The sequence below is a fragment of the Janthinobacterium lyxosi genome (genome assembly GCF_051380665.1).
Lineage (GTDB): Bacteria > Pseudomonadota > Gammaproteobacteria > Burkholderiales > Burkholderiaceae_D > Janthinobacterium.
This window is the reverse complement of the sequence record NZ_JBNYXM010000010.1, coordinates 1-226,317: the sequence shown is the minus strand read 5'-3', so window position 1 is coordinate 226,317 and position 226,317 is coordinate 1. Positions and strand designations below refer to the sequence as shown.

Sequence of the window (226,317 nt, the reverse complement as noted above, 5' to 3'; positions counted from 1 at the left end):
CGGATCTCGACCAGGTGCGCCAGGCCGGCCGCCGCCACGCGCTCGCGCGCCAGCGCGTACTGGTTTTCCGACAGGGTCACGCCCACGCAGCGGGCGCCATATTGCTGTGCGGCACGGATCACGAGCGCGCCCCAGCCGCAGCCGATATCGAGCAGGGTCTGGCCCGGCTGCAGCTGGATTTTCTTCAGGATATGGTCGATCTTCTTGATCTGCGCCTGCGCCAGCGTTTCATCACCGTCTTCAAAATAGGCGCAGGAATACACGAGGGCGGGGTCGAGAAACTGTTCATAGAAGGCATTCGACACATCGTAGTGGTAGCGGATGGCTTCGGCATCCTTGCTCTTGTCGTGCGTAAAGCTGCGCACGATGCGGGCCAGCTTGCCTTCCGGTTTCAGGGTATTGCGCGCCAGCGCATTGCAGATGGAAATCATGTCCTGGGCCGTGCCCCTGACTTCGATATTGCCTTCCACATAGGCCGAGCCCAGGTTGGCCAGCGACGGATTGAGCAGATAGCGTGCCGAGGCGACGGTCGGCAGGCGGATGGTGACGCGCGGCGTTTCGCTGGACAGGTCAACATGCTGGCCATTCCACAATTCTATGCGGAGCGGCAAGGCGGTCTTGCTGCGGATGCTGGCGACCCAGGACTTGAGTTGGTTTTGTACAAACAAAATGGCCTCCAATGCAGCAACCCCAGCTGGGGCTGTAAATTGAGAAACAATGTTATTTAGTAACTTCTACCCGCATAGCCTACACCTATATTGACCAGCTTGCTTTGTGCCGCCTTGACTGCGCGCTTAAGGTTGCAAACGCTGCATGCTCCATTGCCCGTCAGCACCGCGCGTAAACACGATGCGGTCGTGGAAGCGCGAACGGCGCCCCTGCCAGAATTCGATGCGTTCCGCTTGCAAGCGGTAACCGCCCCAGTGGGCCGGGCGCGGCGGCTGCGCATCGCCGAGGGCGGCGGCCACGGCCTCGTAATGGCTTTCCAGCGCGGCCCGGTCGGCGATGGGGGCGCTTTGCTGCGAGGCTATCGCCGACAAGCGGCTTTGCAGAGGGCGCACATTGAAATACTCATCGCTCTCGGCCGCCGTGGTTTTCACCACCGTGCCCTCGATGCGCACTTGCCGTTCCAGCTCGCGCCAGAAGAACAGCAGGGCGGCATGCGGGTTGTGTTCCAGCTGCTGGCCCTTGTCGCTGTTGTAATTCGTGTACCAGGTAAAGCCGCGTTCGTCAAACTGCTTGATCAGCACGATGCGCGAGCTGGGCTTGCCGTCGGGACTGACGGTGGACAAGTCCATCGCGTTCGGCTCCATCACCTGGGCCTTGACGGCTTCGGCAAACCATTTCTGGAATTGGGCGATGGGATCGGCCAGTACGTCCGTCTCGCTCAGGCTCGATTGCACGTAATCGGTACGCATCGCTGCCAGCACGGCGGCCGCGTCCGGCACTTCTGGCGCGATGCCGCGGCGGCGCTGCATGGCCGTGCCCAGCTGCTCCATCTGCTGCGTGCTGAACAGGCGCTTGGCCATGGGCGCCAGTTGTCCTTCTTCCTTGGCCATGTGGGCCTGGTAGGCGGCATCGTAATCGCGCACGCCATCGGCGGACAGCTGCGTGCCTGTGCCGGCCGCGATGGCGTCCAGTTCCGGGCGCAGGGTCAGCCAGGCCTGGTCCATGCGCAAGTGGTCGGCCAGGATTTCCGGCACCAGGGTCGCCAGCAGGGCCGCGTCCTCGCCCGTGGCGGTCGCCTGCAGCATGGGCATCAAGTCTTGCTCTTCATCGTCATGGTGCAGATGGGCGGCTTTATTGAAATATTGCAACACCGCCTTGGCCGCCTGCTGCGCGTCCGGCGTGTTGCCGTGCTGCGCCAGATGGCCCAGCAGGTTTTGCAGGGTCGTCAGCTGCTTGCGGATCTTGTCGTGGCAATGCTTGAGCACGGCGATGGGCTGGTCAAAGCCGGGAACGGAGTCGAACAGGGGAGAGGTCATGGCGAGTTCTCGTGGTGGGCGGTGTGGGGGCGCGGCGACAATGCGGCTTGTCGCTGTGTCAATTCGGCTATTTTAGAATATCCGCCAGCGCAGTGTCCGTTAAAATGGCGCCATGCATACCTCTACCAATGAACTAATTTCCATGGACTTGACCGAGATCGATTTTGAACGGCGTTTCGGCGGCATTGCCCGCCTGTATGGCGCCCCGGTGTTGGAACGCTTCCGCGCCGCCCACGTGTGTGTGATCGGCGTGGGCGGCGTCGGTTCCTGGATCGTCGAAGCGCTGGCGCGCAGCGCCATCGGCCGCCTGACCCTGATCGACCTGGATAATGTTGCCGAATCGAACATCAATCGCCAGATCCAGGCCATGAGCGACACCATCGGCAAGGCCAAGATCACGGCCCTGGCCGAACGCATCGAACTGATCAACCCATTGTGCCAGGTCACGCAGATCGAGGATTTTATTACCCCCGATAATCTGGAGCAGTTGCTGGGCGGGCGCGATTTCGACTATCTGGTCGACGCCATCGACAATGCCAAGGCCAAGGCGGCCGTGATCGCATATTGCCGCGCGCGCAATCTGCCCATGCTGACCATCGGCAGCGCGGGCGGGCAGACGGACCCGACCCTGATCGCCGTGCGCGATTTGTCGAAAACGGAGCAGGAGCCGCTGCTCAAGCGGGTACGCAAGCTGTTGCGTACCGAATATGGTTTCCCGCGTGGCGTGAAAAACAAATTCAACGTCGATGCCGTGTTTTCCATGGAACCGTTGAGCACGCCCGAGAGTGCGGAAGCGTGCGCCATCGATGGCAGCACGCCCGCCGGCGTGACGGGCTTGAATTGCGCCGGCTTCGGTTCCAGCGTGGTGGTGACGGCCAGCTTCGGCATGGTGGCGGCCGCGCATGCGCTGAAAAGCTTGCGCCAAGACAAACTTGCCGCGGCGCCAGTGCCAGTGCCGGACGCTGCCTGAGTCACGCTGCTTAGGTCAGCCTTCTGCTGGCCAGGATGCGGTAGTCGCCGCTGCTTTTCAGCGATTCCACCAGCACCAGTTCATCCGCCTGCCAGGCGATGGGCGCGCAGTCGCCGATGGCCGGCGGCGGCGCCTGGCGCGCCAGGGTCACGTGCGGCGTAAAACGGTCGTGCTCGAAACGGGGCGCCAATCCCTGTTCGGCCAGGCCGTGCATGCAGGCCGCGCGCAAGTCCAGCAGGGCGGGCGAGGGCTGCGCCAGCGCGGCCCAGGCCAGCGCCAGCTTGGTAAAGTGGCTGGCATGATCGAATATCAGGGGCATGGCGCGCGCCGGCATGTGCGCCAGGATGTCGAGCAGGGCCGGCACATCGCTGGCCGGGCGCTGCCCCAGGAAGGCCAGGGTCAGGTGTAGTTTGTCGGGGCGCACGGGCTTGCCGTCCAGCAGCGCCTGCCAGGCGACCAGCGCCGCGCGCGTGGCCGCGTCGGGCCATAGCGCGTAAAACAGACGGGGGCAATGTGCATCGGGCGACAAGTTTTTCCTATCGTTGCGGCGGTTTGCTATTATTGGCCTTCCCTGCCGGTTGGCTGGCGCAGGGATCTCACCGAAACTCACTGAAAGAATACATCATGACGCGTAGCTCCGTTTTGTTTGCCCTGATCTGCTCCGTCGCCGCGTCGCTGGCGCAGGCACAGGCGCCAGCGCCTGTTCCCGCCTCCGCCGTCTCGCTGAGCCCCGGCCCTGTCGCCGATAAATTGATCCTGATCGACAACAAGGTCGGCACGGGCAAGGAAGCGTCCGCCGGCAATGCCGTCACCGTGCACTACACGGGGTGGTTGTACCGTCCCCTGGCGAAAGATTCGCGCGGCAAGAAGTTCGACAGCTCCGTGGGCCGTGGCCCGTTTGACTTCCCGCTCGGCAAGGGCATGGTCATCAAGGGCTGGGACCAGGGCGTGGCTGGCATGAAAGTGGGCGGCAAGCGCACCCTGATCATTCCAGGCGAACTGGCGTATGGTCCGCGCGGCGCCGGCAATGGCGACATTCCGCCGAACTCGGCACTGATCTTCGACGTGGAATTGCTGGACGTTAAGTAATTGTTCACTTTGGCGGCGGCGCATGCTCGCGCTGCCGCTAAAAGCGGTAGACTGGGGTTTCTTGAAATAGCGGAGATTCCTTCCATGAACATCGCCAACGACGTCACTGAACTGATCGGCAACACCCCCCTGGTGCGCATCAACCGCATCGCCGCCGGTTGCAATGCCACCATCCTGGCCAAACTCGAATTCTACAATCCCGCGCACAGCGTCAAGGACCGCATCGGCCTGTCCATGATCGTCGCTGCTGAAGCAGCGGGCAAGATCCATCCCGATACCGTCATCGTCGAGCCTACCAGCGGCAACACGGGCATCGCGCTGGCCATGGTGTGCGCCGCGCGCGGCTACCGCTGCACCCTGGTCATGCCCGACACCATGAGCCGCGAACGGCGCATTCTGCTGCGCGCCTATGGCGCCGAGCTGGTGCTCACGCCGGGCAGCGAAGGCATGCTGGGCGCCATCCGCAAGGCCGAGGAAATGGTCGCGGCCGATCCGCGCTATTTGATGCTGCAGCAATTCAACAATCCGGCTAATCCCGCCATTCACCGCGCCACGACGGCCGAGGAAATCTGGCGCGACACGGATGGGCAAGTCGACATCGTCGTCGCCGGCGTGGGCACGGGCGGCACGATCACCGGCATCGGCGAAGTGCTGAAGGAACGCAAGCCCGGCCTGCAAGTGATCGCCGTGGAACCGGAAGCGTCGCCGATGTTGTCGAAAGGCACGAAAGGACCGCACCCGATCCAGGGCATCGGCGCCGGTTTCGTGCCGCAGATTTTGAACACGACCATCTACGATGAAATCATCTGCGTCAAGAGCGACGATGCGTTCGCCACGGCGCGCCTGGCCGCCAGCGATGAAGGCTTGTTGGTCGGCATCTCGTCGGGCGCTGCCCTGTGGGCCGCCCTGCAAGTGGCGCGCCGTCCGGAAAACGCGGGCAAGACCATCGTCACCATCATCCCGTCGTTCGGCGAGCGCTACCTGAGCACGGCCCTGTACGCGGGTTTGGGCGACTGATCTTTACTATTATTAAGCAGTAGCGACAGATCGATTCCTTCCGCCAGCGCCCGGTTGCCTGCGTCGCCCGGGTGCAGGTGGTCGCCCGAGTCGTAGGCGGGCAGCAGGCGCAGCGGATGGGCAGGGTCGCGCACCCAGGAGTCGAAGTCGAGTACGGCGTCAAAATGGCCGCTGCCGCGTATCCAGGCGTTCAGTTGCTGGCGCAGCGCATCTTTTTCCGGCTGATAATAGTCGTTCAGCGGCGTGCCGGGCAGGGCGCCTGCGAACGGCGTCAAGGTGGCGCCGACCACGCGCACGCCGCGGCTGCGCGCCAGGGCGATCAGCTGGACATAGCCGGCCGTCAATTCTTCCAGGGTGGGACGCTTTTCCCGTGGCGCAAATGCCGTGCCGGGCCAACTGATGTCATTGATCCCCAACAAGACGACGACCGAGCGCACGCCCGGTTGCAGCAGCACGTCGCGCTCAAAACGCGCCAGGGCATTGGCTCCCATGCCATCGGCCAGCAGGCGCCCGCCGGAAATGCCCGCATTGATCACGGCCACGCTCTGCGGCGCCAGGCGTTCTGCCAGCACGTCGGGCCAGCGCGTATCCTTCCCCAGGCTGGCGCTGGCGCCATCGGTAATCGAGTCGCCGAGGATGACCACCGCTTGCGCGGCCGGCGCCGCTTCCACCTCGATTGCACTGAGCAAGAGGCGCGCCGTGGTGGTCTGCACGCCGGGTGCGTCATCAATGCGTGCGACCCGCGTCTGGTCATGCCGGGCGATCCACGCCGTCTCGCGGCCATCCCAGTGAAACGTGGAGACGGGGCTGGCCTGCGGCAGGTGGACGCTCACCGTCAGGCGGGCCAAGTCCGGCACGGACAGCGCGACGGGGTCGCTGACCAGAGGCGCGTCCGGCGCCACAGTGGCCGAGGGCTGGCCGGCAAAGGTCAGTGTGCGCAGGCTGTCCGGGCGGATCGCCGAACCGTTCTCTGCCAGGGCCACGGTAGCCGCGCCGATGCGCAGCGGCACCTTGCCATACGCATTCGACAGCACGATGCGCACGCGCGGGCCGCCCACGCTGATGCGCGCCACCTGGCGCACGGTTTGCCCGCGCAGCATGGCGGGCACATTGCTGGGGAGCAGGAAATCGGCGCCCCAGACGGCTTGCGGGCTGGCCGTCCAGCTGGCCAGCCAGGCGGTATCGGCGCTGGCGGCCTGGACAGGGCTTGTGCTCAGTGCCAGGCTCAACAGGGTGGCGGGGAGGATGGAAAATCGTTGCATGGCGGTTCGCTTCATCAAGGGGGAATATTTGCATGATGAAAGCAAAACCATTTATGCACTAGACTATCTCATCGAAGAACATTTATGAGTTGAATTCACAATGGCCAGACTGGATGTCAATCGTTCCGGCGAGCTGGAAGTGTTTGTGCGCGTGGTCGAGCTGGGCGGTTTTTCCGCCGCCGCGCGCGCCTGCGGCATGACGCCGTCGGCCGTCAGCAAGCTCGTCGCGCGGCTGGAAGAGCGCCTGGGGGCGCGCCTGTTGAACCGCTCCACGCGCCAGCTGCAGTTGACGGCAGAGGGCTGCAGCCTGTACGAACGGGGGATGCACGTGCTGGCAGCCCTGGATGAGGCCGAGCGCTGCGCGGGCGTGCAGGATGTGCCGCGCGGCAAGATCAGGGTCAATGCGAACGTGCCGTTCGGCCAGCATTTCCTGCTGCCGCTGGCGCCCCTGTTCCTGGAACGCTATCCGGAGGTGACGCTCGACATCGTGCTCACCGATGCCGTAGTCGATATCCTCGAGCAGCGTACGGACGTGGCCGTGCGGGCTGGCCCGCTGAAAAGCTCCAACTTGCTGGCGCGTAAGCTGGGCCAGACGGGCATGCTGATCGTGGCGGCGCCAAGCTACCTGGCGCGGCACGGCACGCCGCTGCTGGCGGCCGAGCTGCCATCGCACAATCTGCTGGACGCCAATTATGTGCGCGCCCGCTCGGGCTGGCCGCTGCGCCTGCCCGAGGGTGACGTCGTCGTGCCGGTCACGGGCAATGCGCAAGCCAGCGATGGCGAAGCCTTGCGGCAACTGGCGCTGGCGGGACTGGGGCTGGCGCGTCTGGCCGCCTTCCAGGTGCGCGCCGATATCGCGGCGGGCCGCTTGCATGCCGTGCTGGAAGAGTTCAACCCGGGCGACAGCGAGGAAGTGCATGCCGTCTTCGTGGGGCAAGGCGGGCATGTGCCGCTGCGCGTGCGCGTTTTCCTTGATTTCCTGGCGCAGCATGTCGACCTGGGTTGATGCGATAGGCTGCAGCCGGATGCGGCCGCGCAGTACAATATCGGACGGGCCGTAATGGTTCGGCCCGTATTGTGCCTTTGAATGGAAATATGTTCCTGGTAAAACCTGAACGCCGCCGCCTGCTGCAGGTGGGCGCGACCGTGGCTGTCATTGCACTGGGCCTGGCCTCGCGCGCCTATCCCCAATTCCTTCCCGCCGCGCTCGGCAAGTATCCGGGCGACGCCCTGTGGGCCATGATGATCGTCTTTGCGCTGGGCACCTTCGCCACGCGCATGCGCACGTGGCAGCTGGCGCTGTATTCGCTGCTGATCTGCTTTGCCGTCGAATGTGGCCAGTTGTACCAGGCGCCATGGATCGTCGCGCTGCGCGCGCATCCCCTGGGGCACCTGGTGCTGGGTTCCACCTTCGGCTGGGCCGACTTGATCGCCTACACGGCCGGGGTGGCCGTGGCGGCGTTCATCGACAAGCTGGCGCTGTTCAAGCGCCGCTAGTCTTATTTGACCTTGCCCTCCGCGTCGCGCAATTCCACCGGTGCCAGTTTCAGCTTGGTCAATTGCGGGGCGATCTTCGCCTTGTCGCCCACGCCGATAACGATCAGCTTTTCCGGCTGCAGGTATTTCTTTGCCACCTGCTGCACCTGCTTGTCCGTGACGCCGGCAAAGCGCTGCGGCAGGGTCGCGTAGTAGTCGAGGCCCAGGCCGTAGATATACGTGTTGGCCATGCTGGCGCTGATGCTGGCATTCGTCTCGAACTGGCCCGGCAGCGACAGTACCTGCGAATTGCGCGCATTCGACAATTCCTTGGCCGTTAACGGCTTGGCGATCATGGCGCGGATTTCCTTGAAGGTTTCCGCCACGGCCGGACCCGTCACGTCAGTGCGCACGCCTGCGGCGATGGAGAACGGCCCCGGCTGGCTGCGGTACTGGAATTGCGAGCGCACGCCATACGTGTAGCCCTTTTCCTCGCGCAAATTATTGCTCAGCCGGCTCGTAAACAAGCCGCCCAGCGCCGCGTTCATCACTTGCAGCGGCGCATAGTCGGGCGTCGTGCGGGCCACGGCGATGGTCGACAGGCGCACGGCCGTCTGCGGCGCGCCCGGTTTGTCGACCAGGATCAGCCTGGCTTTCGTCGTGGACGGCGCCGCTGTCACGGACGGCGCTACCGTGCCCGCCTTCCAGCTGCCGAACTTGGCTTCGGCCAGCGCCTTCAATTCCGCAGCGCCGATATCGCCCGAGACGATCAGAGCCGCATTGTTGGGCACATAATGTTGCTGCCAGAACGCCTGCAGGTCGGCGCGGGTGGTGGCCTTCAGGGCCGCTTCCGTGCCCAGCTGGATGGTGCCGTACGGATGTTGCGGGCCATACAGGGCCGCCGCTTCCACGCGGGCCGCCACGGCCCCCGCGTTTTCGCGCTGCTGCGCCAGTTCGCCGATGCGGCTGGCGCGCTGGCGTTCCACTTCGGCCGAGGGGAATTGCGGGTGCTGCACCACGTCGGCCAGCACGTCGAGCGCTTGCGGGAAGGTGGTTTTCAGCGACGTCAGCTGGGCGAACGAAGCATCCGCGCCGGAACCGGTGCCGAGGAAGGCACCCAGTTGCGCCACGTCGTCGGCGATCTGCGGCGCGCTGCGCGTGGCCGTGCCTTCCTGCAGCAATTGCGCCGTAAAGCCCGCCAAGCCCGGCTGCGCCAACGGATTGGCGCCCGAGCCGCTTTTCACCACCAGTTGGGTCGACACCAGCGGCACGGCCGGGTTGTAATTGTGGATCACGGTCAAACCATTGCTCAGGGTGAAGGACGTCGCCTGCGGTAGCACGATCTTTGGCGCGGGCCCGGCCTTCGGCACGGCACTGCGCCATGGCTCGTCCGTATTGATGGCCGTGCCCGGCGCCGCCTTGACCTTGCCCGGTGCCGGCGTCGGCACTTCCGCGCCCAGGTCCGGCGTGCCCGGCACGCCATACACCACCACGCGCGCCTGGTTTTTCAGATAGGTATCGACGGCGCGCTGCAGGCCGGCCGCCGTCACCTGGCGGTAGCGTTCGATATCCTTGGGCAGGTAGCCGGGGTCGCCCAGGTACTGGTTGTACTGGTTCATCATGTTGGCGTTGCCGCCGACTTTTTCCACCTGGCTCAGCATGCTCGTCTCGATGCTGTTGCGGGCCCGTTCCAATTCCTTCCCGGTGGGTCCCTTGGCGCGCAATTGCTCCAGCTCCGCCTGCATGGCTTGCTCGATTTCCTCGGGCTGGTGGCCGGGGCGCGCCGTCACGTCGATGGTAAACACGGAGGTGAGGGCGTTCGAGCTCTGGCTGGCACCCACGTCCTGCGCAATCTGCTTGTCGTACACCAAGGACTTGTACAGACGGCTGGACTTGCCGCCGGCCAGGATCTGCGCCGCCATCGTCAGCTCCGCGTCATCCTTGGCGTAGGCGGACGGCGTCAGCCAGGCCATGAAGACGCGCGGCAACTCGACCCGGTCCTGCACCACGACGCGGCGTTCCTGCGTGATGGGTGGCGTCACCACATCGGGTTTCGGCACGGCGGGGCCGCTCTTGAAGCTGCCAAAGTATTGCTTGACCAGTTCCTTGGTCTTCGCCTTGTCGATGTCGCCGGCGATCACCAGGCTGGCGTTGTTGGGACCATAGTATTTGCTAAAGAATTCCTTGATGTCGGCCAGTTTCGCGTTCTGGATGTCCGCATGCGAACCGATGACGCTGGCGTAATACGGGTGGGTCTTCGGGAACAGCTGGTGGTACAGGGCTTCCTGCACAATGCCATACGGTGCGTTTTCCACGCTCTGGCGGCGTTCGTTGCGCACCACGTCCTGCTGGTTCGTCAGTGCCGTCTGGTCGAGCACGTCCAGCAGATAGCCCATGCGGTCTGAATGGGCCCACAGGGCCAGTTCCAGCTGGTTCGATGGCACCGTGTCGAAATAATTGGTGCGGTCGAAATCCGTGCTGCCGTTCGAATCGGTGGCGCCGGCGCCTTCCAGCAACTGGTCGGCCATGCCGCGCGGCACGTGCTTGGTGGCGGCAAACATCATGTGTTCGAACAGATGCGCAAAGCCCGTCAGCCCCGGCGCTTCATTCGCCGGACCCACGTGGTACCAGACATTGACGGCCGTGACGGGTAATTTATGGTTTTCCACGAGAATCACGTCGAGGCCATTCGGCAGCGTGTATTTTTCGTAGGTAACATTTGGCACGGCCGTGGCTGCCGTCGCGACGGCCGCACCGGCGGCGTGGGCGAGGGTGAGCGGGGCACCGTACAGCGACAGCATCAGGGCGGGAATGGCCAACAGTTTGATCGGTTTCATGCATGCTTCCAGGCTAGGGTGGGGGAAGACGCTGCGGCTCGCTCGTGGCTGGCGCAGCGCGACGGTGCTACGGTCGGTGCTACAGTTTATACAGCAGGGCCGCGCCGCCCAGCACCAGCAGCGCGCAGGCGATGGAGACGATGGCGGCCGCGCCCAGCAAGCGCCATTCGCGCGGCGTAAATATGGGGGCAGCAGACCCGGGCGCTTGCGGCGCGGGCTGGGCCATGGCTGCCGCCGGCAAGGCCGGCAAGCCGCCCGCCGCGCGCGCCTGCGCCGCCAGCGCTTGCGTGGCGGCGTCCAGCAGGGCCAGCTGGCGTCCGACGGTTTCCGCCAGCACCGCTTCGTTCAGCGCCACCAGGGCGAATATCGGGTCGTCCACGTCGACCTTGATGCCCGTCTTGTCGAACACGTGGCTGCGCAGTTTGTGCTGGTCCATCTACCATTGCACCTTGTCGAGTTGTTCGAAGATGTCGCGGTAGACGACCTTGATGCGCTGTTTTTCCATGATGTTGAACTTGTCGTTCTGCAGCACTTCCTGCATCGTCAGGCGTGCCGTGTTCATTTTCTTGACGTCCGCGCCGAAGGTGTCGGGATTGCGCTGGCTCAAGGTGATGCTGCCTTTGACGCGCGCGCGGTTGTCGGCATACGACTGCGATTCGACGAATTGTTTACCGGAGGCCGATTGCAGCAGGCCGAAGTGTTCGTTTTGCCACAGCACCAGCGGCACTTTCGTCGATTGCGCCGTGGCGACAAAACCCGTGGCCGTGTCGTGCAGGGTGTCGCCGCCGCCGACGATGGTGTGGATGTACACCTTGCGGCCCGATTCTTCCAGCAGCGAGAAACAGTCGTTTTCCAGCAGATAGCCCATCAACGGCGAAAACGTATTCGCGCCGTTGTCGATCACGCAGTTGCCGTCTGTGTCGAGGATGTCGATCATCAGCGCGTCGAAGCGTTTCGGGTCGATGTTGCGGGCATCCGTCATCACGGGCACATGCTTGACGTTCATCGCCTTGTAGCGCGAAAAAGTGGCGTTCTCCTGATCGGTGTCATAGCAGCGCAAAGGCGTGTCGTCCTTGCCGCCTATCCACTGGGCCAGCAGGGTCGAGACCAGGGTCTTGCCGATGCCGCCCTTGCCCTGCAGGATGAAATGTACCGTGTTTTGCATTGCGACTACTCCAAGTTGTTGCGTCAGTGACAATCAAAGATCCGTGACAGCGGCGCGGGCGCCAGGCCAGGCCACGACTGGCATTTTTACCACAATCCTTTGCAAATATGCCATGCGGAACAGCGAATCTGGTTATGATGTTAATCAGGATACCATTGATACAGAGCAAGTTTTGTGTGAAAAATCCACCCCAGAGTGTGAACGAGGACGCAGTGCCGATCTCCAGTCTCGATAAAGCCGACATTGACCGTCTGAATCAGCAAGCCCTGTCTTGCCTGGTCGGTAACCGCCGCCAGGCACGCCGGCTGGCGCAGATGGCGCTGGCGGCGGCGCAACGACAACAGTATGCGCGCGGTGGCGCGTATGCGGAACTCAATCATTGCTGGCTGGCGTATTACGCGGGCGAGGCCGAGCCATCGTGCGAGCGCCTGCGTGCGTATTTCCAGCACAGCGGCGACCTGGAAGGGGGCATGGAAGTGGCCGCCTTGCAGGGCGCGTATGCGAGCCGGCGCGGTGATTTTGCCGATGCCGAACAGCACTTCCTGCAGGCGCGCAGCCAGGCCGCGCAGATACCCGATTCCTTGCACAAGTTCATGTTGTACGCGCGCCTGGGCGTCGATGCCCTGAACCGTGGCGATACGCAGGACGGCCCGCGCAATTTTTTGCTGGCGCTCGATATCGCCGAACGTTTCGGCAGTCCCGCGCACCGGGTCAACAGCTTGTCGAACCTGGCGTCATCGCAGCATGACCTGGGCAACGATGAAGACGCCATCCCCCTGCTGGTCGAGGCGCTCGAGATCATCGGCACGCAAAAGCTGAAATACCAGCAAACCATCGTTTCGGCCAACCTGGCCATGTGTTTATTGGCCACCGGCAAGCCGGCCGAGGCGCTGGCGCTGGTGGAACCGTTTTATGAGTGGCCGGAAGAAGACCTGGCCATCCGCGCCTTTTTGTTCTGCATCGCCGCCCACGCGGCCATCTTGCTGCAGCAGCCCGAGAGCGCCTTGCAATTGCTGTTGCGGGCCGAAGAATATGCGCGCCGCGGCCAGGACCTGGAAGAGCAGATGCACGCGTGGCTGGTGCGCGGCAAGCTGGACTTGCATGCGGGCCAGACGGCGCAGGCGCTGGCGTCCCTGACGCAGGCGCACAGCCTGCTGAGCTGGACGCGCAATCCGTTTCACCAGCAGCAGATCTTGCGCGGGCTGGCCGAGATCAATGCCCAGCTGGGCGAATGGCAGGCGGCGTACGGCTTTTTGCAGCAATACCAGGCCGCGTTCGAGGCCAGCAGCAAGTCGGCGCGCGCCTCGCGCAGCCTGATGCGCAACCTGGAAAAGGAAATGCACAGCCTGAAGGCCGAGCGCGACAAGGCGCTGGAGCTGCAGGCGGCGCGCGAGACGGAAAACGTCAAGCTCGAGCACCTGAACCGCGAACTGGCGCACCAGATCCTGCATGTCAATTCCTTGCAGGACAGCCTGAAGGAGCAGGCCATGCGCGACCACCTGACGGGTCTGTACAACCGCCGCCATTTTGAAACCTGCCTGAATGCCATCCTGCACGCGGCCGACGCGGATGCGCCCGTGGCCATCGCCATCATCGACCTGGATTTCTTCAAGCGCGTCAATGACACCTACGGGCATAACTTTGGCGATGAAGTACTGATCCAGTTCGCGCGCCTGGTGGAGAGCCAGCTGCGCGGCAGCGACATGGTCTGCCGTTATGGCGGCGAGGAGTTCTGCCTGCTGTTGCGCGAAGCCGACAGCAACATCGCTGCGCACAAGATCGACGATATCGCCGCGCGCTACCGCCAGTTGCTGATCCGGCAGGCGCCGCACAGCTTGACGGGCTGCACCTTTTCGGCCGGCATCGCCGAGTATCCGCGCCATGGCGCCGGCCGCCACGAGTTGCTGATGCGCGCCGACAGCGCCCTGTATGCGGCCAAGCAGGCGGGCCGCGACCGCGCCTGCATCGCCGAGATCAGTTGATGAATCGCAAAAGTCCCTGCAAGGCATGGACGACGGCCTGTTCGCGCACGGCTTGCCGGTCGCCGGCAAACACCAGCCGCTGCGTCTGCACGCGCCCGTGCATGGCCCAGCCGAAGCAGACGGTGCCGACGGGCTTGCCGGGCACGCCGCCCGTGGGGCCGGCGATACCCGTGGTCGAGACGGCCACCTGGGCCTCGCTGTGGGCCAGGCTGCCTTGCGCCATGGCGGCGGCCACTTCCTCGCTGACGGCGCCGTGTGCGGCGATCAGCTCGGCGGGCACGCCCAGCATGCTGCTCTTGGCCCCGTTGGAATAGGTGACGAAGCCCCGTTCGAACCAGACGCTCGAGCCTGAGATATCGGTGACGGCCTGGGCCACGCCGCCGCCCGTGCACGACTCGGCCGTGGCCAGCAGCAGGCCCTTCGCCTGCAAGGCCAGGCCAACTGCGGTGGAGAGGGGGACGAGTGCGTTGCTCATGGATGACTCCTGCATGCGGTGGAAGGGTGGCAAGACTGTAGCATGGCCAACGGTAAAAGAAACTTTCCCCGGTAACAGCGAAAATGCGTACACTCTTTTATACATTTGCTACCACTTCGGGCCGGCAGGCGGGCTGTTGCTGCGCCGCCCTGGTGCGCATCGCCCGAATAGGCACGCGGCATGGTGCTGCGTCGTCGTATGCATTATCTTTACTCGGTTGTCATGGCAATTCTGAACTGGACCTGGTGGTGTCATCCTGGCCCCTTGCGCCGCCCCGCGCGCGGCGCTGCTCGCCGCTCCCTCCGCTGGGGCTGGCTATTGCTGCTCCTGGGCGTGCTGTGCGCCGATGCGCGGGCGCAGGTGCCGGGGGAGCTGGAGCGCCAGGTCAAGGCCGCGTATCTGTACAAGTTTGCCGGCTATGTCGAGTGGCCCGACGGCAGCTTTGCCCGGCCCGACTCTCCGCTGGTGATCGGCGTGGCGGGCGCCGATGCGCTGGCCGAACAGCTCGAACAGAGCGTGGCCGGGCATAGCGTCAACGGCCGCGCCGTGCAAGTGAAAAAAGTGCGCCGCGGCGAAGCGCTGGCCGGACTGCACGTGCTGTACCTGGGTGCACTGGAGAAAACGGCCCTGCAGGAGATGCTGGCCGCCAGCCGTGGCCTGGCGTTGTTGACGGTGTCCGATTCGGATGAGGTCTATGCGATGGGCAGCATGATCAATTTTGTGATGGCCGAAGACAAGGTGCGCTTCGACGTGGCCCTGAAACCCGTGGCGCAGGCGCATATCCGCATCAGCGCGCGCATGCTGCTGGCCGCCTATCGCGTGCAAACGGGGGGCGCCTAGATGATCAGACTGCGTTCCATCCGCCACAAACTGATGTCGGTGGTCTTGCTGACCGCCCTGGTGGCGCTCGTCATTTCGCTGGGCACCATCGTCGCCTACGACTTGCGCGCCTACCACCGCAACCTGGTGGCCGATATCAGTACCCAGGCCGAGCTGCTGGGACACATGAGTTCGGCCGCGCTGGCCTTCGACGACGAACGCCTGGCGCTGGAAAACCTCAACCTGATGCGCATCCGCCCGCGCGTGACGGCCGGCGCTCTGTACAAGGCCGACGGCAGCCTGTTCGCCAGCTACCGCGCGAATGAGCGCGTGGGCGAGCTGCCGGCAAAGGCGGGCAAGGAAGGCGAAAACATCCAGGGCAGTTCGATGGAACTGTTCAAGCCCATCGTCGACAATGGCGAACTGCTGGGCACCGTGTATCTGCGCGCCGATTATGAGCTGGCCGGCCGCACGGCCGATTACCTGGCCATCGCGCTGGGCGTGACGGTGCTGGCGCTGCTGGTGGCCTTGCTGCTGCTGCGCCGCCTCGATTTCGTCATCACGCAGCCCATCCTCGATATCGCCGACGTGGCGCGCGAAGTGATCGAGACGGGCGACTACTCGCGCCGCGCGCGCAAGCTCAGCGACGACGAAGTGGCGCAGCTGGTCGATTCCTTCAACAAGATGCTGGCCGAAATCGAGCTGCGCACGCAGGCGCTGGAGCGCTCGAACGGTGAACTGGCGCGCGAAGGCGAGCAACGCACCCAGGCGCAGCAGGAAGTCATGCGCCTGAACCAGGAACTGGAAGTGCGCGTGCACGAGCGCACGATGCAGCTGGAAATGACGAATGGCGAACTGGCCATGGCGATGGAGGAGGCGCGCAGCGCCAACTATGCCAAGTCGGCGTTCCTGTCGTCGATGAGCCATGAATTGCGCACGCCCCTGAACGCCATCCTGGGCTTTGCGCAAATCCTCAGTTCCGACCGCCTGCCGTCGACCCTGGCGCAAAAGAAGGAGTTCGCCGGCCATATCCTGAAATCGGGGCGCCATTTGCTGACCTTGATCAATGAAATCCTCGACCTGGCGAAGGTGGAATCGGGCACGGTCAGCCTGTCGCTCGAACCGGTGGGCCTGGACGCCATCTTGCAGGAATGCCGCGACATGATCGCGCCGCTGGCCAGCCAGCGCGGCATCGGCATGGCCTTCCCGGATGCCTGTCCGCTCAACGTGCTGGCCGACCGCACGCGCCTCAAGCAGATTTTATTGAACCTGCTGTCGAATGCGCTCAAGTACAACCGCGAGCAGGGGCAGGTGGCCATCGATTGCGCGCCGCAGGCGGGCGGGCGGGTGCGTATCAGCGTGCGCGATACGGGGGTGGGCCTCGATGCCGAACAGCTGGCGCTGCTGTTCCAGCCCTTCAACCGGCTGGGGCAGGAAGGCGGCACGGAAGAAGGCAGCGGCATCGGCCTGGTGGTCACCAAGCGTCTGGTGGAGCTGATGGATGGCAGCATCGGCGTGGCCAGCGCGCCCGGCGAGGGCAGCATTTTCTGGATCGAGCTGCGCGTGGTCGATGCCTTGCCCGTACCCGTGGCCCCGGCCTTGCCGCGGCCGGATCTGGCCGGGGCGCTGCTCGAGCACAGCGCCCCCGTCACCTTGCTATACGTGGAAGACAATCCCGCCAACCTGACCCTGGTCGAGGAAATCGTGCGCTACTGCCCGCAATTGCAGCTGTTGACGGCAACGGATGGCCGCCTGGGCGTGGAAATGGCGCGCACGCACCTGCCGCAGCTGATCCTGATGGACATCAACCTGCCAAATGTGAACGGCACGGACGCCCTGAAACTGCTGCGCGCCGATCCGCGCACGGCGCACATTCCCGTCATCGCCCTGACGGCCAATGCCATGCCGGGCGATGTGGAGCGCAGCATGGCGCTGGGCTTTTACCGCTATCTGACCAAGCCGATCAACCTCGATGAATTTACCGAGGCGATCAACAGTACCCTGGCTTATGTGGCGCAGCAGCGCCGGCAGAAGGGAACGGGCGCGGCATGATCAGCCAGGCCGATATCTATGCGGCGAAAATTCTCATCGTCGACGACCAGGAAGTCAATTTGCGCCTGCTCGAGCATCTGCTGGAAAGCGGCGGCTACACGGCCATCACCAGCACCCTCGACGCGCGCGCCGTGGCCGGCCTGCACCAGCGCCATCAGTTTGACCTGATCATCCTCGACCTGGTCATGCCCGGCATGAGCGGCTATGCCGTGATGGATGCGCTGCGTCCGCTGGAGCTGGAAGGCTATCTGCCCGTGCTGGTGATCGCCGCCGACCCGGACGCCAAGCTGGCCGCGCTGGAAGCGGGAGCGCGCGACTTCATCAGCAAGCCGTTTGACGCGCTCGAAGTGCTCACGCGCATCCGCAACATGCTCGAAGTGCGGTTGCTGCACCGCGCCGCGCGCCACTACAACACCTTGCTCGAACGCACGGTGGGCCAGCGCACGGCCGAACTGCAGCGCTTTCGCGGCGCCATGGACGCCACCACCGACGCCATCTTCCTCGTCGACGTGCAGGGCATGACCCTGGTCGACATCAACGACGGCGCTTGCCGGCTGCTCGGCTATACGCGCGCTGAACTGCTGGCGCTGGCGCCCGGCACCTTGCTGCCGTCGCCGCCGGCCCCACCCCTGGCCGCGCTGCCGGGTGGCCCGGCCCACCTGGCCACGGAAGTGACGGAATGCGAACTGGTGCGGCGCGACCTGAGCCTGGTGCCCGTGGAACTGGGCTGGCACTGGTATGCGCAAGCGCCCGTGGCGGGCGGGCAATCCACGGGCGGCCTGCTGCTGATCGCCGTGGCGCGTGACATCAGCGAACGGCGCCAGGCGCAGGAACGCCTGAAGCACCTGGCCCATTACGATGGCTTGACGGGGCTGCCGAACCGCAGCCTGTTTTACCAGACCCTGGCCCAGGCCGTCGAACTGGCGCAGGAGAAAAGCTGGCGCATCGTGGTGCTGTTCATCGCGCTGGACCGCTTTAAAAGCATCAACGACACCCTGGGCGCGGCGCTGGGCGACGAACTGCTGCGCCAGTTCAGCAACCGCCTGGTCGAATGCGTGCGCCTGCGCGACACGGTGGGGCGCCTGGGCAACGACGAATTCGCGTTGATCCTGACCATGAGCCGCAACCAGCAGGAAGCCGTGGCGGTGGCCAACCAGGTGCGCGAAGCCTTGCGCGCGCCGTTCGACTTGCGCGGCCATGCGGCTACCCTGACGGCCAGCATCGGCATCGCCATGTATCCGGACGACGCTACCGATCCGGAAACGTTGATCAAGTACGCGAATACGGCCATGGGTGGCGCCAAGCAGGCGGGGCGCGACGGCTACCGCTTTTTCACGGCCGGCATGAACGTGCAGGTGCTGGCGCGCCTGGATCTGGAACTGGCGCTGCGCCATGCGCTCGAACACGAGCAATTCATCCTGTACTACCAGCCGAAAGTGGACTTGCGCACGGGCCGCATCAGCGGCGTCGAAGCGCTGCTGCGCTGGCGCCGCCCCGGCTACGGCCTGGTGGCGCCGGCCGAATTCGTGCCCGTGCTGGAAGACACGGGCCTGATCGTGCGCGTGGGCACCTGGGTGATCCAGGCCGCCTGCCGCCAGATCGCCGAGTGGCGCGACAGCGAAGTGGGGCTCGTGCACGTGGCCGTGAACGTCTCAAGCCGCCAGTTTGCCGAAGGCGACCTGGAAGGCGAGGTGACGCGCGCGCTGGCGCAGCAAGGCGTGGCGCCGGAACTGCTGGAGCTGGAGCTGACGGAAACGGCGCTGATGTCGAATGCCGAACGCACCATCGTCGTGCTGGGCAAATTGAAAAAAATCGGCGTGAAGGTGGCCATCGACGATTTCGGCACCGGCTACTCGAGCCTGGCGTATCTGCAGCGCTTCCCCATCGACAAGCTCAAAATCGACATCGCCTTCGTGCGCAACATCACCAGCAACCCGAACGATGCGGCCATCGCGCTGGCCATCGTCAGCATGGCGCACAGCCTGAAACTGAGCGTGGTGGCCGAGGGCGTGGAGTCGCGCCCCCAGCTGGAATACCTGCGGCGCAACCGCTGCGACGAGATCCAGGGCTTTTATTTCAGCCGCGCCCTGCCGGCACTGGAACTGGGGCAGATGATCGTCGCCGGCGCCGGCCTGCCGCCCGGCCACGACCCGGCTGCCCAGCCGGCGCAAACCCTGCTCATCGTCGATGACGACGTCAACGTGCTGTCGTCGCTGCACCGCCTGTTCCGCCCCGAGGGCTATCACATCCTCACGGCCAGCACGCCGGCCGAAGGGTTTGAAATGCTGGCCCTGCACCGCGTGCACGTCATCGTCTGCGACCAGCGCATGCCCAGCATGAGCGGCACGGAGTTCTTGAGCAAGGTCAAGGAACTGTACCCGGAAACCATCCGCATCATCCTGTCCGGCTACACGGGCCTCGAAGCCGTGCTCGACTCGATCAACCGGGGCGCCATCTACCGTTTTTACACGAAACCGTGGGATGACACCCAGTTGCGCGACAACATCCGCCTGGCCTTCCAGCACTACTGGATGGTGAACCAGCCGGGGCTGGCGCGCTTGGCAGTGCGCTAACTCAGTCGCTGAAGTGGTCGAAGGACGATAACTGCAAATCGAGCGGCAAGCCTGCCGCATCGACCAGCCGCAAGCCCGCCTGCTCTTCGATGCGTCCCACGCGCGTGACGGGTGTGCCGCAGCTGGTCGCCAGCGCGGCGATGGCGTCGCGCGACGATGGGGGCGCCGTGAAGCACAGTTCATAGTCGTCGCCGCCGGCGGCCGCGTAGCGGCGGCGCAGGATGGTCGCTTGTTGCGCCAGCACGGGGCCGGCAGGCAGGGCGTCGACGTCGAGGGTGGCGCCCACCTGCGAGGCTTTTAATATATGACCGAGGTCGCCCACCAGCCCGTCCGAAATGTCGATGGCCGCATGCGCGAGGCCCGCTTCGGCCAGGGCGCAGCCCAGCGCCACGCGCGGCGAGGGCGTGTGCATGCGCGCGGCGGCCATCAGCAGGTCGGCTGGTGCCAGCTCCTGTTCCATGCGGTAGCCGGCCAGCGCCAGGCGCGCGTCGCCCACCGTGCCGCTGACCCAGATGTCGTCGCCCGCCACGGCCGCGCTGCGGCGCAGGGCCTGGCCCGGCGCCAGTTCGCCAAACACGGTGATGCAGATATTTAAGGGACCCTTGGTGGTGTCGCCGCCGATCAATTCGCAGCCAAAGGCGTCGGCCAGCGCAAACAGGCCTTCGGCAAAGCCGGCCAGCCAGCCACGCTCGGCTTGCGGCAGCGACAGGGCCAGGGTAAATGCCACGGGACGCGCGCCCATGGCGGCCAGGTCGGACAGATTCACGGCCAGGCTCTTGTGCCCCAGCATGCGGGCGTCGGCGCCGGCAAAGAAGTGCCGGTTCTCGACCAGCATGTCCGAGGAGATGGCGATCTGCTTGCCGGCACTTGGCGTGAGCAGCGCGCAATCGTCGCCGATGCCCAGGGTGGCGCGGCCGGGGCGCTGGCGCACGAAATATTGTTTGATCAGGTCGAATTCGGAAAGCGCGTCGTGTGGGGCCATGGCGTAGTCTGTGCGTTGAATGATGGTGTGGCCCGGCTATTATAGGCTGGCCTACAATACAGGCCTTTGTCACTGCCGAGCCGCTTACCATGCCCATCATCGATATTCACGTCCTGTTGCAATCCTGGCTAGACCATGGCTGGCTGCGCGACCCGCAAGCCGTTGGGCTGACAAGCTTCGAGGCGCAGGAGCTGGTGGCGCACGGCTTCGATGCCGTCAGCGACGGCGGCCAGCTGTGCCTGTACGAGGACGAGCGCCTGTTCCGCAGGGGGCGGCGGCCGGTGCAGGCCTCGTTCAAGGCGTATCTGCAGCGCGGCCAGCTGGGCGCGAATGGCCTGGGCCTCGGCTATCAGGTGCAACTGGCCAGTTTTCTGCGCGCGGCGCGGCAGCCCTTGCCGGCGTTTCGCGTGCTGCTCGAGCAGGGTGGCCGCAGCGGCGCCCTGCTGTTCGACAGCGGCCTGGTGCTGCAATTTTCCGCCAACTTGTGGGGCAAGCCGCGCCATTACTACCTGACCCTGGTGGAAGGGCATGTAGCCGACGCCCAGGTTCCCGACCGCGACAGCGATATCGACTTGCGCGCGGCCAGCGTGGGCCATGTCCAGGCCCTGTACGACAGCCGAGACCCGGCTGAACTGCAGCGCCTGGCCCGGCGCGGCAATGCGGCGCTGCGCGAGCTGGCGCGCCTGCTCGCTTAAGCTTTCTTCGCCTGCGCCATGCCCTGCAGCAGCTTGGCCAGCAACTGGTCGAGCTGGCGCTGCTCGTCCGCGTTCAAAGGCGAGAGCATGGCGCGTTCGTTCTCCACGTGCAGCAGCACCAGCTTTTCAATCAATGCCAGGCCCCTGGGCGTCAGGGCCACCAGCACGCCGCGCCGGTCCGTCGGGTGCTTCTGGCGTTCGATCAGGCCTGCCGCTTCCAGCCGGTCGATGCGGTTGGTCATGCCGCCCGAGGACAGCATGGCCGCTTCGTACAGGGCCGTCGGCGTCAGGCTGTAGGGCGTGCCCGAGCGGCGCAAGGTGGCCAGCACGTCGAATTCGCCCGGTTGCAAACCGTGCTCGGCAAACAGGGGATTGAGCCAGTCGCGCGCCATCAGCTGCGCCACCGTGCCCAGCTGGCCCACCAGTTGCATGGCATGCGTATCCATCTGCGGCAGCTCGCGCTGCCATTGTGCTGCGGCAAATTGCGCGCGCGCGTGTTCTTGCGGGGTATCCGTCATGGCGTATGCATTTATCTCGACATCAAGATAGATTTCTATCTTTATGCTAAGATACTTTTCATCAAGTTATTATGTAACGCATTAAACCACGTGCCTCCCCGCGAGGCAAGGACAACTCTGCCATGCCTGTTGAACGCCCCGTACCTTCCCCACTGCCCTCGTCCGCCCTGCTGGTGGCCGCCATCATCCTGCTGGGCTTGAACTTGCGGCCCATCCTGGCGGCCATCGGCCCCTTGCTCGACAGCATCCAGGCCAGCACGGGCATCAGCAATGCCGACGCGGGCTTGCTGACCACCGTGCCCGTGTTCGCCATGGGCGTGTGCGCGCTGGCGGGCGCGCAACTGCAGCGCCGCCTGGGCGTGGCGCGCGGCATCTCGCTGGGCATCGCCATCATCGCTGCCGCCTGCGCCCTGCGCTGGCCCTTGCACGGCAGCAGCGGACTGATCGCCACGGCAGCCCTGGGCGGCATGGGCATTGCGTTGGTGCAAGCCTTGCTGCCAGCCTTCATCAAGCGCCATTTCCCCGAGCGGGCGGGCCAGTTGATGGGGTTTTACACGACGGGCATCATGGGCGGGGCGGCCATCGCCGCCGCGTCCGCCTCGCCGCTGGCGCAGTCGCTGGGCTGGCAGGCGCTGCTGGCCCTGTGGGCGCTGCCTGCCGGGGCCGCCGCCCTGCTGTGGCGCCGCGCGGCCGCTTCGCGCGTGGACGTGGCCAGCGGCGCGGGCGCCAGCCTGCCCGTGGGTAGTCGTCGCGCCTGGCTGCTGATGGTGTTTTTCGGCATCGGCACGGGTGCATACACCCTGGTGCTGGCCTGGCTGCCGCCGTTTTACACGGAACTGGGCTGGAGCGCCGCCGACAGCGGCTTGCTGCTCGGTGGCCTGACCCTGGTGGAGGTGCTGGCGGGACTGGTGATTTCCAGCATCATCCACCGCTTCCCCGACCGCCGCATCCTGTTGCTGTCCGTCTTGCTATCCGTGCTGGCGGGACTGGCTTGCCTGATCGTGGCGCCCGCCCAACTGGCGCTGCCCGCCGTGATCCTGCTGGGCTGCGGCATCGGCGCGCTGTTCCCCCTGTCGCTGATCGTCAGCATGGACCACGTGCATGATCCGGCCAGCGCCGGCGCCTTGCTGGGCTTTGTGCAGGGCGGTGGCTACATCATCGCCAGCAGCATGCCCTTCATCGCCGGCCTGATCCGCCAGCACTCATCCAGCCTGGCCCAGGCCTGGATGGTGATGGCGGGCGGCGTGGTGGTGTTATTGTTGATCGCCGTGCGCTTCGCGCCGGGGGCGCGGCTGGCGTCGCCTGCAGGGAAAATCGCGTAGGCTATCGGTTTTTCCCCGCGAGAAAGAGGTACCACCATGGCTGACGATATGGCTGCGCCACCCTCCCTGCTGCCCGCCAACCGTCGCATCGTGTTGTCCGGCGAGGATGCGCTGCGCATCCTGCAGGAGATCGAATTCCTGCTGCAGTCGCTGCATCACATCGGCCGCCATTATTATCCCGACGGCGACGATGACGGCGCCGATGCCCTGCGCCGCGCGCAGTATTGCGCGGAGACGACCCGCTTCATCGATGAGGTGCAAGCCACGACGCGCCTGGCGCTGATGCGCAGCATCCTGTCCGCGCCGTTTGACACGACCCTGGGCGCGGACGAGATGGACGATATCGAGCGCGCCGTCGAGGCATTGCCGCTGTGGCGTGCTCCCGGTGTCTATCATAAAAACTAATTGAAATCTAAAATTTGATAGTTTTTCCTGCTCAGGACGTTTGTGCCGCCGGACGGCTTTACAATGCTAGGTTATGCGTTTTCGTGATATCAGACTGTGGCTAGCGGAAAATACCTAGCTAATTGAAAGAATCGGTCTGATAAAATCCGGAACACCCGATCGACCAAACAGGAAGGCAGCACAGCATGGATTCGTCATCTGATAAAAAAGAAGAATTGCGTCAACAATTGCGCTTGGCCGCACTCGAGTATCACGAGTGCCCGCGCCCCGGCAAAATCAGCGTGACGCCCACCAAACAACTGACCAACCAGCGCGACCTGGCACTGGCCTACTCGCCAGGCGTGGCGGCACCGTGCGAAGAAATCGTCATCGATCCGGCGAATGCCTATAAATATACGGCGCGCGGCAACCTGGTGGCCGTCATCACCAACGGCACGGCCGTGCTGGGACTGGGCAATATCGGCCCGCTGGCCGCCAAGCCGGTGATGGAAGGCAAGGGCGTGCTGTTCAAGAAATTCGCCGGCATTGACGTCTTCGACATCGAAATCAACGAGATGGACCCGGATAAACTGGTCGATATCATCGCTTCGCTGGAACCGACCTTCGGCGGCGTGAATCTGGAAGACATCAAGGCGCCCGAGTGTTTCTATATCGAGCGCCAGTTGCGCAGCCGCATGAAGATTCCCGTCTTCCATGACGACCAGCATGGTACCGCCATCATCGTCGGCGCGGCCATCCTGAACGGTTTGAAGGCTGTCGGCAAGAAAATCGAGGATTGCAAGCTGGTCGTGTCAGGCGCTGGCGCCGCGGCGCTGGCCTGCCTGGACCTGATCGTCGACCTGGGCTTCCCCCTGAAAAACATCTACGTCACCGACCTGGCCGGCGTGGTCTACAAGGGCCGCACGGAACTGATGGACCCGGACAAGGAACGCTTCGCGCAAGACACGCCGCTGCGCACCTTGGGCGAGATCATCCCGGACGCCGACATCTTCCTGGGCGTTTCCGCCGCAGGCGTGCTGAAGCAAGACATGGTGCGCAAGATGGCGCCGAACCCGCTGATCCTGGCGCTGGCCAATCCGAATCCGGAAATCCTTCCTGAAGAAGTCAAGGCCGTGCGCAGCGACGCCATCATCGCCACGGGCCGTTCGGACTATCCGAACCAGGTCAACAACGTGCTGTGCTTCCCGTACATCTTCCGCGGCGCCCTCGATTGCGGCGCGACGACGATCACGCGCGAAATGGAAATTGCCGTGGTGCATGCGATCGCCGACCTGGCGCATGCCGAGCAGTCGGACATCGTGGCCACCACCTACGGTATCAGCAACCTGTCGTTCGGTCCCGAATACCTGATCCCGATGCCGTTCGATCCCCGTTTGCTGATCAAGATCGCGCCAGCCGTCGCCAAGGCGGCCGAGGAATCGGGCGTCGCCACGCGCCCGATCAAGGATTTGCAAGCGTATGCCGACAGCCTGCAGCAATTCGTCTACCGCAGCGGCACCTTCATGAAGCCGCTGTTCCTGAAAGCGAAATCGACGCCGGCCGAACTGAAACGCATCGTCTACGCGGAAGGCGAAGAAGAGCGCGTGCTGCGCGCCGTGCAAGTGGTGGTCGACGAGAAGCTGGCACGCCCCATCCTGGTGGGCCGTCCGCCCGTGCTGGAAGCGCGCATCGAGAAATTCGGCCTGCGTCTGAAACAAGGCGCCGATTTCGACGTCATCAACCCGGACTTCGACGAGCGCTATCGCGATTACTGGAACACGTATTACGCCATGACCAGCCGCAAGGGCGTCACCGAGGAATACGCTAAACTGGAAATGCGCCGCCGCCACACCCTGATCGGTTCGATGATGATCCATAAGGGCGACGCGGACGGCATGATCTGCGGCACCTTCGGCACCACCCAGCTGCACCTGAAATACATCGACCAGGTGCTGGGCAAGCGCGCCGGCAGCAATGTCTACGCGGCCATGAACGTGCTGATCATGCCTGAACGCCAGTTGGTGATGGTCGACACGCACGTCAACGAAAACCCGGACGCCGAGCAGGTGGCCGAGATTACCATCATGGCCGCCGAGGAAATGACGCGCTTCGGCCTGTCGCCGCGCGCGGCCCTGCTGTCGCACTCGAACTTCGGTTCCAGCGACAGCGCTTCGGCGCAAAAGATGCGCGCCGCCCTGGCCATCATCAAGGAACGCGCGCCGGACCTGGAAATCGACGGCGAAATGCACGGCGATACGGCTCTCGACAGCAAGCTGCGTCAAAAAATCATGCCCCATTCGGCACTGAAGAACGACGCCAACCTGCTCGTCATGCCGAACATCGAATCGGCCAACATCGCCTATAATCTGGTGAAAGTAGCGGCCGGCAACGGCGTCGCGGTCGGTCCTATCCTGCTCGGCTGCGCCAAGCCTGTGCACATTTTGACTCCGTCGGCCACCGTGCGCCGCATCGTCAACATGACGGCCCTGTGCGTCGTCGATGCCGTGGCGCAACGTAAAGCGTAAACGCTAGCTGCTCAGCAAAAGCCGCGTCATCCGCCAGGGTAGCGCGGCTTTTTTCATATCAGTGCGCCATCAGCACCGGTACCGTCATCTGGCGCAGCACCGTTTCCGTCACGCCGCCCAGCAGGATTTCGCGGAAGCGCGCGTGGCCGTAGCCGCCCATCACCAAGAGGCCGGCATGCACTTCGGCGGCCATGGCCAGCAGCGCTGCGCCGATGTCGCCCGTAGTGATGGTTTGGCGCACCTCGACGGGCACGCCGTGGCGGCTCAGGTAGGCGGCGATGTCGGCACCCGGATGGCGGGCCGGCTGCGCATGGCCGGCCGGCGGGTGCAGCAGGGCCAGCACCACCAGGCGCGCCGCGCGCAGCAGGGGCAGGGCGTGGCCGATGGCGCGCGTCGCTTCCATGCTGCCATCCCAGGCCACCACCACGGTGTTGTTGACTTCCGCAAACTGGCCGCTGCGCGGCACGATCAGCACGGGGCGGGCCGCGTTGAGCATCACATACGGCACCAGGTCGCTCATGGCGCCTGGCAGCGCCTCGCTGTCGTCGTGCTGGCTGAGTACTGTCAAGTCGCTGTAGCGGGCGCTGACGGCCATGCCGCCATCCTCGTCATCTTCGATCAGGCGCCGTTCCAGCGAGACGGCGCCGGCCTGGCGCGCCAGCGTTTCGAACTGATCCAGCGCCTGCTCCGCCTGCCCGTGCAGGGCGTTGATCTGCGCCGCCACGGCGCCGCCGCGCATGCCGCGGTTGTTTTCCAGGGTAAAGCGCGACACGCCCGTCATCGCTGCGCCGATCAGGTGCGCCTGGTGCGCGTGCGCCAGCCGCGCGGCGATGGCGATGCGCTGCGGCGCATGGCGCGACAGGTCGGCGTGAACCAGGATGGATTTGTAAGCCATGTTGTCATTCGCTAGTCAGGATGGCAACAAGGCTAGAACGGCAACACGGGCAAGTCCAGCATTGCCGTGCCGGGCGGGGATTTTCTTATGCTGGGCTTGATATGGGTCAAAAAAACACGGGTCATGGCCATCTGCAAGGCCATCGCCAGTAAATGACGATCTATTTGATGTGCATCAAAATGCTTGGCCCGCCGCCAGCCATAATGGCATTGAACTCCTTGCCACTTCCAGTGGTCTGCATCGGCGCCGCCAGCATCGTGTCGGCACTTCCTTGTGTGACGCAACAACGCTGGCCGTGGCGGGAGTTCACTTAATTGTAGGGTTGCAAGTCCAGCCACACGGCATACGACAGACGCTTGCCATTCCACAGGCCGCCGCCGCGGATGACGGCGTCGCACGAGGTCAGCTGGCCCACCAGGTCCTGGCGGCCCAGGTTGCGGCGCAGGCGCAGGGCGTCGTTGTGCGACAGGTAGCCGACCAGCTGGCCATCGATGAAGACGGCGATGGCCTTGTCCTGGAACGGATTGGCATCGTCGCAGACGAGCAGGGCCAGGCATTTTTCTTCCGCATTGCCAGGACCATGCTCGCCGGCCAGTTTGGCGATGGCGGGCTGGTACATCGATTCGTTTTCCACTTCCGACGCAAAGCGCCCCTCATCGCTCCAGTGATGCGCGGGCGCGCCCGCAGGTATCACCGGCACGTACTGGCGCACCGAGACGAGCGGCTTGTGCAGCGGTTTGACGGGCGTGCGGCCGCTGAAGACGTAATACAGCAGGGCGATGACGATCACGATGGCAAGCAGGTAAAGCATGGTATCTCTCTGATTTCTGAAGGGGGAGCCGGAGGGGCGCAGGCGCGCTGCGCTGTGTTGCCGCTACTATAGCAAGTTCGCTGCCTGGCCCCGGGTAAATCTGGCCATGATCCGGCGCCGGCGCCGCAGCGTCAGCGGGTCGCTCAGCACGATGGGCGCGGCGCCCGTCAAGCCAGAATAATACTGGCCGTGCCGGCGCAGGACGATGGCATACTCGCGCAGCGCGTGGCCTTGCGCCAGCATGCGCGCGTCGCAATCGACTTCGATGGCAAAGCGCAGCCGGTGCAGCTGCCACCACAGGGGCAGGTTCCATGGCATGAGCACGATCAATGCGTAGGCCAAGGCCAGCAGCTGCGGGTCGCGCGCGGCCAGCCGGCATTGCGCGTGCGCCAGCAGCAGCGCCTGTTGCTGGGAAGGAATCAGTTGCAGCCAGACGGGCATCACGATGCGCGGCCGCAGCAGCCCCGCCACGCAGGGACCGATGCCGCCGCTGAGGAATACGGGCGTGCCCAGCAACGATGATTTTTGCCAGCGGCGCTGGTGCGATAGCAGCCAGACGCTGCGCAGCGCCAACAGCAGCAGCATGCCCGACGACAAGACAAACCAGCCCAGTTTCAGCTGCGACTGTTCTGCCGGCATGACCGCCAGCACGCCCGGCAGCCATGGTAGCGGTAGCAGCACGGACGCGGCCATGGCCGCCAGCCACAGCCAGCGCGTCGTGCGCCCGCGCCGCTGCAGCACGCGCTCGGCGCGCCAGGCGCCGGCCGACAGCAGCAGCGCCAGCGCCATGGTGGATAGCAGCCAGGCCGGCATCGGACGCCTAGCGTTTCAGCGCCATGCCGACCGAGGCGGGCGCCGTGTGCTGAAAACCGAACTGCGCATACAGGTCTTGCGCCTGGCCATCGGCGATCAGGCTGACATACGCGCTTTCCGGCACGTCGCTATCGATGAACTGGCGGATTTCGCGCATGATGAGCTTGCCCAGGCCCTTGCCCTGGTGGACCGGCAGCACGGCGATATCGACTACCTGGAAGAAGCAGCCGCCATCGCCGATGATACGACCCATGCCCACCACCTCGTCGCCATGCAGGATTTGCACGGCAAACAGCGAGTGTGGCAAGCCCTTGGCCGCCGCCTCGGTGGTTTTCGCGCTCAGGCCGGCGGCTACGCGCAGGTCCTGATAGGTGGCGATGGCGGGAATGGCCAGGCGGGTGGTGTAGGGCGATGCTGCGGTCAAGGCGGTCTCCTGTAGAAATAGTTTGGAGCGGCAATTATAGGCGGCGCTGGGCTTCCGGGGCGACACGCTTTATTTGTCGCGGGTATTCTGTCCTGGCGTCTTTTGCGCTATGGTGGCGACATCCATACATTTGTTGAAAGCACGCCATGTCCGCAGGATTTACCGCCACCGAGTTGTCCGTTATCAATGAAGACGACGCCCTGATCACCACCCTCGCCGCACCAGCCGGCAAAGGCGAGCCCGTCTACCTGATGCTGCAGCGCGCCGACGAGTATGACGAGCAGGACGTGGCCATGGGCATGGACGAGCCCTACATCGAATACGGCGGCCAGGAATTTGCGTGGTATGGCCACATGCACGCCGTCATCCTGCATCCGAACCGCTTGTCCGTGCAGATGGATGCCGAGGCGGCCATGCAGATGGATGACGACGGTCAGATCGACGTGCGTTTTAACTTGACGCCGGAGCGCTATGCCCAGCTGCAACAGGCGCTGCGCACCATTTTTGAAGGCTGCGATTACTATCGCGAGGAACGTTGATCTGCGCAGACGGCATGGGGCTGGGTGTCGTTTATGCTCGATAGCGGGTATTGACTGCGGGAGAAGACGATGACGGTGCTGATACTCGGTTTGCTGCTGTTCCTGGGCTTGCACTCGGTGCGCATCGTCGCCGACGGCTGGCGTAGCGTCCAGCTGGCGCGCCTCGGCGAAAAACGCTGGAAGGGGCTGTATTCGCTCGTGGCGTTCGCCGGGTTGGGCCTGATCATCTGGGGCTACGGCCTGGCGCGCCAGCAAGCGCTGGTCGTGTGGGCGCCGCCCATGGGCTTGCGCCACGCCAGCGGCCTGCTGATGCTGTTCTCGCTGATTTTATTGGCGGCGGCCTATGTGCCGCGCAACCACATCAAGACCTGGGTGCACCACCCCATGCTGCTGGGCACGCAACTCTGGGCCGTGGCGCATCTGCTGGCCAACGGCAACGTGGCCGAGGTGCTGCTGTTCGGCAGCTTTCTCGTCTGGTCGCTGGTCGACCTGTATGCCGCCGTGCAGCGTGACCGCGCGGCCGGCGTCGCGTACCAGCGCGGCACCGTACAAGGCACCTTGCTCGCCATCGGCGCGGGCGTGGTGCTGTGGCTGCTGCTGGCATTCTGGTTGCATGGCGTGCTGTTTGGCGTGCGGCCGTTTGGATAGCCGGATGGGCACAAGCGCAATTCTGTGCGTTTCAGCATTATCGATACGGAGTGGGATAGGGGGAAGGCGGGGTTGCAACTGAGGCTAGCCGTTGGCGCAAAAAAACCCGCAGCATCTGGCGATGGGCGGGTTTGATCAGGTACTGCCAAAACATGTTCTATGGTGCGGGAGCCGGAATCGAAAATGGCATTGTAGGGCGCATGGATGCTGGGCTTTGATGGGATGAGTTAAAAAAGTACCGTCAAAAGTACCGTCAAAAATAAAACTACCGACAGATCCCTTAAACGCGACGGCGCTGTGGCGGATAAGGTAGCGGCCGATTGACCATCTCGCGCGAAGACTCAAAATATTCGCAGATCGCGTATTGAAGACCATGTGTGCACATACAGTCATCCACGTAGAGGAAGGGCCACCGAGTCGTAAGGTGCTTCGCGAGATGTACTTGGTGCAGGAGCGCAGTTTGCTTGATATTGGCAAGTTGTACGGTGTATCGAACCGTACTGTCAAAAAATGGCTTACCAAGGCACGAATTCCAGTCCGCACACGAGCCGAGGCCGCGCGAATAGCAAAACCGAAGATATCGGCGGCGTTACGTGGCCGAAAGATCGTATTCACAGACGAGTGGAAGCGCAACTTATCAGCGGCCGGCCTGCGCTACGGAGCAGCCCACGCCCGTGGAGTTCGTGTGACACCGGCAGGATATGTCGAGCACACTACTGGCCCTCACAAAGGAAGGTTTGCCCACACTGTTCTCGTCGAAGCTCGAATTGGCAGAAGACTGCAATCGGACGAGGTGGTTCATCACCGGGACGGTGATCGTGAGAACAATGCGGAGGAAAACCTAGAAGTTATGACGCGGTCTGCACTCATGGCGCTTTGCCGAGCAGAGCAAATGCAACTTGGTGTCGGGATGTGCAAGATCAGTTGGAATCAAGCTGTGAAGATCCGAAAGCTGAGCTCGGACGAGAAGCTCAGCAGAAGCCAGCTATCCGAACGATTCGGGCTTTCTACGAAAACGATAGGGCAAATTCTTCGTGGTAAGGCTTGGAGGAGCTAATTGACCATTGATGGTGCATCAGCATTGCGGCCTGGTCGATATGAAGCCTGGCTGTGCGCGTGAGTCAATCAGCCGTTTGCCGACGAATGTTTCACCAATACAGAAACGACCAGGTCCGATTTGCTAAGCGCCTACAGATTCAAGATGTTCAAAAACGACCGTTTATGAACAGGCGATAAAACCCCTCCTCAGTGATGTTCATAAAATACCCCTTTGACTTATGGGCATGTTCATATATATTGAACACGTTATTGAACATGTTTGCTCACCCTTGGAGATAGAAATGGCAACTTTCGCATACGGCCGAGTCAGCACGGCAGACCAGACCACCGAGAACCAGCGCCAGGAGATTGAGCGCGGCGGGATCGTGATCGATTACTGGTTTGCAGACGAGGGTGTGTCGGGAAAGGTGCCAGCAGCGCAGCGGCCACAGTTTGCGCAGCTACAGCAGCAGATACGTGCTGGCGAAACGCTGGTTGTATCCAAGCTTGACCGCCTGGGCCGTGATGCGCAGGACGTTGGCGCCACCATCAAGGCACTGGCCGCCCGCCGCATCGAGGTGATCGTGCTGCAGCTCGGCAAGTTGGACCTGACCTCGCCGGCAGGAAAGCTCATGCTGACCATGCTGGGCGCCGTCGCGGAAATGGAGCGGGATCTTTTGGTCGAGCGTACCCAAGCAGGGTTGGCGCGCGCCAAGCAGCAAGGAACGGAGTTGGGCCGCCCGACCAAAACAAATGACAGCCAGCGACTGGCCATCGTTGCGCAGCATGCAAAGGGTTCGTCGATCAGCGAGCTGGCCCGCACCTACGATATATCTCGTGCCAGCATCGGGCGCATCCTCAAGGCATAATCGGCCAGGAGTGTTTGCCGGCCACCGCGCCAAGCGCAAACATCTTCCCTACGAACAGCCCAGCGCGTAGGTAACCAACATGTTCGGCCATATTGTTGATCCGTCCGGCGCATATCCAAGAGACCAAGTCGGATGGTATGTAGCCGATCGCCACTAGGACACCGGTCAGGAAATGCTCTAACTCAAGCTCGGTGACACCTGTAAAGCCGCTACGATGCAGTCGCAGAACTACGGTTTCAATCGACTTGGCCCTGTCTGGCCGTATCCCATTCCCGTTTTCGCTGCTGGCCTGGCGGTAGTCGACCAGCACCTCTTCACCGGCGTCGATCAGACGGGTGGCAACCATATCCATGTCGCTGTCGGCTGCCTCTGCCTTCCGAGTGAACTTGGCATTGGGCCGAATTGAATGGTTCGTGAGACGCCCCGCATGCGTGCGCTTCCTTGCAATTCGGGCCGGAGCAATCAGTTCGCCGGCGGATATCAGGTGCGTGGCAAATAGTCCCTGCCCGTGGATGGCCGAAGCGCGAAGTTCGAAGGCGTCGAACTCGGGTGGCATAGCAATGTGATCACTCAAATCTTCCACCACCACACGCACAAATTCATGCGAAAAGCCATATTCAACGAGCCACCGCTCATAGTCATACCGGATCTCGTTGAGATCGGTTTCATTCGTTGTCGCGAGTTGCATGTATCGTACTTTCTGATTTCGGTTATGTTTCCTTTTTTGGAGGTGCTGCGGCGTTCAGCGTTGCACTACCCGGTAAAGACGTCGCGGCCCTTCACCAAAGCCATCACCAAAGGGGGGCTTTGGTGCGCACTTAAGGCCGCGTCGTGCTTCAAGCAAAAAACTTAAGCGATGGTCAAATATCGTCGAGCGCAGCCGAATCAAGCAGTGCGCCCCACGTGTGACCGAGGACGGAGTGTAAAAGTTTGTCGACATACCGTCTTTTACATCGAGCGGATAGCGCCGCGCCTTCGGTAAAACACCGCAACAGGGCGTTCCATGCCTTGCTGGCCTACTTGGATTTTTCCCTATGAGGGGCCACTGATGTTGTGGCCCAAGCGCGTGAAAAGTGTTCGGCGTTGCTTCGGCTCTATTTTGGGCGAATCGCCACCCTGGCAGTAATGGGGCCGATGGTCGAAACTGCCTCAAAATGGCCCAAAACCGTGAAAATGGCCCGAAAATCCCCGATGATTCCCGATAAACATGGTGGTTACTTTTCAGCAGGAGGGGGCAGGGCGGCCGTTTCACTTTCTCGCCGCCCAAAACCCATCTTCTCAGCCATCCTCGCTTGCGCTGCTTTTACGCAATCCATATCCTTTTCGAGGTAGGCCATCGTCGTGATGGGGCTCTTGTGACGCATGACGGCCTGTATCGTCTGGATGTTCGCGCCGGCCTCCGACAGCAGCGTGGCATAGCTGCCGCGCAGGCGGTGTGGCGTGAGTCCCTTGATGCGGCACTTCGCGTTCGCGGTTTTCATCGCTGTACGGGCATAGCCGGATTGCATCTGCGTGCCGTCGGCGCGCGGCGCGATCAAGCCTTCGCCTTTGCGCAAGGGCGCCAGGTAGTCGATCAGCCATGGCTGGATGGGGCAAGGCTCGGCCTCGCGGCCCTTGGTGATGCCCGGCGTGTAGGTCTTGCGTTCCCAGTCGATCCACTCCCAGCGTGCAGTGGCGGCCTCGCTCTCGCGCAGGCCCAGGCCGAACAGCAACCGTATGGCCACGGCAACTTCGGGCGTGTCTTTCGTCGCGGCATCGACCTGTGCAAGCCAGGCGCCGGCCGAAGCGAGCGACAAGATGGCACGCGGGACTTTCTGGACCTTCAACATGGTTACTCGCCATGGCAACCGAAGCAGTATTTCGCGCTTGACGGCCCAATTGACCATCAGCTTGATTACCCGCAACCAGGCATTGGCGGACGCCGGCTTGTGGTCGACCAGGTGCAGGTTGCGCGCTTTCTCGATGTGCAGCGTGGTGATGTCGCTCACAGGCAGATCGCCCAGGTCGTAAAGATGCAGGCGCCGGATCACATCCACCGAACGGCGATGCGCAACACTGGCGACGGGTGCGCGCACCAGCTGCCACTCGGCAAACAGTTCGGACAGCGTTGGCACCGGTTTGCCGCCGTTCGCCCGGGTAACAGCGTCGGCGTAGGCCCGTGCGGCCACAATCTCGGCTTCGTGCTTCACCGTCAGGCGCGTGGTGCGCTGGACGCGCTGGCCGGCCACCTGGTACCGGTAATGCCAAATCTTGCTTTCTCCAACTCGAAATAAAGTTGCGCTCATGTTTTTCCTTTCGTAGTTATTTTCTGTGACAATGCTGTGTGAGATACAACGGCTGGCGCGGCACCAGGGCCGCGCATCCGCGCGCGCCGCTGGCTTGGCAGCAGCGAAGTAACGCAGTCACCGTTACAGCGGCGTTACCGGAGCGTTTCCGGGCTTGCGCGCCGCGCCGTCATGGTGATGCTTCGCCATCCCGGAGCACCCGGATCGCAAAACCGCGACAGCGCTGCAATACGTCCACCAGATCGGCTGGCATGGCCGGCCCCTTCATCCGGGTTTGTCGCCATTGTCCGCAGCGCCTGGCGTTGACGGTGCCGGCCATGTGCGCGCATTCCAGGCATACCCGCCGTTCGTCATGCTGTTGGTCGCGCAGCGCCAGACGGTCGGCCAATGCGATTGCGGCCGCCTGATTCAAGCCTCGGCCACGGAACAGTGCCAGTCGGGCGCAGGTAGCATCGTCGGCCGGTGCCGCGCTCGATGCCTGGTGAAGCTCCCCTGTTTGGGAGAGCGGTTCGGCAGTCAGTCGATCAAGGTATCGCACCAGGTCGTCCTTGAACGGGCGCAGCATGCCTGCGGCGAAATGCACCGCATCGGGCTGGCCTTTCAGTTTGAGAGCGCCATTTACCATCTCGACAATGACGCCTGCTTTTTGGCATTCCGCCAGCAGACCTGTCGGGGTCATATCGTCACCTCAACCGAGGAAATTGGTATGACATTGGTTGGCCTCTTTTGCGAAGGGAGCGCCGAAGGGAGCGAAGGGAGCGCTGTATTTTCTGTGCTCCCTTCGCTCCCTTCGTGCTCCCTTCGGGGAATTGCTCCAGGCAAACACCACATCCAGGCGCCGCCCATGCTGGCTTTCACCGCCTCGATACCCAACGATTTTTTGATGCGTTTGGCAGCATCCCATGAATGTCCAGCATCCCGGATTTCGGCTTGCAGCGCTTTGGTGGCCATGCGGCCGCCGGCATCGGTCAAGGTATCGATCAGCATGCGCTCCAGGTCGGCGCGCTGGCCACCGTCGCCACCATCGTTTTCATCGTGCTCGACGTCGCCCAGGATTTCCCGCGCCGTGCCCTCGATCACGCCTTCCCACACCGCGTGCGTGGCCTCGATGCCGCCATCAATCGTTTTCATGCCCAGGGCGTATGCCACGCCACCATCATCCGGTGCGATGTTCGACTTGGCACGCGCCAGCACGCGGCGGGCGCCGTCTTCCTCCTTCGCCGTCACCAGCACCATGCGCGCCAGCGCGCCGAATGCCTGGGAGCCGATAACCCGGTCCTGTGGTGCCTTGCCAGCGCCGCCCTTGGCAAAGTGGGTGATGCCGATCACCGCGCACTGGTGAGCCTCGGCAAAGTCCACCACGGCTTGCAAGCTGCGGCGCACATCATTGGCCCGGTGCATGTCGCCGGCCACGGCGGACACGATAGGATCGATCAGCAGCAGGCTCACGCCACCGATGGCGGCCACCGCGCGGTGCAGCTCCGGAATGTCCTGGGCCGGATCGAATGGCACGCTCTCGCCGTTTTCCGTAATGCCCTCGATAAAGTGGCAGCGGCTCAGGTCGGCGCCAGAGGCGATCAGGCGCGGCACCAGGGTATCGTCGGCCACGTCCTCGCTCGACCAAACCAGGACGTTGCCCTTGCGCTTGCAGGCGCTGCCATCCGGCCAGGTGCCGCCTGCCGTTAGCACGGAGGCCAGGCCGAGCGCCAAAGTGGTCTTGCCTGTGCCGGCGGCACCCGCCAGGATGGTCAGCTTGCCGGCTGGCACCCAGCCAGGCCACAGCCAGGTAATCGGCAGCGGTTTGATATCGGTGGCGCAGCGGATTTTCACCGTGCGCGTGTCGGTCGCCGGGATCATTGAACGATTGTTGGTCAAGCTCGTTGCTGGCCCGGCCGCCGGCGCCGCCGGCGCGGCATGGCTACCGTCCTGCGGCGCGGCCGCGCTGATTGCCGCCATGACCGCCTCGTTTCCCTCGCGGGCATGCAGGTCGTTGAAGTCGGTAGGCTGTCCATCGTCAGACTGGAACACAGGCACCGCCAGCAAGCCGCCAACAGCAGCCGCGGCCGCCTTTGCCTTTATCAGGCCGGTATTGCCGCTTTCCTTGAACCTGTCGTCATCGGCGCACACGATGATCTGGATGCCCGGCAGTTTCCCGTGCAATACCCTGGCCACCGCCTCCAGGTTGCCAGCATTGAAGGCCACGGCCACCGGGTAGCCAGTCACGGCATACAAACTGGCGCCAGTAGCAAAGCCTTCGCAGACCAGCAGCGTATCGGCAGGCTTGCTGCCAAAGCTGTAGTAGCAGCCCTTGACCTTGCCGTTCGACTTGAGGAGCTTGCTGCCATCCTCGTAGATGAATTGCACGCTGGTGATGGCGCCGGTGGCGTCGCGTATTGGCACGATCAGGGTGCGCTTGTCCTTGAACTCTTTCAGGCCATACGGCTTGATGCCCTTGCGGATACAGTACGGATTGTCGTCGGTGGCATCGCGCGCGCCGGCCAGTATGCGCACGCACACGGCCGCTGCTTCGCCTTCCAGCTGCAAGCGCATGAACTCGGCATCCTGTCTGGCCTTGTCGATGCGTGCGCGGTACTCGGCGCGTTCGGCCGGCGTCAGCACCTGGTCGGATTTGCCACACCACTTTTCGGACAGGTCGGTTTTCCAGTTGCCGAAGGCGCCTGCAGGCACGCCGTCGCTGTGCAGGATGTACCAGGCCGACTTCTTGCCCTTCTTGTCATCCGGGGCGTCGAAGCGGTGGCGCTGGCCGTCGGCGACGATATCGGGTGGGGCCAGGTCATAACCGGCCATGGCGATGGCAAACTGCGCCTCGATGTTTGAAAGCGAAGCGTTCAATGGGTAGTCTCCTTTGGCGCCGGAATACGGACAATGACAGCCTTGAAGGTGCCGCCGCGGCGATCTGCCACGTCTTTGTGATGATCGCGGATGAAGCGCTTGGCTTCCGGGCGTGTGGAGAAGGGAATGGTGGCGCCGGCGAAGGTAACGCCCCAGGGCTTATGTGGTGCGGAAGACATTATTTTTCCTCCTTTACCAAATACTTGTTCATCCAGTCGATGCGATCGGCAGCATGCCTGGCCATCAAGTTAGCCGACATAGTGGCAAAACGCATAAGGCGGTCGGTATCTTCCGGGTTGAGAAGTGGTAACTCTTCATTCATTGTCCTGGCCAACGTACTACTGGCGGCCATTTCAAGGCATAGGCCGAGCCCCTTGGCGAAGTCCATCACGATAGTGACGAACTGCGCATCTTGGTTATGTTTCAGGCTGTCGTGCAGAAATGTAAACGGCACGTGTGCAGCAGCGGCCAGCGGCAGCTTGGCCGGTGTTTGTATATGGCGGGTGCTCATGCTGCACCGCCGATCTTGGCAATGGCAGCGCGCCAGATGGTTTTGCCTTCTTCAATGCCGGCAAAGAAGGCATCAGCGGCGGCCGTGCCGACCTGGTACGGCATGTCGAAGTCCTTGCGCTCGATGCGGTGCTCAAGCGCCATGCGGGCGCCGGCCTTGTATTCCTGGCTGCGCGGCGTGCGGCCGTTGTAGAACGCGGTCTGGAAAAGCTGATCCACGGACAGCGTGCCGATGATCGAGGATGATGGGGAATGTAGGGGTGTGGTGGTGCCTGGCATGATTGCCTCCTTGTCGGTTGTAGAACCGCGCAACCCGCTGTCAAACGGGGTGAGCAGCAAATGGTGGGGTTGACAGACCGGTGACAAAGGAAACCGGCAGGCCGAAGCCTCCCCACCACTGCCGCTCATAGGAGACGTAGTGGTACGGACGAAAAAATACCGCCGGGTGGCGGATGTCCGCCTTTGTCTGATCGGGCTGTCAAACCCGGTCGCTTTTTTCTTCGCGACGTTTTCAGGATAGACCGCCAACGAGCTGGCCGTCAAGCTTTTTGTATTGGCGCCTTTTGGGCGGGCGTGCGCGGCGCGGGCGGTCATTGGGTAATCCTGGCAGGCTTGGCGCGGACTGACGCCAGGAAGCCGGGTAGCGCCGCTTTGCGCTGGTCATATGTCCGGCCGCGCGCAATCCACATCGTATTGCGCGCCTCGACGCGCTCCATCAGCAGCAAGTCAGCTTGCTGCAGGTCGTCGCGCTCGACGGCTTCAAAGCGGCCAAACAGCACCCAGTTGACCAGCTTGGCCTCGGCGGCGTAGTGGTGCGCGGCGGTGGCTTTGCCGGCCTCGGCACGGACTTCGTGCAGGGCATCGCACATATCCTGAAAGCTGGTCGAAACTTTTTTGCGCGAACTGGACCAGTCAACAAGATGGCGCCCGGCGCTCTCATCGCGCAGCGCCATGAAGGCATCGACAAGCCGCACTTGGCCGAGCCTGGAGTTCCTGCCGCCGATAAATGGCATTGCCACCAGGGCGCCGCGCTCAGTCAAATCAACCTTGCGCTGCACCTTGTTTTGTCCGCTCAGATAGGAGGACTCCTTGAATTCTAGGCGTCCGATTGTGCCATCGGCAATCAGGGCATCGAGCGATTGTAAGACGTTGTCATGGCGTCGTTTGAACTCACCAGCAATGACCAAGGAGTCGGTTACAGGCTTGCCCTGATGGATATGAACGAGGGTGCTGGCAGGTGCGAGGAGGTTGCTGCCGATGTTGGCCATGCTGTTCATGCCGCACCGCCAGCACGCTTGACGATGAAAGCTTCAACCTGGTCGAGATCCCAAACGGTGACACGATCACTCAGCTTGAACGGAGCGGGGAATTTGCCGCTACGCACCCAACGCCAGATGGTGTCTGGCGATACTGGCAGCTTGCCAGGTTTGCCTTTGGTGCTCGCCAGATCGGCAAGCCGGATAATTCTTTGTGCCATGATGCACCCCTTGCAAATACGCCGTAAGGCAATGGGGTGTACTGTCCTATTTATTCCACTCGATGTGAATCCGGTGTGCCGGCACACCTGTTTTTCCTTCCCTCCGAAATCCACTCTCGGACGGTATCAAAAGTGACTGGAACCAACTTTCTGGCTGTTGCTGCTTCTGCGGCGGCTTTTATGGACTTATACTCAACCTGCTTTTCGTCCCAGTCCCAGATCTCACGCTTCATTTGCCAATTTTCCTTGTGCCTAGCGGCAGCGGCCTTTTTTGCTTGTATAGATAATCCGCTACCCTTGGGCCCGCGCTCTATTGATAGCCCTCGTACTGTGCCAAGCCACATGTTAGCCTCGCAAGAAAATGCCCATGCTACCGCGCTATTTTCTTTCTCTCTCAAGGATTGAATTGCATAACTGCAACATACCTCCATCATTGCCATGTGCACCAACCCTGCTTTGAAGGCTGGCTTTATAATTTTTCCTTCCCATTGCGATAAATCCTCTGTTTTGAGGAGGTTATCGAATTGCGCATCTCCATTTGTGTATTGGCTTCGCCAAAAGTCGTCGAAAAAATATGTAAAAAATGGATATTCCCCTTCAAGTCCCCATAGCTCCCATGTGCTGGCGAGAGAACTCACTACATAAACTGCCTCCGTAAATGATGTGCGCTCTGAACGGAGTGGTCGCATTTCGTTGTCGCTCATTATGGTCCTCGGGAAAAATTTATAAGTTGTGGTGCTAGTCGATCAGGCGAAATAGCCTCTGATAGGCGGATGCGAATTTAGTAGGTGCTGCCCCGAAAATTGATAACATCGGCACCAACTCGCAGCTTGTCCAAGTAGTCAGCCCAGCGCTGCATCATTTCCCGGCGCGCCGGTAGATGACTGGTGCGGTTGTAGGCCCGGCCGTTCACGTCCTTGACCGCGTGCGCCAGTTGGTGCTCGATCAGGTCGACACGCTCACCCAATACCTCATCCATGATGGTTCTGGCCATGGCGCGGAAGCCGTGCCCGGTCATTGCCTCCTTCGGGTAGCCCATGGCGCGCAGCGCCGCGTTGACGGTGTTTTCGCTCATGCAGCGATCTTGCGTGCGAATGCTGGGGAAAACATACCGGCCGGCGCCGCTCATCGCATGCACGCCGCGCAGCAGCGTTACCGCCTGGGTCGACAGCGGCACCAGGTGATCGAAGTTCATCTTCATCTTGACTGCGGGGATGCGCCACAGTGCATCGTCCAGATCGATTTCGGCCCATTCAGCGGCGCGCAGTTCACCAGGGCGCACGAACAGCAGCGGCGCCAGCTTGAGCGCCGCCACGGCGTAGGGGTGGCCGTTGTAGTCGAAGATGGCGCGCAGGAGGCTGCCTGCCTGCTTGGGTTCGGTGATGGCGGCATAGTGCGTGCCAGGCACGGCGGCCAGCGCGTCGCGCAGATCGGCGGTAACATCGCGCTCAGCCAGATCTGATGCAACCGCAAACCGGAACACCTGGCCGCACAGCTGTTTGATCTTGTGGGCCGACTCGATGGCGCCGCGCGCTTCAATCTTGCGCAGAGCAGTCAATACGTCGCGGGGTTTGATGGACGAGATCTGCATCGTCCCAATCTCAGGGAAGATATTCTTTTCCAGCCAGGACGTGTTCTTTTGCTGGGTGCTCTCGGCGCGTTCGGCTTGCGTTTTTCGCAGCCACTGCCGCGCGACGGCCTCAAAGGTATGCGATGCGGCCGCCGTCTTGGCATGCTGGTCATCGCGCTTGGCCTGGCTGGGGTCGATGCCGCCGGCCAGCAGCTCGCGTGCTTCGTCGCGCCGCTTTCGGGCGGTGGCCAGCGATACGGCGGGGTAGACGCCTAAGGCCAGCGTCTTGCGCTTGTCCAGGAAGCGGTAATCCAGGCGCCAATACTTGCCAGCCTCCTTCACCAGCAGGTACATGCCGCCGCCGTCCGTGTGCTTGTCACCGGCAGGCTTGGTGGGCTTCACCTGTCTTACGAATGTATCTGTCAGCGCCATGTCTTTCTCCGTGACGGTACTTTTTTTGACGGTATCCAGAAGTACCGTCAGAAGTACCGACAAAACTTTACGCTGTCATGCTACGTCGTAAGACGACACAAGACAACAAAAAACCCGCGCCTCCTATGGGAAGGGCAGGTTTTGATGTTTCTTAATACGGTATGACGTGATCATTTGGTGCCGGGAGCCGGAATCGAACCGGCACGCTGTTTCCAGCGCGGGATTTTGAGTCCCGTGCGTCTACCTATTCCGCCATCCCGGCAACGCGAGACGCATTATCACTGATTTGTCACAATCTGGCAAGTTTTATGCTTGGCGTGTGTTTTACACAAGCATTGAGAATCTTTGAATACGCCGATTCCAGCGCAAGAAGCGGAGTGCCGCGCCTGGCCAGCCGTCCTATCGTGTCCCTTCACTACCTGGAGGGATATCCCATGCAACAACTGGAAAACAAGGTCGCCATCATCACGGGGGCCAGTTCGGGCATTGGCCATGCGGCGGCGCGGCTGTTCGTCTGCCATGGCGCGCGGCTGGTGCTGGTGGCGCAGTTGGCGGACGGCGGCGCGCAAGCCGTGGCCTGTATCGGCGATGTGGGCGATGCCGCGTGCGCGCAAGGGGCCGTGGCGCTGGCCCTGCAATGCTTTGGCGGCCCCGATATCGCTTTTAATAATGCAGGCACCCTGGGACCCATGGGGCCCACGCCGGAGGTTGCCCTGGAAGACTGGCAAGCGGCGATCGATACCAATCTCACCAGTGCCTTCCTGGCGGCCAAGTACCAGCTGCCCGCCATGGCGGCGCGCGGCGCGGCTCGCTGATCTTCACGTCCACGTTTGTCGGCCATACGCTGGGCATGGTCGACATGGCGGCGTACGCGGCCAGCAAGGCGGGCGTGATCGGCTTGACGAAGGTCCTGGCGGCCGAGTATGGCGCGGCGGGCATCCGCGTGAATGCCTTGTTGCCGGGAGGGACCGATACGCCGATGGGGCGCACGGTGGCCGCCACGCCCGAGGGTGGCGGGCTTGCATGCATTGAAGTGCCTGGCCACGCCGGATGAGATCGCCCGCTCGGCGCTGTACCTGGCATCCGATGCTTCGAGTTTCACCACCGGTACGGCGCTGCTGGCCGATGGCGGCGTGTCCATCGTGCGCGCATAACGCCGACGGCCCGGGATGAGCCGGGCCGTCGGTGTCTTGCAGCTTGCGCTACATCAAGCTCAGTTATGCACGGAGTTCAGCTGGCGCGCGATGATGTCGTGGTTGAGCCAGATGACGGGGGCTTGCGGCTCCGACATGGCATGGAACATCAGCGGACCCGTGCCTTCCAGGACCAGGGAGCTCAGGTGGTCGGTGATCAGTTCCTTGCGGTCCTTGTGCAGCTTGGTGATGTCGTCCGAGGTGCCGATCATGACCTCGGCCAGCTCAGGCGTGTTGTCCATCGGCCAGGCGGCGAAGTTGCGGAACTGCACGCTGGTGGCGTCGCCGTTGTAGGCGGCGATACGGTCCAGCAAGTCTTGCAGCGACACGCCATCTTCCAGCAAGCCCTGGCAAACTTCCCATTGCTGATCGGCCCAGGCGGAACCGCCTTCTTTTTGCAGCGCGACGAGCAGGGGGAACAAGGACAGTTCCACGCCGGCGAAAATGTCCGACGAGTTGGTGCGGATTTCCGGGCAGTTGAACACGGTCGCCTTGATACCTTTTTCCCACGCGGCCTTGGCCACGTTTTCCAGGCGCTTCTTGGCCAGGCCTTGGGTGTAGTTGCTATACGTTTGCCACTGGTATTTGCCGTCGATCAAGATCTCGGTGCCGTGGTAGCCGTAGGCGCTGTAGCGCACCTGGCCGCCCGTTTGCTCGATGCGGGCGCGGATGGCGGCGCTGCCGTCGATCAAGTGCTGCAGGGTGTTGGCCGTGACTTCGTCGAAGTTCATCAGGATCAGCTTGCCCAGATCGCTGTCGAGCAGGGCGCGCGAGGACATGAAGCGCTCGCCGCGGCCCTTGTAGATGCGGTTGGCGATGGCCAGGAAGACTTTGACTTTTGGAATGCCGCCCGCCATGGTGTGGGCGAAATACACATTGCTGCCGTCAGGAATCAGGCTGTCCAGTTCGGCCATGGCTTTTGCCACGGAAGCGCTGAAGCGGGCGATGCCAGCTTCGCGGCAGCGTTCGATTTGTGCCCAGTCCAGCTTGTCTTCTTGCCAGCTTTTCAGGGTCATGTCGGCCAGCAGGGCCGTCGGGGTCGGCTCGCCGGCTGGCGCGTCGAGGTCGAAACCGGCCATCAGCGGCACATTGATGATGCGCCCGCCCAGGTTGGCTTCGGCTTCGGCCAGCTCTTCCGCGTTCAGCGGACGCAGCGCCATGTTTTCATCGCGGCGGCCGACCGTCATGCCGACGATATGCATGCCCGCCTTGCGCGCTTCGTCCAGCAAGCCATTCACATAGCCGCGGCCGAACAGCTCGCCGAACAGCACAAAGGTGTCGCCCTTGCGGAAGATATTTTTTTGCGGGATGTCTCTCAAGGACGTAATCTCGGTCATGGTGTCAATTCATTCAAAAATTAGCAGGGCAGACGGCTAATGCTACTGCCCGCTGGTTCAACATAGTTGTAAATTATGCGCCATTTCAGCTGGGAAAATCCTGTTGCGAATGATTCTCGTCTGGAATGGCATCTTCTTCTGCGGTGGAGCTCTTATTCTTTCGCCATGGCGTATTTTACGCTGCCCCGGCGCACAGCGCCCGCGGACTGGCCTGGCAGGCGCCGATATTACCTCAGCTTGGCCGTGCCGGTCAGCAAAATTGATCTAAAACAAATCCTGTTGGCCCGACACCAGGCGCGAAAAATCATCGCCAAGGAAGGGCAATATCGCGTCCGCCACCGGTTGCAGCTGGCGCGTCAGGTAATGGTGGTAGTCGATGGGCGAGCGCTGCGTTTCCAGCGGCTCCGGCCCCGCCACCGTGATGACATAGCTGATCCAGCCGCCGTTCTGGTATTGCAGCGGTCGGCCCTGCGCCAGGTTATAGGCATCGGCCGTGCGCGCCGCGCGCACATGGGGCGGCACGTTGCGCTGGTAATCGCCGAGGGGGCGGCGCAAGCGCTTGCGGTAGACCAATAAGGCGTCGCATTCGCCGCGCACGGTGCGCGCCACGTAGTCGCGCACATAGTCCTGGTAGGCGGCGCGCTGGAAGATGCGCCGGTATAACTCTTGCTGGAATTGCTGCGCCAGCGGCGTCCAGTCGCTGCGCACCGTTTCCAGGCCCTTGTAGACCATCTCTTCGCTGCCGTCGGGCTTGCCCACCAGGCCCGCGTAGCGCTTCTTGCTGCCTTCTTCCGAGCCGCGGATGGTGGGCATCAGGAAACGCCGGTAATGCGTCTCGAATTCCAGCTCCAGCGTATTGTCGAGGCCGAATTCTTCGCGCAGATGCCGCTCCCACCAGGCGTTCACGTGCGCCACCAGGACGCGGCCGATCTTGCTCGCCGCTTCGTCGCTATGCGCCGTTTTCAGCCACACAAACGTGGAATCCGTGTCGCCATAGATGACCTGGTAACCCTGCTCGGTAATCAGCTCGCGCGTGCGGTGCATGATGTCATGGCCGCGCAGGGTGATCGACGAGGCCAGGCGCGGGTCGAAAAAGCGGCAGCCGCTCGAACCCAGCACGCCATAAAACGCGTTCATGATGATTTTTAATGCTTGCGACAGGGGGGCGTTACGCTCGCGCTTGGCCGTCTCGCGCCCCTGCCACACCTGTTGCACGATGGCGGGCAGGCAGTGTTTCACGCGCGAAAACTGCGCGCCTCGGTAGCCGGGCACGGTATCGGCTTCGTCGCCGCTGGTGCCTACCACCAGACCCACCGGGTCGATCAAAAAGGTGCGGATGATGGACGGGTACAGGCTTTTATAGTCGAGCACCAGCACGGAATCGTACAGGCCCGACTGTGAATCCATGACGAAGCCGCCCGGACTGTTTTCGCCGGAGACATCGCCCAGGTTGGGCGCAACGTAGCCTTGCCGGTGCATCAGCGGCAAGTACAGGTGTTCGAAGGCGGCCACGGAGCCGCCGCTGCGGTCGGCAGCCAGGCCCGTCACGCTGGCTCGTTCCAGCAAAAAGGTCAGCAACTCGGTCTTGGCGAAGATGCGCGTGACCAGTTCGCAATCCTTGAGGTTGTAGTGCGCCAGCGCCGGCTTATCCTCACGGAAACGCCGATCGATCTCGGCCATGCGCTGGTAGGGATTGTCGATGGACTTGCCTTCGCCCAACAGCGTTTGCGCCACGTTTTCCAGGCTGAACGAGGAGAAATTCCACGTCGCCGACTTCAAGGCTTCGATGCCGTCGATGATCAAACGGCCCGCCGCAGCGGCAAAATAGTGTTCCTGCTTGCCGCCATGCTCGCGCCATTCCATGACGGCGCCACCGCGCCCCAGCCGCAAGGGTATTTGATAGCGCTCGGCATGTTCCTTGAGCACGCGCAAGTCGAACTGCACCAGGTTCCAGCCGATGATGGCGTCCGGGTCGTGCTCTTCCATCCACGTGTTCAGGCGCTCGAGGATCTGCGCGCGCGTGTCGCAGTATTCCAGGTCGAAGTCGAGTACTTCAGCGCCGCCATTTGGCGGCCCCAGCATGTACACCTGGCGCTGGCCGCAGCCTTCCAGTGCCAGCGAATACAGCTCGCCGTGCGCCGTCGTCTCGATATCGAGCGACACCAGTTTCAAGGTGGGGCGGTAGCCGGGCGCCGGCCTCAGCTGCACTTCCTGCAGGGTTTCTCCGCTGAACGACACCGGCGCTGTAATAAAACGCTCCATCAGATAGCGCTCGGGCGGGCGGATATCGGCTTCGTACACATCGACGCCGTGCGCGCGCAGCTGCTTTTCCAGCTTCAGCAAGTGCCGGTATTGCTTGCAGTACAGGCCCAGTACGGGGCGATGATGAAAATCGCACAGCGACAGGGGGCGCAGCTCGGCATGGCGCTCGCCGCGCAGCAGCTGTTGCGCTTGTTCCTGCTGCTCCATGGGAAGGAAGGCGACCGCCGTCTGCACGGGCAGACGCACGTGGCGGGGGCCGGCGTCCGTTGCCAGCCAAAAATCGACTTCCGTGCCGGCGCTGGTGTCGCGCCAGTGGCGGGTCAGGATAAAACCCTGTGCGGGAGGGGGTGCTGTGCTGTCCATGCCTTCGTGTCCGTGTCGTGCCCGGATAGTGTGGCACCGGCCTGCACATTACAGCAAGCCGGTGCAGGGTGGGGGTGGTTGCGGCTATAATTTTCTGCATCGAAGACGATAACAAGAGCGCGTCGCGCCAATACCCTGGAGACAGCATGCAAGCAATGAGTTATGTACACGGCGCCCACGAGACGCCGTTGATCGGCGAAACGATAGGCGCTTACCTCGATGGTATTGCCGCCCGCTACGGCCAGCACGACGCCCTGATCGTGGCGCACCAGAACGTGCGCTGGACGTATGCCGAATTCCAGCAGCGCGTGCACCGTTTGGCCGCCGGCTTGCTGAAGCTGGGCTTGCAGCCGGGCGACAGAGTCGGCATCTGGTCGCAAAACTGCGCCGAATGGGTGCTGACGCAGTTCGCCACGGCGAAAGCCGGATTGATCATGGTCAACATCAACCCAGCGTACCGGCGCTCGGAACTCGAATACGTGCTCGACAAGGTGCAATGCAGCGCGCTGATCCTGTCGCCCAGCTTCAAGTCCAGCGACTACCTGGCCATCGTGCAGGACGTGGTGCCGGAAATCGCCCGTTCGCGTGCGGGCGCCCTGCAGTCGCCGCGCCTGCCGCAATTGCGCCACGTCATCCGCCTGGGCGCGGCCGCCACGCCAGGCATGCACAACTTTGACGCCTTGATGGAGGGTATCTCCGACGCCGACCTGGCGCACCTGGAAGAAGTCAGCGCCACCTTGCAGTTTGACGACGCCGTCAACATTCAGTTCACGTCCGGCACCACGGGCGCGCCGAAGGGCGCCACCTTGACGCACCACAATATCCTGAACAACGGTTTTTTCATCGGTGTAGCCATGCGCCTCACGCCACAGGACCGCTTGTGCATTCCCGTGCCCCTGTACCACTGCTTCGGCATGGTACTGGGCAACCTGGCCTGCGTCACGCATGGCGCAGCCATGGTGTTTCCCGGCGAAGGCTTCGATCCGAAAGCCGTGCTCGAGACCGTGCAGGCCGAACGCTGCACGGGCTTGCATGGCGTGCCCACCATGTTCATCGCCATCCTCGATCATCCTGATTTCAAGCAATACGATCTGTCGAATTTGCGCACCGGCATCATGGCCGGCTCGCCCTGCCCGATGGAAGTCATGACGCGCGTCATCGAGTTGATGCACATGGCGGAAATCACCATTGCGTATGGCATGACGGAAACGTCGCCCGTCAGCTTCCAGACTTCGATCGAAGACCCGCGTGAAATGCGCGTCTCGTCCATCGGCCGCGTTCATCCGCACCTGGAAGTGAAAATCATCGATGCGGAAGGGCGCATCGTGCCGCGCGGCGAAAAGGGCGAATTGCTCACGCGGGGCTATTCCGTGATGCAGGGCTACTGGGGCGACCCGGAAAAAACTGCTGAAGCCATCGACACGGCGCGCTGGATGCACACGGGCGACCTGGCCGTGATCGACGCGAGCGGCTTTTGCAGCATCGTCGGCCGCTCGAAAGACATGGTCATCCGTGGCGGCGAAAACATCTACCCGCGCGAAGTCGAGGAATTCCTGTACCGCCATCCAAGCGTGCTCGACGTGCAATGCGTGGGCGTGCCGGACGCCAAGTATGGCGAGGAGTTGTGCGCCTGCATCATCTTGCGTCCGGGCACGCAGGCCACCAGCGAGGATATCCGTGCCTTTTGTGACGGGCAGATCGCCTATTACAAGATTCCCCGCTATGTGCGCTTCGTCGAGGAGTTCCCCATGACGGTGACGGGCAAGATCCAGAAATACTTGCTGCGCCAGCAGGTGGCGACGGACCTGGGGCTGGGCACGGAATAAGGCATGGCATAAAAAAACACCGGGGCGCTGGCTGCGGCCCGGTGTTTTATCTGAAACGGTGTATGGCTTAAGCGGCCAGTTTGCGGCGGCGCAGGAAGCCCAGCAGACCCAGGCCGGCCAGCAGCATGGCGTAGGTGCCTGGTTCAGGCACGGCCGAGACGGTCACGGCACTGAAGCCGGCGCCCGTGATGGCCACTTGCGAATTCCATGCATTCTTGGCGCTGACGGAATTGGCGACCAGGGTGCCGTTCAGTTGACCCGTCCCTGTGAAGTCGCTCTGTGGCGCCAGGATGCTGCCCCAGATGCCCGTATCGAGGCTGGTGCTGGTGGCGTTGGAGAAGTTGAACAGGGTGCGCTCGGCAAAAGCGCTGAAGCTGCCGTAGCCGCCGGTCAGGTTGATCGTGCTGGCGCTATCGTTGATGATGATGTGGGCCGTGCTTTTCAGCGACGACAGGTCCAGCGTCAGGTTGTTCAGCGCCGACGAATCGATGTTGAAAATGTTCACGTCGGCGTTGATGTTGCCCACCAGCGTGTAGCCGCTGTTTTGCATGATCACGGTGCCCGTTGGCTGCAGTTTGGACACGTTATTCGACAGGGTGGTCAGCTGCTGTTTGGCGGCCGAGAAATCCAGGGTGGAGGAATTGCCCTTGCTGAAGGTGCCTGGAGTAAACCATTGTTGCGTGTTCAGGCTGGCGTTGTTGTTGCTGACGCCATACACGGCTGTGCCGTTGCCGCCGCCATTGCTGATCGAGCCCGAACCGATGTTCAGGTTGCCGCCGGCGACGATGGATGGCGCGCTGCTGCCTGGCTTGTTGTTCGTGCCCACCGAAAAGCTGCTCAGGTAAACGTCGCCGCCGCCAGCCAGGCGGCCGCCGATGCTGTGGAAGCCGCTGGCTGCATGATTGCCGATGTTGCCGAAGATCAGGGCCGAATAGCCATTTGCCGCGCCCAGGTCGACCACGGTCGCTTGTGCCGAGGCGCTGAAGGACAGGGCAAACAGGGCGGCGCTGATCAGCGGCAAGGTGCGGGTGGTAAATAATTTCATGGACAATCTCATAGTGAATTTGGGGACGAATAGGGCGGGAAAGCAAGACACCGCCATCGCGCAGCCAGCCATTATAATCTAAAAAACAAGTTTAGTTCAATTTATGTAATTAACTATATTTTAAGGCAACACTTTTCCTGTTGCTTGGACTTTCTTTGCGAACATGAAAAAACCGGGACTGGCCCGGTTTTTTTGCTATTTGACGCGCTGGTACAGGCGGAAACGTTCCACGTCATCCGTAGGGCGGCGCCCCTCCCACAGCTTGATCCAGTCCGCGCCGTGGTGCTCGGGCAGTTGTTCCTTGCTGTCGGGAACCTTGATGCTGTCTTGCAACAAGAACACATCGCATTGCTGCTGCCCCACGCTGGCAAACGGCAGGTGGCCGAAGTACGCGAACGAGGCGCGCTGTGCGGCGCCGACGTTGCTGTTGATGCACTTGCTGCCTGGTGGCAGGTGAACGGAAATCTGGTGCGCCACGCTGGCGTAGCTTTTGCTGTAGTTCAGCGGCGGCAGGAACAAGGTCATGATCAGCACCCAGATCAGGATCAGGCCGCCGGACGACAGGACCACGGCGCGCCACAGCACGGCCGGCTGGCGCGAAATGCGCCAGTGCACCAGCGCCACCCAGCCCGCGCTGGCGCAGGCGGCCACGAAAAAGGCCAGCAAGTCCAGTTCGGGCTTGAAGCCAGGCATGAGTTTCAGGGCGTTATGCGACAGTTTCGGCGGCCAGCCGGTCAGGATGGCGAACCAGAACAGCCACAGCGCGAGGGCGCAGATGGTCAGTACCATCACGGAGAACCAGTCGATGGCGTTGATGGCGCCCCGTTTCATGGTCAGCAAGCCAAACGCGGCCATTACGGCCAGCGGCGGCAGCAGCGGCAGCAGCTGGCTCGGGTCGGGGTCGGGATGGCACAGGCCCAGGATGGCCAGCATGGCAACAAAGGTCAGCGGCACGACGATGTGCAGCACGTGGTGCTGGCGGCGCCAGGCATACACGGCCCAGGCGGCGAAGGGCCACGCGGGCCAGAAGAACCAGATGCCGACACGCAAGAAATACTGCAGGCTTTTCAGGCTCGGAGCGCTGAACTGGCGGCAATTCCACTCCATCCACGTCTGCAACGGCGAATGACCGTAGGGCTGCAGAAGTTCGCCCGGCAGCAGCCAGACGAGGGTCAGCGCGGCGCCGATCAGGAGCGCCAGCGCCAGGTGGCGCATGCTGCGCAGCAGCGGCAGGCGCAGGAAGACGGTGCACAGCAGCAGGGCGATGCTCAGCGCTGCCGGCGTGATCCAGCCGCGCGCGAGGGTCAGGCCGCCCAGCGCCAGGCCCAGCAGGGCCGCATTGCGCATGGACGGGCCTTCCACATAGCGCACGGCGCGGTACAGCAGGTAGGCCATCAGGGACACGTACAGCGCTTCGGCCGTGATGTCGTGGCTGTGCTGCAGCAGTCCCAGGCAACCCAGGTAGATGAGCACGGCGGCATCGGCCAGGGTGCGGCCGAAATCGTCCGGCTCGGGTTGGCCGCCGAAGGCCAGGCGCAGGGGCTGGGCATCGTTGCGGCGGCCCAGGTTGAAGGCGGTGTACCAGACGGACAGGGTGCTGACGACGAAGATGCCGATGGTCGACATGCGCGCGCCGAAGACGTCGCCGTCGATCCAGCCGAACAGCTTGATGAAAATGGCGCCCAGCCAGAAGGCCAGCGGGCCTTCATCCGGCAGCGACAGGCCGGCCACGTTGGGCCACAGCCAGTCGTTCAGACCGCCATGCGCCATGGTCCACATGATGCCGAAACTGGCGGCATCATCGTTCTTCCACGGTTCGCGGCCGATCAGGCCAGGCAGGATGTACAGCAGGCCGAGTGCAAACAAGGCCCATCGTGGCAGCGCGAGTGTGGCAGCGGCGGGAAGGCGGACTGGCTTCATCGATAGTCGGTATCAGAAAATTGGCAAGACGCGACGAATGGCGTCGGGTATGCGCGAGTATAAAGTAAAGCGGCCAAAGACAAAAAAGGCAGCCGTAGCTGCCTTTTCTCTGGTAGCCGAAGCTGCCCTTTTTTGCCGCAAAGCGGCAAAAATCAGCCTGCTGCGACTGCGGTTTTCGAACCAACGGTACCGAATTTCTGACGGAACTTCTCGACGCGACCAGCGGTATCGACGATTTTGTGCTTGCCCGTGAAGAATGGGTGCGATTCAGCCGAAACCTCGATCTTCACCAGTGGGTATTCTTTACCGTCGTGGGTGATTTTTTCGCGGGTTTGGATGGTCGAGCGGGTAACGAATTTGAAATCGCACGACAGATCGTGGAAAACAACTTCGCGGTATTCTGGATGGGTATCGACTTTCATGGTCTTCTCTCTAGTTTGGTAGCCAAACAGCACTTCGTCGGTCGTCTTGCTTCTTGACCCGATTGCCGATCACTTGCCAGGGGTTAAAATAATGCAACCGTCGATTATATAGCGCTTTCCGGCTGCAGGCAATAAAAAAGCCGCTCAGGGAGCGGCTTTCGCATGATGATCAACGGAGGGCCGGGGTCAGACCCGTCGGGTCTGACCCCGAAAATCAGCCACCGCGTCTCATCATGTCGAAGAATTCGGCGTTGTTTTTGGTCGCCTTCATCTTGTCCAGAATGAATTCCATCGCCTCGATCTCGTCCATCGAGTACAGCAACTTGCGCAGGATCCAGATTTTTTGCAGCTCGTTCGGCTTGATCAGCAGTTCTTCGCGGCGGGTACCCGATTTGTTCAGGTTAATTGCCGGATAGACACGTTTCTCGGCCAGGCGGCGTTCCAGATGCACTTCCATGTTGCCGGTACCCTTGAATTCTTCAAAGATCACGTCATCCATGCGCGAACCCGTTTCGATCAGCGCCGTGGCGATGATGGTCAGCGAGCCGCCTTCTTCGATATTGCGCGCGGCGCCGAAGAAGCGTTTTGGACGTTGCAGCGCGTTCGCGTCGACACCACCGGTCAGTACCTTGCCCGAGGCAGGGATGACGGTGTTGTAGGCGCGTGCCAGGCGGGTGATCGAGTCGAGCAGGATCACCACGTCTTTTTTCATTTCGACCAGGCGCTTGGCTTTTTCCAGCACCATCTCGGCCACTTGCACGTGGCGCGTGGCCGGCTCGTCGAAGGTCGAGGCGACCACTTCGCCGCGTACCGAACGTTGCATTTCGGTAACTTCTTCCGGACGTTCGTCGATCAGCAGCACGATCAGTGTGATATCCGGGTGATTGGCCGTGATCGCATGCGCGATGTGCTGCAGGATCACGGATTTACCGGATTTCGGCGATGCCACCAGCAAGCCGCGCTGGCCTTTGCCGATCGGGGCGATCAGGTCGATGATGCGGCCGGTGATGTTTTCCTGGCCATTCATTTCACGTTCCAGGCGCAGCGGCTCGTTCGGGTGCAGCGGCGTCAGGTTTTCAAACAGAATGCGGTGTTTCGACATCTCCGGCGATTCGCCGTTGACCTTGTCGACTTTGACCAATGCGAAATAGCGTTCGCCATCTTTCGGGGTCCGTACCTCGCCCTCGATCGAATCGCCGGTGTGCAGATTGAAGCGGCGGATCTGCGAAGGAGAGATGTAAATGTCGTCGGTGGACGCCATGTAGCTGGCGTCAGGCGAGCGCAGGAAGCCGAAGCCGTCAGGCAGCACTTCCAGGGCGCCGTCGCCAAAAATCTGTTCGCCGGACTTGGCGCGTTTTTTCAGGATAGCGAACATCAGCTCCTGTTTGCGCAAGCGGGCTGCGTTGTCAATGTCAAGACCGATCGCCATCTCAAGCAGGGCGGATACGTGTAGGGCCTTTAGTTCGGATAAATGCATATGTGTTGAGTGTCCCGAGACGGGATGTAAAGGTAGGGGAGGGGACTGCGTGGCGTTGATTAATTATTGGGGAAGGCTGTGCACGAATGATGGCAAAGCCGCTTCCCGGTCGTTCCAGTCAGGCGGCGCTGCGGGCGCAGCGCTGCCTATCATACATTAAATGTTGCTGTCGACGAAAGCGGTCAACTGGCCCTTGGCCATGGCGCCCACTTTTTGAGCAGCTGCAACACCATCCTTGAACAGGATCAGGGTCGGGATGCCGCGGATGCCGAACTTGGCAGGCACTGCCTGGTTGGCGTCCACGTCCATCTTGGCGATCAGGATGCGGCCGTCGTATTCCTTGGCCACTTCTTCCAGGATAGGGGCGATAGCCTTGCAGGGACCGCACCATTCTGCCCAGAAGTCGACCAGCACTGGCAACTCGGATTTCAGGACGTCTGCTTCAAAAGATGCATCGCTAATGTGTTTGATATTTTCGCTCATATTTTCCTCAAATGAGGGTGGGATCAATAATGCCTGGGATTAACCATACGCTGGTTCGCCATCCATGCTTCCTGGAATGCAGCTAGCAGATGGGGGCAATGGGCACGAATTCAATATTCTTGGAAGGTGCGACCAGAGGTATGCAGGCGGGGATGGCTGAAATAATAACCCATTTTTTCAAAGCGTGGCGATTATTGCTGAAAAACTTGAGGCATATCGCCACCGCGCATGCCCGCAGGGCGGCAAAGCCGCATGCCTGCTGGCCCGCAGCGTCGTGTCCGCCCTCCCGGCCATCCTCCGCGCTCAGGCTTGTGCGCTGGCCAGACGGGCCGTGTGCTGCAGTTGCAAGTTCACCATGAGCTGTAATTCCGCGCTTTCCATCGGCTTGCGGAAGGTGCCTAATATATGCAGGCCATTGGCCACGGCCAGACGTTCGGCGGCCAGGCGCACGGCTGAATGCAGGCCTGACAGCAGGACCACGCCGCCACGGAAGCCGTTTTCAGCCGCCATGCGCAAGAATTCGATGCCGTCGATGTCGGGCATGGACAGGTCGCAGATCAGCAGGTCGGGCTGGTGCTGCTTCAGGGCAGCCAGCGCCTGTTCGCTGTGCGACTCGCAGCGGATGTCGAACTGGCCCATTTGCTCGAGCATGTCGCTGAGCACGTCGAGCATGAAAACGTCGTCGTCCAGCAGCAGCACGCGCAACGGCGCCAGGCCTGCTTCATTGTGTTCCCGGCTTGCTTGGTTTGATACAGTGTTCATCGTCATGTCTTTCTGTTGATATGCATCGCTGTCGATGCCGATACCTTGCCGCAACCCAATTTGGCGATAGCTAATCGTCATTGGCAAAGCTGGTGTTATTCATGATTTGTTCGGTAATCTGTTCCAGCAGGGGCCACAGGCGCGCGACGATGCGCTGTGCCCGCTCCGCCTCGTCGGCCGGTTCGCCCGGCGCCAGGGTTTCCAGGTTGTGGCACAGCTCGGCCAGCCCCAGCGCCCCCACCGTGCGCGCCGACGACTTGATGCGGTGCCCCAGTTCGCGCACCTGGTGCACGTCGCCGCGCGCCAGGGCCGCGTCGATGTCGCCAAAGCCATCCTGTGTGGTTTGCAGGAACTTGAAGGCGAATTTACGCACCTTTTCCGGGTTGTAGCCCAGCAACTTGGCCAGGATGGACAGGTCGATCACCTGCGGGTCGCCCGCCAGGGTGGTCTTGAAGGCGGGGGCGGCGCGGCCGCGCGCGGGTGGTGGTGGCGTCTCGCGCGCCGGCAGCCAGCTGGCGATGGTCTGGTACATCATGGCCGGCTGGATGGGCTTGGAAATGAAATCGTCCATGCCCGCTTCCAGGCAGCGCACGCGGTCTTCGCTGGTGGCAGTGGCCGTCATGGCCAGCACGCGCAGATGCGCCAGTTGCGGGTCGGCGCGGATGTGGCGCGTGGCTTGCAAGCCATCCATCAGCGGCATCTGCACGTCCATCAGCACGCAGTCGAACTGGGTCTGGCGCAGCAGGTCGAGCGCCTCTTCGCCATTGTTGGCCAGGCAGACGGAGGCGCCTGCTTCCTCCAGCAATTCCAGCGCCACTTGCTGGTTGAAGGTATTGTCTTCCACCAGCAGGATGCGCGCATGCTTGAGCGTGTGCATCACCAGGGCCGCGTCGGCGCTGGCGCGCATGGCCGCTGCCGTCTGTACCATGCTGTCGAGCATGGCGGGCGCGGCCTGGTCGGAAATGCCCAGGTTGGCCGTGAACCAGAAGGTGCTGCCGGCACCGGGACGGCTGTCGACGCCCACGTCGCCGCCCATCAGCTGCGCCAGCTGCTTGCAGATGGCCAGGCCCAGGCCCGTGCCGCCATATTCGCGCGTGGTGGAGGTGTCGGCTTGCTGGAAGGACTGGAACAATTTACTCATTTCATTCTGCGACAGGCCGATGCCGTGGTCGCACACTTCGAAGCGCACCAGGCAGTGCTTGGCGTCCGCCACCACCCTGCGCACTTTCACGGTAATGCTGCCCTGTTCGCTGAACTTGATGGCGTTATTGGCGTAGTTGATCAGTACTTGCCCCAGGCGCAGCGGGTCGCCCACCAGCACGGCCGGCAATTGCGGGTCGATTTCGAACAGCAGTTCCAGGTTCTTCCCGGCGGCGCGCGGCGCCACCACCGTCATCAGGGTTTGCACCACGTGGTCGAAATTGAAGTTGACGCGCTCGATTTCCAGCTTGCCCGCCTCGATCTTCGAGATGTCGAGGATATCGTCGATGATGCCCAGCAGGTGCTCGCCGGCAAAGCGGATTTTTTCCAGGTAGTCGCGCTGGCGCGGTTCCAGGTCCGTCTTCAGGGCCAGATACGCCATGCCGATCACGCCATTCATCGGCGTGCGGATTTCATGGCTCATGTTGGCGAGGAATTGTCCCTTCGCCAGGCTCGCTTCTTCGGCCACCTGCTTGGCCTGGTCGAGCTGCTCCGTGCGCTGCGCCACGCGCTCTTCCAGATGTTCATTGAGTTCGCGCAAGGCGCTCTCGCTGCGCTTGTGATATGTGATGTCCGTCAGGCTGGCCACCACCATGCCGACCTTGCCATACTCATCGCGGATGGCCTCGGTATTTACAGACAGCCACGACAGGCTACCGTCGGGCTGCTGCACGCCCATCAGCACGTCGCGCATGGCGACACCCGTCGACAGGGTGATGTGTACGGGATGGCTGCGCTGGTCGAAGGCGGAACCGTCTTCGCGGATGGCTTGCCACAGGCTGCGGTTGGCCTGACTGGCCGGACTGGCCGCCAGCATGCGCTCGGCTGCGGCGTTGCTTTCCAGTATGTGACCGTGGCTGTCCTGCACCACCAGGCCGTTGGTGACGGCGCCAAACACGGAGGCCATGCGCTGGCTGGAATTCGACAGCGCGATCGACGCCTGGCGCCGTTCCGTGATGTCGGTAATCATGGCCAGCGTGCCGCCCGGCTCGCCGTTGTCCGATTGAATACTGGTGCTCGACAGCAAGCCCCACAGGCTGGACAAGTCCTTGCGGAAGAAGCGGAAGTCAACCTGGTCCGGCTGGCTGGCGAAGCTGCCGTGGCTGGCCAGGCGGCGCTGCATCAGCAACTGGCTGTCGCGGTCCATGAAGTCGAGCATGGGACGGTTCAGCATTTCCTGCACCGTATAGCCGAGCATGTGCGCCATCTTCGGGTTGACGAAGGTGGTTTTGCCGTCCGCATCCGTCATCCAGATGCCTTCGGCAGCCGTCTGCACGATCAGGCGGTAGCGCTCCGAACTGGCGTGCAAGGCTTCTTCGGCGCGCTGGCGCTGCGTCATGTCGCGCAGCGAGACGATGGAAAATACTTGCCCGGCCATGCGCAGCGGCGACAGGCTGACCTTGGCGGGGAAGTGCGTACCGTCGCGGCGGCGCGCCAGCATCACCCGGCCCGGCAGGCTGTGCCGCGCTTGCGGGTCGCCCACGGAGTGGCTGGCCGTGCTTTCCGGTACCAGTTGTTCCAGCGACATGCCCGTCAATTCGGCCAGCGGATAGCCGAAACAGCGTGCGCCGATCTGATTCGCGTAATGCACCTTGCCCTCGACATCGGCCACCAGCATGGCTTCGGGTGCCGCTTCCAGCATCGAACGCATGCGCGATTGCTCGTCCTGCTTGCGTTCGCTGATATCGCAGACGATGCCGCTGGCCTGCGTGGCGGCGCCATCCGAGGCACGCGACAGCACGGCGCCGCGTGCCAGCAGCCAGCGCCAGTGGCCGTCGCTGTGGCGCAAACGGAATTCGCAATTGAAGGTGCCGGGCGCCTGGCCGTCTAGCTGCTGGCGAAATGCAAGACTCAGGCGCGCGCGGTCATCCCGGTGCACTTCGGCCAGCCAGTCGGATAGTGCATGCTCGAGCCTGGCGCTCTTGTCGCCCAGCACGTCCTGGTACTGGGGCGCGAATTGCAGCCGGTCGGACTGGCGGCGCCAGGTCCAGCCAGCCAGGGCGGCGCCGCGCAAGGCTCGCCCGGCATCCTGTTCGGCCAGGGCCTGCGCGGGCAGGAGCAGGCGGCGCAACTGTTGCCGCAGCCGCCAGGCTTGCCAGCAAGCCAGTCCCGCCAGGGCGGTGGCGCTGGCGGCAGCGTACGGCCACAGCGATGTCGGCGCCATGCCGTGCGCCGCCGCCTGCACCGGCAGGGAGAGTGCCATGCCTGCCACCAGCATCGTACGAGCGAGCCGGCGCAGCGCAGGGCGCCGTCGGCGTGGTGCGCTGAAACTCGTGTGGCTGCAATACGACAAATGCATCCCTTTCTGGGGCGTGATTGGACTGGGCTGGCAGTGCATGAGACGCGCTCATATAAACGCCTGCGGCGCTTTCTGGCGGCAACTATAGCATCGAATATTTAGTCGGAGTATTTAAGTTCTGAAACGGCCAAAACGGAATTTTTTTTGCCCCGGAATGGCTGTTTTTTTCGCGATTTGGTGAGAATTCGTGAGAAAGTTTGCGCGAAATCGTGCTACTCAATTGCGGCATTGGTCCTACGTGAAGCTGCCGGCGAACTGATAGCGGTGTCCTGGATGCCACATGGTGGCGATCGAGGCGATCTTGCCGCCCGAGCGTGTCTGGCGGCGCAGCACCAGGCAAGGCTGTTTGGTGTCGATGGCCAGCATTTCGGCGATGTCGCGCGGTGCCGACAGCGCTTCAATACTGTAGGTGGCGCCTTGCAAGGGGGCGGCAGCCATCAGGTATTCGTTCGGCGTGATGCTGGAAAAATCCTGCGTCATGTAGTCGGGCGCGCACTCGGGATTGACCCAGCGGTCTTCCACCTGGATCGGCACGCCGTTTTCAAAATGCACGATCAGCGAATGAAACAGCGGGTGTTCCGGCGGCAAGCCGAATTGCTTGGCCAGCAAATCGGACGCCTTGGTGCGTTCGAGCAATTGCAAGCTGCTGCGGTGGATATGCCCGCGCGCGCGCACTTCATCGGCGATACTCTTGATTTCCAACAAGGTCGCCTGGTATTTTTGCTGCGCCACATAGGTGCCGGAACCCTGGCGCCGCGTCAGCACCTGCTCGCTGGTCAGTTCGCGCACGGCGCGGTTGACCGTCATGCGCGAGACGCCGAATTGCTTCACCAATGCTTGCTCGGAGGGAATCACGTCGCCTTCCTTCCAGCGTCCGGCAGCGATGCCAGCCAGCAGAAAATCCTTGATGCGCTGGAAAATGGGCGTATTTTCCTGGGTAGTATGATCGTCCAATGCGGTTTCTCCGGGGCGCGGGCAGGGCGCGCCGCCGGCTGGAGGCGCGATGGCCGATTTTAGCACCGAGCACGATGCCTGCCGCCAGGCTTTTTTTTGAATTCAAAAGCAAGCACCGGAGTGCGGCGCCCATTGGCGCTGGCTATGCTGGCGACTTACTATTGACCTGTACGGAGTTCGCCATGGAACACGCTTACCTGACCGACGATGAACGCTGGGATGCCCTGCAGCGGCGCGCGCCCGACGCCGACGGCGTTTTTTATTACTCGGTGCGCACGACGGGTGTGTATTGCCGTCCTTCCTGCGCGGCGCGCGCCGCCTTGCGCGGCAACGTGGCTTTCCACGTCAGCTGCGAGCAAGCGGAAGCGGCCGGCTTTCGTCCCTGCCTGCGCTGCAAGCCCAACTTGCCGCCGCTGGCCCAGCGCCAGGCGGCCATCGTGGCCGATATCTGCCGTTTGATCGATGCCAGCGACGAGCTGCCTGAGCTGGACAGCCTTGCTAGGGCCGCCGGCATGAGCCGCTTTCACTTTCACCGCGTCTTCAAGGCGCACACGGGCATTACGCCGAAAGCCTATGCGGCGGCGCGGCGCGGCGAGCGCCTGAAGGCCGGCTTGCAGGGCGCGGCGAACGTCACCGAGACCCTGTACGCGGCCGGTTTCAATTCCAGCGGCCGCCTGTACGCCGCCACGCCGGGTTTGCTGGGCATGACGCCGGGCGCGTTTCGCGCCGGCGGCAGCGGCGCCGTGATCCGTTTCGCCATCGGCGCCTGTTCGCTGGGCGCCATCCTGGTGGCCAGCACGGACAAGGGCATTTGCGCCATTTTGATCGATGATGACCCGGAAGTGCTGCTGCGCGACTTGCAGGACCGTTTTCCGCAAGCCGAACTGCGTGGCGCGGAAGCCGAATACGAACAGACGGTGGCGCAGGTGGTGGGCCTGGTCGAGGCACCCGCGATCGGCCTGGACTTGCCGCTCGACGTGCGCGGCACCGTGTTCCAGCAGCGCGTGTGGCAAGCCTTGCGCGAGATTCCCGCCGGCAGCACGGTCAGCTATGCCGAGCTGGCGCGGCGCATCGGCGCCCCGCAAGGCGCGCGCGCCGTGGCGGGCGCCTGCGCCGCCAATGCCCTGGCCGTCGCCATTCCCTGCCACAGGGTGGTGCGCAACGATGGCGCGCTGTCCGGCTACCGCTGGGGCGTGGAGCGCAAGCAGGCGCTGCTGGAGCGCGAGGGGGAACGGTGAGGACGCTGGACTGGCGCCAGATCGAGGATGCGCTGAATGCGCATGGCTGCGCCGTCGTGCCTGGCTTGCTGAGTGCGGATGCCTGCGCGGCGCTGGCGGCGCAGTATGACGATGCAGCGCGTTTTCGCAGCAAGGTAGTGATGCAGCGCCATGGTTTTGGACAGGGCGAGTACCAGTACTGGGCCTATCCGCTGCCCGACATCGTGGCCGCCTTGCGCGAACAGCTGTACGGCCCGCTGGCGGCCATCGCCAACCGCTGGCACGCTGCCATGGGCCTCGATAGCCGCTTTCCCGTGGCGCATGGGGATTTCCTCGCGCGCTGCCATGCCGCCGGGCAAACCCGACCCACGCCTCTGCTACTGCGCTACCGCGAAGGCGATTACAACTGCCTGCACCAGGACTTGTATGGCGAGCACGTGTTTCCGCTGCAACTGGCCGTGCTGCTGTCGCGCCCGCAAGACGATTTCACGGGCGGCGAATTCGTGCTGACGGAGCAGCGCCCGCGCATGCAGTCGCGCCTGGAGGTCGTGCCGCTGGCGCAGGGCGACGCCGTCCTCTTTCCCGTCGCGCAGCGCCCCGTCAACGGCACGCGCGGCAGCTACCGCGTCAACATGCGCCACGGCGTGTCGCGCCTGCGTTCGGGCTTGCGCCACACCCTGGGCATCATTTTTCACGATGCGAGCTGAAGAGTAGCTGCGACGCTTGAGTTTCCAGGATTACATGGCATGATGGCTCTTCTTGTCACTCTTTCATTTCTGCCATGTCCGCGTTGCTCCGCCTGTTATGCCTGTTGACCATTTTCCTGTTGCCCGCAGCCCATGCGGACGATGGCGTGCCCGCGCTCGTTGCGGAAGCCGCGTCCGTCATGGCGCCGTCGCCAGCCGCCGCGGCCAGGACGGCACCGTTGATGTTTGCCAACCGCAAGGTATTCGTCTTCCGCGCCGCGCTGGCCGGCTATCCGCCCGATGAACGGGCCATCGGCGCGCAGCGCCGCCTGGAAAGCGTGCTGGCGAAAAACGGACGCATGCAGACGAGCACGCGCATGATTCCCGAAGGCACGCAAGTGTTGCTCGATGGCGTGCAACTGTTCGTCGTCGTGCCTGGCGACGTCAACCAGCTGGCCGGCGATACGACGGAAAGCGTGGCCAAGGTGGCAGCCGAAGAATTGAGCAAGGCCCTGCTCGATTACCGCGAACAGAACAGCTGGCGCTACCTGGCGATCGCCGCCGCCGTCTGCGCGGCCGCCACCCTCGTGTTCTGGCTGGTGTGGCTGGGCCTGACACGCTTTTACCACTGGGCCAAGCGCCGCAGCGGCATCTTGCTGGCCTCGCGCCTGCGCGACGTGCGCCTGAAAAACGTGCGCGTGCTCGACGCCGAGCACTACATCGCCTTTGCCTACCAATTGCTCAGCGCCGTGCTGTGGGGCTTGCGCCTGATGGCCACGTATCTGTGGGCTGCCTTCGTGCTGGGCCGCCTGCCCTACACGCGTGCCTGGGGCGAAAGCCTGAACGGTTACCTGTTCGACGTGGCGGCCGACGTCTTCCACGCCATCATCGGCGCCTTGCCGGGGCTGGTGCTGGTGTGCGTGATCTTCGCCATCGCGCGCCTGATCGCCGCCACGGCCGCCTCGCTGTTCAAGCGCGTGGAAAGCGGAGAATTGCAAATCGGCTGGCTCGACAAGGACACGGCCCTGCCCACGCGCCGCATCGCCAGCGTGGTGATCTGGCTGTTCGCGCTGGCCATGGCGTATCCGTATTTGCCCGGTTCGCACACGGCCGCCTTCCAGGGCCTGTCCGTGCTGGTGGGCCTGATGGTGTCGATCGGCGCGTCGAGCATCGTGGGCCAGGGCGCCAGCGGCCTGATCCTGATGTACACGCGCGCCTTGCGCAAGGGAGAATATGTGCGCGTGGGCGATAGCGAAGGCACGGTGGTCGATGTGGGCATGTTCGAGACGCGCCTGCGCACGGGCCTGGGTGAAGAAGTGGCCTTGCCGAACGCCTGGGTGATGTCGCAAACGACGAAGAACTATTCGCGCGCCCAACCCGGCGGCGGCTTCGTGCTCGACTCCACCGTCACCATCGGCTACGCCACGCCATGGCGGCAAGTGCACGCCATGCTGGAACTGGCCGCGTCGCGCACGACAGAACTGTCGACCACGCCGAAACCGTACGTGATGCAGCTGGCCCTGCAAGATTACTACGTGCAATACCGCCTGGTCGCCTACGCCAGCGCCGAAGTCCCCCGCCAGCGCGCCGAAGTGCTGAACCGCTTGCACCAGAACATCATCGACGTCTTCAACGAATTCGACGTGCAGATCACTTCGCCGCATTATATTGACGACCCGAAAGAATCGCACGTGGTGCCGCCCGGTGAATGGTTCCGGGCGCCGGCGAAGCGGGCCGAGGAATCGAGCCAAGTGCCTGCGGCCAAGCCTTGAACGCCGCGTGATTCCTGGCCGTTCTATGGCCACCTGGGCTTCGTGCAGGCGGGGCGCTATGCGGAAGCCGTCACTGTTTGCGACTACTGGCTGATGCTGCGGCAAACTTCTGCTGCCTGATTGACCATTTTGCCAATTTCTATACACTCGTCTTTTCGTTCATTGACTTAAAAGACCTGGAGATGGAAATGCCGACCCCGCAATTGCGCCGTACCCTGCTTGTTCTCGCCTGCCTGGGCACCCTGACCCACGCCTACGCCCGTGCCGACACGGTCATCGACAATGCCAACGGCTACACGCTCGACGCGGCGGGCAAGGTGCTGCGCTTCACGGCGCTGGCGTTTGACGACGCGGGCAAGCTGCTCGCCGTCGGCAGCGCCGCGCAGGTAAAGCGCAAGGCAGCGAAAGGCGCCACCCATGTCGACGTGCAGGGGAAAACCGTGCTGCCTGGCCTGATCGACGCGCATGGCCACGTGTTCGGCCTGGGGACGATTGCCAGCGGCGTGATGCTGTACGGTTCCGCATCGCTGCCGGCCGCCGTGCAGGCCGTGGGCGACTTCGCCCGTGCGCATCCGGAACGCAGCTGGGTGATCGGCAATGGCTGGAACCAGGAAATCTGGAAGCTGGGCCGCTTTCCCACGGCGGCAGAACTCGATGCGGCCGAAAGCGCGCGCCCCGTGTGGCTGCGCCGGGTCGATGGCCACGCTGGCTGGGCCAACAGCCGCGCGTTGGCGCTGGCCGGCATCACGCGCGCCACACAAGACCCCGCAGGCGGCAAGATCGAACGGGATGCGGATGGCAATGCCACCGGCGTGCTGGTCGATAACGCCATGGACTTGATGGATGCCGTGCTGCCCAAGCCGGGCGACGTGGAAAACCGCGCCGCCCTCGATGGCGCGCTGGCGCAGCTGTCGCAAGTGGGCCTGACCAGCGTGCACGATGCGGGCATCGGTCAGATGCAGGACCGGCTGTTCCGCGACTATGCGGACCACGGCAAGCTGACGGTGCGCGTGTACGGCATGATTGCCGACACCACGGAAGATTTCGACGCGCTGTCAAAAAATGGTCCCCTGAACAGCTACGCGCGCGACATGTACGCCTTGCGCGCTGTCAAACTGTTGTCTGACGGCGCCCTGGGCAGCCGCGGCGCGGCCCTGCTGGCGCCGTACAGCGACGATCCGACCACCAGCGGCCTGCTGTTCTACCCGGACGGCGCCATGCGCGCGAAGATGGAAAAAGCCATGCGCGCCGGCTACCAGGTGAATGTGCACGCCATCGGCGACGCGGGCAACCATCAGATTCTCGACGGCTACCAAGCCTTGACCGCGCAATACCGCAGCGTGGGCCTGCGCCACCGCATGGAGCATGCGCAGGTGGTGCAGCTGTCCGATATTCCCCGCTTCAAGACCTTGGGCATCGTGCCGTCGATGCAGCCCACGCACGCCACGTCCGACCAGAACATGGCGGAGCAGCGCGTGGGCCACGAGCGCATCAAGGGCGCTTATGCGTGGCGCACCTTCCTCAAGCAGGGTTCGCGCATCGCCTGCGGATCGGACTTCCCCATCGAGTCGCCGAATCCGTTCGAGGGCATCCACGCGGCCGTCACGCGGCAAAATAGCGAAGGATTCCCGGCCGGCGGCTGGTATCCGCAGCAAGCCATGACGGTGAGCGAGGCGCTGCGCTGCTTCACGCTGGACGCGGCCTGGGCGGCGCACCAGGAAACGGTCATCGGCACCTTGGAAGCGGGAAAATGGGCGGACTTCATCGTTGTCGACCAGGATCTGTTCAAGGTGGCGCCGACCGCCATCGGCAAGACGCAGGTGCTGCAGACGTGGGTGGCGGGCCGGCGCGTGTTCGAGAAAAAATAGGCGGTGGAGGTTGGCAAAATCGCTTGCAAAAACCTGTTGACTTGGTTGTATAGACAACCTATGCTGGGAGTATCAGAGCGGGCCAAGTACCGGGCCAAGTATGCCCGCTCGCACCCTACGAGGAGACAGCATGAACAGCACAATGGACACCGATCCACGCTTTGATGCCAGCCGTACCATCCGCGCCCCGCGCGGCACGGTCATGGCTTGCAAGAGTTGGCAGGCCGAAGCGGCCTACCGCATGTTGCAAAACAACCTGGACCCGGAAGTGGCGGAAAATCCGCAGCACCTGGTCGTCTACGGCGGCATCGGCCGCGCGGCCCGCAACTGGGCCTGCTTCGACCAGATCCTCGCCTCGCTGCGCGAGCTGGAAGATGACCAGACCCTGCTGATCCAGTCCGGCAAGCCGGTGGGAGTCTTCCAGACGCACGCGGACGCGCCGCGCGTGCTGATCGCCAACTCCAACCTGGTGCCGAAATGGGCCAACTGGGAACACTTCAACGAACTCGATCGGCAAGGCCTGTTCATGTACGGCCAGATGACGGCCGGCAGCTGGATTTACATCGGCACGCAGGGCATCGTGCAGGGCACGTATGAAACCTTCGCCGAGGCCGGACGCCAGCATTTTGGCGGCGACTGGGGCGGGCGCTGGATTTTGACGGCGGGCCTGGGTGGCATGGGCGGCGCGCAGCCGCTGGCCGCCACCATGGCGGGCGCTGTCTCGCTCAATATCGAATGCCAGCAAAGCAGCATCGACTTCCGTTTGCGCACGCGCTACCTGGACAAGCAGGCGGCCAGCCTGGACGAAGCCCTGGAACTGGTCAAGTACCACACGGAGCGCAAGGAAGCCATTTCCATTGGCCTTCTGGGCAACGCGGCCGAAGTGCTGCCGGAACTGGTGCGCCGCGCGAAAGCGGGCGGCCTTGTGCCGGACCTGGTGACGGACCAGACCTCCGCGCACGACTTGGTCAACGGCTATCTGCCGCGCGGCTGGAGCGTGTCGGACTGGAAGGCGGCGCAGCAGGACCCGCAGCGCCATGCGCGCCTGACGGTGGCGGCCGCCGATTCCTGCGCCGCCCATGTGCAAGCCATGCTCGATTTCCACGCCATGGGCGTGCACACTGTCGATTACGGCAACAACATCCGCCAGGTGGCGTTCGACCAGGGCGTACAAAATGCCTTCGACTTCCCCGGTTTCGTGCCCGCCTACATACGCCCGCAATTTTGCGAAGGGCGGGGCCCGTTCCGCTGGGTGGCCCTGTCGGGCGACCCGGAAGACATCTATAAAACGGATGCGAAGATCAAGGAGCTGTTCCCGCACCACAAGCAGGTGCACCACTGGCTGGACATGGCGCGCGAGCGCATCGCCTTCCAGGGCCTGCCGGCGCGCATCTGCTGGCTGGGACTGGGCGAGCGCCATATCGCCGGCCTGGCCTTCAACGAGATGGTGCGCACGGGCGAACTGAAGGCGCCCATCGTCATCGGCCGCGACCACCTCGATACGGGGTCCGTCGCCAGCCCGAACCGCGAGACGGAAAGCATGAAGGACGGCACGGACGCCGTCTCCGACTGGCCACTGCTCAACGCCATGCTGAACACGGCCGGCGGCGCCACCTGGGTTTCGCTGCACCATGGAGGCGGCGTGGGAATGGGGTATTCTCAGCATGCGGGCATGGTCATCGTGGCCGACGGCACGGACAGCGCGGCGAAACGCCTGGCGCGCGTGCTGGTTAACGACAGCGGCTCGGGCGTGATGCGCCATGCCGATGCCGGCTATGAAACAGCGGCCGCCTGCGCCAAGCGCAACGGCCTGATTCTTCCAATGCTTCCTTGAGACCTTGACTCGAATGACTATGACACAGCATGCCAAAAGTTGGACCCTGAAACCGGGCGCGATGACCCTGGCCGACCTGCGCGCCGTCTGGGCCGCACCCGCGAAACTGATCCTCGCCGCCGAGGCGTATCCCGTCATCGAGGCGTCGGCCGCCGCCGTGCAAGCCATCGTCGCCAAGGGCGATGCGGCCTACGGCATCAACACGGGCTTCGGCCTGCTCGCCAAGACGCGCATCCCCGATGAAAAGCTCGAGCAATTGCAGCGCAACCTGATCCTGTCGCACTCCGTCGGCACGGGCGAGCTGCTGTCGGACGCCGTCGTGCGCCTGATCATGCTGATGAAGATCGGCAGCCTGGCGCGCGGCTTTTCCGGCGTGCGCCCGTTGATCGTCGATACCCTGATCGCCCTGTACAACGCGGGCATCATGCCGGCCATTCCCGCCAAGGGTTCCGTCGGCGCCTCAGGCGACCTGGCGCCCCTGTCGCACATGACCCTGGCCATGCTGGGCGTGGGCGAGGTGCGCGTCAACGGCGAATTGATGCCTGCCCCCGAGGCACTGGCGCAGGCGGGCATCGCGCCCGTCGTGCTGGCGGCAAAAGAGGGCCTGGCGCTGATCAACGGCACGCAAGTGTCGAACGCGCTGACGCTGCATGGCTTGTTCATGGCCGAGCGCCTGCTGGAAGCGGCCATGGTCACGGGCGCGCTGTCGCTCGATGCGGCCAAGGGCAGCGACTCGCCGTTCGATGCGCGCGTGCATGCCGTGCGCGGACAGCCGGGGCAAATCCTGGCCGCGCAGATGTACCGCCAACTGGTGGCGCACAGCGCGATACGCGCCTCGCACCTGGAAGGCGACGAGCGCGTGCAAGACCCGTACAGCCTGCGCTGCCAGCCGCAAGTCATGGGCGCCTGCCTGGACCTGATCGGCAATGTGGGGCGTACCCTGCTGATCGAAGCCAATGCAGTCACGGACAACCCGCTGATCTTCCAGGATGGTCCCGACGGGCAGGCGGAAATCGTCTCGGGCGGCAATTTTCATGCCGAACCGGTGGCCTTTGCCGCCGACACCCTGGCGCTGGCGATCGCCGAAATCGGCGCGCTGGCCGAGCGCCGCATCGCGCTGCTGATCGACGCCACGCTTTCCGGCTTGCCACCGTTCCTGGTGCGCGACCCCGGCGTTAATTCCGGCTTCATGATCGCCCACGTGACGGCTGCCGCGCTGGCGTCGGAAAACAAGTCGCTTGCGCATCCGGCCAGCGTCGACAGCCTGCCGACGTCCGCCAACCAGGAAGACCACGTGAGCATGGCCACGTTTGCCGGGCGCCGCCTGGACGACATGGCGCACAACACTGCAGTCATCGTCGGCATCGAGCTGCTGGCCGCCGCGCAGGGCATCGATTTCCACCGCCCGCTGAAAACCTCGCCGCACCTGGAGCACGTGCATCACCAGTTGCGCCAGAAGGTGCCGTTCTTCGACGCCGACCGCTTCTTCGCGCCCGATATCGAAGCGGCCAAGCAGATGGTCTTGCGCGGTGAATTGAGCAGCACTTGCAAGAATTTGTTCGCCCCGCTGTACGCTTGAACAGGCGCAAGGAGACAAGCATGGATTTTCGCTTCAACGAAGGCAGCATCCCGCTGCTGGTGTCGATGCCCCACGTGGGCACCGACATACCCGACGATATCGCCGCGCGCATGACGCCGGAGGCCTTGATCAAAGCCGATACGGACTGGCATTTGCGCGAGCTGTATGGTTTTTTGCAGGAGATGGATGCGTCCGTGCTGTCGGCGCGCTGGTCGCGCTACAGCATCGACTTGAACCGCCCGCAGGAAGACACGAATCTGTATCCGGGCCAGGATACGACGGGCTTGCTGCCCAACGATACCTTTCACCGCGAGCCGCTGTACCTGCCGGGCCGCGAACCCGATTCGGCCGACGTGCAGCAGCGATTGCAGCGCTACTGGACGCCGTACCACTGGCAGCTGCGCGCGGAACTGGACCGGTTGCTGCGCGTGCATGGCGCCGTGGTGCTGTGGGATGCCCATTCCATCGCCTCGCGCGTGCCGCGCTTCTTTGACGGCAAGCTGCCCGACCTGAACTTCGGCACGGCCGATGGCGCCAGCTGCGATAGCGGCCTGACCTCCGCCGTGGTCGATATCGCGCACGCGCAGGATGAATTTACCGTGGCGCTGAATGGCCGCTTCAAGGGCGGGCATATCACGCGCCATTATGGACAGCCGGCAGGCCGCGTGCATGCGATCCAGCTGGAGATGTGTCAATGCCTGTACATGGATGAAGCGATGCCGTTCGGCTACCGGCCCGACCTGGCCGCGCAAGTGCAGCCGCTGCTGCGCCAGATGATGGAAGCGGCCGTGGCATGGGTGGCGCGTTGAGCGGCTGTTTGTTTGCGCGCCACGCGCTGCTGCCGCAGGGCTGGCGCCGCGACGTGCTGCTAGAGTGGGATGCGGCCGGCGACTTGACGCACATCCAGGAGGAGGCAGCTCCACCGCCTGGCGTGGAAGTGGCGCAATATGTCTTGCCCGGCATGGTCAACCTGCATTCGCATGCCTTCCAGCGGGCGCTGGGCGGCATGACGGAACGGGCCGGCGAGGTAACCGCCGATGCGCCGGACAGCTTCTGGACCTGGCGCGAACTGATGTACCGCTTCGCGCGCCACATCACGCCGGAGCAGATGGAAAGCATCGCCGCGCAGCTGTTTGCGGAATGCCTGCGTCATGGCTACACGGCTGTCTGCGAATTCCACTACCTGCAGCGCGATGCGGCCGGTGCGCTATATGCGCGCCCCGCCGAAACGGCCGAACGGGTACTGGCCGCGGCGCGCATCAGCGGCATCGGCATGACGATGTTGCCCGTGCTGTACAGCCATGCGGGCTTCGGCGAACAACCGTTGAAAGCGGAGCAGGCGCGCTTCCGCACCAATGCGGATGATGTCTTGCGCATCATCGAGGCGCTGGCGCCGCAGCGCTGCGGGCAGGTGGAGGTGGGCTTCGCGCCCCACTCGCTGCGCGCGGCCGGCGTGGCGCAGATCCGCGCAGTGGCGCAAGCGCTGCCGCCACTGCGTCCCATTCACATTCACATCGCCGAGCAGCAGGGCGAAGTGCGCCAATGCCTCGATGCCAGCGGCCGGCGCCCGGTGCAGTATCTGTACGATCAGGTCGATGTCGACGCGCGCTGGTGCCTCGTGCATGCCACGCATGTGCTGCCCGACGAGGTGGCGCTGATGGCTGCCAGCGGCGCCGTGGCGGGCCTGTGCCCGACGACGGAGGCGAACCTGGGCGATGGCCTGTTCCCGCTGGCCGAATTCATCGCCGCCGGCGGGCGCTTCGGCGTCGGCAGCGACAGCCATGTATCGCAGTCGCCTGTCGAGGAATTGCGCTGGCTTGAATACGGCCAGCGCTTGCAGCGCCAGCAGCGCAATGTCGCCGCCACGCCCGATGAACGCCATGTGGGCGACTACCTGTGGCAGGCGGCCTTGCGAGGCGGCGCGCAGGCGTCCGGACGCAAGCTGGGCGCGCTGGCGCAGGGCAGCCGCGCCGACTTGCTGGTGCTCGACGAGACGCATGTGAACTTGTGCGGCGTGGCCATAGCCGATGTGCTGGGCAGTTTTCTCTTCTGCGGCAACGACAACCTGGTGCGCGACGTGTTGTGTGGCGGCCAGTGGCAGGTGCGCGGTGGGCACCATTTGGCGCAGGACGCCATCGCCACCGCTTACAAGCGCACGCTGGCGCAACTGAGGGCGCTCTGATGGCGACCTTCATCCCGCATGAATACCTGCGCGCCGCGCCGTGGAAAAATGGCGGCGGCAGCACGACGGAAATCGCCATTGCTCCCCTGGACGCCGGCTTCGACAACTTCGACTGGCGTATCAGCCTGGCGACAATCACGGCCAGCGGCCCGTTTTCCAGCTTTCCCGGTATCGACCGCAGCCTGATGCTGGTCGATGGCGACAGCGTGCAGCTGACGCTCGACGGCACGCGCAAGGTAGTCTTGACCGCTGCGCAGCCCATGCTGTGGTTTCCCGGCGAAGCGGACGTCGTCGCGCAAGTCAAGGGGCCGACGACGGATTTCAATGTGATGACGCGGCGCGACCGCTGCCGTCACCAGCTGGAAAAAATCACGGCGCCGGGCAAGCTGGCGCGGCGCAGCGCGGCGACCCTGCTGTTTGTCGCCGGCGATGGTGCCGTGCTGGCGCGTGGCGATGACCAGCAGTTCGCGCTGGCCCGCTACGACGCCCTGCTGCTGGACGCCGACGATGCGCAGGAATGGCGGTTGGACGCCTTGCAGCGCACGGCCGTGTTCCGCGTCGACCTTTTCATCTAGGAAGGAAAAGACATGCAAGACTGGGACCTGGTCATCCACAACGTTCACCTGGCCACCATGGAGCACGGCTATGGCGAACTGCTGGACGCGGCCATCGCCGTCAAGGATGGCCGCATCGCCTGGTTCGGCCCCGGCGACGAGCTGCCGGCCAGCGGTGCGGTCTTGCTCGATGGCCAGGGCTGCTGGCTGACGCCCGGCCTGATCGACTGCCATACGCACATCGTCCACGCGGGCAACCGCAGCGACGAATTCGAGGCGCGCCTGAATGGCGCCAGCTATGAAGAGATCAGCCGCGCCGGCGGCGGCATCATGTCCACCGTGCGCGCCACGCGCGCGGCCAGCGACGAGGAATTGCTGCGACAAAGCCTGCCCCGCGTGCTGGCGCTGCTGGCCGAGGGCGTGACCACGCTGGAGATCAAGTCCGGCTACGGCCTGGCTGCGGACAGCGAGGCGAAGATGCTGCGCGTGGCGCGCAGGATAGGGAAACAGCTGCCGGTCACTGTGCGCACCACGTTTCTCGGCGCGCACGCGCTGCCGCCCGAATATGCGGGCCAGCCCGACGCGTATATCGACCTGCTGTGCGCGCAGATGCTGCCCAAGCTGGCTGGCGACGGCCTGGTCGACGCCGTCGACGCGTTCTGCGAGCGCATCGGCTTTACGCCGGCGCAAACGCAGCGCGTGTTCGAGGCGGCGCGAGGCTTGGGCCTGCCCGTCAAATTGCATGCGGAGCAGCTGTCGGACCTGGGCGGCGCGGCCCTGGCGGCCCGCTACGGCGGCCTGTCGGCCGACCATCTGGAATTCCTGTCGGAAGAGGGCATTGCCGCCATGGCAGAACATGGCACGGTGGCCGTGCTGCTGCCGGGCGCGTATTATTTTTTGCGCGAGACGCAGCAGCCGCCTGTTGCGGCATTGCGCGCGGCGGGCGTGCCGATGGCCGTGTCCACCGATTGCAACCCGGGCACCTCGCCCATGACGTCCCTGCTGCTGGCGATGAACATGGCGTGCACCCTGTGGCGCTTCACGCCGCAGGAAGCGCTGGCCGGCTGCACGCTCCATGCGGCGCGCGCGCTGGGCCTGCAACGTGAAACGGGCAGCCTGGTGGTGGGCAAACGCGCCGATTTCGCCCTGTGGCGCATCGCGCGTCCGGCCGACCTGGCGTATGCGCTGGGCCTGAACCCGTGCGCGGGCGTGGTGCATGGCGGTGTCTGGCGCGCGCCGGTGGTAAGCTTGCCGGATTGATCATCCGTCCTGGAGCGCCGCGTGCGTGTTGTTTACCTGCTGTTGTTGCTTGTCTTCACCGCCGCGCCCGCGCATGCCCTGGACGGCGGCACCTTGAAGGTGGGCTCGAAGCGTTTCACGGAATCCTACATCCTCGGCGAAATCGTCAAACAGAGCGCCGCGCCGCACGTAAAGACGGAGCATCGCCAGGGCCTGGGCAATACGGCCATCGTGCTCGCCGCGCTGCAGGCGGGCAGCATCGACGTGTATGCCGAATACATGGGCACCATCGCCAGCGAAATCCTCAAGCACGACAAACCGATTGATCTGGAACAGATGCGGCGCGAGCTGGCGGCGCTGGGTCTGGGCGTGGCCGTGCCTTTGGGCTTTAACAATACCTATGCGCTGGCCATGCGCGGCGATGAACAGGCCATCGCCAGTCTGGAGCAGCTGGCGCAGCATCCCGCCTTGAAGTTTGGGTTGTCGCATGAATTCATCGGCCGCGTCGATGGCTGGCCGGGCCTGGCCGCGCGCTATGGCTTGCCGCAGCGCCCGCGCGGGCTCGATCACGGCATCGCCTATGAAGCGCTGGCGCAGCGCCAGGTGGACGTGATCGACATTTATTCGACGGACGCGAAGATCCGCCAGTACGGCTTGCGCGTGCTGGCCGACACGCAGCAGTATTTTCCCCGCTACGACGCCATGCTGCTGTACCGGCTCGACGTGCCGCCGCGCTTTACCTCCGCCTGGCAGGCTTTGCTGCGGCTGCAGGGGCGTATCAGCGAGGGCGACATGATCGCCATGAATGCGGCCGTGGAAATCGATGGCAAGAGCTTTGCGGGCGTGGCGCGGGAGTGGCTGGCGTCCGGCATGAAGGCCGATAAATCCGCTGGCGCAGCGCGCAGCGGCCTGCTGGCGAAAATCATCGGCGACGATTTGTGGACCCTGACGCGCCAGCATCTGACCCTGGTGCTGCTGTCGGTCGCCCTGGCGTGCCTGATCGGCATTCCGCTGGGTGTGCTGGCGGCGTTTTCGGCGCCGCTGCGGCAAACCGTGCTGGCCTTCGTCGGCGTGCTGCAGACGGTGCCCTCCTTGGCCCTGTTGGCGATATTGATTTCCGTACTGGGCATGATCGGATTGGCGCCGGCACTGGTGGCGCTATTCGTGTATGCGCTGCTGCCCATCGTACGCAACACTTGCACCGGCATCTTGCAGGTGCCGCAAGGCTTGCGCATGGCGGCGCTGGCGCTGGGCTTGAGCCGGCGCGACCGCCTGCTGCACGTGGACTTGCCGCTGGCCTTGCCCGTCATGCTGGCAGGTGTGAAAACGGCGGCCGTGATGAGCGTGGGCACGGCCACCATCGCCGCCTTCATCGGCGCGGGTGGCTATGGGGAACGCATCACCATCGGCCTGGCGTTGAATGACAACGACATGCTGCTGGCCGGTGCCATCCCCGCAGCCGTGCTGGCCCTGCTGACGCAAGGCTTGTTCGAGCTGCTGGAGCGCTGGGCCGTGGCCGACCGGCAGCACTGACGGCATCACGGCTACAGCGAGTGCAGTTTCGAGCGCACCGAGACGACGGCCTGGTGCAGGATGCGTTCAGCCTGGAAGTCGTTCTCGCGCTGTTCGGCGATGGCTTGCAAGTCGCGCGTGTAGCGCTCCAGGCGGGAGCGCAGGTAGGCGCGGTAGATTTTCATGACGAGTGGTTTGGCAGAGACATTCATGATGTGGCTCCCATATGCGTAACGATTCGTTCATTGATTCGTTCATTGTGTGTGAGCGCATTGCCGCCATTTTGCGTCGCATCAAACGCCAGCGCGCCGTCACTTTGACGCGTTTGATATTGCGCAATGCCCCACCAGCAGAAGATGCCACACTGAATCTTCTCTGCCTGGCCATCATCAGCCGCAGGCTCTGATCCCCCTGATACCTTCAAACATACTCAAGGAGCGTCGCATGGTCATTTTTGCCGTGGTTGCTGGCTGCATCGCCTGCCTGACAGTGTACCAAATCTATAAGAATTCGCAGGGTGGTAATGGGCTTGCGCAACAACATATCGGCTTGCACGGCACATTGATTGAGCCACGGAAATAAACTGTGGCAAAGGATGGACAGTTCGCTGACAGATTTAAGGAAAATGTAAGGCCCGGTAAGCAAATGTAAAGGTCGGCGCGGTGACAAGTCGTAGCGTTTATATTGATAACCGTTGATTGCATTCTCCCCCTCCCACTTGACAATGGGTTCACCCCGCGGTGCCGCTAGCCCGCGGGGATTTTTTTTTGGCAATCGGTTTACGCAGGCTTTGGCGTGCCCGCTGACAATTGCGTCAAGGCATCGCCGGCGACCCTGCAGATGCGCCAGTCCGGCATCACGTCCGCGCCCATGCCCTTGTAGAAGTTGATCGCGTTTTCATTCCAGTCCAGCACCGACCATTCGAAGCGGCCGCAATCGCGTTCGACGGCCAGTCGCGCCAGCGCTGCCAGCATTTGCTTGCCATAGCCCTTGCCGCGCACCGATTGCTTGACGTACAGGTCTTCCAGGTACAGCCCCTTGCGGCACAGGAAGGTGGAAAAATTATGGAAAAACAGGGCGAACGTCACCACCTCGCCACTTTCCTCGCCGACCAGCGCTTCGCATGCAGGATGGGGGCCGAACAGGCTGTCGTGCAGCATGGATTCCCTGGCGATCATCATGTGTTCGAGTTTTTCAAACACGGCCAGTTCGTGGATCATGCCAAAGATGGCGGCCACGTCGGATGCGGTCGCGGGACGAATGGCGAGGGAGGAAGAAGTGCTCATGTTGCCTTTGTTGATGGAGTGGTGGAAAAGGAGGCGACGGCAGCGGTCTTGCGCGCGCCCGATATCAGGGCCCAGGCCACGCTGGACAGGCACAGCAGCATGCCCACCCATTCGATGGCGGCGGGCCGGTAATGTTCGAACTGCACCGACAGCAGCACGGAGATGACGGGCGTGACGACGCCGATATACACGGTCTTTTGCGTGCCGATGCGCGCGATTAAAGTGAAATACGCGCTGAAGGCGATCACCGAGCCGAAGATGGCCAGATATGCCAATCCCATCCAGTAACTGGGGCGTGCGGGCAACTGCCAGGACTGGCCCGTGGCGACGGCCCAAACGGCTACCATGAGCGTACCCCACAGCATGGTCCAGGCCATGGTCAGCATCACGTTGCCGGAGTGTTCACGCACTTTCATGACCAGGGCATTGCCCACCGTGCTGGACACGGTGGCCACCAGGGCCAGCATGAACCCGAGCAAGAAGTGGCCATTGCCGCCCCCCATAATATCGTGCAGCGCCGCGCCGATGGACTGGTAAAACAGCAGCACGATGCCGCAGATGGCGACAAACGCCGCGCAGCAGGTGCTCCAGGTAATCGGCGTGCCGAAAGCGAGGCGGTTAAGCAATGGCGTCCAGAACACCATCAGCGCAAACAGCACGCTGACGAGGGCGGAGACCAGGTATTGCTCCGAGCTGTAGGTGCAAACATAGCTGAGGGCAAACGATGCCATGCCTTGCAGCAGCATCCATTTTTGCGCGCGCCAGGGCAGGCGCAAGGTGTCGCCGCGCAAGGCGCACCAGGCAAACAGGGTGGCGGAAGCCAGGCCGAAGCGGTAGACCACGGAAACGGCGGGGGCGACATCGCCCAGCTGCAAGGTGATGGCCCAGAAGGTGGAGCCCCAGATCAGGCAGGCAATGATGAACAGGAGAGGAGAGGACATCGCGCAAGTATACGGGCATAGTGCGTCCCGGTCGAGCTTGGCAAATGGAGGGGCTAAATGTGCGGCAAGCTACCCTCAGGTATTGAGCCAGCGCAGTGCTTCTGGAAAATGTTGAATTTATGAAAATATTTTCATTATTATTAAGTAAATATTTTCTGAATTGCATCTTGGAAGGAGGACCGCCATGCCAGCCTCACTGCAGATCAAAGTCTGGAGCTTGCTTGTGTATGTCGTCGTGACCGCTGTGATTGCCATCTGGCTTCACCCTTCTGCCTTGCTCGCTGCCGGCGCCTTCGGCTAAGCGCATGCGCCGGCAAGCAGATCAATGCGTGACGCGAGTCTTGCGGCCATCCGACAGCAGGCGCACGCGCTCGCCCGGGCGGAACAGTTCGTCCGCGTCTTGCACGATGGCGCGCATGTCGCCATTGTCCAGGCGCACGGTGATTTCCAGGCCAGGTTTGTTGGACGCGTTCGCTTCGATGCTCTTGCCGGCCATGCCGCCGGCGACCGCGCCGAGGATGCTGGCTGCGATGGCGCCCTTGCCACCGCCGACTGCCGAGCCGGCCACGCCGCCCAGCGCCGCGCCAGCCAGCACGCCCGTGCCCGTTTCGCCCTTGTCGATGGTCACTTGGCGCACGGATTCAACCGTGCCCATGCGAACCGATTGTTCATTCTGCGCCTGGCGCGCATTGTAGACATTAGCCGAGTTCGGTTGTACGGCGCAGCCGGCCAGGGTGGCGAGCAATGCCACTGCAATGATTGGTGCTTTCATGTGGGACTCCCTTGGACAAAAGTTAATTGCCGATTGCGTCGACCGGCAGTAAAGATGCTGACTTATCATAAGGACACTTGTCGCAGATAACTAGTTGCGAATAGTAAAAATCTGTTACCGGCCCCGTGTTACCACATGACCGCTTGCCGCTCAATACGCCAGCCGCAGGCGCCGGTACAAAAATCCCAGAACGAACAGCGGTCCCACCAGTAAAAAGCGCAAGTCGTCCAGGAACGACGGTTTCTTGCCTTCGATCTGGTGGCCGATGAACTGGCCTATCCAGGCCAGCACGAACAGCGCCAGCGACACGGGCAACATAGTCTGCGGGGGCATGAGCAGCAGCAGGCCCAGCATGGTGGCCAGCATCGCCAGCATGCCCGCCGCAAACGGGCGCGATAGCTTGTAATAATAGTATAAGGCCAGAATACTGCCGAGCAGCGCCACGCTGGCATGCACGCTCCACAGCAGCCCCAGCAGGCTGAAAACGATCAGCGGCACGCACACGATGTGCACCCATTCATTGACGTGGTTGCGGTGGCTTTCGCCATACTGGGCCAGCAGGGTGTCGATGGTGCGCATGGGCGGTCTCTTGTGTGGGGGAAGGTTGTGCGGGAATTCTACACCGTCGCGTGGCCGGGTAAAATGGCCCTTCATTTCCCCTTCCGGACCTCTCATTTGAATAGCCCTGCCTTTTTGCCAGATACTGCCGCCGACCCGCGCAAGCGCTGCTTCGATCCCGTCGTCGACGCCAACACGCGCTTGCTGATACTGGGCAGCTTGCCCGGCGAAAAATCGCTGGCGCACAGCCAGTACTATGCGCATCCGCAAAACAAATTCTGGCTGCTGCTGGGCGAGGTGCTGGGCGTGGAGTTGAAGAGCCTGCCCTATGAAGAGCGTCTGGCAACCTTGCTGGCGCACGGCGTGGGCCTGTGGGATGTGGTGGCGCAGGCGCAGCGTACGGGCAGCCTGGACAGCAATATCCGCGCCCGCGACGACAACGACCTGGTGGCCCTGGCGGCCAGCCTGCCACGGCTGCACACAATCGCCTTCAACGGCGGCACGGCCGCGAAGCTGGGCGTCAAGGTGCTGGGCGAGCACGCGCAGCGCTACCGCATCGTCAGCTTGCCGTCGAGCAGTCCGGCGCATACGCTTGCGTATGCGCAAAAGCTGCAGGCATGGCTGTTGCTGCGCGGCCAACAGGAGCCGGTCGCGCGTTGAGCATGTCGCCGGCTTTACGCCGGCGCGTACGCCTGCGCTTCCAGCGGCTGTCCCTTGGCGTCGAATTTCAGCGCGACCGATAATTGCGTCACGCCGATGGTGGCCAGCGCATCGCAGATGTCGTCGACTTCGTCCTGCAGGTCGGCGGCCAGGTCCAGCGGCTTGTCGGCGCTGTGCAGCAGCTGGCCGCCCGCCGTGCTGACATTGACGCGCAGCAGCATTTCGCCGTGCTCATCGGCCGGACCGACGACGACCGAGACGTCGCCGGCGTCCACCTGGTGTTCCGCCAGCGCGTGGTTGATGCCGGACATCATCTGCAGCATCGCATACTCGCTCATGCCTTGTTCCTTGCCACCGTGGAACAGATCCTGGTACAAAAAGCTCACTTCCAGGGCGCTGCCGGCCGGCGCCAGGCAGCGTTTCACCAGGTCGCCCACTTCCGTCGTCCACTGCTGGTAGCGGGCCATGCGCGCGTCGAACCAGGCGTCGAGCGCCGCTTCATCCTTCGGTTCCGCATAGAAAGGGTCGTCCACGCGTTTCAAGGCAAAGCCCAGCAGGAAGCGCAGCTCGACGGCCGTGTCTTGCGGGCCGAAAGCCGTTTCGCTCCAGCCGACGATGCTGCTTTCCAGGCCCGGCGTGGCGACGATTTTCTTGTCTGTCATCGACGAGTACGCATCGCGCACCATTTCATGCAGGTGGCTGTAGGTAATGCGGTCAATTTCATCGAGGTCGTAGGCATGGCTCATCAAGACCACCTTGGCCTTGGCGCTTTCCAGTTGCGCCTGCTGGAAACTTTTCACCAGCGCTTCGAATGCATCCTGGTCCTGGAAGCTGTCCGCTTCCTTCAGGCCGCCCGTGCTTTGCACCAGCAGGGGCACGACAAAGGCGTTGATTTCCATGGCCGGGGCATTCTCGCGGCGCATCACGGAAATGGAGGCCGCTTCCTCGATATGGCTGCGCAGGTACTGGTAGGCGCCCACGTCTTCGTATTTGGCGCGCTCGATGGCGTCGTACAGGATTTCATCCTTCTTCTGATTCAAGGCCTTGCGGATCAGGCGGCCGAACTCGACGGCTTGCTCGGCCAGTACCGTGCCCTGCGATTCGCTGTCTTCCTGCTCCGCCAGGTTCAGGGCCATCGTGCACAGCATGCGCGTGACGGACTCGTCCTTGTCTTCAGGCGTGTTGGCGGATTTACGGGGGACAGGGCGCTTATTTTTGGGCATGGCGATCAACAGGTTAAGAAATACGGGTCAGGCAAACGGAAACGGGCGCCATGGCTATGCCAGGCGCCGGGACGGATCATACAGGCGGACGCGGCCGCCTGATACATCAATGGTCGGTATCGAACATCTCGTGCAACTCGTCGAGCAGGTCGGCGGCTTCTTCCTGCGACAGACCGAGATGCTGGCAGGCAAGTTCGCCGCCCTTGTCCCACTCCAGCGAGGTACTGTTGCCATGGTAGCGCTGAATGCCCTTTTCGGCCAGCAGCGACAGGGCGACGAGCGAACGGATGGCGTCGTCCGTGGACGGGTCGGCCAGCACCGTGTAGTCGTGGTGGTGCAAAATCGCCCAGGAGACATCGGAGGACAGGCCCCAGTTGCGCGCCAGCAAGCAGCCGATGGCCGCGTGGTTGGTCTGGTGGCGCGCGTCTTCCAGGCTGGTAAAGCAATTGTGCGCATCATTGGCCGCCGCCGCGTACGTCTTGACGTAGTCGGGAAAGCGGTTCATCAGCAAAGGCACGCCGATATCGCAGAACAGGCCGAAGGTGTGGGCAATGTCGGGCGGGGCGATGCGCAACTTGCGCGAGGTAAACACCAGGGCGCGCGCGCGCTTGGCCGACACATCCCAGAAGTTGGTCAGTTCCACGCCTTCCGCTTCCAGCGCCTGGCGCGCCAGCAAGCCCGTCATCATGGCGCTGCACTGGTTGATGCCGAGAAAGTTGATGCCTTGTTCGACGGATTTGGCCTTGCGCGTGGCACCATAGAAGGGCGAATTGGCCAGTTTCAGCAGGGCACCGGACATGCCGACATCGTCGGCGATGATGCGCGCGATGCGTCGCGGCGACGGGTCGGCTTCGGTCAGTTCGCGCTGCAGGTCGACCAGCAGGCTGGGACGCGGCGGGATACGGATGGAACGCATCAAGGCGTCAACCGGATCTTCCTGCACTACCTGCTTTTGCGCTGCCGCTCTCATCATCATTGTCTTGCCCGCTGGTTATTCGGTCCTGCGCTGCACATGGACGGCCTCATGGACGGCTTGCGCAATGCCCGATGATTATCCATGTTTATGCATGGCAATAGTTCATCTCTACAATAGATTGTCGAAAAATTCCTGTTTTTGCCGTGATTGCCACCGATGTTGATCATTTAGCGACGCAATCAGCCACTGTTTTTATGGTGAAAAAAGTAAGATGTATTTGTTTTTAAGGCAGCCGCCGGTGCGTGCGGGCAGGCGTGGCGCTACAATTGCCGCATGAAAAAACTCCTGGCCGGTATCGATTTTGCGGACGATTCTTGCAGCGTGGCGCGCCAGCTGATCGGCGTGACCGTGCTGGTCGACGGCGTGGGCGGGCGCATCGTGGAAACGGAAGCGTATGACCGGCTGGACCCCGCTTCGCACACGTACGGCGGCATGACGCCGCGCAATGCCGCCATGTTCGGCCCGCCTGCGCACGCCTATGTGTACCGCTCGTATGGCATGCACTGGTGCCTGAATTTTGTGTGCCGCGAAGCGGGCCATGGCGCAGGCGTGCTGATCCGCGCCATCGAGCCGCTGGCGGGCCTGGACCGCATGCGTGAGCGGCGCGGCGTCGAGGAATTGCGGCAGCTGTGTTCGGGCCCGGGCAAGCTGTGCCAGGCGCTGGGTGTCACGCATATGCATAACCGGCTGGCGCTCGATGCGCCGCCGTTCATGTTGCTGGCCCGCGAGGATGACGTGACGGTGCAAGCGGGGCCGCGCATCGGGATTTCCAGGGCGATGGACACGCCGTGGCGCTTCGTGCTGGCCGGTTCGCGCTACCTGAGCAAGCCGATGCGCGCGCCTGCCGCTTAGCCGTCCGGCCCGGGGTCAGGCGCCGCGCTGACGGCGGGGCGTGGTGTTGCGGGGCATGCCGCGTAGCGGACTGTGCAGCGCGCGCCGGTCCGTTCCCTTGACGGGGCTGGCCGGATGCTGGAATGCCTCGTCTTCGCTGTGGCCGGCCGGCGTAGCAGGGCGCTCGTCCAAGGTGAACACGGCCACGGCCGCCGACAATTTGACGGCCTGGTCCTGCAAACTGGCCGCCGCCGCTGCCGCCTGCTCCACCAGGGCCGCATTTTGCTGGGTGACGTCATCCATTTGCGTGACGGCCTGATTCACTTCCGTGATGCCCGACGCCTGCTCCGCGCTGGCCTGTTTCACGCGCTGGATGATGTCATTGACTTGCTGCACCGAGGCCACGATGGCGCCCATGCTGTCGCCCGCTTGCTGCACGGCCACGCTGCCGCCATCGATGGTGCTCACGGACGTGGCGATCAGGGTCTTGATTTCCCTGGCCGCCTGCGCCGAGCGCTGCGCCAGGGTGCGCACTTCGGACGCGACCACGGCAAAGCCGCGGCCTTGTTCGCCCGCGCGCGCCGCTTCCACCGCCGCATTCAGCGCGAGGATATTGGTCTGGAAGGAAATACCATCGATCACGCCGATAATATCCACGATCTGGCGCGAATTGGCGCGTATCGTCGCCATCGTCGTCACCGCTTGCTGCATCGACGCGCCCCCTTGCACGGCCAGGGTTGAGGCTTGCCCCGCCAGCTCGCAGGCCAGCTGGGCGTTGTCGGCATTGTCATTGACGGCTTGCGTCAGCGCTTCCATGGCGCTCGACGTTTCTTCCAGTGAACTGGCTTGCATTTCCGTGCGTGCCGACAAGTCCAGGTTGCCGGTGGCAATTTCGCGCGACGCCGTGTCGATCGATTGCACGGCAGCCATGATGGTGCGCAAGGTCTGGTTCAGGTTGGCGATGGTCTGGTCCAGCACGCGCGACGTGGCGGCGATCTCGTCATTGCCCTGCTTGGGCGCACCGGCGATCAGCTTGCCTGCCGCCAGGTCTTGCACGGCGTCGGCAATGCCGCGGATTTCCAGCAGCATGGCGCGGCGTACCAGCATGGTCACCACGATGGAGACCAGGATGGAGAGCAGGACGGTCAGCAGCAGGCTCCAGCCCAGGCTGTGAAACTCGTCGCTGGCCGTCGCATGGGCTTCGTTGCTGAGCGTCGTTTCCAGGGCCGACAACTGCGCCAGCTGCGTATTGAACTGGCCGAATTGCGTTTCCGCCTTGAGCATGGAATTGGTGGCGATCGACTGGTCCATCTGCGCCATTTCCATGGTTTCCAGCACGGCTTTGCGGTAGCCGGCCAGGACCGTGATGGCCGCATCGACCAAGGTGCGCTCGGCGCCCGTGGCTGTGGCGCGCAGTGTGGTCAGCTGGGTGCCGATGGCCGCGTGGCGTGTCTTGATCTGTTGCTCCAGTGTATCGAGGCGAGCCTTGGCGAAGCTGCCATTCGTCCACGACAGCAACTGATACATATTGCCGTGTACTTGCCGGGCCTCTCCCAGTACGTCGGCGGCCGCCTTCAGATGCGTGATGCGTACCCGTACCATGTTTTCCAGCGAGGCATTTTGCCGCACCATGCCATACCAGGCGCCGCTCGAGCTGAGTATCAGCAGCAGCAAGACCAGGGCGGGCGCCAGCAATAATTTTGGTCCGATGCGTAATGTATTGAGCATGCTTGACTCCTGGCTATGGCTGTTCCAAGCGCAGGCGGCGCACGGCGTTCGTGTGCGCCGCCCCTGCCTTATTTTTTGTAGATCCCCGCTTCCAGCACCACGTCGTTGACGCGCAGGATATACGTGGTCTTCGGCTCGATCTTGCCGCTGGTGGGGTTCTTGTACTGGTAGTCGACCCAGCCCTTGCCCTGCTTTTGCGCCAGCTCGATGATTTCACGGCGATATTTTTTGCCATTCGCGTCAGGCACATCCGTCAAATCCTTGCCCACGATGGAAGGATTGATGGGGTGGGCCAGCACGATGCCCGTCTTGATGTCACGCATGTCCACATACAGCGAGCCCTGCACGAAGTCGGGGTCTTTCGCCGTGATTTTCTTCATCATCTCTTCCTTGCCGTGTGCCTTCATGAAGGCGGCGCCCCGTTCGGCCATGGCGATGGCGTCCTTTTCCGTTGGTTCGACGGCGGCACTGACGCTGCCGCCGGCAAAGGCCAGGCACAGCAGGCTACCCGTGAATAAGCGTTTCATGACAGCTCCTTGTGAGAATCGAGGGATGTGTTGCAAAGCCGTAATTTACGTCGCCGAGGGTCCCAGCAAATTGCGATGGAACAAACTAAGGTGTTGCTTGTAGGCAGTGAACAAGGTATCGGAATGCTTGTTGATGTGTAGCAATTTGGTTCTGGATGGCAAGAATTATGATGACTTTCACAGCATGCCGAGCTGGCATGGCCTGTGGGAGAAAAGGCTGGAATTGGCCGATATAGGGCCAATTTCATGAAAGTTATCGCTATTTATTGACAAGGAGACTATCGTGTCCGCACTCATTACCGAGCCGTTTCCACCCAAGTTCAAGCCGTATACGCGGCAAACCATTCATCAGGCGCGGCAGTGGGAATGGTTGCCAGAAGAGCAGCGTGTAGCCGTGCAGGTGGTTTCGCACGTCTTGCCGTTTCGCACCAATGCCTATGTGCTCGACCAGCTGATCGACTGGAACAATATTCCAGACGATCCCATTTACCGCCTGGTTTTTCCCCACCGCGACATGCTGCCGCCCGAGCAGTACGCGCACTTGCGCGATCTGGTGCTGGTGCAGCGGGACAAGGTTGCCATCGATGCCTATGTGCATGGGATTCGCCTGGGCATGAATCCCCATCCTGCCGGGCAGATGACGCACAACGTGCCGAAAGTTAACGATACGCCCGTGCGCGGCCTGCAGCATAAATATGCGCAAACGGTGCTGTTTTTTCCCAGCGCGGGCCAGACGTGCCACGCGTATTGCACTTTCTGCTTCCGCTGGCCCCAGTTCGTCGGCATGGATGACATGAAATTCGATGCGCGCGAGTCGCATGAGTTGGCCGCCTACCTGAAACTGCATCCGGAAGTGACGGACGTGCTGATCACGGGCGGCGACCCGATGATCATGAACACCCGCCAGTTGGCAGCCTACCTGGAACCATTGCTCGAACCGGGCCTGGAACATATCCAGAACATCCGCATCGGTACCAAGGCGGTGGCGTATTGGCCGCAGCGTTTTGTCTCCGACCGCGATGCGGACGATCTGCTGCGCCTGTTCGAGCGTATCGTCAGGGCGGGCAAGAACCTGGCCGTGATGGGCCATTACAGCCATGCCGTGGAGTTGCGCCAGGACATCGCCCAACAAGCGGTGAAACGCATCGTGTCCACGGGCGCCACCTTGCGCATGCAGGGGCCGCTGATCCGCCACATCAATGAAGACCCGGCAAGCTGGGCCGAACTGTGGCAGACGGGCACGCGCCTGGGGGCAATTCCGTATTACATGTTTGTCGAGCGGGACACGGGGCCGCGCGGCTATTTCGAATTGCCCTTGGCGAAGGCGCATGAGATTTTCCAGGCCGCTTACCAGATGGTGTCCGGTCTGTCGCGCACGGTGCGCGGGCCCTCCATGAGCGCGTTTCCCGGCAAGATCGTCATCGATGGCATCGTCACCATCAATGGGGAAAAACTGTTTGCCCTGCAATTTTTGCAGGCGCGCAACCCGGACTGGGTGCGCCGGCCGTTTTATGCGAAGTTCGATGCGGAAGCGACGTGGATGGACGATTTGAAGCCCGCGTTCGGCCACGATAAATTCTTTTTCGAGACGGATGAGCCTATGCCGCAGTTGCCGCATAAAATCATCCGCCTGGCACAGGCCGCCTGAGCATGCGCGGCGCCGGCGCCTCCTCCCGTTCCGGCGTGGCCGTGTTTTGCCTGGTGTTCCTGCCGTTTGCGCTCGGTCATTACCTGTCGTGCCTGCTGCGCGGCGTGAATGCCGTGCTGACGGCGGAATTGCTGGGCGCCATCGCCCTGACCCCGGCGCAGCTGGGCTTGCTGACCAGCGCCTTTTTTCTCGCCTTTGCGCTGGTGCAACTGCCGATCGGCATGACGCTCGACCGTTACGGCCCCCGCACGGTGCAACTGTGGCTGCTGGCGCTGGCGGCCCTGGGTGTGTGGCTGTTCAGTCGGGGCCACAGCTTTGCCGAGCTGATGTGGGCGCGGGCCCTGATGGGGGCAGGCCTGGGCGGCTGTTTCATGGCCGCCGTGAAAGCGATCTCGTGCGCCATCGCGCCCGCGCGCCTGCCGTCCGTGCACGGCTATCTGATCGCCGTGGGCGGCCTGGGCGCGGCCACGGCCACCATGCCCGTCAAGCTGGCCCTGCATTACACGGACTGGCGCGGCGTATTCCTGGGCCTGGCGCTGGCGGCGCTGGCCATTGGCTTGCTGATCCGCCTGCTGTCGCCGGCCATGCCCGCGCCCACCGCCGCGCATACTGTGAGCAAGGTCAGTATCTGGAGCGTGTACCGCGATCCCGGTTTTCGCCGCACCATCGCGCTGATCTTGCTGCCGCACACGGTGTTCTTTGGCGTGCAGGGCTTGTGGGTCGGACGCTGGCTGGCCGACGTAGGCGGCTTGTCCGACGATAACGTGGCGTATTTGTTGTACCTGGGCATGGCGGCCGTCATCTTCGGCGCCATCGGCATGGGCATGCTGACGGAGTGGGCGGGACGGCATGCGATTGAACCCATGCAAGTGGCGGGCGCCGGCATCGTCCTGTTTGTCGCCGTGCAAGTGGCGATGGCGTGTAACGTCGTGCCCAGCCTGCCCATGCTGTCCGTGCTGTTTACCGTGCTGGGCACGGTGACGGGCCTCGAATATGCGATCGTCGCGCAAAGCATGCCGGCCAGCTTGACGGGTAGGGCGGCCACCTGCCTGAATCTGCTGATTTTTACGGGCGCCTTCCTGGTGCAGGCGGGCTTTGGCCTGATCCTCGGCTGCTGGCCCCTGAACAGCTTGCAGCAGTATCCGCCGCAAGCGTATCAGGTGGCGTTTGGCGTGCTGGCGGCCTTGCAACTGCCGGGACTTGCGATGTTTTTCATCCACCGCTACAGGCGTGCCGGGCCATCCGGTAAAATGGCAGCCTGCACAGCGGCAATGATCAACTCCAAGGAAGACTATGAAACTCGTTCGTTATGGACGTCCAGGCAAGGAAAAACCGGGCCTGATCGATGAAGAAGGCAAACTGCGCGACCTGTCCGGCGTGATTGCCGATATTGACGGCGCGCAACTGTCCGACAAGGCCCTGCGCAAGCTGGCCAAGCTCGACGAAAAGACGCTGCCCCTGGTGCGCGGCAATCCCCGCTTCGGCGTGCCACTGGCGAAAGTCGGCAAGTTCATCGGCATCGGCCTCAATTACGCGGATCACGCAGCCGAGTCCGGCATGCCGATCCCGGCCGAGCCCATCGTCTTCATGAAGGCAATTACTTGCCTGAATGGTCCCGACGACAATGTCGTGTTGCCGAAAGGCTCGAAAAAGACGGACTGGGAAGTGGAGCTGGGCGTCGTCATCGGCACGCGCGCGCAATACGTGAGCGAAGAGGATGCCCTCAAATACGTGGCCGGCTATTGCGTCGTCAACGACATTTCCGAGCGCTCGTTCCAGCTGGAGCGGGGCGGTCAATGGGATAAAGGCAAGGGCTGCGACACCTTTGGCCCCATCGGCCCATGGCTGGTGACGCGCGATGAAGTCATCGACGAGCAGGATCTGGACCTGTACCTGGAAGTCAATGGCAAGCGCATGCAGACCGGCAATACGCAAACCATGATCTTCACGGTGGCGCAGATTGTCAGCTACCTGTCGCAATTCATGACCCTGGAACCGGGCGACGTCATCGCCACGGGCACGCCACCGGGCGTGGGCCAGGGCCGCAAGCCGCAGCGTTTCCTCAAAAAAGGCGACAGCATGCGCCTGGGCATCCCCGGCCTGGGCGAACAGCAGCAGGACGTGGTCGCCTGGACTGTCTGATGGCCGGTAGCGATATCGACCGTTTGCCCGCGCTGCCTTTGGCGCAGCTCGACGCCCAGCAGCGGGCCGCCGCGCAAGCCATCATCGACGGTCCGCGCGGCGCCCTGTACGGCCCCTTCGTGCCGCTGATCCGCAGCCCGGAGCTGATGGAAACGGCGCAGCGCATGGGCGAGTATTTGCGCTACCGCAGCGCCATCGGCACGCGCCTGTCGGAACTGGCGATCCTGGTGACGGCGCGCCAGTGGGACCAGCAAGTCGAATGGGCCATCCACGCGCCGCTGGCCGTGCAGAACGGCATCGCGCAAGCGGCCGTGGACGCCATTGCCGCACGGCGCGCGCCGCTTGCCCTGAAAGAAGATGAGCAAGCCGTGCACGACTTTTGCATTGAGTTGCAGCAGAACAAGCGCGTCAGCGATGCCACGTATGCGCGCGCGCTGGCCCTGTTCGGCGAGCAAGGCGTGGTGGACTTGATGGGCATCAATGGCTATTACACCTTCCTGGCCATGGTCATGAACGGAGCGCAGACGGCGGTGCCAGCCTTGGGCGTGCCGCCCTTGCCCGCCTGACTAAGTAACCCCCAATAAATTATTGTGATTTCTGACTTCCATAACCGGCGCTCTGCGGCGTTGCCCGCTGCTAGCAGTGCTCGCACTGCGTCGCAGCGGGCGCCTTGCATAGCATCCGGTTCTGTTCGTCATAAATTCACAATAATTTCCTGAGGATTACTTAGAGTAGTTCTTCGGGTAAAGATGGACAAAGTGTAATGAAGTTGCAACTATTCAATATATAATTTTGCTTCCCGTCCATTGCCAACAAGCTCAATGAAAACTCGTCCGTGCTTCACCCTGATGGGCCGCGCCTTGCTGGCGTTGGCCCTTTCTTTTTCCCCCTTGATGACGGTGCGCGCGCTGGCCGCCGAGACCGCAGCTACCGCCAGCGCTTCCGCCCTCGAAAATTCCGTCGTCAAGGTGTTTTCCACCTTGCGGGGGCCGGACCCCTATAAACCCTGGAGCAAGGCCGCACCGCAAGAGGTGACGGGTTCCGGCGTCGTCATCGAAGGCCGCCGCATCCTCACCAATGCGCACGTGGTCGGCTATGCCAGCCAGGTGCAGATCCAGGCGAATGGCGCCGGCGACAAGATACCGGCGACCGTGCTGGCCATCTCGCGCGGCATGGACCTGGCCTTGCTGAAGATCGACGACGACAGTTTTTTCGCCAGCCACAAAGCCGTGCCGCGCGCCAATGTCTTGCCGGATGTGCGCGACGCCGTGCTGGCGTATGGCTATCCGACGGGCGGCACGTCGCTGTCGATCACCAAGGGCATCGTGTCGCGCATCGAATTCGTGCGCTACAACTTCCCCGTCTCCGGCTTGCGCATTCAGATCGATGCGGCCATTAATCCCGGCAATAGCGGCGGCCCCGTGATTGCCGGCGAGAAGATGATCGGCCTGGCCTTTGCCGGCATGCTGAATGCGCAAAACATCGGCTACATCATCCCCAACGAAGAAATCGAGCTGTTCCTGCGCGACCAGGAAAGTGGCGCGCCCAAGGGCAAGCCGGCCATGCGCGACGTGACGCAAACGCTGGAAAATCCCGCGCTGCGCACCTACCTGAAGCTGGCCAAGGGTGTCGAGGGTGCCGTCGTGATGACGCCCGCCAGCAAGGATGCCGCCTATCCGCTCAAGGAATGGGATGTGATCACGCATATCGGCGACTTTCCCATCGACAACCAGGGCATGGTCAAGCTGAATGCCAACAGCCGCGTGCGCTTCCAGTACCGGGTGCAGCAACTGGCGAAAGACGGCCAGTTGCCGTTGACGGTGGTGCGCCAGGGCGCGCCCCTGAAAATCAGCGTCCCCGTCTCGGCGGCGCACCCGATGCTCATTGCCAGCCTGCAGGGCAATTACCCGTCCTATTTCATTTTCGGGCCCATGGTGTTTTCGCGCGCCAGCACGGAATTCATGGCCGCGCCGAATGGCAATCCGGCGATGTTGGGCGGCATGAGTTTTGCCGGCAATCCGCTGGCCACGCGGCGCGGCGATGCGCCCGATGGCGAGCGCGAAGAACTGGTGGTGATCGCCGCGCCGTTCTTCCCGCACAAGCTGATGAATGGCTACAGTACCCGTTTCTTTTCGGTCGTCGATTCCGTCAATGGCGTGCGCGTGCGCAGCCTGGCGCACCTGGTAGCCTTGCTGCGCGACCAGACGGATGAGCTGCTGACGTTCCGCTTCCAGCAGCGCGATGCGGAAATGGTCGTCGTGCCCCGCAAGGAGATGCTGGCAGCGACGGAATCGGTGCTGACGGACAACGGCATCCGCTCGGAAGCGTCGCCCGACATGTTGAAAATATGGAATGAAAAAACGCCGGCGAGCAAGTAAGCTCCCGGCGTTCCGCACAAAAACAGGCGCGGCGTACACCGCGCCTGTTTTGCTTTAAGCCAATACTTTTTTCAGCCAGGCGCCAATCGCGTCGATCTCTTCCTGGCACAGCGAGTGCTGCATCATGTACTCATGCCATTCCACCTTGTAACCCATGCTGGTGAGCAAGTCGCGCGACTGCTGTGCGCGGGCGATCTGCACCACCGGGTCGGCCGTGCCGTGCGCCATGAAGATGGGCGTCTGCAGGCTCTCTGGCGTGCGCTCAAGAGCCGTCTTGTCGGCCAGCGGCAGATAGCCGGACAGGCACATCAGGCCGGCCAGCGGTTCTGCGTGGCGCAAGCCCGTTTGCAAGGTCATGGCGCAGCCTTGCGAGAAGCCGGCCAGGATGATGCGGCTGGCGGGAATGCCGCGCGCCTTTTCGCGAGCGATCAGCGCTTCGACCTGCGCCTGCGAGGCGCGCAAGCCGCTCTCATCTTCGCGGCGCACCAGGTCGTTCTCGCGGATGTCATACCAGGCGCGCATCACATAACCGTTGTTGATGGTGACGGGCATGGTGCCGGCGCTGGGGAAGATGAAGCGGATGGCGGGGCAGCCGCGCAAATCGAGTTCTTTCACCAAGGGAACGAAGTCATTGCCGTCGGCGCCCAGGCCGTGCATCCAGATGATGGAGACGGTGGGATTCGGGGCGCTGTCGAGTTCTATGGTTTCCAGCAAGGTGCTCATGTATTTTCCTCAGGTATTGGTTGCGCCGGACGCAGCGCCGATTTGGGACGGAAGGCCTTGCAGATGGCCGGGTCGGTTTCCATGTAGGGACCGCCGATGAGGTCGAGGCAATACGGCACGGCGGCAAAGATGCCGTTGACCAGTTGCACGCCATCGGCATCCTTCAAGCCTTCCAGGGTTTCCTTGATGGCTTTCGGCTGGCCCGGCAAGTTCATGATCAGGGCGGCACGCTCGGGCGTCTCGCGGATCACGGCCACCTGGCGCGACAGGATCGCCGTCGGCACGAATTGCAGGCTGATCTGGCGCATCTGTTCGCCGAAACCGGGCATTTCCTTGGTCCCGACGCTGAGCGTGGCGTCCGGCGTCACATCGCGCCGCGCCGGACCCGTGCCGCCCGTCGTCAGGATCAGATGGCAGTGGCTCAGGTCGACCATGTCGATGAGGGTGTTTTCAATTTGCGAGCGCTCGTCCGGGATCAAACGCTTTTCCAGGCGGAAAGGCGTGCGGATGGCGGCGGACAACCAGCTTTCCAGGGCCGGGATGCCCAGGTCTTCATACACGCCGCCGCTGGCGCGGTCCGAGATCGACACGAGGCCGATAATCAATTCGTCTTCTATCGTGGTCATGGGGCACCTGTCTATGTCGTAAAAAAACCGGGCTAATCCCGGTTTTTGCCAACCCAAGTGCAAAAGCCGGGGTCGTACGGGGACGCCTAGTCCCTGAGGGTCCGACCCCAGTCCTTGCTTAGGGTTTACTCGTCGTCTTCTTGCTCAACGTCATCTTCGTCGGCATCTTTCTTGCCGCCGTTTTTCTTCTTGGCGATCTCTTTCAAGATCTGGAAGATTTCACGGAAGGCCTTGGGCGGCTTGTTCTCGGCCTGCTCCTTGCGGGCATTGCGGATCAGGGTGCGCAGGTGCTGCACGTCCAGTTCCGGGTTTTCCGACAGCAAGACGGTCAGCGCCTTGTCATCCGTCAAGAGTTTGTCGCGGCGGCGTTCCATCGCGTGCATATTGGCCGTATCGGCTTTCGACAAGCCTTTCCAGCTATCGATGGTGCGTTGGATGGCGGCAACTTCTTCCTCATCCAGGGTGCGCATTTTTTTGCCCACGTACTGCAGCTGGCGGCGGCGGCCTTCGTGATCGCGGATCATCTGGCATTCGAGGATGGCTTCGCGCACGTCTTCCGGCATCGGAACGCGCTTGACGCGGTCGCGTGCTTCATTGACGAGTTCTTCCCCCATCTTTTGCAGGACGGTCATCTGACGCTTGAGTTCCGACTTCGACGGACGTTCATATTCCTGCTCGAATTCGGTGGATTGGAAGCCGCAAGCTCCCCGGTTTGGATTTGGCATGATAAGGCGGGATTGGCCGCGTAGGCCGCACCTGTAAACTGTAAACGACTGCTATGATAACCTTTTTAGCGGCTTTCCGAAGAAAACAGCGCATGAACGACTCCGTATTTACCCATAGTCAAGAGCAATTGCAGCAACTAGCCCGTGATGTGTTGTCTTTTGCGCGGGAAGCGGGCGGTACCGACGCAGCCGTCGAAGTCAGTGTAGGCGGTGGCTTGTCCGTGTCTGTACGAAAAGGCAAGATCGAGACGATCGAGCAAAACAAGGACAAGGGCATGGGCGTGACCGTGTTTGTCGGCAAGAAACGCGGCAATGCCAGCACCTCCGACTTTTCCCCGTCCGCCTTGCGCGCCACGGTGGACGCCGCCTACAACATCGCCCGCTTCACGGCCGAGGACGATTGCGCGGGCCTGGCCGACGCCGATATGCTGGAAATGGTGCCCCGTGACTTGCAATTGTTTTATCCGTGGCTTATTTCCGCCGAGGCAGCTGTCGTGCTGGCCCAGCGGGCTGAAGCGGCCGCGTTTGCCGTCGACCCGCGCATCACGAACAGCGAAGGCGCGGGCGTGCATGTACAGCAATCGCATTTTGTTTCCGCCAATTCGCGCGGCTTCATCGGCGGCTACCCGTTTTCGCGCCACACCCTGTCCGTGGCGCCCATCGCCGGCAAGGGTGCCAAGATGCAACGCGACGACTGGTATTCCTCCGTGCGCGACGCTTCCAAAATGTCGAGTCCGGAAGCCATCGGCCGCTACGCCGCCGAACGCGCCCTGTCGCGTCTGAATGCGCGCAAGCTGGGCACGCGCACCTGTCCCGTACTGTTCGAGGCACCGCTGGCGGCCGGTTTGCTGGGTACCTATGTGCAAGCGACCTCGGGCGGCGCCCTGTATCGCAAATCCACTTTCCTGATCGATTCCCTGGGTACGCAAGTGCTGCCGTCGCACGTGCAGATCTTTGAAGATCCGCACGTGATCGGCGGCGTCGGTTCCGCGCCGTTCGACGAAGAGGGCGTGAAAACCGTCAGCCGCGATGTCGTCAAGGATGGCGTGGTGCAAGGTTATTTCCTGTCGACTTACACGGCCCGCAAGCTGGGCATGCAGACGACGGGCAACGCGGGCGGCTCGCACAATCTGTACCTGACGTCCAGCCAGACGGCCGCCGCCGATGATTTGGTTGCCATGCTGAAAAAGCTGGGCACGGGCTTGCTGGTGACGGAACTGATGGGGCAAGGAACCAATTACGTGACGGGCGACTATTCGCGCGGCGCCGCCGGTTTCTGGGTGGAAAATGGCGTGATCCAGTACCCGGTGGAAGAAATCACCATCGCCGGCAACATGAAGGACATGTTGCGCAACATCGTCGCCGTGGGCGCCGACGTCTTGCGCCGTGGCACCAAAGAGACGGGTTCCATCCTCATCGAAAGCATGGTGGTGGCGGGCGGTTGAACAGATGCATTCCTCCTTGTCAAAAGGCGCCGCAGGCGCCTTTTTTTCTTGTCCCTGTAGTTTTTCGGGCAGCGGCCTGATCGTCATACGGCGGAAATATTCGCTTCGTATGATGACGCCATCTGACGTTATTTGCGTGGTTTAGATGCTTTTAATGTAAGTAAGCCGAACTTCGTGATATTTCATGCAAGATGCGAGTCTTGCAGTAACGCGTCGTTGTTGATCCAACCTGCATAGTGAACTCTCCATGACCTACTCCCGTACCCGCATCGCCCGCGCGGTGGCCCTGTTGTGTGCCATGCACGCCCTGTTCTCCACCCCTGCGCAAGCCCATGGCGATGCGTCCGCCGCACCAACTGCCGCCAGCGATTCTCTGGAGGCACCGCAAGCCGTGATCGTCACCGGCACGCGCGGCAGCAACCGCACGCAGTTCGACACCATGGCGCCCGTGGATGTGTTCAACCGCGAAGATATCGGCGCCGTCGAATCGTCGGACTTGAACGATGTGCTGGCGCAACTCGTACCCTCGTACGTGGTGCAGCGCTTGCCGATGGCCGATGGGCAAGTCTTTGTGCGTCCCGCTACTTTGCGTGGCCTGTCGCCGGACCAGACTCTCGTGCTGATCAATGGCAAGCGCTTCCACCGTAGCGCCCTGCTGGGCGCGCGCGGCGCGCAAGCGCCGGACCTGGCGCAGATTCCCGTGTCCGCCATCAAGCGCATCGAAGTGCTGCGCGACGGCGCTTCGGCCCAGTACGGCTCCGACGCGATTGCCGGCGTGATCAACATCATCCTCGACGATACGCTGGGGACTGAGCTTTCCGTACATCACTCGCAATATTCGGAAGGCGACGGCAAGGGCAATGAACTCAACCTGAAGACGGGTTTTGCCTTTGGCGAGACGGGCAAGGCGACGATTTTTGGCGCACTTGCCCAGTCCGACCCCACCTCGCGCACGCGCCAGCGGGCCGACGCCATTGCCTTCCAGAACGCCCATCCGGAACTGAAGGTGCCCAATCCCGTACAGCGCTGGGGCCAGCCTGAGCAGGGCAGCAAGCGCATCGGCTTCAACGCCAGCATGGCCCTGTCCGACACGGCGGAACTGTACGGTTTCGGCCTGTTCAGCCGCAGCGACGGCACCTCGGACTTCAACTGGCGCAATCCCGACACCAGCACGGGTGCGTATAAAACCAGCAGCCTGTTCCCCGGCTGGGATTTGCGCAGCGTGTATCCGCTCGGTTTCAGCCCCAGCTATTCGAACGACCAGGATGATTTGCAGTTGGTAGCCGGTGTGCGTGGTCACTTCAACGACCGCTTCGGCTGGGATGTGAGCGCTTCCTACGGCCGCAACCGCATCGACTATCACTTGGCCAATTCCATCAATGCCTCGATGGGGCCGACCAGTCCGACTTCGTTTTACCTGGGTCAGTTGTCGCAGGCGGAAAAGATTCTCAACGCCAATTTTAATTATGAATTGCCCGTGGCGTCCTTGCCGCAACCGGTCAATATCGCGTTTGGCGCCGAGGCGCGCAATGAAACGTATGGCGTGAAGGCGGGCGATGCGGCGTCCTGGACGGTGGGGCCGGGCGCGGCCATCGGCCTCGACGCGAACGCCAACGGCGCACCGGGTTTCAGCGACCGTCAGGCGGGCAGCTGGGGCCAGGACAGCTATGCGGCTTACCTGGACGTGGAAGTGCCCGTCAGCAAGGCCCTGAGCCTGGGCGGCGCGGCCCGCTACGAGCATTTCTCGGAATTCGGCAGCACCGTCAACGGCAAGTTGTCGGCTCGCTATGCCTTGAGCGCGGACCTGGCCCTGCGCGGCTCCTACTCGACGGGTTTCCGCGCGCCAACACCCGGCCAGTCGAACACCAACAGCACGAATCAAGGCCTCGACACCAAGACCCTGCTGTTGTTTACCAGCGGCCGTCTGGCCAACAACGACCCGCTGGCCATCCTGCTCGGCGCGCAGGCGCTGAAGCCGGAAAAATCGAAAAACATGTCGCTGGGCTTTACCTGGAAGACGCAGGCCGGCTTTTCCGGTTCCGTCGACGTGTATGACATCAAGGTCAGCGACCGCTTCAGCACGTCCGCCGCGTTTGCCGTACCCGCTGGCGTGGCCAACCCGCTGCGCTACACCTCCGTCAGTTATTTTACGAATGACTTCGACACCACCACGCGCGGCATCGATATTGTGGGCAGCCACCTGAGCCGTATCGGCGACGGCAAGCTGAACCTGACCCTGGCCTACAATTACAACACAACGAAAGTCGATGGCGGAAAGTCCAGCCTGGTGACCAATCCGGCCCAGCGGCAGGTGTTCGAAGAGCGCCTGCCGCGCCAGAAAGCCACCATCAGCGGCAACTATGAGCTGGGCAGCTGGAATACCCTGGCGCGCGTGCGTTACTACGGCGCATGGACGGACAATTCCGGCAATGCCACGGGCGATATCTTCCAGCGCTTTGGCGCCATGCAATTTCTCGACCTGGCGGCCAGCTACAAGATCAGCGACAAGCAGTCCGTGCGCGTGGGGATCGACAACGTGCTGGACAGGTATCCAGATGAAGCAAGCTTCCAGGCCAGCCGCGGTCTGATCTATTCGCGCAACGCGCCGTACGACACGGACGGGCGTAATCTGTACGTCGAGTACAAAGTGAAATTTTAAGGGGAGATGACGATGAATCCACAACGCCGCGCCTTGCTGCGCGCGGGTTCGCTGGCGGCAACGCTGCCCTTGACGGCGGGTGCCGGATCGGCGGCGGCGGCGTCCACCTTGCCGGCGCTTTTACCAGCAGTGCCGGCCGGCACCACGCCGGAAGCCCTGGCCAGCAACCAGGCTTACTGGCAGGCCGTGGCCGCGCAATACGATACGACCAATGGCGTCGTGCAACTCGACAACGCCTTCTGGGGTTCGATGGCCAGGCCCGTGCTGATGCATTACCAGCAGCAATTGACCATGGTCAACCGCGACAATGCCTGGTATGCGCGCATGCGCTTCCCGGCCGACTTCGAAGCGGCCCGTGGGGCGGCGGCCAGGGCGCTGGGCGTGGGTATCGATGAAATCGTGCTGACGCGGGGCGCCACGGAAGCGCTGCAAGTCTTGATCGCTGGCTACAATCGCTTGCAGCCGGGCGATACGGTGTTGTACGCGGATATCGATTACGACAACATGATCACCGTCACGCGCTGGCTGCAGCAGCGGCGCGGCGCCCAGGTAGTGTCGATTGCCATGCCGGAACCATTTACGCATGACAACGTCATTGCTGCCTACGTGCAAGCCATGGAACGCCATCCGAAGCTGAAACTGATGCTGCTCACGCATGTCAATCACCGCAACGGCATGGTCTTGCCGGTGGCCGAGATCAGCCGCCTGGCGCGCGCACGGGGCATCGATGTCATCGTCGATACGGCGCATGGCTTTGGCCAGCTGGACATGACGATTCCCGACTTGCAGGCGGACTTTGCCGGCATCAACCTGCACAAATGGATAGGCGCGCCCGTCGGCGTGGGCGCCGCCTACATCAAGCGGGGCAGGCTGGCCGATATCGAACCGTACATGGGGGAACCGCGGGGGGGAAAGGCGGGCGAGGATATCCGCACCCGCGTGCACACGGGTACGGTGAATTTTGCCGCCTATCTGAGCTTGCCGGCGGCGCTGGACTTGCATGCGCAGATCGGCGTGGCCAATAAGCAGGCGCGGCTGCGGCTGCTGCGCAACCGCTGGGTGGAGGCAGCGCGTGGCATCGACGGCATCGAGGTGCTGGCGTCCAGCGACCCCCGCCTGACGAGCGCCATCGCCTCGTTCCGGCTAAAAGGCAAGACGAGCGTGGCGGACAGTTTTGCCTTGTCGAAAAAGCTGGTGCAGGAACACGGCATCTTTGCCGTACCGCGCGACGGTCTTGCCAGTGGCGCGTGCATGCGCGTCACGCCGGGCATCTTTACGCCCGAGTCGCACCTGGACAAGCTGATCGATGCCCTGCGCCAGATGGCCAAGGGCTGAGTTTGCTTCGGCAGGGGGGGGGGATGGTCTCAGTACTCTTCCCACTCGGTATCGGCGACCACGGCCAGTGCACCCGCCTTGCCTGCTTTCCTGGCGGGTGCGGCAGTGGCAGTGGCCGTGACGCGTGGCGCGGCGGCAAGCTTCGCTGGCGCGCGTGCCGGGGCGCGGATGGCTGGAGCCTGAACCGGTGGCTGCGCCTGCATATCGTCGAGCTTGAACACGCTGACGGCTTCGGCCAGGATGCCGGCCTGCTCCTGCAACGCTTCGGACGCGGCTGCCGCTTCTTCGACGAGGGCGGCATTTTGCTGTGTCACGGCATCCATTTCCGTGATGGCCTGGTTGATCTGTTCAATCCCCGCTTCCTGCTCGTTGCTGGCGGACGTGATCTCGGCCATGATGTCCGTTACGCGCCGCACGCTGCTGACGATCTCTTCCATGGTGCTGCCCGCCTGGTTCACCAGGCTGCTGCCGAGATTGACCTGGTGTACGGAATCGTCGATGAGTATCTTGATTTCCTTGGCGGCGGCGGCAGAGCGGTGAGCCAGGTTGCGTACTTCCGTGGCCACCACGGCAAAGCCACGGCCCTGTTCGCCCGCCCTGGCCGCTTCCACTGCCGCATTCAGGGCCAGGATATTGGTCTGGAAAGCAATGCCGTCAATGACGCCGATGATGTCGACGATTTTCTTTGACGAGGCATTGATCGAATCCATGGTCGTGATCACTTCCGCTACCACTTGGCCACCCTTGCTGGCCACGCTTGAGGCCGATTGCGCCATCTGGTTGGCCTGGCGTGCGTTTTCGCCATTCTGCTTGACGGTCGATGTCAGTTCTTCCATCGACGATGCGGTTTCTTCCAGCGAGCTGGCCTGTTGCTCCGTGCGCGAGGACAAGTCCATATTGCCGGAGGCGATTTCACGCGAGCCATGGGCGATGGCATCCGTGCCGTGGCGCACGCGGGCCACGATGCCTTGCAGATTGTCGTTCATTTCTTTCAAGGCGCGTAGCAGCAGGCCTGTTTCATCGGTGCCGCGCGCGTCGATGGTGCCCGACAAGTCGCCGGACGCCACCCGTTGTGCCACCTTGACGGCATCGTTGATGGGCCGGCTGATGGAGCGGCTGATCAGGATGGCCAGGACGATGGCAATGAGCGTCGCGACGATGGACAGGGACAGGGTCAGGATGATGGCCAGGCGCCCATCGGCGAGGGCTTGTTTGCCTTCGGCTGCCATCAGCGATTCCTGAAAGCCGGCCATGGCCGCCAGCGCCGTCAAGATTTTTTCTTGTGGATAGCGCAGCTGCGTCAGCAGGAAGATGCCTGCCGTTTCGGTTTTCCCCTCTTGCAACAGTTTGATATTCGCATCGCGCGTCTTGGCATAGCTTTCGCGGCTGGTCATCACGGCCTGGAACAGTTCCTGGCCCTTGGGCGTGTTGATCAGGGTTTTCAGGCGCGCCAGCAGTTCCAGGTTCTTTTTTGCCGACGCCTGAATCTTGGTCAGGGCACTGCTGACTTCGTCGGGATCATTGGCGCCGATGATGGCATTGCTCAGCAGCCGAGCCTGGATATTGATTTCGGACTGGATCGTATTCGACAGCATGACCTTGACATAGCGGTCATTGAGGATTTTTTCCGTCGATGTGTTGATGTTGCGGATGCGGCTCACGGAAACAAATGCGACCATGGCAAGCAGGACAATGATCAGGCCGAAACTGAAGGCCAGGCGGGTACTGATTTTAAGCTTGGACATAGGTAATCCATCCTCGGCGACATGGGGGAGGCGCCCGGCAGCATGTGTACACGCACCAGCCAGACGGGCAGGCGCGCTGCGGCACGATACCGATGCGGTCGTTTTTTCTTACAGAGAGCTAGCTCGGCAGGTATGAGGCCGTCATGCCAAGGGCAATGCCATGCATGCGCATTCCGGATCGCCGGCAAGGTCGTGCTGGCCCGGCCGGCGAATATTCTTGCGGGCCGCGCAGCGTGGTACGACCCGATTCTGTTGTTTAGTGTAGGACGATAATTTCTGGCAGGCAAGATGTTCTGGAAAAAAACCATTCGTCCAGCAACGCTTGCCGTGCGGGCATAAAAAATGCCCCGGCGTGCGGGGCATGGGTCTCACGCGGGCCGGTTCGGCCCTGGCACTCAGGCGCGCAAGGTGGACAGGATAGCTTGCAGTACGGCCGCGCCCAGGGCAGCGCTGCGGGCGCCGCTCCAGCCCGTTTGTGGGTCGGGATCGTTGGCATTGTCCTTGAACGGCAGTTCCAGGGTCAGCGCCAGGCAGCCGAAGGCGTGCGTGATATGGGGCGACCCCATGGTCAGCACTTCCGGCGTGAATGGGCCGTCTTCATAGCCGTGTTCATCCTGGAAGTCGGGGCTGGCCACCTTGAAGTCGGCGATGAAGCGGTCTTGCTCGGCCTTTTGTGCCGGCGTGAAATTTTCCAGCGCATCGCTGCCGGCGACGAACACGTAAGGCAGACCTTCGTCGCCATGTACGTCGAGGAACAGGTCGCAGCCGATTTCATGCATTTTTTGTTTCACCAGGAATACTTCCGGGCTGCGTTCCATCGTCGGCGTCATCCATTCACGGTTCAGGTTGGCGCCGGCCGCGTTGGTGCGCAGGTTGCCATGCACGGAACCGTCCGGGTTCATGTTCGGCACTACGTAGAAGACGGCGTCTTGCAGGCACTGGCGGGCAAACGGATTGGCCTGGTCCAGCAATGCTTCGAGCATGCCCTCGACAAACCATTCCGCCATCGTTTCGCCGGGATGCTGGCGCGCGATGACCCAGACTTTCTTCTCGGCATCGGCGTCACCGACCACCAGCAGATTCATGTCGCGGCCTTCCACTGTGCTGCCCAGGTCGATCAAGCGCACCAGCGGCGACGCTTGCGCGCTGTCGATCAGGGCCAGGTGGCGATCCCATGGGTACGGTTCGAAGTAGGCGTAGTACACGCTTTCTTCTTCCGGCGTGTGTTCGATGGTCATCACCGTGCCGTCAAAGCTGGTTGGCACGCGGAACCAGGTTTCGCGGTCATAGCTGGCCACAGCCTGGTAGTCTTTCCAGCCGTCCGGATAGGCCGACTTGCCTGCATTCATGAAGCGGATCGTGCACGCTTCGCCTTGCGCGCCTTGCAGGCGGAAATAAAACCACTGCGTGATGTCGGCGTGGGAATCCTTGCGGATGTTCAGCTCGATGGAGTGGGCATCGTCGGCGCGCAGCACCTCGATCGCGCCGGCGTCGAATTGCTGGCTGATTTTAATGGTCATGAGTGTTCCTGATAAAAACGTATGGGTTTTGCATCGTGTGCAATGGCGCGATGATACCTGTTTTGCGGTGGCCTTTGTGCTGGCGCAAACGATGACGGACGTGCTTTGCTAACGTGGAAGCTCCAACACGGGGAGATCATCATGGACGACAACGGCAGCCACATACGCGAACTGGAAAAGAAAGTCAGCGCCCTCAGCGACGCTCTGGCGCACCTGGGCAAGGGCACCACCTTGCAGGAATTGCTGCGCATCCTGCGTTTCCCCGGCTACACCACGCCGGCCGAATTTACCTTCAATGCTGCCATCCTCGATACCATGCTGGTGCAGGCCAATGCGCTGGAAAAGCTGGGGCAGGATTTGTTGGCGGGGGCCAAGCAAGTAGTGGCGAAACAGTAGCCTGGGGTCAGACCCGGCGGGGGGGGGGCGCCCCAATGGGGCACATCCCGATCGCGAAGCGACTGACCCCATTTACAGCCCGCCAAAACGTTCAAAAAACCACGGTTCCACGTCCGGCGCGTGCTCATCCTCGCGCCGCAGGGTGGCCAGGATATGTTCCTCGGCCGCTGCATGGGTGATGCGATACAGGTCGCGCGCCAGTGCATACGCTTGCGTGCCTGGCCACGGTTCGGGCAGCAGTTCGACGGGCAGTTGCGGATCGTGCAACTGCACGCGGCGATAGGCGTGCGTCAGCAGCGAGCGGATGACAAAGGCTTGCTCGGCATCGAACACGGGTTCTTCTTGCAGCAGGGTCAGCAGCGGCTGGAAGCGGGCGATGAATTTTTCGTAGCCGGCCATCACTTCCGACAAGTCCCAGCATTCGCCCACCATGTCGCGCAGGGGGCGTGTGCTGACATCCGGCAACTCCGTGGTGTGGCAAACATACAGCTTGCCCTGTACGTCGTTGCGCACGAGGATATCTTCCAGCGCCTCCGAGTTGCTGGCTGGATGGCCAAAGATGCCAGGAGAGATCAAGCCATAGCCCGCCCACAATAATTCCTTGCGCAGCGCGCCCCGTTCGGCGGCACCGATGCTGCCGGCCGGCCCGATCACCAGGGTCCAGCTGCCATCCCAGTGCACGACCAGCGGCGCATAGATGCGGCGATAGGCGCGCTCGAAGCGGGCCAGCGCCTCCGGGCGTATCGTATAGGCGCTGCGGCGGCCGTCGCGTTGCGAGCTGAGCCAGCCCTCCTGCGCCAGGCGAAAGACGCTGGTGCGCAGCAGGCGATCGTTGACGCCAAACGGTGCCAGCAGTTCGATCAGGCTGCCCAGCCAGATGGCGCCGCCGCGCGGCACGATGGCGTCGCCAAAGATGGTCATCACCAGGGACTTCGAGCGCGGTGGGTCGCTTTCCAGGAAATCGGCTATCCATGCCGTGCAGCGGGTGTTCTTCATGTGGTTCCGGTCTGGCCGTGTTGCGGTCGATTCAATAAAAGCAGCAGTTTACTTGGCTGCGCGGGTAGCGCGTCAATAATTTGCCGGAAGCGCTGGTGGCACTTCGCAGTATTTTCTCATCAGCAATATCATACGCACAAAAAAGCGGCACAAGATACGAATTTTTAAAATGACTCACATCAAGTGTATGCAAATCGTTTTTTGTATCGTATTATCTGTTCATCGCACCGCGTTGCTGCGCAAAATCAAAGACATGGGAGACAGATCATGTACGCACAAATGGTTGAAACCGGCCTCAAGAACGTCCGTTCCATCGATGACATGGACCAGGAAGAGCGCGCTTTTCAGGCGCGCATCGACGAAGGCATCAAGATCGAGGCCAAGGACTGGATGCCGGACGCTTACCGCAAGACCCTGATCCGCCAGATTTCGCAGCATGCGCATTCGGAAATCGTCGGTCAATTGCCCGAAGGTAACTGGGTCACGCGCGCGCCGACCTTGAAACGCAAGTCCATCCTGCTGGCGAAGATCCAGGATGAAGCCGGTCACGGCCTGTACCTGTACAGCGCCGCCGAAACCCTGGGCGTGTCGCGCGACGACTTGCTCGCTGCCTTGCACTCGGGCAAAGCCAAGTATTCCAGCATCTTTAACTATCCCACCCTGTCGTGGGCCGACATGGGCGCCATCGGCTGGCTGGTCGATGGCTCCGCCATCATCAACCAGATTCCCCTGTGCCGCTGCTCGTATGGCCCGTATGCGCGCGCCATGATCCGCGTCTGCAAGGAAGAATCGTTCCATGCGCGCCAGGGCTACGACATCATGATGTCGCTGTGCAAGGGCACGCCAGAACAGAAAGCCATGGCGCAGGATGCGCTGAACCGCTGGTGGTGGCCGTCCTTGATGATGTTCGGCCCGTCCGACGCCGCTTCCGTCAACAGCGCCCAATCGGCGCAGTGGCGCATCAAGCTGTTCTCGAATGATGAATTGCGCCAGCGCATGGTCGACCAGACTGTGCCGCAAATCGAATACCTGGGCTTGAGCGTGCCCGATCCCGACCTGACATTCAATGCCGAGACGGGGCACTATGAATTCGGCGAGATCGACTGGGCCGAGTTCAACAATGTATTGAAGGGCAATGGCCCATGCAACCGCGAGCGCCTGCAAACGCGGGTCAAGGCGTATGAAGACGGTGTATGGTTCCGCGATGCCTTGCTCGCGTATGCAGATAAACAAGCCGCAGTCAAAGCGGCAGCGTAAATACATAAGACAGATAGGGGAGAGCAACATGAGCAAAGAATGGCCATTGTGGGAAATTTTCATCCGCAGCCAGCACGGCCTGGCGCACAAGCATGTGGGCAGCCTGCACGCCTCCGACGCCACCATGGCGGTCAACCATGCGCGCGACGTCTACACGCGCCGCAATGAAGGCGTGAGCATCTGGGTGGTGCGCGCGGCCGATATCGTCGCCAGCAGCCCCGGCGACAAGGGGGCCCTGTTCGAGCCCTCGAACAGCAAGGTGTACCGCCATCCCACCTTCTTCCCGATGCCGGAAGAAGTCAAGAACCTGTGATGGGAGCGCCTGCAATGGATGACAAGCTCACTCAACAAAAGTTCGATTACCTCTTGTGCCTGGGTGACAACGCCCTGATCCTCAGCCAGCAACTGTCACAGCTGTGCGGCAAGGGGCCCGCGCTGGAAGAGGACATGGCGCTGACCAACGTGGCGCTGGACCTCCTGGGCCAGACGCGTTTGTGGTTCAGCTATGCGGCCGAACTGGAAAACGCGGGCCGCGACGAGGACGACATCGCCTTTTTGCGCGATGCCCACGACTTCAAGAATTGTTTGCTGCTGGAGCAGCCGAACGGCAATTATGCCGACACCATGATGCGCCAGTTCTTCTTCGACACCTGGCACTACTTCCAGTTGCTGGAACTGGCGACATGCAGTGATCCACGCATCGTCGAAGTGGCGCAAAAGTCGATCAAGGAAGTCACTTATCACCTGCGCCGCAGCGGTGACCTGATCGTGCGCCTCGGCGACGGCACGGCGGATAGCCACGCGAAGACGCAGGCCGCAGCCGACAAGCTGTGGATGTACACGGGCGAGATGTTCAAGTACGACGCCGTCGACCAGGCCATGGTCGCCGCCGGCGTCGCGCCGCCATCGGACATCCTGCGCCAGGCCTTCCTCGAACACGTGGCCGAGATCTTCGCCGAAGCCACCTTGACCGTGCCGGCGCCCGACGCCTGGATGCAAAAGGGCGGCAAGCAGGGCACGCACACGGAACACCTGGGTTTTATTTTGGCCGAAATGCAGTTCCTGCAGCGCGCCTATCCCGGGGCGGAGTGGTAATGAACACGGCCACGGCAGCGCTGGACGCCGCCCAGGTATGGGCCTGGCTGGGCGACGTGCCGGACCCGGAAATTCCCGTCATTTCGGTGGTGGACCTGGGTATCGTGCGCGCCGTCGATGTGGTCAGTGGCGAAGAGTGCATCGTGACGATCACGCCTACCTATTCGGGCTGCCCGGCCATGCAGGTAATCGCCGATGCCGTCACGGAGGCCTTGCGCAGCCATGGCGTGGCCAAGGTGACATTGATAAATCAGCTGGCGCCCGCCTGGACCACGGACTGGATGAGCGAGGCTGGCAAGGCCAAGCTGAAAGGCTATGGCATCGCCCCGCCACAGCAGCAGGTGATCGACATCAGCGGCCTGCGTAGAGGAACAGCGGGTGGTGTCAAGCGCCAGGCCATGCCGAAGCTGGAGGTGATCTGCCCGAACTGCGGTTCCACGCATACGCAGCTGACCAGCCAGTTCGGCTCCACACCGTGCAAGGCCCTGTACAAATGCCTGGCTTGCCGCGAACCGTTTGATTACTTCAAGTGCCACTAAAAAAATCAGGCACACGTTCCGAAGAAACTGGAGATGAAGCATGAGTAAATTTTATCCGCTGTCCGTGGCGAACGTGCGCAATGAAACGCGCGACACCATCGCCGTCACGTTCGACGTGCCGGCCGAACTGCAGCAGCAGTTCCGCTTCCAGCAGGGCCAGCACCTGACCCTGCGCGCCAATATCAATGCGGAAGACGTGCGCCGCTCGTATTCCATCTGTTCTGCGGTGCAGGATGGCACCCTGCGCGTGGCCATCAAGCGCACGCCGGGTGGCGCCTTTTCCACCTGGGCGAACGACACCCTGAAAGCTGGCGCCACCATCGAGGTGATGCCGCCCATGGGCCACTTCAACGTGCCGCTCGACTGCGTCAACCGCAAGCACTACCTGGCGTTTGCCGCCGGCAGCGGCATCACGCCCATCCTCTCCATCATCAAGACGACCCTGCTGACGGAACCATTGAGCCGCTTCACCCTGTTCTACGGTAACCGCGCCTCGTCGTCTGTCATCTTCAAGGAAGAATTGACAGACTTGAAGGATGTGTACCTGGAACGCCTGAATCTGGTCTACGTGATGAGCCGCGAGCAGCAGGACATCGAACTGTTCAACGGCCGCATCACGCAGGAAAAATGCGAGCAGTTCCTGCAGCACTGGATCCGTGTCGAAGACTACGACAACGCCTTCATCTGCGGTCCGGAAGACATGATGCTGGGCGTCTCAGCCGCCCTGCAGGCGGCCGGCATGCCGAAGCAGAATATCAAGATCGAACTGTTCGCCGCCAGCATCCCGAAAAATGCCCACAAGCCGCGCGCGCAGCTCGACGCGGCTGCCGTGCAGGAAACGGAAGTGACCGTCATCATGGATGGCAATCACACCACCTTCACGATGGACAAGGACAAGGAATCCATCCTCGACGCGGGCCTGCGCTATGGGCTGGACATGCGCTACTCGTGCAAGGGCGGCGTGTGCTCGACCTGCCGCTGCAAGATCCTCGACGGCAAGGTCGAAATGGACGTCAACTACGCGCTGGAAGACTATGAAGTGGCGCGCGGCTTCGTCCTCAGTTGCCAGAGTTTTCCGCTCACCGACAAGGTCGTGGTCGACTTCGACCAGGCTGAATAACCGCAGGCCCCAAGCGAAGACTGGGGTCGAATCTTCAGATTCGACCCCGGCACTTGTCCCTGGGTTAAAAAACTAAAGCGAGACACGCCATGAGCTACCAAAACATCCTCTTCACCATCGAACAGGGCATCGCCACCCTGACCCTGAACCGCCCCGACAAGCTCAACAGTTTTACGCAAGCCATGCACGAAGAAGTGCGTGACGCGATAGCGAAAGTAAACGCCGACAGTGCCGTGCGCGTGTTCGTGCTGACCGGCGCGGGCCGCGGCTTTTGCGCGGGCCAGGATCTGTCCGACCGTGCCGTGGAACCCGGCTCGAAGGGCGTGGACCTGGGCGAGTCGGTGGAAAAGAACTATGCGCCGCTGGTGCTGGCCTTGAAGGCCTTGCCGATGCCCGTGATCTGCGCCGTCAACGGCGTGGCCGCCGGCGCGGGCGCCAACCTGGCGCTGGCCTGCGACATCGTCATCGCCGGCAAGTCGGCCAGTTTCGTCGAAGTGTTCTGCAAGCTGGGCCTGATCCCGGACACGGGCGGCACCTTCTTCCTGCCACGCCTGATCGGTTCGGCGCGCGCCATGGGCCTGGCCCTGCTCGGTGAAAAACTGACGGCGGAAAAAGCGGAGGACTGGGGTTTGATCTGGAAATGCGTGGACGACGCCCAACTGGCGGAAGAAACGCAGAAACTGGCCGCGCACTTTTCCACGGCGCCGACCAAGGGCCTGGCTTATACCAAGCAGGCGCTGGCCGCCAGCGGCGCCAATACCTTGCCGCAGCAGCTGGCGCTGGAAGCGCGCATGATGAGCGAACTCGGTAACAGCGACGATTACCGCGAAGGCGTCGCCGCCTTCATGGAAAAGCGCGCACCGCAATTCAAGGGACACTGACATGAATGCATTGGCAAACAACAGCATCATCGCCGTCATCGGCAGCGGCGCCATGGGTGCCGGCATCGCACAGGTGGCAGCCGCCGCCGGCTACCGCGTGAAACTGTACGACACGCGCGCGGAAGCCGTCAGCAAGGCGCTGGCTGATATCGGCCAGATGTATGCGAAGCTGGCCGAAAAGGGCCGCATGACGCCTGACGAAGCCACGGCCGCCACGGCGCGCCTGCGGGCGGCACGCAGCCTGGCCGACGTGGCAGATGCCGCGCTGGTGGTGGAAGCCATCGTGGAAAACCTCGACGTCAAGCGCGGCCTGTTCGCCGAACTGGAGGCCGTGGTCAGCGACGACTGCATCCTGGCGACGAATACCTCGTCGATTTCCGTCACGGCCATCGCCGCCAAGTTGCGCCGTCCGGAGCGGCTGGTCGGCATGCATTTCTTTAACCCTGTTCCCTTGATGGCGTTGGTCGAAGTGATCAGTGGATTGGCCACCAGCGTGCAAGTCGCCGCCACCGTGTATGACACGTCGATTGCCTGGGGCAAGAACCCCGTGCATGCCAAATCGACGCCCGGCTTTATCGTCAACAGAGTCGCGCGTCCGTTTTACGCGGAAGGCTGGCGCTTGCTGAATGAACAGGCGGGCGATGCCGCCACCATCGACGCCGTGCTGCGCGAAGCGGGCGGTTTCCGCATGGGGCCATTCGAGTTGATGGACCTGATCGGCCACGACGTGAATTTCTCCGTCACGCAATCCGTGTTCGGCGCCTATTTCAACGACCCCCGTTTCACGCCGTCCGTGCTGCAACAGGAAATGGTCAACGCCGGTTTCCTCGGCCGCAAATCGGGCCGTGGCTTTTACCTGTATGGCGAAGGCGCGCCTGCCCCCGTAGCGCAGGCGGAAAGCGCGCAGCCGAAACCGGAATTCGTCGCCCTGTCGGCTGCCATCGGCGGCGATGGCCGTGGCCACAGCGGCGTCATCCGTAGCCTGGTACAGCGGCTGGAGCAGGCGGGCATCACCGTCAGCCGCCGCGTGACGCAGGAAGGCCAGGCGCATGACGAGGCGCCGGCCCTGCATTGCCATGGCGCCGCGATTTATCTCACGGACGGACGCAGCGCCACCCAGCGCGCACACGACAACCAGCATCCGGACACGGTGCTGTTCGACCTGGCGCTCGATTACGCCAGTGCCAAACGCATCGCCGTGGCCCGCGCCGACCAGTGCAGCGATGCCGCCTACGCCGCTGTCGTGGGCCTGTTCCAGGCAGCCGGTTTCATCGTCACGCGCCTGGACGACGTGCCTGGCCTGGCCGTCATGCGCACGGTGGCCATGCTGGCCAACGAGGCGGCCGATGCCGTCAACCAGGGCGTGTGCACGGTGGCTGCCGTCGATATCGCCATGCAGAAGGGCGTCAATTACCCGCGCGGACCGCTGGCCTGGGCTGATGCGGTGGGCGTCGCGCACATCGTGACCGTGCTGCACCACCTGGCGCAAGGCTATGGCGAAGACCGCTACAGAGTCTCGCCGCTGCTGCGCCGCAAACTCGCCAATGGAGCACAGTTTCATGCATAAAGTAGAGCATATCCACGCCGCCCAGGCCCTGGCCGAAGCGGCGGCCGCCTCCATGCTGTCGCGCGACAACGCCACCGCCGCCATGGGCATCGCCCTGGCCGAAGTGGGCCCCGGCCATGCGCGCATGACGATGACGGTGCGCGCCGACATGCTCAATGGCCACCAGACCTGCCATGGCGGCTTTATCTTTGCCCTGGCCGACAGTGCCTTCGCGTTTGCCTGCAACAGCTACAACATGAACACGGTCGGCGCCGGCTGCACCATCGATTACCTGGCGCCGGGCCGCGAGGGCGACGTGCTGACGGCGCACGCCGTCGAACAGGCGCTGGCCGGCAAGAGCGGCGTCTACGACGTCAGGGTGAGCAACCAGGATGGCCGCGCCATCGCGCTCTTTCGCGGCAAGTCGATCCGCGTGGCGGGTGAAGTCATACAAGAGCAGTCTTGAACTGCCGTTGCAGCTTTAAATAGTTAAAGAACCGATTAGGAGACAGAAATGGTCCAACGTACGCCTTCCCCGAATGACCTCGAGCCGATCGAGCGCGCCAGCAAGGATGAACTGCAGGCGCTGCAGCTCGAACGCATGAAATGGACGCTCAAGCACGCGTATGACAACGTGCCCCATTACCGCGCCGCTTTTGACGAAGCGGGCGTGCATCCGGACGACCTGAAGTCGCTGTCCGACTTGTCGAAATTCCCGTTCACCGATAAAAAAGTCTTGCGCGATAATTACCCGTTTGGCCTGTTTGCCGTGCCGCGCGAGCAAGTGGTGCGCATCCACGCGTCGAGCGGCACCACGGGCAAGGCCACGGTGGTTGGCTACACGCAGAACGACATCGATACCTGGGCCAATGTGGTGGCGCGCTCGATTCGCGCCGGCGGCGGCCGCGCGGGCGACATGGTGCATATCTCCTACGGCTACGGCCTGTTCACGGGCGGCCTGGGCGCGCATTACGGCGCCGAACGCCTGGGCTGCACGGTCATCCCGATGTCGGGCGGGCAGACGGAAAAGCAGGTGCAATTGATCCAGGATTTCAAGCCGTCTATCATCATGGTCACGCCATCGTACATGCTCAACATCATCGAGGAATTCACGCGCCAGGGTCTCGATCCGGCTGAATCGTCGCTGAAGGTGGGCATCTTCGGTGCCGAGCCGTGGACGGACGCCATGCGTTCGGAAATCGAAGCGCGTGCCGGCATCGACGCCGTCGATATCTACGGCTTGTCCGAAGTGATGGGCCCTGGCGTGGCGTCCGAATGCATCGAGAGCAAAGACGGTCCCGTCATCTGGGAAGACCATTTTTACCCGGAGATCATCGATCCGGAAACGGGCGAAGTGCTGCCGGACGGCGCAGAGGGCGAGCTGGTGTTTACCTCGCTGTCGAAAGAAGCGCTGCCCATCATCCGCTACCGCACGCGCGATTTGACCCGCTTGCTGCCGCCCACCTCGCGCTCGATGCGCCGCATCGGCAAGATCACGGGCCGTTCGGACGACATGCTGATCATCCGCGGCGTGAACGTCTTCCCCACGCAGATCGAAGAGCTGATCCTCAAAATGCCGAAGCTGGCGCCGCAATACCAGCTGGTGGTCACGCGCGACGGCCACCTCGACAAGCTCGAAGTGATCGCCGAGCTGCGCATCGACCTGACGTCGAGCATCTCGGCCAGCGAAACGGACGCCCTGACGCGCGAGCTGGAACACCGCATCAAGACGCACGTGGGCGTGAGCACGCGCGTGCGCCTGGTGGCCGCTGCCGGCATCGAACGCACTTTGACGGGCAAGGCCCGCCGCGTGGTCGACCAGCGGCCGAAGATTTTCTCCTGATAGCCCGAACAAGGAACCAAACATGAACGACGCTTTTATCTGTGACGCCGTACGCACCCCGTTTGGCCGCTACGGCGGTTCCCTCTCCAGCGTGCGCGCGGACGACTTGGGCGCGCTGCCGATTGCCGCGCTGATCGCCCGCAACCCGTCCGTCGACTGGTCCGCCATCGACGACGTGTTCTACGGCTGCGCCAATCAGGCGGGCGAAGACAACCGCAACGTGGGCCGCATGGCCGCGCTGCTGGCTGGCTTGCCTGCCGCCGTACCCGCCAATACCATCAACCGCCTGTGCGGCTCCAGCCTGGATGCCGTCGGCATGGCTGCCCGCTCCATCAAGGCGGGCGAAGCGGAGCTGATCATCGCCGGTGGCGTGGAAAGCATGACGCGCGCGCCTTTCGTGATGGGCAAGGCCGACAGCGCCTTCTCGCGCGCGGCGAAAATCGAAGACACGACCCTGGGCTGGCGCTTCGTCAACGGCAAGATGAAAACGCAGTACGGCATCGACACCATGCCGGAAACGGCGGAAAACGTGGCCGTGGAATTTGGCATCAGCCGCGCCGACCAGGATGCGTTGGCGCTGCGCAGCCAGCAGCGCTGGGCAGCCGCCCATGCGGCCGGCGTCTTCGATCGCGAAATCGTGCCTGTCGCCGTGCCGCAAAAAAAGGGTGATCCAAAGATGGTCACCAGCGACGAACATCCGCGTCCCGACACCTCGATCGAGATGCTGGCAAAGCTCAAGGGCGTGGTCAGGCCGGACGGCACGGTCACGGCTGGCAATGCCTCGGGCCTGAACGACGGCGCCTGCGCCATCCTGCTGGCGTCCGCCGCCGCCGTGGATAAATACAAATTGACGCCGCGCGCAAAGGTGCTGGGCATGGCCACGGCCGGCCTGGCGCCGCGCATCATGGGTTTTGGCCCGTCGCCCGCGTCGCGCAAGGTGCTGGCGCAGACAGGATTGACCATCGAGCAGATGGATGTGATCGAACTCAATGAAGCGTTTGCGGCGCAGGCGCTGGCCGTGACGCGCGACCTGGGCCTGGCGGACGATGCGGTCCACGTGAACCCGAATGGCGGGGCGATTGCCATCGGCCATCCGCTGGGCGCATCCGGTGCGCGCCTGGTGATGGCGGCCCTGAACCAGCTGGAGCGCACGGGTGGGCGCTATGCGCTGTGCACCATGTGCATCGGCGTGGGGCAGGGTATTGCCGTTGTCATCGAACGCGTATAAAAGCAGTACACAAAACAAGGTGCAAGATAGCACCATCCAATTTGACCGTAATGCCAACCTGGTGGAGACCACAATGATTGCCAATATCTTCAAGAAAACCCTGATCGCCGGCGTGCTGGCCATGTCCGCTGCGGGCGCGTATGCGGCCGAGAACATCAAGATCGGTTCCGTGCTGTCCGTCACGGGACCGGCCGCCTTCCTGGGCGACCCTGAACTGAAAACCCTGCAGCTGTACATCGAGAAAATCAATGCGGCCGGCGGCGTGCTGGGGCGCAAGCTGGAACTGGTGCACTACGACGATGGCAGCGATGCGGCCAAGGCAAACGGTTTTACCAAGCGCCTGATCGAGTCGGACAAGGTCGATGTACTGATCGGCGGCACCACCACGGGGGCAACGATGGCGATGGCACCGCTGGTGGAGCGCGCCAGCATGCCGTTCATCTCGCTGGCCGGCGCCGTGGTGATCATCGATCCCGTGAAAAAATGGGTCTTCAAGACGCCGCATACGGACCGTATGGCGGCCGAGAAGGTATTCGAGGACATGAAGAAGCGCGGCATCAGCAAGGTGGGCCTGCTGTCGGAAACGAGCGGCTTCGGCGCCTCGGGGCGCAAGGAATCGCAGATCGTCGCCTCGAAATATGGCATCACCCTGGTGGCCGATGAAACTTATGGTCCGAAAGACACGGACATCACGGCGCAGCTCACGCGCATCAAGAACACCGCCGGCGTGCAAGCCGTCTTCGTCTTCGGCCTGGGCCAGGGGCCGGCGGTCGTGACCAAGAACTACGGCCAGCTGGGCATGGCCGCACTGCCGCTGTACCAGTCACACGGCGTGGCGTCGGACGAATATCTGAAGCTGTCCGGCAAAGCCGCCGAAGGCGTGCGCCTGCCAACGCCAGCCCTGCTGATCGGCGCCATGCTGCCGGACAGCGACGCGCAAAAGGCCATCGTGGTCGGCTACGACAAGACGTATAAAGAGCGCTACAAGATTGATCCGTCGACCTTTGGTGGCTATGCGCTCGATGCCCTGAACCTGTCGGTGGATGCCATCAAGCGTGCCGGCGGCACGGACCGCGAAAAAGTGCGCACGGCACTGGAACAGACCAAGAATTTTGTGGGCACGACCGGCGTTTTCAACATGTCGGCGAAAGACCACATGGGCCTGGACCTGTCGGCGTTCCGCATGGTGGAAGTGAAGAACGGCGAATGGCAATTGTCGAAATAATGTAAGCCAGAAGTACCTGCGCGGGCTGCCCTCGAAGGCGGTCCGCGCGTAGCCGAACATAATGGAGACACCATGGAAGTCGCTCAATTTCTACAATTTCTGTATTCCGGGATGACGGTCGGTTCCGCCTACGCGCTGGCGGCACTGGGCTTTACCATCATCTACAACACCAGCGGCGTGATCAACTTCGCCCAGGGCGAGTTCATCATGCTGGGCGGGATGCTGGCCGCCGTGATGTCCGCCGCCGGCGTGCCGCTGCCGCTGGCCATCATCCTGGCCGTCATCGCCACGGGCCTGGTTGGCCTGTTGATGGAAAAAACCGTGATCGAACCGGCGCAAAATGCGCAGGTCATTACCCTGTTGATCATCACCATCGGTGCCTCGCTGGTGCTGCGTGGCCTGGTGCAAATCTGGCTGGGCAAGGACACGCACTCGCTGCCAGCCTTTTCCGGCGACGCGCCGATCGAATTTTTGGGCGCCAGCCTGCTGCCGCAAAGCCTGTGGGTGCTGGGCGTGACCGTCGTCATCGTGCTGGTGCTGGGCTGGTTCTTCGGTCGCACCCTGATGGGCAAGGCCATGCTGGCCACTTCGCACAACAAGCTGGCTGCGCAACTGGTGGGCATCAACACGCGCAAGGTGCTGCTGTTTTCGTTCGGCCTGTCAGCACTCTTGGGCGCGGCGGGCGGCATCCTTGTTGCGCCGATCACGTATACCTCGTATGACGCGGGCATCATGCTGGGCCTGAAAGGCTTTGTCGCTGCCGTATTGGGTGGCCTGGGCGGAGGCGCCGGCGCGATTGCCGGTGGCCTGATCCTGGGCATCGCCGAAGCCATGACGGCCGGTTACATTTCGTCGGCCTACAAGGACGCCGTGCCGTTCGTGCTGATTTTATTGATCCTGTTCTTCCTGCCGCAAGGCTTGTTTGGCGCTAAAAATTCGGAGCGTGTATGAAGACGCAGTTGCCAACATTCCTTACCAGTTCGCGCCATGGCGGGCTGCTGTTGCTGGCCCTGGTGCTGGCCATCCTGCCGCTGTTTCTCACCAACGCGTTCTATTATGACGTGGCGATCCGCATTGCGCTCAACGCCATCGTCGTCATCGGCCTGAACCTGCTGATGGGCTATACGGGCCAGATCAGTCTGGGCCACGCGGGTTTCTATGGCCTGGGCGCGTATGCGTCGGCCGTGCTGACCACGCACTACAACTGGCCGCCGCTGGCGGCGCTGGCGGCGGGCGCCGTCGCTACTGGCCTGCTGGCGCTGTTGCTGGCCCGCCCTGTATTGAAACTCAAGGGCCATACCCTGGCCATGGCGACCCTGGGACTGGGCATCATCATTTCCATCGTCATCAACAACGAGACGCAGTGGACGGGCGGCCCGGACGGCATCGGCGTCTCCGCCTTCAGTATCGCCGGTCTGGAAATCGCCGGTGAAAAATCGTGGTACCTGGTGTGCGCCGTGCTGCTGTTGCTGGTCACGTGGCTGGCCCTGAACCTGATCGATTCGCCCGTCGGGCGCGCGCTGCAGGCGATCCACGGCTCGGAAGTGGCGGCCCGCGTGGTCGGCGTCGATACGACCCGCTTCAAGGTGCGCGTGTTCGTGCTGTCGGCCGTCATTGCCAGCATCGCGGGCAGCATCAGCGCCCACTACATCGGCTTCATTACACCGAACCTGGCCGGTTTCTTCCACTCGATCGAGCTGGTGACGATGGTGGTGGTGGGCGGCATGGCGTCGATCTTCGGTTCCATCATCGGCGCGGCCCTGCTGACGATCCTGCCGCAACTGTTGTCCAGTTTTGAAGGCTGGGAAACGGTGGTCTTCGGCGTGATCCTGATGGCGACCATGATTTTCATGCCCAAGGGGCTGGTACCGAGCCTGGCCAGCCGTTCGCGCAAGCGGGCAGGGGTGCCGCAGGCACCCGAAGCCCCCGAAGGCGCGGCAAAACCACCGGCACAGGAGGTGTGAGATGCTGACGATTAATAAACTGAGCAAGAGCTTTGGCGGCGTGCATGCGGTGCAGGATGTGAGCTTTACCGTCAAGGAAGGCAATATCCATTCCGTGATCGGGCCGAATGGCGCCGGCAAGACGACTCTGTTCAACCTGATCACGGGCGTGTACACGCCGAGCAAGGGCGAGATTTTGCTGAATGGCGAGAACGTGGCCGCCATGTCGCCCGATGCGTTGGCGCGGCGCGGCATGAGCCGCACCTTCCAGAATCTGCAAGTGTGCATGAACATGACGGCCATCGACAACGTGATGGTGGGCGCGCATTTGCGCCTGAACCAGAACCTGTTCGCCTCCATGCTGCGTTTGCCGTCCGTGCGCCGTGCCGATGCTGCTTGCCGCGACGAGGCGGCGGGCCTGATGGAGTTTGTCGGCGTGGGGCGGCATATCGATGACGAGGCGGGGCAGATGTCGTATGGGGCGTTAAAACGCCTGGAAATCGCCCGCGCTCTGGCGGCCAAGCCGAAAGTGCTGCTGCTCGATGAACCGGCGGCTGGCCTGAACCATACGGAGACGGGCGAGATCGAAGCCTTGATACGCAAGGTGGCGCAATCGGGTGTGACGGTGGTGCTGGTCGAGCATGACATGAAACTGGTGATGAATCTGTCGGACCATATCCTGGTGCTCGACTATGGCAAGAAGCTGGCCGAAGGGACTGCCGCCGAAGTGCGCGCGAACCCCGACGTGGTGGCGGCATATCTGGGAGTGGCTGCATGAAGTACGAAAAAAATCAGGAAAAACCTCAGACACCGCTGGTGCTCGATATCGCCGGCTTGACCAGCCATTACGGCCGCATTCAGGCCTTGCATGGCATCGACTTGCAGGTGCGCCAGGGCCAACTGGTAGCGCTGGTGGGCGCGAATGGCGCCGGCAAGACCACCCTGCTGCGGGCGATTTCGGGCGTGCAGCCGATCAGCGCCGGCAGCATCGCCTTCGCCGGCCAGGACGTCAGCCGCATGAGTGCCGACAGGCGCGTGCGTGCCGGCATTTGCCAGGTGCCGGAAGGGCGGCAAGTGTTCGGCCCCATGACGGTGGAAGACAATCTTTGCCTGGGCGCCTTTACGCGCCCGGCACAGGACGTGGCGGGCGACATGGAGCGCATGTACGGCCTGTTCCCGATTTTGAAGGAAAAGCGGCTGCTGCTGGCCGGGACCTTATCGGGCGGGCAGCAGCAGATGCTGGCCATGGCGCGTGCGCTGATGGGCCGTCCGCAACTGCTGCTGCTCGACGAGCCCAGCATGGGCCTGGCGCCCTTGCTGATCGCCGAAATCTTCCGCATCGTGGCCGAACTGCGCGACCAGGGCATCACCATCTTCCTCGTCGAGCAAAACGCGCATGCCGCCCTGTCGATCGCGGACGTGGGCTATGTGATCGAGACGGGCGCCATTACGCTGTCTGGTCCCGGTCCCGAATTGCTGCACAACGAGCAGGTACAAAGCGCGTACTTGGGTATGTAAAAATCCGGGGTCAGACCCCAGCTCTCTGCTGCGTCTTAACGAAGCATGCGTGGCATTTCAAGAGGAAGCAACATGGTCAAAGTCTACGAAATCAACGGCGTCACCCCCGTCGTCCACCCCAGCGCCTACGTGCATCCATCGGCCGTGCTGATTGGCGACGTGATCGTCGGTCCGCGCTGCTACATCGGCCCGCTGGCCTCGATCCGCGGCGACTTCGGCCGATTGATCCTGGAAGAGGGCGCGAACCTGCAAGATACCTGCGTCATGCACGGTTTTCCCGGCTGCGACACGGTGGTCGAAGTCGACGGTCATATCGGTCACGGCGCCGTGCTGCATGGCTGCCGCATCGGCCGCAACGCGCTGGTCGGCATGAACGCCGTGGTGATGGATAACGCCATCATCGGCGAGGAATCCATTGTCGCGGCCATGAGTTTCGTCAAGGCGGGCATGATCGTCGCGCCGCGCAGCATGGTGGTCGGTACGCCGGCCAAGGTGATGCGCGCGCTGACCGACGATGAGATCAGATGGAAAAGCTCGGGCACTGGCCAGTACCACGAACTGGCCGTGCGCTCCATGCAGACGATGCGCGAAGTGGAAGCCCTGACGGAAGTCGAGGCGAACCGCCAGCGCCTCAATTTTGAATCGGCCTTGCCGCTGCACCTGCACAAGAACGCAGCGGCGCAGTAACCCAATATAGGAGTAATACACATGGCTCACATCTCCACCCTGCAAAGCCTGATTGCCGGCCGCTGGCTGGGCGAAAGCGCCGCCGTGCCCCTGCACAGCGCCTTGAACAACCGCGTGATCTATCACACGCATGCCGAGAAGATCGATTTCGACGAGGCCGTCACGTATGCCCGAAAGACGGGCGTGCCGGGCTTGATGGCGCTGGACTTCCAGCAACGCGCCGCACGCCTGAAGGCGCTGGCCCTGTACCTGGTCGAGCGCAAGGAAGAACTGTATGCGATCTCGCACCTGTCGGGCGCCACGCGCGCCGACAGCTGGGTCGACATCGAGGGCGGCACTGGCACCCTGTTTGCCTACGCCAGCATGGGCAGCAACGAGCTGCCGTCGTCGAACGTGCTGCACGAAGGCCCGGCCATCGCGCTGGGCAAGAAAGGCGGCTTCGCCGGCACGCACATCCTGGTACCGCGCGGCGGCCTGGCCGTGCACATCAACGCCTTCAATTTCCCCATCTGGGGCTTGCTGGAAAAATTCGCGCCGAGCTTCCTGGCCGCCATGCCCTGCATCGCCAAGCCTGCCACGGCGACGAGCTATCTGACGCAGGCCGTCGTGCGCATGATGCATGAATCAGGCTTGCTGCCGGCGGGTAGCCTGCAACTGGTGATCGGCTCCACGGGCGACTTGCTGGACCGCCTGAATGGCCAGGATTTCGTCACCTTTACGGGGTCGGCCGCCACGGCCGCCAAGCTGCGCACCAATCCGAACCTGATCGCCCAGTCCGTGCCCTTCAATGGCGAAGCCGATTCGCTCAACTGCGCCATCCTGGCGCCGGATGTCACGCCCGACGATGTGGAGTTCGACCTGTTCGTCAAGGAAGTCGTGCGCGAGATGACGGGCAAGTCGGGCCAGAAGTGCACGGCAATTCGCCGCATCATCGTGCCCGAACACCTGTTGGACGCCGTCGGCACGCGGTTGCGCGAACGCCTGGCCAAGGTAGTGGTGGGCGATCCAGCCATCGAAGGCGTGCGCATGGGTGCGCTGGCCTCGAAAGAGCAGCAGAACGACGTGGCCGAACGGGTCGCCACTTTGTCGCAAGGCAATGAGGTGGTGTTCGGTGCGGCCGACGGTTTCAATCCGCTCGGCGATGATGCGCAAGACGGCAGCTTCTTTTCTCCGACCCTCTTGCTGTGCCGCGACGCCTTCGGCAACGATGCCGTGCATGACGTGGAAGCGTTCGGTCCCGTCAGCACCATGATGGGCTACACGGATATCGACGAAGCGCTGGCCCTGGCCGCGCGCGGCAAGGGCAGCCTTGTCAGCACGCTGGTCACGCGCGATCCGAAGATAGCGGCGCGCGTGGTGCCGCACGTGGCGGCCACGCATGGCCGCGTGCACGTGCTCGAGCGCGTGGCCTCCGTCGATTCGACGGGCCACGGTTCGCCATTGCCGCAACTGAAGCACGGCGGCCCAGGCCGCGCGGGCGGCGGCGAAGAACTGGGCGGCGTGCGCGCCGTGCGCCACTACCTGCAACGGGCAGCCGTGCAAGGTTCGCCGACCATGCTGGCGGCCATCACGGGCGAATACGTGCGCGGGGCGGACGTCAACGAAAGCCCGATTCACCCATTCCGCAAGCACTTCGAGGACCTGAAGACGGGCGACTCGCTGCTCACGCACCGCCGCACCGTCAGCGAAGCGGATATCGTCGCTTTCGGCGGCATCTCGGGCGACTTCTTCTACATGCACTTCGACGAAATCGCGGCCAAGGAATCGCAATTCGGCAAGCGCATCGCCCACGGCTACTTCGTGCTGTCGGCCGCTGCCGGCCTGTTCGTCTCGCCTGGCGTCGGTCCTGTGCTGGCCAATTATGGTCTGGACAACCTGCGTTTTGTCGCCCCTGTCGCCATCGGCGACACCATCCGCGCCCGCCTGACCTGCAAGCGCAAGGTCGACCGCAACCGCAAGGACGTGTTTGGCGTAGGCCAGGGCGTGGTCGCGTGGGACGTGCAGGTGACGAACCAGAACGAGGAACTGGTGGCCAGTTACGACATTCTGACCCTGGTGTCGAAGCGCGAGTAAGCGTCTCCGGCAGGACTGGTTTGAACGGCGCCGCCCGCGATCTTCGCGCGGGTGGCGTTTTTTTATCCAAGTTCTTTTCGTCTTGAATTATCCATAAGTGTATGAAAAATATAGGCTAAGTGTGGTTTTGCACGGCGTGCTATTTAGATAAATCCCTCTAGAACGCGTGCTTTTTTCGTGAAAAGCGGCAAATTTGCTCATTGCCTCAAGAAAACTTTCCAACGTAAAACCTTTTCTCTGTAGCATGGTTTTACTCACTGGTCACGCCGCCAAGCACGCTCCACGACGCGCTGGCGGCGCGAAAAAAACGGACCCGGCCTTTTACGGCCGGTGAGCCAACGACCGCGAGTCCCATTCCACGATTAACGTTCACCGCTACGGGTATTTAATTACTATGAATAAACACGTCCTGATTTTTCTGCTGGCCATGCCCCTGGCCATCAGTCATGCCTACGCCGACGAGGCCAATGGCCCTACCGTCAAGATCAGCGGTTACGGCACGGCCGCGCTGACCATGGCCGATACCGACAACGCGCAGTTCGCGCGCCCGAACCAGGCCGCCGGCGCCGGCCGCACTGCCCGCACGGGCATCGATTCCAACCTGGGCTTGCAAGCCAATGTCACCGTCAATCCCTGGCTGTCGGCCACCGTCCAGGGCCTGGCGCGCAAGGATGGCGAGGATGATTTCGGCGCTGAGCTGGCATGGGCTTTCGCCAAGGCCAAGGTGTCGGACAGCTTCAGCGTGCGCGTTGGCCGCATGGGCCTGCCCGTCTTCATGATCTCCGACTACCGTAACGTGGGCTATGCCAACACCATGCTGCGCCCACCGGGCGAAATGTATTCGCAGGTGCCTCTCAACAGCATCGATGGCATCGACGGCACCTACCAGTTCAGCGCGGGCGACACCAGCATCACCACGCAGCTGGCGCTGGGCCGCACCAAGGCCACCCTGGCGACAGGGCCGGATTCGACCGTGCAGGTGGAAGGCAAGTCCATCGTCGCCCTCAACGTGGTGGCCGAACATGGTCCCGTCACCGTGCGTTTCGGCCGTGCCGAGACCAAGCTGACGATCAACGATTCGCCCAGCCTGAATACCTTGATGGGCAGCTTGCGCGCGGCTGGTGCTGGCTACAAGTTCGCCCAGCTGGGCGCGCTGGCCGATGCGCTGGAAGTCAAGGACAAGAAGGCGTCATTCACGTCCGTGGGCCTGGGTCTGGACTGGAACAACGTGCTGGTACAGTCCGAATATGCGAAGCGCAAGACGGACAGCTATGTTAGCGACAGTACCTCGTGGTACGTGATGGGCGGCTACCGCATCGGCGCCTTCCTGCCGTATTACAGCCACGCCAGCCTGAAGGCCAATGGCCGCGTGAACAACACCGTGCCGGCTGCCTGCCCGCCTGGCTATCCGGCCGCCTGCACGCCGACCCTGCGCGCCCTGTCGGCCGGCGTCAATACCATGGCCAACACGCGCAACCAGCTGGAGCAATCGACGGACAGCATCGGCGTGCGCTGGGACTTCCACCGTTCGGCAGCGCTGAAAGTGCAGATCGACCGCATCAAGCCGAAGAATGGCCCGGGCCTGTTCGTGCAAGCCAAGCCTGGCTTCCATGGTCCCGTCACGGTGGCCGCCGCCGCCATCGATTTCGTTTTCTAAGGAGCGCCGCATGAAACCATTGATCGTGAATATGGCTGCCTTGCTGGCACTGTCGATTACCGTTCCCGCCATGGCCGAAGTGGTCGTGGTGGTCAATCCGAAGAGCGCCGCCGGCGCCATGACGAATGAACAGGTAGCGCAATTTTTTCTCGGTAAATCGACGGCCATGACGCCGATCGACCAGCCGGAAAGCGCCGCCGTGCGCGCCGAGTTCTACAAGAAGGTGACGGACAAGGAGCCATCGCAAGCCAAGGCCCTGTGGTCCAAGCTGGTCTTCACGGGCAAGGCGACCTTGCCGAAGGAAGTGGCCAATAGCGCCGACGTGAAGAAGGCTGTCGCAGCCGATCCGAAAGCCATCGGCTATATCGAAAAGAGTGCCGTCGACGGCACCGTCAAAGTGGTGCTGACGGCGCCATAAAGCCGGTTCGGGCCGCGCGCCATGCGGCGGCCCGATAATTCATCAACATCAGGAGAAAGCAATGAGCATCAAACGCAAGATATGGGCGCTGCCTGTCGTCTCGGCCGTGATCTTCGGCCTGGGACTGGCCGTCAGTGCCTATCTGTCCACGGCCGCGCTCAATTCCATCCACGCCACCGAAAGCGCCGACTATCCCGTGCTCGACATGGCCAAGTCGCTGACGCTGGACGTGGCCGCCGTCGGAGACGCCCTGCGCGATGCCGTCAGCGAGGGCGACAAGGAGCGCATCGGGCAAGTCGGTGGCCAGGCCGTCAAGCTGCGCGCCAAGCTGGCCGCCTTTGCGGCCATTCCCGGCCAGCGCGAGCAGGGCCAGCAGCTGGCCAAAGAATTCGATGCCTACTATGCACCGGCCCTGAGCGCGGCGCGCATCATGTTGGAAATGGAAGAGGGCGACCCGCAAGCGACAGTGGCGCGCATGCAGGGCGCGCTGGCGGTACTCAATACGGACCTGGCAAAGACCAACGAGCAGGCGCAATTGCAGTTCAAGCAGGGCATAGAGCGCAGTGCGGCGAACGTGCGCAATGCGCTCAATACCAGCATCGCCGTGGCGCTGGCCGTCATCGTTTGCCTTGTGGCCGTGTCGCACTTTGTCGTGCGCGCCATTTGGCAGCAACTGGGTGGCGAGCCAGAATATGCGCGTCAGATCGCGCGCGCCGTGGCCGATGGCGACCTCTCGATGGAGATATCCACCGAGGCCGGCGACCAGGCCAGCCTGCTGGCGGCGTTGAAGGACATGCGCGCCAAGCTCGGTGGCATGGTCTCCGACATCAAGGCGTCGGCTGAAACCATTCAGGTGGCCAGCGCTGAAATCGCGCAGGGCAATGCGGACCTGGCCGCGCGCACGGAGTCGCAGGCGGGCAGCCTGGACCAGACGGCGCGCGCCATGGATAGCCTCACAAGCACCGTGCGCGACAACGCGGCCAATGCGGGCCAGGCGCATGAACTGGTGGTGTCGGCTTCTTCCGTCGCCGTGAAAGGCGGGCAAGTGGTCAGCCAGGTGGTCACCACCATGGGCGAGATCAACGACTCGTCCAGACGCATCGTCGACATCATCGGCGTCATCGACGGCATCGCCTTCCAGACGAATATCCTGGCCTTGAATGCGGCCGTCGAAGCGGCGCGCGCGGGCGAACAGGGACGCGGTTTTGCCGTGGTGGCATCCGAAGTGCGCAACCTGGCGCAGCGCAGCGCGGCAGCGGCGCGCGAAATCAAGCAATTGATCGGCGATTCGGTGGCCAAAGTGAATGTCGGCTCGAAGCTGGTCGACGAAGCGGGCCTGACCATGGGCCAGATCGTCGATTCCGTGAAAAAGGTGGCCGACATCATGGCCGAGATCAGTGCCGCCAGCCAGGCACAGAGCGCCGGCATCGGCGACATCGGCGTGGCCATCGGCAGCATGGACCAGATGACGCAGCAAAATTCCGCGCTGGTGGAAGAAGCGTCGGCGGCGGCAGAATCGCTGCAGGAACAGGCCGTGCAACTGGGTACGGCGCTGGCCGTGTTCAAGCTGGCGCAGGGAAGCTTGCCGCCGATCGCCACCGTGCCGACGGCACGGCGGCTGGCGTTGACGAAGGCCGCTTAGGCCTGCAGCCCGAACGGATCGTCGATGCTGTGCGCCGGCTGGGTGAACCAGCGCGGACCGTTTTGCGTCATGTAAAAATGGTCTTCGTGGCGGATGCCGAATTCGCCGGGGATGCAGATCATCGGCTCGTTCGAGAAGCACATGCCCACGTCGAGCGGTGTCGTGTCATTGCCCACCAGGTAAGGCCACTCGTGGATATCGAGGCCGATGCCGTGGCCCGTGCGGTGCGGCAGGCCGGGCAATTTGTAGCCGGGGCCGAAGCCGTCCGCTTCCAAAGAGACGCGCGCGGCGCGATCCACGTCGCCGCAGGGCACACCCAGCCCGGCGGCGGCGAACGCGGCGGCCTGCGCCGCCTTTTCGCTGTTCCACACGCTGCGCTGGCGCTCGCTGATGGCGCCAAACACATAGGTACGCGTGATGTCGGAGATGTAGTTCATCACCTGGCAGCCCGTATCGATCAGCACCGTGTCGCCCGCCTTCAAGGTTTGTACGTAGTTGACGCCATGCGGGTAAGCCGTCGCCTCGCCGAACAGCACGATGCAGAAGTAGGAACGGGGTGCGCCCACCTTGCGGTGCGCGCGCTGGATGAATTCTTCCACTTCCACCGTCGTGATGCCTTCGTACAGCATGCTGGCCGTGGCCACGTGCACGGCCAGGGTCATGTCCATCACGCGCTGCATCAGGGCGATTTCCGCACTGGATTTGCGGCTGCGGCAGTATGCCGTGACCGCGCGCGCGTTTTCCAGCGCATAGCCGGGAGCCAGAGGCTTGATGCCGTCGTAGATGAAGAAGGCGGCGCTTTCGCAGATGCCCACGCGCGGCGGCTGGTGCGCGTCTTGCGCCACGCCCATGCGCGCCAGCACGTCGACGAAAAGCTGGTACGGGCTTTCATGTTCTTCCCAGCAATTGACACGGCCCTCGATGAGCATGAAGCCTTGCAAGGTGCTTTCCTCGAAGGCGGGAGCGATGTATTCGATCTCTCCGCTGGCTGGCAGGATGGCGCCCACCATACGTTCGCTGGCATACCATTTGGTGCCCGTGAAATAGGTGAGGTTGGCGCCTGCGTTCAGGTAGATCGCGGCGATGCCCTGTTCGCGCATGAACGCCTGCGCCTTGGCGATGCGTTGCGCATGTTCGTCCTTGCCGATGGCGACCATGCCGCCCGTCATGTCCGACAGCGATGCCAATGCCTGTTCGATGGAAGTGCCACCTATGCTCATGCCTGCTCCTTTGCTCGATGCTGAATATGGAATGCGGGCATGATATCAGTTCGCGCCCTTCGGCTTGAGCCCGGGCGCGCCGCCAGCGGCATCGGGCGGGGCCAATACCAGGTCGTGCGGATAGGTGAAGTGCCAGTCCGCGTAGCGCTGCTTGCGGCGCAGACTGGCGTCTTCGTCGAGAAAGTTATCCTGCTTGATGGGGATCTGCGGCGAGAGCGAATGGATGCCGACGATGCGTCCCTCCTGCCGCAGCACGCCCCATTCCGCCTTGCCCGTGACGGGGTCCGCATACAGGCGGCGCAAGTGCTGCCGGGCGTTGGCAAAGCGCGGGTCGCGCAGCAATTCCTGCAAGGTCAAGGGATAGCGGGGCCGCCCGTCGGTCGGCGTGCTGTCGTAGTAGCGGCCCAGCGCGTTGCGGAATTCATGGCCGATGAACAGCAGCTCGCGCTCCTTGTCGCGCCGCGCGGCCGTGGCATGCAATTCGCTGGCCAGCACCAGGCCCACGCCCATGAAGGCCACCAGCATCAGGGTCCAGATATACGCGAAACCCCGTGCGCGGCGTTGAAAACTAGAGCTGCTCAAAGGGGATGCCCTCGCGCGTCTTGCCCTTGGCGCCGCTGCGCACGTCGGCCACGCCGCCGATCTCGCCATTGGGCGAAGGGATCAATTGCCAGGTAGCGGCGGACTCCGTGACGGGGTCCAGCGGCACGCTGCGGAAGTAATGGTGGGTTACCAGGTCGGCCAGCGCGGCCGGATACTCTCCCTTGTCGGCATAGTATTTATCGAGGCCGCTCCTGAGTACCTGCAGGTTTTCCTTCAACGCGACTTCCTTCGACTTTTCCACCGAGCCGAAATAGCGGGGAATGGCGATCGTCAGCAGCAGCGAGATGATCGCCAGCACCACCAGCAGTTCGACCAGCGTAAAACCGCGGCGCGGAGTAGAGCAGGGCATCGACATCACCATTCCTTGAGCGGTACGCTGTTCAGGCCCACCTTGGTCGAGCGCGAGGCGACGTCGAATACGTCTTCGCCTTCGCTGGGATTGTCGGGCGGCGAGGCATAGGCGCGCTTGCTCCAGCTATCGGCGGCGCTGCCGTCTTCCCTGGGCTGGAACGGGTCGCGCGGCAGGCGGCGCAAAAAATAGATGTTCTGCTTCGAGACGCTGCGCTGGTCGGGCACGCCCTCGACCAGTTCCTCGAGTTTTTTTGGATAGCCGGATGCGCCCAGCGACAGCTTGATGCGGCCATTGTCCGAGGCGCGCTTGTAGGCATCGATGGCTTCCCGGATTTCGATCAGGGCGCTGCGCAATTGCTGTTCCTTCGCCCGTTGCAAGGCTACCTGCGCCATCGGCACGGCCACCGTGGCCAGGGTCGCCATGATGGCCAGGGTGATCATCAGCTCGATGAAGGTAAAGCCTTGCTGCTTCACTGGCCATCTCATTGGCCACCCTTGACAGTGGCCTTCTCGCCGGCGGCCGGCGCTTCGTCGCCGCCCGTCATGGGCGAGCCGGTACGCGGCGCGGCCTGCTCGGGCGCGGCGATAGCCTCAGTGCTGCCGCTGACGCTGGCGCGGCCGCCCACGGATGCCTCGGTGCCCGAGTTGAATTCGGCCGTCATCAGGTCCGGGCGGCGGATGCTGCGCAGCAGGCGCGGCGTGATCGACAGCACGATCTCGCTGCGCATGGCGTCGTCCTTCTGGCTGCCGAACAGGCGGTTCAGCACGGGCAGTTCGCCCACGCCCGGCACCTTGTTGGCCGTGCCCCGGTCTTCGTCGCTGATCAAGCCTGCCAGCACCTGCGTCTCGCCATCCTTCAGGCGCAGCACCGTGGAAGCGCTGCGCGTGCCGATCTGGTAAGCCTGCGTGCCCGTCTTGCTGATCACTTCCTTGACGACGTTCGACACTTCCAGATTGATTTTGATGGCCACCTCGTCGTCCAGGTAGACGTTCGGCTCGACGTCGAGTTTCAGGCCCACGTCGATGTAGTTGACGCTGTCGGAACTGACGCCGTTATTCGTCGTGACGGTAATGACGGGCACGCGGTCACCGATCAGGATCTTGGCCTTTTCCTTGTTGCGCACGCGGATGCGCGGGTTGGCCAGGATATTGCTGTCGCTGTCCGTCTTGTTGGCGTTCAGGGTGACGCCGCCGATGCCCAGGTTGATATTGTCGCCATTGATGCGGTGCAGGTCCGCCACCTTCAGGCCGCCCAAGCCGCTGCCGACACCGGCCAAGGTCAGGCTGGCCTGGTCGGGCCAGCGCACGCCCAGTTCCATCAGGCGCGTGCGCTTGACTTCCAGCACTTCCACTTCCAGCATCACTTCCGGGTCGGCCAGGTCTTGCACGTTGATGATGCGTTCGGCCATGCGCACCATTTCCGGCGTGTCGCGCAGCATGATGATGCCCAGCCGTTCGTCGGTGACGATATCCTTGGCCTTGAGCAGGGTTTTGATGGAAAACGCCACCGTCTTGACATCGGCATTGGCGAGGAAGAAGGTGCGCACCACCAGTTGCTGGTAATCCTTCACCTTTTGCGGCGTGTTCGGATAGATCGTGATCGACTTGTCGCTGGTGACGCTTTGTTCAAGCTGGTTGGCGCCCAGCAGCATGGCAATCGCCTCTTCGATGCTGGTGTCGCGTACGGAAATGGTGGCGCGCAGGGCGGGGTCGACTTCCTTGTCGAAGACGAAGTTCAGGCCCGAGACCTTGCTGATGAAGTCGAATACGGAGCGCAGCGGCGCGTCGCGAAATTCCAGGGTCACGGGTTTGCGGTAGGCGGCCGCCAGCTTGCCGCCGGTCGGCCGTGCCTTCGCCTGCTCGTCGCCGATGCGGCTTTTCAGGGCCAGTGCCTCGCGCTGTGCGGGACGCTCCTGCAGCACCTGGCGCAAGGCTTCCTGCGCTTGCGCGACGTTCGCTTCGCCGCCGCGCTGGTAGCTGGCCTGCGCTTCCTGCACCAGCTTGCGGTGCCGTTCATCCTGCGCCACGCCGGCCAGGCCCCGTTGCGCCACGTCGTTGCTGGCGTCCAGCGCCAGCGCCTGCTGGTACAGCGCTTGCGCTTCGGGCAGCTTGCCCTGCTGGCGCAGCGCCTCGGCGCGGCCATTCAGATTATTCAACGCGCGCATCTTGCCATTGGTGACGGCGATGCGGTACTTGGCGTTGCCCGGTTCGGCCTGCGCCGCCTGTTCCAGCAGGGCCAGGCCCTGTTCCGTGCGGCCCGCGCCCAACATGGCCTGGCCATCGTTATAGGCCTGGTTGCCGGCGCAGGCGGCCAGCAGGGACAGCATCGGGAGCAGGGTGATGAGAGTACGAGACATACATGCGGCGCGTCGTTTCAATTGAGGTCCCCTACGGCGAGTGTCTGTTTCTGGTTGAGTGGCAGATAGGTAAATTGCAGCGCGCCTTGCACCACGCCGTCGAAGCGGTAACGCTCTTCGAGCGTGTCGCCGGGGCGCGCTACCACGTTGCGATCACCCGCCTGCAGGAAGTAGGCGGCCTTGCCTTCATCGACAAAGCGGCCCAGGAATTGAAAGGGCAGCGGTGGTGGCGCGTTCGCATCGGTGCGGGCAGCGGGGAGTGCCGCCTGGGCGGCTTGTTGGTCGAGCATGATCTTTTTCGGCGTTTCCGGCTGCCAGCTTTGCTTGGCGAACAGGGTGGCCGCTTCCTCGTCCTCTAGCGCCCGGCGCGGATGGATGGCCAGCGCGCGATCGGTTTGCGGCGCGGCGACTGCAGCAAGAGGCGTGACCGCCACCCGCTCCACCTGGCGTGGGGTGGCTGTGGCCGGCCCCACGATGCTGCCTTCATCCTCGGGCGCGAAGAGGGCGGCCAGCAAGGTTGCCACGGCGGCGCCTCCCAGTACGGCTTTTTTCATCGGCGTACCTCCGTCTTTTTCACCAGCAGGATGAACTGGATGCGCGCGTCGATCTCGCCCGCTTCGATCTGCTCGCGCTTGAAAAGCACGGAGTCGAGCGTCAGGGTGGGCAGCGCTTGCAGGGCGTCGACGATAAAAGTTTGCAGCTGCGCGTATTCGGCCTTCACGGGCAGGGTGATCTGGTAACGCAAAAAGGCCGTGTTGCCATCCTCCTGCGGCTTGTAGTCGGCCTTGGCCAGGGTGACGCCGCTCTTTTGCGCTACCTCCAGCAATGCCTTCAACTGTTCGGGAATGCTGTCATGCGCGGGCAGGTAGGCGTGAAAGGCGGCCAGGCTGTCCGCATCGGCATCGAGCGTGACGGCCGCCTGCGGCAGTGCCGACTGTCTGGCCGCCGCGGCCAGTTGCACCGCCAGTTGCTGCTGGCGTTCGGCCAGCGCATCGCTCTGCTGCATGGCGAAAGCGGCCAGCGCCAGGCAGGCCGCGCCGATGGCGCAAGGCCAGCCCAGGCTACGCCACAGCCGTTGTGCTTCCCATTGCAGGCGCGGGGGGAGGCGCAGTTGCAGGCGTGGACGAGCCACAGGCATGCCGGCTTTCAACGCAGGTTTTATTGCCGCCATTGCGCCTCCAGCTGAAAACGGTAAGGGTGTTCGGGGCTGTTCGCATTCATCTCGTGCTTGAGCAAATACACGGAGCTGAACATGGGCTGCTGGTTCAGGAAGGCCAGGTAGTTGAGCATGTCCTGCGGCGTTTCTGCCTCGGCGGCGATTTTCAGGACGCTGGCGCCATCCTGTCCCTGCTGCGCGTTCAGGTCCAGTCCCAGCAGGGCCACGCGCACGTCGCGCGGCGGCTGCACCGTCCTGACCAGACGCGTGACGGGCAGGTTAAGCTGTCGCACGGCGGCGGCCACCTGTTTCAGTTCGAGGTTGCGCTCGCGCTGCTGGCCGGCGGACAAGGGGGTACGCACGGGATGCGCGGGCTGCAGCTGCGCCAGTTGCGCTTCCAGGCGCCGCGTTTCCTGCACCTGCACCAGCCAGTACACGGCGGCCGGCAGCAGCATCAAGCCGCCAGCCAGGCACAGAGCCAGGCGCCAGCCCTTGAAGGTTTGCTTTGCTCCGGGCGCCAGCAATTCCAGTCGGCTCAGGCCCATGCTGCCTCCCGCATCAGGTGGGCGGCGCCGGCCACGGGTATGAGCTGGAAGCGCACCGGCACGGCATCCTGAGGCACGCCGCTCAAGTCGAGCAGCGCCACGTGCTCGATGGCGTCCAGCTGTGGCGCGCGCAAGTTCCAGCGCCGCCAGGCCCGATCCAGTTCGTCGCCCCAGGCGGCGCCGCAGGACTGGCTGTGCAGGGCCGTGATGCGCCCGCCGCTCGTCGTTGCCAGCAGCAGCCGTCCGGCTTCCACCAGGGCGAAGGCGGCGGGCTTGCCGCCGGCGATGCTGCGCCAGGCCGGCCCGACGATAGGTTCGATGGACAGGCAGCGCCGGCCATGCGCGGCCGCCGCATCCTGCACGCCTTGCAGCAGGGCCGCATCGATGCCGCAGGCCAGGCGCGGCTTGCCATAAGGTGCATCGTCGCTAGCCAGGCGCCAGGTCCGCGCACCATCGCCATACACGGCAGCGAACTGGCTATGCAGGAAGCGCTGCGCGCTGCTCCGGTCGAGCAGGGCGCCACTCCACGGCACCATCAGCATGGCGCACCAGCGGCTGGCCAGGCTGACGGCCAGCGGCATCTTTTTGTCGCCATATTGTTCCAGGCAGCCGCGCAGGGCGGCTAGCGCCACTTCCCAGCTGGCGTCGGGGTTCAGGATAGGCAAATGGAAGGCGCTGTCCGCCACGGGACGGCCGGCGCGGCGCAGCACGCCGTGCAATCCGTGCGGCGCCAGGTGCAGGCACAGGGTGGCGCGGGTAACACGTTCAATAAGTGACACGATTGAGCTCCGCTAAAGTAGTTTCGCCGCGCCGCACCAGGTCCAGGCCCGCTTCGCGCGCCAGGCGAAAACCGTTGCGCGCCGCTTCTTCCTTCATCTGGCTCAGGGGCGCGCGCGTGCAGATCATTTCGCGCATGGCGTCGTTGAGCATCAAGACCTCGGCGACGGCTTTGCGGCCCTTATAGCCGGTGCCGCGGCAATGGCCGCAGCCCTTGCCGGCCATGAACTGCCAGTCCTGCACCTGGTGCAGGGCCAGACCGCTGTCGCGCAGCTGCTGCGCATCGGCCAGCACCTCGGCGCTGGCGTCGACGGCGCAATGGGCGCAATTGAGGCGCAGCAGGCGCTGCGCCACGATGCCATTCAGGGCCGCTGCAAAGCTGTAGGCATCGACGCCCATGTGCAGGAAGCGGCCGACCACGTCGAAGACGTTGTTCGCGTGCACGGTGGTAAACACCAGGTGGCCCGTGAGCGCCGCCTGCACGGCGATCTGCGCCGTTTCGTCGTCGCGGATTTCGCCGATCATGATCTTGTCGGGGTCGTGGCGCAGGATGGAGCGCAGGCCGCGCGCAAACGTCAGCCCCTTCTTTTCGTTGACGGGTATCTGCAGCACGCGCGGCAAGCGGTATTCGACGGGGTCTTCGATGGTGATGATCTTGTCGCGCCCCGTATTGATTTCCGTGATGGCCGCGTACAGGGTGGTGGTCTTGCCGGAACCGGTGGGCCCTGTCACCAGCAGCATGCCGTGCGGCTTGGCGGCCAGGCGGCGTATCTGCTCGATGGCGTCCTCGTTCAGGCCCAGGCTTTCCAGGCGCAGCGCCTGCGCCGCTTCCGTCAGCGCGCGCCGGTCCAGCAGGCGCAGCACGGCGTCTTCGCCAAAGATATTGGGCATGATGGAGACGCGAAAGTCGATCTCCGCCCCTTTCACGCGCACCTTGAAGCGGCCATCTTGCGGGATGCGCCGTTCGGCGATGTCCAGATCGGCCATGACCTTGATGCGCGAGATGATCTGTTCGGCCATCTGCAAGCCCTGCACCTGGCCCGCCTGCACCAGCACGCCGTCGACGCGGTACTTGATGACCAGGCTGGCCACGTCGCATTCGAGGTGGATGTCGCTGGCCTGGAATTTCAGGGCGTCGTAGATGGTGGAATTCACCAGTTTCACTACCGGGCTGCTGTCCTCGCTGATACGAATGAGCGAGATGTCTTCGATGCTCTGGTCCAGTCCCGGCACGTCATCGCCATGTTGCATCTCCTGCATCGCCTGCTGCACGCTTTCCTGCTGCAGCAAATAGGCGGCCAGGTCGTCCGGGTGCGCCAGCGCCACCGTGAAGGGCGCGGACAGGGCAAAGTCGGCCCATTGCAGCAAGTCTTCGGCAAACGGGTTGCCGATGACGAGCACGGGCGGCGCGCCGGGAACGCCTGCTTGCAACAGCACGCAGTCGCGCTGGGCGCAATCCGTGTAGGGCAGCAGGGCAAAGGCGGGCAAGGCGGCCTGCAGCTCGGCCATCGTCCAGGCCGGGTAGCGGAACAGGGCGGCCAGCTGGCGCAAAAAGACTTCGGGCGGCAGGGCCGCCGTTTCCTGCAGTACGGCCATCTGCGGGCGGCCCTGTTCCAGCGCGCTGGCGTGGGCCCGGCGCAGCATGGCGGCATCGAGCACGGTGCGTTCTTCGTCGCGTGCGTTCATGACATGAACTTCAAGATAAGCTCCCCGCCAGTTCAAAGATCGGCATGTACATCAGCACCACCACGCCGCCAATCACCACGCCGATGATGGTCATCAGGAGCGGCTCGAGCAGGCGCGACGCCCAGTCCACCCAGCGGGCGAATTCCTCGTCGTGGAACTTGGCCGAACGTTCCAGCATGTCGCCCAGGCGGCCCGTGTTTTCTCCCACTTTCAGCAGCGATTGCGCCACCGGCGTGGCCATGCTTGCGTGTTCCAGCGCGGTGGAAAACGGCATGCCCTCCTGCACCGCGCGGCGCGCCTGCGCCAGCTGTTCCTGTTGCGCAGGCAGCAGCATGGGGGCCACCATGGCCAGCGCCTTGTGCAGGGGGATGCCCGCGTGCAGCAGCAGGCTCAGGGCGCGGTAGAAGCGGGCCAGGCGGAACTCCGCCGCCTTCCCGGCCAGCACGGGCAGGCGCAGCAGGCGCAAGACCATGGCCTGGCGCGCGCCGGCATTGGCGATGCCAAAGACCACAGCGGCCACCACGGCGGCCAGCGCGCTGGCACACAGCAGCGGATGCGCGGCCAGGGTCTGGCCAAAGCCGAGCAGCATTTGCGACATCCAGGGAATCTCGCGGCCCGAGCTTTCGTAGACGACGCTGAACTTCGGCACCACGTAGCCGAGCAGGAACAGGGTCACCAGACCGCCGACGACGAGCAGCATGCACGGGTAGATGGCGGCGGAAATGAGTTTTTTGCGGATGGCGTCGAACTGCAGCTGGTAGCCGACGAAGCGCGCCAGCGCCTCGGGCAGGTTGCCCGAGCGTTCGGCCGCATGCACGGTGGCGATGTAAATGTCGGGGAATATGTCGGGGAAACCTGCCAGGGTGTCGGAAAAGCTCTGCCCCTGCTGCAGGGTGAGCACGATGGCGGCCAGGGTGGCCTTGGCGCCCGGGCGCGTTTCCTTGTTGTGCAGGGTGGCCATGGCCTCGCCCAGGTTCAGGCCCGCTTCGAGCAGGGCTAGCAGTTCCTGGCTGAATTGCAGCAGGGGCAGGCCCTGCTTGCCGGGACGCAGGGCGGCGCCCACCTCCTGCGCAGCGCCATCGTCGACGGCCAGCACGCGCCAGCCGCCGCGCACGGCCGCGCGGATCGCCTCGGCCTCGCTGGCGGCGTCGATGGCCAGCGCCTGGCTGCCCGCCGGGCCCTGCACCTGGAGGTGGAACTGCATCGTCGGCTCAGGCGAGCATGGTGAGGGCCAGGGGCGTGAAAATGGGGTGAGAGGAAGAGGGGAATGCGCGTGCGGACAAGGTCGAAGTAGGCATCGGTCAGGAACAATCCAAAAAAAGTTCAATTCGTCGCGGGTACCGGCAGCAGGCAAGATGCAATCACTGTCTCAGGGTAGACTGGAATTGCCAGAAAATCAATCGTGTTATGCGGGCAAGCCCTTGAATCGATGGCTTGCCCGCATGTTCAGCCGCTTACTGGGTGACGAGGCTCACCTTGTCGATCACGAACGAGGTTTGCAGCGAGGCGTCCTCGGTCGCGGCAAACGAGACCTGCACGGTCTGACCCTTGTAGGCGATCAGGTCGAAGGTGCGGATCTGGTAGCCGGCCGCCTTGTTCACGTTCGAGTACGAGGCCAGGGTGCCCAGCACTGTACCGGCGCTGTTCTTCACGGTGACGACCAGCTTGTCGTACACGGTATTGCCCGTTTCAGCCGTGTCGATGTGCAGTGCAAAGGTCAGGCTGGCCGAGGTGGCGGCGGCCGGAATGGCCACGCTTTGCGTCAGCGATTCGCTGGCCGTGGCGCCATTGCCGCCCAGCCAGGCGTACTTCGTGCCTTCGTACGCGGTTTGCCCCGTGAAGGTGCCGATGGCGCCCGTGGTGCCGCTCCAACCCGTGGCGCCGGACTCGAAGCCGCCGTTCGTCACGCGTTCGGTGGCGCTGCTGGTGCCCACCGTCAGCGTAGCGTTGTTCGACGTGGCCGTCACGGCGGGGGAGGAGGCATCCGTTACCGTGGCCTTGAAGACGGCGCCGTTGTCGGCCGCCACGGTCGTGAAGCTGTAGGCGGGCGAGGTGGCGCCGCTGATCACGGCGCCGTTGCGGTACCACTTGTAGGTGTACGGCGCCGTGCCACCACCCGCGCCCACGGCGAACGAGGCGGTGGCGCCCGGCGCGACGGTGATGCTGGCCGGCTGGCTGGTGATATTCACCGCGCCGCCCGTGCCGCTTTCATCGACGTCGGTGCCCACGTTGATGGCCGCATACGCGCGCTTGACCGCCGTCGCCTCGGCACTGCCCACGCCATACAGTTCCTCGGCGGCCAGCAGCACCTTGTTGCGCGCATCGGCGTAGTTGGTCGACGAGGTGAACTTGGTGGTCGCTGCCTTGAACCAGATGCGGTAGGCCTTGTCGCTGCCGATACCCGTCATGGCCAGCGGGCTTTTGTTCAGGTAGGAGCTGTAGTAGTCGCTGCTGGCGGTGGAATTCGAGCCTTGCGACAGGAAGTAGAACATGCGGTTGTTCGGGCCGCTGCTGTAGTGGACATCGAGGTTCTTGATGGTGCTGCTCCACGCATTCGGGCTGCTGCCATCCTTGCTCGGCTTGTACAGCCAGCGCAGCGGCTGGCCATTCTTGGCGATTTCCTTGCCCGTCATCCAATCGTTGCCCGTGTTGGGAATCGTGGTGCCCGTGCCGCCGGCGCGCGCATACGCTTCCACCATTTCGCCGGCGATGTCCGAGCTCGATTCGTTCAAGCCGCCCGATTCCTGCGAGTAGATCAGGCCCGAGGTGGCGTCCGTGATGCCGTGGCCCATTTCATGGCCGATCACGTCGATGGAACCGAGGTTGTTGAACGAGCTGCCGCCGTCGCCGATGTACATGCACTTGCAGCTGCTGTCGTAATAGGCGTTGTCATAGGCCGTGTTGACGTGGGCGGCGATGTGGGTGGCCGTGTTGTTGCCGTCCAGGCTGGACCAACCCAGCACATTCTTGTGCGTGTCGTAGGTGTTCATCAAGCCCCACATCGCGTTGACGGCCGCCGTCTGGCCGTTGGCGTTGGTGGTGCTGCCGCCGTTGATGTACTGCTGACCGTCGCCCCAGGTATTGCTGGTGCTGCTGTACACGCTGCCCGAGGTGGTGCCGTGGTTGGCATTCGTGATGGCCATGCCGCCGAAACTGCCGCCCGTGCCGCGGCTGGGGTCCTTCATGGTGTAGGTGCTGCCCGTGAGCGTGGTGTTGAGCGGTACTTGGCCGTTGTACTGGCTGTTGCCGATGCCGGCGACGGTTTTCAGGGCTTTCCATTGACGCAGGATGCGGCCATCCTTGGCGCTGACGATGGTATCGTAGTAAACGGGCTTGTTACCGCTGATCATGCGCGTCTGCACCAGGTAGGCCAGCTCGTAGTGGTCGACCACGTCCTGTACGTCGAGGGCGTTCAGCGCGGCTTCCGACTTGTTCTCGGCGCCGGCCACGCGTACCGTTTTCATCACGGGGTAGATCAGCAGTTGCGCATGCGGCGGTACGTGGTCTACGGCCGGCACGTCGATGCTTTTCACGGCGGCGGCGATGGCGGCGGCAGCGCTGACGGCCGGCGTGGTGTCGATATCGGTGGTGGCGCTGCGGGTGACGGCATTGACGCCGCCGCTACCGAGGCCGGAAGCGCGGTCCGACACGGATTCGCTGACGATGTCGCCGGCGCTGTTGCTGACCACCACCGTCTCGGAACCGAAGACGGGCAAGCCCTTGTAGGTGTGCTGTACGCGGCTCACGCGCGTGCCGCTGACGCCCGGATGCTGGGCGCCGACGGCAAAGCCATGTTCGGTATTCAGGCCCCGGCTGCGCGCCTGCGCGGCCAGCTTGTTGACCAGGCTGGCGTTCTCTTGTGGAGAGGCCAGGGTGACCGGGGCGGCCATCAGGGTTTGTGGCAGCGGCGTGGCGGCATCGGCCGTGGTGGCCATCAGCGGCAGGGCGGCGATGGATGCGGCAACTATCGTCAAACGTAAATTCATTTCTGCTCCATGGTATCGGTTAAGGAAATGGTGAATGAGCTGGCCGCGATGCCTGATGGCCACCCCGGCGTGCCTGGCGGCGGGCGGATAGCCTGCCGTTTTGTGGTGGCCTGATGCCGGGTAGGGGGACACTAAACTTGTCGAGATCGCCATGTCAAAAAATTCAGGAAATTGGTCACTACGCGAATTTTTGTTAAGAATTGAACATTTATCGGCGCTGCATCATCGCAAAGTTTGATTTATCGCAAGCTGCAAATTTTGTTTTGGACCAGTCCCCTCAATGACGTGTTCTGTTGGAAAAACACTGTTGCATTTTCTAAATGTTGCGATCTACACTAGGTCTTCGCGTTGTCCCCAGTGGCGCACGCGAAGACAAAAAAAGCGCACGCGGCAATGACCGCGTCCAGATACAGCGCATCGGGAAAAAATCAGGAGTTTCACATGACATCAGTTCTGTTTTCTGCTGTTGGTTTCAGCCATTTCCCCTCTGCAGCGGCATTCATGCTGCATCCGCCTTCCTAGCCGCCGCTATCCGGCTCCTCCCCCCTGCGACGGGGGCTTTTCAGCGAGTCCGACCGCGCCGCCCGGCGTGGCCGCTGGCGCAGCGCATCCTTTTTTCAGGAAGGGTTGCCGGCTCCTGGTGCGTGCACCGGAATCACCGGCCCGAAGAACTATGCTTTCGATAGCGACCAAAGTGGAACAGATCGTGATGGAATCGGCGTTTCTCAGCGAGGGACTGGGCCGGGGCTTGCTCAACCTGTCGGAACTGGCGCGCCAGCTGCAGCCGCAATTGCAGACCGATTTATGGAAGCCGGTGGGGCAGGCTGCCGTGGTGATGGCGCTGCGCCGCCTGGCCGAGAGGATGCCGCAGCAGAAAAGCGACGAGATCGTGCTGGCGCACCGCGCGGGCGAACTGTCCACGCGTAGCGAATTGATGATTTTTACTTACCGCTACTCCGACCAGACGTATGCCTGCCAGCGTCAGTTGCTGGCGCTGGCCGCACCCCAGCGCGGCACGTTCATCACGGTGACACGCGGCGTCAACGAGGTGATGGTGATCTGCAGCCGCACGCTGCATGCGCTGGTGGAGGAGGTCTTTGGCGGCGAGCAGGAACTGGCGCGCCTGGAGCGGGTGACGGCCGTGACCTTGCACCTGGCGCCCGAAACCTGCTATACGCCGGGCGTGTATCACGCCATCCTCAAGCGCCTGGCGTGGGAGCGCATCAATCTGATCAATATCATCTGCACGTATACGGAGCTGACCCTGCTGCTGGAAGCATCGCAGACGGGCGCCGCCTTTTCCGTGTTGTCGAAAATCGTCGCGCAATGAAAAGCGCCCCGCTGCAGCGATGCAGCGGGGCGCTTGAGCGCGCAAGCGCGGTTTATTTTTCCAGCTGCGTACGCACGCGGGCGATCGCGGCGCGTACCTGGCGTGGCGCGGTGCCGCCCACGTGGTCGCGCGCGGCGACGGAGCCTTCCAGGGTCAGCACTTCAAACACGTCTTCACCCGTCAACGGGGAAAACGCGCGCAACTGTTCCAGCGTCAGGTCGGCCAGGTCGCAACCGGCATCGACGCAGGCGCGCACGGCCAGGGCCACCGCTTCATGGGCATCGCGGAACGGCAGGCCCTTCTTGACCAGGTAGTCGGCCAGGTCGGTCGCCGTGGCATAACCCTGCAGGGCTGCCGCGCGCATCGCTTCCGGTTTCACCGTGATGCCGCCTGCCATGTCGGCGAAGATGCGCAAGGTGTCGATGACGGTGTCGACGGTATCGAACAGCGGTTCCTTGTCTTCCTGGTTATCCTTGTTGTAGGCCAGCGGCTGGCCTTTCATCAGGGTCAGCAAGCCGATCAGGTGGCCATACACGCGGCCCGTTTTGCCACGGGCGAGTTCGGGCACGTCCGGGTTTTTCTTTTGCGGCATGATCGACGAGCCGGTGCAGAAGCGGTCGGCGATGTCGATGAAGCCGATGCGAGGGCTCATCCAGATCACCAGTTCCTCGGCCATGCGCGACACGTGCATCATCAGCACGGCGGCAGCGGCGCAAAATTCGATGGCGAAATCACGGTCCGACACGGCGTCGAGCGAGTTGTGGCAGACGTCGTCAAAGCCCAGCGTCTTGGCCACGCGCAGGCGGTCGATGGGGAAGGTGGTGCCGGCCAGAGCGGCGGCGCCCAGCGGCAGGCGGTTGACGCGCTTGCGACAGTCGGCCATGCGCTCGGCATCGCGGCCGAACATTTCAACATACGCCAGCATGTGATGGCCGAAGGTGATCGGCTGGGCCACCTGCATGTGGGTAAAGCCCGGCATGATGGTGTCGGCATGCTGCTCGGCCAGGTCCGTCAGCGCGCTGCGGAACGTCGTCAGCAGGGCGGTGATGTCGTCGATGGCGGAACGCACATACAGGCGGATATCGGTGGCCACCTGGTCGTTGCGCGAACGGCCCGTGTGCAGGCGCTTGCCCGCATCGCCTACCAGTTCGGTCAGGCGTTTTTCGATATTCAGGTGGACATCTTCCAGGTCCAGCAGCCATTCGAACCGGCCTGCGGCGATTTCCTGCGAGATTTGCGCCATGCCGCGCACGATTTCCGCGTAGTCGGCCGGGCTGATGATGGCTTGCGCATGCAGCATTTCCGCATGGGCCAGCGAACCTTCGATGTCGAACAGCGCCAGGCGCTTGTCAAAAAAAACAGAAGCTGTGTAGCGCTTGACGAGGTCCGAGACCGGTTCGGAAAACCGGGCCGACCAGGCTTCGCCCTTTTTGGAGAATTGATCAGTCATGAAAGAAGTCCTTTAGTGTAGGGCGATTATAAACAAGGTTGGCCGGCGGTAGGGCTTTTAGGGGCTTGCAGGGCGCTGAAATGGCCGGGAATGGGGCTGGCACGCGTCAAATGCCACGCTGCGGACGCTGTTGTGCGTTCCATCCGGGCTTTTTGTATTCTGTCCCGCGAATCGTGCGTTTGGTCGCAATCCGATGGCAGTTCAGGGGCGATCGGCCTACAGTTCAATCATCGCAACACACAACCAGCCACTCAAAGGACACCATCATGAACATCGCTAAAAACATGGAAGCCATCTTCGTTGCCATCATCGCCATCGCCGCCGCCACCAGCCTGGCCACCGCCGCCGTGCCGAAGTTCCGCGCCGCTCCCGCCTCCATCGTCGCCAGCGCCGATCAAGCCACCATGCACACCGTGTACGTCAGCGCCAAGCGTTTGAGCGCAGAAGAAAAAGCCGCCCTGTAAGTGCGACGGTGCCATGCAGGCAGTACAAGAAGCATCCGCAGCAAACAGCAACACCGCATCACGGACAGGCAGAACGGGTGGCGCCCCCGGTTCTATCCAGCCCTGGTGACAGCCGCAGCAAAAAGGCCGATGATCGTGTTTTTCAACGATAGCAGGGCCTGCGCGATGTCACATTTGATGATCAGCACCGACAAGGCGGAACTCGACGTTCCAGCCATCCACCATTTTCTCAGCACGCAATCGACATGGGCCATCGGCATCCCGTTGGCTACCGTACAGCGCGCCATCGACCATTCTCTATGCTTTGGCGGCATGCTTGACGGCCGTCAGGTGGCGTTCGCGCGCGTGGTCAGCGACTACGCCACGTTTGCCTATCTGGTCGACGTGTATGTACTGGAAGAGTACCGCGGCCGCAACTACAGCAAGCGCCTGATGGAGGCCGTGATGGCACATCCCGACTTGCAGGGCTTGCGCCGTTTCATGCTGGCCACCAGTACGGCGCATGGCTTGTATGCGCGCCACGGTTTTACGGCGCCGCTCAGGCCGGAGACGCTGATGGAGCGGTATGTGCCGGACATCTACCCGCGTTGATTGCTGGCGTTGAGAAGCGGGCGTAAAAAAGCCACGGCGACAGTGCATCGCCGTGGCTTTTTTTACTGCCAGTGCATCAGGCAGGGGGGAATCAGCAACAGCAGCGCCAGCACCAGGTAAATCAGCTGCAGCGGGATCATCCACTTGGCCCAGGTAATCCAGGGCACGCGCGCCAGCGCCAGCACGCCGACGGTGATGCCGGAAGTGGGGATCATCGGCGTGGTGAATTCGCCGAACTGGAAGGCCAGGATGGCGGTCTGGCGCGTCACGCCCACCAGATCGGCCAGCGGCGCCATGATGGGCATGGTGAGAGCCGCCTGTCCGCTGCCGGAATGGATGAAGAAGTTGATCACCGACTGCATGAGGAACATCTTTTGCGCGGCGAAGATGGGACTCGACGAGGCCACCAGGGGCGTCAATGCATGCAGCATGGTGTCGATGATCTGCGCGTCGCGCGCCAGGATCATGGTGCCGCGCGCCAGCGCGATGACCAGCGCCACGCTCACCATGTCACGCGCGCCCTGCACGAAAGACGCCACCAGGCTGTCCATGTCGAGCCGGCCGACCAGGCCGACGACGATGGCCATCACCAGGAACAGGGCGGCGATTTCATCGATGAACCAGTCGTACTTGACGACGCCGACGACCATCGTCAGCAAGGTCGCCATGAAAATCCACAGCACGGCACGGTGCGTGCGCGTCATGCCGGCAAAGCTGTTTAGGTCCATCGAGTGTTCGCTGCGCTTTTCGATGTCGAGCAGATAAGTCGGGCTTTTTTCCGGATGGCGCTTGATGCGCGCCGCGTACCACATCAAAAACACGATGCTGACCGCCGTGGCGATGGCCCAAACGATCAGGCGGTAGCCGATACCGGAAAAGATCGGCACGCCGGCGATACCCTGCGCGATGCCGACATTGAACGGGTTCAGGAAGGCGGCGGAAAAGCCCACCTGCGAGCCGATGAAAGGAATCGACACGCCCGTGATGGTGTCATAGCCCAAGGCCAGGGCCAGCGGCACGAAGATCAGGATGAAGGGAATGGCTTCCTCGTTCATGCCGAAAGTGGCGCCACCGAGCGAGAACATGGTGAAGAAGACGGGAATGATGGCGGCGCGCACGAAGCGCGAACTGGTATGCGCCTTGGCGATGGCCTTGATCAGGGAATCGAAGGCTTCGGTTTTTTGCAGCACGGCGAAGGCGCCGCCGACGATCAAGATGAAGCCGATGATCAGGCTGGCGTCGACGAAGCCCTTGATGGGCGCCATCATCAGCGCTGCCAGTCCCTGCGGCTTGTTGTCCACGTAGTGAAACGTGCCGGGAATGATCAGCTGCTTGCCGTTGACCAGCTGTGTATCGAATTTCCCACCCGGCACCAGCCAGGTGGCCAGGGCGATCATGGCCAGGATGCCGCACAGCAGGACGAAGGTGTTGGGGAGCTTGAATTTTCTCATGGCGTCATTGGCTCAGCAGGCTGCCGCCGCGGAAGGCGACGGCGCCGGCGACCTTGCCGACGTTCATGCCACGCAAGACGTGGCGGTGGGCGCTGCGCGCAAAGAAGACGCCGGCGACGGTGCAGCGCAAGGTCGTCGTCTCGCCGCTGACGGGGTCGATCAGGTCGGCCAGCGCGTCGCCGGCGGCCAGTGCGTCACCCATTTCGCGCAGGTAGACCAGTACGCCGTGATGCGGCGCGAGGATCGGTTCCACGCCGGCCAGCGGCGTCGGCTCGCATTGCGGTGCGGGCAGCTTGTCGCCGGCGCCGTCGATTTCCAGCACGCCCTCAATGGCGAGAAAACGCAGCAAGGCGGTGGCATCGCGTTCTGCCAGGGCGTAGCTCACTTCCACTTCGCCACGCAATTCAACGGTGGTCGACAGACAGGCTGCGGGAATCGGATAGCGTCCCTTGAAGTGCGCGTCGAGGTCCCACCACAATCGGCTGCAGGCTTCGTCGAACGGCTCTTCGCCGGCCGCCAGTTCCAGCAGCACGGCGCGTGCGCCCAATAGCGCGGACAGGGGCGCGATTTGCTCCGCCAGCGGCGTGCCTGTGTAAATGTGCAGGGCCGCCTCGTTATCGCAATGCAGGTCGAGCACGATGTCGGCGTCGATGGCCATGCCCAGCAGGGTTTTTTTCAGCACTTCCGCATCCGTGCCCGGTCGCCAGGCGGCGACGGCGGCGCGCGCATGCTCGCGTATCAGGGCCACGTTGGCTTGCGCATCTTGTCCCAGCTGGCCATCGAGCGTGGTTTTCAGTTCGTCGGCCACGTGGCGGTAGGCGCGGTTGAAGTTGATGCCGGTGGTCAGGTCGAAGCGGCCGAACGGTGCGCCATGGATGGCTTGCACCAGGCCGATGGGATTGGCGGCCGGCACCAGGATCACTTCGCCGTGGAGCTTGCCCGCCGCCTCCAGCGCCAGCAGTTCGCGGCGCAGGAATTGCGATACCAGCATGCCCGGCACCTCGTCTGCGTGCAGCGCCGCCTGGATGTAGACTTTCTTGCCGCTGCGGCTAGTGGCTGCCGCGGCGCCGAAGTGAAAGCTGCTCAATTGGCAGGATACGCTGGCGTGTGCGGTGGAGATGGGGTGCTGTTGTACTTGCATGGTAAATTCGCCCCAAAACGGGGCGCGGTTGATGGATTCCGGTCGATTATGTAGCAATATTTTCACGAAGTAAATCAATGAAAATCCTTTTACAAATTTTTGTTGAGTTTTCTTTTTGATATGAGTAGAGTAAGTTCCAGCGACCCGATTTCGCCTTTTTATCCGTCATCCGCCATACACAAGAACACAGGCCGCCAGTGATATGAAATCATCCGCCAGTCCTGCCCGTAACAGCTTCCACACGCCAGTGGCCGCCGCCCTGTCGGCGCCCGATGCCGCCTTCGCGCAGTCGCCGCTGGGGCAGGCGCTGATGCACGTGCTGGCCGGCGGCTCTGCTTCGCAGCGGCAGATCGCCGACTACCTGCTGCGCAACCAGATGCGCGTGACGGCGCTGGGCATCGAGGAACTGGCTGACAGCTGCCAGGTATCGACGGCCACCATCAGCCGCTTCGCGCGCGATATCGGCCAGAAGAATTATTCGGCCATGCGCGGCGCCATGGCCGAAACCCTGCAATCGCTGTTGCAGCCAGTCGACAAATTGCGCCGCACGATAGAACGGCGTGCGCGCGCCACATCACCCATCACGGAAAGCCTGGAGTATGCGGCCGCGAACATCGCCGCCACGTCCGATGCCCTGTCGCCGCCTGCCATGCAGGCCGTGGTGCGGCGCCTGACGCGCGCCAAGGTAGTGTATGTGATGGGTTTTGGCCTGTCGGCCAACCTGGCCGGCATGCTGGTGCAGCATCTGCAGCCGTTTTGTCCGCATGTGGTGGAAGTGGTGGGCATCGGCGGCTCGGAAGTGGCGGCTGGCCATCTGGTCAACCTGACGGCGCAGGACGTGCTGGTGGTGATCTCGTTCCCCCGTTACACGCTCGACTGCATCGGCCTGGCCAGCTTCGCGCGCGACCGCGGCGCCTGCATCGTGGCGCTCACCGACTCACCCGCGTCTCCCCTGGCCGAACTGGCCGATCACGTGCTGTATGCGCAAAGCACGCATCCCGTCCTGCCCAGCAGCGCCAGCACGGCACTGGCCATGCTCGAGGCGCTGGCCGTGGCGCTGATGGTATCGAACAAGAAGAACGTTGAAAAAGCGGCTCGTCTGAGCGAAGTGATTGCCGCCTATCTGTACGGCGGCGAGCATGGCGTGCAGGGGCCTCGGAAAACAGTTTCAAAGCAACGCAAGGCAGTCCCAAAGTCATTATAAAAATCAGGCATCATCATTGAGGAGAGTGGCAATGCAGATGAAAAGACAAGACGGAGGCTCCTTGCCACGCGAGTCGGTGCTGGCGCAAGGCGTGCGACTGGCGCTGGGCGCCCTGAGCGTATCGGCGGCGCTGGGCATGCTGGCCAGTGGCGCGCAGGCGCAGGAGCAGGATGGGGAGCCCGTGCAGAAGAAAATGCAGCGCGTGGAAATCACGGGGTCGGCCATCAAGCGGCTGGAATCGGAGACGGCGCTGCCGGTGCAGATCATCACGCGCGCCGATATCGAAAAGGCGGGCGTGACGACGGCGGCCGAACTGATGGCGCGCGTGTCGGCCAACGTGGGCGGACTGACCGATGGCGCCAGCATCAATATCGGCGGCGACCAGCGCGGCTTCAACAGCGCCAACCTGCGCGGCGTAGGCACTTCGTCCACGCTGGTGCTGCTGAATGGCCGGCGCATGGCGAACTTTGCCTCGCCCGGCGACGATGCGGGCGTGGACCTGAATAACATTCCCGCCGCCGCCCTGCAGCGCGTGGAAGTGCTGCTCGACGGCGCTTCGGCCCTGTACGGCACGGACGCCATCGTCGGCGTCATCAATTTCATTACGCGCAAGGATTACCAGGGCGTGGAGCTGAACGCCTACGGCAGCCGCACCGATGAAGGGGGCGCCGGCAAGCGCACGGCCAGCATCACGGCCGGCACGGGCGACCTGGCCACTGATGGCTACAATGTCTTTGCCGTGGTCGACCTGCAAAAAACAGACCGCCTCAGCTCCTCGCAGCGCAAGTTCATTCCGAACCTGCAGGTGCCGCAGCGCCTGGGGCATTTGCTGTCGAGTTTTACCAGCCCGGCGAATATCCGCCTGTCGGGGGAGCAGCGCGACTATTTGCAGGACAATGGCTTCCTGCTCAATGGCCAGCCGATTAGCAACCGCCAGATCAATCTGTCGATCCCGAACTGTTCGCCGCCTGCCAACCTGTACCTGCCGGCGGGAACGGGCGGCGTCGATGCCTGTACCTACGATTACATGGGCGACACGGAGCTGTATCCGAAGACGGACAAGCAGAACTTGCTCACGCGCGGCGTACTGAAGCTGAATAACGACCACCAGCTGTACGCGGAAGTGGCGTTGAGCCGCTCGCGCAGCTATTACGTGGGCTCGTCGGCGCGTGTGATCGGCTATCTCGATTACAGCAAGGTGCCGCAGCTGGCCAATACCGGCCTCGATAGCATCGTCGACGAAGACGGCAATCCGACTGCGCGCGAATTGGAACTGCGCATGCGCCTGAACGAGGCGGGCATGCGCACCAGCCAGTTGACCAGCGAGAGCCAGCGCTTCGTGGTGGGCGCCAGCGGCACACTCGCCGGCTGGGATTACGACGTGGGCTTCAATCACAGCGTCAACGTCGTGAAGGACCGCGATACGCATGGTTATGTCCTGTACGACAAGCTGTTGGAAGGCATCGCCTCCGGCGACATCAACCCGTTTGGCCCATCGGGCGCGAAGGGCAAGGCGCTGCTCGACAGCATCCAGGTCAATGACGAAGTACGGCATGCGCGCGGCACCATGGATACACTCGACTTCAAGGCATCGCGCGCGCTGATGGCGTTGGGTGGCGGCGACATGGCGCTGGCTGTGGGCGGCGAAGTGCGCCGCGAACGCACCGAGTTCCGTCCATCGGCGTTGCTGATGAGCGACAACATCAACACGACGCGGCACCCGAAGGCGGCGTGGCCACCAGCGACAGCCGCAAGGTGCAAGCCATCTACAGCGAATTGCTGCTGCCGTTTACCAAGCAGTGGCAGGCGCAGCTGTCTGGCCGCTATGATCACTACCAGCAGGTGGGCGGCGCCCTCAGTCCGAAGATCGGGCTGACCTATATGCCCAGCAAGCAGGTGCTGCTACGCGCTTCGGCCGGCAAGGGCTTTCGCGCGCCATCGATGTCTGACCTGCACCGGCCCACTGCCTACAGCAGTACGGCGACGCTACCGGATCCCGTGTATTGCGCGAGCGAGAACAATGATTACTCCGTCTGCGCCGATAATTGGGATACGCGCCGCTATAGCAACGACAAGCTGAAACCGGAGCACAGCCGCCAGTTCACGGCCGGCCTGGTACTCGAACCGGGCCAGCACTGGACCTTCAGTGCCGACTACTGGAACATCAAGCGCACGGACCTGATCAGCGAAATCGGCGACGACATCATCCTCGGCAACCTGGCCAAGTACGGCGACCTGGTGCACCGCAACAAGGACAATGAAATCGACTATATCGAGCTGCGCAAGGAAAACCGCGGCGCGCAAAAAGCTTCGGGCATCGATATCACGGCCGACCTGCATGGCGTAAAAACGGCCTGGGGACGTTTCGGCGGCCACTTGAGCGGCACCTATGTGCTCGATTCGAAAATCCAGACCAGCCCCGGCGACGACTTTATCAGCAACCTGAATAAATTTGTCACGGACGGCGTGGTGCAGCGCTGGCGCCATACGATCACCCTCGACTGGGACAATGGCCCGTATTCGGCCAGCCTGTCAAACACCTATTCGAGCGGCTACGATGACCAGAATTCGGCCATCAACACCGACGATGGCAGCGTGGTCAAACCGAACCGGGTGAAGGCGTATACGCTGTGGGACATGTCCGGCGCGTATGCCGTTAGCAAGCAGTTCAAGCTGCGCGCGGGCATACAGAATCTGTTCAATACCAGCCCGCCGTACTCGAACCAGGCGTACTTTTTCCTCTCCGGCTATGACCCGACCTACACGGACCCGCGCGGCCGGCGCTTCTATGCCAGCGCGAATTACAGCTTCAAGTAAGCAGTTTTACATAGAAGCGTGGAGATACCGCAACAACGCTGTCATATGCAGCAAGTAGTATCGTAGTTCGATGCAGTTGGGTTGCAAGCAGCAGTTTTGGCAGCAAGGGCGCGCGCCTGTAGCAACAAGTGTGCGCCCCTTTCCTTGTATTCGAGAGGCACCATGAAATCATCCGCAAGCCTGTATCACACCTTCCGCGCCGCGCGGCTGTTCGCGCTGGCATTGTGCAGCGTCCATGCCGTGGCGGCACCCGGCGGCAGTGCCATCGGCAGCGCGCCGCAGGGCACCCTTGTCATCATCGGCGGCGGCCTGCGCGCCGACAATGCCGAAGTCTGGCAGCGTATCGTCAAGTTGTCGGGCGGGCCCGGCGCGCGCATCGCCGTGCTGGCATCGGCCGCGATGAATCCGGAAAAATCGGGCGAAAGCATCATCAGGAAGCTTAACCAATATGGTGCCGATGCCTTTTTCGTGCCGCTGGCCGTCAAGCTGCCGAACAGGGATTACCGCAAGGCCGCCGAAGACCCGGCCATCGTCACGCAGATCAAATCGGCCAGCGGCATTTATTTTGCCGGCGGCGACCAGGGCCGCATCACGCAAGCCTTGCTGCGCCCGGACGGCAGCCGCACGGCCGCGCTGGAAGCCATCTGGTCGGTCTACCGCAATGGCGGCGTGATCGCCGGTTCCAGCGCCGGCGCCGCCATCATGAGCACCACCATGTTCTACGATGCCAAGCCCGTGCTCGACATGCTCAAGATGGGCGTCACGGACGGACGCGAGATTGCGCCGGGCCTGGGCTTCATCGGCAGCGATGTTTTTGTGGACCAGCATCTGCTGGTGCGCGGGCGCTTTGCGCGCATGATTCCCGTGATGCTGAAAAAAGGCTATCACCTGGGACTGGGCATCGATGAAAACAGCGCCATGGTGGTCGATGCCATGCGCGACGTGGAAGTCATCGGCTACAGCGGCGCCTTGCTGATTGACCTGTCGGGCGCCATCAGTGACCGCGGCGTGAAAAATTTCAATATCAGCAACGCCGCCATCAGCTATCTGGACCGTGGCGACAAATTCAACCTCGTCACGCGCGTGTTTACGCCCTCGCCGGACAAGGCCGATAACAAGCTCGATCCGAACCAGCCCGACATGCGCGAGCCTGTGTTTACCAACGATATCCTGGGCAATAACGCCGTGCTCGACCTGATGGGCAACCTGATCGACAATGCGCAGCAGGAAGCCATCGGTATCGCCTTCGGCAACCCGCGCGACCCGTATCCGGACCTGGGTTTCGAGTTCCGCTTCAGTAAAACAGTCAACAGCGTCGGCTACAGCTCGACCGAGGCGGAAGCGTATTCGGTGCTGAAACTGCGCCTCGACATCCGTCCGATCCAGCTGCGCCAGCCGTTGTACCGCTACAAATAAGCGGTGCCGGCGCGCCGCCAGCGCGGCCACGCGGCGATCGTCAAGGCCCTGAGCAGCCACTCGACAGGGCCATATGCGTGACCGCGCAGCCACCAGCGGCTCAGTGGCAGCTGCACGCAAAAGAGGATGACGGCCAGCGCCAGGGCGCCCAGCGGCGAGACGCTGCCCATCAAGCGCGCGCCATACGCGAGGAACAGCCAGGCGCAGATGGCCGACTGCAGCAGGTAGTTCGACAGGGCCATGCGGCCCGTGTCGGCCAGCAGGGCAAACAGCGTGCCGTCGCGCAGGCGCTCGAACAGGGCCAGTGCCAGCGCCAGGTAGGCGCCCGCCAGCAGCGGCGCGGTCGCCAGGCCCACGGCCAGTCCCGCCACCTGCCATGCCTGGCTGTCCCCATACACGGAAGTCCACGCATAGATGGCGGCGCCGGGCAGCCCCACCAGCGCGCCGGCCCACAGCAGGCGACGGCGCAGCGGCAGATAAGCGCTTGCGTGCAGCAGCATCTCGCGCTTGCCGGCGGCCAGGCCGCACAGGAACATGGCCAGCGCGCAGGGCGCTTGCACCAGCAGCAGGACGATCCAGATTTCACTCAGTTCGCGCAAATGCTGGGTGATGACGGTGGTCGGGGTCGCGCGGTAGGCGGCCAGCGCGGTCGCCGCCTTCTGCGCCATGACCACGGCTTGCTGGGCGGCATCGCCCGCTGGCTGCAGGTTTTGCAGCCAGGCCATCCATGCCCAGAATCCCACGCAGACGGTAACGAGAATCAACGCCAAGGACAGTGCCTGGCGTTCGCCGCAGCGGTGCAGCGCCAGCAGCACGATGCCCAGCATGGCGTAGGTGGTGAGTATATCGCCATGAAACAGGAACACGGCATGCAGGGCGCCAATCAGCCACAGGCCCGCTTGCCGGCGCAGCATGCGCGGCACGAACGGCGCATCGGCGCGCGCCGCCGCCTGCATCTGCAAGGTGAAGCTGTAGCCGAACAGGAAGGAAAACAGCAGATAGAACTTGGTCTCGAACAGCAGCGCGACGAGAAAATGCGTGGCGCGGTCCACGCCGCCGTGAAAGGCGGGATCGGTCAAGCCCAGGCCGAACCAGGGCGTGGCGAAGGCGCCGATATTGACAACCAAAATGCCGAACAGCGCGCAGCCGCGCAGGGCGTCGACGTCGGCGATGCGCTCCGGTGTTGCCGTCAGGGCGCCGCTCATGACCGGGCAGGGCGCAGGAAGCGCGCCAGCAGCAGGTGCAGGCTGGCGCGCTGCGCCAGCGGTGCGTAATGGGGATCGACGGCGACTCTGTTGAAGATGCCGTCGATCAGCGCGGCGAGCCAGCCGGCCGTTTGCGCGGGGTCCAGCACGGCGTCGACCTGGCCCCGTGCGGCCGCCTCTTCCAGCAAGGTTTGCAGGCCGCCGCGCAGGCTGGCGTCGTTGCGCGCCACCCTGGTCGCGATATCCGTGTCACGCATCGCTTCGGCAGAAATTTCCAGCGCCAACCCCGCAAAATCCGCGTCGGCCGCCAGCGCCAGCACCAGGTCCATGAAGTCGAGCAGGGCGCCGTACGCATCGGCGCTGCCTTGCACGCCGGCGAAATGGGCGGTCGTCTCGCTGCCTTCCTGGTCGACGATGGCGGCGATGATGGCTTGCTTGGTGGGGAAGTAATGAAACAGGTTGCCGGGACTCATGCCTGCTTGCGCGCAGATGGCGGCGGTGCTGGTCTGGTGAAAGCCCTTGCGCGCAAAGCAGCTGCGCGCGGCGGCGAGAATGGCGTCGCGGCGGGCCGCGTGTTTGCCGGGATCGATGGTGCGCATGGTTCTGTCCTTTTATAAACCGACTAGTCAATCTAATATAAGATGATTGCATCGCCTGGTCAAGCGAATCGGCTGAAATGGACGCTTTGCACCCTCCCTTCCTGTCGCTACAATGTGCCGCAGCGGTTTTGCCCGGGCTTGCCGCCAGGCCCGCCGATTGTTCGGAGAACCGTTCCCTCCACCTGTTTTTCTACTGTTTTAGGAGTGACATGCAGCAGACCACGATTCGATCCTTTCTCTGCGCGCTGGCGCTGGCCGCCGGCATGCTCCCTGTCGCGCAGGCGACCAGTGCTGTGTTGCCGGCCACCATGCGCCTCGATTACCAGCACAGCGGCAATGCGCTGGCCGAGCATTATGCGGTCGAGCGCGTGCTGGTCGAGCCCCTGCCATGGCCGGGCAACCTGGCGCGCCCCATCGACGACAGCAACCGTGGCAACAACCTGCTGGAAGTGGTCGATATCAAGTCGGGCAAGGTGCTGTACTCGCGCGGTTTTTCCACCATCTTCGGCGAGTGGGCCAGCACCGATGAAGCGAAAACCACCACGCGCGCCTTCCAGGAATCCGTACGCTTCCCGCAGCCGGAGCGGCCCGTGCGCGTGCGCATCCTGAAGCGCGACGAGCGCGGCCTGTTTTCTGTTGTGTGGAGTACCGATGTCGACCCGGCCGCGCAGGACGTGATCCGCAAGCAGCCGCCGGCGCCCGTCAAGCCGATACCGATCCGTGTCGAAGGCCCCTCGTCCGAGAAGGTCGACCTGCTGATCATGGGCGATGGCTATACGGCGGCCGAAATGGGCAAGTTCGAAGCGACGGCGCGCAAACTGGCCGAGCACTTGTTTACGGTCTCGCCATTTCGCGAGCGGGCCAATGACTTCAATGTGTGGGCCATGGCCGTGCCGACGCAGGAGTCGGGCGTGTCGCGCCCATCGACGGGCGTGCATCACGCCTCGCCGCTGGGCACGCGCTACGACATCTTCGGCAGCGAGCGCTATGTGCTGACGACGGACAACCGCGCCCTGCGCGACCTGGCGCAATATGCGCCGTATGAATTCATCGAAATTCTCGTCAATAACGATACCTACGGCGGCGGCGGCATCTTCGGCCAGTTCAGCACGGCGGCAGCGAACAACGACTGGGCCAATTACCTGTTCGTGCATGAATTCGGCCACCATTTCGCCGGCCTGGCCGACGAGTACTATACCTCGCCCGTGGCCTATCAATCGAATGGCGAACGCCAGGAACCGTGGGAGCCGAACGCCACGGCGCTGCGCGATCCGGCCAGGCTGAAATGGCAGAACCAGGTCAAGGCGGGCACGCCGCTGCCGACGCCATGGCCGAAGGAAGCGTACGACAGCCATGCGCGCGAATACCAGAAGCAGCGCGCCGCTTTGCGCGCGGCCAACCGCCCGGAAAGCGAGATGAGTGACTTGTTCAAGGCCGACCTGGCGTACACGCAGCAGCTGTTCTCCAAGACCCCGCAGCGGCATGCCGTTGGCGCCTTCGAAGGCGCGAACTATGAGTCGTCCGGCTACTACCGGCCCGAGATGCAATGCATCATGTTCGACCGCAGCGAGACGTTTTGCTCCGTATGCCAGGATGGCATCAGCACCATCATCGACCTGTATTCGCGTCCCGCTGCGGCGCCGCGCAAATAGGGCCCTTCAGCGCAGTCCCGTAAGGCATGGTGGCCATGTTGCAACGCAATAGCATGGCCCCCATTCTGTCTCTCCCCGCCAACCGCCATCCGCCACCACCCAGCGCTGTTTGTTTTTCCGGCAATATCCATCTCCGCTGGCAAAGTCCCTTTTCTTCCCGTCAGCCCAGCAACATTGTCAAATGTGCATGCTCGCACGCTTGCTTGAAAAATATTTCATTTAGATAATATTGAGGTAGAATTTGATTTACATCAATGTTGCATTGCCGCAATCGCACTTATAGTTGACCTAACTCAAAGCGTCATGGAATGCGGATCGGACTCATCACGAATCACGCGTCTAAATGCTGTAGAGTAATTTCGCCCCGTACCAGTTCCCCGAGAATGCACTGGTGCTGGCCTCGAATTTCAGTGACGGAAGCCCGATTCATGAAGATGCAGATCCCCGCGCCTGGCGCGTGCAGTACCTTACACCCCCACACTCCCATTGCCTTGCCGTATGCGCGCGCCGGTGGCGTCACCCTGGCCATGTGCGCCGCCGCCATGCGCGCCGGCGCGGTGCGATGCGTGCATGCGGCCACGCCGTGGCCCGCCCTGCGTCCAGTTCAGGCATGACGGCCGCCTTGCAGCAGTACTTGCCTTTGCAGGGCAAGCGGGGGCTGGTGGTGGGCATCGCCAACGCACAAAGCATCGCCTGGGGCTGCGCCAGCGCGCTGCGGGCTGCCGGCGCCGAACTGGCCGTGACCTGGCTCAATGACAAGGCCCGTCCCCATGTGGAGCCGTTGGCGCAGCAAGTGCAGGCAGCCATCATGGCGCCGCTCGACGTGGCCGTGCCGGGCCAGCTCGAAGCGCTGTTCGCGCAGATCGAGCGGCAGTGGGGGCGGCTCGACTTCCTCGTCCATTCCATCGCCTACGCGCCGAAGCAGGACTTGCATGGCCGCGTGACGGATAGTTCGGCCGCCGGTTTTGCGCAGGCGATGGATATTTCCTGCCACTCCTTCATGCGCATGGCGAAGCTGGCCGAACCGCTGATGCCGGACGGCGGCAGCCTGATGACCATGAGTTATCTGGGCGCCGAGGAAGTCATCGCCGACTATGGCCTGATGGGGCCCGTGAAGGCGGCGCTGGAAGCATCGGTGCGCTACCTGGCGGCGGAACTGGGCCCGCAGGGCATCCGCGTCAATGCCATCTCGCCGGGGCCCCTGGAGACGCGTGCCGCTTCCGGCATTGCCCATTTCGACCGCCTGATGGCCGATGCCATCGAACGCTCGCCCATGCGGCGCCTGGCCACCATCGAGGACGTGGGCGCACTGTGTGCCTTCCTCGCCGGCGACGGCGCGTGCGCCATCACGGGCGGCACCTTGTATGTCGATGGCGGCTACAACATTCTGAATTGACTGGAAGAAGATGATCATGCCTGTTCCCGCCTTATCTGCGTGCGCCAGGATGGCCGCGCTGGCCACTGCACTGGCCACCACGCTGGCCTTGGCCGGCTGCGCCTCGATGGCGCCGCCGTACGCGCCACCGCCGCTACCGGTGGCGGCGCAGTATCCGGAAACCGATCCCGCTGGCGCGCACGCCGCGGACCTCGCTTGGCAAGCCTACTTTGCCGACGCGCGCCTGCAGGCGCTGATTGCGCAGGCGCTGGCCAGCAACCGCGATATCCGCATCGCCGCCCTGCGCGTGGAAGAGGCGCGCGCCGCATATGGCATCCAGCGCGCCGAGCAGTTTCCCACCATCGCGCTGGGCGCATCCGGCAGCCGCGCGCGCGTGCCAGGTGACCTGAGCGTGACGGGGCGCCCCATGACGAGCGCGCAGTACCAAACGGGTTTGAACGTGAGCGCCTGGGAGCTCGATTTCTGGGGCCGCGTGCGCAGCCTGAAGGACAGCGCTCTGCAAACCCTGCTGGCCAGCGACGAGGCGCGCCGCGCCGTGGGCGTGGCCCTGGTGGCGCAGGTGGCCAATGGCTACCTGGGCTTGCGCGAACTCGATGAACGGGTGGCGCTGGCGCGCGCCACGGTCGACAGCCGCGCCGAATCGCTGCGCATCTTCACGCGCCGCTTCGAGGTGGGTTCGATTTCCAAGCTGGACCTGACGCAGGTGGAAACCCTGCTCAGCCAGGCCTTGTCGCTGTCGGCGCAGCTGGAGCAGGCGCGTGCCATGCAGGCGCACGCGCTGGCCCAACTGGTGGGCGGCCCGGTCGACCTGGTGCCGGATACGCGCCGCTTCGACGACGCCAGCGTGCTGCAGCCGCTGCATGCGGGCTTGCCTTCGGCCTTGCTGGCGCAACGCCCCGACCTGGTGGCGGCCGAGCATCAGCTGCGCGCTGCGCAAGCCAATATCGGCGCCGCGCGCGCCGCCTTCTTCCCGACCATTTCGTTGACGGCCGCCTACGGCACGGCCAGCGCGGAATTGAGCGGCCTGTTCGACTCGGGCAGCGGCGCCTGGAATTTCGCGCCGCGCCTGGTGCTGCCGATCTTCGACGCGGGCCGCATCCGCGCCAACATGGACCTGGCCGAGGTGCGCCGCGACGTGGCCGTGGCCAATTATGAAAAGAGCGTGCAGGGCGCGTTTCGCGAAGTGGCCGACGCGTTGTCGAACCGGCGCTGGCTGGCGCTGCAGGTCGACATCGGCAAGACCACCCTGGCTGCGCAGAGCGAGCGCGCGCGCCTGGCCAAGCTGCGCTACGACAATGGCGCTGCGCCCTACCTGGAAGTGCTCGATGCGCAGCGCGACCTGCTGACGGTCGAGCAGCAACTGGTGCAGACGCGCCGCGCGCTGCTGTCCAGCCAGGTCAGCCTGTATGCCGCGCTGGGCGGCGGCGCACCCGCCGCCTCCGCCGCTTCCACCCACTAATTTGATCGCCCCGATACCATGAATGCTCAACTGAAGAAAAAACTCATCCCCGCGGCGCTGGTCGTGGCGGCCGTCGTGCTTGGCTATGCCGCCTGGCAAAAAATGCGTCCTACCGGCCCAGGCGAAGGTTTCGTCAGCGGCAATGGCCGCATCGAAGCGACCGAGATCGACGTCGCCACCAAGCTGGCTGGCCGCGTCAAGGAGATCCTCGTGCGCGAGGGCGACTTCGTCAAGGCGGGCCAGCCGCTGGCTACCATGCAGGTCGATTCCCTGACGGCGCAGCGCGACGAGGCGCGCGCGCGCCAGCAGCAGGCCTCCGACGCGGTGGTCGGTGCGCAGGCGCAGGTGGCCGTGCGCGAGAGCGACAAGGCGGCCGCGCTGGCCATGGTGGCGCAGCGCGAAAGCGAACTCGATGCGGCCAAGCGCCGCCTGGCCCGCTCCGAGACCCTGTCGAAGGAGGGCGCTTCCTCGGTGCAGGAACTGGACGATGACCGCGCCCGCGTGCGCAGCGTGGCCGCGGCCCTGAATGCGGCCAAGGCGCAGGTCACGGCGGCGCAGGCAGCCATCGACGCGGCCAAGGCGCAAGTAGTCGGTTCCCGTTCCGCCGTGACGGCCGCAGAAGCGACCACGGCGCGCATCGACGCCGACCTGGCCGATGGCCAGCTGGCGGCGCCGCGCGACGGTCGCGTGCAATACCTGGTGGCGCAGCAGGGCGAAGTGCTGGCAGGCGGTGGCAAGGTGCTCAACCTGGTCGACCTGTCGGACGTCTACATGACCTTCTTCCTGCCCGAGACGGCGGCCGGCAAGGTGGCGATGGGCGGCGAAGTGCGCATCATCCTCGACGCGGCGCCCAATTACGTGATTCCGGCAACGATCTCGTTTGTCGCCGCCAGCGCGCAGTTCACGCCGAAGACGGTGGAAACGGCCAGCGAGCGCCAGAAACTGATGTTCCGCGTCAAGGCGCAGATCAGCCGCGAGCTGCTGCAAAAGCACCTGGCCCTGGTGAAAGTGGGCTTGCCCGGCGTGGCGTGGGTGCGCCTCGACGCGCAGCAGGCATGGCCTGCTGAACTGACGGCCAAGGTTCCGCAGTGACCATGGACGTGATCCCATTTGTCGTCAGCATCCGGGGCGTCAGCCAGCATTACGGCAAGACGGTGGCACTCGACGGCATCGACCTCGACGTGCCGGTCGGCCGCATGGTGGGCTTGATCGGGCCCGATGGCGTGGGCAAATCGAGCCTGCTGTCGCTGGTGGCCGGCGCGCGCGCCGTGCAGCAGGGCAGCGTCATGGCGCTGGGCGGCGACATGCGCGATGCGCGCCATCGCGACGACGTCTGCCCGCGTATCGCCTATATGCCGCAAGGCCTGGGCAAGAATCTGTATCCGACCCTGTCGGTCGAGGAAAACCTGCAGTTTTTCGCGCGCCTGTTTGGCCATGATGCAGCCGAACGCCGGCGCCGCATCGACCAGCTGACCCGCAGCACAGGCTTGCAGCCTTTCCTGGCGCGCCCGGCGGGCAAGCTGTCGGGCGGCATGAAGCAGAAACTTGGCCTGTGCTGCGCGCTGATCCACGACCCCGACCTGCTCATTCTGGATGAACCGACGACCGGCGTCGATCCGCTGGCGCGGGCCCAGTTCTGGGACCTGATCGCCGGCATCCGCGTGCAGCGCCCGCAAATGAGCGTGATGGTGGCCACCGCTTACATGGACGAGGCGCAGCGCTTCGATTGGTTAGTGGCCATGGATGACGGCAAGGTGCTCGATACGGGCACGCCGGCCGAACTGCTGGCGCGCACGCAAAGCGACAACCTGGAAGCGGCTTTCATCAAACTGCTGCCCGAAGCCAAGCGCGCGGGTCACCAGCCCGTGGTGATCACGCCGCTGGACGCAGCCAGCGCGCAGGATGTCGCCATCGAGGCGCAAGAGCTGACCATGCGCTTCGGCGATTTCACGGCCGTCGACCATGTGAATTTCCGCATCGGCCGCGGCGAGATCTTCGGCTTTCTCGGCTCTAACGGCTGCGGCAAGTCGACCACCATGAAGATGCTCACGGGCCTGCTGCCGGCGACGGAAGGCAAGGCCTGGCTGTTCGGCAAGGAAGTCGATTCCAACGATATCGACACGCGCCGCAGGGTCGGCTACATGTCGCAGGCGTTCTCGCTGTACAGCGAGCTGACGGTGCGCCAGAATCTGGTGCTGCACGCGCGCCTGTTCCACGTGCCCGAGAGCGAGATCGGCGCGCGCATCGATGAAATGGCGCAGCGCTTCGACTTGCGCGCAGTGATGGACGACCTGCCCGACAGCCTGCCGCTGGGCATACGCCAGCGCCTGTCGCTGGCCGTGGCCATGGTGCACAAGCCGGAAATGCTGATCCTCGACGAGCCGACGTCCGGCGTCGACCCGATCGCGCGCGACAATTTCTGGCGCCTGATGATCGAGCTGGCGCGGCGCGACCGCGTCACCATCTTCATTTCCACCCACTTCATGAACGAGGCCGAGCGCTGCGACCGCATCTCGCTGATGCATGCGGGGAAAGTGCTGGTCAGCGATGCGCCGGCAGAACTGGTGCGCAAGAAGGGTGCGCCGTCGCTGGAAGCGGCCTTCATCGCCTACCTGGAAGAAGCGGGCGGCGGCACGGCAGCGGCCGAAGCGCAGGAAAGCGAGGCGCCGGGGAAAAATGCGGCAGTGCAGGCAACGCAGCAGGAGCACCGGCGCAGCCGCTTCAGCCTGGGGCGCATGCTCAGCTACATGTGGCGCGAAACCCTGGAACTGCGGCGCGATCCCGTGCGCCTGACCCTGGCGCTGGGCGGCTCCGTGCTGCTGCTGTTCGTCATCGGCTTCGGCATCAGCCTGGACGTCGAAGACTTGAGTTATGCGGTGCTCGACCACGACCAGACCACCCTGAGCCAGAATTACACGAACAACCTGGCCGGCTCGCGCTACTTCGTCGAACGTCCACCGCTGCGCGACTATGCCGATATCGACCAGCGCATGCGCAGCGGCGAATTGTCGCTGGCCATCGAGATTCCACCCGGCTTTGCGCGCGACGTGCAGCGCGGCGCGCCAGCGCAGGTGGGGGCGTGGATCGATGGCGCCATGCCGATGCGCGCCGAAACCGTGCAAGGCTACGTGCAGGGCATGCACCAGCTGTGGCTGGCCGACCAGGCCTTGCACCGCTATGGCATCACGATGAGCAACCCGGTCGCCATCCAGACGCGCTACCGCTACAACCCGGACGTGAAAAGCCTGCCCGCGATGGTGCCGGCCGTGATTCCTTTGCTGCTGCTGATGCTGCCGGCCATGCTGGCGGCGCTGTCCGTGGTGCGCGAAAAGGAACTGGGCTCCATCATCAACCTGTACGTGACGCCCGTGACGCGCCTGGAATTCTTGCTCGGCAAGCAGGTGCCGTACGTCGTGCTGGCCATGTTCAACTTCGCCCTCATGGCGCTGCTGGCGGTCACCGCCTTCGGCGTGCCGATCAAGGGCAGCTTGCCGACCCTGATCGGCGCCACCTTCATCTTCAATATCTGCGCCACCGGCATCGGCCTGTTCGCCTCGACGTTTACGCGCAGCCAGATCGCGGCCCTGTTCGTGACCATGATCGGCACCATGATCCCGGCCATCCAGTTTTCCGGCCTGCTCAATCCCGTTTCGTCGATGGAAGGCGTGGGCAAGGCCATCGGCCTGATGTACCCGGCCACGCACATGCTCAATATCAGCCGGGGCGTGTTCAACAAGGCGCTGGGATTCGGCGACCTGCACGCCTCGTTCTGGCCCCTGATCGTGGCGATCCCCGTGATCCTCGGCGTGACGGTGGCGCTGCTGAAGAAACAGGAGTCGTAAGCGTATGCGCCACCTTGAAAATATCTACCGCCTGGGCGTGAAGGAAATCTGGAGCCTGATCCGCGATCCGATGATGCTGGTCCTGATTTTGTATACCTTTACGCTGGCGATCTACGTGGCCGCCACGGCCAAGCCGGAAACCCTGCACATGGCCTCGATTGCCATTGTCGACGAGGATGGCTCGCCGCTGTCCGGACGCATCGCCTCGGCCTTCTTCCCGCCGCAGTTCACGCCGCCGGCCATGATCAACCAGAGCCAGGTCGATGCGGGCCTGGACGCGGGCCAGTACACCTTCGTGCTGACCATCCCGCCCAAGCTGCAGGCGGACGTGCTGGGCGGGCGCCAGGCGGAGCTGCAGCTGAACGTGGATGCCACGCGCATGAGCCAGGCTTTCAGCGGCAGCGGCTACATCCAGCAGATCGTCGCCGCCGAAGTGGCCGAATTCGCCAAGCGCTATCGCGGCGCGACGGTTTCGCCGGTGGAGCTGGTGATGCGCGCGCGCTTCAATCCTTCGCTGAGCCAGGCGTGGTTTGGCTCGCTGATGGAAATCATCAACCAGGTGACGATGCTGTCGATCATCCTGACTGGCGCGGCCCTGATCCGCGAGCGCGAACACGGCACCATCGAGCACTTGCTGGTGATGCCAGTGACGCCGGCCGAGATCATGCTGGGCAAGGTCTGGTCGATGGGCCTGGTGGTGCTGCTGGCCGCGGCCCTGTCGCTGAACCTGGTGGTGCGCGGCATGCTGCATGTGCCCATCGAAGGCTCGATCGCACTGTTCCTGTGCGGCGCGGCCCTGCACCTGTTTGCCACCACCTCGATGGGCATTTTCCTGGCCACCGTGGCGCGCAGCATGCCGCAGTTCGGCATGCTCCTGATTCTCGTACTGCTGCCGCTGCAGATGCTCTCGGGCGGCAGCACGCCGCGCGAAAGCATGCCCGAGCTGGTGCAGAACATCATGCTGGTCGCACCGACCACGCATTTTGTCGAATTGAGCCAGGCGATCCTGTACCGGGGCGCCGGCATTGACGTGGTGTGGAAACCGTTCCTGGCTCTGCTGGCAATCGGCACGGCCCTGTTTACCTTCGCTCTGGCGCGCTTTCGCAAGACCATCAGCCAGATGGCATAGGCCCTGCGCCGGAATGTTCCGGCGTTTGTTTGCATGAAAAGGATAGTCATGAAGATCGAATCTGCTCCATTTTTTTCCACTAGCGGCTTGCCGTCCCTGGGCATGCTGGGCGACTATGCGCGCGACTCGTGGCAGCGCATCGTGCTGTACGCGGACGTGATGCGCCGGCGCGGCAACCAGTATCAGGAGCATCTGGCAGAGGACGTGCCGAACGTGCTCGACTTCCCCGCCGAACTGGTGCTGTCCGGTCTGGAGCTGGCGCGTCCAGTCAACTATGGCCTGGCGCGCATATTGACGCCCGATGCGCCGCAACCCGATCCGGCCAAGCGTCCCTTTGTGGTCGTCGATCCGCGCGCCGGCCACGGTCCCGGCATCGGCGGCTTCAAGGCGGAAAGCGAGATCGGCGTGGCCCTGCGCGCCGGCCACCCGTGCTACTTCATCGGCTTCCTGCCCGATCCCGTGCCGGGACAGACGGTGGAAGACGTGATGCACGCCGAGGCGGCCTTCCTGGAGAAAGTCATCGCCCTGCATCCGCTCAGCGAGGGCAAGCCCGTCGTCATCGGCAATTGCCAGGCGGGCTGGCAAATCCTCATGACGGCGGCCATGCGCCCGGAACTGTTCGGCCCCATCATCGTGGCCGGCGCACCCGTGTCCTACTGGGCCGGCTGGCACGGCCGCAATCCGATGCGCTATGCGGGTGGGTTGATGGGCGGCAGCTGGGCCACGGCGCTGGCGGGCGACCTGGGCAACGGCCGCTTCGACGGCGCCAGCCTGGTACAGAATTTCGAGAAGCTGAACCCGGCCAACACTCTGTGGAGCAAGCAGTACAACCTGTACGCAAACATCGATACGGAAGCGCCGCGTTACCTGGAATTTGAAAAATACTGGGGCGGCCACGTGTTCCTCAACGATGTCGAGATGCAGTACATCGTCGACAATCTGTTCATCGGCAACCGCCTGGCCACGGCGGAGTTGATCACCTCCGACGGCGTACGCCTGGACTTGCGCAATATTCGTTCGCCTATCGTCGTGTTCTGCTCGAACGGCGACAACATCACGCCGCCGCCGCAGGCGCTGGGCTGGATCACGGACCTGTACCGCGACGACAAGGACGTGCTGATGCACGACCAGACCATCGTGTATGCCGTGCATGACAGCGTCGGCCACCTGGGCATTTTCGTCTCGGCCAAGGTGGGACACAAGGAACACCAGAAATTCGCCAGCAATATCGACCTGATCAACCTGCTGCCGGCCGGTATCTACGAAGCGCGGATCGTCGACAAGACGCCCGATACGCCGAACGCGGACCTGGCCAGCGGCGACTATGTGCTGCAGGTCGAACACCGCAGCATCGACGATGTGCGCGCCATCGTGCAGCCAAGCGTGGAGAGCGACCGCAAGTTCGCCGCCGCCGCGCGCGTGTCCGAAGTAAACCTGGCGCTGTACCGCACCTTCGCGCAGCCGTGGGTGCGCGCCATGGTCACGCCGCAGTCGGCGCGCTTCCTGCAGCTCACGCATCCGCTGCGCGTGTCGTACGAGCGCTGGACGGACCACAATCCGCTGGCCAAGCTGGTGGCCAAGGAGGCGGAAAAAGTGCGTGCCCATCGCCAGCCGGTGGCGCCCGACAATCCGCTGCTGGCCATGCAGGAGGCCATCTCCGGCGCCATCACGGCCGGCTTGAACAGCTGGCGCGACTGGCGCGATACGGTGCAGGAAACGACCTTCGACCTGGTGTACGGTTCACCCCTGGTGCAGGCGCTGACGGGACAAGCCATCGGCGACGCCACGCCGCCACGTCCTCACCCCGGTATCTCGCCCGAGCATTGCGAATACGTGCGCTGCGAAACGCGCAAGATGGAAGAGGACATGCAGCGCGGCGGCCTGGTGGAAGCGGCCGTGCGCGCGCTGTTCTACATCTACCGCTTCCGCATGATCGCCGACGAGCGCAGGGTCAACCTGGCGCTCAAATTGATCAAGCCGCAATACCGGCAGGGCGTCGGCATGGAAGAATTTCGCGGCATCGTGCGCCAGCAGGCGCGTTTGATGCTGCATGATTTCGATGCCGCCATCGCCGCCTTGCCGGCCTTGCTGTCGCGCGCCGAACCGGATGCCATAGGCGCGCTGGGCGAATGGCTGCAGCAAGTGCTGCAAGTGCCCGAAGCGCCGACGCTGGACGAGGAAGCAAGCCTGCGGCAAATGCTGGAGGTATTCGAGCGTGCGATCAAGGCGCACGCGAAGGCGCAGCCGCCGGCCGTGCACGCATCTCAAACTGCATCCCATACCGGACCCAAAACCAAACCTGCCAAAAATACTACCTCTGCCTAGAAGACCACGATGACTACTACCCAAGACGATGATTTGCATATCGTGCGTAACCGCACCTTCGACCAGATCGCCATCGGCGACACTGCCAGCATCACGCGCACCCTGAGCATGGACGATATCGCCCTGTTCGCGGTGATGTCGGGCGATGACAACCCGCAGCACCTGGACGCCGAATTTGCCGCCTCCAGCCGCTACGAGGGTGTCATCGCGCACGGCATGTGGGGCGCCGCCCTCATTTCCGCCGTGCTGGGTACGCGCCTGCCCGGCGCCGGCACCGTCTACACGGGCCAGACCCTGCGTTTCCTGCAGCCCGTGCGCGTGGGCGATACGCTGGCCATCAGCGTCACCGTCACCGCGCTCGAGCCGCGCAACCGCCACGTGACCCTGGCCTGCCGCTGCGTCAATCAGCATGGCGCCGTGGTGCTCGACGGCGAAGCGCAGGTGATCGCGCCCGCCGAACAGATCGAAAGAGTGCGCGCCACCTTGCCCGAAGTTCGCCTGCATAACGGCGACGGCACGCGGCGCCTGCTGGAGCAGGCGCGCACGCTGGGTCCGATCAAGGTGGCCGTGATCCACCCTTGCGATGAACTGAGCCTGTCGGGCGCGCTGGACGCCCATGCGGCCGGCCTGATCACGCCCGTGCTGGTGGCGCCGCGCGCGCGCCTGGAAGCGGTGGCGCTGGAGGCTGGCCTGAGCCTGGCCGGCATCGCCATCGAGGATGTCGAGCATAGCCATGCTGCCGCCGCGCGCGGTGTCGAACTGGCGGGCAAGGGCGAGGTGGAGGCGCTGATGAAGGGCAGCCTGCACACGGATGAACTGATGTCGGCCGTGCTGGCCGCCAGCGCCGGCCTGCGCACCAAGCGCCGCATCAGCCACTGCTTCCTGATGCAGACGCCCGCGTATCCGCGTCCTTTCATCATCACGGATGCGGCCATCAATATCGCGCCGAACCTGGCCATGAAGGCCGACATCGTGCGCAACGCCATCGACCTGGCGCACGTGATCGGCGTGGCCAGACCGCGCGTGGCCATCCTGGCCGCCGTGGAAACGGTGAATGCGGACATGCCGGCCACGCTGGATGCCGCCGCCCTGTGCAAGATGGCCGACCGCGGGCAGATAACGGGCGCCATCCTTGATGGCCCCCTGGCCTTCGACAACGCCGTGTCGATTGCCGCCGCCACCGTCAAGGGCATCGTCTCGGAGGTGGCGGGGCGCGCCGACATCCTGCTGGTGCCCGACCTGGAAAGCGGCAACATGCTGGCCAAGCAGCTTGAATACATGGGCGACGCGGACAGCGCCGGCATCGTGCTGGGCGCGAAAATCCCCATCATCCTCACCAGCCGCGCCGACTCGCGCGCCAGCCGCATCGCTTCATGCGCCATCGCCGTGATGCTGGCCAATCATTACCGGAGCACGCCACCATGAACGCACCAGTCCAACATGCCGACGAATACGCCGATGGCGCCCTGATCCTGGTGCTCAATTGCGGCTCGTCGAGCATCAAGTTCGCCTTGTTCGAGCAAGCCGCTGGCGTGCTGCCGCAGCAGGCGCAATGGAGCGGCAAGGTCGAAGGCATCGGCCGTGAAAACGCCACTTATCGCGCTGGCGGCCTGCCGGCAGTCGCCTTGCAGCTCGATGCGGAGCAGCCCCATCACGCGGCCCTCGAATACATCCGCGCGCAAGTCGTGGCGCAACTGGACGGGCGCCCGCTGCGCGCGGTGGCGCATCGCGTGGTGCATGGCGGCAGCAAGTATTTCGCCCCCGTGCGCATCGATGTCAAAGTGCTGGCGGACCTGAAAAGTTTTGTGCCGCTGGCGCCGCTGCACCAGCCGTTCGCATTGGAGGCGATCGAGGTGCTGCTCGAATCGCGGCCCGATATCGCCCAGGTGGCGTGCTTCGACACGGCCTTTCACCACACGGTGCCGCAGGTCGAGCAGATGCTGGCCCTGCCTTACGATGCGTGGGAGCGGGGTTTGCGCCGCTATGGCTTCCACGGCCTGTCGTACGAATACCAATCGCTGGTGTTGGAACAGCGTTTTGGTGCTGTCGCGCGCGGCAAGGTCATCGTCGCCCACCTGGGCAGCGGCGCCAGTCTGTGCGCCATGGATAATTTGCACAGCGTGGCCACGACCATGGGCTTTTCCGCGCTCGATGGCCTGATGATGGGCACGCGCTGCGGTTCGCTCGATCCGGGCGCGGTCATCTACCTGATGGAAATCGAAAAATTGTCGCTGGAAAAAGTGGCGCATGTGCTGTACCACGAATCGGGTTTGCTGGGCGTGTCGGGCGTGTCGGCCGATCCGCCCGTGCTGCTGGCGCAGCAGGACCGGCAAGATGCCACGGGCGAGCGCATCCGCGCCGCGCTGGCCCTGTATATCCGCCGCATCGTGCGCGAGATCGGCGCCCTGACGGCCGTGCTGGGTGGGCTGGACATGCTGGTGTTTACGGCCGGTATCGGCGAGCACAGCGCCGAACTGCGCCAGCGCATTTGCGCCGAGCTGGGTTTTATCGGCCCCGTGCTCGACGCGGAGGCCAATGCGCGCAACGCCAGCCGTATTTCCAGCGATGCCAGCCGCATCGTGGTGGGCGTGGAACCGGCCAATGAAGAGTGGGTAGCGGCACGCCACGCGGCCCTGGCTGTGAGCGCATGAGGATTTGACAGCGCCATTACACCCAATGGGAAATTTGCCGAATTGCACATATTTTCCATTGAGTGCGATAGCGCACAGTCTGGTTTTAGTTTTGTCTTTACTATGAAGTCATGCCATTGCGCTACATCAAGAAACAGCGCGATGCCTGGCAAATTTTGAACATTTTGCCCGCCTTTAGTAAAAATAAAATTAATCCATATTGAAAGGTCAATCATGAACAAATTACTCGCCGCCCTGATCGCCACCCTGTTTGCTACCGCCGCCTTCGCTCAAACCGCACCGGCCACCGAAGCCGTCGTGAAAGCCCAGGCTTCCGCACAAAGAGATGTCAACAAGGCTGCCGCTTCGGAAGCCAAGGTCGATGCCAAGGCTGACGCCAACGTCGCCAAGGCCGAAATGAAGGCCGACGAAAAGAAAGCCGATGCCCATCACAAGGCCAATAAAACCAAGGTCAAGGCCCACGACAAAGTCGTCAACGCCGATGCGGAAGACAAGCTGAAAGCGGAAGCCAAGGCAGATAAAACCGATGCCAACGCCGATGCGAAAGCCACCAAGACGGCCGTGAAAGCGAACGCCAAGGTCGCCAAGGAAAAAGTGGAAGCGAACGCCGATAAAGCCCTCGCCGCTACCAAGACGGCAGAAGCCAAGGCCAAGGCCGACGCTGAAGTCAAGGCAGCCGCCGCCAAGTAATTCCCCGTTTGCGGGCCACGGCCTGCAAGCCCCAAAGACAGCTTCGGCTGTCTTTTTTTTCGTCTGCCACTTTTCTTTTACACCGCTTGCCAGTCTTGATCTGGCGCAAATGCTCCTCTTTTCGCCGTGCCATAGTGAACTGGCAAACAGACGAAGGGGGACATCATGAGCACCGCTAAAACGAAAAAATCACCGGCTACCGGTTCGGCTGAAGGCATGCCTGTCATGTCTTCCATGCTGGTGATGCCGGTCGAGGGCGACGTACGGGCCGACGCTGGTGCGGCAGGCAGCGACGATGCCATGCCTGGGCTGCGCCTGGGCGTGTCGTATGCCGACCAGGCTGCGCTCACCCAGGGCGCGGCCGCAGCGGATGCCAGCGCCATGCCGGCTGGCGGCATGCAGCAGGCATCGCAGGGCATGGCCGGCGCCAGAGGCATGTACGTGGGCGATGGCAGCATGGGTAGCGACCGCGATGGCGGGGGCGGTGGAGGTGGCATGGGCGGTGACGCTGGTGGACAGGGCGGCGGCACGCCACAAGTGCGCACCTGCGCCACGATGGACGTCCATCGCCGCCTGCTGACCGAAGATCCGTCCTATGCGAACGTACGCGCCGATATTGAAAACCTGGCCGGGCTCTACGAGGGCGACAGCAGCATTGCCGGACGTTCCGGCGTGACGCAGATACCGGTGGTGGTGCACGTGGTGTGGAATACGGCCGCACAGAATATTTCGGATGCGCAGATCGCCAGCCAGCTCGATGTGCTGAACCGGGATTTCCGGCGCGTCAACCCGGATGTGAACAGCACGCCGGCACCGTTCCTGCCGCTGACGGCCGATGCGCGCGTGCAGTTTTCGCTGGCCACGACCGACCCGCATGGCGCTGCCACCAGCGGCATCGAGCGGCGCCAGACGACGGTGGCCTCCTTTGGTGCCGACGATGCCGTCAAGTCGCAGGCGACGGGCGGCATGGACGCCTGGCCGGCCGACAGCTATCTGAATGTCTGGGCGTGCCAGCTGGGCGGCGGCTTGCTGGGTTACGCGCAGTTTCCCGGCGGCCCGGCCGCCACCGACGGCGTGGTGATCCTGCAATCGGCCTTCGGCACGACCGGCACGGCCGCGCCACCGTTCCACCTGGGACGGACGGCCACGCATGAAATCGGCCACTGGCTGAACCTGAACCATATCTGGGGCGATGACGGCACGGGGTGCTCGGGCACGGACAATGTGGCCGACACGCCAAACCAGGGCGGGCCGAACACGGGCCAGCCCTCGTTTCCCCAGGTGTCCTGCAGTAACGGGCCGAATGGCGACATGTTCATGAACTACATGGATTACGTCGACGATCCCGCCATGTTCATGTTCACTGCGGGCCAGGTGGCGCGCATGCAGGCTTGTCTCGATGGTCCGCGCGCCAGCATCGGCACGGGGGGAACAGGCGCGGGCGCCACGCCGCGCCAGAGTTCCTCGCCTGTCGTGGCCTGGGGCGCGAATCGTCTCGACGTCTTCGTGCTGGGCACGGACCGCGCGCTATGCCACAAGGCCTGGAATGGCACAGCCTGGGCGCCGTCCGTCACCGGCTACGAAGGGCAGGGTGGCATCTGTACCAGTGCGCCGCAGGTGGTGTCGTGGGCACCGGACCGGCTCGATGTGTTCGTCACGGGCAGCGACAGCGGTTTGTTCCACAAATGGTGGAATGGCACGGCCTGGGGACCGTCGCTGACCGGCTATGAAGCGATGGGCGGGCTGTGTGTGGGAGATCCCCGCGCCGTTGCCTGGGGACCGAACCGCCTCGACGTGTTTGTCGTTGGCACGGACCGCGGCCTGTATCACAAGTGGTGGAACGGGTCCGCCTGGGGACCGTCGCTGACGGGTTACGAGGCCATGGGCGGCATCTGCCTGGGCCAGCCGGAAGCGGTGGCGTGGGGACCGAACCGCCTGGACGTCTTCGTCATTGGTTCCGACCATGCGCTGTACCACAAATGGTGGAACGGCACGGCCTGGGGACCGTCGCTGACGGGCTACGAGCGCCTGGGCGGCATCTGCACTTCGTCGCCGAAGGCGGTGGCGTGGGGACCGAACCGCCTCGACGTCTTTGTCACGGGCACCGATGGCGCCCTGTACCATAAATGGTGGGATGGCGCGAAATGGGGACCTTCCATCGATGGCTTCGAGCGCCTGGGCGGCATCTGCGTGGGCGAGGTGGAAGCCGTGTCGTGGGCGGCCAACCGGCTCGACGTGTTTGTCATCGACACCGATAGCGCCCTGTATCACAAGGCCTGGAACGGATCTGCCTGGTCGCCATCCATGACGGGCTTTGACAACCTGGGCGGCGTGTGCACCTCGCGTCCGCGCGCCACGGCTTGGGCGCCGAACCGCCTCGACGTGTTTGTCGCGGGCACGAATGGCGCCCTGTTCCACAAGGCGTGGAACGGGACGGCCTGGTCGCCCTCCGTGAGCGGCTATGAAAGCCTGGGCGGCGTGGTATCGTGTTTCTGACGTCAATATATTCAACGGGAGGCGGCATGCACGGCATGACGATGGCATTGCCCAGCGGTAGCTGGACGCATTCCTTCGAAGAGGATGCAGACGGTATCGAGGTGTACCGGCCCACGGCCACATTCACCTTTCCTCCCAGCCGCAAGGGGCGCAAGGTGCTGGAGTTTTGCGCGCCAGCCGGCGCCATGGCGCAAGGGGAGGCGACATTGACGTCCATGACGCCCGGCCCCGATGACCGTCCCCGCGCCGGCTCCGTTACCCGGCTGGTGCCCCTGGGCATGGGCCGCTATGCGCTCAGTGATGTCGCCGGGGCGCAGGACGTGATCGATATCGTCGAGGCGACGCCCGACGTGGTGCGCCTGTCGCGGCGTTAAGGCTTGCCGCGCAGTTTGTAGGCGAGCGCCGTGCGGTTGCCAACGCCGAGCTTCTGGTAAATCGCATGCAGTTGGTTGCGGACGGTGGCCGGCGACTTGCCCAGTTCCCTGGCGATGCTTTTATACGGAAAACCTTCGGCCGCCATGGCCGCTACCAGCCGCTCGGCTGGCGTCAAGCGCTGCATGGCAGCTTGCCTGTATCGTTGTTGCTCATACCTGCTCTCCTGTCCGTGGGCGGCGTGCCGGTGGCATACCTGCAGGGATAACGGGAACGCGGGACATATCTGCAAAATTATCTGTAAAACTATTTTTCCTGCTGCCGTTACGCGGCGATGGACGAAAAAAAAGACAGGCGAACCTGTCTTTTCGTATGGATCGATGACGATCAGCCGATGGCTGCCATCGAGACCGGTTTCAGCTTGGCCGCCAGCGCCTTGCCTTTCTTGGCGCGCTTGCCGAAGTGCTCGGCCAGGGCCGTGGCGCCGAGCGATGCATCCTGCGGCTTCGATGCCCGGCCGATGCCCGAGACCACCACGCCGCGCTGGGTGATCGGCTGCACGGCCAGCAGCTTGTCCTTGGCGTCCAGGTCGATCAGCTTGACGCCAGTGCCGCCCTTGGACAGGGTCTTCATTTCATCGAGGCCAAACACCAGCAGGCGCGCGCCTTCCGTTAGGCAGGCCAGGGCGCTGGCCGCTTCGGGGATGACCTTCGGAGCCAAGGGCACGTCGCCGTCGTCCAGGGTGATGAAGGCCTTGCCGCCCTTCAGGCGGCTGCTCATGTCGCCCGCCTTGGCGATGAAGCCGTAGCCGGCGCTCGACGCCAGCAGCAAGTTGGTGGCGCCATTGCCTGCAAAGTAATGCAGGATGCGCACGGCGTTGCCGGGCGTGCCGCCGCTCAGGTCGCACAAGGTCGTGATCGGCACGCCGTCGCCGCGCGCGTTGGGTAGCGCCGAGACGGGAACCGAGTAAATCTTGCCGTTGTTGCCAAAGCCCAGCAGGGTATCGACCGTGCGGCATTCGAAGGCGCCATGCAGCGTGTCGCCTGCCTTGAAGGTGAATTGCGCCGCATCGTGGCCGATGCCGGTGCGTGCGCGCACCCAGCCTTTTTCCGAAATGATGACGGTGACCGGTTCATCGACCACCTTCTGTTCGGCCACGGCTTTTTGTGCTTCCTCGATCAGGGTGCGGCGCGCGTCGCCGAACTGCTTGGCGTCCGCTTCGATCTCGCGGATGATGGCGCGCTTCATCGAACCCGGGTTGTCGAGCAGGTCTTGCAGCGACTTTTCTTCCTTGCGCAGCTCGGCCAGTTCCTGCTGGATCTTGATCGTTTCCAGGCGCGCCAGCTGGCGCAAACGGATTTCCAGGATATCGTCCGCCTGCCGTTCGGACAGCTTGAAGGCGTCGATCAGAGCCGCCTTCGGTTCATCCGAATTGCGGATGATCTGGATCACCTTGTCGATATTGAGCAGGATCGCTTCGCGTCCTTCCAGGATATGGATGCGGTCCTTGACCTTGCCCAGTTTGTAGCCGGTGCGGCGGGTGACGGTCTCGAAGCGGAAATCGATCCACTCGCGCAGGATGTCGCCCAGCCCTTTTTGGCGCGGACGACCATCGCCGCCTATCATCACCAGATTGATCGAGGTCGACGACTCCAGCGAGGTGTGCGCCAGCAGCATCAGCATGAATTCCGTCTGGTCCTGGTTCTTCGATTTCGGCTCGAACACGAGGCGCACAGGCGCGGCGCGGCCCGATTCATCGCGGATGGTGTCGAGCGAATTGAGGATCAGCGCTTTCAGGGCCACCTGGTCCGGCGACAGCGCCTTCTTGCCCAGCTTGATCTTCGGATTGGTCAGTTCTTCGATTTCTTCCAGTACCTTTTGCGACGAGGTACCCGGCGGCAGTTCCGTCACGACGGCTTGCCACTGGCCGCGCGCCAGCTCTTCGATCTTCCAGCGCGCGCGCACTTTCATGCTGCCACGGCCGCTCGCATACATGTCCTGGATCTGCGAGGGCGGCGTGATGATCTGGCCGCCGCCGGGGAAGTCAGGGCCGGGAATCATGGTCATCAGCTCGGCATGCGTCATCTTCGGATCGCGGATCATGGCGACAGCTGCTTTCGCCACTTCCGCCAGGTTGTGTGACGGGATTTCCGTGGCCAGGCCGACGGCGATGCCGGAGGCGCCATTCAGCAGCACCATCGGCAGGCGCGCCGGAAGCAGCTTCGGTTCTTCCGTCGAACCGTCGTAGTTGGGCTGGAAGTCCACCGTGCCCATGCCGATTTCATCCATCAGCAGCTTGGCGATCGGCGTCAGACGCGCTTCCGTGTAACGCATGGCCGCGGCGCCATCGCCATCGCGCGAGCCGAAGTTGCCCTGGCCATCGATCAGCGGGTAGCGCAAGGAAAAGTCCTGCGCCATGCGTACCAGCGCGTCGTACACGGACTGGTCGCCGTGCGGATGCAACTTGCCCAGCACGTCGCCGACCACGGCCGCCGATTTGCGCGGCTTCGCCGTGGAATTCAATCCCAGCTCATTCATCGCATACAGGATGCGGCGCTGCACGGGTTTCTGGCCATCGCAGACGTCGGGCAGGGCGCGGCCCTTGACCACGGAGATGGCGTAATCGAGATAGGCACGCTCGGCAAAGGTGGAGAGGGTCAGCGCTTCGCCGTCGAATACCGGTTCATCCGGCTCGATCGGCTCTGGCTGGGCATCGTCAAATAAATTGGTTTGTGTGGACATGGCGCTTGTTTCGGTGTTAGGTGGTTGCGGTTGAATTCGTGGGATTGATTATGACAGCCCGGATTTGGAAAAGGACTTGCCGTACGTCAGATACATGTAGCGCAAGGTGAGATACAGCACGCCCACGGCCAGTTCGACGCTGTTATGCATCATTGGCATGGCGCGGATGGAAGGAGCCTGACCGGCCAGCAAAAAAATGCCGATGGATGGGACCAGCACCAGCGGCCAGATCGTCTTCCAGCGGAAATCGGTGGGGGAAAACAGCAAGCCGGCGCTCGACCAGACAAACAGCATGGCGCCGACGAGGGGGGCCGGCAACTGCTGCACATACAGTAGCGACAGCAAGCTCGTACAGCCGATCAGCCATGCCGCGCGCAGGCGGGGCAAGAGCACCTCTGGCCAGCCGCAATCGCCATACAGGCCGGTGGCGCAGCGCAGGGCCAGCGCCGCCAGGCAAAACATCAATGGCATGGCATCGCCGATGTCCAGCGCCGATTGGCCTTTGCCGCTCATGAACATGGCGGCGAACAGTGACAGGCCCAGGCACAGGAGCAGCAGCATGCCATGCAGCAATTGGCGGTTCATCGTATACGCGAGCAGGGCCGACGCGCACAAGCCGGCCGAGGTGACGAGGCGCATGGTCTCGCTGCGTTCGGGCAGGAACAGCATCAGTGCCAGCAGCAGATAGGGAACGATCCATCCCAGTTGCCGCAAGCCGGGCCGCTTCCACAGCACGGGCAGGCGTTCCTGCAGCGACTCCTGCAGCGCTTCCAGGCGCGTGAACAGCGGCTGCGGCCAGCGCAAGGCATGCATGGCCAGTAGGGCAAAGGCCAGCGCCTGGAAGCCCAGCAGGCTGGCATAGGCAGCCGTGTCGCCGAGCGTGAAGCCGGCGGCATCGAGCACGCCCGCGAGCATGAAATGGAGCACGAAACCCAGGCCGCACGAAGCGAACGCCGTTTGCTTGAAGTAGCGCTTGGCATGGACGGCGTGTTCCCATTGCTCGAACAGGTCGGCATCGAGCTTGTAGGCCAGCATCTCGCTGTGCTGCCAGCGTATCGCCTGCAGCAGCTCGCGCAGCTGCAGCGTGAATTTTTGGTCGAACAGCTGGCGCGCGTAGGCGCTTGGCGGCTGCTGCGACATGATGCAGTCCAGGCCGGGATAGCTGTCGCGGTTGTCGCTGAAATGGGCGAACGAGCGGTCCGCCCGGTAGCGCTGCATGGCGCCGCGCACCAGATCCGCATGGCTACGCGCCAGATAGGAAAAATCGTGGTCCCAGCCAAGCTGCTGGAACAGGGCCTGGCGCAGCGCCAGGTCATAGCCGGCGCTGGCGCAATAGCGCAGCGCACACAGGTCGAATTCCTCGCGCACGTCCAGGTTCAGCATGGCGTCGTCCTGCAACACGCCGGCCAGCACGTCGCTGGCATCGGCGTGCCGCGTCAGCGCCAGGCAGCCTTGCCACAGATTGGCCGCTTCCTGCGCCGGATCGATGGCGACCACGCCCCATTGTTCTGGCTGCGGTGCGGGCTCTTGGGCAATGACGCCCCACAGTTCCGTGCCTGTGTCTTGCGCGGCGTCGTCGATGACTCCCCACAGGTCGGCCGCTTCCATGGGCGGCGTTTCCACCCCTTCCGCCTCGGCCCCAGCCGCTTGCGGTTCCGGCAACTCCGCGGAAAACAGGTGCGCATGGCGCAGCGCGTATTCATACGCTTCGCGCAGCTCCTGGAAGGCGGCCGGATCGTCTTCGGGACGCGTCACCTTCAAGCGCCTGGCATACGCGCGCTTGAGGGCGCGCTCGTCGACGGTCGGCTCCGTGCCCAGGATATCCCACAGGCTGCGCTGTCCGTTGTGCATGCCGCCGTCCATCTACAGGAAGCTCTCGCTCTCGACCTGGCGCAACACCTCGTCGAGCGCCTGGCGCGCCTTGCGGATGGTGTTCGGGTCCTGCGTTTCCAGCGCGGCCTGGAAATTGGCCGTGTGCGCCGCCAGGTACTGGCGCACGTCGCCCAGCGACTGTTCGTACAGGCGGTCGGCGCGCGTGATCAGGGTGCGGTTTTCCATCTGCTCGCGCGGGTGAATCTTCAGGTCGGCCAGTTCAAGAAAGCGCTGCTCGATCTGTTCCGGCGTCATCACGCCTGCGTTGTCGCTGATGATCATCTTGTGGTGTTCCTGCGTGGCCAGCACCGTCACTTCCGCTTCCAGCACGCCGCTGACGTCGTAGGTGAAGCGCACGTCGATGCCGATCTCGCCCGCTTTTTTCGCGGGAATCGGGAAGCTGATCTTGCCGAGGAAGACGTTGTCAGCCACCAGGCGCGACTCGCCCTGGAAGATTGCCACGTTGATTTCCTTCTGGTTGTCGTAAATGGTGGTGATGTTTTCCGTGCGCGAGACGGGTACCACGGAGTTGCGCTCGATGATGGGCAGGTAATGCCCGCCTTCATACTGGTTCGCGCCGACCTGGCGCGAAATCGAAATGCCCAGCGAATATGGTGCCACGTCCGTCATGACCACTTCATCGAGGGCCGCGTCGCGCATCTTCAGGCCCGCCTGCACGGCGGCGCCCAGCGCCACGGCTTCGTCCGGGTCCAGGTGGATGGCGGGGAAGCGGCCGAACATGCGCGACACGAGCTTGCGTACCAGCGGCATGCGCGTGGCGCCGCCTGCCAGCACCACTTCATCGAGCTCCGCGGCGCGGATGGTGGCGTCGCGCAGCGCCCGTTCCACGGGCAGGCGCAGGCGGGCCAGCAGCGGTTCGCACAACTGCGCCAGTTTGTCTTCGCTGATCTCCCAGCTATATTCCTTGTCCTGGTAGCGCGTGGCCATGCGCACGGATGGTTGCTCCGACAGCAGGCGCTTGACGCGCTCGGCTTCATCGCGCAGCAGCTGCTGCTGGCGCGGGTCGAACAGGCGGTTGCCGGCCGCATCGCGCAGGCCGCTGCCTTCCAAAAAGGCATCGACCAGCACGCTGACGAAGTCTTCGCCCCCTAGAAAATTGTCGCCGGCCGAGGCGCGCACTTCCATCACGCCTTCGAACAGCTCCAGGATCGACACGTCGAAGGTACCACCGCCCAGGTCGAAGACAAGGAATTTGCTTTCCTGTTCCTTGTCGCGGATACCGTAGGCCAGCGCGGCGGCCGTCGGCTCGTTCAGCAGCCGCTCCACGCGCAAACCCGCCAGCTGGCCGGCGATGCGCGTGGCCTTGCGCTGCGCATCGCTGAAATACGCGGGTACGGTGATGATGGCTTCCTCGACCTTGTGGCCCAGGAAGGCTTCGGCATCTTCCTTCAGCGCGCGCAGCACCATCGACGACAGCTCTTCCGGACGGAATTGCTGCGTGCCGAGGGTGATCTTTTTTTCACTGCCCATGTAGCGTTTGAAGACGGCGGCTGTCAGCTGCGGGTGCGTCTGCAGGCGCTCGCGCGCGGCGCGGCCCACCAGCACGCTGCCGTCGTCGTCGATGCTGACGCACGATGGCGTCAGGTGTTCGCCCAGCGCGTTCGGGATGATGCAAGCCTTGCCGTCGCGCCAGATGGCGACCAGGCTGTTGGTGGTGCCCAGGTCGATACCGATGATCATCAGATATCTGCCTCCGCTTCATTGCCGTGTTCCTCGATCCAGGCGCGGCGTCCTGCCGCTTCGCCCTTGCCCATCAACATGTTGAAGCGGGCGGAGGAAGTCATGTGGTCGATTTCGCCCAGGGTCACGGGCAGCAAACGGCGCGTGTCCGGGTTCATCGTCGTTTCCCACAGCTGTTCGGCGTTCATCTCGCCCAGGCCCTTGAAGCGGGAGATCGACCAGGCGCCCTGTTTCACGCCTTCCTTGCGCAGCTTGTCCTCGATGGCGACCAGTTCGCCGTCGTCGAGCGCATAGATTTTCTGCATCGGCTTCTTGCCGCGCGCCGGCGCGTCCACGCGGTACAGTGGCGGACGGGCGATGCAGATGTGTCCCTTGTTGATCAGGGCCGGGAAATGCTTGAAGAACAGTGTCAGCAGCAGTACCTGGATGTGCGAGCCGTCCACGTCAGCATCCGACAGGATGCAGATCTTGCCGTAGCGCAGGCCGGACAGGTCGGGCGAGTCGCCCACGCTGTGCGGATCGACGCCGATGGCCACGGCAATATCGTGGATCTCGTTATTGGCAAACAGGCGGTCGCGGTCCGTCTCCCACGAGTTCAGGACCTTGCCGCGCAGGGGCAGGATGGCCTGGAATTCCTTGTCGCGGCCCATCTTGGCCGAACCGCCCGCCGAGTCACCCTCGACGAGGAACAGTTCATTGCGCGTGATGTCCGACGATTCGCAGTCGGTCAGCTTGCCCGGCAAAACGGCGACGCCCGAGGATTTTTTCTTTTCCACTTTTTGCAGCGAGCGCTGGCGCGACTGCGCCTGCTTGATCACGAGATCGGCCAGCTTCTTGCCGTAATCGACGTGCTGGTTCAGCCACAGTTCCAGCGGCGGCTTGGTGAAGGTCGAGACCAGGCGCACGGCGTCGCGCGAATTGAGGCGTTCCTTGATCTGGCCCTGGAATTGCGGGTCAAGCACCTTGGCCGACAGCACGAACGAGGCGCGCGCAAAGACGTCTTCCGGCAGCAGTTTCACGCCTTTCGGCAGCAGCGAGTGCATCTCGACGAAGTTTTTCACGGCGCCGAACAGGCCGTCGCGCAAGCCCGATTCGTGCGTGCCGCCATTCGAGGTGGGAATCAGGTTGACATACGATTCGCGCACGATGGCGCCTTCTTCCGTCCACGCCACCACCCAGGCCGCGCCTTCGCCTTCGGCAAAGCCTTCCGAGTCAGGCCCCGCGTATTGCGCGCCTTCGAACAGGGGAATCAGGGTTTCGCCATTCGATACCTGCGCCAGCGATTCGGTCAGGTAGCCACGCAAGCCTTCCGCGTACTGCCAGGTTTGCGTATCGCCCGTCTTGGCGTTGGTCAGCGTGACGGTCACGCCGGGCAGCAGCACGGCTTTCGAGCGCAGCAGGCGCTGCAGCTCGGTTTGCGAGATATTCGGCGAATCAAAATACTTCGCATCGGGCCAGGCGGTGACGCGCGTGCCCGACTTCTTGCCGTCGCGCGGGGCGGGGCGGGAACTCAAGGGCTCGATCACGTCGCCATTCGCAAACACCATGTGATGCAGGCCGTTGCCGTCGCTTTCCTTGCGCCAGACGGTGATTTCCAGGCGCGTCGACAGCGCATTGGTGACGGACACGCCGACACCGTGCAAGCCACCCGAGAACGCGTAGGCGCCGCCCGAACCCTTGTCGAACTTGCCGCCCGCGTGCAGCCGTGTAAACACGATTTCCACCGTCGGCACGCCTTCTTCCGGGTGCAGGCCGACGGGAATGCCGCGACCGTTGTCTTCGACGGTGATGCTGCCATCCGTGTTTTGCGTCACGGCGATATGCGTGCAATGACCGCCCAGCGCCTCGTCGGAGGCATTGTCGATCACTTCCTGAATGATGTGCAGCGGATTTTCAGTGCGGGTGTACATCCCCGGGCGCTGCTTGACGGGTTCCAGTCCTTTCAGGACACGGATGGATGATTCGCTGTAGTCGGATGCTGGTTTTTTAGTGGCCATACGTGTTCAAGCTAAGTAAAGACAGTGGTTGGAACGCCAGGCCATGGCACTGCAGGGCGCAATGACAACGGCGGCGATAACTGTATAAATATACAGTATATCCCGTCCAGCGTCACTGGGAGAGGGCAGTGCGGCAGGCATGGCGTCCTTGTGCGGACGCTCGCGCATTCTATCTTGTCCAGCGAGCAATAGCGCTACTCCAGGGCAACAACAGTGCGCTGCGCGCGTGGTTTTGCGCCAATTGTGGAGCATTTTATGCGGCAAAGTCCCTGTTTTTACATCTTGTTTACAGTCGCCTCCCCAGTCTTTACAAATTTTTTAGACCCTTTTGGCTAATCTGCTCACTATCAAAACAAACCTGAATGAGGGTGGGAATGGATATCGTGTATCTCGGCTTGATTGCCGTTTTTTTCGTCCTGGCGGCCGGCTTTGCCGTCGCCTGCGACAAATTAGGGAGCGTCAAATGAACGCGTTTTATGTGCTGGGCGCCGTGGTCTCGGCTGGCCTGCTCGTCTACCTGCTGGTGGCGCTGCTGAAGGCGGAGGAACTGTGATGACGACGCAATCATTAATGTTGCTGGTGGCCTTCCTGGCCGTACTGCTGGCCGCCGGCTATCCGCTGGGCCTGTATATGGCCAAGGTGGCGGGCGACGCCCCCGTGCGCGGCCTGGGCTGGCTGCAAAAGCTGGAAAACCTGCTGTACCGCTGGTCCGGCCTTCCTGCCGACAAGGCCATGGGCTGGAAAAGCTACGCCATCGCCCTGATCGTCTTCAATACCGTGGGCGCCGTCTTCGTGTACGGCCTGCAGCGCCTGCAGGGCTTCTTGCCCCTCAATCCACAGGGTTTGGGCGCCGTCAGCCCCGATTCCTCGTTCAATACCACCGTCAGCTTCGTCGCCAATACCAACTGGCAGGGCTACGGCGGCGAACAGACCATGAGCTACCTGACCCAGATGCTGGGCATGGCATGCCAGAACTTCTTTTCGGCGGCCACTGGCATCGCCGTGATCTTCGCGCTGGTGCGCGGTTTCGCCTCGCGCTCGGGCAAATCGATCGGCAACTTCTGGGTCGACCTGGTGCGCTCCACGCTGTACATCCTGCTGCCGCTGGCGCTGGCCCTGTCGGTCGCCTTCATGGGCGAAGGCATGATCCAGAATTTTTCCGCCTACAAGGAAGTGACGCTGATCGACCAGGTGGCGTATGAAACGCCGAAAATGACGGCCGATGGCCAGCCCGTGCTGGACGCCGCCGGTAAACCCGTAATGGAAGCGCAAGTGGCGACGACGCAGACGATCGCCATGGGTCCCGTCGCTTCGCAGGAATCGATCAAGCTGCTGGGAACGAATGGCGGCGGCTTTTTCAATGCCAATTCCTCGCACCCATATGAAAATCCCACGGTGCTGTCGAACTTCCTGCAGATGCTGGCCATTTTCATCATTCCCGCCGGCTTGTGCTTCACCTTTGGCCGCATGGTGGGCGACCTGCGCCAGGGCTGGGCCGTGCTGGCCGCGATGTCCCTGATCTTTGTCGTCATGACGGCTGGCGTGATGAGCGCCGAGCAGCAAGCCAATCCGAATCTGCAGGCACTGGGCGTGGATCAGCAGGCCAGCAGCCTGCAATCTGGGGGCAATATGGAAGGCAAGGAAACGCGCTTCGGCATCAGCTCCTCGACCCTGTTCGCGGCGGTGACGACGGCGGCATCCTGCGGCGCCGTCAATTCCATGCACGATTCCTACATGCCCCTGGGTGGCATGGTGCCGCTGCTGCTGATGCAGTTCGGCGAAGTGGTTTTCGGCGGCGTGGGCACGGGCCTGTACGGCATGCTGATGTTCGCCATCCTGGCCGTCTTCATCGCCGGCCTGATGATAGGCCGCACGCCTGAATACCTGGGCAAGAAAATCCAGGCCTATGAAATGAAGATGGTGTCGCTGGCCATCCTGGTCACGCCAGCCTTGGTATTGACGGGCACGGCGATCGCCGTGATGGTCGAGCCGGGCAAGATCGGCGTGGCCAATCCGGGCGCGCACGGCTTCTCGGAGATCCTGTACGCCTTCACCTCGGCGGCCAACAACAACGGCAGCGCATTTGCCGGGCTGTCCGCCAACACGCCGTTCTACAACGTGATGCTGGCGATTGCCATGTGGTTCGGCCGCTTCGGCGTGATCGTGCCCGTGCTGGCGGTGGCCGGTTCGCTGGCGGCCAAGCAGCGCCTGTCGGCCAATGCCGGCACCATGCCCACGCACGGCCCCATGTTCATCGGCTTGCTGGTCGGCGTGGTGGTGCTCGTCGGCGTGCTCAATTACGTTCCCGCGCTGGCCCTGGGCCCGATCGTCGAACACCTGCAACTTTTTACAAAATAAGAGGCTACCATGTCACGCACAAGCCTGACCTTGTTCGATTCCGCATTGATTGGCCCTGCCATCGTCGATGCGTTCAAAAAACTCGACCCCCGCACGCAGTGGCGCAGTCCCGTGATGTTCGTCGTCTATGTCGGCAGCATCATCACGACCCTGCTGGCTATCCAGGCCCTGAACGGCCAGGGTGAAGCGCCGTTCGGCTTCATCATCGCCGTCGCCGTGTGGCTGTGGTTTACCGTGCTGTTTGCGAACTTCGCCGAAGCGCTCGCCGAAGGCCGCAGCAAGGCCCAGGCGGCTTCCTTGCGCGCCCTGAAGCAGACGGTGATGGCAAAGAAAATGCAAACGCCGAAGTACGGCACTTCCTGGCTGCCCACGCCGGCGACCGACCTGCGCAAGGGCATGACGGTGCTGGTCGAGGCGGGTGACGTCATTCCCGCCGACGGCGAAGTGACGGCCGGCGTGGCCTCCGTCGACGAGAGCGCCATCACGGGCGAATCGGCGCCCGTCATCCGCGAATCGGGCGGCGACTTTTCTGCCGTCACGGGCGGTACCCGCGTGCTGTCGGACTGGCTGCTGGTGCGCGTTTCCGTCAACCCGGGCGAAGCCTTCATCGACCGCATGATCGCCATGGTCGAAGGCGCCAAGCGCCAGAAGACGCCGAATGAAATCGCCCTGACGATCCTGCTGGTGGCCTTGTCCATCGTCTTCCTGATCGTTACCGTAACCTTGCTGCCGTACTCGCTGTTTTCCGTGGCGGCCGCCGGCAGCGGCACGCCGGTGACGATTACCGTGCTGATCGCGCTGCTGGTGTGCCTGATTCCGACCACCATCGGCGGCCTGCTGTCGGCCATCGGTGTGGCCGGCATGAGCCGCATGATGCAAGCCAATGTGATCGCCACCTCGGGCCGCGCCGTGGAAGCGGCGGGCGACGTGGACGTGCTGCTGCTCGATAAAACGGGCACCATCACCCTGGGCAACCGCCAGGCGTCAAGCTTTGTACCTGCTCCCGGTGTGATGGAGCAGCAGCTGGCCGACGCGGCGCAACTGGCCTCGCTGGCCGATGAAACGCCGGAAGGGCGCAGCATCGTCGTGCTGGCCAAGCAGAAGTTCAATATCCGCGAACGCGAGATGGCCAGCCTGCACGCCACCTTCGTGCCCTTCACGGCGCAAACGCGCATGAGCGGCGTGGATATCCCTGGCGAACAGCAGGTGCGCCAGCTGCGCAAGGGTGCGGCCGAATCCATGAAAAAGTATGTGGAAGCGCTGGGCCAGCCGTATCCGGTCGAGGTGTCGCGCACCGTCGACGATATTGCGCGCCGCGGCAGCACGCCGCTGGTGGTGGTCGACGACGGGCGCGTCATGGGTGTCGTGGAATTGAAGGATATTGTCAAGGGCGGCATCAAGGAGCGTTTTGCGGAACTGCGCCGCATGGGCATCAAGACCGTCATGATCACGGGTGACAACAAGCTGACGGCTGCGGCCATCGCCGCCGAGGCTGGCGTGGACGATTTTCTCGCCGAAGCGACGCCGGAAGACAAGCTCAAGCTGATTCGCAGCTACCAGTCCGAAGGCCGCCTGGTGGCCATGACGGGCGACGGCACCAACGATGCACCGGCGCTGGCGCAGGCCGACGTGGCCGTGGCCATGAACTCGGGTACGCAGGCGGCAAAGGAGGCGGGCAATATGGTCGACCTGGATTCGAACCCGACCAAGCTGCTGGAAATCGTTGAAATCGGCAAGCAGATGCTGATGACGCGCGGTTCGCTGACGACATTCTCGATTTCGAACGACATCGCCAAGTACTTCGCCATCATCCCGGCCGCCTTCGTGGGCACCTATCCGCAGTTGAAGGCGCTCGACATCATGCACTTGTCCAGCCCCGCCTCGGCCATCATGTCGGCCGTGATCTTCAATGCCTTGATCATCGTCGTGCTGATCCCGCTGGCCCTGAAGGGCGTGCAATACCGGGCCATCGGCGCGGCCAGCCTGTTGCGTCGCAATCTGCTGATCTACGGCCTGGGCGGCATCATCCTGCCCTTCATCGGGATCAAGCTGATCGACATGCTGCTGTCCGCACTCAATTTAGTCTAAAGGAACCATCATGAGCACTATCGTACGTCCCGCCCTGGTCCTGTTTGCCGCGCTGACCGTGATCTGCGGCGTGGTCTATCCGTTTGCCACGGCCGGCATCGGGCAGCTGGCCTTCAACGATGAAGTCAACGGCAGCATCGTCGAACGTGGTGGCAAGCCCGTCGGCTCGATGCTGATCGGCCAGTCATTTACCTCGCCCAAGTATTTCTGGGGCCGGCCATCGGCCACCGCGCCGATGGCGAATAACGGCGCCGGTTCGGGCGGCTCGAATCAGGGACCGACCAATCCGGCCCTGGTGGACGCCGTCAAGGCGCGCATCGCCGCCTTGAAGGAAGCTGACCCCGGCAATACGCGCGCCATTCCCGTTGACTTGGTGACGGCGTCGAGCAGCGGCCTGGACCCGGAAATCAGCCTGGCGGCGGCCTTGTACCAGGCTCCGCGCGTGGCCCGCGTGCGCGCAGTGCCGCTGGCGCAGGTGGAAAACGCCATCGCCAAGGTGCAGAAAACCGCGTATATCGGCTTTTTCGGCGAACCACGGGTGAATGTGCTGGAACTGAATCTGGCGCTCGATGCAGCCGCGAAGTAAGATGATGCAGGGGCAGAGCCGCCGGTTTTGCCCCTGGTTTTGATATTAAAAGATGCCCATGCTCCCCAACGACAGCCAACGCCCCGACCCAGATGCCCTGCTGGCGCAAGTGCAGGCGCAGGAAAAGAAAGCCGCGCGCGGCCGGCTGCGCATTTACTTCGGCGCCTCGGCCGGCGTCGGCAAGACCTATGCGATGCTGGCCGCGGCCCGCAAACTGCTGGCCGATGGCCAGGATCTGCTGGTGGGCGTGGTGGAGACGCATGGGCGCCAGGATACGGCGGCCCAGCTTGACGGCTTGCCGCTGCTTCCCCTGAAGGCCATCGAATACCGGGGCAAGACCCTGTTCGAGTTCGACCTGGACGAAGCGCTGCGGCGCGCGCCGCCGCTGATACTGATGGATGAACTGGCTCACTCGAACGTGGCCGGTTCGCGCCATCCGAAGCGCTGGCAGGATGTCGAGGAATTGCTGGCGGCCGGCATTGACGTGCTGTCGACCGTGAATGTGCAGCACCTGGAAAGCCTGAATGACGTGGTGGGGGGGATTACCGGCGTGCGCGTGGCCGAGACCCTGCCCGACACGGTGTTCGACCGCGCCGATGAAGTGGTGCTGGTCGATATCCCGGCCGATGAACTGTTGCGCCGCCTGAAGCAGGGCAAGGTATACCAGCCGCAGCAGGCCGAGCGGGCATCCCAGCATTTTTTTCGCAAGGGTAACCTGATCGCCCTGCGCGAACTGGCCTTGCGCCGCACGGCGGACCGGGTGCAGGACGACGTGCAAGCCTATCGCGTCGAAAAATCGATCAATCCCGTGTGGAAGACGGGCGCCGCGCTGCTCGCCTGCGTGGGACCGTACGCGGGGGGCGAACACGTTATCCGCAGCACGGCACGCCTGGCCAGCCAGCTGAATGCCGAATGGCACGCGCTATACGTGGAAACGCCGCGCCTGCAGCGCCTGCCGGCGCGCGAGCGCGAACGTATCCTGAAAACGCTGAAACTGGCGCAGGACCTGGGCGCACGCACGGCCATTGTGCCGTCCGCCGACATCGCCGGCGCCGTGGTCGAGTATGCGCGCAACGCGAATATCTCGAAAGTCATCGTGGGGCGTGGCCGCGCCGGTGCGCTGGCGCGCCTGTGGCACACACCGCCAGCCGTGCGCATGGCCAGCCTGGCGCCCGATATCGACCTGATCGAGGTCGGCTTGCCAGCTGCCGATGTGGCGCCCCGGCGCGTGGCTGGCGAAGACACGGAGGCACCACGCCGGCCATCGCGCCATTGGCGTTACCTATTGGCCGCTGGCGTCAGCCTGGGCACGGCCCTCGCCTCGGTCCCGCTGCAACCCTATCTGGACCTGGCCAATATCGCCATGCTGTCGCTGCTGACGGTGGTGCTGGTGGCCGTGCGCCTGGGGCGCGGACCGGCGGCGCTGGCCAGCCTGGTGGGCGTGGCCTGCTTCGATTTCATCTTCGTGCCGCCGCGCTTCTCGTTTGCCGTGGGCGATTTTCAGTACGTGATCACCTTTGGCGTGATGCTGGCCGTGGGCCTGATTACGGGCCACCTGACGGCCGGCCTGCGCTTCCAGGCGCGCGTGGCCTCGCACCGCGAAGCGCGCGCCCGCGCCCTGTACGAATTCTCGCGCGAATTGTCCGGCGTGCTGCAGACGGAGCAGATTTTCGACATCACGAAAAGCGCCATCGAACGGGCTTTCCGCGCCCGCGCCACCTTGCTGCTGCCCGATGACGAGGGCAGCTTGCAGGCCCCGAATGGCGGCGAGCCGCTCGATATCGGCATTGCGCAGTGGGCCTTCGACCATGCGCAGGCGGCGGGGACGGGCACGGATACCTTGCCGGCTTCGCCCATTTTCTACCTGCCGCTGATCGCACCGATGCGCACGCGTGGCGTGCTGGCGCTGTTGCCACTCGATGGCACTGACCGCGGGCGCTGGCTGCTGGTGCCGGAACAGCGCCAGCACCTCGATACCTTTGCCGCCCTGGCGGCCATCGCCCTCGAGCGCGTGCACTACATCGATGTGGCCCAGGGTGCGCTGCTGCAGATGGAGTCCGAACGGCTGCGCAATTCGCTGTTGGCGGCCCTGTCGCACGACTTGCGCACGCCATTGACGTCGCTGGTGGGCCTGGCCGAATCGCTGGCCCTGTCCCGGCCTGCGTTGTCGCCCGCGCAGCTGGACATGGCGCGCTCGCTGCAGTCCGAAACCGTACGCATGAGCGCCCTGGTGGCGAACTTGCTGGACATGGCGCGCATCGAAAGCGGGCAGGTGCGCCTGAACCTGCAATGGCAGGCGCTGGAAGAAGTGGTGGGCAGCGCGCTGCGCGCCAGCGGCCCGCAATTGCAGCAGCATGCCGTGCAGACGCAGCTGGCGCCGGATTTGCCACTGGTGCGCTACGACGCCGTGCTGATCGAGCGCGTGCTGTGCAACCTGCTGGAAAACGCGGCCAAATACACGCCGCCCGGCAGCACCATCACGGTCGCGGCCGGGGTACATGGCCAGTTCCTGCAGGTGACGGTGTTTGATGATGGCCCGGGCCTGCCGCCCGGCCGCGAAGAAGCCATCTTTGAAAAATTCACGCGCGGCGAGCGAGAATCGAACAAGCCGGGTGTCGGGCTGGGGCTGGCCATTTGCCGCGCCATCGTCGAAGCCCACGGCGGCACCATCCACGCGCAATCGCACACGCCGGGACAGGGCGCTGCGATCGTGTTCAGCCTGCCGCTGGGCACGCCCCCTGCGCCGCCAGAGATCGAACTCGATGACGCCAACGACTATGAAACAGGAAAACCATCATGAACGAACCTTCCGCCACCGCCTTGCTGGTTGAGGATGAACCGCAAATCCGCCGCTTCGTGCGAGCCGCGCTGGAAGACGAGGGCTGGCAGATTTTCGAGTCCGCCACCATGCAGCGAGGCCTGATCGATGCCGGCACGCGCCGACCCGACCTGATCGTGCTGGACCTGGGCCTGCCTGACGGAGATGGCATCGACTTCATCGCCGACATCCGCAAATGGTCGGCCGTGCCCATCATCGTGCTGTCGGCGCGGGTCGACGAAGAGGACAAGATACGCGCGCTGGACGCGGGCGCCGACGATTACCTGACCAAGCCGTTCGGCGTGGGCGAGCTGCTGGCCCGCGTACGGGCCACCTTGCGCCGCCAGCGCCAGCCCGCCGCCAGCGACGATGGCGTGGTGCAGTTTGGCGATGTGCGGGTCGACCTGAAGGACCGCCTAGTGACGCGCAACAAGCAACTGGTGCACATGACGCCGACCGAATTTCGCTTGCTCTCGGTGCTCGTGAAGAACGCCGGCAGGGTGGTCACCAATCCGCAGCTGCTGCGTGAAGTGTGGGGGCCGTCGAACAGCGAAAATGGCCACTACCTGCGCATTTATATGGGGCATCTGCGCCAGAAGCTGGAAGCCGATCCGGCCCAGCCGCAGCACCTGCTGACGGAAACGGCCGTCGGCTACCGCTTGCTGCTGCCGCTCTAATACCTGTTAATCCCCTGTTTGAAAACAGGCGCCGCGCGCGCCGGGGGGACGCTTTACCCACAATTTTGCAGCGGCGGGCCAGCTGCGCCATGTTGGCAAAGGCCCATACCACCCATGAAGAAGAAGAAACCATGAATAAAATGATACTTGCACTTGCTGTCGCCACCGCCTTTACGGGCAGCCTGGCCCACGCGGAAGAGGTCAAGCCCGATAATGACGTCAGTTTCAACGTGGCCGGCGTGTCCGACTACCGCTACCGCGGCATCTCGCAGACGCGCTTGAAACCCGCGCTGCAGGGCGGCGTCGACTACGTCAACAATCCTACCGGCCTGTATGCGGGCGCCTGGGCCTCCACCATCAAGTGGACCAAGGATGCGGGCGGTAGCGGTGACGTGGAAGTGGACCTGTATGCGGGCAAGCGCGGCCAGTTGACGGCCGATATCGGCTATGACGTGGGCGTGCTGGCGTATGTGTATGCAGACAACGGCTTGAAGCACATCGACGGCCTGGCCGACGCGGACACCCAGGAAGTCTATGGTCAGCTGTCGTATGGCCCGGCCTATATCAAGTATTCGCACGCCGTCTCCAATCTGTTCGGCATCGTCAACAGCAAGAACAGCGGCTACCTGGACATCGGCGCGAATATCGACTTGAGCAACGGCTGGACCGGCAACCTGCACGCGGGCCACCAGAAGGTGAAAAACAATGATGCGTCGAGCTACACGGACTGGAAAGTGGGCGTCACGCGCGATTTCGGTGTGGTGACGGGCGCGCTGGCCGTGATCGGCACGAACGCGGGCAAGTCGGCCTATGCTTCGCCCGTGAACGGTAAATTCATGGGCAAGACGGCGTTGCAGCTGACGGTCAGCAAAACGTTCTAATTGACTGAGTTGACTGAGAGGAGAGGCGGCGCATGCGCCGCCTTTTTTTGTTGTTGCCTGCCCAGCCAGGCTAGGCAGGCAGGTTAAAAACGGCGCAATACAGCTGTCCCAGGCTGACCACGCGGGCGGCCGGAATCTGTGCGGCCAGGGCATGGGCCGGCGCAGCTTGCGTGTCTGTTGCCAGCAGGACGCGCAGGTCCGGATTGACGCTGCGCGCGTGCGCGATGCGGCGCGCCAGGCCAGCTTGCGCGGCGCCGTCCACGACGCCGTCCAGCGGCACCACCAGCACGCGCGCGGCGATCAGGGCCGAACGGCTGCCCATGGAGTCGCGGCCTTCGCTGTCGATGACGATGTCGTGGTAGCAGTTCACCAGGTGTTCCAGCTCCGGTTGCAAGCCCTTGGCGCTGATGGCGCGCGCCATCAGGTGCGGCCGCGTCAGGCTGCCCTGCATGGCGCCGTCGTGCATGTTCCTCGCCTGCTCCATGGCTCCCTGGCGCGGATCGGCATCGAGCAGCAATACCTTGCGTCCGGCCAGCGCGCGCGAGGCGGCCAGCCGTCCGGCCAGGATGGATTTCTCCATTCCCCCGCGTTCATCCGTGATGGCGATGATCATCTTGGCGCACGGCTGGCATGATGTTGGAAGCGGAGACCAGCTGCAGCAAACAGCCTTCACGCGGCGCGTCCCTGTCGCTGGCTGTCCATGCGGGCAGCTGCATCAATGGCTCCAGTGCTTCGGCCAGCTTGTCCTGGCCGGCGGACGACATCGGCGTCATCGGCAGGCGCAGCTCGTCGCGCACCTTGCCTTGCATGGCCAGCGCCGCCTTCACGGGGCCAGGATTGGGTTCGGCAAACAGCAGTCGGATGACGGGCAGCATGGTCTTGAACAGGGCGCCGGCGGCGCCGTGGCGACCCTGCTTGACCAGGTGGTACAGCTGCGCATACAGGTCGGGGCGTAACTGGGCGGCGGCCGACATGGCGCCGTGGCCGCCCATGGACAGGCTGGCCAGCAGCAGCGCATCGTCGCCGCACAAGACGTCCAGGTGCGTATCGAGCAGCAGTTCGCCCAGTTGCTGCAGCTTGCCACCCGCTTCCTTGATGGCGACGAAGTGCGAGTCGCGCGCCAGCAGCGCCGCCGTCTGCGGTTCGATATTGACGCCCGTGCGTGCCGGCACGTTGTACAGCACGATGGACTGGTCGGTGGCGGCGGCGATGGCCTCGAAGTGGCGCACGATGCCGTCCTGCGAAGGGCGGACATATGACGGTGCCGAGACCAGCAGACCAGCCAGCGGATGGTCGTGATAGCGTTGCACTGTGGCGACGACGCTGCGCGTATCGCTGCCACCGATACCCATCACGACGGGGAAGCAGGGGCCGATGGCTTCGAGTACGCTATCGAGCAGCATGGTGTGTTCTGCGGCGCTCAGCATGGCCGCTTCGCCCGTGGTACCGCATACCACCAGGCCATCGACGCCGCTGGCTGCCAGCTCGCTGGCCAGCTGCTGGGCGGCGTCGAAGTCGATCTCGCCGTCACGGAATGGCGTCACCATCGGTACCCAGATGCCCTGGAAGTGCGCGGTGATGCGCGACGAAGACATCGCCTGCTCGCAGGAATACTGGTTCATAGCGATTTCCCCTGACTGATGCGGCCAAATTCCGCCGCCGGCAGCAGGCGCATGACGGCGTCCATGGTCAGGCGCAGGGCCGGCTCCGTCACGCACAGCCAGACTTTCATGCGTTCGGCGTGGTCGACCGCCTCGACGCGCATGAACGACAGCATGCCGCCGCACGTCCTGACGACCAGCTGGCGCAGCTCGGCCAGACAGGACTTGTCGACCGTGATATGCATGAGGAAAGTGGGCAGGCGGGGATGGCGGTGGGGCAGTGCTTGATGCGCTTGATGCGTTTGCAGGCGTGAATGGGGTTCCATGGTGGCTTTGCAGCGGTGGTTGAGGTACGTTCAAGATTAGCAGCGGGGGCGTAAAGATTCTCTAAAAAGCGGGGCCTTCTGTGTAAACGGGCTGTATGCGTTGTGCCTCCGGCGTGTTGCGTGGATGCGCCGCGCATGTGCTTTTGTTACAAAATTGAATCGTGCTTTCCGGGGCAGGGGTTTATATTGAAAAGGTCTCCGCTTTCAGTCAGCCCTGCCATGTCAGACGAAAAAGATCCCCAGCTTCCCCCTTCCACCGATCCCGCAGCGCCTTCCCGGCCCGACCGGGTCGGCAGGGCACCCGATGATGAGCACCGTGCGCGCGATGCCGCACCGCGCTATCTGAAGGATAACGACACGCCGCTGGCGCTGGCCTGGCGGGTGATCACGTCGCGCTACCGCTCCATGCGCGACAAGGCCAGCCGCGATTTCATGCGGCGCACCCTGCGCATCGGCATCTCGGCGCGCATTTTCCACCCGGAGCCGGGCGCCACTGGCCTGCGCAGCAAGAACCTGCAATACCTGGAAGAGTCGATCGCGCAGTGGGTCATGTCGCGCGACGTGCTGGTGTTCATGATCCCGACGGTTAATACCAGCGGCCAGCTACACCCGAGCAATATCACCCTGCGCCACTATGCGCGCCATCTGGACGGTCTGGTGCTGCAGGGCGGTGCCGACGTCTCGCCGCAGACGTATTCCGAGGCGGCCACGCGGCCCGAATGGAGCGGCGACCGCGCGCGCGACCTGTACGAATTGGAACTGCTGCACGAATTCGTCGACGCGGGCAAGCCCGTGCTGGGCATTTGCCGCGGCTGCCAACTCATCAACGTGGGCTTTGGCGGCACCCTGTACCAGGACATCGCCTCGGACGTGGAAGGCGCCACCTCGCACGTCAACGACCTGTATGACCGCCACCGCCACAGCATCGTCTTCCCGAAAGGCTCGTCGCTGGCGGGCATGTTCCCGAAGGCGGGCGAGGCGCTCGTCAACTCCATCCACCATCAGTCGGTCAAGGAACTGGGGCGCGACATCACCGTGGAAGCGTATTCGCAAGGGGACAATATCGTCGAAGCCATTCGCTACCAACGGGCGCGCTTCGTCATGGGCTTGCAGTGGCACCCGGAATTTCATTCGGCGGGCGGCGTCGAACTTCTCGATTGCACGCCGATCCTCGATAACTTTTTGCGCGCGGCGCGGGAGACGCGGTTTTGAGTGCGCATCTGATCCGCCGGCGCACTGTGCTGGCCGGCCTGCTGGCGCTGCCCCTGGGGGGCTTGCGCGCTGCGCCGCGCCCGCATGAAGGCCCGCTGCCGTTTGCGTTGACGTCCGCCGCGCGCGCGCGCTCGCTCAAGGCGCGAGTGGCGCCGGCCATTGCCGAACAGGTGGTCAAGGCGGCGCGCAAGGATGCGGCGCGCCCCGTGCACCTGATGGCCGAAGTGCGCACGGGCGGCTTGCTGAAGGGAGAAGGCGGGCGCGAGACCAGCCAGCAGGCGCAGGAGGACTGGCGCCAGGTGCGCTTGCAGGCGCTGGCCTGGCGGCTGTCGGGCGAGATGGCGCATTTCGAGGCGGCGCGCCAGCTGCTGCTGGCCTGGAGCGGCGGCTACCAGCCCTCGTTCAGTCCCGTCGACGAGACGGAGCTGGCCAGCCTGCTGATGGGTTTTGACCTGGTACAGGAACGCTTGAACGGCGTCGAGCGCGAGCAGGTGCAGGCGTTTTGCCGCACCTTGGCGCAGGGGTATTTGAGTGATCCCATCAAGGTGGGCGGTCCGTCCACGGCGCGCAACAACTGGCATAGCCACCGCATCAAGATCGGCACGGCCGCCGCGTATGTCACGGGCGACGCCTTGTTGATCGCGCGCGCGAAGGAGCGCTTCCTGGCGCACGTGCCGCGCAATATCGGCGCCGGCGGCGTACCCTTCGACTTCGAGCAGCGCGACGCCCTGCATTACACCACTTACAGCCTGGAGCCGCTGCTGACGACGGCCCTGATGGCGCAGGCGCATGGCGATGATTGGTATGGCGTGCCGGAAGCGCGGCGCCTGGCCGAGGCGCTGGCGTGGCTGGCGCCGTATGCGCAGGGCAGAAAGACGCACGAGGAATTCGCAAGGAGCGCCGTGCCGTTCGACCGCAAGCGCGTGGCCGCCGGTGAAAAGGGCTTTACGGGGAATTGGGAGTCCAAGGGCGCCGCCAATGTGTATCTGCTGGCGGCGCGCTTCGACCCCGCTTACCTGCCGCTGGCGCTGGAGTTGCGCCCGCCAGCCTGGGCGCTGGCGCTGTACGGTGCTTAGTGAGAACTTCGCGTTAGAACTTCGTGCGCACCGTGAACATCACATTGCGCGGTTCGCCATAAAAGCCCGTCTGGAACAGGCCCAGTCCCGTGAAGTATTTCTTGTCCAGCAGGTTGTTCACGTTGACGCTGGCCGTGACGTTCTTGCTGATCTCGTAGCGCGCCATCAGGTTGACCAGCGCGTAGCCGCCCTGCTTGATGCGCGAATTGTCCTCGATGGAGGGATTCCAGATATTGCCGTAGTAGCTGCTTTGCCAGTTGATGCCGCCACCGACGGTCAGCTTGTCCAGACTGGCCGGCAGGCGCCACGTGCCCTGTACGCGCACCAGGTGGGCAGGCTGCGTCGTTTGCAGCATGGTGGAAAACACATCCTTGCCATCCGCGTCCCGCACATGCGCATAGGTATAGCCGGTGCTCAGCTTCACATCCGTCATCACTTCGCCCGTCACTTCCATTTCCACGCCGCGGCTGGTGACACCATCGATGGCCTTATACACTACCTCACCGTTGACTTCGCCCACAGGACTGCCCACGTTGCTTTGGCGGATCTGGAACAGGGCGGCGCTGGCGTTGACCTTGCCATCGAGGTATTCGGCTTTTACGCCCGCCTCAACACCCTTGCCGCGCACGGGCGCGAGGAAGTTGCGGTTGATGTCGCGGTTGCTTTGCGGCGCGAAGATGCTGGTGTAGCTGCCGAACACGGAATACGTCTTGTCGAGGTCATACACGACGCCCGCATACGGCGTGATGACGCCGCTTTCGTCCATGCGCGTATGGCTTGACTTGATGGGGTCGAACATGGTGCGCTTCTGGTCCATCGTGTAATTGCTCACGCGCGCGCCGACGATAACGGACAGCGCATCGACGGGATGCAGGCGCGCGGCGCCATACAGACCGCTCTGGCGCGTGCGGTCGTTGTCGTTGCCTGTGCGTGCAAACGCCGGTTCCGCGTACTGGCCGTGCCAGTCGAAGTAGCTGCTGTCGAGGGGCGGATAGACCGAATCATAGACGGGACCATCCTGTTTTGCCGTCGAGGTGGAATAGCCGAACATCGCTTCATGCTGGCGACCAAAAGCTGTAAATGACCCGCTGGCGTCGACGTTGACGGTGGTCTGGCGGCGGTCGCCCTTGTATTTGCCCATGTAGAAATAAGTGCCTGCGCCCGTGACTGGGACGGGATTGCCGCCGCTGGCCGAACCGAGCACGCTGTCATGCTTGCTGCGCAACTGGTTGGCGCTCAATGTCAGTTTCCACGCGTTGGCGAACGTGTGTTCCAGCGACGTGAACAGCGTGGTGTTCTGCATGTTGCGGCGGCTCCAGTCCGTGGCTGGATTCCACGAAGTGGGGAAATCCGTGCGGGTGCCATCGGACAGCAGGACGGGGAAGCCTGTCCAGGTCGAGCCGCGCGGCTTGTAATCCTGGTGCGTGAAGCCTGCCGTCAGCAGGGTGACTTGTGTCAGGTCCGCCTCGATGATGCCGTAGGCGACCGATTTCTGCTGCGTATAGCGGTCCAGGTAAGAGTGTTTGTCCTGGTAGGCGCCCACCAGGCGCCCGCGCACCGTGCGGCTGTCGTTCAGGGGGCCGGAGACATCGACTTCGCCGCGGTAGTTGTCCCACGATCCTGCACCCAGGGTCGCCGAGCCCTCGAAGTTGGCGGTGGGGCGCTTGCGCACCATGTTGACGGTGGCCGAAGGGTCGCCCGAACCGCTCATCAGGCCCGTCGCGCCTTTCAGCACCTCGATGCGGTCATAGATGGCCATGTCGCTGTTCGTCGTGCCCCAGTCGTAGACGCCATCATAGATGGCCGACACGCCGTCATATTGGAAATTGGTGACGACAAAGCCGCGTGCCTGGAAGCTCCAGCGGTCGCTGTCGTAGTTTTGCACGCTCACGCCATTGACGTTCTTCATGACGTCGGAGACGGCGTTGCTGTTCTGGTCATCCATCTGCTGGCGCGTGACAATGGTCAGCGACTGCGGCGTTTCGCGCTGCGTCAACGCCAGGCCTGTGGCGCCGCTGGCGGGGCCGCCCGTATAGCTGCCGGTGCCGCTAGTGGCGGCGTTGCGCTCGGCTGCCGCGACCACGGTGACGCCGCTCATGACGGCCACGCCGCGGCTGTCCGCCGAGGGAGTATTCGCACCGGCGGGGATCTTTTGCAGCAGGTAGCCGCCATTAGCCTGCGGCACGGCTTGCAGGCCGCTGCCTGCCAGCAGCACGCGGAAACCCTCCTGCAAGTTGTAGCTGCCTTGCAGGCCGGCGCTGCGCAAGCCTTGCGTGGCGTCGCTGGAGAACGACAGCAGGATGGCGCTGTCGCTGCCGAAGCGCGTCAGCACGTCGCCCAAGGAACCTGCGGGGATGCTGTAGCTGCGCACTTGCCGGGTTTGTGCCTGAGCTGATGCCGGCAGGGCCAGGGCCATGCCGATCTGCGACAGGGCGCAGGCCAGGACGGTGCGGGTAAGGAGGGAACGCGAAGCGTGGTGCATGGAATAAAACCTTTCGTGGATGCGCAAGATGGAGACTGCCTATCTTCCAAGTCACGCGAGCACGGCGAAACAGCTCACTTTGCAGAAAATATTTTTTTAGCGCGCTGCCAGTTCGATCCTGACGACTTGATGGCCCCAGAAGCGCGTGACGGTATTGCGCTGCAACTGCAGGCTGGCGCTGACGGCGTCGAGGATGGCGCCGATATCGGCCAGCGGGTAGGAGCCGGAGACGCGCAGGCCGGCGATGGCCGGCGTGCAGGCCAGCGGATGGTCACTGTAGCGCGACAGCTCGGCGAGGAAATCGGCCAGGCGCATGTCGCGTGCCACCAGCATGCCATCGAGCCAGGCGCCGCCATACGGCGCCAGCGCCTGGCGGTGCACACCCGTGCCGTCGAAATGGGCGCCTTCGCCGGGACGCAGCACCAGGCGCTGTGCGCCATCGCCGGCCAGTACGGCGACGGCGCCTTCGAGCACGCCGGCGCTGGCGTATTGCTGGTGCAGGCGCACGGTGAAACGCGTGCCCAGCGCCTGCAGGCTGCCGTGTGGCGTGTCGACGAAGAAGGGACGTTGTACCGCATCCTTGCCGGTGGCGATGAAGATTTCGCCGGCCAGCAGCGCGATGCGCCGCTGTGCGCCGCTATAAGCGATATTCACGGCGCTGTTGGTATTGAGCGTGAGCTGGGTGCCATCATTCAAGGTCACCACGCGGCGCTGGTTGATGCCGGTGCGGTAGTCGGCCGTCCAGTTGCGCCATGGACTGCGGCGTTCGAACGCATACAGCGAGGCGCCGCAGGCCAGCAGCAGGGCAAGGGTCTTGACGGCGTGGCGGCGCGGCGCGTTGGCTTGCACGCAGGCCAGCAGCAGGCTCGCGTGCGTCCCGGGCGGCAGATGCTCGTGCTGCATTTGCAGCTGCTGCCACGTCTGCGTAGCGCTGCCAGCGCGCTGCAGATGGCGTTTCACCGTGGCCAGCGAGATGCCGAGCTGGCGCGCGATGTCTTCCTGCGGCAGCTCGTCGAGCTGGCGTAGTAAAAAAGCCCGTTTCACGGGAGGCGGCAAGCCGTCGAGCATGCGGTCGAGCTCAAATAACGTAGACAGCAGCAGCGCCCGTTCCTCGGGCGATGGCGCATGCGGGGACGGCAGTTGCGCCAGCACGTCCAAGTAGGCCTGTTCCAGCTTCTGGCGGCGGTAATGGTTGAACAACACGCGTTGGGCCACGGTAGCTAGAAAGGCGCGCGGCTCGCGCGCGGCGACGGCGTCTTCGCGGTCGAGCAGGCGCATGAAAGTGTCCTGCGCCACATCGGCCGCGCAAGCCGTGCTGCCCAGCTTCTTGCGTAGCCAGCCCTGCAGCCAGCCGTGGTGGTCGGCGTACAGTGTCGCGATGTCCTGGCGTTGTAGCGGCTTTGCCAGCGGCATCGCGTTCCCCTTGCATGGCCGGTCCGGATGGACAGGTGTTTTTAAATAATAATAAGAATCATTCTCACTTATTGTAACAAGCGGGGGCGGCGGCTGTAAACGATGGGGAGATGGGGTGTGGTTTTTTGGGTTTGCGTTGTTGGGGTAAAAGTCACGATGACTGGCAAAACCGTCGCGAGCGGAAGGGAGAGGCGGTCGAGAAGCGCAACCGTACTATAAGTACGGTGAGCATCGCAGGCCGCCTATACCGACGCGCAGTAGGTTTGGCCAGGCATCCTCAATAGTTCATGGGTTCACCACGAAAACATCTGATCGCCGAATCGACCATGCCCTCGGCGCTGCCCTGCAGGCTGTGCTGCTTGCGCAGGTATTGCGCGTCGCTCCACTGCTTGGCCACGTCCGACAGGTGTTTCAGTGCTGGCGTGCTGCCCAGTGCCTCGGCGTGCGGCTCCATCTTGCGCAGGGTGGTCATGATGTCTTCGCGCAGCGACATCGTTTCATAGGTTTTCGGATGCGTGATGGCGCCGTCGAGGCCGAAGCGGCAAGCCTGGAAGCGGTTGTAGTTATACACGAGGTAATCGTCTTCCACGGGCGGCGTTTCTTTCCGCTCCAGCAGGTAGCGGCACAGGGCTTGCAGGTAGGCGGCCAGCGCGGCGGCCCGCTCCACCGTCAGCGGCGTGTCGCACACGCGCAGTTCGATGGTGCCGAATTCCGGCTTGGGACGGATGTCCCAGTAAAAGTCCTTCATGCTCTTGATGATGCCCGTATTCTCCATCTTGGCGAAGTACTCGTTGGAGAACTGCTCCCAGTTGAGGGTGAACGGCGCGCGCCCGCTCATGGGGAAGGCGAACACGGAGTTCAGGCGCGCCGAATCGAACAGGGTGTCGCGTCCCTGCACGTAGGGCGAGGAAGCCGACAGCGCGATGAAGTGGGGGATGTAGCGGTTCAGCGAATGCAGCAGGAACATGGCATCGTCGCCCGAGGCGCAGCCGATGTGCACGTGCTGGCCGAAGATGGTGAACTGCTTGGCCAGGTAGCCGTACAGTTCCGAGATTTCCTGGAAGCGGGGCTTGGAAAAGATTTTTTGCGACGACCATTGCTGGAACGGGTGCGTGCCGCCGCCCGCGATGCCGATATTGAGCTTGTCGCCGGCCGTGATCAAGGTGTCGCGGATTTCCTGCAACTGCGCCAGCAGGGGGCCGTGATGCGTGTGCACGCTCGAATTAATCTCGATCATGCTCTCGGTGATCTCCGGCGTGACGTTGCCGGGGAACGGTTTTTTATTCAGCAGATGCAGCAGGTCGGGGCTGGCGGCCGTCAAGTCATAATCCGACAGGTTCACCAGTTGCAGTTCGAGTTCGACGCCGAAGGTCAGCGCGGCCGATTGGCCAAAGGGTTCCAGCGGCATTTAGCGCTCCTTGATTTCGTGGGTTTCTTTGGCCAGCATCAGCACGCGTTGCACCAGCACGGGACCGACCAGTTCCAGGCCCAGGGTGATGGCGGCCAGGGCGTTCAATTCGTCGCCAAAGTTCACGCCGTGCTGGCGCGCGTGTTCCAACAGCAGGATGATGAAGACGGAGACGGGCGTCAGCGCCACGCCCGTCAGCACGCCCTTGCGCCAGGAAATGCCGCTCACATGCGAAAACGCGGCCACGCCGACGACTTTGGTCAGCAGGCGCCCGCCGACGACGGTCAGGGCCAGGCCCGCGCCGGCCGTCACGCTGGCCCATTCCAGGGTCGATGCGGCATACACGAACAGCAGCACCGTCAGCAGCTCTCCCAGCGCGCCGAAATTGCGCTGCGCCTGGCTGAAGGCCACGCGGCGGTGGCGCGCCACCAGGCCAAACGTCAGGGTGGCCAGCAGCGGCGACAGGCTGGTGGTGTAGGTGAGGGCGACCAGCAGCATCACCGACAGGGCGAATGCCACGGTGGCATCCTGCGCCATATTGCCCAGGCGGCGCAGCATGGCCGGTACGACGATGCCAAAGACGGTGCCGGCGGCCACGGAGGCGGCCAGCACGGCGGCGCTGCTGCTGCTCGCCTCGATCAAGTCGGTGGAGCTCTGGAACATCCAGAAGCCGACGATGATGTTGAACGTGAAGACGGCCAGCACGCAATTGAGGGCGGTGAGGTGAACGATGCGTTCCGTCACCTGGCCCGAGCTGCGTTCCTCGTTGATGACGCGCATGATGGTGGCCGGCGAGGTGGACATGGCCAGGGACGCCAGCAGCAGTGCCGTCATCGAGGTGCTGCCGAATTCGATGCCGATGAAGTACACGACGGCAAAGGTCAGCAGCGATTCGACCAGGCCCGTGACGGCGATCCACGGATTGTTCTTCAGCCAGCGCAGGTTGATACGGTAGCCGACCTCGAACAGGATCAGGCCGAAGGCCACGTCGGCCAGCACCAGCATGGGTCCGGCGTCCGTCTGCGGCAGGATGCCCACCTGCGTCTGGGCCAGGACGAAACCGATCACGCCGTAAAAACTGATGCGCGGCAGGCCCGTCCAGCGGTGGCCGAATTCGCCCACCACCCAGGCCAGGGTGATGGCGAACGGCCAGGACAGGTCGGCGGCGATCGAGATCAGACTTTGCATGCTCATTCCTTTGAAATAGCGCTGGCACCGGCCGGCAGCACGGAGGCTGGCGCGGCAATGTCGTGGTGCAGCGATGGTGCATTGTTTGCGCAGAGCGATGCGCCGATTCTACCGGAGCAGAGGGCGCGCACGATGTGCGCAATCGAACAGTGTCGCGGCCATGGCGGCCGCGCACAAGATGCAGCAGGTTGGGCAGGGCTGGTATCAGCGTATGGTACCCGCCCGCAGCGGAGAGGCTCCGCACGGTAGTGCCTTGTCGCAGTGTACGACATGGCGGCCCCCCGCCGCCATGGACTTTTTGTCGTGTGTCTTTATTTACTAAGCAGACGCATGCCCCGCTCCAGCCCGTCGATCGACAGGGGGAACATGCGGTTGTTCATCAATTGCCGCATCACGCCGATCGACTGGCGGTATTGCCACAATCCCTCCGACTCGGGATTGAGCCAGATGAATTTCGGGAACGCCTGGGTAAAGCGTGCCAGCCACGTCGATCCCGTTTCTTCGTTGTTGTATTCGACCGAACCGCCCGGCTGCAGGATTTCATAGGGGCTCATGGTGGCGTCGCCGACGAAAATCAGCTTGGTGTCGGGCGGGTATTTGCGCAGCACGTCCCAGGTGGGAAAACGCTCGGCGTTGCGGCGCCGGTTGTTCTTCCACAAGTAGTCGTAGACGCAGTTATGGAAGTAAAAGAACTCCATGTTCTTGAATTCCGTCTTCGCCGCCGAAAACAGTTCCTCGGTGCGCTCGATATGGTCGTCCATGCTGCCGCCCACATCAAACAGCATCAGTACCTTGATGCGGTTCTTGCGCTCGGGCCGCATCCGGATGTCGAGGTAGCCCGCGTTGTTGGCCGTGGCGGCGATGGTGGCGTCGAGCGCCAGTTCGTCTTCCGCGCCTTCGCGCGCGAATTTGCGCAGGCGGCGCAGTGCCACCTTGATATTGCGCGTGCCCAGTTCGCGCTCGCCGTCGTAATCCTTGTAGCTGCGCGCTTCCCATATTTTCACGGCCGTGCGGTTGCCGCCCTTGCCGCCGATACGGATGCCTTCCGGATTCGTGCCGCCGTTGCCGAACGATGACGTGCCGCCCGTGCCGATCCACTTGCTGCCGCCCTCGTGGCGTTCCTTCTGCTCCTTCAGCAGCTCGTTCAGGCGGTCCATCAGCTTGTCGTAGCCGAATTTTTCCAGCTGTGCCTTCTGTTCCTCGGACAATTCGCGCTGCATGCGCTTGAGCAGCCAGTCGAGGGGAATCGCCGCGTTCGTCTCGAAGGCCGCGTTGACACCCTTGAAGTACTGCGCAAACGCGCGGTCGAACTTGTCGAAATGGGCTTCATCCTTGACCAGGGTCAGGCGCGCCAGATAGTAGAAATCGTCCATCGAAGCGTCGATGACGTTCTTTTGCAGCGCCTCAAGAAGCGTCAAAAACTCCTTGATCGAGACGGGAATCTTCGCATCCTTGAGCGTGAAGAAGAAATCGATCAGCATGGCGCCGGCTCTCCCGCGCGGGGCAGTGCGGCGACAGGGCGCTGCGCCAGCTTGTAGCGCAGATGGGCGGCGATCTCGGGCCACTCGCCGCGCGTGATGCTGTACATGAGCGTGTCGCGCACGGTGCCGTCGCGGCGCAGCGCATGGTGGCGCAGCACGCCATCCTTCTTCGCGCCCAGGCGTTCGATGGCCGCCTGCGAGGCGTGGTTGAAGTTATCGGTGCGAAAACCCACCAGCGCGCAGCCGAGCGTGTCGAAGGCGTGCGCCAGCAGCAGCAATTTGCAGGTGGTGTTGACGTGGCTGCGCTGGCAGCGCTTTGCATACCAGGTGTAGCCGATTTCCAGGCGGCCAATACTTGGTATCACGTCGTGGTAGCTGGTGGTGCCGAGCACCTCGCCGCTGGTCGCGTCGACGACGGCAAAGGCGAAGCGCGCGGGGCGCATCTCGACGCCCTTGAAAATATACTGATCCACCTGGTCCGGCTCGGGCACGGAGGTGACGCGCAGATTCCACAGCTCGCCATCCGTGGCTGCCGCGCGCAGGCCGGGCGCGTGGTGCGGCGCCAGCGCTTCGAGGCGGATGCCGTGCAATTCCAGGGGCACGAAGACCTTGTCCGGGCTGATGTCGTTCACCGGCACTCCTTAGCGGTTGGTGCGCGACATGAACATCAGGCGCTCGAACAGGTGCACGTCCTGCTCGTTTTTCAGCAGCGCGCCATGCAGCGGCGGCACGACAGCCTTGTTGTCCTTGCTGCGCAGCGCTTCGGCGGGGATGTCTTCGGCCAGCAGGAGCTTGAGCCAGTCAAGGAATTCCGACGTCGACGGTTTTTTCTTCAGGCCCGGCACGTCGCGCACTTCATAGAAGGTTTGCAGCGCCTGGGCCAGCAATTCCTGTTTCAGGTGCGGGTAGTGGACGGCGACGATCTGCTCCATCGTGTCCTTGTCCGGGAATTTGATGTAATGGAAGAAGCAGCGGCGCAAGAAGGCGTCCGGCAATTCCTTTTCGTTGTTCGAGGTGATGATGACGAGCGGACGATGGCGCGCCGTGACCATTTCGCGCGTTTCGTAGACATAGAATTCCATGCGGTCCAGTTCGCGCAGCAAGTCGTTCGGGAATTCGATGTCGGCCTTGTCGATCTCGTCGATCAGCAGCACCACCGGTTCGGGCGCCGTGAACGCCTGCCACAGCACGCCCTTGACGATGTAGTTCTGGATGTCGCGCACGCGCTCGTCGCCCAGTTGCGAATCGCGCAGGCGCGAAACGGCGTCGTATTCGTACAGGCCCTGCTGCGCCTTGGTGGTCGATTTGATATGCCATTGCATCAGCGGCATGTTCAGCGCGGCCGCCACTTCCTCGGCCAGCATGGTCTTGCCCGTGCCCGGTTCACCCTTGATCAGCAGCGGGCGCTGCAGGGTCAGCGCCGCGTTCACGGCCAGTTTCAGGTCGGCGGTGGCGACATAGCTGTCGGAACCTTTGAAGCGTTGGCCTTGCTGGGTGTGCTGTGCTTGCATGAGCGGTCTGCCAAAGTGGGGAAAGGGTGAGTATAAACAGAACTGAGGCGCACCGCCACGCGGACGGCCTGTGCCCGCCTGCCTACAATGCGGGTTTTATAGGTGGACTTGCAAGAATATCTTGGCTAGAATCGGCAAGCAGCAGATTAATTGTCAACCTTAATTGTCTACACATAAAATCAATAAAAACCAGCTCTGGCGTTTCTCCGATTACCTCTGTTCACATTGCCACTATGAAAAAAATATTTGCACTTCTCGTGCTTGCCGGCATAGCAAATGCCGTCACAGCGGCTGACATTGTAGGAAACGCCAAGGCAGCGACTGCCAAGGTGGAAATGTGTATCGGCTGCCACGGCATTCCCGGTTACAAGGCAACCTTCCCCGAAGTGTTCCAGGTACCGATGATCGGTGGCCAGCCGGCAAAATATATCGAAAATGCGCTGCAAGCCTACAAGAAGGGCGATCGCAAGCACCCCAGCATGAAGGGTATTGCCAGCAGCCTGTCTGACCAGGATATCGCCGATGTCGCCGCGTATTATGCGCAACAAGCCAAGCCGAACTGAGGATCAGCCAGATGAAAACACTACTCGCCGCCCTCGTTTGTGCCACCGTCTCGTTCGGCGCCAGCGCCGCCGGCAATATCAACACGGGCAAGGCCCTGGCCGAAAAATACAGCTGCGCCACCTGCCACGGCAAGGATTACGGCTCGCCCATCGACCCTTCGTACCCGAAACTGGCGGGCCAGCACAAGGATTACCTGGAACACGCCTTGACGGCGTATAAACGCGGTGACAAGGCCAATGGCCGCAATAACGCCATCATGACGGGCCAGGTGAAACCACTGAGCAACCAGGACATCAAGGACCTGGCCGCCTACTTCCACAGCCTGCCGACTACCCTGGTCATTCACCGCTGAGTTTTAGCCCGGGTCAGGCTTTCAGTCCCACCCGGCGCGCCAGCTTGTGCAAGTTGCTGGCGTCCAGCCCCAGATGGCGCGCGGCGGCAGCCCAGTTATCCTGATGCAGGACCAGCGCTTGCCGGATGGCCTGGCGCTGGCTCGCCTCGACGATCTGATGCATGGACAGCGGCGCCGCCAGCGTGCCGCATGCGGCCGGTGCTGGCAGCAGCGCGTCTGTGCCCGCCGGCGCTTCCAGCGCATCGAGATCGAGCATATCCGTTTCCAGGGTCACGATGTCCTTGCGGTTCGCGCCGCGGATGACGGCTTTCAGCGCGGCCCGGCTGATCACGTGTTCCAGTTCGCGCACATTGCCCGGCCAGCGGTAATGGCACAGCGCGTTTTCGGCGGCGGCGGACAGGCGCAGGCTGCGCAGCCCCAGGCGCGCACGGTTCAGTTCCAGGAAACCACCGGCCAGCAGCAGCACGTCATTGCCCCGCTCGCGCAGCGGCGGAATCGGCACGGGATAGACCGACAAACGGTGGTACAGGTCGGCGCGGAACGTGCCGTCGCGCACATGCTCGCGCAAGCTGCGGTTGGTGGCGGCGATCACGCGCACGTTGACCCGGCGCGGCCGGTCCGCGCCCAGGCGCTGGATTTCGCCATTTTGCAGGGTGCGCAGCAGCTTGGCCTGTATCGACAGCGGCAACTCTCCCACTTCATCGAGAAACAGCGTGCCCCCTTCGGCCGCTTCGAAGCGGCCTGGCCGGTCGCTGACGGCGCCGGAAAACGCGCCCCGTACATGGCCGAACAATTCGCTCTCGGCCAGGGATTCCGGCAAGGCTGCGCAATTGACGTGGATCAGCGGCTTGCCGGCGCGGCGCGACAGGCGGTGCAGGCGGTGTGCGCACAATTCCTTGCCGACGCCCGTTTCTCCCAGCAGCAGCACGGGCAAGTCCGATTCTGCCACTACCTGCAATTCATGCAGCAGCTGCATGATGGCGCTGCTCTGGCCGACGAAATCGTGTTCCTCGCGCGGCGCTTGCGCATCGGCCAGCATGGCGCCGCCCGACAGGCGCAAGGCGCGGATTTCCGTTTCCAGGCGGGTCACGCGCACGGCCGCCTCGATGGCACAGGCCAGTTCTCCCAGGTCGCGCTGCGCGCGCGCGTCGAAGGTGCCCACCTGCAGAGCGTCGAGCGTGATCACGCCCCAGCGTTCGCCTTCCAGGTCGAGCGCCATGCCCATGCAGTCGTGCACGGGCAAGGGCTCGCCGGCCCGTTCGGCGATCAGACCATCGTAGGGATCGGGCAGGGAACTGTCGTGATGGAAGCACAGCACGCCGCGTCGCTGCAGGATGGCGGCCAGGCGCGGATGGTCGGCGATGGCGAAGCGGCGTCCCAGCGCGTCGCTGGCCAGGCCGGCCATCGCCACGGGACGCAGGTGCTCGCCATCGAGCTTGAGCAAGGCCACGGCCTCGCAGCCGAAGTGCGCGCGCAGGCTGCCCACCAGGCGTTGCAGGCGCACGGCCACGGGAAGGTTGGCGACCAGGTCGGTGAGTAAAAGCAGGTGGATGGCAGTGGTGGTCATAAGTACCAAGCAGGGTACAACGAACCACGGTAAACAAGGGTCATAAGGACCCTGCATTTTTCAAATCGTTGATTTAAAACAAGTTTTCCCTGGCACGTCGTTTGCGTAGGTAAGAGTGCCGAACCGGCATACAAGACCAAGGAAAGCTTGATGAAAACGACTCCCTCCCTCCGCGCCATTGCCGCCGCCGTCTGCGTCCTGGCCATGCCCCTTTCCGTGCAAGCCCAGGCGAGCCTGCCGGCCAGCGCTGCCGCCGCTGCGGCCGCTGCCAACCAACCCACTGCCGCTGCGACGCTCAAGCGCTATGAGCTGCAAACCAATATCGTCGACGGCAAGATGGTATTCATCGACGCCAAGGGCCAGGTCAATCCCGTGCTGGCGGCCAAGGTAGGTGACACGGTCGAACTCGTGCTGAAAAGCGGCGAAGGCGCCGAGCACGACCTGCTGATCCCGGAACTCAACGTGGCATCCGCCAAATTCAGCGCCAATAGCGGCAGCACCACCGTGCGCTTCAAGGTCACGCGCGCCGGCACGTTCACCTATTACTGCTCGATTCCCGGCCACCGCCAGATCGGCATGGAAGGCAAGCTGGAAGTGAGCGGCATCTCGCTGGCCGAAGCCGGAGCTCCGAAGGCTGCTGGCGCCGGCAACGCTGCCAGCGAGTCCAGCCAGGCTGCCGCGCTGGCCCTGTACACGCCCGCGCCGTCGCCGATGCGCGGCCCCGATCCCTCGGCCGTCAGCGTCGCGGCCAATCCGGCCTCCGTGCCGGCCGCCATCGGCGCGCGCGCGCCGCAGTTGCTTAAATACCGCATGGAGACGGTGGAATTGCCGGGCAAGCTCGATGACGGCACCAGTTTTACGTATTGGACTTTCAATCGCCAGGTGCCCGGCCCGATGCTGCGCGCCAAGGTGGGCGACACGGTCGAGCTGACCCTGTTCAATGCGAAGGATAGCAAGATGATCCACTCGATCGATCTGCACGCGGTGACGGGCGGCCATGGCGGCGGACAGCACACGCAGGTGGCGCCGGGACAGGAAAAGACCGTCACCTTCAAGGCGCTAAATCCCGGCCTGTACGTGTATCACTGCGCCACGCCCCTGGTGCCGCAGCATATCGCGGCCGGCATGTACGGCATGATCCTGGTCGAACCGGAAGGCGGCCTGTCAAAAGTGGACCGCGAGTATTACGTGATGCAGGGCGAGATGTACACGGGCCGTCCGCACGGTGCGCCCGTGCACCAGGAGCCGAACCTGGAAAAAATGGCCAATGAACTGCCCGACTACTACGTCTTCAACGGCGAAGTGGGCGCCCTGAGCAAGACGCACAAATTGCAGGCGAAAGTCGGCGAGACGGTGCGCATCTATTTCGGCGTCGGCGGCCCGAACAAGATTTCGTCCTTCCACATCATCGGCGAGATCTTCGACAAGGTGTATAGCGAAGGCTCCATCAGCAGCCCGAAACACGATGTGCAAACCACGCTCGTGGCACCGGGCGGCGCGACCATCGTCGAACTCAAGGTGCAGCACCCGGGCAGCTATCTGCTGGTCGACCATGCGCTGTCGCGCGCTGGCAAGGGCGCCGTCGGCGTGCTGGAAGTGACGGGCGAACCCGTGCCGGGCGTCTACCACGCCGGTGCCCGTCAATAAACCCTATTCATCCTCAAGGAACTGTTATGGAAATGATCGAGTTATCCCTGGGCCAGCTGGCCCGCCGCATCCCTGGCGCCACGCGCCTGTTCGATGCGCACCGCCTGGATTTCTGCTGCGGCGGCAACAAGACCCTGCGCGCGGCGGCCGAAGCGGCTGGCGTGGATACGGCGCCCATCGTCGAGGAACTGCGGCTGCTGGCAGGGCGCGCAGATACCAGCGGCGAGCGTGACTGGCAGGAAGCCTCGGCCACCGAGCTGGTGGAACACCTCCTGGCGCGCTACCACGCCGTACACCGCGAGCAGCTGCCCGAGCTGATACGCCTGGCGCGCAAGGTCGAGCAGGTGCATGGCGGCCGCGCCGACTGTCCGCACGGGCTGGCGGAACACCTGTCGGCCATGGCGCAGGAGCTGGAAAGCCATATGCGCAAGGAAGAAGACGTGCTGTTCCCCATGATCGTGCGCGGCCAGGGCCCCCGCGCCGGCGCGCCCATCAACGTGATGCGCATGGAGCATGACGACCATGGCGTGGCCTTGCGCGCCATGGAGGCAATGACGAACGATATCACTGCGCCGGCTGGCGCCTGCACCACCTGGCGCGCGCTCTACACGGGCTTGCGCACCTTCCGTGTAGACCTGATGGCGCACATCCATACTGAAAACAATATCCTGTTCGAGCGCTTTGCGCCGGCCGTGGTGCACTGACAAAGGAAAGACCCATGGGTCCCTATAAGAAACTCTGGTTCACCCTGATCGGTGTGCTGATTGTGACGTTTTCGCTGCTCGGCTACTACGGCGTCGAAGTCTACCGGCAGGCGCCGCCTATCCCCGCGCAAGTGCTGGCGCAGGATGGCCGGCAGCTGTTCGACCGCGAGGGCATCCTCGACGGCCAGACGGCCTGGCAATCCGTCGGCGGCATGCAGCTGGGCTCCATCTGGGGCCACGGCGCCTACCAGGCGCCCGACTGGACGGCCGACTGGCTGCACCGCGAACTGACGGCCTGGCTGGAACTGGCCGCGCAAGAGCAGCATGGCAAGGCATACGCGGCGCTCGACGGCCCCGCGCAGGCGGCGCTGCGCGAAGCGCTCAAGATGGAATACCGCGGCAACCGCGTTGATGAGGCGCAAGTGCTGCGCCTGTCGCCGCGCCGCGTGCAAGCCATCGCCAACACGGCGCACTATTACGACCAGCTGTTCTCCGACGCGCCTGCGTTGCACGCCAGCCGCGAGCATTTCGCCATGAAGGAAAATACCCTGCCCAGTGCCGAGCGGCGCGCGCAGATGACGCAGTTCTTCTTCTGGACCGCATGGGCCGCCGCCACCGAACGTCCGGGCCAGAAAGTGACCTATACGAACAACTGGCCGCATGAACCGCTGATCGGCAACCAGCCCAGCGGCGAAAACCTCGTCTGGTCGGTCGCCAGCGTGGTGGTGCTGCTGGCCGGCGTGGGCTTCCTTGTGTGGGGCTGGGCCTTTTTGCGCGACCATGACGAAGCGCTGCCGGCCGCCGGTCCGCGCGATCCGCTCACCACTTTCGCGCTGACGCCTTCGCAACGGGGACTGGGAAAATATCTGTTCCTGGTGGTGGCGCTGTTCATCTTCCAGGTCTTCATCGGCGGCTTCACGGCGCACTACACGGTGGAAGGGCAGCAGTTCTACGGCGTCGACGTGTCGCGCTGGTTCCCGTATGCGCTCACGCGCACCTGGCATATCCAGGCCGCGCTGTTCTGGATCGCCACGGGTTTCCTAGCCGCCGGCCTGTTCCTGGCGCCCCTGATCAATGGCGGCAAGGATCCCAAGTGGCAACGCCTGGGCGTCGACGTGCTGTTCTGGGCGCTGGTCGCAGTCGTCGTCGGCTCGTTTATCGGCAACTATCTGGCCATTGCGCAAGTGATGCCACCCGAGTGGAATTTCTGGCTCGGCCACCAGGGTTATGAATATGTGGACCTGGGACGCTTGTGGCAGATCGGCAAATATATCGGCATCCTGCTGTGGCTGGTGTTGATGCTGCGCGGCGTGGTACCGGCCCTGCGCCGGCCGGGCGGCGACAAGAACCTGCTGGCGCTGCTGACGGCATCCGTTGGCGCCATCGGCCTGTTCTATGGCGCCGGCCTGTTCTACGGCGAACGCACGCATCTGTCGGTGATGGAATACTGGCGCTGGTGGGTGGTGCATCTGTGGGTGGAAGGCTTCTTTGAAGTGTTCGCCACCACGGCGCTGGCCTTCATCTTCTCGACCCTGGGCCTGGTGTCAGTGCGCATGGCCACGACGGCCAGCCTGGCGTCGGCCTCGCTGTTCATGCTGGGCGGGATTCCCGGCACCTTCCACCACCTGTACTTTGCCGGCACCACCACGCCCGTGATGGCCATCGGTGCGAGCTTCAGCGCGCTCGAAGTGGTGCCGCTGATCGTGCTGGGGCATGAAGCGTGGGAAAACTGGCGCCTGAAGGAGCGTGCGCCGTGGATGGAGCAGTTGCGCTGGCCCATGATGTGCTTTGTCGCCGTCGCCTTCTGGAACATGCTGGGCGCGGGCGTGCTGGGCTTCATGATCAATCCGCCCGTGGCGCTGTACTATATCCAAGGCTTGAACACGACTCCCGTGCATGCGCATGCGGCGCTGTTCGGCGTGTACGGCTTCCTGGCGCTGGGCTTTACCTTGCTGGTGCTGCGCTACCTGCGGCCCGACTATCGCTTCAGCCCTGCGTTGATGAAGACGGCGTTCTGGGGCTTGAACGCGGGCCTGGTGCTGATGATCTTTACCAGCTTGTTGCCGATTGGCATCATCCAGTTCCACGCCAGCGTGACGGAAGGCCTGTGGTATGCGCGCAGCGAGGAATTCATGCAGCAGCCGCTGTTGCAGAACCTGCGCTGGATACGCACCTTCGGTGACGTGGTATTCATCGTCGGCGCCATCGCCATGGCGCTGCAGGTGGTGCTGGGATTGCTGGGCAAGGCGCCGAAGGCAGCTGTACTGCAGCCGCAGGCGGTGTAGCCAGGTTAGCGGCGGCGCACGCAGTCGATGTACGCATCCGTATCCGGCGGCAAGCCCGAGCGCTGCGAAGCCCAGATCATCTGGCCCAGGCATTCCATCACTTCGTGCTGGGCTGCATGGGCCGAATCGAGGCGCTGGGTGAGTTGCTGGACGGCCGGGCGGATGCCGCGCGGCTGGTCCACCTGCACCTGCTCCGTGATCGACAGATGCATGGACAGGTGCAAGAAAGGATTGGCTTGTCCGCCTTTGACGGAATAGTCGCGCGCCAGTGCCGCTTCGACATCGGAGAGCTCGTTTTCATACTCGGGGTGTTCCAGGATCCAGTCAAGCGCGATGGCTTCCATCGGCGTGAGGATTTCATGGGTGCGGTGCTTGCGCAAGGTGTCGCAAAAGAAGCGGCGCACATCGTCGGAAGAGGGGTTGAACATGGCTGAAGGACTATGGCTAAAGGGCAGCCGGCATTGTACCGCGTACATAAACAAAGGGCATCGAAGATGCCCTTTTTGCCGTCTGGCACCCGCTGGCATGACCCGATAGTCACCGTCATTTAATACCCTGCAGTAAGTATTATCCACTACCGCCGCTGCCTGGCGGTGCCAAATAACGGTGATAAAATCGCCGCTCTTGATATTTGCACTGGACATGACGGCGATTTTATTGCCACTCCGTGCTTCCATTGCCTGCACCTTCGCCACCAGATCTTGCTCTCGGGATATCCCGGAGCGCGGCAGCATGCCTATCACCATCGACATTGACCTGTCCGGCCGCCTTGGCGTGCCGGAGGCTGGACTGTTTTTCGTCAGACAAGCCGGTAGACGCGATGGTGCCGCCACGGTGGCGCGCAAGAATCATCCTTCAGTATCCAAAAATGGAGTTACGAATGCGTAAATCGCTATTACTTTTGATGTCGTGCCTGATCCTGGCGGCATGTGACAAGACCCCTCCGGCCTCGTCCGAAAAACCGGTCGACGTGCTGCTGATCGGCGCCGGCACCATGAGCGCCACCCTGGGCAGCATGCTCAAGGAACTCGATCCCTCGCTGACGATGGAAATGGTCGAGCGCCTCGACTCCGTGGCCGCCGAAAGCTCGGACGCGATGAACAACGCGGGCACGGGCCACTCGGCATTTGCCGAGCTGAACTACACGCCGGAAGCGGCCGATGGCAGCATCGAGACCAAGAAAGCCGTTGATATCAACGAGCAATTCGAAATTTCCAAGCAATTCTGGGCCTATCAGGTAGCCAACAAGCATCTGGGCGCTCCGCAAACCTTCATCAACAACGTGCCGCACATGGCCTTTGTCTGGGGCGATGCCAATATTGCTTTCTTGCACAAGCGCTATGAGGCGCTGCAAAAGCAAAACCTGTTCAAGGGCATGCTGTACTCGGAAGACCAGGCGCAGATCGAGCAATGGGCGCCGCTGGTCATGCAAGGCCGCGACAAGGGCCAGAAAGTGGCGGCGACGCGCATGGAAATCGGTACCGACGTCAATTTCGGCAACCTCACGCGCGGACTCGTGAAATACCTGACGGACAGCCATGGCATGGTCCTGCACCTGCGCCACCAGGTGGAAGACATCCAGCGTGGCGCCGATGGCGTGTGGAACGTGACGGTGAAAGACCTGGCTGCCGGCAAGGAAAAGACCATGCGCGCCAAGTTCGTCTTCATCGGCGCGGGTGGCGGTTCGCTGCCGCTGCTGGAAAAATCGGGCATTCCTGAAGCCAAGGGCTACGGCGGCGTGCCGGTGGGCGGCCAATGGCTGGTCACCACCAATCCGCAACTGGTGGCGGCGCATGCGGCCAAGGTGTATGGCAAGGCCTCCGTCGGTTCGCCGCCGATGTCCGTGCCGCATCTCGATACGCGTATCATCGATGGCAAGAAAGCCCTGCTGTTTGGCCCGTTTGCCACCTTCTCGACGAAGTTCCTGAAAAACGGTTCGTGGATCGACTTGCCTGCCTCGATCGGCACGGGCAATGTAAAACCGATGCTGCAAGCCGGTTACGACAATATTCCACTGACGAAATACCTGGTCGAGCAAGTCATGAACACGCCGGAAGACCGTTTGAAAACCCTGCGCGAATACTTGCCGAACGCCAAGATGGAAGACTGGACCCTGCAAAACGCCGGCCAGCGCGTGCAGATCGTCAAGGATGACCCTGTCAAAGGCGGCTTGCTGCAGTTCGGCACGGAAGTCGTCGGCGCCGCCGATGGCAGCATCGTTGCCCTGCTGGGTGCCTCGCCCGGTGCCTCGACCGCGCCGCCGATCATGATCAAGGTGCTGCAAACGGCATTCAAGAGCCGCCTGGCGACGCCGGAATGGCAGGCGAAGATGGTGGAAATGGTGCCCTCGTATGGTCAAAAGCTGAACAGCGACCCGGCCCTGGCCAACAAGATCCGCCACTACAGCAGCAATATCCTGGGCTTGAAAGCGATTACGCTCGATGTTCCCGCCGCTGCGCCAGCGCCGGTAGCAAACTAAGTCAGCCTGACCGGCAGCGGAGTTTCCTGCCTGCATGAAAAAAGGGGCAGCCTGTTCAGGCTGCCCCTTTTGCGTGGGAGAGTGCGTTCATTGCGGCGGACTATCCCTTGCCCGGCAAGATCAGCTCCGGCGTACACCCTTCGGCGGCAATGCCGTCGCAAGGCTGGGCCAGTGCCGCGCCATCCTGCGCGCGTGGCGCATGGGGCTGGCGAAGGTAGCGCGAGGTGTGGCGGTGCGCTTGCTGTGCGTTGCCATGCACGGGCCAGGTCAGGAAGCGGGACAGCTCCTGCAAGGCGCGCTGGTAGACATCGCGTTTAAATTCAATCACGACATCGAGCGGGACCCAATATTCATGCCAGCGCCAGGCGTCGAACTCGGGATGGTCAGTCAGGCGCAGATTGACGTCGTTATCGCGCGCGCACATTCTCAGCAGAAACCAAATCTGCTTCTGGCCACGGTAATGGCCGCGAATCTCGCGCTTGATGAAGTGGTCTGGCACTTCATAGCGCAGCCAGTCGCGGGTGCGGCCGACAATTTTGACGTGTTCCTGTCTGAGTCCGATTTCCTCTTCAAGTTCGCGAAACATGGCTTGTTCCGGTGTTTCGCCATATTTGATACCGCCTTGCGGAAACTGCCATGAGTGCTCGCGCACCCGCTTGCCCCACCACACCTCGTTCTGGGCGTTTAGCAGGATGATGCCGACGTTGGGCCGAAACCCTTCACGGTCGAGCATAATGCACCTCAAACTTTCTGCGACAGTGCGTCCTTTTTTACATAATTACCCACAACTTCGCAAGCCGGTGACCTTTTCGGGGTGCGAAAAGCGCCGGAATCGCACCAATTGAGCGCATTTGTGTAAAGTATGGACGCATCAGCCAGCTAATCCTTTAAAATTAGGTTGATTATAACCCTCTCTTTTTAAAAAGAATTCACCGTTATGCGCGCCTCCCGTTTTTTTATTTCCACACTTAAAGATGCACCTTCTGACGCGGAAATCGTCAGCCACCAATTGATGATGCGTGCAGGCATGATCAAACGCCTCGGTTCCGGCATCTATACCTACATGCCGATGGGCTTGCGTGTGATCCGCAAGGTGGAAGCCATCATCCGTGACGAGATGAACAAAGCCGCCGGTATCGAACTGCTGATGCCGCTCGTGCAGCCGGCCGAACTGTGGCAGGAAACGGGTCGCTGGACCAAGATGGGCGACGAACTGATGCGCGTGAAAGACCGTCACGGCCGCGAATACGCGATCCAGCCGACGTCGGAAGAAGTCATCACGGACGTCGTGCGCACGGAAATCAAGTCCTACCGCCAGTTGCCGTTGAACTTTTATCATATCCAGACCAAGTTCCGCGACGAGCGCCGTCCCCGCTTCGGCCTGATGCGCGGCCGCGAATTCACCATGAAGGACGCCTACTCGTTCGACCGCGACCTGGCCGGCATGCAAGCGTCGTACAAGGTCATGTTTGACGCCTACACGCGCATTTTCACGCGTTTTGGCCTGAAATTTCGCGCCGTGGCAGCCGACAACGGCGCCATCGGCGGTTCCGGTTCGCATGAGTTCCACGTCATCGCCCATACGGGTGAAGACGCGCTCGTGTACTGCCCGACCTCCGAATACGCGGCCAATATGGAAGCGGCCGAAGCGCTGCCGCCAGCGGGCGAGCGCCCAGCCGCAGCCCAGGCGCTGACGAAAACGGCCACGCCGGACACCGTCAAGTGCGAAACCGTGGCTGCGCTGCTGGGCCTGGATCTGTCGCGCACCGTGAAAGCCATCGCCCTGACGGTGGAAACGACAGGCAAGGATGAAAAAGTCACGCAACAGCATTTCATGCTGCTGCTGCGCGGCGACCATGAATTGAACGACATCAAGGTGGGCAAGGTTGCCGGCCTGGCCGGTCACCGTTTCTCGACGGAAGCGGAAATCCTGGAAGTCTACGGCACCATCCCTGGCTACTTGGGCCCGATCGGCACCAAAGCACCCGTCACCGTGGTGGCGGACCGCACGGTCGCCCACATGAGCGACTTCGTCTGCGGCGCGAATGACGCCGGTTTCCATTACACGGGCGCCAACTGGGGCCGTGACGTGGCCGAGCCAGCCATCGTGGCCGACTTGCGCAATGTCGTCGCCGGCGATGCTTCGCCGGACGGCCAGGGCGCACTCGCCATCGAGCGCGGCATCGAAGTGGGCCACGTGTTCCAGCTGGGTACGGCGTACTCGGAAAGCATGAAAGCCACCTTCCTCGACGAAAACGGCAAGCCTGCGCCGCTGCAGATGGGTTGCTACGGCATCGGCGTGACGCGCATCCTGGGCGCCGCCATCGAGCAGAACTTCGATGACAAGGGTATCATCTGGCCAGCGTCGATCGCGCCATTCGAGGTCGTGCTGTGCCCGATGGGCATGGACCGCAGCGAACTGGTCAAGGAAGAGACGGAGAAGCTGTATGCGGCCCTGCAAGGCGCTGGCGTCGATGTCATCGTCGACGACCGCGGTTTGCGTCCGGGCGCCATGTTTGCCGACTGGGAACTGATCGGTGTGCCGCACCGCATCGTCATCGGCGAGCGCGGCCTGAAAGAAGGCAAGCTGGAATACCAGGGCCGCCGCGACGTGGAAGCCACCGGCGTGGCGCCGGACGAGATCGTCGCCTTCATCCAGGGCAAAATGGCGCAGTGAAGCGTCCATCCGTAAGCAAGGTGGCTGGCGCGCTCGCGCTGGCCGCCTGCCTGGCCTGCGCTTTCCCGGCGCAGGCCGGCAACCAGAAGGAGGAGGCGCTGGCCGACTCCGTCCGCCTGGCCCTGTCGCACGCGATCCGCGACGAACGCCCGCCGCAACCCAAATTTGCCACTTCCGCCGACTTGCAGCGCTACCAGCAATGGCTGGCGCAGATGTCGCAACGCCTGCAGCGCAAGCTGCCGGACGCGCAGCTGCGCACGGAATTCCTGGAAACGGTCTGGTATGAAGCGCGCCGCGCGGGCCTGGAGCCGGCCCTGGTGCTGGGCCTGATCCAGGTGGAGTCAAGCTACCGCAAGTACGCTGTCTCGCTGGCCGGCGCGCGTGGCTACATGCAGGTGATGCCGTTCTGGACGGGCGTCATCGGCGACAGCGACCGCAGCAAACTGTTCCACATGCAAACGAATTTGCGCTATGGCTGCGCGATTTTGCGCATGTACCTGGACATGGAGCGAGGGGATTGGTACCTGGCGCTGGGGCGGTACAACGGCAGCCGGGGGCGGGCCGAGTATCCGAATGCCGTGCGGGCCGCGTGGAGCCAGTGGGAATTCAAGCCGGCCGGGTGATGGGGCAAGCAAAAAAATGCCCCGCTCGCAGTGATGCGGCGAGGCACTCGCTCGGTGTTAGCCGGCGCGTATCTGATTATTTCAAATGATCGGAGATCAGTTTCGTCATTTCAAACATGGAGACTTGGGCTTTGCCGCCGAAAACTGCTTTCAGCTTGTCGTCCGCATTGATCATGCGGCGGTTGGCCGGATCTTGCAGATCGAGTTTTTTGATGTAATCCCATACCTTTTTGGTCACTTCCGTGCGCGGCAGTGGTGCTGCGCCAACAACGGCGGCCAGCTCTTTCGATGGCGTCATTGCTTTCATGAATGCTGCGTTTGGCTTGCGTGGTGTTGCCGGTGCTGCCGCTTTCTTCGCCGCTGCTGGTTTAGCTGCTGCTTTGGCTGCGGGTGCTGCTTTTTTGGCGGCTGCAGGCTTGGCTGCTGCTGCTTTGGCTGGCGCTGCTACTGGGGTTTTTTTGGCTGTTGCCATCTTCGAGCCTCCTTAACAAACACATGGGAAATTGCGCAATTAATCGCACGGCTAATATTGGTGTGGATTTACCTAGTATGCAAGTGTTTTTCACGTTTTTACGAGGAAAAAGCAGGGAAATGGCTGTGCTGTCGCCCGGGCGCACCGCTTGGGGGCGCAGAACGGCGTTTTTGCCTGTAAAGGGCATGGTTGCTGGCTATGCGGGGAGGGGTGTTGCGGGGGAGGGAAGAAAGGATGCCGGACGCATGAAAATGCAATCCGGCATTATTTGGAACAGTGTTTTTTGAGTCTCAAACGGAGATACTGCGGCGTCACGAAGGCCTTCAAGATCCCCGCTTGCGGGCATCTTGAAGCCTTACCTCATCCCGGGCATCATGCCTTTCATGGAGCGCATCATCTTCATCATGCCGCCGCCCGACAATTTCTTCATCATCGTCTGCATTTGCTCGAATTGCGTCAGCATGCGGTTCACTTCCTGCACCTGCACGCCGGCGCCAGCGGCGATGCGGCGCTTGCGCGTGGCCTTGATCAGTTCAGGCTTGGCGCGTTCCTGCGGCGTCATCGAATCGATGATGCCGCACATGCGGCGCACCTGTTTGTCGGCTTGATCCATGTTCTTGCCGCCTGCCGCCTGCTGGAACTGGGCTGGCAGCTTGTCCATCAGGTTGGCCATGCCGCCCATTTTCTTCATCTGGCCAAGCTGCGCCTTGAAGTCGTTCATGTCGAACTTGCCGCCGACCTTGATTTTTTGCGCCAGGTCGGCTGCCGCCTTGCTGTCGACGCCCTTGCGCGCCTCTTCCACCAGGGCGAGGATGTCGCCCATGCCCAGGATGCGGTTGGCCATGCGGGTGGGGTCAAATGCTTCCAGGCCGTCGAGTTTTTCCGAGACACCGGCAAACTTGATCGGTTTCCCCGTGATGTGGCGCACCGACAGGGCTGCACCGCCGCGCGCATCGCCATCGAGCTTGGTCAGCACAATACCGGTCAGCGGCAGCGCATCGTTGAAGGCTTTCGCCGTGTTGATGGCGTCCTGGCCCAGCATGGCGTCGACGACAAACAGGGTTTCGATCGGTTTCACGGCGCTGTGGACGGCGGCGATTTCGCGCATCATCTCTTCGTCGATACCGAGGCGGCCCGCCGTATCGATGATCAGCACGTCGTGGTAATGCTTTTTCGCCCAGTCCAGCGCGGCCAGGGCGATATCGACCGGCTTGTCGGTGCTGGAAGACGGGAAGAAGTCGGCGCCCACCTGGGCCGTGACCGATTGCAGCTGCGCGATCGCGGCGGGACGATACACGTCGGCCGAGACGGTCAGCACTTTCTTCTTCTTTTCTTCCTTCAGGTATTTCGCCAGCTTGCCGACGGTGGTGGTTTTACCCACACCCTGCAAACCGGCCATCAGGATGATGGCGGGCGGCTGCTGCGCAAAGCTGATCTGCGATGCTTCCGGTCCCAGGTCGGCGCCCATCAGGGCGGCCAGCTCGCGCTGCACCACGCCAACCAGGGCCTGGCCTGGCGTCAGCGAGGAAATGACATCCTCGCCCATGGCTTTTTCTTTGACTTTGGCGATGAATTCGCGCACGGCGGGCAGGGCGACGTCGGCTTCGAGCAGCGCCAGGCGCACTTCGCGCAGCATGTCGGCGGTGTTCGTTTCGGTCAGGCGCGCCTCGCCGCGCATGGTCTTGACGACTTTGGCAAGCCGTTGGGTGAGATTATCTAGCATGATGAACCTGCAATGAAAAGCTTGGGAGTGGGCGGCGAAAGCCGGACGATGGCCGTCATTTTACCTTATCGCGGTTGGCAGGCGGTCCCGCGCTGCATCGCCTGGCGGTTGGCCTGCTTTTGAATTAGTTGGTATTTCTGCCAATGCCGCGATTGCATGAAAGGCATTGCACGGTTAAAATGAGAATAATTCTTATTTACATTCTCGGGCACCACACGCCTGAGCGGAAAGGGATGCCATGTCGGCCGCCGATTTTGCACAGCAACAAGACCTGCACGCGCTCTACAGCAGCCATCACGGCTGGCTGCAGGGCTGGTTGCGGCATAAGCTGGGCAATGCGGGTGAGGCGGCGGACCTGGCGCAAGACACCTTCATCAGCGTGCTGACCAGCGGCGCGGCGCCGCAGATCCGCGAAGCGCGGCCTTTTCTCGCCACCATCGCGCGCCGCCTGGTGGCGCACCGCTACCGCCGGCAGGTGCTGGAAGACGCCTATCTGGAGGCGCTGGCTTGCCTGCCGCCCGAGGCGGCGCCCGCGCCCGAAGAGCGGTTGCTGGCGCTGGAAGCCTTGCAGGAAATCGATGTGGCCCTCGACGGCTTGCCTGCGCCCGTGCGCACGGCGTTTTTGCTGGCACAGCTGGAAGGCCTTAGCTATGCCGAGATCGCCGCGCGCCTGAAGGTGTCGGCCAGTTCGGTCAAGCAATACCTGACGCGTGCCAACCGCCAGGTGTTTTTCTCCCTGCCGGCATGAGCACGGTGGCAGAACCCGCGGCCCCGGCGGCCATCGGCGAGGAAGTGCAGCAGCAGGCGGCCGAGTGGCTGACCGTGCTGATGTCGGACGAGGCCAGCGAAGCGGAACACGCCGCCTGGCAGCGCTGGCGCGGGGCGGACCCGGAGCATGAACGGGCCTGGCAGCACATCGACGCGGTGTCGCAGCGCTTCAACGGCTTGCACCGCGGTGCTGCCGCGCAGGCGCTGGCCGGCACGCAGCAGCAAGCCGTCAATGGCAAGCGGCGCCAGTTGCTGGCATGGCTGGGCGTGGCGGCCGGCGGCGGCATGCTGGCCGCGCAGACGGGCGCCTGGGATGGCGTGCGCGTCCTGCGCGCCGACTACCGCACGGCTACGGGCGAGCGGCGCGAGCAGGTGCTGGGCGATGGCAGTGTGCTCAGCCTGAATACGGGATCGGCTGTAAACGTGCATTTCGATGACAACCGTCGCCTGATCGAACTGTTGGCCGGCGAAATCCTCGTCACCAGCGGCCACGGCATCGGCAGCGCCGCGCCGCTGGTGGTGGCTACGCGCGAAGGCCTGGTGCGCGCACTGGGCACGCGCTTTGCCGTGCGCCAGCAGGATGGCTACAGCACGGTGGACGTGTTTGAAAGCGCCGTTGAAATCCGTCCCCGCGACAGCGCTGGCGCGCCATTGCTGCTGGCGGCCGGGCGCGGCGTGGCATTTTCCCGTCACGCGCCGGACGCGCCGCACGCCATCGATGCCTATGCCGGTGCCTGGTCGCGCGGACAGCTGATCGTCGACGATGTGACCTTGGGCGACTTCCTGGCCGACCTGGCCCGCTACCGCCCCGGCGTGATCGACTGCGCGCCAGCAGTGGCCCAGCTGCGCCTGTCGGGCGTGTTCCCGCTGGCCGACACCCAGCGTATTTTGAACATGCTGCCCAACTCGCTGCCGGTGCAGGTGCGCAGCCGCACGCGGTATTGGGTGACGGTGGAGCCGGCCGCGTAGCCCGCCTCGATAAAAATATTTTTCAATCGGACTGCCCGTTTTCGATTCTCGCGGCACCTGTAGTTGAGAGACGTAATTTCAAGTACCCATTCAAGGCGCCACGTTGCGCGGTTTCATGCCGCTGCGTGCCGCCGCCATAATCAACTTTGATGGAAGGACGCAGTGTGATGCATCTGATGTATATGGTCTGCCACCCGGCGCAACAGCAGTTGTCTGGGGTGCCGCAACGATGAAATCTGCCAACATGATGTTGTTCTCGCGCGTGCTCGCCGCCATCTTCGGCGGCTATGCCCTCACGTCCGGCGTGGCCGTGCTGCTGTCTGCCGTGCTGCCGCTGTCGCGCGCCGAAGCCGTGCTGACGGCGACCCTGAGCGCCTTTGTCGTCTACACCTGCGCCGTGATCTGGGTCTTTGCCGTGCAGGACCTGCGCCGCGCCTGGTTCGGCATGCTGCTGCCGGCCATCGTCTGCGGCGGCATCGGCATGCTGCTGTCGCGAGGTGCCGCATGAACGCCGTCAAGGTAGACAAAGTGATCAAGACGCCGCAGCAGGGCGGCTTGCGCCAGGCCATGGCCTGGCTGCATACGTGGAGCGGCCTGTGGATTTCCTGGCTGTTGTTCGCCATTTTCCTGACCGGCACCCTGGCCGTCTTCGACGACCCGATCGGCCACTGGATGACGCCCGAACACGCACTGGAAGAGGCGGCGCATGCGAACGATCCGCCGCTGCCGAAGGTCGCGGACCGCGCGCACCGCCTGGCGCTGGCGCTCGACTTCATGGCCAAGGAGCATCCGCAGGCGGACATGTGGGAAATCTGGCCCGTGCAGCGTCCCGGCCATGGCTTGTCCGCCTACTGGTTCCAGCCCAGCGGCGGCTATGGCTCGGCGGACCTCGATCCGCTGACGGGCGCCGTCATCGAGCATGCGCGCGAGGCGACCGAACGGGAAACCATCGGAGGTCACCATTTCGTCGATTTCCACTACGAGCTGCACGCGGGACGCATCGGCGTGTGGATCGTCGCCATCACCACCATGATCATGTTGGTGGCGCTGGTGAGCGGCGTCATCACGCACAAGCGCATCTTCAAGGATTTCTTCACCTTCCGCCCGGCCAAGGGCCAGCGTTCGTGGCTCGACGCGCACAACGCGGTGGCCGTGCTGACGTTACCGTTCCAGTTCATGATCGCCTACACGGGCCTGGCATTTTTCAGCGATGACTATGTGCCGGCCCCCGTGGTGGCGCAATACGGCATGGACAATGCCAAGAAGGCCTTCCTGGCCGACTGGAACGATGCGGGCAAGCCTGCGCGCATAGGCCAGCCGCTGGCCATTCCCGCGCTGGAATCGTTTGCGCAACGTGCCGAGCAAGCCATCGGCCAGGAAATCCGCGCCGTGGTGCTGGACAATCCGAACGACGCCTCCATGCGAGTATGCATGTATGGCTGGAACGAGGGCGCGGATTTGCTGGAACGGATCAGCGCCAATACGGGCAGGGCTTGCTACGCGCTGGCCACGGGCGAGCAGGTCGCCGTGCGCCGGCCGGGCGCGTCGGACACGGGCGGCGCCGGCCTGACGCGCTCCGTCATGTCGAACCTGCACATGGTCGGCTTTGGCGGCACGCCGATGCGCTGGCTGTACTTCTTCTGCGGCCTGGCCGGTACGGCCATGATGGGCACGGGCGCCATCCTGTTCCTGGTCAAGCGGCGCCAGAAGTCCGGCGGCGAGTTCGGCGCCTACACGCAGCGCGTGTACCGCGTCATCGCATGCCTGAACGTGGCGGCGATTGCCGGCCTGGCCATTGCCTGCGTGGGCTTCCTATGGGCCAACCGTTTGATCCCCGTCGGCCTCGAGCACCGCGCCGGCTGGGAAGTGCGCGCCTTCTTCGGCGTATGGTTCCTGATGCTGGTGCACGCCTGCCTGCGCGCGGAAAAGCGCGCGTGGATCGAACAACTGTGCCTGCTGGCCGCCCTGTGCCTGCTGCTGCCGGTCCTGAATGTACTGAGCACGGGCGACAACCTGGTGGCGCAGGTCGTGCGCGGCGACTGGGAAAGCGCCGGCGTGGAACTGGGCAGCATGGCCTTCGGCCTGCTGGCCGCCTGGGGTGCGTGGAAAGTCCACAAGCGCAAGGAAAAACCGGTCAGGAAGGCTGCCGCCAAGGAAAGCGCTGCGCCCACGGCCAGCCTGCAAGTCAATACGGAAGGACAGTCGTGATCAATACCATCCTGTGTGCGCTGGGCCTGTCGTATGCGGGCATGGCCAGCCTCTCGCTGGCGATGGACCGCCACCATGGCCAGGTATGGGGCAGGGACGCGGCGCCGAACGTGCGGCGCGCGCTGCAACTGGCCGGTGCCATCCTGCTGGCGCTGGCCATCTGGCCTTGCGTGGCCGGCTGGAGCGCCACCGTTGGCGTCGTCGCCTGGCTGGGATTCATCGGCGCGGGCGCGCTGCTGGTGGCCCTGCTGCTGCCGTATGCGCCCCAATTGCTGTTGCGTAGTTCCCTGCTGGCAGCCGTCGCCGCGCTGGCAGATCTTGTGACGTTCCTGCGGTGATGTACACCGCCATTTTCAAGGATAGACCGATGTATTTTTCACGCCTGGCGACACCGTTTTACTTTACCTGCAACCGCAAGGCGGCTTCCTGATGGCGGCCCGCCTGCCTTCCCGCCGCGCCCGCATCCTCGGCGGCGTGGTCTTGCTGGCGCTGTTCGGCGCCGGTGCCCTGTGGGCCACGCGCGGCCCGAACACCGTATTCGACACGGCGCCCGTCAAGCGCGGCAACATCGAAGCCAGCGTCACGGCCATCGGCACCCTGCAGCCGCAAACCTATGTCGACGTGGGCGCGCAAGTGTCGGGCCAGATCACGCGCCTGCACGTGCAGCCTGGCAGCGCCGTGGAAAAAGGCCAGTTGCTGGCCGAGATCGACCCCAGCGTGCAGCAAGCCACGGTCGATGCGGGCCGCGCCGCGCTGGCGGGCTTGCGCGCGCAGCTGGCCGACCAGCAGGCGCAGCACCGCCTGGCGGGCCAGCAGCATGGCCGACAGAAGCAGATGGCGAAATTCGACTCGACGCCTTTGGCCGACCTGGAAACAGCCGAAGCCACGCTGGCGTCGGCCGGCGCCAAGATTGACCACCTGAAGGCGCAGATAGCCCAGACCCAGGCCAGCCTGAAGGCGGACGAAGCGCGCCTGGGCTACACGCGCATCTACGCACCCATGGCCGGCAAGGTGGTGGGCCTGGATGCGAAGGAAGGGCAAACCCTGAACGCCACGTACCAGACGCCGAACATCCTGCGCATCGCCGATCTGTCGGCCATGACGGTGTGGACGGAAGTATCGGAAGCGGACGTGCGCCGCGTGCGCCCGGACATGCCCGTGTACTTCACTACCCTGGGCGGCGACCAGCGGCGCTGGAGCGGCAAGGTGCGGCAAGTGCTGCCGGCGCCGCCGGTGCCAGGTGGTTCTGCCGCCGGCACGGCCCTGGCGCCGTCGACCAGCAAGGTGATTCTATATACCGTGCTGTTCGACGTGGATAACGCCGATGGCGAACTGATGCCGCAGATGACGGCGCAAGTGGTGTTTGTCACGGCCGCGGCGAACAATGTGCTGGCCGTGCCCTTGCCGGCCCTGAAACCATCGACTGAAGAAGGCGCCAAGTCGGGGCAGTTCACGGCCCGCGTGATGGATGCGGACGGCAAGGTCGATACGCGCGCCGTCACCGTGGGCGTGCGCAACCGCCTCAGCGCGGAAGTGCTGCAAGGCTTGCGCGAAGGCGAATTGCTGGTCACGGGCGAGCAGCCGGCCGGCAGCGGCGCCAGCAGGTTCCAGCTGTGAGCGCCATGAGCGAGGCCGCGTCATTGGGACAAGCAGGAGAGCTTGGCCAGCCGGCTCCCTTGATTGAACTGCAGGGCATCCGCAAGCGTTATGGCGGCCATGATGGCGCGCCGGCCGTGGAAGTGCTGCGCGGCCTGACCTTGTCCATCGGCGCCGGCGAATTCGTCGCCATCGTGGGCGCGTCCGGTTCCGGCAAATCGACTCTGATGCATTTGCTGGGCTGTCTTGACCGGCCCAGCGACGGCACCTACCGTTTCGCCGGCCAGGACGTGGCCAGCCTGAATCCCGATGAACTGGCGTGGCTGCGGCGTGTAGCGTTCGGCTTCGTCTTCCAGGGCTACCATTTGATCGCCACCGAATCGGCGCGCGAAAACGTGGAAGTGCCGGCCCTGTACGCGGGCATGCCGGCCGCACCCCGCCACGCCCGTTCCGAAGCGCTGCTCAAGCGCCTGGGCCTGGGCGACCGGCTCGATCACCGGCCGAATCAATTGTCGGGCGGGCAGCAGCAGCGCGTGTCGATCGCGCGCGCCCTGATGAACGGCGGGCGCATCATCCTCGCCGATGAGCCGACGGGGGCGCTCGACAGCAGCAGCGGCGCCGAAGTCATGGCCCTGCTGGGCGAACTGGCCGACGCGGGCCACACCATCATCCTCATTACGCATGACCGCAAGGTAGCGGCCCAGGCGCGCCGCGTGATCGAAATCAGCGATGGCGAAATCATCGAAGACTCGGGCGTCGTCGCCATCCCCGCCACGTCGACGGCCCTGCCGCCGCTGGACATGTCGCGCGCCGCCCACGATACGGGCGCGTCGCTGGGCATGGAATTGCTCGACGCGGCGCGCGCCGCCTGGCGCGTGCTGTGGATCAACCGCTTTCGCACGGGATTGACCCTGCTGGGCATCGTCATCGGCGTCGCCTCCGTGATTGTCATGCTGGCCATCGGCCTGGGCACGCGCCAGCAGGTGATGGCGCAGCTGGGCGCGTTCGGCTCGAACTTGCTGTACATGGCGTCGCGCGGCGAAAGCTCGCGCATTCCCGGGCGCAGCATCACCCTGGCCGACCTCGATGCGCTCAAGGACGTGCCGGGCATTTCCCACGTGCTGCCGAATGTCACGGGCAACAAGGTGATACGCCACGGCAACCTCGACGTGCAGACGTATGTGCGCGGCACGGGGCCGGCCCTGCCGCAGATCCAGACCTGGCCGGTGGCCAAGGGCGGCTTCTTTACCGAGGAAGACGAGCGCGAGATGGCCACCGTGGCCGTGCTGGGCGCGCACCTGGCGCAAAAGCTGATGCCCGACGTGCCCAACCCCGTGGGACAGAGCATCCTGATCGGCAACGTGCCGTTCCAGGTGATCGGCGTGATGAGCGCGAAGGGTGCGCTGACGGGCGAGAAGGATGAAGACGACGTGCTGCTGCTGCCGTTTTCCACGGCTGGCATCCGCGTCTTCGGCCAGCGCGAACCCACGTATATCGTGCTGGCGGCCGACGATGTGAAGCGCATCGCCGAGACGGAAAAAGCCGTCGATGCCGTCATGTTCGAGCGCCACCGCATCCGCGACTATGGCATCAGCAATGCGGCCGCGTCGATCGCCGCCGAAGCCAAGACGCAGGACAACATGACGATGATGCTCAGCCTGATCGCCGCTGTCTCCCTGGTGGTGGGCGGCATCGGCGTCATGAATGTGATGCTGATGACGGTGCGCGAGCGCACGCGCGAAATCGGCATCCGCATGGCGACGGGCGCGCGCCGGCGCGACATCCTGCGCCAGTTCCTTACCGAAGCCGTGCTGGTGTCGGTGGTGGGCGGCGTGGCCGGCATCGTGGTCGGGGTGACGGTGGCCGGCTTGCTGCTGGTATGGGACGTGCCGGTGATCTTTTCGCTGAGCGCCATCGCCGGCGCGTTTGCCTGCGCCGTGGTGACGGGGCTGGTGTTTGGCTTCATGCCGGCGCGCAAGGCGTCGGGACTCGACCCGGTGGTGGCGCTGGCTGGCCAGTAAGGTTGGCTGTTGTAAAAACGCCGGTACAGTGCCTGCCATCGCGGCCAGGCATTGCGCCGGCGTTGTTGTTTCGGCTAAAATGAGAATAATTCTTATTTGCATTGGTGCCAGGCGCCTGACAGGAAAGGATGCCCATGTCGGCCGCCGACTTCGCCCTACAGCAAGACCACTCTTCTCCCACGCATGCCGCCGGGGCGCTGTACCAGCAGCACCACGGCTGGCTGCATGGCTGGTTGCGCTACAAGCTGGGCAATGCAGCCGACGCGGCCGACCTGGCGCACGACACCTTCATCCGCATCCTGGCGCGGCGCGACATCGGCGCCATCAGCCAGCCGCGCGCCTACCTGACGACGGTGGCGCGCGGCATCCTCATCAACTGGTACCAGCGCCAGGCGCTCGAACGCGCCTATCTTGACGCCGTCGCCCTGCTGCCCGAAGCGCAAGCGCCATCGTGCGAAGACCAATTGCTGATCCTGGAAACCCTGCACCAGGTCGACGCCATGCTCGATTCCCTGCCAGCCGTGGTGCGGCGCGCCTTTCTGCTGTCGCAGCTGGAAGGGCTGACATATGACGCCATCGCCGTGCGGCTGGACGTGTCGCTGGCCAGCGTGAAGCGCTACATGAAGCAGGCGTTCCTGGCGTGCCTGTAGCTCGATGGCGACTAGCATGGGAATCGACCCGCGTGTGCTCGAGCAGGCGGCCGACTGGCTGATGCAGCTGCACTCGGGCGCGGCCAGCGCGCGGCAGCGGCGCGAGTGCGAACGCTGGCGCGCAAGCGACCCGGAACATGCGCGCGCCTGGCAGCGTGCCGAAGCGCTGCTGGGAAAACTGGGCGGCCTGCCGCCGGAGCTGGCCATGCCGGCGCTGGACCGGTCCCGCGCCTTGGACCGAACCTCGGCGCGGCGCGCCGCGCTGCTGAAACTGGCGGCCCTGCTGGCCGTCGTCCCCGGCGCCTGGATGCTGCTGGAACAGCAAGGCTGGCGCCACGATTACCGGACGGCGACCGGCGAGCGGCGCGATATCGTGCTGGCCGATGGCAGCCGCATCAGCCTCAATACTGCCACCACCCTGGACGTGCAATTCGATGGCGCGCAGCGTCTGCTGACCCTGCGGCGCGGTGAAATCGCCGTGCGCACCGCCCCCGATGCGCAGCGCCGGCCCTTCTTCGTTGCCACGGCCGAAGGCCGGCTCGAAGCGCTGGGCACGGTATTTTCCGTGCGCCAGGAAGAGGGCAGGACGGCGCTGGCCGTGCGGGAAGGCCGCGTGCGCGTGCTGGCGCGCAGCGGTGCGCAGCACATCATTCCTGCAGGGCGGCAGGTGCTGTTTACGGCCAGCGCTATCGGCGAACCTGCTGCGCTGGACGGCGGCGCGCTGGCATGGCAGCGCGGCATGCTGCTGGCCGACGCCATGCGCCTGCACGATTTTGCGCTGGAACTGGGCCGCTACCGGCCCGGCATCGTGCGCTGCGATCCCCGCGTGGCCAATGTGCGCGTCTCGGGCGCCTTTCCCATCACGGACACGGATGCGGCGCTGGTGATGCTGGTGTCGACCTATCCGGTGGCGGCGCGTACGCGCCTTGGCGGCTATTGGGTCACCCTGGATGCGCCTGAATAAATAGTTGAAAAAACCTGACACTTTTTTCGCGCCGGGCTGGCAAGGGGAAGAAGATCCCATTGCCATGTAAAGGAAACGTCATGCCCGCAGCCCCCCTTCGCTCCATCGTTTTTCTCTCCGTCCACCTTGCCATGCTGGCCATGGCGCCACCCGCCCATGCGGCATCGCTCGACGCGCCCGCCGCGCACAGCATCGAACTGCCGGCCGGTCCCCTGGGTCGCAACCTGTCGACTGTTGCCATCGAAGCGGGCATCGCCCTTTCCTTCGATCCTGCCCTGACGGCGGGCTTGAGCAGTCCCGCGCTGAGCGGCAGCTACACGGCGCGCGAAGCGCTCACACGCCTGCTGGCCGGCAGCGGCCTGGAAATCACCGGCCGCAGCGACGGCAGCTATACCTTGCAAAAAGTGGCACCCGCAACATCTGCGGCCGCCGCTGCCAGCGCCCCCGTCGAGCAAACCCTGGCCGCGATCCGCGTGCGCGCGCGCCGCGCCGCCGACGGCAGCACGGAAGGCACGGGCTCGTACACGAGCCGCGTCACCAGCATCGCTTCCAAGGGAGACCAGTCGTTCCGCGAGATTCCCCAGTCGGTGTCGGTGGTGACGCGCCAGCAGCTCGACGACCAGAACCTGACCGCCATCCACCAGGCCATGGGTCTGACGCCCGGCGTGACGGTACAGCGCATGAATGCCAATTCCTTTGATTTTTATGCGCGCGGCTTCCAGATTGACAGCATGCAGGTCGATGGCGGCGCGCCGATGAATATCGCCAGCTTCAGTTTTTCCAACGCCATGCAGGACATGGCCTTCTACGACCGTGTCGAAGTGATGCGCGGCGCCTCTGGCTTGCTCGGTGGCGTGGGCGACCCGGGCGGCATCATCAACCTGGCGCGCAAGAAGCCGCTGGCGCAGCGCCAGGTACTGGCCAGCCTGAGCGGCGGCAGCTGGAACGATTACCGCACGGAGCTCGATGTGACGGGGCCGCTGGCCTTTGACGGCAAGCTGCGTGGACGCATGGTGGCCGTGTACGGCACGCGCGATTCGCACCTCGAGCATATCAGCGTCGACAAGCGCATGTTGTATGGCGTGCTGGAAGCGGACGTGGGGGCCGATGGGCTGGCGACGGTGGGCGCCATGAAGGGGCGCCGCAATGACAGCGGCACGGGCGACGGCTTGCCCCGCTACAGCGACGGCGGCAACCTGGGCCTGCCGCGCAATGCCAGCCTGACGCAACCCTGGACCTACAATAATCTCGACTCGACCGAGGTGTTCGCCCAGTTCGAGCAGCGCCTGGCGCGCCAGTGGAAGCTCAAGCTGAACATGACGCGCACCAGGCAGCGCCTTGAAAACCAGGGTGCCTTCGCCTATGGCGCCATCACGCCGGGCACGCGGGACGGCGCGTTCTGGGTGGGCAGCCGCATCAGCGCCGAAAACAGGCAGGACATGCTGGACGTAAACCTGGCCGGCAATTTCACGCTATGGGGCCGCACGCACGAGCTGCTGCTGGGCGCGGACCGGCAAAAAGTCACCAGCTACTGGAACGCGGCCAGCGTCAACGACGCGAACGTGGCGCCTGTGAATGTGTTCGATCCCGCGTCAACGCCGTGGGTTGACCACGCCGTCGGTGAAGTGTGGCGCCGCTACAACCCGTGGAGCCAGCAACAGCAGGGCGCCTACGGTACATTGCGGCTGCATCCGAGCGAACAGCTGCACATCATCATCGGCGCGCGCAGCAGTAAATACAAGTTCAATCAAGTGTATGAAATGATGGACCTCGACACCCGCGTGTGGAGCGTGGCGTCGGCCAGCCGCTACAGCGAGCCGCGCAAGGTGACGGGCTACGGAGGGGTGATCTATGACCTCACGCCGCAATGGTCGGCGTATGCCAGCTATGCGGAAATCTACAAGCCGCAAGCCCTGTACCGTGCCGGGCCCATGCCCGGTGAGTCGCTCAAGCCCGTCACTGGCAAGAGTTATGAAGGCGGCGTCAAGGGCGAGCTGGCGAATGGCGCGCTGAACGCTACTTTCAGCGTCTTCCATGTCGAGCGCAATGGCGAAGCCGTCAGTGATCCCGCGTATCCGCGCAATACGCAGCTGTATTCGGGCCAATGCTGTTATTTGCCGAAAGGAAAGGTGACCAGCCGCGGCGTCGACATGGAGGTAGGTGGCGAAGTGCTGCCGGACTGGCAGCTCTCGGTTGGCTACACCTATAACAATACGCGCGATGAAACGAGCAACCTGCCGTACAGCTCGATCACGCCGAAACACTTGTTCAAGCTGAGCACGGCCTACACCCTGCCGGGAGCCTGGTCGCAGTGGAAGGTGGGCGGCAATGCCAGCATCCGCAGCGCGCAGTACGTCAGTGGTGAACTGTACGATGCGGCCGGCAATGGCACGCCATTTGATTTCAAGCAGGGCGGCTATGGCGTGCTCGGTGCCATGCTGCAATACCGTATCGATGCGAAATGGACCGTGGCACTGAATGTCGACAATCTGCTCGACAAGATGTATTACGACCGCATCGGCGACACGGGAGGCGGCAATTTCTACGGCACGCCACGCAGCGCGGCACTGACCTTGCGCGGGGCATTCTAAGGCCGACATCCCGCTTCGCAGCTGGCCGCGATATGCGGGGTGTTCGCCAACCTGAACGCGAACACCTGCCATTACATCGAGTTGCGCGGCCACACGTATCAACCCCCGCTGCAACTCCTGCTTGCCAGCGCCTTGTTCATGGCGAAGACTGTACCCAGCAACGAGACGACGAGAAATCCGATGACGGTCCATGCGAACGACGCCACGTCTGACCGATCAAGCAAAATTCCACCGACAACGCCGCCTCCGGCCACCGCGGTGTTCCAGCCCGTCGTGTACATGGATTGCGCCACATCAACCGACTCGCCGGCAAAGCGGGATAATGCTGTTTGAGTGATCGTGGCAAAGCCGCCGACAGCAAGGCCCCATACCGCCACAGAGGGGTAGACCACCTGCGAAAGTTCGCCCCAGAGACCCAGAAACAGGGATGCAAGGGCGAAGATCATGACGCTTGCCACGGCAAGAAATTGCAGCCGCCGATCGACCATTGCACCGACGAACCAAAGGCCGATGATCGAACCTAGTCCGAAGACGAACAGGATGGTCTCCACGTTCGCCGACAAGCCCGACGGCGCGAGGAATGGCTCGATATAGATGTAGAGAATGTTGTGGGCAACAACGAAGGTGAAGACAACGAACAGCACGGCGCGAATACCGGTCTTGAAAAATATACTGGAAAGAGGTTGGCGCTGCCCCCTGCTCTGGCCAGGGAAGTCGGGGACGATGGCAATGATCCACACCATGAGCAAGACTGCCAGGGCACTCATCAGGCCAAATGCGCCTTGCCAGCCGATGGCTCGACCAAGCAGCGCTCCGAGCGGTACACCGAGCACCAAAGCGATGGTCGCGCCGGCACCGGATATCGCAATCGCCCGTCCGCTGAGATGAGCCGGCGACATGCGCACCGCATATCCAGCCAGGAGCGTCCAGACGATTCCGCCGAAGACACCGGCGAAGAAGCGCGCCACCAGAGAGACGCCATAGCTATCGGAAAGCGCGGTGACGAGATTGACAAGCGCAAAACCAAAGATCGCAGTCAATAGCAACGGACGCCGCCGCACGCCTTGCGTAAGCATGGTGACCGGAATAGCTGCGACCAGGGCACCCACGGCGTAGGCGGTAATGAACTGGCCCGCCAGGCTTTCAGAGACGCTCAAGCCTTGCGCAATGGAAGAAAGCAATCCGGCCGGCATGATCTCGGTCAGCAGCGTGACAAAGGCTGCCATTGCCAAGGCAAGCAGTCGACCTAAAGGCAATCGCTCGGCGCTCTTGTGTAGAGCAGATGTTGTTGTCTGATGCATAAACTAAGTTCCTCAAATCGAAGTCGTTCTGGTGGGGAGTATCAGTACGTATGCTGCCTGCTGATCAATAAAAGAAAAATAGGCTAAAGTGAACAATATATATGACATAGACTGTCAAGACCCGCTTGGTTATAAACGCGTTTAACAAATAAATCCGGCTTCTTTGCCTGCCACTCTTTGAGCGCCTGGATGGGTGTCTGGTGGTGTAAGGCGCGCTGCGGGATATTGTGGTTGTAGAGCTTCAAATAGTTGCGCAGCGTCGATTCGAGTTCTGCCGCCGAGCCAAATCGGGTCTGGCCGACGATTTCGCTGATGCGTCCGTTGAAGCGTTCAACCATGCCGTTCGTTTGCGGATGGCGTGGCGGAATCAGTCGATGCTCGATACCGAATTGCTTGCAGAGGCGATCAAAGACATGCTGGCCGCTGGGTTCCTTCGTGCGGCTCTTGCTGGTGAAGCGATCCGTGAACTGGCTACCGTTATCGGTCAGCAATTTCACGATCTTGACGGGGCATGCTTTCGTCACTTTGCTCAGGAAATCGACGCTGCTGCAATCGGTCTGGTCGGCGTAGATTTCCATATAGACCCA

General features: G+C 63.3%; 198 protein-coding genes, 1 tRNA gene and 4 pseudogenes (1 of these 203 only partly in view). 111 read left to right on the top strand and 92 right to left on the bottom strand.

Features of this window, described 5'->3' with window-relative positions:
• Together ACQ4WP_RS13360 and pdxH are read right to left on the bottom strand one after the other, a co-directional pair.
• On the bottom strand, nt 1-668 hold the 5' portion of the coding sequence (locus ACQ4WP_RS13360; RefSeq protein ID WP_436521309.1) for a class I SAM-dependent methyltransferase. The gene continues 562 nt to the left of window position 1, outside the view; the window shows 668 of its 1,230 coding nt (coding positions 1-668); it begins with the start codon at nt 666-668; its stop codon lies off the left edge, out of view.
• A 126-nt stretch (nt 669-794) separates the two neighbouring features.
• Nucleotides 795-1,985 carry a pyridoxamine 5'-phosphate oxidase gene (pdxH, locus tag ACQ4WP_RS13355; protein ID WP_436521307.1) on the bottom strand — a complete coding sequence of 397 codons (1,191 nt, stop codon included), beginning with the start codon at nt 1,983-1,985 and terminating at the stop codon, nt 795-797.
• Between the two features lie 112 nt (nt 1,986-2,097).
• On the opposite strand from pdxH, the gene ACQ4WP_RS13350 reads away from it, so the two are divergent.
• Nucleotides 2,098-2,955, top strand: a complete 858-nt coding sequence (locus ACQ4WP_RS13350) for a tRNA threonylcarbamoyladenosine dehydratase (RefSeq protein WP_436521305.1) — start codon at nt 2,098-2,100, stop codon at nt 2,953-2,955.
• 10 nt (nt 2,956-2,965) lie between these two features.
• On the opposite strand, the gene thpR is transcribed toward ACQ4WP_RS13350, so the two are convergent.
• Nucleotides 2,966-3,484, bottom strand: a complete 519-nt coding sequence (thpR, locus tag ACQ4WP_RS13345) for an RNA 2',3'-cyclic phosphodiesterase (RefSeq protein ID WP_436521303.1) — start codon at nt 3,482-3,484, stop codon at nt 2,966-2,968.
• 95 nt (nt 3,485-3,579) lie between these two features.
• On the opposite strand from thpR, the gene ACQ4WP_RS13340 reads away from it, so the two are divergent.
• Nucleotides 3,580-4,044: an FKBP-type peptidyl-prolyl cis-trans isomerase gene (locus tag ACQ4WP_RS13340; protein ID WP_035822462.1), complete on the top strand. Its 465-nt coding sequence runs from the start codon at nt 3,580-3,582 to the stop codon at nt 4,042-4,044.
• Nucleotides 4,045-4,128: 84 nt separating this feature from the next.
• Nucleotides 4,129-5,061, top strand: a complete 933-nt coding sequence (gene cysK, locus ACQ4WP_RS13335) for a cysteine synthase A (RefSeq protein ID WP_436521301.1) — start codon at nt 4,129-4,131, stop codon at nt 5,059-5,061.
• Here cysK and ACQ4WP_RS13330 read toward each other — a convergent pair.
• Nucleotides 5,022-6,323: an SGNH/GDSL hydrolase family protein gene (locus tag ACQ4WP_RS13330; RefSeq protein WP_436521299.1), complete on the bottom strand. Its 1,302-nt coding sequence runs from the start codon at nt 6,321-6,323 to the stop codon at nt 5,022-5,024. The two genes, cysK and ACQ4WP_RS13330, sit on opposite strands and share 40 nt — an antisense overlap.
• 100 nt (nt 6,324-6,423) lie before the next feature.
• Between ACQ4WP_RS13330 and ACQ4WP_RS13325 the strand changes: the two genes are divergently transcribed.
• The gene (locus ACQ4WP_RS13325) at nt 6,424-7,329 is read left to right on the top strand and encodes a LysR family transcriptional regulator (protein WP_436521297.1); all 906 of its coding nucleotides are present in this window, start codon (nt 6,424-6,426) and stop codon (nt 7,327-7,329) included.
• 89 nt (nt 7,330-7,418) lie between these two features.
• Nucleotides 7,419-7,820, top strand: coding sequence for a ribosomal maturation YjgA family protein (locus ACQ4WP_RS13320; RefSeq protein WP_436521295.1), 402 nt, complete (start codon nt 7,419-7,421; stop codon nt 7,818-7,820).
• 2 nt (nt 7,821-7,822) lie between these two features.
• Here ACQ4WP_RS13320 and ACQ4WP_RS13315 read toward each other — a convergent pair whose 3' ends face one another.
• The 3 genes from ACQ4WP_RS13315 to ACQ4WP_RS13305 form a co-directional block, all read right to left on the bottom strand.
• Nucleotides 7,823-10,636 (bottom strand): M16 family metallopeptidase, encoded by a 2,814-nt coding sequence (locus tag ACQ4WP_RS13315; protein WP_436521293.1) that lies wholly within the window; start codon nt 10,634-10,636, stop codon nt 7,823-7,825.
• Between the two features lie 79 nt (nt 10,637-10,715).
• Nucleotides 10,716-11,072, bottom strand: a complete 357-nt coding sequence (gene traM, locus ACQ4WP_RS13310) for a conjugal transfer transcriptional regulator TraM (RefSeq protein ID WP_436521291.1) — start codon at nt 11,070-11,072, stop codon at nt 10,716-10,718.
• Complete coding sequence (locus tag ACQ4WP_RS13305) at nt 11,073-11,801, bottom strand: P-loop NTPase family protein (protein ID WP_436521289.1); 729 nt, start codon at nt 11,799-11,801, stop codon at nt 11,073-11,075.
• Nucleotides 11,802-12,013: 212 nt separating this feature from the next.
• On the opposite strand from ACQ4WP_RS13305, the gene ACQ4WP_RS13300 reads away from it, so the two are divergent.
• Nucleotides 12,014-13,783, top strand: coding sequence for a GGDEF domain-containing protein (locus ACQ4WP_RS13300; RefSeq protein ID WP_436521287.1), 1,770 nt, complete (start codon nt 12,014-12,016; stop codon nt 13,781-13,783).
• Here the strand turns inward: ACQ4WP_RS13300 and ACQ4WP_RS13295 are convergent.
• Nucleotides 13,776-14,258, bottom strand: coding sequence for a CinA family protein (locus tag ACQ4WP_RS13295; RefSeq protein ID WP_436521285.1), 483 nt, complete (start codon nt 14,256-14,258; stop codon nt 13,776-13,778). The two genes, ACQ4WP_RS13300 and ACQ4WP_RS13295, sit on opposite strands and share 8 nt — an antisense overlap.
• Nucleotides 14,259-14,480: 222 nt before the next feature.
• Here ACQ4WP_RS13295 and ACQ4WP_RS13290 point away from each other — a divergent pair, with 222 nt between their 5' ends.
• From ACQ4WP_RS13290 to ACQ4WP_RS13280, 3 genes are read left to right on the top strand one after another with little or no spacing between them, the layout of a single operon-like run.
• Nucleotides 14,481-15,098: a TOL_0243 family YfiR-like periplasmic protein gene (locus ACQ4WP_RS13290; protein ID WP_436521283.1), complete on the top strand. Its 618-nt coding sequence runs from the start codon at nt 14,481-14,483 to the stop codon at nt 15,096-15,098.
• Nucleotides 15,099-17,129, top strand: a complete 2,031-nt coding sequence (locus ACQ4WP_RS13285) for a sensor histidine kinase, YfiR-like protein-associated (RefSeq protein ID WP_436521281.1) — start codon at nt 15,099-15,101, stop codon at nt 17,127-17,129.
• Entirely contained in the window at nt 17,126-19,702 is a 2,577-nt protein-coding gene (locus ACQ4WP_RS13280; RefSeq protein ID WP_436521279.1) for an EAL domain-containing protein, read from the top strand. The genes ACQ4WP_RS13285 and ACQ4WP_RS13280 overlap by 4 nt, the downstream gene beginning before the upstream one ends.
• Nucleotide 19,703: 1 nt before the next feature.
• On the opposite strand, the gene thiL is transcribed toward ACQ4WP_RS13280, so the two are convergent.
• On the bottom strand, nt 19,704-20,684 hold the full coding sequence (gene thiL / locus ACQ4WP_RS13275; RefSeq protein WP_436521277.1) for a thiamine-phosphate kinase: 981 nt from the start codon (nt 20,682-20,684) through the stop codon (nt 19,704-19,706).
• Nucleotides 20,685-20,773: 89 nt separating this feature from the next.
• On the opposite strand from thiL, the gene ACQ4WP_RS13270 reads away from it, so the two are divergent.
• Entirely contained in the window at nt 20,774-21,379 is a 606-nt protein-coding gene (locus ACQ4WP_RS13270; protein WP_436521275.1) for a hypothetical protein, read from the top strand.
• Here the strand turns inward: ACQ4WP_RS13270 and ACQ4WP_RS13265 are convergent.
• Entirely contained in the window at nt 21,376-21,897 is a 522-nt protein-coding gene (locus tag ACQ4WP_RS13265) for a MarR family winged helix-turn-helix transcriptional regulator (protein WP_436521273.1), read from the bottom strand. The genes ACQ4WP_RS13270 and ACQ4WP_RS13265 overlap by 4 nt on opposite strands.
• A 122-nt stretch (nt 21,898-22,019) precedes the next feature.
• Between ACQ4WP_RS13265 and ACQ4WP_RS13260 the strand changes: the two genes are divergently transcribed.
• The 3 genes from ACQ4WP_RS13260 (at nt 22,020) to ACQ4WP_RS13250 (ending at nt 26,128) form a co-directional block, all read left to right on the top strand.
• Nucleotides 22,020-23,219: an MFS transporter gene (locus ACQ4WP_RS13260; protein ID WP_436521271.1), complete on the top strand. Its 1,200-nt coding sequence runs from the start codon at nt 22,020-22,022 to the stop codon at nt 23,217-23,219.
• Between the two features lie 36 nt (nt 23,220-23,255).
• Entirely contained in the window at nt 23,256-23,624 is a 369-nt protein-coding gene (locus ACQ4WP_RS13255; RefSeq protein WP_436521269.1) for a hypothetical protein, read from the top strand.
• A gap of 185 nt (nt 23,625-23,809) precedes the next feature.
• Nucleotides 23,810-26,128, top strand: a complete 2,319-nt coding sequence (locus ACQ4WP_RS13250; RefSeq protein WP_436521267.1) for an NADP-dependent malic enzyme — start codon at nt 23,810-23,812, stop codon at nt 26,126-26,128.
• 58 nt (nt 26,129-26,186) lie between these two features.
• Here ACQ4WP_RS13250 and ACQ4WP_RS13245 read toward each other — a convergent pair whose 3' ends face one another.
• The 4 genes from ACQ4WP_RS13245 to ACQ4WP_RS13230 all read right to left on the bottom strand — a co-directional run bounded on the left by ACQ4WP_RS13245 (nt 26,187) and on the right by ACQ4WP_RS13230 (nt 29,071).
• On the bottom strand, nt 26,187-27,023 hold the full coding sequence (locus tag ACQ4WP_RS13245) for a universal stress protein (RefSeq protein WP_436521265.1): 837 nt from the start codon (nt 27,021-27,023) through the stop codon (nt 26,187-26,189).
• A 310-nt stretch (nt 27,024-27,333) separates the two neighbouring features.
• Nucleotides 27,334-27,834 carry a hypothetical protein gene (locus ACQ4WP_RS13240; RefSeq protein WP_436521263.1) on the bottom strand — a complete coding sequence of 167 codons (501 nt, stop codon included), beginning with the start codon at nt 27,832-27,834 and terminating at the stop codon, nt 27,334-27,336.
• A gap of 66 nt (nt 27,835-27,900) precedes the next feature.
• A complete protein-coding gene (locus ACQ4WP_RS13235; RefSeq protein ID WP_436521261.1) occupies nt 27,901-28,647 on the bottom strand; it encodes a M56 family metallopeptidase in 747 nt (248 codons plus the stop codon).
• Nucleotides 28,648-28,654: 7 nt separating this feature from the next.
• Nucleotides 28,655-29,071, bottom strand: coding sequence for a GNAT family N-acetyltransferase (locus ACQ4WP_RS13230; protein WP_436521259.1), 417 nt, complete (start codon nt 29,069-29,071; stop codon nt 28,655-28,657).
• 146 nt (nt 29,072-29,217) lie between these two features.
• Between ACQ4WP_RS13230 and ACQ4WP_RS13225 the strand changes: the two genes are divergently transcribed.
• The 4 genes from ACQ4WP_RS13225 to ACQ4WP_RS13210 all read left to right on the top strand — a co-directional run bounded on the left by ACQ4WP_RS13225 (nt 29,218) and on the right by ACQ4WP_RS13210 (nt 32,165).
• Nucleotides 29,218-29,610, top strand: coding sequence for an Imm10 family immunity protein (locus ACQ4WP_RS13225; protein ID WP_436521257.1), 393 nt, complete (start codon nt 29,218-29,220; stop codon nt 29,608-29,610).
• 69 nt (nt 29,611-29,679) lie between these two features.
• A complete protein-coding gene (locus ACQ4WP_RS13220) occupies nt 29,680-30,258 on the top strand; it encodes an NnrU family protein (RefSeq protein WP_436521255.1) in 579 nt (192 codons plus the stop codon).
• A gap of 373 nt (nt 30,259-30,631) precedes the next feature.
• A complete protein-coding gene (locus ACQ4WP_RS13215; RefSeq protein ID WP_436521253.1) occupies nt 30,632-31,315 on the top strand; it encodes an HNH endonuclease in 684 nt (227 codons plus the stop codon).
• 283 nt (nt 31,316-31,598) lie between these two features.
• The gene (locus ACQ4WP_RS13210) at nt 31,599-32,165 is read left to right on the top strand and encodes a recombinase family protein (RefSeq protein ID WP_436521251.1); all 567 of its coding nucleotides are present in this window, start codon (nt 31,599-31,601) and stop codon (nt 32,163-32,165) included.
• Here the strand turns inward: ACQ4WP_RS13210 and ACQ4WP_RS13205 are convergent.
• From ACQ4WP_RS13205 to ACQ4WP_RS13150, 12 genes are all read right to left on the bottom strand, one after another.
• Nucleotides 32,155-32,853 (bottom strand): SET domain-containing protein-lysine N-methyltransferase, encoded by a 699-nt coding sequence (locus ACQ4WP_RS13205; RefSeq protein WP_436521249.1) that lies wholly within the window; start codon nt 32,851-32,853, stop codon nt 32,155-32,157. The genes ACQ4WP_RS13210 and ACQ4WP_RS13205 overlap by 11 nt on opposite strands.
• A 526-nt stretch (nt 32,854-33,379) precedes the next feature.
• The gene (locus ACQ4WP_RS13200) at nt 33,380-34,450 is read right to left on the bottom strand and encodes a tyrosine-type recombinase/integrase (protein WP_436521247.1); all 1,071 of its coding nucleotides are present in this window, start codon (nt 34,448-34,450) and stop codon (nt 33,380-33,382) included.
• A 169-nt stretch (nt 34,451-34,619) separates the two neighbouring features.
• Nucleotides 34,620-35,129, bottom strand: a complete 510-nt coding sequence (locus ACQ4WP_RS13195; protein ID WP_436521245.1) for a hypothetical protein — start codon at nt 35,127-35,129, stop codon at nt 34,620-34,622.
• Nucleotides 35,126-37,303, bottom strand: a complete 2,178-nt coding sequence (locus ACQ4WP_RS13190; protein WP_436521243.1) for an AAA family ATPase — start codon at nt 37,301-37,303, stop codon at nt 35,126-35,128. The genes ACQ4WP_RS13195 and ACQ4WP_RS13190 overlap by 4 nt, the downstream gene beginning before the upstream one ends.
• Nucleotides 37,300-37,482 (bottom strand): hypothetical protein, encoded by a 183-nt coding sequence (locus tag ACQ4WP_RS13185; protein WP_436521242.1) that lies wholly within the window; start codon nt 37,480-37,482, stop codon nt 37,300-37,302. Before ACQ4WP_RS13185 ends, ACQ4WP_RS13190 begins: the two co-directional genes overlap by 4 nt.
• Nucleotides 37,482-37,814 carry a hypothetical protein gene (locus ACQ4WP_RS13180; protein ID WP_436521240.1) on the bottom strand — a complete coding sequence of 111 codons (333 nt, stop codon included), beginning with the start codon at nt 37,812-37,814 and terminating at the stop codon, nt 37,482-37,484. Before ACQ4WP_RS13180 ends, ACQ4WP_RS13185 begins: the two co-directional genes overlap by 1 nt.
• Nucleotides 37,811-38,407, bottom strand: coding sequence for a hypothetical protein (locus ACQ4WP_RS13175; RefSeq protein ID WP_436521238.1), 597 nt, complete (start codon nt 38,405-38,407; stop codon nt 37,811-37,813). The genes ACQ4WP_RS13180 and ACQ4WP_RS13175 overlap by 4 nt, the downstream gene beginning before the upstream one ends.
• Nucleotides 38,404-39,090 carry a Rha family transcriptional regulator gene (locus ACQ4WP_RS13170; protein WP_436521236.1) on the bottom strand — a complete coding sequence of 229 codons (687 nt, stop codon included), beginning with the start codon at nt 39,088-39,090 and terminating at the stop codon, nt 38,404-38,406. Before ACQ4WP_RS13170 ends, ACQ4WP_RS13175 begins: the two co-directional genes overlap by 4 nt.
• The gene (locus ACQ4WP_RS13165) at nt 39,087-39,290 is read right to left on the bottom strand and encodes a helix-turn-helix transcriptional regulator (protein ID WP_436521234.1); all 204 of its coding nucleotides are present in this window, start codon (nt 39,288-39,290) and stop codon (nt 39,087-39,089) included. Before ACQ4WP_RS13165 ends, ACQ4WP_RS13170 begins: the two co-directional genes overlap by 4 nt.
• Nucleotides 39,291-39,340: 50 nt before the next feature.
• Entirely contained in the window at nt 39,341-39,994 is a 654-nt protein-coding gene (locus tag ACQ4WP_RS13160; RefSeq protein ID WP_436521232.1) for a hypothetical protein, read from the bottom strand.
• A gap of 77 nt (nt 39,995-40,071) precedes the next feature.
• Nucleotides 40,072-41,292: a tyrosine-type recombinase/integrase gene (locus tag ACQ4WP_RS13155; protein ID WP_436521230.1), complete on the bottom strand. Its 1,221-nt coding sequence runs from the start codon at nt 41,290-41,292 to the stop codon at nt 40,072-40,074.
• A 175-nt stretch (nt 41,293-41,467) separates the two neighbouring features.
• Nucleotides 41,468-41,554: transfer RNA gene (locus ACQ4WP_RS13150), tRNA-Leu, on the bottom strand.
• Nucleotides 41,555-41,726: 172 nt separating this feature from the next.
• Here ACQ4WP_RS13150 and ACQ4WP_RS13145 point away from each other — a divergent pair.
• Nucleotides 41,727-42,446 (top strand): annotated as a pseudogene (locus tag ACQ4WP_RS13145) (SDR family oxidoreductase).
• Between the two features lie 59 nt (nt 42,447-42,505).
• Here ACQ4WP_RS13145 and ACQ4WP_RS13140 read toward each other — a convergent pair.
• Both ACQ4WP_RS13140 and ACQ4WP_RS13135 read right to left on the bottom strand, forming a co-directional pair.
• Nucleotides 42,506-43,822: an enoyl ACP reductase FabMG family protein gene (locus ACQ4WP_RS13140; protein WP_436521228.1), complete on the bottom strand. Its 1,317-nt coding sequence runs from the start codon at nt 43,820-43,822 to the stop codon at nt 42,506-42,508.
• Nucleotides 43,823-44,086: 264 nt separating this feature from the next.
• Entirely contained in the window at nt 44,087-46,447 is a 2,361-nt protein-coding gene (locus tag ACQ4WP_RS13135; protein WP_436521226.1) for a DNA polymerase II, read from the bottom strand.
• A 146-nt stretch (nt 46,448-46,593) separates the two neighbouring features.
• Here ACQ4WP_RS13135 and ACQ4WP_RS13130 point away from each other — a divergent pair, with 146 nt between their 5' ends.
• Nucleotides 46,594-48,273 (top strand): AMP-binding protein, encoded by a 1,680-nt coding sequence (locus ACQ4WP_RS13130; RefSeq protein WP_436521224.1) that lies wholly within the window; start codon nt 46,594-46,596, stop codon nt 48,271-48,273.
• A 67-nt stretch (nt 48,274-48,340) separates the two neighbouring features.
• Here ACQ4WP_RS13130 and ACQ4WP_RS13125 read toward each other — a convergent pair.
• The 9 genes and pseudogenes from ACQ4WP_RS13125 to hutC form a co-directional block, all read right to left on the bottom strand.
• Nucleotides 48,341-48,433: pseudogene (locus ACQ4WP_RS13125) on the bottom strand (PEP-CTERM sorting domain-containing protein); the annotation flags it as partial.
• Between the two features lie 66 nt (nt 48,434-48,499).
• Nucleotides 48,500-49,318, bottom strand: a pseudogene (locus ACQ4WP_RS13120) (choice-of-anchor A family protein); the annotation flags it as partial.
• Between the two features lie 195 nt (nt 49,319-49,513).
• On the bottom strand, nt 49,514-51,238 hold the full coding sequence (locus ACQ4WP_RS13115) for an ArnT family glycosyltransferase (RefSeq protein WP_436521222.1): 1,725 nt from the start codon (nt 51,236-51,238) through the stop codon (nt 49,514-49,516).
• 152 nt (nt 51,239-51,390) lie between these two features.
• On the bottom strand, nt 51,391-51,660 hold the full coding sequence (locus tag ACQ4WP_RS13110) for a type B 50S ribosomal protein L31 (protein ID WP_010401544.1): 270 nt from the start codon (nt 51,658-51,660) through the stop codon (nt 51,391-51,393).
• Nucleotides 51,661-51,874: 214 nt separating this feature from the next.
• Complete coding sequence (rho, locus tag ACQ4WP_RS13105; RefSeq protein WP_034746249.1) at nt 51,875-53,137, bottom strand: transcription termination factor Rho; 1,263 nt, start codon at nt 53,135-53,137, stop codon at nt 51,875-51,877.
• Between the two features lie 156 nt (nt 53,138-53,293).
• Nucleotides 53,294-53,620, bottom strand: a complete 327-nt coding sequence (gene trxA / locus ACQ4WP_RS13100; RefSeq protein WP_436508924.1) for a thioredoxin TrxA — start codon at nt 53,618-53,620, stop codon at nt 53,294-53,296.
• A 303-nt stretch (nt 53,621-53,923) separates the two neighbouring features.
• Complete coding sequence (locus ACQ4WP_RS13095) at nt 53,924-54,382, bottom strand: response regulator (protein WP_436521219.1); 459 nt, start codon at nt 54,380-54,382, stop codon at nt 53,924-53,926.
• 70 nt (nt 54,383-54,452) lie between these two features.
• Nucleotides 54,453-57,785: a PAS domain-containing hybrid sensor histidine kinase/response regulator gene (locus ACQ4WP_RS13090; RefSeq protein ID WP_436521217.1), complete on the bottom strand. Its 3,333-nt coding sequence runs from the start codon at nt 57,783-57,785 to the stop codon at nt 54,453-54,455.
• A 330-nt stretch (nt 57,786-58,115) separates the two neighbouring features.
• Nucleotides 58,116-58,835, bottom strand: coding sequence for a histidine utilization transcriptional repressor HutC (gene hutC, locus ACQ4WP_RS13085; RefSeq protein WP_077408630.1), 720 nt, complete (start codon nt 58,833-58,835; stop codon nt 58,116-58,118).
• A gap of 182 nt (nt 58,836-59,017) precedes the next feature.
• Between hutC and ada the strand changes: the two genes are divergently transcribed.
• From ada to ACQ4WP_RS13030, 11 genes are all read left to right on the top strand, one after another.
• Nucleotides 59,018-60,073, top strand: coding sequence for a bifunctional DNA-binding transcriptional regulator/O6-methylguanine-DNA methyltransferase Ada (ada, locus tag ACQ4WP_RS13080; protein ID WP_436521215.1), 1,056 nt, complete (start codon nt 59,018-59,020; stop codon nt 60,071-60,073).
• Nucleotides 60,070-60,759 carry a 2OG-Fe(II) oxygenase gene (locus tag ACQ4WP_RS13075; protein WP_436521213.1) on the top strand — a complete coding sequence of 230 codons (690 nt, stop codon included), beginning with the start codon at nt 60,070-60,072 and terminating at the stop codon, nt 60,757-60,759. The genes ada and ACQ4WP_RS13075 overlap by 4 nt, the downstream gene beginning before the upstream one ends.
• Nucleotides 60,760-60,833: 74 nt before the next feature.
• Nucleotides 60,834-62,510 (top strand): mechanosensitive ion channel family protein, encoded by a 1,677-nt coding sequence (locus ACQ4WP_RS13070; protein ID WP_436521211.1) that lies wholly within the window; start codon nt 60,834-60,836, stop codon nt 62,508-62,510.
• A gap of 188 nt (nt 62,511-62,698) precedes the next feature.
• Nucleotides 62,699-64,378, top strand: a complete 1,680-nt coding sequence (locus ACQ4WP_RS13065; RefSeq protein ID WP_436521209.1) for an amidohydrolase — start codon at nt 62,699-62,701, stop codon at nt 64,376-64,378.
• A gap of 130 nt (nt 64,379-64,508) precedes the next feature.
• Nucleotides 64,509-66,212, top strand: coding sequence for a urocanate hydratase (gene hutU / locus ACQ4WP_RS13060; protein ID WP_099409123.1), 1,704 nt, complete (start codon nt 64,509-64,511; stop codon nt 66,210-66,212).
• A gap of 19 nt (nt 66,213-66,231) precedes the next feature.
• Nucleotides 66,232-67,791 carry a histidine ammonia-lyase gene (hutH, locus tag ACQ4WP_RS13055; protein WP_436521206.1) on the top strand — a complete coding sequence of 520 codons (1,560 nt, stop codon included), beginning with the start codon at nt 66,232-66,234 and terminating at the stop codon, nt 67,789-67,791.
• A gap of 20 nt (nt 67,792-67,811) precedes the next feature.
• On the top strand, nt 67,812-68,600 hold the full coding sequence (gene hutG / locus ACQ4WP_RS13050) for an N-formylglutamate deformylase (protein ID WP_436521204.1): 789 nt from the start codon (nt 67,812-67,814) through the stop codon (nt 68,598-68,600).
• Entirely contained in the window at nt 68,585-69,973 is a 1,389-nt protein-coding gene (locus tag ACQ4WP_RS13045) for a formimidoylglutamate deiminase (protein WP_436521202.1), read from the top strand. Before hutG ends, ACQ4WP_RS13045 begins: the two co-directional genes overlap by 16 nt.
• On the top strand, nt 69,973-70,548 hold the full coding sequence (locus tag ACQ4WP_RS13040) for a HutD/Ves family protein (RefSeq protein WP_436521200.1): 576 nt from the start codon (nt 69,973-69,975) through the stop codon (nt 70,546-70,548). The genes ACQ4WP_RS13045 and ACQ4WP_RS13040 overlap by 1 nt, the downstream gene beginning before the upstream one ends.
• A 12-nt stretch (nt 70,549-70,560) precedes the next feature.
• Nucleotides 70,561-71,787 (top strand): imidazolonepropionase, encoded by a 1,227-nt coding sequence (hutI, locus tag ACQ4WP_RS13035; protein WP_436521198.1) that lies wholly within the window; start codon nt 70,561-70,563, stop codon nt 71,785-71,787.
• A 21-nt stretch (nt 71,788-71,808) separates the two neighbouring features.
• On the top strand, nt 71,809-73,299 hold the full coding sequence (locus ACQ4WP_RS13030; protein ID WP_436521196.1) for a glycine betaine ABC transporter substrate-binding protein: 1,491 nt from the start codon (nt 71,809-71,811) through the stop codon (nt 73,297-73,299).
• 11 nt (nt 73,300-73,310) lie between these two features.
• On the opposite strand, the gene ACQ4WP_RS13025 is transcribed toward ACQ4WP_RS13030, so the two are convergent.
• Nucleotides 73,311-73,490: a hypothetical protein gene (locus tag ACQ4WP_RS13025; protein WP_034746290.1), complete on the bottom strand. Its 180-nt coding sequence runs from the start codon at nt 73,488-73,490 to the stop codon at nt 73,311-73,313.
• A gap of 14 nt (nt 73,491-73,504) precedes the next feature.
• Here ACQ4WP_RS13025 and ACQ4WP_RS13020 point away from each other — a divergent pair, with 14 nt between their 5' ends.
• Both ACQ4WP_RS13020 and ACQ4WP_RS13015 read left to right on the top strand, forming a co-directional pair.
• Nucleotides 73,505-73,684 (top strand): hypothetical protein, encoded by a 180-nt coding sequence (locus ACQ4WP_RS13020; protein WP_436521194.1) that lies wholly within the window; start codon nt 73,505-73,507, stop codon nt 73,682-73,684.
• A gap of 38 nt (nt 73,685-73,722) precedes the next feature.
• Nucleotides 73,723-73,860 (top strand): hypothetical protein, encoded by a 138-nt coding sequence (locus tag ACQ4WP_RS13015; RefSeq protein WP_436521192.1) that lies wholly within the window; start codon nt 73,723-73,725, stop codon nt 73,858-73,860.
• A 197-nt stretch (nt 73,861-74,057) separates the two neighbouring features.
• Here the strand turns inward: ACQ4WP_RS13015 and ACQ4WP_RS13010 are convergent, their stop codons facing one another.
• From ACQ4WP_RS13010 to ACQ4WP_RS12995, 4 genes are all read right to left on the bottom strand, one after another.
• Nucleotides 74,058-74,564 carry a GNAT family N-acetyltransferase gene (locus ACQ4WP_RS13010; protein ID WP_436521190.1) on the bottom strand — a complete coding sequence of 169 codons (507 nt, stop codon included), beginning with the start codon at nt 74,562-74,564 and terminating at the stop codon, nt 74,058-74,060.
• Nucleotides 74,561-75,505 carry a DMT family transporter gene (locus tag ACQ4WP_RS13005; RefSeq protein WP_436521188.1) on the bottom strand — a complete coding sequence of 315 codons (945 nt, stop codon included), beginning with the start codon at nt 75,503-75,505 and terminating at the stop codon, nt 74,561-74,563. The genes ACQ4WP_RS13010 and ACQ4WP_RS13005 overlap by 4 nt, the downstream gene beginning before the upstream one ends.
• A 322-nt stretch (nt 75,506-75,827) precedes the next feature.
• A complete protein-coding gene (locus ACQ4WP_RS13000; RefSeq protein ID WP_046684332.1) occupies nt 75,828-76,277 on the bottom strand; it encodes an outer membrane lipoprotein in 450 nt (149 codons plus the stop codon).
• Between the two features lie 150 nt (nt 76,278-76,427).
• Complete coding sequence (locus tag ACQ4WP_RS12995) at nt 76,428-76,856, bottom strand: Mpo1 family 2-hydroxy fatty acid dioxygenase (RefSeq protein ID WP_436521186.1); 429 nt, start codon at nt 76,854-76,856, stop codon at nt 76,428-76,430.
• Between the two features lie 96 nt (nt 76,857-76,952).
• Here ACQ4WP_RS12995 and ACQ4WP_RS12990 point away from each other — a divergent pair, with 96 nt between their 5' ends.
• Nucleotides 76,953-77,495: a DNA-deoxyinosine glycosylase gene (locus ACQ4WP_RS12990; RefSeq protein WP_436521184.1), complete on the top strand. Its 543-nt coding sequence runs from the start codon at nt 76,953-76,955 to the stop codon at nt 77,493-77,495.
• Between the two features lie 14 nt (nt 77,496-77,509).
• Here the strand turns inward: ACQ4WP_RS12990 and ACQ4WP_RS12985 are convergent, their stop codons facing one another.
• Both ACQ4WP_RS12985 and ACQ4WP_RS12980 read right to left on the bottom strand, forming a co-directional pair.
• Nucleotides 77,510-78,718 (bottom strand): hypothetical protein, encoded by a 1,209-nt coding sequence (locus ACQ4WP_RS12985; protein ID WP_436521182.1) that lies wholly within the window; start codon nt 78,716-78,718, stop codon nt 77,510-77,512.
• Nucleotides 78,719-78,824: 106 nt separating this feature from the next.
• Nucleotides 78,825-79,691, bottom strand: coding sequence for an HDOD domain-containing protein (locus ACQ4WP_RS12980; RefSeq protein ID WP_436521340.1), 867 nt, complete (start codon nt 79,689-79,691; stop codon nt 78,825-78,827).
• 276 nt (nt 79,692-79,967) lie between these two features.
• On the opposite strand from ACQ4WP_RS12980, the gene ACQ4WP_RS12975 reads away from it, so the two are divergent.
• Nucleotides 79,968-80,546, top strand: coding sequence for a DNA-3-methyladenine glycosylase (locus tag ACQ4WP_RS12975; RefSeq protein WP_436521180.1), 579 nt, complete (start codon nt 79,968-79,970; stop codon nt 80,544-80,546).
• Between the two features lie 15 nt (nt 80,547-80,561).
• Here the strand turns inward: ACQ4WP_RS12975 and ACQ4WP_RS12970 are convergent, their stop codons facing one another.
• On the bottom strand, nt 80,562-82,253 hold the full coding sequence (locus ACQ4WP_RS12970) for a methyl-accepting chemotaxis protein (RefSeq protein ID WP_436521178.1): 1,692 nt from the start codon (nt 82,251-82,253) through the stop codon (nt 80,562-80,564).
• A gap of 68 nt (nt 82,254-82,321) precedes the next feature.
• On the bottom strand, nt 82,322-82,780 hold the full coding sequence (locus ACQ4WP_RS12965) for a cache domain-containing protein (protein ID WP_034780434.1): 459 nt from the start codon (nt 82,778-82,780) through the stop codon (nt 82,322-82,324).
• 283 nt (nt 82,781-83,063) lie between these two features.
• On the opposite strand from ACQ4WP_RS12965, the gene ACQ4WP_RS12960 reads away from it, so the two are divergent.
• From ACQ4WP_RS12960 to ACQ4WP_RS12940, 5 genes are all read left to right on the top strand, one after another.
• Nucleotides 83,064-84,428 (top strand): KamA family radical SAM protein, encoded by a 1,365-nt coding sequence (locus ACQ4WP_RS12960; protein ID WP_436521176.1) that lies wholly within the window; start codon nt 83,064-83,066, stop codon nt 84,426-84,428.
• Between the two features lie 2 nt (nt 84,429-84,430).
• A complete protein-coding gene (locus tag ACQ4WP_RS12955; protein WP_436521174.1) occupies nt 84,431-85,777 on the top strand; it encodes an MFS transporter in 1,347 nt (448 codons plus the stop codon).
• The gene (locus tag ACQ4WP_RS12950; protein ID WP_436521172.1) at nt 85,722-86,570 is read left to right on the top strand and encodes a fumarylacetoacetate hydrolase family protein; all 849 of its coding nucleotides are present in this window, start codon (nt 85,722-85,724) and stop codon (nt 86,568-86,570) included. The genes ACQ4WP_RS12955 and ACQ4WP_RS12950 overlap by 56 nt, the downstream gene beginning before the upstream one ends.
• Nucleotides 86,570-87,136, top strand: a complete 567-nt coding sequence (locus ACQ4WP_RS12945; RefSeq protein WP_436521170.1) for a carboxymuconolactone decarboxylase family protein — start codon at nt 86,570-86,572, stop codon at nt 87,134-87,136. The genes ACQ4WP_RS12950 and ACQ4WP_RS12945 overlap by 1 nt, the downstream gene beginning before the upstream one ends.
• Before the next feature lie 255 nt (nt 87,137-87,391).
• A complete protein-coding gene (locus tag ACQ4WP_RS12940) occupies nt 87,392-88,948 on the top strand; it encodes a S1C family serine protease (RefSeq protein ID WP_436521168.1) in 1,557 nt (518 codons plus the stop codon).
• A 54-nt stretch (nt 88,949-89,002) separates the two neighbouring features.
• Here ACQ4WP_RS12940 and ACQ4WP_RS12935 read toward each other — a convergent pair whose 3' ends face one another.
• The 3 genes from ACQ4WP_RS12935 to yjgA all read right to left on the bottom strand — a co-directional run bounded on the left by ACQ4WP_RS12935 (nt 89,003) and on the right by yjgA (nt 91,022).
• Complete coding sequence (locus ACQ4WP_RS12935; RefSeq protein ID WP_436521166.1) at nt 89,003-89,671, bottom strand: alpha/beta hydrolase; 669 nt, start codon at nt 89,669-89,671, stop codon at nt 89,003-89,005.
• Nucleotides 89,668-90,297: a molybdopterin adenylyltransferase gene (gene mog / locus ACQ4WP_RS12930; protein ID WP_436521164.1), complete on the bottom strand. Its 630-nt coding sequence runs from the start codon at nt 90,295-90,297 to the stop codon at nt 89,668-89,670. Before mog ends, ACQ4WP_RS12935 begins: the two co-directional genes overlap by 4 nt.
• A gap of 125 nt (nt 90,298-90,422) precedes the next feature.
• Entirely contained in the window at nt 90,423-91,022 is a 600-nt protein-coding gene (gene yjgA / locus ACQ4WP_RS12925; RefSeq protein ID WP_436521162.1) for a ribosome biogenesis factor YjgA, read from the bottom strand.
• Nucleotides 91,023-91,114: 92 nt separating this feature from the next.
• Here yjgA and pmbA point away from each other — a divergent pair, with 92 nt between their 5' ends.
• From pmbA to ACQ4WP_RS12910, 3 genes are all read left to right on the top strand, one after another.
• Nucleotides 91,115-92,467 (top strand): metalloprotease PmbA, encoded by a 1,353-nt coding sequence (gene pmbA, locus ACQ4WP_RS12920; RefSeq protein ID WP_436521160.1) that lies wholly within the window; start codon nt 91,115-91,117, stop codon nt 92,465-92,467.
• Nucleotides 92,468-92,714: 247 nt separating this feature from the next.
• Nucleotides 92,715-95,126: a TonB-dependent receptor plug domain-containing protein gene (locus tag ACQ4WP_RS12915; protein ID WP_436521158.1), complete on the top strand. Its 2,412-nt coding sequence runs from the start codon at nt 92,715-92,717 to the stop codon at nt 95,124-95,126.
• Between the two features lie 12 nt (nt 95,127-95,138).
• A complete protein-coding gene (locus ACQ4WP_RS12910; RefSeq protein ID WP_436521156.1) occupies nt 95,139-96,461 on the top strand; it encodes an aminotransferase class V-fold PLP-dependent enzyme in 1,323 nt (440 codons plus the stop codon).
• A gap of 29 nt (nt 96,462-96,490) precedes the next feature.
• Here the strand turns inward: ACQ4WP_RS12910 and ACQ4WP_RS12905 are convergent, their stop codons facing one another.
• Nucleotides 96,491-98,206, bottom strand: a complete 1,716-nt coding sequence (locus ACQ4WP_RS12905; protein WP_436521154.1) for a methyl-accepting chemotaxis protein — start codon at nt 98,204-98,206, stop codon at nt 96,491-96,493.
• 395 nt (nt 98,207-98,601) lie between these two features.
• Nucleotides 98,602-99,726 (bottom strand): M14 family metallopeptidase, encoded by a 1,125-nt coding sequence (locus tag ACQ4WP_RS12900; protein WP_436521152.1) that lies wholly within the window; start codon nt 99,724-99,726, stop codon nt 98,602-98,604.
• A 141-nt stretch (nt 99,727-99,867) separates the two neighbouring features.
• Here ACQ4WP_RS12900 and ACQ4WP_RS12895 point away from each other — a divergent pair, with 141 nt between their 5' ends.
• Nucleotides 99,868-100,122 carry a hypothetical protein gene (locus ACQ4WP_RS12895; protein ID WP_436521150.1) on the top strand — a complete coding sequence of 85 codons (255 nt, stop codon included), beginning with the start codon at nt 99,868-99,870 and terminating at the stop codon, nt 100,120-100,122.
• A gap of 72 nt (nt 100,123-100,194) precedes the next feature.
• Here ACQ4WP_RS12895 and paaX read toward each other — a convergent pair whose 3' ends face one another.
• Nucleotides 100,195-101,118 (bottom strand): phenylacetic acid degradation operon negative regulatory protein PaaX, encoded by a 924-nt coding sequence (gene paaX, locus ACQ4WP_RS12890; RefSeq protein WP_436521148.1) that lies wholly within the window; start codon nt 101,116-101,118, stop codon nt 100,195-100,197.
• Nucleotides 101,119-101,385: 267 nt separating this feature from the next.
• On the opposite strand from paaX, the gene paaA reads away from it, so the two are divergent.
• The 20 genes from paaA (at nt 101,386) to ACQ4WP_RS12790 (ending at nt 121,790) form a co-directional block, all read left to right on the top strand.
• Nucleotides 101,386-102,375 (top strand): 1,2-phenylacetyl-CoA epoxidase subunit PaaA, encoded by a 990-nt coding sequence (gene paaA / locus ACQ4WP_RS12885; protein ID WP_436521146.1) that lies wholly within the window; start codon nt 101,386-101,388, stop codon nt 102,373-102,375.
• 28 nt (nt 102,376-102,403) lie between these two features.
• Nucleotides 102,404-102,688 carry a 1,2-phenylacetyl-CoA epoxidase subunit PaaB gene (gene paaB, locus ACQ4WP_RS12880; protein WP_100874526.1) on the top strand — a complete coding sequence of 95 codons (285 nt, stop codon included), beginning with the start codon at nt 102,404-102,406 and terminating at the stop codon, nt 102,686-102,688.
• A gap of 14 nt (nt 102,689-102,702) precedes the next feature.
• Nucleotides 102,703-103,470: a 1,2-phenylacetyl-CoA epoxidase subunit PaaC gene (paaC, locus tag ACQ4WP_RS12875; RefSeq protein ID WP_436521143.1), complete on the top strand. Its 768-nt coding sequence runs from the start codon at nt 102,703-102,705 to the stop codon at nt 103,468-103,470.
• Nucleotides 103,470-104,009, top strand: a complete 540-nt coding sequence (gene paaD, locus ACQ4WP_RS12870) for a 1,2-phenylacetyl-CoA epoxidase subunit PaaD (RefSeq protein WP_436521141.1) — start codon at nt 103,470-103,472, stop codon at nt 104,007-104,009. Before paaC ends, paaD begins: the two co-directional genes overlap by 1 nt.
• Nucleotides 104,010-104,049: 40 nt before the next feature.
• A complete protein-coding gene (gene paaE, locus ACQ4WP_RS12865) occupies nt 104,050-105,129 on the top strand; it encodes a 1,2-phenylacetyl-CoA epoxidase subunit PaaE (RefSeq protein WP_436521139.1) in 1,080 nt (359 codons plus the stop codon).
• Nucleotides 105,130-105,218: 89 nt separating this feature from the next.
• The gene (paaG, locus tag ACQ4WP_RS12860; protein ID WP_436521137.1) at nt 105,219-106,010 is read left to right on the top strand and encodes a 2-(1,2-epoxy-1,2-dihydrophenyl)acetyl-CoA isomerase PaaG; all 792 of its coding nucleotides are present in this window, start codon (nt 105,219-105,221) and stop codon (nt 106,008-106,010) included.
• Nucleotide 106,011: 1 nt separating this feature from the next.
• Nucleotides 106,012-107,577: a 3-hydroxyacyl-CoA dehydrogenase PaaH gene (gene paaH / locus ACQ4WP_RS12855; protein ID WP_436521135.1), complete on the top strand. Its 1,566-nt coding sequence runs from the start codon at nt 106,012-106,014 to the stop codon at nt 107,575-107,577.
• A complete protein-coding gene (paaI, locus tag ACQ4WP_RS12850) occupies nt 107,570-108,022 on the top strand; it encodes a hydroxyphenylacetyl-CoA thioesterase PaaI (RefSeq protein WP_436521133.1) in 453 nt (150 codons plus the stop codon). Before paaH ends, paaI begins: the two co-directional genes overlap by 8 nt.
• Before the next feature lie 48 nt (nt 108,023-108,070).
• Complete coding sequence (gene paaK / locus ACQ4WP_RS12845) at nt 108,071-109,399, top strand: phenylacetate--CoA ligase PaaK (RefSeq protein ID WP_436521131.1); 1,329 nt, start codon at nt 108,071-108,073, stop codon at nt 109,397-109,399.
• A gap of 22 nt (nt 109,400-109,421) precedes the next feature.
• Nucleotides 109,422-110,627 (top strand): 3-oxoadipyl-CoA thiolase, encoded by a 1,206-nt coding sequence (gene pcaF, locus ACQ4WP_RS12840; protein ID WP_436521129.1) that lies wholly within the window; start codon nt 109,422-109,424, stop codon nt 110,625-110,627.
• Between the two features lie 73 nt (nt 110,628-110,700).
• Nucleotides 110,701-111,852: an ABC transporter substrate-binding protein gene (locus ACQ4WP_RS12835; RefSeq protein ID WP_436521127.1), complete on the top strand. Its 1,152-nt coding sequence runs from the start codon at nt 110,701-110,703 to the stop codon at nt 111,850-111,852.
• Nucleotides 111,853-111,924: 72 nt separating this feature from the next.
• Entirely contained in the window at nt 111,925-112,803 is an 879-nt protein-coding gene (locus ACQ4WP_RS12830) for a branched-chain amino acid ABC transporter permease (protein ID WP_046684305.1), read from the top strand.
• Nucleotides 112,800-113,816: a branched-chain amino acid ABC transporter permease gene (locus ACQ4WP_RS12825; protein WP_436521125.1), complete on the top strand. Its 1,017-nt coding sequence runs from the start codon at nt 112,800-112,802 to the stop codon at nt 113,814-113,816. The genes ACQ4WP_RS12830 and ACQ4WP_RS12825 overlap by 4 nt, the downstream gene beginning before the upstream one ends.
• Nucleotide 113,817: 1 nt before the next feature.
• Nucleotides 113,818-114,573: an ABC transporter ATP-binding protein gene (locus tag ACQ4WP_RS12820; RefSeq protein ID WP_436521123.1), complete on the top strand. Its 756-nt coding sequence runs from the start codon at nt 113,818-113,820 to the stop codon at nt 114,571-114,573.
• A complete protein-coding gene (locus ACQ4WP_RS12815; RefSeq protein WP_436521121.1) occupies nt 114,570-115,313 on the top strand; it encodes an ABC transporter ATP-binding protein in 744 nt (247 codons plus the stop codon). The genes ACQ4WP_RS12820 and ACQ4WP_RS12815 overlap by 4 nt, the downstream gene beginning before the upstream one ends.
• Nucleotides 115,314-115,385: 72 nt before the next feature.
• Nucleotides 115,386-116,000 (top strand): phenylacetic acid degradation protein PaaY, encoded by a 615-nt coding sequence (gene paaY, locus ACQ4WP_RS12810; protein ID WP_436521119.1) that lies wholly within the window; start codon nt 115,386-115,388, stop codon nt 115,998-116,000.
• Nucleotides 116,001-116,021: 21 nt separating this feature from the next.
• Nucleotides 116,022-118,073, top strand: a complete 2,052-nt coding sequence (gene paaZ, locus ACQ4WP_RS12805; protein WP_436521117.1) for a phenylacetic acid degradation bifunctional protein PaaZ — start codon at nt 116,022-116,024, stop codon at nt 118,071-118,073.
• 394 nt (nt 118,074-118,467) lie between these two features.
• Nucleotides 118,468-119,730 (top strand): hypothetical protein, encoded by a 1,263-nt coding sequence (locus ACQ4WP_RS12800; RefSeq protein ID WP_436521115.1) that lies wholly within the window; start codon nt 118,468-118,470, stop codon nt 119,728-119,730.
• A gap of 10 nt (nt 119,731-119,740) precedes the next feature.
• Nucleotides 119,741-120,148, top strand: coding sequence for a type 2 periplasmic-binding domain-containing protein (locus ACQ4WP_RS12795; protein ID WP_436521113.1), 408 nt, complete (start codon nt 119,741-119,743; stop codon nt 120,146-120,148).
• 61 nt (nt 120,149-120,209) lie between these two features.
• The gene (locus ACQ4WP_RS12790) at nt 120,210-121,790 is read left to right on the top strand and encodes a methyl-accepting chemotaxis protein (RefSeq protein WP_436521111.1); all 1,581 of its coding nucleotides are present in this window, start codon (nt 120,210-120,212) and stop codon (nt 121,788-121,790) included.
• Here ACQ4WP_RS12790 and ACQ4WP_RS12785 read toward each other — a convergent pair.
• The 12 genes from ACQ4WP_RS12785 to ACQ4WP_RS12730 all read right to left on the bottom strand — a co-directional run bounded on the left by ACQ4WP_RS12785 (nt 121,787) and on the right by ACQ4WP_RS12730 (nt 134,471).
• Nucleotides 121,787-123,010, bottom strand: a complete 1,224-nt coding sequence (locus tag ACQ4WP_RS12785) for a M24 family metallopeptidase (protein ID WP_436521109.1) — start codon at nt 123,008-123,010, stop codon at nt 121,787-121,789. The genes ACQ4WP_RS12790 and ACQ4WP_RS12785 overlap by 4 nt on opposite strands.
• Nucleotides 123,011-123,055: 45 nt before the next feature.
• Nucleotides 123,056-123,592 (bottom strand): type II secretion system protein, encoded by a 537-nt coding sequence (locus ACQ4WP_RS12780; RefSeq protein WP_436521107.1) that lies wholly within the window; start codon nt 123,590-123,592, stop codon nt 123,056-123,058.
• Nucleotides 123,579-123,968, bottom strand: coding sequence for a type IV pilin protein (locus ACQ4WP_RS12775; RefSeq protein WP_436521105.1), 390 nt, complete (start codon nt 123,966-123,968; stop codon nt 123,579-123,581). The genes ACQ4WP_RS12780 and ACQ4WP_RS12775 overlap by 14 nt, the downstream gene beginning before the upstream one ends.
• Nucleotides 123,968-124,450 carry a type II secretion system protein gene (locus tag ACQ4WP_RS12770; protein ID WP_436521103.1) on the bottom strand — a complete coding sequence of 161 codons (483 nt, stop codon included), beginning with the start codon at nt 124,448-124,450 and terminating at the stop codon, nt 123,968-123,970. Before ACQ4WP_RS12770 ends, ACQ4WP_RS12775 begins: the two co-directional genes overlap by 1 nt.
• Nucleotides 124,447-126,321 carry a secretin GspD/PilQ domain-containing protein gene (locus ACQ4WP_RS12765; RefSeq protein ID WP_436521101.1) on the bottom strand — a complete coding sequence of 625 codons (1,875 nt, stop codon included), beginning with the start codon at nt 126,319-126,321 and terminating at the stop codon, nt 124,447-124,449. The genes ACQ4WP_RS12770 and ACQ4WP_RS12765 overlap by 4 nt, the downstream gene beginning before the upstream one ends.
• Before the next feature lie 17 nt (nt 126,322-126,338).
• The gene (locus tag ACQ4WP_RS12760; protein WP_436521099.1) at nt 126,339-126,875 is read right to left on the bottom strand and encodes a hypothetical protein; all 537 of its coding nucleotides are present in this window, start codon (nt 126,873-126,875) and stop codon (nt 126,339-126,341) included.
• Nucleotides 126,872-127,492: a type 4a pilus biogenesis protein PilO gene (locus tag ACQ4WP_RS12755; RefSeq protein ID WP_436521097.1), complete on the bottom strand. Its 621-nt coding sequence runs from the start codon at nt 127,490-127,492 to the stop codon at nt 126,872-126,874. The genes ACQ4WP_RS12760 and ACQ4WP_RS12755 overlap by 4 nt, the downstream gene beginning before the upstream one ends.
• Nucleotides 127,480-128,022, bottom strand: coding sequence for a hypothetical protein (locus ACQ4WP_RS12750; protein ID WP_436521095.1), 543 nt, complete (start codon nt 128,020-128,022; stop codon nt 127,480-127,482). Before ACQ4WP_RS12750 ends, ACQ4WP_RS12755 begins: the two co-directional genes overlap by 13 nt.
• A complete protein-coding gene (locus ACQ4WP_RS12745) occupies nt 128,013-128,801 on the bottom strand; it encodes a hypothetical protein (RefSeq protein ID WP_436521093.1) in 789 nt (262 codons plus the stop codon). The genes ACQ4WP_RS12750 and ACQ4WP_RS12745 overlap by 10 nt, the downstream gene beginning before the upstream one ends.
• Nucleotides 128,788-130,485 (bottom strand): GspE/PulE family protein, encoded by a 1,698-nt coding sequence (locus tag ACQ4WP_RS12740; protein WP_436521091.1) that lies wholly within the window; start codon nt 130,483-130,485, stop codon nt 128,788-128,790. The genes ACQ4WP_RS12745 and ACQ4WP_RS12740 overlap by 14 nt, the downstream gene beginning before the upstream one ends.
• Nucleotides 130,486-130,495: 10 nt before the next feature.
• Entirely contained in the window at nt 130,496-131,689 is a 1,194-nt protein-coding gene (locus ACQ4WP_RS12735; RefSeq protein WP_436521089.1) for a type II secretion system F family protein, read from the bottom strand.
• 250 nt (nt 131,690-131,939) lie between these two features.
• On the bottom strand, nt 131,940-134,471 hold the full coding sequence (locus tag ACQ4WP_RS12730; RefSeq protein WP_436521087.1) for a M4 family metallopeptidase: 2,532 nt from the start codon (nt 134,469-134,471) through the stop codon (nt 131,940-131,942).
• Between the two features lie 673 nt (nt 134,472-135,144).
• Here ACQ4WP_RS12730 and ACQ4WP_RS12725 point away from each other — a divergent pair.
• Nucleotides 135,145-135,801, top strand: a complete 657-nt coding sequence (locus tag ACQ4WP_RS12725) for a hypothetical protein (RefSeq protein WP_436521085.1) — start codon at nt 135,145-135,147, stop codon at nt 135,799-135,801.
• 52 nt (nt 135,802-135,853) lie between these two features.
• Here the strand turns inward: ACQ4WP_RS12725 and argH are convergent, their stop codons facing one another.
• The gene (gene argH / locus ACQ4WP_RS12720) at nt 135,854-137,251 is read right to left on the bottom strand and encodes an argininosuccinate lyase (protein ID WP_436521083.1); all 1,398 of its coding nucleotides are present in this window, start codon (nt 137,249-137,251) and stop codon (nt 135,854-135,856) included.
• 266 nt (nt 137,252-137,517) lie between these two features.
• On the opposite strand from argH, the gene ACQ4WP_RS12715 reads away from it, so the two are divergent.
• Together ACQ4WP_RS12715 and ACQ4WP_RS12710 are read left to right on the top strand one after the other, a co-directional pair.
• Nucleotides 137,518-137,715: a hypothetical protein gene (locus ACQ4WP_RS12715; protein WP_436521081.1), complete on the top strand. Its 198-nt coding sequence runs from the start codon at nt 137,518-137,520 to the stop codon at nt 137,713-137,715.
• Between the two features lie 165 nt (nt 137,716-137,880).
• Nucleotides 137,881-138,306 (top strand): GNAT family N-acetyltransferase, encoded by a 426-nt coding sequence (locus tag ACQ4WP_RS12710; protein ID WP_436521079.1) that lies wholly within the window; start codon nt 137,881-137,883, stop codon nt 138,304-138,306.
• Between the two features lie 62 nt (nt 138,307-138,368).
• Here the strand turns inward: ACQ4WP_RS12710 and ACQ4WP_RS12705 are convergent, their stop codons facing one another.
• On the bottom strand, nt 138,369-139,757 hold the full coding sequence (locus ACQ4WP_RS12705; RefSeq protein WP_436521077.1) for a YfcC family protein: 1,389 nt from the start codon (nt 139,755-139,757) through the stop codon (nt 138,369-138,371).
• Nucleotides 139,758-139,761: 4 nt separating this feature from the next.
• The gene (locus tag ACQ4WP_RS12700; RefSeq protein ID WP_436521075.1) at nt 139,762-140,898 is read right to left on the bottom strand and encodes a succinylglutamate desuccinylase/aspartoacylase family protein; all 1,137 of its coding nucleotides are present in this window, start codon (nt 140,896-140,898) and stop codon (nt 139,762-139,764) included.
• Nucleotides 140,899-141,100: 202 nt separating this feature from the next.
• Between ACQ4WP_RS12700 and ACQ4WP_RS12695 the strand changes: the two genes are divergently transcribed.
• From ACQ4WP_RS12695 to ACQ4WP_RS12680, 4 genes are all read left to right on the top strand, one after another.
• Nucleotides 141,101-142,102: a MurR/RpiR family transcriptional regulator gene (locus ACQ4WP_RS12695; protein WP_436521073.1), complete on the top strand. Its 1,002-nt coding sequence runs from the start codon at nt 141,101-141,103 to the stop codon at nt 142,100-142,102.
• A gap of 37 nt (nt 142,103-142,139) precedes the next feature.
• Nucleotides 142,140-143,978, top strand: coding sequence for a TonB-dependent receptor (locus ACQ4WP_RS12690; protein WP_436521071.1), 1,839 nt, complete (start codon nt 142,140-142,142; stop codon nt 143,976-143,978).
• Entirely contained in the window at nt 143,879-144,919 is a 1,041-nt protein-coding gene (locus ACQ4WP_RS12685; protein ID WP_436521338.1) for a TonB-dependent receptor domain-containing protein, read from the top strand. Before ACQ4WP_RS12690 ends, ACQ4WP_RS12685 begins: the two co-directional genes overlap by 100 nt.
• A 162-nt stretch (nt 144,920-145,081) precedes the next feature.
• On the top strand, nt 145,082-146,335 hold the full coding sequence (locus tag ACQ4WP_RS12680) for a cyanophycinase (RefSeq protein WP_436521069.1): 1,254 nt from the start codon (nt 145,082-145,084) through the stop codon (nt 146,333-146,335).
• On the opposite strand, the gene ACQ4WP_RS12675 is transcribed toward ACQ4WP_RS12680, so the two are convergent.
• Both ACQ4WP_RS12675 and ACQ4WP_RS12670 read right to left on the bottom strand, forming a co-directional pair.
• Complete coding sequence (locus tag ACQ4WP_RS12675) at nt 146,326-147,540, bottom strand: DUF418 domain-containing protein (protein WP_436521067.1); 1,215 nt, start codon at nt 147,538-147,540, stop codon at nt 146,326-146,328. The two genes, ACQ4WP_RS12680 and ACQ4WP_RS12675, sit on opposite strands and share 10 nt — an antisense overlap.
• A complete protein-coding gene (locus ACQ4WP_RS12670; RefSeq protein WP_436521065.1) occupies nt 147,537-148,139 on the bottom strand; it encodes a TetR/AcrR family transcriptional regulator in 603 nt (200 codons plus the stop codon). The genes ACQ4WP_RS12675 and ACQ4WP_RS12670 overlap by 4 nt, the downstream gene beginning before the upstream one ends.
• A 209-nt stretch (nt 148,140-148,348) precedes the next feature.
• Between ACQ4WP_RS12670 and ACQ4WP_RS12665 the strand changes: the two genes are divergently transcribed.
• From ACQ4WP_RS12665 to ACQ4WP_RS12605, 13 genes are all read left to right on the top strand, one after another.
• Nucleotides 148,349-149,791 carry an IgA Peptidase M64 gene (locus tag ACQ4WP_RS12665; protein WP_436521063.1) on the top strand — a complete coding sequence of 481 codons (1,443 nt, stop codon included), beginning with the start codon at nt 148,349-148,351 and terminating at the stop codon, nt 149,789-149,791.
• A 428-nt stretch (nt 149,792-150,219) separates the two neighbouring features.
• The gene (locus ACQ4WP_RS12660; protein WP_426071981.1) at nt 150,220-150,405 is read left to right on the top strand and encodes a hypothetical protein; all 186 of its coding nucleotides are present in this window, start codon (nt 150,220-150,222) and stop codon (nt 150,403-150,405) included.
• Nucleotides 150,402-151,187: an enoyl-ACP reductase FabI gene (gene fabI / locus ACQ4WP_RS12655; RefSeq protein WP_436521061.1), complete on the top strand. Its 786-nt coding sequence runs from the start codon at nt 150,402-150,404 to the stop codon at nt 151,185-151,187. Before ACQ4WP_RS12660 ends, fabI begins: the two co-directional genes overlap by 4 nt.
• 10 nt (nt 151,188-151,197) lie before the next feature.
• Nucleotides 151,198-152,646, top strand: a complete 1,449-nt coding sequence (locus ACQ4WP_RS12650) for an efflux transporter outer membrane subunit (protein WP_436521059.1) — start codon at nt 151,198-151,200, stop codon at nt 152,644-152,646.
• 18 nt (nt 152,647-152,664) lie between these two features.
• Complete coding sequence (locus tag ACQ4WP_RS12645; RefSeq protein WP_436521057.1) at nt 152,665-153,738, top strand: HlyD family secretion protein; 1,074 nt, start codon at nt 152,665-152,667, stop codon at nt 153,736-153,738.
• Between the two features lie 2 nt (nt 153,739-153,740).
• A complete protein-coding gene (gene rbbA / locus ACQ4WP_RS12640; RefSeq protein WP_436521055.1) occupies nt 153,741-156,488 on the top strand; it encodes a ribosome-associated ATPase/putative transporter RbbA in 2,748 nt (915 codons plus the stop codon).
• 4 nt (nt 156,489-156,492) lie between these two features.
• Nucleotides 156,493-157,617: an ABC transporter permease gene (locus ACQ4WP_RS12635; RefSeq protein WP_436521053.1), complete on the top strand. Its 1,125-nt coding sequence runs from the start codon at nt 156,493-156,495 to the stop codon at nt 157,615-157,617.
• Between the two features lie 48 nt (nt 157,618-157,665).
• Nucleotides 157,666-159,942 (top strand): DUF3141 domain-containing protein, encoded by a 2,277-nt coding sequence (locus tag ACQ4WP_RS12630; RefSeq protein WP_495542765.1) that lies wholly within the window; start codon nt 157,666-157,668, stop codon nt 159,940-159,942.
• A gap of 9 nt (nt 159,943-159,951) precedes the next feature.
• Nucleotides 159,952-161,367, top strand: coding sequence for a bifunctional enoyl-CoA hydratase/phosphate acetyltransferase (locus tag ACQ4WP_RS12625; RefSeq protein WP_436521051.1), 1,416 nt, complete (start codon nt 159,952-159,954; stop codon nt 161,365-161,367).
• Nucleotides 161,364-162,593: an acetate/propionate family kinase gene (locus tag ACQ4WP_RS12620; protein WP_436521049.1), complete on the top strand. Its 1,230-nt coding sequence runs from the start codon at nt 161,364-161,366 to the stop codon at nt 162,591-162,593. Before ACQ4WP_RS12625 ends, ACQ4WP_RS12620 begins: the two co-directional genes overlap by 4 nt.
• Nucleotides 162,594-162,806: 213 nt before the next feature.
• Nucleotides 162,807-163,283: a hypothetical protein gene (locus tag ACQ4WP_RS12615; RefSeq protein ID WP_436521047.1), complete on the top strand. Its 477-nt coding sequence runs from the start codon at nt 162,807-162,809 to the stop codon at nt 163,281-163,283.
• 165 nt (nt 163,284-163,448) lie between these two features.
• Nucleotides 163,449-165,779, top strand: a complete 2,331-nt coding sequence (locus tag ACQ4WP_RS12610; RefSeq protein ID WP_436521045.1) for a DUF8189 domain-containing protein — start codon at nt 163,449-163,451, stop codon at nt 165,777-165,779.
• A gap of 26 nt (nt 165,780-165,805) precedes the next feature.
• A complete protein-coding gene (locus ACQ4WP_RS12605; protein ID WP_436521043.1) occupies nt 165,806-166,153 on the top strand; it encodes a hypothetical protein in 348 nt (115 codons plus the stop codon).
• On the opposite strand, the gene ACQ4WP_RS12600 is transcribed toward ACQ4WP_RS12605, so the two are convergent.
• The 5 genes from ACQ4WP_RS12600 to ACQ4WP_RS12580 all read right to left on the bottom strand — a co-directional run bounded on the left by ACQ4WP_RS12600 (nt 166,150) and on the right by ACQ4WP_RS12580 (nt 174,463).
• Nucleotides 166,150-166,338, bottom strand: a complete 189-nt coding sequence (locus tag ACQ4WP_RS12600; RefSeq protein WP_436521041.1) for a helix-turn-helix domain-containing protein — start codon at nt 166,336-166,338, stop codon at nt 166,150-166,152. The genes ACQ4WP_RS12605 and ACQ4WP_RS12600 overlap by 4 nt on opposite strands.
• A 200-nt stretch (nt 166,339-166,538) precedes the next feature.
• Nucleotides 166,539-168,893: a DNA topoisomerase IV subunit A gene (gene parC, locus ACQ4WP_RS12595; RefSeq protein ID WP_436521039.1), complete on the bottom strand. Its 2,355-nt coding sequence runs from the start codon at nt 168,891-168,893 to the stop codon at nt 166,539-166,541.
• A 48-nt stretch (nt 168,894-168,941) separates the two neighbouring features.
• Nucleotides 168,942-170,744 carry a hypothetical protein gene (locus tag ACQ4WP_RS12590; protein WP_436521037.1) on the bottom strand — a complete coding sequence of 601 codons (1,803 nt, stop codon included), beginning with the start codon at nt 170,742-170,744 and terminating at the stop codon, nt 168,942-168,944.
• A 12-nt stretch (nt 170,745-170,756) separates the two neighbouring features.
• Nucleotides 170,757-172,466: a molecular chaperone HscC gene (locus tag ACQ4WP_RS12585; RefSeq protein WP_436521035.1), complete on the bottom strand. Its 1,710-nt coding sequence runs from the start codon at nt 172,464-172,466 to the stop codon at nt 170,757-170,759.
• Nucleotides 172,466-174,463, bottom strand: a complete 1,998-nt coding sequence (locus ACQ4WP_RS12580; protein WP_436521033.1) for a DNA topoisomerase IV subunit B — start codon at nt 174,461-174,463, stop codon at nt 172,466-172,468. Before ACQ4WP_RS12580 ends, ACQ4WP_RS12585 begins: the two co-directional genes overlap by 1 nt.
• A gap of 463 nt (nt 174,464-174,926) precedes the next feature.
• Here ACQ4WP_RS12580 and kdpF point away from each other — a divergent pair, with 463 nt between their 5' ends.
• The 7 genes from kdpF to ACQ4WP_RS12545 all read left to right on the top strand — a co-directional run bounded on the left by kdpF (nt 174,927) and on the right by ACQ4WP_RS12545 (nt 183,871).
• On the top strand, nt 174,927-175,016 hold the full coding sequence (gene kdpF, locus ACQ4WP_RS12575) for a K(+)-transporting ATPase subunit F (RefSeq protein ID WP_034746483.1): 90 nt from the start codon (nt 174,927-174,929) through the stop codon (nt 175,014-175,016).
• Nucleotides 175,016-176,821: a potassium-transporting ATPase subunit KdpA gene (gene kdpA, locus ACQ4WP_RS12570; RefSeq protein WP_436521031.1), complete on the top strand. Its 1,806-nt coding sequence runs from the start codon at nt 175,016-175,018 to the stop codon at nt 176,819-176,821. Before kdpF ends, kdpA begins: the two co-directional genes overlap by 1 nt.
• Nucleotides 176,822-176,830: 9 nt before the next feature.
• On the top strand, nt 176,831-178,909 hold the full coding sequence (gene kdpB / locus ACQ4WP_RS12565) for a potassium-transporting ATPase subunit KdpB (RefSeq protein ID WP_436521029.1): 2,079 nt from the start codon (nt 176,831-176,833) through the stop codon (nt 178,907-178,909).
• Between the two features lie 10 nt (nt 178,910-178,919).
• On the top strand, nt 178,920-179,495 hold the full coding sequence (kdpC, locus tag ACQ4WP_RS12560) for a potassium-transporting ATPase subunit KdpC (protein WP_436521027.1): 576 nt from the start codon (nt 178,920-178,922) through the stop codon (nt 179,493-179,495).
• Between the two features lie 58 nt (nt 179,496-179,553).
• Complete coding sequence (locus ACQ4WP_RS12555; RefSeq protein WP_436521025.1) at nt 179,554-182,295, top strand: DUF4118 domain-containing protein; 2,742 nt, start codon at nt 179,554-179,556, stop codon at nt 182,293-182,295.
• Nucleotides 182,292-182,990 carry a two-component system response regulator KdpE gene (gene kdpE / locus ACQ4WP_RS12550; protein WP_096237871.1) on the top strand — a complete coding sequence of 233 codons (699 nt, stop codon included), beginning with the start codon at nt 182,292-182,294 and terminating at the stop codon, nt 182,988-182,990. Before ACQ4WP_RS12555 ends, kdpE begins: the two co-directional genes overlap by 4 nt.
• A 131-nt stretch (nt 182,991-183,121) precedes the next feature.
• Nucleotides 183,122-183,871 (top strand): TorF family putative porin, encoded by a 750-nt coding sequence (locus tag ACQ4WP_RS12545; protein ID WP_436521023.1) that lies wholly within the window; start codon nt 183,122-183,124, stop codon nt 183,869-183,871.
• A gap of 70 nt (nt 183,872-183,941) precedes the next feature.
• On the opposite strand, the gene ACQ4WP_RS12540 is transcribed toward ACQ4WP_RS12545, so the two are convergent.
• Genes ACQ4WP_RS12540 through ACQ4WP_RS12530 form a run of 3 tightly spaced genes read right to left on the bottom strand, consistent with a single transcriptional unit; the run spans nt 183,942 to nt 185,798 of the window.
• Nucleotides 183,942-184,451 (bottom strand): P-loop NTPase family protein, encoded by a 510-nt coding sequence (locus tag ACQ4WP_RS12540; protein ID WP_436521021.1) that lies wholly within the window; start codon nt 184,449-184,451, stop codon nt 183,942-183,944.
• A gap of 10 nt (nt 184,452-184,461) precedes the next feature.
• The gene (gene dapA, locus ACQ4WP_RS12535; RefSeq protein ID WP_436521019.1) at nt 184,462-185,493 is read right to left on the bottom strand and encodes a 4-hydroxy-tetrahydrodipicolinate synthase; all 1,032 of its coding nucleotides are present in this window, start codon (nt 185,491-185,493) and stop codon (nt 184,462-184,464) included.
• The gene (locus tag ACQ4WP_RS12530; RefSeq protein ID WP_243136064.1) at nt 185,490-185,798 is read right to left on the bottom strand and encodes a hypothetical protein; all 309 of its coding nucleotides are present in this window, start codon (nt 185,796-185,798) and stop codon (nt 185,490-185,492) included. Before ACQ4WP_RS12530 ends, dapA begins: the two co-directional genes overlap by 4 nt.
• Nucleotides 185,799-186,017: 219 nt before the next feature.
• Between ACQ4WP_RS12530 and ACQ4WP_RS12525 the strand changes: the two genes are divergently transcribed.
• Nucleotides 186,018-187,010: a gamma-glutamyl-gamma-aminobutyrate hydrolase family protein gene (locus ACQ4WP_RS12525; protein WP_436521017.1), complete on the top strand. Its 993-nt coding sequence runs from the start codon at nt 186,018-186,020 to the stop codon at nt 187,008-187,010.
• A complete protein-coding gene (locus tag ACQ4WP_RS12520; RefSeq protein WP_436521015.1) occupies nt 187,007-188,086 on the top strand; it encodes an alginate lyase family protein in 1,080 nt (359 codons plus the stop codon). The genes ACQ4WP_RS12525 and ACQ4WP_RS12520 overlap by 4 nt, the downstream gene beginning before the upstream one ends.
• A 13-nt stretch (nt 188,087-188,099) precedes the next feature.
• On the opposite strand, the gene ACQ4WP_RS12515 is transcribed toward ACQ4WP_RS12520, so the two are convergent.
• The 8 genes and pseudogenes from ACQ4WP_RS12515 to ACQ4WP_RS12480 all read right to left on the bottom strand — a co-directional run bounded on the left by ACQ4WP_RS12515 (nt 188,100) and on the right by ACQ4WP_RS12480 (nt 197,569).
• Nucleotides 188,100-190,568 carry a TonB-dependent siderophore receptor gene (locus ACQ4WP_RS12515; RefSeq protein ID WP_436521013.1) on the bottom strand — a complete coding sequence of 823 codons (2,469 nt, stop codon included), beginning with the start codon at nt 190,566-190,568 and terminating at the stop codon, nt 188,100-188,102.
• A gap of 96 nt (nt 190,569-190,664) precedes the next feature.
• Complete coding sequence (locus ACQ4WP_RS12510) at nt 190,665-191,471, bottom strand: FecR family protein (RefSeq protein WP_436521334.1); 807 nt, start codon at nt 191,469-191,471, stop codon at nt 190,665-190,667.
• 27 nt (nt 191,472-191,498) lie between these two features.
• Nucleotides 191,499-191,981: pseudogene (locus ACQ4WP_RS12505) on the bottom strand (sigma-70 family RNA polymerase sigma factor); the annotation flags it as partial.
• 277 nt (nt 191,982-192,258) lie between these two features.
• Nucleotides 192,259-193,389 carry a YbdK family carboxylate-amine ligase gene (locus tag ACQ4WP_RS12500; protein WP_436521011.1) on the bottom strand — a complete coding sequence of 377 codons (1,131 nt, stop codon included), beginning with the start codon at nt 193,387-193,389 and terminating at the stop codon, nt 192,259-192,261.
• Nucleotides 193,390-194,577, bottom strand: a complete 1,188-nt coding sequence (locus tag ACQ4WP_RS12495) for a cation:proton antiporter (RefSeq protein ID WP_436521009.1) — start codon at nt 194,575-194,577, stop codon at nt 193,390-193,392.
• 311 nt (nt 194,578-194,888) lie between these two features.
• Nucleotides 194,889-196,058 carry a vWA domain-containing protein gene (locus ACQ4WP_RS12490; protein ID WP_436521007.1) on the bottom strand — a complete coding sequence of 390 codons (1,170 nt, stop codon included), beginning with the start codon at nt 196,056-196,058 and terminating at the stop codon, nt 194,889-194,891.
• The gene (locus tag ACQ4WP_RS12485) at nt 196,052-196,690 is read right to left on the bottom strand and encodes a GNAT family N-acetyltransferase (RefSeq protein WP_436521005.1); all 639 of its coding nucleotides are present in this window, start codon (nt 196,688-196,690) and stop codon (nt 196,052-196,054) included. The genes ACQ4WP_RS12490 and ACQ4WP_RS12485 overlap by 7 nt, the downstream gene beginning before the upstream one ends.
• A gap of 9 nt (nt 196,691-196,699) precedes the next feature.
• A complete protein-coding gene (locus ACQ4WP_RS12480) occupies nt 196,700-197,569 on the bottom strand; it encodes an AAA family ATPase (RefSeq protein ID WP_436521003.1) in 870 nt (289 codons plus the stop codon).
• Between the two features lie 233 nt (nt 197,570-197,802).
• Between ACQ4WP_RS12480 and ACQ4WP_RS12475 the strand changes: the two genes are divergently transcribed.
• Both ACQ4WP_RS12475 and ACQ4WP_RS12470 read left to right on the top strand, forming a co-directional pair.
• A complete protein-coding gene (locus ACQ4WP_RS12475; protein ID WP_092796428.1) occupies nt 197,803-198,132 on the top strand; it encodes a c-type cytochrome in 330 nt (109 codons plus the stop codon).
• An 11-nt stretch (nt 198,133-198,143) separates the two neighbouring features.
• Nucleotides 198,144-198,485: a c-type cytochrome gene (locus tag ACQ4WP_RS12470; RefSeq protein WP_426072014.1), complete on the top strand. Its 342-nt coding sequence runs from the start codon at nt 198,144-198,146 to the stop codon at nt 198,483-198,485.
• Nucleotides 198,486-198,498: 13 nt separating this feature from the next.
• Here ACQ4WP_RS12470 and norR read toward each other — a convergent pair whose 3' ends face one another.
• The gene (gene norR, locus ACQ4WP_RS12465; RefSeq protein WP_436521001.1) at nt 198,499-200,052 is read right to left on the bottom strand and encodes a nitric oxide reductase transcriptional regulator NorR; all 1,554 of its coding nucleotides are present in this window, start codon (nt 200,050-200,052) and stop codon (nt 198,499-198,501) included.
• A gap of 150 nt (nt 200,053-200,202) precedes the next feature.
• On the opposite strand from norR, the gene nirK reads away from it, so the two are divergent.
• From nirK to ACQ4WP_RS12450, 3 genes are read left to right on the top strand one after another with little or no spacing between them, the layout of a single operon-like run.
• On the top strand, nt 200,203-201,699 hold the full coding sequence (gene nirK / locus ACQ4WP_RS12460; RefSeq protein WP_436520999.1) for a copper-containing nitrite reductase: 1,497 nt from the start codon (nt 200,203-200,205) through the stop codon (nt 201,697-201,699).
• Between the two features lie 26 nt (nt 201,700-201,725).
• Complete coding sequence (gene ytfE / locus ACQ4WP_RS12455; RefSeq protein ID WP_436520997.1) at nt 201,726-202,403, top strand: iron-sulfur cluster repair protein YtfE; 678 nt, start codon at nt 201,726-201,728, stop codon at nt 202,401-202,403.
• 14 nt (nt 202,404-202,417) lie between these two features.
• Nucleotides 202,418-204,688, top strand: coding sequence for a nitric-oxide reductase large subunit (locus ACQ4WP_RS12450; RefSeq protein WP_436520995.1), 2,271 nt, complete (start codon nt 202,418-202,420; stop codon nt 204,686-204,688).
• 5 nt (nt 204,689-204,693) lie between these two features.
• On the opposite strand, the gene ACQ4WP_RS12445 is transcribed toward ACQ4WP_RS12450, so the two are convergent.
• Nucleotides 204,694-205,116: a DUF1841 family protein gene (locus ACQ4WP_RS12445; RefSeq protein ID WP_436520993.1), complete on the bottom strand. Its 423-nt coding sequence runs from the start codon at nt 205,114-205,116 to the stop codon at nt 204,694-204,696.
• Nucleotides 205,117-205,420: 304 nt separating this feature from the next.
• On the opposite strand from ACQ4WP_RS12445, the gene ACQ4WP_RS12440 reads away from it, so the two are divergent.
• Entirely contained in the window at nt 205,421-205,576 is a 156-nt protein-coding gene (locus tag ACQ4WP_RS12440) for a hypothetical protein (protein WP_436520991.1), read from the top strand.
• Nucleotides 205,569-207,167, top strand: coding sequence for a malate dehydrogenase (quinone) (mqo, locus tag ACQ4WP_RS12435; RefSeq protein WP_436520989.1), 1,599 nt, complete (start codon nt 205,569-205,571; stop codon nt 207,165-207,167). Before ACQ4WP_RS12440 ends, mqo begins: the two co-directional genes overlap by 8 nt.
• A 100-nt stretch (nt 207,168-207,267) precedes the next feature.
• Here the strand turns inward: mqo and ACQ4WP_RS12430 are convergent, their stop codons facing one another.
• Entirely contained in the window at nt 207,268-207,900 is a 633-nt protein-coding gene (locus tag ACQ4WP_RS12430) for an RNA pyrophosphohydrolase (protein ID WP_426072022.1), read from the bottom strand.
• 204 nt (nt 207,901-208,104) lie between these two features.
• On the opposite strand from ACQ4WP_RS12430, the gene ACQ4WP_RS12425 reads away from it, so the two are divergent.
• Entirely contained in the window at nt 208,105-209,844 is a 1,740-nt protein-coding gene (locus ACQ4WP_RS12425) for a proline--tRNA ligase (RefSeq protein WP_436520987.1), read from the top strand.
• Nucleotides 209,841-210,467, top strand: coding sequence for a lytic transglycosylase domain-containing protein (locus ACQ4WP_RS12420; protein WP_436520985.1), 627 nt, complete (start codon nt 209,841-209,843; stop codon nt 210,465-210,467). Before ACQ4WP_RS12425 ends, ACQ4WP_RS12420 begins: the two co-directional genes overlap by 4 nt.
• Before the next feature lie 76 nt (nt 210,468-210,543).
• Here ACQ4WP_RS12420 and ACQ4WP_RS12415 read toward each other — a convergent pair whose 3' ends face one another.
• A complete protein-coding gene (locus tag ACQ4WP_RS12415) occupies nt 210,544-210,939 on the bottom strand; it encodes an SWIB/MDM2 domain-containing protein (RefSeq protein ID WP_071653383.1) in 396 nt (131 codons plus the stop codon).
• A 355-nt stretch (nt 210,940-211,294) separates the two neighbouring features.
• Complete coding sequence (ffh, locus tag ACQ4WP_RS12410) at nt 211,295-212,662, bottom strand: signal recognition particle protein (RefSeq protein WP_436520983.1); 1,368 nt, start codon at nt 212,660-212,662, stop codon at nt 211,295-211,297.
• A 238-nt stretch (nt 212,663-212,900) separates the two neighbouring features.
• Here ffh and ACQ4WP_RS12405 point away from each other — a divergent pair, with 238 nt between their 5' ends.
• From ACQ4WP_RS12405 to ACQ4WP_RS12360, 10 genes are all read left to right on the top strand, one after another.
• Nucleotides 212,901-213,410 carry a sigma-70 family RNA polymerase sigma factor gene (locus tag ACQ4WP_RS12405; RefSeq protein WP_436520981.1) on the top strand — a complete coding sequence of 170 codons (510 nt, stop codon included), beginning with the start codon at nt 212,901-212,903 and terminating at the stop codon, nt 213,408-213,410.
• The gene (locus tag ACQ4WP_RS12400) at nt 213,407-214,399 is read left to right on the top strand and encodes a FecR domain-containing protein (RefSeq protein ID WP_436520979.1); all 993 of its coding nucleotides are present in this window, start codon (nt 213,407-213,409) and stop codon (nt 214,397-214,399) included. Before ACQ4WP_RS12405 ends, ACQ4WP_RS12400 begins: the two co-directional genes overlap by 4 nt.
• Nucleotides 214,400-214,628: 229 nt before the next feature.
• Nucleotides 214,629-214,907 (top strand): hypothetical protein, encoded by a 279-nt coding sequence (locus ACQ4WP_RS12395; RefSeq protein WP_436520977.1) that lies wholly within the window; start codon nt 214,629-214,631, stop codon nt 214,905-214,907.
• Nucleotides 214,904-216,607, top strand: coding sequence for a PepSY-associated TM helix domain-containing protein (locus ACQ4WP_RS12390; RefSeq protein WP_436520975.1), 1,704 nt, complete (start codon nt 214,904-214,906; stop codon nt 216,605-216,607). The genes ACQ4WP_RS12395 and ACQ4WP_RS12390 overlap by 4 nt, the downstream gene beginning before the upstream one ends.
• Nucleotides 216,604-216,945: a DUF3325 domain-containing protein gene (locus tag ACQ4WP_RS12385; RefSeq protein WP_436520973.1), complete on the top strand. Its 342-nt coding sequence runs from the start codon at nt 216,604-216,606 to the stop codon at nt 216,943-216,945. The genes ACQ4WP_RS12390 and ACQ4WP_RS12385 overlap by 4 nt, the downstream gene beginning before the upstream one ends.
• Nucleotides 216,946-217,036: 91 nt before the next feature.
• Nucleotides 217,037-218,224: an efflux RND transporter periplasmic adaptor subunit gene (locus tag ACQ4WP_RS12380; protein WP_436520971.1), complete on the top strand. Its 1,188-nt coding sequence runs from the start codon at nt 217,037-217,039 to the stop codon at nt 218,222-218,224.
• A 5-nt stretch (nt 218,225-218,229) separates the two neighbouring features.
• Nucleotides 218,230-220,224 carry a MacB family efflux pump subunit gene (locus tag ACQ4WP_RS12375; RefSeq protein WP_436521332.1) on the top strand — a complete coding sequence of 665 codons (1,995 nt, stop codon included), beginning with the start codon at nt 218,230-218,232 and terminating at the stop codon, nt 220,222-220,224.
• A gap of 134 nt (nt 220,225-220,358) precedes the next feature.
• Complete coding sequence (locus ACQ4WP_RS12370) at nt 220,359-220,874, top strand: sigma-70 family RNA polymerase sigma factor (RefSeq protein ID WP_436520969.1); 516 nt, start codon at nt 220,359-220,361, stop codon at nt 220,872-220,874.
• A 16-nt stretch (nt 220,875-220,890) separates the two neighbouring features.
• A complete protein-coding gene (locus ACQ4WP_RS12365) occupies nt 220,891-221,838 on the top strand; it encodes a FecR domain-containing protein (RefSeq protein ID WP_436520967.1) in 948 nt (315 codons plus the stop codon).
• Between the two features lie 80 nt (nt 221,839-221,918).
• On the top strand, nt 221,919-224,429 hold the full coding sequence (locus tag ACQ4WP_RS12360; protein WP_436520965.1) for a TonB-dependent siderophore receptor: 2,511 nt from the start codon (nt 221,919-221,921) through the stop codon (nt 224,427-224,429).
• Nucleotides 224,430-224,527: 98 nt separating this feature from the next.
• Here the strand turns inward: ACQ4WP_RS12360 and ACQ4WP_RS12355 are convergent, their stop codons facing one another.
• Complete coding sequence (locus ACQ4WP_RS12355) at nt 224,528-225,730, bottom strand: MFS transporter (RefSeq protein ID WP_436520963.1); 1,203 nt, start codon at nt 225,728-225,730, stop codon at nt 224,528-224,530.
• An 83-nt stretch (nt 225,731-225,813) separates the two neighbouring features.
• A partial coding sequence (locus ACQ4WP_RS12350) for an integrase core domain-containing protein (RefSeq protein ID WP_436520961.1) occupies nt 225,814-226,317 on the bottom strand: 504 nt, incomplete at its 5' end.

What these genes read in the sequence shown, in the direction of transcription:
- trxA (WP_436508924.1), bottom strand. Translation starts at nt 53,620, where the DNA reads ATGAGCGAAAATATCAAACACATTAGCGATGCATCTTTTGAAGCAGAC.
- ACQ4WP_RS12370 (WP_436520969.1), top strand. Translation starts at nt 220,359, where the DNA reads ATGTCGGCCGCCGACTTCGCCCTACAGCAAGACCACTCTTCTCCCACG.
- ACQ4WP_RS12935 (WP_436521166.1), bottom strand. Translation starts at nt 89,671, where the DNA reads ATGAGCACCTTGCTGGAAACCATAGAACTCGACAGCGCCCCGAATCCC.
- paaK (WP_436521131.1), top strand. Translation starts at nt 108,071, where the DNA reads ATGGTCCAACGTACGCCTTCCCCGAATGACCTCGAGCCGATCGAGCGC.
- ACQ4WP_RS12800 (WP_436521115.1), top strand. Translation starts at nt 118,468, where the DNA reads ATGAATAAACACGTCCTGATTTTTCTGCTGGCCATGCCCCTGGCCATC.
- ACQ4WP_RS12515 (WP_436521013.1), bottom strand. Translation starts at nt 190,568, where the DNA reads ATGCACCACGCTTCGCGTTCCCTCCTTACCCGCACCGTCCTGGCCTGC.
- ACQ4WP_RS13110 (WP_010401544.1), bottom strand. Translation starts at nt 51,660, where the DNA reads ATGAAAGTCGATACCCATCCAGAATACCGCGAAGTTGTTTTCCACGAT.
- ACQ4WP_RS12660 (WP_426071981.1), top strand. Translation starts at nt 150,220, where the DNA reads ATGAAGATGCAGATCCCCGCGCCTGGCGCGTGCAGTACCTTACACCCC.
- ACQ4WP_RS12510 (WP_436521334.1), bottom strand. Translation starts at nt 191,471, where the DNA reads ATGCAGCACGAGCATCTGCCGCCCGGGACGCACGCGAGCCTGCTGCTG.
- ACQ4WP_RS12625 (WP_436521051.1), top strand. Translation starts at nt 159,952, where the DNA reads ATGACTACTACCCAAGACGATGATTTGCATATCGTGCGTAACCGCACC.
- ACQ4WP_RS12910 (WP_436521156.1), top strand. Translation starts at nt 95,139, where the DNA reads ATGAATCCACAACGCCGCGCCTTGCTGCGCGCGGGTTCGCTGGCGGCA.
- ACQ4WP_RS12955 (WP_436521174.1), top strand. Translation starts at nt 84,431, where the DNA reads ATGCGCGGCGCCGGCGCCTCCTCCCGTTCCGGCGTGGCCGTGTTTTGC.
- ACQ4WP_RS13245 (WP_436521265.1), bottom strand. Translation starts at nt 27,023, where the DNA reads ATGGCTTACAAATCCATCCTGGTTCACGCCGACCTGTCGCGCCATGCG.
- ACQ4WP_RS12430 (WP_426072022.1), bottom strand. Translation starts at nt 207,900, where the DNA reads ATGCTCGACCGTGAAGGGTTTCGGCCCAACGTCGGCATCATCCTGCTA.
- hutH (WP_436521206.1), top strand. Translation starts at nt 66,232, where the DNA reads ATGACACAGCATGCCAAAAGTTGGACCCTGAAACCGGGCGCGATGACC.
- ACQ4WP_RS12395 (WP_436520977.1), top strand. Translation starts at nt 214,629, where the DNA reads ATGAAATCTGCCAACATGATGTTGTTCTCGCGCGTGCTCGCCGCCATC.
- ACQ4WP_RS12375 (WP_436521332.1), top strand. Translation starts at nt 218,230, where the DNA reads ATGAGCGAGGCCGCGTCATTGGGACAAGCAGGAGAGCTTGGCCAGCCG.
- yjgA (WP_436521162.1), bottom strand. Translation starts at nt 91,022, where the DNA reads ATGCCAAATCCAAACCGGGGAGCTTGCGGCTTCCAATCCACCGAATTC.
- ACQ4WP_RS12425 (WP_436520987.1), top strand. Translation starts at nt 208,105, where the DNA reads ATGCGCGCCTCCCGTTTTTTTATTTCCACACTTAAAGATGCACCTTCT.
- ACQ4WP_RS12945 (WP_436521170.1), top strand. Translation starts at nt 86,570, where the DNA reads ATGGCCGGTAGCGATATCGACCGTTTGCCCGCGCTGCCTTTGGCGCAG.
- ACQ4WP_RS13115 (WP_436521222.1), bottom strand. Translation starts at nt 51,238, where the DNA reads ATGAAGCCAGTCCGCCTTCCCGCCGCTGCCACACTCGCGCTGCCACGA.
- rho (WP_034746249.1), bottom strand. Translation starts at nt 53,137, where the DNA reads ATGCATTTATCCGAACTAAAGGCCCTACACGTATCCGCCCTGCTTGAG.
- ACQ4WP_RS13320 (WP_436521295.1), top strand. Translation starts at nt 7,419, where the DNA reads ATGTTCCTGGTAAAACCTGAACGCCGCCGCCTGCTGCAGGTGGGCGCG.
- ACQ4WP_RS13205 (WP_436521249.1), bottom strand. Translation starts at nt 32,853, where the DNA reads ATGCAACTCGCGACAACGAATGAAACCGATCTCAACGAGATCCGGTAT.
- ACQ4WP_RS12980 (WP_436521340.1), bottom strand. Translation starts at nt 79,691, where the DNA reads ATGATGAGAGCGGCAGCGCAAAAGCAGGTAGTGCAGGAAGATCCGGTT.
- ACQ4WP_RS13195 (WP_436521245.1), bottom strand. Translation starts at nt 35,129, where the DNA reads ATGACCCCGACAGGTCTGCTGGCGGAATGCCAAAAAGCAGGCGTCATT.
- ACQ4WP_RS12970 (WP_436521178.1), bottom strand. Translation starts at nt 82,253, where the DNA reads ATGCTCAATACATTACGCATCGGACCAAAATTATTGCTGGCGCCCGCC.
- ACQ4WP_RS12725 (WP_436521085.1), top strand. Translation starts at nt 135,145, where the DNA reads ATGCTTTCGATAGCGACCAAAGTGGAACAGATCGTGATGGAATCGGCG.
- pdxH (WP_436521307.1), bottom strand. Translation starts at nt 1,985, where the DNA reads ATGACCTCTCCCCTGTTCGACTCCGTTCCCGGCTTTGACCAGCCCATC.
- ACQ4WP_RS12795 (WP_436521113.1), top strand. Translation starts at nt 119,741, where the DNA reads ATGAAACCATTGATCGTGAATATGGCTGCCTTGCTGGCACTGTCGATT.
- ACQ4WP_RS13135 (WP_436521226.1), bottom strand. Translation starts at nt 46,447, where the DNA reads ATGGACAGCACAGCACCCCCTCCCGCACAGGGTTTTATCCTGACCCGC.
- ACQ4WP_RS12405 (WP_436520981.1), top strand. Translation starts at nt 212,901, where the DNA reads ATGTCGGCCGCCGATTTTGCACAGCAACAAGACCTGCACGCGCTCTAC.
- ACQ4WP_RS13220 (WP_436521255.1), top strand. Translation starts at nt 29,680, where the DNA reads ATGACGGTGCTGATACTCGGTTTGCTGCTGTTCCTGGGCTTGCACTCG.
- rbbA (WP_436521055.1), top strand. Translation starts at nt 153,741, where the DNA reads ATGGACGTGATCCCATTTGTCGTCAGCATCCGGGGCGTCAGCCAGCAT.
- ACQ4WP_RS12670 (WP_436521065.1), bottom strand. Translation starts at nt 148,139, where the DNA reads ATGCGCACCATCGATCCCGGCAAACACGCGGCCCGCCGCGACGCCATT.
- ACQ4WP_RS12770 (WP_436521103.1), bottom strand. Translation starts at nt 124,450, where the DNA reads ATGAGATGGCCAGTGAAGCAGCAAGGCTTTACCTTCATCGAGCTGATG.
- argH (WP_436521083.1), bottom strand. Translation starts at nt 137,251, where the DNA reads ATGACTGATCAATTCTCCAAAAAGGGCGAAGCCTGGTCGGCCCGGTTT.
- ACQ4WP_RS12645 (WP_436521057.1), top strand. Translation starts at nt 152,665, where the DNA reads ATGAATGCTCAACTGAAGAAAAAACTCATCCCCGCGGCGCTGGTCGTG.
- ACQ4WP_RS12815 (WP_436521121.1), top strand. Translation starts at nt 114,570, where the DNA reads ATGAAGTACGAAAAAAATCAGGAAAAACCTCAGACACCGCTGGTGCTC.
- ACQ4WP_RS12590 (WP_436521037.1), bottom strand. Translation starts at nt 170,744, where the DNA reads ATGCACAACGGACAGCGCAGCCTGTGGGATATCCTGGGCACGGAGCCG.
- mqo (WP_436520989.1), top strand. Translation starts at nt 205,569, where the DNA reads ATGCGTAAATCGCTATTACTTTTGATGTCGTGCCTGATCCTGGCGGCA.
- ACQ4WP_RS13295 (WP_436521285.1), bottom strand. Translation starts at nt 14,258, where the DNA reads ATGAGCAACGCACTCGTCCCCCTCTCCACCGCAGTTGGCCTGGCCTTG.
- ACQ4WP_RS13170 (WP_436521236.1), bottom strand. Translation starts at nt 39,090, where the DNA reads ATGAACAGCATGGCCAACATCGGCAGCAACCTCCTCGCACCTGCCAGC.
- ACQ4WP_RS12630 (WP_495542765.1), top strand. Translation starts at nt 157,666, where the DNA reads ATGAAGATCGAATCTGCTCCATTTTTTTCCACTAGCGGCTTGCCGTCC.
- kdpE (WP_096237871.1), top strand. Translation starts at nt 182,292, where the DNA reads ATGAACGAACCTTCCGCCACCGCCTTGCTGGTTGAGGATGAACCGCAA.
- ACQ4WP_RS13250 (WP_436521267.1), top strand. Translation starts at nt 23,810, where the DNA reads ATGGATTCGTCATCTGATAAAAAAGAAGAATTGCGTCAACAATTGCGC.
- ACQ4WP_RS13330 (WP_436521299.1), bottom strand. Translation starts at nt 6,323, where the DNA reads ATGCAACGATTTTCCATCCTCCCCGCCACCCTGTTGAGCCTGGCACTG.
- paaB (WP_100874526.1), top strand. Translation starts at nt 102,404, where the DNA reads ATGAGCAAAGAATGGCCATTGTGGGAAATTTTCATCCGCAGCCAGCAC.
- ACQ4WP_RS12545 (WP_436521023.1), top strand. Translation starts at nt 183,122, where the DNA reads ATGAATAAAATGATACTTGCACTTGCTGTCGCCACCGCCTTTACGGGC.
- ACQ4WP_RS12540 (WP_436521021.1), bottom strand. Translation starts at nt 184,451, where the DNA reads ATGGAGAAATCCATCCTGGCCGGACGGCTGGCCGCCTCGCGCGCGCTG.
- ffh (WP_436520983.1), bottom strand. Translation starts at nt 212,662, where the DNA reads ATGCTAGATAATCTCACCCAACGGCTTGCCAAAGTCGTCAAGACCATG.
- ACQ4WP_RS13180 (WP_436521240.1), bottom strand. Translation starts at nt 37,814, where the DNA reads ATGAGCACCCGCCATATACAAACACCGGCCAAGCTGCCGCTGGCCGCT.
- thiL (WP_436521277.1), bottom strand. Translation starts at nt 20,684, where the DNA reads ATGGCCCCACACGACGCGCTTTCCGAATTCGACCTGATCAAACAATAT.
- ACQ4WP_RS12480 (WP_436521003.1), bottom strand. Translation starts at nt 197,569, where the DNA reads ATGCAAGCACAGCACACCCAGCAAGGCCAACGCTTCAAAGGTTCCGAC.
- ACQ4WP_RS12700 (WP_436521075.1), bottom strand. Translation starts at nt 140,898, where the DNA reads ATGCAAGTACAACAGCACCCCATCTCCACCGCACACGCCAGCGTATCC.
- ACQ4WP_RS13235 (WP_436521261.1), bottom strand. Translation starts at nt 28,647, where the DNA reads ATGCCGGCCTGGCTGCTATCCACCATGGCGCTGGCGCTGCTGCTGTCG.
- ACQ4WP_RS12600 (WP_436521041.1), bottom strand. Translation starts at nt 166,338, where the DNA reads ATGCAGCGCTTGACGCCAGCCGAGCGGCTGGTAGCGGCCATGGCGGCC.
- ACQ4WP_RS12995 (WP_436521186.1), bottom strand. Translation starts at nt 76,856, where the DNA reads ATGCGCACCATCGACACCCTGCTGGCCCAGTATGGCGAAAGCCACCGC.
- ACQ4WP_RS12820 (WP_436521123.1), top strand. Translation starts at nt 113,818, where the DNA reads ATGCTGACGATTAATAAACTGAGCAAGAGCTTTGGCGGCGTGCATGCG.
- ACQ4WP_RS13210 (WP_436521251.1), top strand. Translation starts at nt 31,599, where the DNA reads ATGGCAACTTTCGCATACGGCCGAGTCAGCACGGCAGACCAGACCACC.
- ACQ4WP_RS13200 (WP_436521247.1), bottom strand. Translation starts at nt 34,450, where the DNA reads ATGAGCGCAACTTTATTTCGAGTTGGAGAAAGCAAGATTTGGCATTAC.
- ACQ4WP_RS12620 (WP_436521049.1), top strand. Translation starts at nt 161,364, where the DNA reads ATGAACGCACCAGTCCAACATGCCGACGAATACGCCGATGGCGCCCTG.
- parC (WP_436521039.1), bottom strand. Translation starts at nt 168,893, where the DNA reads ATGTCCACACAAACCAATTTATTTGACGATGCCCAGCCAGAGCCGATC.
- ACQ4WP_RS12610 (WP_436521045.1), top strand. Translation starts at nt 163,449, where the DNA reads ATGAGCACCGCTAAAACGAAAAAATCACCGGCTACCGGTTCGGCTGAA.
- paaI (WP_436521133.1), top strand. Translation starts at nt 107,570, where the DNA reads ATGCATAAAGTAGAGCATATCCACGCCGCCCAGGCCCTGGCCGAAGCG.
- ACQ4WP_RS12635 (WP_436521053.1), top strand. Translation starts at nt 156,493, where the DNA reads ATGCGCCACCTTGAAAATATCTACCGCCTGGGCGTGAAGGAAATCTGG.
- ACQ4WP_RS12650 (WP_436521059.1), top strand. Translation starts at nt 151,198, where the DNA reads ATGATCATGCCTGTTCCCGCCTTATCTGCGTGCGCCAGGATGGCCGCG.
- ACQ4WP_RS12715 (WP_436521081.1), top strand. Translation starts at nt 137,518, where the DNA reads ATGAACATCGCTAAAAACATGGAAGCCATCTTCGTTGCCATCATCGCC.
- ACQ4WP_RS12695 (WP_436521073.1), top strand. Translation starts at nt 141,101, where the DNA reads ATGAAATCATCCGCCAGTCCTGCCCGTAACAGCTTCCACACGCCAGTG.
- ACQ4WP_RS13280 (WP_436521279.1), top strand. Translation starts at nt 17,126, where the DNA reads ATGATCAGCCAGGCCGATATCTATGCGGCGAAAATTCTCATCGTCGAC.
- ACQ4WP_RS13010 (WP_436521190.1), bottom strand. Translation starts at nt 74,564, where the DNA reads ATGAGCACTTCTTCCTCCCTCGCCATTCGTCCCGCGACCGCATCCGAC.
- kdpA (WP_436521031.1), top strand. Translation starts at nt 175,016, where the DNA reads ATGACGACGCAATCATTAATGTTGCTGGTGGCCTTCCTGGCCGTACTG.
- fabI (WP_436521061.1), top strand. Translation starts at nt 150,402, where the DNA reads ATGACGGCCGCCTTGCAGCAGTACTTGCCTTTGCAGGGCAAGCGGGGG.
- ACQ4WP_RS13270 (WP_436521275.1), top strand. Translation starts at nt 20,774, where the DNA reads ATGCCCATCATCGATATTCACGTCCTGTTGCAATCCTGGCTAGACCAT.
- ACQ4WP_RS12530 (WP_243136064.1), bottom strand. Translation starts at nt 185,798, where the DNA reads ATGGAACCCCATTCACGCCTGCAAACGCATCAAGCGCATCAAGCACTG.
- ACQ4WP_RS13240 (WP_436521263.1), bottom strand. Translation starts at nt 27,834, where the DNA reads ATGCTTTACCTGCTTGCCATCGTGATCGTCATCGCCCTGCTGTATTAC.
- ACQ4WP_RS12710 (WP_436521079.1), top strand. Translation starts at nt 137,881, where the DNA reads ATGTCACATTTGATGATCAGCACCGACAAGGCGGAACTCGACGTTCCA.
- ACQ4WP_RS13215 (WP_436521253.1), top strand. Translation starts at nt 30,632, where the DNA reads ATGTGTGCACATACAGTCATCCACGTAGAGGAAGGGCCACCGAGTCGT.
- paaE (WP_436521139.1), top strand. Translation starts at nt 104,050, where the DNA reads ATGAGTAAATTTTATCCGCTGTCCGTGGCGAACGTGCGCAATGAAACG.
- traM (WP_436521291.1), bottom strand. Translation starts at nt 11,072, where the DNA reads ATGGACCAGCACAAACTGCGCAGCCACGTGTTCGACAAGACGGGCATC.
- ACQ4WP_RS13130 (WP_436521224.1), top strand. Translation starts at nt 46,594, where the DNA reads ATGCAAGCAATGAGTTATGTACACGGCGCCCACGAGACGCCGTTGATC.
- ACQ4WP_RS12490 (WP_436521007.1), bottom strand. Translation starts at nt 196,058, where the DNA reads ATGCTGATCGATTTCTTCTTCACGCTCAAGGATGCGAAGATTCCCGTC.
- paaD (WP_436521141.1), top strand. Translation starts at nt 103,470, where the DNA reads ATGAACACGGCCACGGCAGCGCTGGACGCCGCCCAGGTATGGGCCTGG.
- ACQ4WP_RS12525 (WP_436521017.1), top strand. Translation starts at nt 186,018, where the DNA reads ATGTCAGACGAAAAAGATCCCCAGCTTCCCCCTTCCACCGATCCCGCA.
- ACQ4WP_RS12605 (WP_436521043.1), top strand. Translation starts at nt 165,806, where the DNA reads ATGCACGGCATGACGATGGCATTGCCCAGCGGTAGCTGGACGCATTCC.
- ACQ4WP_RS12790 (WP_436521111.1), top strand. Translation starts at nt 120,210, where the DNA reads ATGAGCATCAAACGCAAGATATGGGCGCTGCCTGTCGTCTCGGCCGTG.
- hutG (WP_436521204.1), top strand. Translation starts at nt 67,812, where the DNA reads ATGGATTTTCGCTTCAACGAAGGCAGCATCCCGCTGCTGGTGTCGATG.
- paaX (WP_436521148.1), bottom strand. Translation starts at nt 101,118, where the DNA reads ATGAAGAACACCCGCTGCACGGCATGGATAGCCGATTTCCTGGAAAGC.
- ACQ4WP_RS12400 (WP_436520979.1), top strand. Translation starts at nt 213,407, where the DNA reads ATGAGCACGGTGGCAGAACCCGCGGCCCCGGCGGCCATCGGCGAGGAA.
- ACQ4WP_RS12985 (WP_436521182.1), bottom strand. Translation starts at nt 78,718, where the DNA reads ATGCCCAAAAATAAGCGCCCTGTCCCCCGTAAATCCGCCAACACGCCT.
- ACQ4WP_RS12965 (WP_034780434.1), bottom strand. Translation starts at nt 82,780, where the DNA reads ATGAAACGCTTATTCACGGGTAGCCTGCTGTGCCTGGCCTTTGCCGGC.
- ACQ4WP_RS13025 (WP_034746290.1), bottom strand. Translation starts at nt 73,490, where the DNA reads ATGAATGTCTCTGCCAAACCACTCGTCATGAAAATCTACCGCGCCTAC.
- ACQ4WP_RS12360 (WP_436520965.1), top strand. Translation starts at nt 221,919, where the DNA reads ATGCCCGCAGCCCCCCTTCGCTCCATCGTTTTTCTCTCCGTCCACCTT.
- ACQ4WP_RS13185 (WP_436521242.1), bottom strand. Translation starts at nt 37,482, where the DNA reads ATGTCTTCCGCACCACATAAGCCCTGGGGCGTTACCTTCGCCGGCGCC.
- ACQ4WP_RS13290 (WP_436521283.1), top strand. Translation starts at nt 14,481, where the DNA reads ATGGCAATTCTGAACTGGACCTGGTGGTGTCATCCTGGCCCCTTGCGC.
- ACQ4WP_RS12355 (WP_436520963.1), bottom strand. Translation starts at nt 225,730, where the DNA reads ATGCATCAGACAACAACATCTGCTCTACACAAGAGCGCCGAGCGATTG.
- kdpC (WP_436521027.1), top strand. Translation starts at nt 178,920, where the DNA reads ATGAGCACTATCGTACGTCCCGCCCTGGTCCTGTTTGCCGCGCTGACC.
- ACQ4WP_RS13045 (WP_436521202.1), top strand. Translation starts at nt 68,585, where the DNA reads ATGGGTGGCGCGTTGAGCGGCTGTTTGTTTGCGCGCCACGCGCTGCTG.
- ACQ4WP_RS12665 (WP_436521063.1), top strand. Translation starts at nt 148,349, where the DNA reads ATGCAGCAGACCACGATTCGATCCTTTCTCTGCGCGCTGGCGCTGGCC.
- ACQ4WP_RS13340 (WP_035822462.1), top strand. Translation starts at nt 3,580, where the DNA reads ATGACGCGTAGCTCCGTTTTGTTTGCCCTGATCTGCTCCGTCGCCGCG.
- dapA (WP_436521019.1), bottom strand. Translation starts at nt 185,493, where the DNA reads ATGAACCAGTATTCCTGCGAGCAGGCGATGTCTTCGTCGCGCATCACC.
- ACQ4WP_RS12825 (WP_436521125.1), top strand. Translation starts at nt 112,800, where the DNA reads ATGAAGACGCAGTTGCCAACATTCCTTACCAGTTCGCGCCATGGCGGG.
- paaC (WP_436521143.1), top strand. Translation starts at nt 102,703, where the DNA reads ATGGATGACAAGCTCACTCAACAAAAGTTCGATTACCTCTTGTGCCTG.
- ACQ4WP_RS12915 (WP_436521158.1), top strand. Translation starts at nt 92,715, where the DNA reads ATGACCTACTCCCGTACCCGCATCGCCCGCGCGGTGGCCCTGTTGTGT.
- ACQ4WP_RS12445 (WP_436520993.1), bottom strand. Translation starts at nt 205,116, where the DNA reads ATGTTCAACCCCTCTTCCGACGATGTGCGCCGCTTCTTTTGCGACACC.
- ACQ4WP_RS12555 (WP_436521025.1), top strand. Translation starts at nt 179,554, where the DNA reads ATGCTCCCCAACGACAGCCAACGCCCCGACCCAGATGCCCTGCTGGCG.
- ACQ4WP_RS12475 (WP_092796428.1), top strand. Translation starts at nt 197,803, where the DNA reads ATGAAAAAAATATTTGCACTTCTCGTGCTTGCCGGCATAGCAAATGCC.
- ACQ4WP_RS12830 (WP_046684305.1), top strand. Translation starts at nt 111,925, where the DNA reads ATGGAAGTCGCTCAATTTCTACAATTTCTGTATTCCGGGATGACGGTC.
- ACQ4WP_RS12450 (WP_436520995.1), top strand. Translation starts at nt 202,418, where the DNA reads ATGGGTCCCTATAAGAAACTCTGGTTCACCCTGATCGGTGTGCTGATT.
- ACQ4WP_RS13095 (WP_436521219.1), bottom strand. Translation starts at nt 54,382, where the DNA reads ATGAACACTGTATCAAACCAAGCAAGCCGGGAACACAATGAAGCAGGC.
- kdpB (WP_436521029.1), top strand. Translation starts at nt 176,831, where the DNA reads ATGTCACGCACAAGCCTGACCTTGTTCGATTCCGCATTGATTGGCCCT.
- ACQ4WP_RS12705 (WP_436521077.1), bottom strand. Translation starts at nt 139,757, where the DNA reads ATGAGAAAATTCAAGCTCCCCAACACCTTCGTCCTGCTGTGCGGCATC.
- ACQ4WP_RS12585 (WP_436521035.1), bottom strand. Translation starts at nt 172,466, where the DNA reads ATGATCATCGGTATCGACCTGGGCACCACCAACAGCCTGGTCGCCATC.
- ACQ4WP_RS12895 (WP_436521150.1), top strand. Translation starts at nt 99,868, where the DNA reads ATGGACGACAACGGCAGCCACATACGCGAACTGGAAAAGAAAGTCAGC.
- ACQ4WP_RS13005 (WP_436521188.1), bottom strand. Translation starts at nt 75,505, where the DNA reads ATGTCCTCTCCTCTCCTGTTCATCATTGCCTGCCTGATCTGGGGCTCC.
- hutU (WP_099409123.1), top strand. Translation starts at nt 64,509, where the DNA reads ATGAACAGCACAATGGACACCGATCCACGCTTTGATGCCAGCCGTACC.
- ACQ4WP_RS12690 (WP_436521071.1), top strand. Translation starts at nt 142,140, where the DNA reads ATGAAAAGACAAGACGGAGGCTCCTTGCCACGCGAGTCGGTGCTGGCG.
- cysK (WP_436521301.1), top strand. Translation starts at nt 4,129, where the DNA reads ATGAACATCGCCAACGACGTCACTGAACTGATCGGCAACACCCCCCTG.
- ACQ4WP_RS13315 (WP_436521293.1), bottom strand. Translation starts at nt 10,636, where the DNA reads ATGAAACCGATCAAACTGTTGGCCATTCCCGCCCTGATGCTGTCGCTG.
- ACQ4WP_RS12500 (WP_436521011.1), bottom strand. Translation starts at nt 193,389, where the DNA reads ATGCCGCTGGAACCCTTTGGCCAATCGGCCGCGCTGACCTTCGGCGTC.
- kdpF (WP_034746483.1), top strand. Translation starts at nt 174,927, where the DNA reads ATGAACGCGTTTTATGTGCTGGGCGCCGTGGTCTCGGCTGGCCTGCTC.
- ACQ4WP_RS12835 (WP_436521127.1), top strand. Translation starts at nt 110,701, where the DNA reads ATGATTGCCAATATCTTCAAGAAAACCCTGATCGCCGGCGTGCTGGCC.
- ACQ4WP_RS13165 (WP_436521234.1), bottom strand. Translation starts at nt 39,290, where the DNA reads ATGGCACAAAGAATTATCCGGCTTGCCGATCTGGCGAGCACCAAAGGC.
- ACQ4WP_RS12365 (WP_436520967.1), top strand. Translation starts at nt 220,891, where the DNA reads ATGGGAATCGACCCGCGTGTGCTCGAGCAGGCGGCCGACTGGCTGATG.
- ACQ4WP_RS12470 (WP_426072014.1), top strand. Translation starts at nt 198,144, where the DNA reads ATGAAAACACTACTCGCCGCCCTCGTTTGTGCCACCGTCTCGTTCGGC.
- ACQ4WP_RS12755 (WP_436521097.1), bottom strand. Translation starts at nt 127,492, where the DNA reads ATGGCGGCAATAAAACCTGCGTTGAAAGCCGGCATGCCTGTGGCTCGT.
- ACQ4WP_RS12390 (WP_436520975.1), top strand. Translation starts at nt 214,904, where the DNA reads ATGAACGCCGTCAAGGTAGACAAAGTGATCAAGACGCCGCAGCAGGGC.
- ACQ4WP_RS13325 (WP_436521297.1), top strand. Translation starts at nt 6,424, where the DNA reads ATGGCCAGACTGGATGTCAATCGTTCCGGCGAGCTGGAAGTGTTTGTG.
- ACQ4WP_RS12580 (WP_436521033.1), bottom strand. Translation starts at nt 174,463, where the DNA reads ATGGCCACTAAAAAACCAGCATCCGACTACAGCGAATCATCCATCCGT.
- ACQ4WP_RS12415 (WP_071653383.1), bottom strand. Translation starts at nt 210,939, where the DNA reads ATGGCAACAGCCAAAAAAACCCCAGTAGCAGCGCCAGCCAAAGCAGCA.
- ACQ4WP_RS12675 (WP_436521067.1), bottom strand. Translation starts at nt 147,540, where the DNA reads ATGAGCGGCGCCCTGACGGCAACACCGGAGCGCATCGCCGACGTCGAC.
- paaG (WP_436521137.1), top strand. Translation starts at nt 105,219, where the DNA reads ATGAGCTACCAAAACATCCTCTTCACCATCGAACAGGGCATCGCCACC.
- ACQ4WP_RS13090 (WP_436521217.1), bottom strand. Translation starts at nt 57,785, where the DNA reads ATGGCACTCTCCCTGCCGGTGCAGGCGGCGGCGCACGGCATGGCGCCG.
- ACQ4WP_RS12900 (WP_436521152.1), bottom strand. Translation starts at nt 99,726, where the DNA reads ATGACCATTAAAATCAGCCAGCAATTCGACGCCGGCGCGATCGAGGTG.
- paaY (WP_436521119.1), top strand. Translation starts at nt 115,386, where the DNA reads ATGGTCAAAGTCTACGAAATCAACGGCGTCACCCCCGTCGTCCACCCC.
- ACQ4WP_RS12380 (WP_436520971.1), top strand. Translation starts at nt 217,037, where the DNA reads ATGGCGGCCCGCCTGCCTTCCCGCCGCGCCCGCATCCTCGGCGGCGTG.
- ACQ4WP_RS13265 (WP_436521273.1), bottom strand. Translation starts at nt 21,897, where the DNA reads ATGACGGATACCCCGCAAGAACACGCGCGCGCGCAATTTGCCGCAGCA.
- ACQ4WP_RS13285 (WP_436521281.1), top strand. Translation starts at nt 15,099, where the DNA reads ATGATCAGACTGCGTTCCATCCGCCACAAACTGATGTCGGTGGTCTTG.
- ACQ4WP_RS12750 (WP_436521095.1), bottom strand. Translation starts at nt 128,022, where the DNA reads ATGGGCCTGAGCCGACTGGAATTGCTGGCGCCCGGAGCAAAGCAAACC.
- ACQ4WP_RS12680 (WP_436521069.1), top strand. Translation starts at nt 145,082, where the DNA reads ATGAAATCATCCGCAAGCCTGTATCACACCTTCCGCGCCGCGCGGCTG.
- paaH (WP_436521135.1), top strand. Translation starts at nt 106,012, where the DNA reads ATGAATGCATTGGCAAACAACAGCATCATCGCCGTCATCGGCAGCGGC.
- ACQ4WP_RS12730 (WP_436521087.1), bottom strand. Translation starts at nt 134,471, where the DNA reads ATGAATTTACGTTTGACGATAGTTGCCGCATCCATCGCCGCCCTGCCG.
- ACQ4WP_RS13065 (WP_436521209.1), top strand. Translation starts at nt 62,699, where the DNA reads ATGCCGACCCCGCAATTGCGCCGTACCCTGCTTGTTCTCGCCTGCCTG.
- ACQ4WP_RS13140 (WP_436521228.1), bottom strand. Translation starts at nt 43,822, where the DNA reads ATGACCGAGATTACGTCCTTGAGAGACATCCCGCAAAAAAATATCTTC.
- ACQ4WP_RS13175 (WP_436521238.1), bottom strand. Translation starts at nt 38,407, where the DNA reads ATGACCGCCCGCGCCGCGCACGCCCGCCCAAAAGGCGCCAATACAAAA.
- paaZ (WP_436521117.1), top strand. Translation starts at nt 116,022, where the DNA reads ATGGCTCACATCTCCACCCTGCAAAGCCTGATTGCCGGCCGCTGGCTG.
- paaA (WP_436521146.1), top strand. Translation starts at nt 101,386, where the DNA reads ATGTACGCACAAATGGTTGAAACCGGCCTCAAGAACGTCCGTTCCATC.
- ACQ4WP_RS12905 (WP_436521154.1), bottom strand. Translation starts at nt 98,206, where the DNA reads ATGTCCAAGCTTAAAATCAGTACCCGCCTGGCCTTCAGTTTCGGCCTG.
- ACQ4WP_RS12775 (WP_436521105.1), bottom strand. Translation starts at nt 123,968, where the DNA reads ATGTCGATGCCCTGCTCTACTCCGCGCCGCGGTTTTACGCTGGTCGAA.
- nirK (WP_436520999.1), top strand. Translation starts at nt 200,203, where the DNA reads ATGAAAACGACTCCCTCCCTCCGCGCCATTGCCGCCGCCGTCTGCGTC.
- ACQ4WP_RS13305 (WP_436521289.1), bottom strand. Translation starts at nt 11,801, where the DNA reads ATGCAAAACACGGTACATTTCATCCTGCAGGGCAAGGGCGGCATCGGC.
- ACQ4WP_RS13255 (WP_436521269.1), top strand. Translation starts at nt 23,256, where the DNA reads ATGGCTGACGATATGGCTGCGCCACCCTCCCTGCTGCCCGCCAACCGT.
- ACQ4WP_RS12440 (WP_436520991.1), top strand. Translation starts at nt 205,421, where the DNA reads ATGCCTATCACCATCGACATTGACCTGTCCGGCCGCCTTGGCGTGCCG.
- ACQ4WP_RS12760 (WP_436521099.1), bottom strand. Translation starts at nt 126,875, where the DNA reads ATGAAAAAAGCCGTACTGGGAGGCGCCGCCGTGGCAACCTTGCTGGCC.
- ACQ4WP_RS13350 (WP_436521305.1), top strand. Translation starts at nt 2,098, where the DNA reads ATGCATACCTCTACCAATGAACTAATTTCCATGGACTTGACCGAGATC.
- pcaF (WP_436521129.1), top strand. Translation starts at nt 109,422, where the DNA reads ATGAACGACGCTTTTATCTGTGACGCCGTACGCACCCCGTTTGGCCGC.
- ACQ4WP_RS12495 (WP_436521009.1), bottom strand. Translation starts at nt 194,577, where the DNA reads ATGCAAAGTCTGATCTCGATCGCCGCCGACCTGTCCTGGCCGTTCGCC.
- ACQ4WP_RS12735 (WP_436521089.1), bottom strand. Translation starts at nt 131,689, where the DNA reads ATGCAGTTCCACCTCCAGGTGCAGGGCCCGGCGGGCAGCCAGGCGCTG.
- ACQ4WP_RS12765 (WP_436521101.1), bottom strand. Translation starts at nt 126,321, where the DNA reads ATGTCTCGTACTCTCATCACCCTGCTCCCGATGCTGTCCCTGCTGGCC.
- ada (WP_436521215.1), top strand. Translation starts at nt 59,018, where the DNA reads ATGGAACACGCTTACCTGACCGACGATGAACGCTGGGATGCCCTGCAG.
- norR (WP_436521001.1), bottom strand. Translation starts at nt 200,052, where the DNA reads ATGACCACCACTGCCATCCACCTGCTTTTACTCACCGACCTGGTCGCC.
- ACQ4WP_RS12615 (WP_436521047.1), top strand. Translation starts at nt 162,807, where the DNA reads ATGAACAAATTACTCGCCGCCCTGATCGCCACCCTGTTTGCTACCGCC.
- ACQ4WP_RS12740 (WP_436521091.1), bottom strand. Translation starts at nt 130,485, where the DNA reads ATGAACGCACGCGACGAAGAACGCACCGTGCTCGATGCCGCCATGCTG.
- ACQ4WP_RS13225 (WP_436521257.1), top strand. Translation starts at nt 29,218, where the DNA reads ATGTCCGCAGGATTTACCGCCACCGAGTTGTCCGTTATCAATGAAGAC.
- ACQ4WP_RS12940 (WP_436521168.1), top strand. Translation starts at nt 87,392, where the DNA reads ATGAAAACTCGTCCGTGCTTCACCCTGATGGGCCGCGCCTTGCTGGCG.
- ytfE (WP_436520997.1), top strand. Translation starts at nt 201,726, where the DNA reads ATGGAAATGATCGAGTTATCCCTGGGCCAGCTGGCCCGCCGCATCCCT.
- ACQ4WP_RS12785 (WP_436521109.1), bottom strand. Translation starts at nt 123,010, where the DNA reads ATGAGCATAGGTGGCACTTCCATCGAACAGGCATTGGCATCGCTGTCG.
- ACQ4WP_RS13015 (WP_436521192.1), top strand. Translation starts at nt 73,723, where the DNA reads ATGGTCATTTTTGCCGTGGTTGCTGGCTGCATCGCCTGCCTGACAGTG.
- ACQ4WP_RS13260 (WP_436521271.1), top strand. Translation starts at nt 22,020, where the DNA reads ATGCCTGTTGAACGCCCCGTACCTTCCCCACTGCCCTCGTCCGCCCTG.
- ACQ4WP_RS13155 (WP_436521230.1), bottom strand. Translation starts at nt 41,292, where the DNA reads ATGGCGCTGACAGATACATTCGTAAGACAGGTGAAGCCCACCAAGCCT.
- ACQ4WP_RS13000 (WP_046684332.1), bottom strand. Translation starts at nt 76,277, where the DNA reads ATGAAAGCACCAATCATTGCAGTGGCATTGCTCGCCACCCTGGCCGGC.
- ACQ4WP_RS12950 (WP_436521172.1), top strand. Translation starts at nt 85,722, where the DNA reads ATGAAACTCGTTCGTTATGGACGTCCAGGCAAGGAAAAACCGGGCCTG.
- ACQ4WP_RS13160 (WP_436521232.1), bottom strand. Translation starts at nt 39,994, where the DNA reads ATGAGCGACAACGAAATGCGACCACTCCGTTCAGAGCGCACATCATTT.
- ACQ4WP_RS13020 (WP_436521194.1), top strand. Translation starts at nt 73,505, where the DNA reads ATGCGTAACGATTCGTTCATTGATTCGTTCATTGTGTGTGAGCGCATT.
- hutI (WP_436521198.1), top strand. Translation starts at nt 70,561, where the DNA reads ATGCAAGACTGGGACCTGGTCATCCACAACGTTCACCTGGCCACCATG.
- ACQ4WP_RS13040 (WP_436521200.1), top strand. Translation starts at nt 69,973, where the DNA reads ATGGCGACCTTCATCCCGCATGAATACCTGCGCGCCGCGCCGTGGAAA.
- pmbA (WP_436521160.1), top strand. Translation starts at nt 91,115, where the DNA reads ATGAACGACTCCGTATTTACCCATAGTCAAGAGCAATTGCAGCAACTA.
- ACQ4WP_RS12975 (WP_436521180.1), top strand. Translation starts at nt 79,968, where the DNA reads ATGAAAAAACTCCTGGCCGGTATCGATTTTGCGGACGATTCTTGCAGC.
- ACQ4WP_RS13070 (WP_436521211.1), top strand. Translation starts at nt 60,834, where the DNA reads ATGTCCGCGTTGCTCCGCCTGTTATGCCTGTTGACCATTTTCCTGTTG.
- mog (WP_436521164.1), bottom strand. Translation starts at nt 90,297, where the DNA reads ATGACCACGATAGAAGACGAATTGATTATCGGCCTCGTGTCGATCTCG.